This window comes from Paenibacillus sp. MB22_1, from assembly GCF_047200555.1.
Taxonomy (GTDB): Bacteria; Bacillota; Bacilli; order Paenibacillales; family Paenibacillaceae; genus Fontibacillus; species Fontibacillus phoenicis.
The window spans coordinates 2,167,350-2,398,035 of sequence record NZ_JBLADV010000002.1 but is presented as its reverse complement, the minus strand read 5'-3'; the positions used below and the strand labels follow the sequence as shown (position 1 = coordinate 2,398,035).

Below are 230,686 nucleotides of genomic sequence, written 5' to 3'. Positions count from 1 at the left end.
TCCTGAAGGTCGGCTCCGCCAAGGCCGAGGTTAACGGCGAGCCGACCACCCTAGCCGACGCGCCGTTCCCCCAGGCCGGCGCGACCTACGTGCCGCTGCAATTCGTCAGCGCCACGTTCAATTTGCCGGCGGAATGGGACAAAACCGCCGGCTCAGTTACCCTGGGTCAAGGCGATGCCCGCTTGACCCTGCCGTATACAAGCCGCAGCGCGCTCACCAGCGCCGGCGCCTCAAAAGCGATCGTCAGCGCGCGCAAGACGTTTAAAGTGGGCGGACGTTCCTTCTCCACGCAGATGGTCACCATCTCGTTGATGGATCCCAAAGTCCGCCTGAAGGTGGCGCTCGCTGGCGACGCGGTCGGCAAGGTCGAGGAACTGAGCAGCCTCGCCAAGCGCCATAAGGCTGTCGTTGCCATCAACGGCACGTTCTTCAACGCTTATACAGATAACGCCTACAAAGCTCCTTAAGGCTATATCGTCAGCGGCGGCGAGTTGAAGATGAAAGCTTCCGGCGACAAGCGCACCATCTTCACCTATGACTCCAACCTGCTGGCGCGGTTGATCCCCGGCGATGACTTCAACGATGCCTTTAACGCAGGCACGATGGAGGGAGCGCTTCAAGCCGGGCCGCGCCTTGTGGTCAATGGCAAAGTAGCCGTTGACGTCAAAGCGGAGGGCTTCAAGGACCCGAAAATTCTCACCGGCGGCGGTGCCCGCAGCGCCTTAGGCCTCACGCGCGACCATAAGCTGATCCTGCTGACCACCGGCGGCGCCACGATTCCGCAGCTCGCGGAAATCATGAAGCAAGCCGGCGCGTACCAAGCGATGAACCTCGACGGCGGCGCCTCCAGCGGCCTGTATTATAACGGGAAATACCTGACCCAACCGGGCCGCAAAATCAGCAATGCGCTGATCGTCACCTACCAATAAGCAAGAAAGTCAACAGCAACGAAGCGACCAACCAACGTAAGACCATCAACAATCAAAACGGCACTTCCAAGGAGTTCACCCCGCAGGGACAAGCTCCAAAGAAGTGCCGTCTTTTTACATCACCCTCTTATCTCAACCCTTTACGCCGATTCGAAATGTCGAGCCAAACCGCAAAGACGAGGATCGAGCCCTTCACCACGTATTGCCAGAACGACTCCAGCCCCATCAACGACATCCCATTGTCGAGCGAGGTCATGACGAGCGCTCCAATTAAGGCGCCCAGCACCGTACCCGCACCGCCCATCAGCGATGTCCCGCCGATGACGCAAGCCGCGATCGCGTCCATTTCCGCCATGTTCCCGGCGGTGATCGTCGCCGAAGCGAGGCGCGACGTCAATACAATCGACGCGATGGACGCCAGCAACCCGCTGAGCAGGAAGACGATCATCGTCTTGCGGCGGATATTGATGCCGGACAGCCGGGCCGCTTCCAGGTTGCCGCCGATCGCATAAATGTGCCGGCCGAAGGTTGTTTTGGTGGACAGGAAGTAGAAAATGGCCGCCAGCGCGATAACGAAGATGATCGGGAACGGAATGCCCTTGTAGGCATTCATCACGAGCACGAAAGCGACGACCAGCAGGGAGAGCGCGGCCATCTTGATCACGTCCACTGCAAATGGCGCCACCTCAAAGCCGTATTTCTGCCGGGAACGACGTTTGCGCAGCGTGCTCCACACAATCAGGCCAATGGCCAATATCCCAAGGATGATGCCGAATCCCGAGGCAAAATACGCGTTACCCAGCAGCGCCAGCACTTTATCGGAGACCGGGATCGTCATCGATTTGGTCACGCCCATCAGCGTGCCGCGAAAGACCATCATGCCCCCCAGCGTGACGATAAAGGCGGGGATCATTTTGTAGGCGACCAACCAGCCCTGCAGCAAGCCTAAGATCGCGCCAGCTGCCAGCGTAGCGAGGATCACCACAATCGCCGGCAGCCCCAGCCAGTTGCTGAAAATCGCGGCAAGCCCGCCGGTCAACCCCACGATGGAACCCACCGACAAGTCAATATGCCCGGCGACGATCACCAAGACCATCCCAATCGCCAAAATCGACGTCACCGACATTTGCGTAAACAGGTTGGATAAGTTCCGCGCCGTCAAAAAAGTCGGGTCCAGCAGGCCAAACAGCACCCAGATCAACACCAGTGCGCCCACCATCGTGTAGGCCCGCACGTCCATTTTGCCGAACAGGCTGCCCCAAAGCGTCGGCTTTAAGGCGGCCCCATCCGTTTGTTTACCTAGTTCCTTTTGAAGCTCCATGTTTATTTCCCTCCCGTAGCGGCTTGCATGATATTTTCTTGGGTCGCTTCGCGCCAGTCGAACTCCCGGACAAATTTGCCTTCGCTCATCACCAGAATTCGGTCACTCATCCCGAGCACCTCTGGAAGCTCCGAAGAGATCATGATGATGGCCACGCCCTGGTCGACCAGCTGATTCATAAGATGATAAATCTCGTATTTCGCCCCGACATCAATGCCGCGGGTTGGTTCGTCCATGATGAGAATTTTCGGGTCAGACATCAGCCATTTGCCGATAACAACCTTCTGCTGGTTCCCGCCGGACAATGTGCCGACAGGGGTTTCCAACGACGCGGTTTTCGTCTTTAAATCCTGCACATATTTCAGACCCCAGCGGATTTCCTCATTATCGTTAATCACGCTTAACTTCGAGACCTTAGCCAACGTCGCCAGCGTTGTATTCGTCTTGACGTCCATCCCCATGACGAGCCCTTGACGCTTGCGATCCTCGCTGACGAGGGCGAGTCCGGCGCGGATGGCGTCGGAGACGGAGCGAATCCGCACTGGATTGCCTTCTACGAAGATCTCCCCCGTCGCCTTACCGCCGTATGCGCCAAACAGGCTGCTGACCAGCTCGGTCCGGCCGGCCCCCATCAACCCCGCGATGCCGAGGATTTCCCCTTTGCGCACCCGGAAGCTGACATCCTTAATCACCCTCTGATTCCGCTTCTCCGGATGCCACACGTTATAGTTCCGAACCTCCAGCACAGTATCCGATGGGCGATGCTCCACCCGTGGGTACCGTTCCGTCAGCTCCCGTCCGACCATCATCGACACGACCTGGTCATCATTCGTTTCCTTGCGATCCAGCGTCGCTATCGTGCGACCGTCGCGAAGCACCGTAATCGAGTCGGCCAGAGCAAACACCTCCGGCATCTTGTGCGAAATATAAACGCAAGACACCCCTTCGCTGCGCAGCTGATTCAAGATGTCCATCAGGATCGCCACTTCACTTTCCGTTAAAGCGGCCGTAGGTTCATCCAGAATCAAAATCTGCGTATGCTTGGACAACGCCTTGGCGATCTCCACCAGCTGCTGCTGGCCGATGCCGAGACTGCCGATTTTCGTATCCGGAGAAATATTCAGCCCAACCCGCTTCAGCCACTGCGCCGCGTTATGATACAGCTCATCCCACTGGATCACGCCGCGTTTGGTTGGTTCCGCCCCAAGGAAAATATTCTCGCCCACCGTCATCTCCTTCACGAGCGCCAGCTCCTGGTGAATGATGGCGATGCCGGCTTTTTCTGCATCGGCAATGTTGTGGAACTGCTTCTTCTCGCCGCCGATGACGATGTCCCCGCTGTAGGTGCCGGCTGGGTACAAGCCGCTCAGCACCTTCATCAGCGTTGATTTACCCGCTCCGTTCTCGCCGCAGAGCGCGTGGATTTCCCCTTTACGCACTTGGAAGTTCACGCGGTCAAGGGCTTTCACGCCGGGAAACTCCTTGCTGATATTCACCATTTCCAATACATACATAGGCTTAGCTCTCCTTCATTCGCCTAAGGATCGGCGAAAAGCGCGAAACCAAGGAGGCGCCGAACGCTCCCTGGTTTTCGCCGCTTCCGCCCTTACCGATGTCCGGTTCGCATTACTTCGGCCATTGATCCTTTGGTACGTTTTTGTACACGTCCTCCAGCTTGTGGAACCCGTCTTCAATCACGACGTTCAGGCTATCCTTGTTGACCGGAATTGGATCCAGCAGCACGGAAGGCACGTCAATTTTGCCGTTGTTGACGGTTTTGTCCGCTTTTACTTCCTCGCCTTTGGCGGCCGCAACTGCCATTTCCGCAGCGGTGATGGCAATCGATTTAATCGGTTTGTAGACGGTCATCAGCTGCGTACCTTCGGCGATCCGTTGGACTGCGGCCAAGTCCGCGTCCTGCCCGGATACCGGGATTTTGCCGGCCATACCTTGTGCGTTTAACGCTTGGATTACCCCGCCGGCCGTGCCGTCATTTGCAGCGACCACGCCCTGAATGTCATTGTTATTGGCGGTCAGCGCATTCTCCATATTCTTCAGTGCTTCTTCCGGCTTCCAGTCCTTGGAGAACTGGTCATATACAATCTTGATGTCGCCTTTCTCCTCCAGCGGCTTCAGCACGTTCATCGCGCCTTCCTTGAACATGTGCGCGTTGTTATCGGTGTCCGCACCGCCGATGTAAACGATGTTGCCCTTTGGTGCCGCTTCAATTACAGCGCGGGCTTGAAGTTCGCCGACCCGAACGTTATCGAAGGAGATGTAATAGTCAACGTCCGAGTTTCTGATCAAACGGTCATACGCGATGACCTTGATGCCTTCTTTGTGCGCTTTTTCCACGATGGGTGCGGTTGCTTCGGCGTTGTGTGCGATGACCACCAACACGTCAACGCCTTGCGAAATCAGTTGCTCCGCCTGGCTCAACTGCGTTGCGTCGTCACCGTTCGCCGCAAGCACCTTCACTTCGCCCCCGAGCTCTTCGACTTTGGCGGTGAATAAATCCCGGTCCTTCTGCCACCGTTCTTCCTTCAGGGTGTCCATCGACATGCCGATGACGATTTTCCCGTCGTCCTTGCCTCCAGCCGCGCTCTCTGCATTGTTCTTTGTGTTCCCGCTGTTGGCGCTGCCGTCCGAAACAACCCCGCAGCCTGCCAGGGTGGAAGCTAACAAAATGGCTGCCAAGCTTAACCGTACAAAATGACTATGTTTTTTCACTACGCCTACGCCCCTTCTTTTAAATAATCGTTTGATGATTCCGCTTACAAAAATATCGTAGCATCGCTCCTCGCGCTTCGGTTCGGTCAAAGCCTGCACTTGTTTGCGCTTGTTCTGCATTCCTTTGCCATCGGATGTAAATGCTTTCAAACCGAACGCTTTCACTGGATTTTTTTGTGCAATCACAACAAAAAAGTCCTTGTCTGGGACAAGGACTCACCTAAGCTAACCGAACGGACGGACTTATTCGATTTCGATTTGCTGGCGATATTCACTGGGGGTGATGCCAACGGATTTCTTAAATACCCGGCTAAAATAATTCGGGTCTTTGTAGCCCACCTCATAACAGATTTCCTTCAGGCTTAACGAGCGCCCGGCGATCAGCCGCTTCGCCTCCTCAATCCGCAGTCGGGTGAGATAATCGCTAAAATTCTCTCCGGTCTGCAGCTTAAACAATTTGCTGAAGTAGTAAGGACTGAGATTCACGTATTCCGCCGTCTGCTCCATCGAAATCTCTTCTTTGAACCGCTGGTTGACGAATAGGATCGCCCGCTGAAGCACATGTGAACGGCTGCGTTCCTTCCGTTCCCGCAGGCCGTCGATCCAGCCGCCAAGCCGGTGCAGCGCGCGCTCGCGCAGCGATGCCGTATCCTCGCAGGCGCTCAGATCCTCGATTAACTCGGGACCGTCCCCCGCCTCCACGCCGCGGCTCAAATAGAGGAGCAACCCAATTACATCCCCGCGCAGACGCGGAAAATAATCCGACCGCCCCCCTTTCAGGCGTTCGAACAGCAGGTCAAAGCGCTCGGCTGCTTCGGGTTTGTCCTGCCGCAGCAGTGCATCCAGCAGCTTCTTCTCCTCATCCAGCGGAATCGCGGGGCCGCCCGAGCTTTCGGCGATATCGTCATAATGTCGGACGCAGACGATGTCCTGCTCCTCCGCACAGACGCGAACCGCTTCGCGGTACGAGCGGCTTAGCCCGTCCCAGCCCTCGCGGACCCCGCCGATCCCGACGGACAACGGCAGCCCAAACCGCTCCTCCACCTGGCTGCGCAGCCGCTCGCCCCATTCCAACGCCATCACCCGCTGCTCATACCCCGGCCGTCCCGGCGGCAACGGGATAAACAAAGCGATCTGATGGCCCACCACCGGGCTGACAATGCAGGACAAGCCCGGCTTCGCCCATTGCTTGACCGCATCGTAAATCTCCTTCTTGACCACCTGGAAGCTGGCCCATTCCTTGGGGGTGTGCTTCACAAATGACAATACCATCGCGTAGCCTTTCCTCCACTTGAGGTTCAGCATTCGGGCCAGTTGGTCGGCCTCGACCTCCTGCGCATACTCCAGCATTAACATCAGCGACAGTTCGTTCTCCGCCAGCGGCAGCAGGTGGGAGAGCTTCTCCTGCAGGGAGAGCTGCTCGTCGCGGGCCCGCTTCGCCTCTTCGGTCTCAGCGATTAGATGCTTCAGTACGTCTACGATCTCTTCCCGCCGAGCCGGCTTCAGCAAATATTCCCGTACGCCTAGCGCCAGCCCCTCCTTCGCATAGGCAAAATAATCATGGGCCGTGATAATAACCACCCGTGCCCCCGGCTGACGGGCCATAATCTCCCGCACCGCTTCTAAGCCCTGTATCCCCGGCATTTTGATATCCATAAAAATAAAATCCGGCCTTTCCTCCTCCGCCAGCTGGATCGCCCGCCTCCCATTCTCCGCATGAACAAAACGGAACGTATCCGGCATCGCGTGGCTGATCATCATTTCCAGACCTTCCCGTTCCAATGCTTCATCGTCCGCAATCAGCAAAGTGTACAATTCGGATTCCCCCTTCCCTGTCCTATGAAATCCCTACGCGAAGAGGCAGCGTAAACCGGACGGCGGTTCCAGCCCCTTCCTCGCTGTCGATCTCGATTTGTTCCTCTCCGTCAAAAAATAAATGCAGCCGCTTGAACACATTATGCGTACCCAAGCCGGTCGAATGCCTTTTACCCCCCATCTGCGGAGCGTCGCCGCGTACCGATTGCAGCAGCCGATCCACCGTCTCTCGGCTCATGCCAACCCCGTTATCGCGGATTTCAATCTCGACCCGATCCCCCTCGCCAAGGCGAATCGCCAGCTCCAGCACAGCCCCTTCCTCCATCTGTTCAATGCCGTGTACAAAAGCGTTCTCCAGAATCGGCTGCAAGGTTAAGCAAGGGACTCTCCCGTCCAGTGCGCGTTCGTCGATGTTCATCCTGAAGGCAATCCGATCGCGGAACCGCGCCTTCTGGATGTTCATGTATTCCGTAACATGGGCCACCTCCTCGCGCAGCGGGACCGCCTGGTCAAGCTTCTGCAAGTTGTAGCGCAGCAGACGAGACACGGAAACAGCCAGGTCGCTTGTCTTGGTTGCCCCTTCGAGATAGGCCAGCTTGGAGATGGAGTTTAAAGTATTAAATAAAAAATGCGGATTGATCTGGCTTTGCAGCGTCTTGAGCTCCAGCTCCTTCACCAGCCGGTCCTTCTCCAAGTTGTTGATATTCTCCGCCATCAGCTGCTGGATGTTGTCAATCATTCCATTAAACGCCCGGCACAAAATACTAATCTCATCGTTGCTGTCGCTCTCCGGCGCTTTCGTGTCCATCCGCCCTTTGGAGATCTGCTTGGCAGTCGCGACCAGCCGGCGGATCGGATTGGTAATGCTGCGCGACAACCAAATCGCCAGCAGAATGCTGAAGGCCGCTGCCGTCACCACCAGCAGAATGCCCAGCTTGTTCAGATTTCCGGTCGCATCCATCATCTCTTCGTAAATCGGCTTATATTGCTCCAGCTCCAAGTCGACCAGCTCCTGAGCCTCCTCGCGGATAAAGCGCTGCGTCTGCTCGGCTTCGATATAAGCCCCGGCCATCGTATCGGAATCCTCGTAACTGATCCGCTCGATCATCGCCTCGGCCTGCTCCAGGAACGTGTCGATCAGGTTGCGGTAATTGGCGAGGGCCAGGTCGCTTCCGCCAATCGTCCGGAGCCCGTCGAGATCCGATCGCAAGGACTTGACCGCATTCAAATGCTTTACGACTTCGGGCAAGCTCTCCTGATCCAACTGCATAATGAATCGGTTCATCGACCGCATGTTCTCTCCCACCTCGTAGGAGATCTCTTTGTACAGCAAGATGCGCTTCATCATCAAGTGGTAGCTCTCCTGAACACTCTTTCCGCTTTGGAACAGGAAAAACGATACCGAACTCATCACCAGCACGAACAGCGGGATGAACAGAAACAACTTGCGGCGGATGCTCATAAACTCTCGCCCTCCTCCACGTTGTGCGCATTCAGCACCTTCACTTCCGTGAAGTAAGCCTTCTTCAGCGGTTGTCCCCCAAAGTGCTCATAAAGGAGCCGAACGGCCGTTTCCCCCATCAAAAAAGGCTGCTGCGCAACCGTCGCTTCGATCTCCCCCTTGCGAATCGCCTCCAGCGTTTCCTTCTGATTGTCGAAGCCGATAATCGTCAGGTCGTCGCGGTTTTTGGCCGCCTGCAGCATGCCAAGCGCATCGGTTGCACTGGTGCCGACCATAATGGTGATCTCCGGATGGTTCCGGAGCATGTTGGCCGCCTGCTGAATCGCCTCCATGTGGGAGATGTTCGAGCTGCGAACGTCCACGATCTCCAGCCCCTCGTGTTCGGCGACGATTTTCTTCAGCCCGTCCAGCCGCTGCAGCTGGTTGGCGGCCTGATCGCTGCCGATGATCACGCCGATCTTGCCTATCCCGCCAGTCGTCTCCACGACAAGGCGACCCAGGCGCTCGCCCGCGGCTAAATTGTCAGTGCCGACATAAGTCAGCCGCTGGCTGTTTGGCGCATCGGTGTCGATGGTCACGACGGGGATGCCGCGGCGTACCGCCTTATCGATGACCGGCGTAAACCGCTCTTCATTGAGCCCCTGCACGATAATCGCGTCGACGCGGGCGGCGATCGCTTTTTCCAGCAGGTTCAGTTGCTCTTCCATGTTGTTGCGCACCGGCCCCGTGAACTCGATGTCGATTCCATACTTCTCCGCCGCCTCCGCTGCACCTTTCTCCACCATTTCCCAATAGGGATGGTAGCGCTCTTGCTCGATCAGCACGATATGATAGCGTGGCTCTCCGCTCGCGGGCTGCCCTTGCAGCTCCTTGACAATGCTGCCGATTTTCCCCGAGTACCTGGCAAAGCCGATAAACAAATAGACCAAAACCACGATGCAGATCATGATGCCCGCCAGCCATTTCTTGTCCTTCATGAACCAGTTCACCTCTTCCGATAATCCTATCTCAGGATGTAAACGGTTGCAACTAGGTTTGATAAAAGCTATCTAACAGCGGGCCCTTTCAATATTCAGATCTCAGGCCTGTCAAGCCTCTACGTTTCTCAATTACATGATTGTGAAGGAGAGAATGATTGTCCCTTTAAGATTTATATCCGAAAATACGGGGGGCGATAGTGGGGGATGATAGCAATCAGAAGAGTGTAATTATCGTAAGTAGGTTCAATCGGATAGGAGGCTACCCAATAATGGAGTAGCCGACCTTCCACACCACCGTACGTACCATTCGGTATACGGCGGTTCAACCGCTTGAGTGCAATTGACGTAATCGCTCGTATTGAGCAGGGAAGTCATAATACCCTGCTCGTGCGAGCCTTTCGTTTGTTACAGAGCGATTTAATATTGCGCTTCCGGCTACACGCCAATAGCCCAATCGAGTGTTTCCCCATGGGTATGCCTGCCACTCCGGTATTCCCAGCTTTCGCAGGTTTTGCACCCTCGTCTTCGGCTTCTTCCATTGTTTCCAGATGTACATCCGCATCCGTCTTCGCAGCCATTCATTCCAGTTCTGCAGAATTCGCTTCATGTCCGCTACATAGAAATGGCCGATCCAGCCGCGAATGTAGACCTTTACGTTTTCCATGACTTGCCGTGCATTTCTGCCTTGGCTTCGACTCGTTAGCTCTTTTAGCTTCTTCTTCGCTTTGGCCAGGGATTAACGATGTACGCGTATGTATACGCCGTCTCCGTTCTTTCCCAAAGCAAATCCGAGGAATTTGAAGTGCCTTTGCGCTAAGACGCTAACGACCTTGCTCTTCTGCGTATTCATTTGGAGCTTTAGCTTCTGTTCCAGATACTTCCGGCTGGATTCCAGCAGTCGTATGGCTGCTCGCTTACTCTTTGCTAGCACCACGATGTCATCGGCATAGCGGATCACCTCCACGCCTCGGTTTCCATCTCCTGATCAAATTCGTTTAGATTGTTCAGCCCTTCCGCTCGCCGCTGTCCCGGCTCCGCGTACTATGGCCTCTGCTGACTTCTCACAGCAAGCTTTACTCCATGCTTCGGATTTTCCTGCTCCATGTCTGTGAGACCTCCCCGGGTAAGAGCGATAACTTTCCCCTCATCTATCTGCCACATTTACATGATGAGATTCGGGCAGTATTGGACTTTACTTTGTCGTGCAAGCTCGTCCGTCTCACCATGCCTTGTATGTGATTTCTGTTCGTCAGACCGAGGGTTTGCCTCCGGCTTCCTTCAGATTCCGCCTCGCGACGGACACCCTTGCCCTTGGCTAACAGTTCCTACTGCCAAGCCTGTAGCGGACTTTCACCGCCTAGTTATCGCCCATGCCGGGCGCACACGAATAAGCCCAAACTGGCCAACCAGTTTGGGTTTGATTTCTATTTATTCTGCGGAAATCGAAGCGTCTGCCGCGTGCAGCAGGCCGAAATTGGCTTCTGACGTCCACCATTAGCTCGCGACAGCTTCGAATGGAATGAACAGCCTAGCTATCGGACAATATTTATTTTAGCTGATTATTTCTCCTTTTGGATTTCTGCCCAAATCAGATAGATCAGCCCCGCAATTAATGCAATAATTTCAGGAATCATCGAGTAAGAAAAGGTTGCCCCCATGGCATTGCTAAATGTACCTTCAGCAAAATTGCCATTCTTTTGCCCCATGATTGCAGCCACTAGTAAGTGAGTTGAATTACGGAATATAAATAACATTGCCGCGATCACGATTAGGATTGTACCGGTACCTCGTTTATTCATAACTTGTCACCTTATATTTCAGTTGGGTTTAGTGCTGCTCTCTTTTACTGTATAGAGTCCGTCGGGTAATCCAGCATTTCCTGGTTTGGCTATATAAACATCAAGAAAATAGGTTTTGTCCACAATTTTCACATTAGTAAAACCATCAAAATTCCATACTTCTTCATGCATAGTTCCATAGGAATTACTCATATTGGGGGTATATTCCATCCAGGAATATTTGTGGGGTGGAATTTTTTGTGTAACAGAATCGCTATCACTGTAAGTATTACTCCAAGAAGAGCCTACTGTTACACCTGCTGTGAATGCGTTTTTCGCATACGTGGAGGTAAGGGATACATTGCTTGTATAAGATTGCGAAGCAGTGAAAGAAATAGTCCGGGTCACTTCCTGACTTGTTTCATTGTATACAGGAACAGAAATCCTACGAGTTAAGTCGTTACGATACACGGATTGAATAAAACCAGCCTCAGTATATATGCTCATGTCTATTAATGCAAAAGGAGTTATTTCGTCTGGTTTCAATTCATTAGCAACACCATCATTTTTGTTTAGTTTTGCCTGGTTTATATTCTTTTGTCTCTCAATCTCTTGTACTTTATGGTTATTTTGTTCCATAAGTACCTCGTATTCTGTTGCACTTAACTCTTTTTTCACGCCATTTTCAACTAAGATCGCTCTAACTACTTTAATCTCTTCTGAACCTATACTCCCACTCTCAGCAAAAGTCGAAGGAACTGCGAATGCAAACATACTTACCACAAGTGACAGGACGACAGGAAACTTCCCACAAGTGACAGGACGACAGAAAACTTCGAAAACTTCATTACAAATACCACCTTTCCTCTCTAAGGATAATTTGAGATAAATTTACATTAATAGAATACAACATACAGTGGTATTTTTCAATTTTTAACAATTAAAACCTTTAAATAATTTTAAGCGGGCGACAACACTGCCGCCCTTTATGCCTCGTCCGCTGCGAACCGCAGGCCAAACTGGCGTCTGGCTTCCTCCATCAGCTCGGCGACAGCCAGCGAACGGGCATGCGTATTGATCTGGCTCTCCCGCTTGCCGCTGAGAATCAGCTCAATGAACTCCAGCGCCTCGTAGTACATCGACTCCTGCGGCTGGAAGCAGGTCAGCTCCTCGGTTGTGCCGTCACGGTACAGGATTTTGACCTCATACGGCTGGTTGATTCGATCGATCACGATCGTTCCGTATTCCCCCTGGATTTCCGTTGGCAAATAGGAGTCGGTAATTTTGGAATACATAATCACGCCGTCCATCTCCGGATAACGCACAACGAGACTGCCTTCCCCGTCTACGCCTGAAGACAGCATGATCGCCGAAGCCTGCACGGATTCCGGTTTCCCGAACAACGTCACCATCGGATAGATACAATAAATGCCGAGGTCCATCAAAGCCCCGCTGGAAAACGCAGGATTAAAGGCATTCATCACCTTGCCCTGCTTAAAGGCGTCATACCGCGAAGAATACTGGCAGTAGCTTGAAAAATAACGCCGCACCTGGCCGATTTTGTACAAATTATCCTGAACGGCCCGGAAGTTCGGCATCAGCGTCGATTTCAGCGCCTCCATTAACAGCACGTCATTGCGGCGAGCCGCTTCGATCATCCGGCGAACCTCTGCCGCATTGGACGCCATCGGCTTCTCGCATAACACATGCTTGCCGTGGTCCATCATCAAGATGGCCTGCTCCGCATGAAATGAATTCGGGCTGGCGATGTAAACGGCATCGACGTCAGAGCTGGCCGCTAAGGCTTTCAAATCCGTATATACCTGCGGATCGCCAAACTTGGCAGCAAACTCTCTGCCCTTCTCCTCGGTCCGGGAGTAAACCGCCGTTAAGGCAAATTGCTCCGTTTCCAGTGCTGCCTGAATAAAACGTTCCGTAATCCAGTTCGTTCCAATCGTGGCGAAACGTATCACATTGATTTCCTCCCTTTGTTCATGGTTGCTTCACTCGTATTCTCTCATTCCCGGTTAGACTTGTCCACTTTCGCATGCTTCCGTTTTCTTGTCAATACGAACTGTTTACTTGCACAGGCGAAGAGAACTCATCTACAATAGATATAACGAAATGAACAAGGTTTCGGGGTTTAAGAGGGGTGATATTGTGATCAACGACAGCAAGTTTTTTTCCAAAAATGAAATCAAGTATATGGTCAGCGGAGACTCCATTTCCAAAGGCGTCATCTATGATGAACAACGTCATAAGTACGTCGTCTTGGAGAACAATTATGTTTCACTGCTGCAGCAGAAGCTGAAGGGTGCGGTTCATAATACCGCGCGGTTTGGCAACACGTTAATGAAGGGGCTCACGAACCTCAAGAGGGACGTGGAGAAAGATAAACCCCACATCATCTTAATCGAGTATGGAGGCAATGACTGTGATTTCAACTGGAACGAAATTGCTGAGCATCCCGATGCAGAACACCACCCGAAAACCGACTTTTCCTTATTCGAAAAAATGCTGACCGAAGCGATCCAATTCGTTAAGAGTCAGAACATTATACCGGTCCTGATGAGCTTGCCGCCGCTCAACGCCGACAATTACTTCAAATGGGTCAGCCGCAACGACCCGGAAGCGGAGAAGAACATCCTGAAATGGCTGGGGAGCGTCACAAAGATTTATTGGTGGCAGGAACGGTACAATTCAACGATTCTGAAAGTATCGGAAATGACCAAGACCAAAATGATCGACGTGCGCGGCGCATTTCTGGAGCACCCCGATTACACGAAGTTCCTCTGCTCAGACGGTATCCATCCGAACGAAGACGGTCACCGGATCATCTGCGATAAGGTGCTGGAGTTCGTCCGCAATAACTACCGGTTCTTGCTGCGGGAAGGAAGCGGCGGATTGGCGCTGGAATAGAGAACTGTCATAGAACGAGAGACCTGAGGATGTCAGGTCTCTTTTTTGCGGGCTTGTAAATCGCGCCATACCTTCTTGTTGCTGTATTCCTTGCTGGTGCTGATGTCCGGGCCAAACCAGGCCGGCGGCTCAAAGGACCGCGCCTCTTCCTCCGAGCTAAACTCCACTTCGAGCACGATAAAATCGATCTGGTCGTAAACGTCGATCTCTACTGTACGCTTGTCCCATTCGGCAGTCACCCGTCGTTTGGTCAAAGGGATCGCCTGATGAATCGCGATAATCTGCTCATACAGCCCCTCCGAAATGGACACTTCCACTTCTTCGCGGGACAGGCCAAACCCTCTTTTGAAGGTATGCGTATATTGAATCTCTCCGGTACGCAAATCCTCGATCCTGCGAACCCGCAGCTCCTGATCCTCATGCAGAGCTAGATACGTCTGGTCGATCGCATGTTCCGACCGAACCACCAGCGCTCCCTCTCGAATCAGTTGCTCCGGATACGCCGGTAACAGAAACTTGCGTTCAATTTCCAGCGACAACGGAAAAAACCTCCTCATGTTCTTTTCAGTAAAAATTCAGTATCCGTTCATCGTGAATTCAGCGGTCTTTCATGCTCCATTCAGTTGTTATTCATGCTGGATTCAGTCCCCCCAGATACACTGGACATATCCATTATACGAATACATACCTAGGGGGACAATCACGTGAAACTCATCCAAGACATGAAGATTGCGCTAAAAATCCGCTTGCTGGCGTATTGCCTGTTTGCGTTTCTCCTTATCATCGGTGTCGTGGGTCTTCGGGAAATTTCCAACGTTAACGACAAGCTGGAGGAACTGAATAACGAACGGCTCGTGCCGATCGTGAAGCTGGAGGAGCTGAAATCGAGCATGATTGCGGCGAGCACCTCGGCCAACAGCTACATGAACGCCTCCGATGACGAAGAACGCGCTTCGCTGAAGGAGGAAATCACCGCAACCTTAACGAAGATCGAGGCAAGCTTGTCCGAATATAACGATGAAACTGACCAAGCGACTGTAAGCAATGTATTGACTACATACGCAGCATATACTGAGGCGTTGGACAACTTCCTGACGACGTACCAGAACGGCATGACCGGTCCAGGAGGCCCAGGGGCGAACGCGCCTGCAACGGAGGAGGCCGCTGAAGCGGGTGCTGAAGCAGGGGATGCAACAGGGGTTGCGGCGGGGGCAGACCCAGCCGCCGAACCGGCAGGGGAACCCGGCGGACCTCCAGCAGAAATGACCGCCTTGGATACGGCGAAAGCCGAATTGATCGACGCGATGGACGGCTGGATCAATGAACATATCAATGAAGCGCGGCAAACCTATGAAGACAGCAAAGCGGTCTACCGTTCCACCTGGATCACCATGTTGATCCTGCTGGCCATTTCCGCCGCCGTCACTGTCGTTCTGGCATTGTTTATTATTCGCGCCGTCGTCCATCCGATTGAAAAAGTAACCGCCAAGCTGAAGGAGATTGCCGACAGCAACGGCGATTTAACCGGGCGAATCGGTTATCGCAGCAAGGATGAGCTCGGCGTGCTCAGCCAAAGCTTTGACGCCTTTATGGCCAAGCTGCAAACGATCATCGGGGAAATCATCGCCTCCAGCGGCACGATGTATTCCGCCAGTCAGTTGCTGAGCCGGGCAACGGGAGAAACCACCGCTTCACTGGAAAACATCTCCGCCACGGTACAGCAGATCGCTTCCGGCACCTCGGAGAATGCCGCTGTCGCGGAGGAAACGTCCGCCAGCTTAACCGATATGGCCCGGTTCTCCGAATCCACGGCCATCGCCAGCAAACATACAGCGGAGAAGAGTAAAATCGTCGGCGAAGCCGCAGCCAACGGGGCGATGAAAATTACAGAGATCGAAGAGGCCATTACCGATATCGAGTCGTCAACCCGCCTCGTTACGTCAACGATCCGCCAGCTTAACGATTCATCCGAGCGCATCGCCAACATGACCGAGCTGATCGCCGGCATCTCTGCCCAAACCAATCTGCTGGCGCTGAATGCCGCGATTGAAGCGGCCCGCGCCGGGGAAGCCGGCAGAGGATTTTCCGTCGTGGCCGATGAAATTCGCAAGCTGGCCGATGAGAGTCGGATCGCCGCTCAAGAGATCGCCGATGTGGTTGCCGACAACCAGTTGAAGTCGGCGGAAGCCGTAGCCTCGGCCAATGAAGCGGCCGGCAAGGTGCAAGAAGGCGTGGAAAAAGCGGCGGAGGCAAAGCGCAGTATCGATCATATTCTGGGCAGCGTGCAAGAAATCATCGGCCAGATCGCCCGCATCGATGAGGATAACGATCGGCAGGCGCAGAGCACCCGGGAGATGGAGAAAGCGATCAGCAGCATCGCGATCGCGACCGAAGAGATCGCCGGAGGCACGGAGCAGATTAGTAGCAGCATCCAGCAGCAGCTCGCCACGATGAACGAAATCGACGGCACCGCCGACCAGCTGGCCGCGATGGCGAAGAAGCTGCAGGACATGACCTCCGGCTTCACGGTGTAAGGATGTTCAGGCACCATGCTCGAGCACAACAAAGAAAGCCGTCCCGGGAGTTCAAGCTCCCTGGGACGGCTTCTTTAGGTCATATCGGAAATCTATTCGAAATTTCATATATAAAATGGTGCCAACGAAGAAAAAAAGGGAATCTATTCGGTTTTTCATATAGATTTAGGCTGTTTCTCTCGGAAATGAGCAAATGTATATGAAATATCATATAGATTCCCTTAAATCCGCCCAAATCGTTAAATTGTATTCGATTTTTCATATATGTTAGGCGCGAGAGGGGAGTGGGAAGGCTCAACAGCGGAACAAGTTGCTGGACATGACCTCCGGCTTCACCGTGCAAGTCTATGGCGCCCGGTAACCGATCTCCCCGTTGACGATGGTCATCCGCACCTGGACTTGGAGAAGCTGCTCGGGATCGCCTTCGATCTCCCGGTCGATGACCGTAAAATCCCCGGCTTTCCCCACGGCGATCTCCCCGCGCTCCTCCGCTTCCCCGGCGGCCTGTGCACTGCCGCGGGTAAAGAGCGCCAAGGCTTCCGCCGTCGAGAGCTTCTCCTCGGGCAGATAGCCCTCGTGCGTCTCCCCCGGCGCCCGCCGGGTCACCGCCGCATGCAGCCCGAGGAACGGGCTGAGCGGCTCAATTGGCGCGTCGCTGCCGCCGGCGCAGGCGATTCCGGCCGCCAGCAGCTTCTTCCAGGCGTACAGGTACTCCGTACGCCCTTCCCCCACCCGCTCCAGCACCCAGGGGAAGTCGCTGGCCACGAACCGCGGCTGGATATCCGCCGCGAGCGGCAGCGCGGCCATGCGCTGGACGAGCCCGGCGTCCAGCACCTGCGCATGGATCAGCCGGTCCGGGAGCCGGCTGCCGGAGATCAGCGGCTGCGCCTCCATCGCGCGCAGCGTGAGATCGGCGCCGCCGTCGCCGATCGCGTGCACGGCGATCGGGAAGCCCTGCCGCCGCGCCTCGCGCACGATCTCGGCGAGCCGCTCCTCCGGATGGATCGCCATGCCCCGGGTGTGCGGCGCATCGCTGTACGGCTGCTTTAGCAGCGCGGTGCGGCCGCCGATCGCTCCGTCGGCGAACAGCTTCACCGCACCGATACGCAGCCAGTCATCGCCGTCGCCGGCCCGCACCCCAAGCTCTTCCGCCTCCTCCAGGAACGGATAGTACAGCAGCTGGTGGGTGCGGAAGGCGATCCCTTCCTCGCGCAGCTCGCGGCAAATCCGCCGCATCGTCTCGATGCTGCCTAGAAACCGCAGGTCCTCGGTATGGGCAGCTGTGAGCCCAAGGCGCAGCGCGTCGAGCCAGGCGCGGCGGATGGCGTCCTTCTTCGCGGCGTAGTCCGGTTCGGGCTGCGCCCGGGTGAACGGCACCGACGCCTCCTCATACACCCAGCCGTTTAAGCGGCCGTCCTCGTCTCTGCCGTAAGCGCCAGCTTCCGGATCCGGCGTATCCGCCGTAATCCCCGCGCGGCGAAACGCCTCGGAGTTGGCCAGATACGCATGGAAGCAGGTGCGCGTCAGGAAGATCGGATGGCGGTCGCTGGCCGCATCCAGCTCCTCCAGCGTTGGCGCAGCGGCAGGCACGAACCGATTCTCGTCCCAATTCAAGCCGAGAATCCACTCGCCGGGCGGCGTCACGGCAGCGCGCTCCCGCACGAGGCGCAGCATCTCCTCCTTCGAAGTGACGCCGCTGAAATCAAGCATGGCGAGCTTCATGCCGTGCATGGACAGGTGCATATGCGAGTCGGTTAAGCCGGGGAGCACCACGGCCCCTTCCCAGTCGACGGTACGCACCGCCCGGCCCGCCAGCTGCAGCTTGAGCTCTGCCGTCCTCCCGATGGCGCGAATGCGCCCATTCTCCACGTATATCGCATCCGCTTCTTTCTCGGAGAGTCCGCTCTGCTCCAACGTTTGGATTCTCCCGTTGATAAATAACGTGCCTGTCACGAACACCGCTCCTTTCTGCCTATCCGTCGGCCTGTGTGCCTGCTTTTTTTCACGGCAGACTTACATTACATCCCAAGCATAAACTGAACGATCTTATCGTGCATTCCCGGCAGCCCTTCATGACCGAAATCCGGGTAGATTTCCAGCTTCTTCGGCGAAGTAATCGCGTTGTATGCGGCAAATTGCGTGGACGGCGGGCAAATCTCGTCCATCAATCCAACGCCCATCAGCACTTCGGCTTGAATGCGGCTGGCCAGATGGTGCACGTCAATGTAGCCTAGCTTGGCAAACAGCTCCTCCTCCCGCTCATGCTGCGGATCGAAGCGGCGGAAATACAAACGCAGCTCCTCGTATGCGTTTTTGGCCAAATCCATCTCCCATACCCGGCGGTAATCGGAGAGGAACGGATAAACTGGAGCAGCCCGGCGAACCCGCGGCTCCAGCGCTGCGCAAGCTAACGTGATCCCGCCGCCTTGCGACCAACCGGTAACGCCAACGCGATTCTCGTCGATCTCCGGCATATCCATCGCGATCCCCGTCAATTGCACGGCATCCAGGAAAATATGGCGGAACAACATATTTTGCGGATCCCCGTCTACCCCGCGGATGATGTGGCCTTGCAGCGTATTGCCGATCGTTCCGCCGACATCCTCCGATTTGCCGCCTTGGCCGCGGCAGTCCATCGCAAAGACATGGAAGCCCAGCGAGGCGTACCCCAGCTTCTCGGTCCAGTCCCCGGCATTCCCGGAATAACCGTGGAACAGGATCACGGCCGGCGCCGGGCCATCCGATTTAGCCGGACGCACGTATTGCGCATGGATGCGGGCTCCCTTTACCCCGGTAAAATAAAGATGATAACATTCCACACCCGGCAGCTGATATTCGGCCTTTTCCAATCGCACCTGCGGATCAACCGCGCGCATTTCCCGCAGCGCGACCTCCCAATAAGCGTCGAAATCCGGCAGCTTCGGGTTCATTCCTTTGTACTTGCGTAACTCGTCCAAAGGCTTGTCGATAACCGGCATTGACCTCTTCCTCTCTCCACAATAGGGTCTAATTTTACCGTCCGGCTGAACTGTAGCAGTTGCCGGGCCATCGCTCACAGTATAGCTTGACAACGCTTTCTATACAAGAGGAAGGAGAAGTATGACCAGTTTGCGTGCCCATGGTACACTATTTTTATAGATGAAGATAAAAAAAACGAACGGATAGGAGCCATACAGATGAACAACAACTACAAAATCGTCTTCTTTGATCTCGACGGCACGCTGCTGAACGAGGACAAGCAAGTCCCTCAGGATACAATCCAGGCCATCGCTGAATTAAAAGCAAACGGTATCGAGCCGGTCATTGCGACCGGGCGGGCGCCGTATTTTTTTGAACCGATCGCCAAGCTGCTGGGCATCGAATCCTTCGTCAGTCTGAACGGCGCTTACGTCGTCTACCGGGGCGAGCCGCTGCTCCAGCGGCCCCTGCCCGCGCAAAGTCTCCGGAAGCTCGTCGAGCTGGCCGGACGTCATCAGCATCCGCTGGTGTTTCAGGGGCATGAACGCTACTGCGCCAATACCGAGGCTCACCCCTTTGTCGTGGAATCCATTAATTCCCTGAAGGTCGAGCATCCGGGATTCGATCCGGAATTTTGGAGCAAATCCCCGGTGTATCAAGCCTTTCTGCATTGTGAGGAGCAGGACGAAGCGCTGTACGATGGGCAATTCGAGGACTTGCGTCTGATCCGTTGGCACCCGAAAGCGATGGATGTGACGCTCCGCGGCGGCTCCAAGGCGGTAGGCATCGCAGCCATGCTGGAGCGTCTCGGCATCCCCCTGTCCGCTGCTGTAGCCTTCGGGGACGGTTTGAATGATAAGGAAATGCTGCAGGAAGTAGGTTTGGGGATCGCCATGGGCAATTCCTATCCGGAGCTGCTGCCTTATGCCGATTATGTCACGGCTGCCGTGGATGAGGGCGGTATCCGTCAAGGGCTGCGTTATGCGGGACTGATTAACTGAGACTGTTCGCAAAAAATGGGAGATTCTTTGAAACATCTGCAGCCCTTCCTGCGTCAAAGGGTTAAACCAAACTGAATCCGGAAGGAGGGAAATGATACCCAAAGCCTCGCCGGACGCTGCGCAAGAGCAGAGCAGCCGGCGGATCGGATGCGTTTAACTCACTACTGTTTCCAGGAGGGATTTTGCGAATGAAACCGAAAAGAACTTTCTCTTTCTCTAAACTTTCAAAGCTGACGCTGCTAATGGTCATCGCGTTCACGATGATGTTTGGCGGTACGGCCTCAGCTTTCAGCGACATTAAAGGCGACAAGGAGCAGAAGGCGATCGAACGCCTGGAGAAGCTGGGGATCATTAAAGGCGGCCTTCACGGTCGTTACTACCCGGCCCAGAAGCTGACGGGTGCTGCAGCCGTCTCTCTGATCGTGAAAACGCTGGACCTGAACTTCGATACGGTCCGGTTCATCCAATTGCCAAAAGCCAGCAACTATTACACCAAGGTGAAAGATAACGCTTGGTATTCCGAAGCCTTCGTGATCGCGAACTACTACGGGCTGGACATTCCGAAGGACATCAACCCGGCCGCCAAAGTGACGAAGGAGCAATTCAGCCACTGGCTGTTCAAAGCGCTGAGCACGAAGGGCGAATACGCGTTTACGATGCAATATTTGTCCATCAATGATGAGAAGCAAATCAACAAAGACTATATGAACAGCATTCAAGCGCTTCTGAAAGCCAAAATCGTCACCCTGGATAAGAAGGGCAACTTCGGACCGAAGCAACCGATCTCCCGCAGTGAAGCCGCAGGCATGCTTGACCGGACGCTGCAATTTATCAAAGACAATGAGCCGATTGTGAACCCGATTCCCGGCCTGTACGATTTTGGAGTGAGCACAGACAAAATCACCAGTGACGTGACGAAAGTGAAGATCACGGCGATGGCGCCGCATCCGGGCTACGGCCTGGAAGTGTCGAATATCTCCTTTAAAGACGGCAAGGCGATCATCGACTATCGCGTCGTAGAGCCTCAGCCAGGACAATTTTATCCTCAGGTCATTTCCGAGGTGAAGGCCGTCACGTACATTCCGGCCGGATACCAGCCGGTGCTGGGCGCCCAATCGAAATAACCCGCATGATATGAAAAAAGAAAGGACCGCATGGGTCCGGCAGCAGCCGGACGATCGCGGTCCTTTCTTTGTTATGTGGAGTTTATGCTCGAGGCTCCGGGTTTCCAAACGTCCGAATCCACCGATAGCGATTCACCTTCACGATCGCCACCAAGCATTTCAGAATCTGATCGGATTTAAGACAGATAAACGTCAGCAGCGGCGATAACCCCAACACCGCAGCGCATAGAAAGGCGGAAGGCAACACGATCAGCCACATGAAGATAAAATCGTTGTACAACACAAATTTCGTATCTCCCCCGCTGCGCACAATTCCCGTCAGCGCCGGCATTTGGTAAGCCGTGCCTACCGCCGTAATGGAGAGCACCGTCATAAACTGCAGGGCCAGATCCTTCGATGCCGGGGATATGGCATAAAATCCCAGTACCATGTCTTTGATCAAGAAGAGCACCGCCCCCGTCCCCAAACCGATGATCACATAAAGCACCTGCAGCGTTTGGGCGTATGGCTTGATCTTCTCCGGATGTCCGGCGCCAATCGTCTTCCCGATGATGACGGCCGTTGCACTGGCCGAAGCGTACGTGACGACCGACACGATTTGGAAGACCGTCGTGGCGATGCTGTTCGCGGCGATCGCTGCTTCCCCCATATGCCCCAAGATCCCGGACTGTACCGCCATGGCCAGCCCCCAGAGGGCATTAGACATCAGGATTGGGGAGCCCACGCTAAGGTATTGCTTGAACGTGCCCCGGTCAAATTGGAAGAAGTCCCGCAGCGCGAACCGGATTTTGCGATCCACCCGCTTGAGATATCCCACCACGATGGCCAGCTCGATGATCCGGGCCGTTAACGTCGCTGCGGCCGAGCCGCGCACGCCCCAAGCCGGAAAGCCAAAATGCCCGTAAATCAGCAAATAGTTCAGGCAGACGTTGATCAGTAATGTCGATACGGAGAGGATAAATCCAACTCTGACCGTTTCCACGCTGCGCAGGGAAGCCAGCAGCAGATTGGTTGCCGCAAAAAAGAGATAGGAGAAGCCGATAATCCGTAAATATTTGGCCCCTTCAGCGATGACGCTGTCCTCGTTGGTGAATAAAGACAGGCATCCGTGCGGGAACAAGAACACCGCCAGCCACAGCAGCAACGCTAGTAGCAGCGCCAGGCGCATCCCGATGCTGGCCACCCGCTTGATGGTCCCCATGTCCCGCGCGCCCCATGCCCGTGACGACAGGATGACGACGCCCTCCCCTACGCCCAGCACGAGCATTTGCAGCAGGAACTGGATCTGGTTGGCCAGAGCTACTCCGGATAAGGCCGATTCGCTGTAACCGCCAAGCATGATATTGTCCGATAAGTTGACGCCAAAGGAAATGATGTTTTGCAAAGCAATTACCAGAGTCAGTCTGAAGAAGCTGCGATAAAATGCCTTATCCTGCACCATAAATTTCATTTGTACTTACCAGCCCAGCGATTTATACCGGATGTCCCGTTCCCAAAGCTCTTGCAGTTTTCGCAGCGATTCGTCCGGCAGGGCCGCGTCACTTGCAGCCACATTTTCACGGAGCTGGGCGCTGTTTCGGACACCGGGAATCACCGTCGTCACCTCGGGATACGCCAAAATAAAGCGCAGCGCCGCCATCGTCATCGTCGTTTGCTCATCTTCCAGGAAGCGAATTTGCTCCACCAGCTTCGCGCGGGTCTGAATCACTTCCGGAGACCAGCGGCTGCGAACGCCGGAGAACAAGCTGTTGCCGTCGTATTTGCCTGACAACCAGCCGGAATCCAGCGGCACCTTAATAATGAGCGCGACATCCTTCTCCTTCGCCGCCTGGAACGCCTGCGCCGTTTCCTGATAAAAGATGTTAAACATCACTTCCATTACGCCAAGCCGGGAATGCTCCAGCGCCTCCAACATCTCACGGCTGGAATCGACGGACACGCCGTACGCCAGGATTTTCCCTTCCGCTTTCAGATCCTCCAGCACCTGATAGTGGCCGTATTTGCCGTCCAGAACATCAAACGGCGGGTTGTGGATCAATACGGAGTCCAAATAATCGGTTTGCAGCCGCGTCAGGCTGCGTTCCACCGAATTGCGGATCTGAGATGCGGAATAATCGGTCCCTTCCGGGGAATGACCGAACTTCGTATTGATGACCGCTTTATCCCGTTTTCGTTCCAGCGCTTTGCCGAGTAAGACCTCGCTTTTGCCTTGACCGTAATTGGGAGCGGTATCAAAAAAATTCACGCCAAGGTCCAACGCCTCATGTACGAGGCGAATGGCCTCATCATCCTCCATCGCTGCCCAATCCTGCTTGTTGCCGAGCTGCCAAGCGCCAAAGCCGATTTCCGACACCTGCTTGCCGGTCGTTCCGTACCTTCTGTACTTCATCCTCTCACGCTCCTGCGATGTTTGGATTTTAAATAAAGGAACTCATGCCCCAATTCTAGACCGGATCATGTAAGCCGCGCAAGGAGTAATCCGGATCATTCCCACTCTACTTGAAACCTTCCCGCACGCAACGTTAAGATATATGACATAAAAGAGGTTTTTACGGAAAATACCGCAAAAACCCTCTTTACGAAAACCGGCACCTTGGATTATGATGCCATAAGCATGATACCTAATCTTACATATTTAAGTTTTGAGGGTAAACGCGCGGAACTCGGACTCCGAGCTGACAAACGACCTCATAGTTGATTGTTCCAATCCAATCGGCGACCTCGTCAATCGATATCGACGCCGCTTCGCCCGTTCCGCCGAAGAGGATGACCTCCTCTCCCGCTTGGACGCTCTCTACATCGGTGACATCCAACATCGTCTGGTCCATGCAAACTCGGCCGATGATCGGAACCCGATGCCCGCGAACGAGCGCAAACCCTCGGTTTGAGAGCGTCCGCGACAGCCCGTCGGCGTATCCGATGGGCACGGTGGCGATCAGCCGCTCCTCGGCTGCCCGGTACGTCCGGCCGTAGCCGACGGTTTGGCCCGGCTTGATCCGCCGCAGCGAAGCGATTTTCGTCTTGAGCTGCATCGCCTGCTGCAAAGGATATTCCGGCAAACGCAGCTGCGGCGAAGGATATAGCCCGTAGAGTGCGATCCCGATGCGAACCAGATCCAGGTGCATTTGCGGGAACCGCATCGTGGCGGCACTATTGCAGCAGTGCTTGATCGGCACATGCAGGCCGTGGGCCTCAAGGGCATCGAGGCAAGCCTGGAACCGGGCGAATTGCTCCAACGTATACGCCGGGTCAGGTCCATCCGCATCAGCGAAATGGGTAAACACGCCTTCAAGGATGACGAAGGGCGCAGCGGCTGCCGCAAGTTCAGCGAGCTCAATCACCGCCCGGGTGGTAGATAAGCCGATTCGGGACATCCCGGTATCCACCTTCAAGTGGATGCGCGCCCAGTACTGACGCATGAAACTGAGATGTAACATTTGACGCGGGTTTTCATAGATCGTCGAAAAAACTTTTTCGCAATCCCGTGCTGGACAAGGCAAAAACACTATGCGATAATAGTGTGGGAACCTGTGGGGGGGGGCGAAATCTTTATGACTCAGGACTCGGAGCTGTTAGCTGGACGGATATTTACCAAGCAAGAGTTGGAAGATATCAAGTACATCGTACGCCGGTTCAAGCACTTAACCCGAACAGAGTTGGCACATACCATCTGTGAGGGGCTTGAATGGTTCGCTCCTAACGGAAAGTATAAGCGAGATGCCTGTATGGCATTGCTTGAGAAGTTGGAAGCCAAGGGTGAGATTGTTCTTCCGGCAAAGCGGAAGACGGTCGTTCGTAATCCTTATGTTCCTTTCGCGCAAAGTGATGAACTTCAGGAGCAAGCAGTTCTTTCCGGCACTGTATCTCAATATGCCCCAATCGCTTTGGAACCCGTTCAAGACCAAGCCGATGTTCGCCTTTGGAACAGTTTCATTGAACGTTACCACATGCTGGGCTACAAACGCCCGTTTGGCGCCCATCAGCGCTACTTTATCTGGTCAAGCGCCGAACCGAAGCGTCGGCTCGGATGTCTGCTGTTTTCTGCGTCGGCATGGGCCTTGGCTGAACGCGACAACTGGATTGGCTGGAGCAGGGAAGACCGCAGCCAGCGTTTGCATCTGGTCGTGAACAATACTCGGTTTCTCATCTTTCCATGGGTGAAGATCAAGAACCTGGCGAGCAAAGCGCTGGCGATAGCATCATGCCAAATCGTCGTCGATTGGCAGGAGCGATACGGCTATGCACCCGTACTGCTGGAGACATTCGTGGACACGGCGCATTACGCAGGGACGTGTTACCGGGCGGCCAATTGGATCGATCTTGGTCTTACCGCCGGACGGGGGCGCATGGACCGAACACACGAGCATGCGCTAAGCCGGAAACGCATCTTTGTCTATCCGCTGCGGCGGGATTTTCGAGCGCAGCTGTGTTCGCTGCCCGTATCCGGGGGTGAGCGGGATGAGTAAACCGGTGTCCGCAGCCCAGTTACGCCGCAAAGCCAAAAGAAGAAGCCAGAAGATGCTCCGAGTCCGTCAGCAGAAGCAGGGCATAGCCATGCCGCGTAAAGCAACGCTTCCGAATCGCAACAGCATATGGAAGACGCCGGAAGAGGAAAAGGCGGGAAGACAGCAGGCGGTGGAGGGAACCCTGAACGTATTCCGGCAACTGCTGCCGGGGCTGCTGCATGACCTGGGGAAGATCGAGGATCCGCGCCATCCCAACAAAGTCAAGCACAAGCTCACCGTGCTGATGCTGTACGGGATACTGGCGTTTGTGTTTCAATATGCGTCGCGGCGGGAAGCCGGACGCGAGATGAGCCGTCCTGTGCTGTACGAGAATCTAAAGGCGTTGTTTCCCGAACTGGAAAGTTTGCCGCATCACGATACGCTGTGCCGGTTGCTGGAGCGGATCGAAGTACAGGAGATTGAGCAGGCGCACCTGAAGCTGCTTCGGCGGCTCATCCGAAGCAAAAAGTTTCGAAACGATCTGGTGAAGAAACGATATCTGATCGCGGTAGACGGCACACAAAAATTGGTGACGCAAACGTGTTTGTCCGAAGAGCAACTGCACCGGAAACCGGGCGGCAAAGAAGAGCCGGAATACTATGTGTATCTGCTGGAAGCGAAGCTGGTGTTTCCCAGCGGGTTGGTGTTGCCGCTGATGAGCGAATTTCTGGATAACACGGTCGATGAAGGGAGCAGCAAACAGGATTGTGAATTAAAGGCGTTTTACCGGCTGGCGGCACGACTGAAAGCGGCGTTTCCCCGCTTGCCCGTGACGCTTCTGCTGGATGGCTTGTATGCCAACGGTCCGGTGATGGCGCTTTGCCGCAAAAACCGGTGGGAATTTATGATCGTGCTGCAGAACGATTCGCTGCTGAGCGTATGGAAGGAAGCACATGCGCTCATGAAGCTCCATCCGGAGCAGACCGTCACCCGCACTTGGAAGGGGAGAGCCCAGACATTCCGGTATACGAATGACATCGAATACGTTTATGGCTCCAATGAACGGTTGAAGCAGACCGTACACGTCGTCGTCTGTGAAGAAACGTGGGAAGAAGCAGATGAGCAGGCCAAGATCGTCACGAAAACCTCCCGCCATGCCTGGCTTTCCAGCGAACCGCTCCATGAGCGCAACCTGCATGTGCGTTGCAACGTGATGGCCCGGAGCCGCTGGGGACTGGAGAACGACATCCTGCAAGAGAAACGGCAAGGGTACCAGTACGAGCATGTTTTCGCCTATGATTGGAACGCGATGAGAGGATACCACTACCTTATGCATCTGGCCCATTTGATGAATGAACTGGCCGGACTGGTTGAAGTTGTGGCGGCATTAACTTCTCAGTTCGGCATTCGCGGATTTCTTCGGCTGCTGCGGGAAACGATTGCGAGTCCGTGGTTAGACCTCGTACGGATGCGGGAACTTCAGGAACAGAAGAGGTACCTGCGTTTTGCTTCATGACCTGCAAATGTGCATAAAGAATCCAAGAGTGCGACGCAACACGTCTGTCCATTATAAGGAAAAAAAGTACGCTCAAAGAAGAAAGTACATCACGAGAAGGTGGTGATGCAGCCGTACAGCCGGATATTTTCCGGAAAAGTTCATAGGATACCCCGTAAAAACGGCATTTTAGCCATTCGCAAGACCTACAAACATTTTCATGCGTCAGCTGTGATGCGCGCCGCGCACCCTTGCTTTTTGGCGCAAGCGATCGTCTCCTGCAGGACTTCCTGGGTATCCAACGTCAAGGTGATGCCCTGCCGAACCGCCGCTTCGACGCCAAACGGTGGCGTGTAGCCGAGCACTAGAATAGGTTGTGATATACCGGCCGCTCGCAGCTGCAGCGCCTCATCAACAAGGGCAACGCCGAGACAATCGGCGCCGGCATGGATGGCGGCTTGCGCCGCTTGCACCGCTCCGTGTCCGTAGCCGTTCGCTTTGACTACGGCCATCAGCCGGCAGCCCTCGGCGATTTGCTTACGGAAGAGCCCCGTATTGTGGGCGATGGCGTCCAGCGACACTTCCGCCCAAGTTTCCCGATAGCCGGTAGGGGTGGAGACCCTCGATTGCATCGTTGTCATCGTGGAATACCTCTTTCCTAATCAATAATCAGCATGAAGCATCTTGAAATTAAGTATAATTGAGCCGCTCCTGCCGGGGTTTGTCTTCCTACCCCAAAAAAACGGCATGATCCTAGTGCGGCTTCACAAACCATACCGCATCGGAGGTGACGCTCGCCTATGAGCCAAGATCAAGACGATATTTTCGAGCCATACTCCGACAATCTGGAATTGCTCGCGGAGAAGATCAGCGACGTGCTGGGCCGTCCGGTCACGATCGAAGACGCCAACCATCGGCTGGTTGCCTACAGCTCGCACGAGCCAGAGACCGACGCGGCGCGGCTGGCCACCATCGTCGGGCGCCGGGTGCCCGATCAGATCATTGGCAGTCTCTGGCGGGACGGCGTTATGCCTCGCCTATTGGAGAGCGAAGCGCCGATTCGCGTCGCTCCGATTCAAGAGGTGGGGCTTAGCGGCCGCGTTGCAACGGCGATCCGTTCGGGCTCCCGGGTTGTCGGCTTTATTTGGGTGCTGGAGGCGGAGAGGCCTTTTTCAGAACGGGAAATGGCGTTATTCGCCAAGGCGGCCCAAGCCGCCCGCACCAAAATGGCCCAATGGCAGCTGCAGCGCCATAAGGAGGAAGAGGCGCATCGCGATTTTTTCTGGCAGCTGCTGACCGGGCATCTGTCCAACGAAACCCTAATCCGGGATAAGGCTCAGCGGATCGGGATCGCACTCCCTCCGCAATTCCATGTGGTCGTCCTGCAGTTTGCCGCCGAAGTGAAGGAATCGTGGCAGCGGCAGGCGCTGGAGAAATGCGCTCCCCTCTCCGCTTATAGCCGGATCGTGCTGCACGCCATCAATAAAAATCAGCTGATTTTGTTATTTGCGCCGATAACGGCGGATACTAAGGATGGAGTCGCCAGCCAGCTGGGGCTGCTTCAGCAGAATTTGCGCACCTATTTTTCGCCGCATTTCCTAGGATTGGCCAGCGGATGTCTCTACAGCGAATACGGACGGCTGGAAGACAGCTACCGCGAAGCGCTGCTCCTGCTTGAGGTGAAGCAGCGGTTTCCCAAGGAGACCGGAGATCTCGTGATATATAGCGATCTCGGGTATTACCGGTATCTTCCCCGAATCTGGGAGGAGCTTCAGCGGCATGGCCGCGCGGGCAGCCAACTGGCCCGGCTGCGGGCCTACGATCAGGAGCATCACAGCGAGCTGGTGCACACGCTGGAGGTGTTTTTGGCGCATGACAGCAATGCGAAGACAGCCGCCGAAGCCCTGCATGTTCATGCGAATACCCTGAATTACCGGCTGAAGCGAATCGCTGAAATCGGCCGGATCGACTTAACCAGCATGGAGCAGAAAGTAACCTTATATTTGGAACTCAAAGCCGAACGTTTCGGCGGCAGCAACGCATTGTGAAATTTCACAATGCGGGCTGTCTTTTTTCTCATATCGCCACAAACAAAAATCACAGCTCCTGTCCTATACTGATGTCAGATCGTTTGACAGAGGAGGTTACAGCATGATCATTGGAGTCCCCAAAGAAATCAAAAATAATGAGAATCGAGTTGCCCTGACCCCATCGGGCGCCTATTCGCTGGTGAAAGCAGGTCACTCGGTATGGATCGAGACCCAGGCGGGTGCTGGCAGCGGCTTTGAGGATACGGAATATGCGGCCGCCGGGGCCAAGGTGGTCGGCAGCGCCGCCGAAGCCTGGTCGGCCGATCTGGTGATGAAGGTGAAGGAGCCGCAGCCGTCGGAGTATGGCTTTTTCCGTCTAGGTCTGATCCTGTTCACGTATTTGCATCTGGCGCCGGAACCGGAACTGACGCAAGCGTTAAAAGATCAAGGTGTGACCGCCATCGCGTATGAAACGGTTGAAGTGAACAAAACGCTGCCGCTGTTGACGCCAATGAGCGAGGTTGCCGGTCGGATGTCCGTGCAAATCGGGGCGCAGTTCCTGGAGAAGCCGCACGGCGGCAAAGGCATCCTGCTCGGCGGTGTGCCTGGCGTGAAGCGCGGCAAAGTGACGATCATCGGCGGAGGCGTCGTTGGCACGAACGCAGCCCGAGTGGCGATCGGCCTAGGCGCCGACGTGACGATCATCGATCTGAATCCGGATCGCCTGCGGCAGCTGGAGGACATCTTTGGCGCCAGCGTGCAGACGCTGATGTCGAATCCGCAGCACATCGCCGAGTCGGTTGCTGAATCCGACCTGGTGATCGGCGCGGTGCTGATCCCCGGTGCCAAGGCGCCAAAGCTGGTCACCGAAAGCATGGTGAAGGCGATGCGCCCCGGCTCGGTCATCGTGGACGTGGCCATCGACCAGGGCGGCATCTTCGAAACGGTCGACCGGATCACGACCCATTCCGATCCGACCTATGTGAAGCATGGCGTCGTGCATTACGCCGTGGCGAACATGCCGGGCGCCGTACCGCGCACCTCTACGCTGGCGCTGGCCAACGCTACGCTGCCTTATGCGCTGGAGATCGCCTCGAAGGGCCTTTACACGGCGCTCAGTGAACGGGCAGCTCTGCGCAAAGGCGTTAACGTCGCCGCTGGTGCGATTACGTACGCCTCTGTTGCCCGGGACCTTCACTACGAGTATGTGCCTGTTGAGCAAGCGCTGGAGCTGCCCAGTTCCCCAGTTAACTAGGCGATTTCGCCGCATTCAACAAGAGCAAGAGATCCGCAACCAGCGGGTCTCTTATTTTATGTGGCAGCAACGCCGCTCCCTCGCTCGGCCAGCGACAGCTCGATGATCCGGTCGAGCAGTTCGCTGTAACTGATGCCAGCAGCAGCGGCGCTGCGCGGCAGCAGGCTGTTCGCCGTCATCCCCGGCAGCGTATTTACCTCCAGCACGTAAGGGACACCGTCCTTGAGAATCATATCGACCCGGGCATAAACGCGGCATTGCAGCAGCCGATAACACGCCAGTGCTGCCGCCCGTACCCGCGTCTCTTCGTCGGGAGGCAGCGTGATCGGCTTCTCCTCCGCCCCGCCGTCGCTGTATTTGGCTTCGTAGTCAAACCACTCCGCTCCATTGGCCGCCCGGATGCCCAGCACCGGAAGCAGCTCCCCGTCCAGGATCGGGCAGGTGATTTCCTGGCCGGACACCATGGACTCGACGAGCACAGACTCGCCCCAGCGGAACGCCTCCTCCAGCGCACCGCGCAACAACTCCGGCCGGTCGACGCGCTGGACGCCGATGCTGGAGCCTCCTGCATTCGGCTTGACGAACAGCGGATACGCGAGCCCCGCCATCTTGGGTTCCCACGTTCCGTCCGCGAACATGGCCCGCTCCAGATAGGCCCCGTCCGGCGTCGCAATCCCTTCAGTCTGCAGCAGCCTCTTCGTCAGATTCTTATCCATGCATAAGCTGCTGGACAACACGCCGCTGCCCGAATACGGGATGCCCATTGTCTCCAGCACGCCTTGTACGGTACCGTCCTCGCCAAAAACACCATGCAGCGCCAGTAAAGCGAAGTCAATCCCCCTCACCCGGTCGATCAGCTCCTCGCGCTTCGTTAGCTCAATCGGTATCACTTCATATTTATTGGAGTCCAGCTTCCCCACGATTTCCTTCCCCGTCATCAGCGAGACCTCGCGCTCCGAGGAGACGCCGCCCATAATTACGCCTACCTTCATCCTGTTTCTCTCCTTCACCCGTTGTTTAAGTCCATGCAGCACCTAACTACCCCGTTGCTAACTCTGATCTCCTAACAGCTTTGTAGCCGTATCACCGATCAGGCGAATCCCCTTTTCGATGTCTTCCTCGGATACCCGCGAAAAACCAATTCGCATCGTGTTCCGTCCTCCGCCGTCAACGTAGAACATATCCCCCGGAGTAAAGAGGACGCCCTGATCCGCGCAAAGCTCGAGCAGCTTCCACGTATCGAACTCCTCCGGAAACTCCAGGAACAAATGTAACCCGCCGCTGCCCGACAACCGGGAGAATGGCACGTACTGCTCGCAGCAGGCCTTCGTCCATTCGTACTTCCGCCGATATTCGGCCCTGGCCCGTTTCAGATATTTTTCGAGATTCCCGTTCAGCAAGTATTGATACAGCAGGGATTGGTCCAACGTTGAGGTATGAATGCTGCGCGCCCGTTTGACGCTTTCCAGCACCTCGATCAGCTTCCAGTCTGCTAAGATCCAGCCGACACGAATCCCCGGGAACAGCACCTTCGAGAAACTTCCCAAATACACCACGCCGTTCCCCTGCCCTGCCATCGCAATCAACGGCGCGACGTGGGAGCCGGAATACCTCAGCTCCTCATTAAATCCATCCTCGATCACCGGCACCCGGTAGCGGCCGAGCAGCTCTAGTATCGCCAGCCGTTTCTCAGCGGACGTCACGATCCCGGTTGGGTTATGATAGGAAGGAACGAGGAACGCGCCGTCAAAAGCCTGCGTCTTCAGCTCGCGCTCCAGCGCTGCCAGGTCCAGGCCGTCCGGCTCCATCGGAATCCCGGTGATCTCGAACCCGTGCCGCCGCAAATTTTTGATCGCGGTTTGGTGCGTTGGGTTTTCGCATAACATGCGTCCGCCCGCACTGCCATCCCGCCCCAGGGCTGACAACACGATGTCCAGCCCTTCCGTAAAGCCGCTGGTGATCAGCAAATCCTTGCCTTGCAGATCCACGCCTTTACGTTCCATATAGTTCAGCAAATAATCGATAAGTGGTTTATATCCTTTTGCGTATCCATAGTTCAATAAGACGCGGCCTTCCACCGCCATCCGATCCAAGAATGCGCGTTTGACGTTCTCCAGATCAAACAGCTCCTCGTCAGGGGCGATACTCGTAAACAAAATGGCGCCTTTCGCCGCCCGCAGGCCGGGCCTGCTGCGTTTCATATGGTCGAGCTCCACGGACAGCCGGGCTTGCCGATTCATCCGCTCGCGCCAATCCATCCGCCAGGTGGGGACCGCCTGCCCGCTTGGTGCAGAGACCTCGGCGACGAAGTTCCCTTTCCCCGTGACAGCATACACTAGCCCCTCATCCTGCAAGGCTTCATAGGCAGCAATGATACTGCCCCGGCTGACGCCCAGCAACTCCGACAGCTCCCGTGTAGAGGGAAGCTTCTGCCCAGCCTGCAAAGCGCCTTGCATCATCAGCCGTTTGATATAATTTTTCACCTGTACGTAAACCGGCGTTTCCGCCACAAGCTTAAATTCATGAAACACCCTGTATCGCCCCCACCCTCATGATGGCATATTCCAGGCCAAAAATAAAAGAACCACCCTCCCGCATTTTTCGGAGGAAGGTGGTTCTTCCGCTTATACCATCACTTTGCAAATATCGTTCGTAAATTCAACTGGATCGTTGATTGGCAGCCCTTCAATCAGCAGCGCCTGATTGTACAGCAGGTTCGTGTACAAGGCCAGCTTCTCTTTGTCGCTCTCGTAAGCCTTCTTCAGCGACTGGAAGACGTCGTGGTTCACGTTGATCTCCAGCACTTTTTCGGCTTTAACCGACTGGCCGTTCGAGCCTGGCATCGAGTTCAGTACCTTTTCCATCTCGATCGTCAGCTCACCTTCCGTCGACAAGCAGACCGGATGGGATTTCAGACGTTTGGACGCTTTAACTTCCTTCACCTTGCCCGCCAGCAGGTCCTTCATTGCGGCGAACAATTCCTTGTTCTCATCCGTATTCGCCTTATCTTCGGAATTCTCGGCTTCGATGCCCAAATCACCGCTCGATACCGATTTGAATTCCTTATCCTTGTATTTCATGATCATCTTGATCGCGAACTCGTCAATGTCGTCGGTGAAATACAGGATCTCGTATCCTTTATCCAGCACCAGCTCGGTTTGCGGCAGCTTCTCCAGCCGTTCTACCGATTCACCGGCAGCATAATAAATATACTTCTGGTCTTCCGGCATGCGGGAGACGTATTCATCCAGCGTAACAAGCTTCTTCTCCTTGGACGAAGTGAACAGCAGCAGATCCTGCAGCACGTCCTTGTTGATGCCGTAGTCGTTGTACACGCCAAACTTCAGCTGGCGGCCAAACGAAGCGTAGAACTTCTCGTATTTCTCACGGTCTTCCTTCAGCAGCGTTTGCAGCTGGCTCTTGATCTTGCTTTGGATGTTCTTCGCAATCAACTTCAACTGGCGGTCATGCTGCAGCATTTCCCGAGAAATGTTGAGCGACAGATCCTCGGAATCGACCATCCCTTTGACAAAGCTGAAATAGTCCGGCAACAGATCCGGGCACTTATTCATGATCAGCACGCCGTTGGAGTAGAGCTCCAGCCCTTTTTCGTATTCCTTGGTGTAATAGTCAAACGGCGTCTTCTCCGGAATATACAAAATCGCATTGTACACGACCGCGCCGTCAGCCTTGATATGGATATGCGATACCGGTTTATCGAACCCGTAGCGCTTCTCCATGTAAAAGTTGACATAATCCTCTTCCGTCAGTTCGGATTTGTTCTTGCGCCAGATCGGCACCATGCTGTTGATGGTTTGCTCTTCGGTGTACGTCTCGTATTCGCCTTCGCTGCCTTCCTTCGGCCGGCTGCTCGTGACGTCCATCTTGATCGGATAACGGATGAAATCCGAATATTTCTTGATAATCGACTTCAGACGGTATTCCTCGAGGTATTCGTCATATTGGTCGTCTTCGGAGTTTTCTTTGATCTTCAAAATAATATCCGTACCCACCGTTTCCTTCTCACACGGTTCGATCGTGTAGCCGTCCGCCCCTTTGGACTCCCATTTGTAGGCCTCGTCCGAACCCAGCGCCCGGCTGATCACGGTAACCACGTCGGCGACCATAAATGCGGAATAGAAGCCGACACCAAACTGCCCGATAATGTTATGACCATCCTTCAGTTCATTTTCGTTCTTAAACGCATACGAACCGCTGTTGGCGATAGTCCCCAGGTGCTTCTCCAGCTCTTCCTTGGTCATGCCGATCCCGGTATCGGAAATCGTCAAGGTGCGGTTTGCTTTATCCGGCTTAATCTTAATAAAATAGTCGTCCTTGTTAAATACCAGCTTGTCATCCGTTAACGCCCGATAATAAATCTTATCAATGGCATCGCTGGCGTTCGAAATCAGCTCACGCAGAAAAATTTCCCGCTGTGTGTAAATCGAGTTGATCATCATTTCCAGCAGTCGTTTAGATTCTGCTTTAAACTGCTTTTTCGCCATGAATCGGATCTCCTTCCTTTCACCCCATGGGGGAACTTGTCTTACAACATATTAGCACTCTACAAGGAAGAGTGCTAATTCCTAGTTTTTAGTTTATCGATCCCCAATTCGAGTGTCAATACGTCCTAGGGGGCGAGCGGCGTATAGCCCGTTTGCTCCACTAAATACTGCCCTTGCGGGGAGCGAATCCATTCGATCAGCTTCTCCACGTTCGGATTGTCACTGCCCGCCGTTACCGCGTAAAACTCGGCCGCAAACGGATATTCGCCGCTGGCAATCGTCGCTCGTTCCGGCTTCACGCCGTCGATGGCCAACAGGCGGATATTCCCGTTTTTCACCATCTCGGTGGCATAAAACAAGAACGAATAGCCCAGCGCGTTTTTGTAGTTGCGGTAATCCGCGGTCCGCGAAATGATGCCACCCATCCCGGAGGCCACATTCTCCTTGGGCGGTTTGGCGAGCTCCCGTCCGTCCATCACCCGTATCAGCATCGTCTGGCTTCCGCTGTCCTCCGGGCGCTGAAACGCGCGGATCCGCTCATCGCGGCCCCCCACTTCACTCCATCGGGTAATTTCCCCCGAGTAGATCCCACGGATCTGCTCCGTCGTTAACCCGGTTACCGGATTCGACGCATTCACGAAAAAGACAAACGCCTCACGGCCGATCGGGGTGAGCTTTAATTCCTTCCCTTCCTTGCGGGCGGCGGCTATTTGCCCCTCCGACGGCGCGGCGGCGAAAATGATATCCGCCCGGCCTTCGATTAAATTCTTATAAGCCACAGGTGTCGTATTCACCATGACCTCGCTGTCGTAGAGATCATAATCCTGGCGCGGATATACGGTCTGCGCAAACGCTGCATACAGAGGATAAAGTGCCGTTGCTCCGTCAAGCCGCGGTAAATCCTCCGTTAATGTCAATTTGGACGGTTCCGGCAGCACGGCCAGCTTCCCCGTGTCCGCAAACGGCCGATACGGCCTCATATCTACCTCCTGGTCGCTGACGACCGGAATGCTGTTGTGGTAAGCTTTGCGAATCTCGTATCCCCCTGTTGTCAAGCCGCCCAAGATCACGACGGCAAGCAGCGAGAAATACAACTTGCGACGGTGCCGCTCCGGCAAGAACATAAAGAAAGCCAGAAAGACGACCAACACGGCCGCCGCAACCAGCACCAAAGGCGTATAGAACACCGCTCCGCCGGAGAATGACACGATTAAACCGGCAAAAAATCCTAAGAATAAAATCACACTAGACAACAGGACACAGAGCACAATTTTGGCCGCAAGCTCTCCGACGGATTTGTTCATCCTTCATTCATCCCCTTTGCTTCTTCCTCACAGTTATAGATCGGCAAGCTAATCGTAAACTTCGTCCCCGCTCCGGGTGCGCTTTGCACGCTCACCGTGCCGCCGAACGAAAGAATCGCCTGGTAGGAGAAAGTCACCTCGAGATTGGTAGGCTCCTGCTTATCGCCAACCGGCTTGGATATCGCTAGGTACTCGGATAACCCGCTCGTTTTGTGCATAGCTGATGAACAAATCCTTCTCGGTGACCGCTTTTCAGAACAAACAAAGTATGTATAAAACTTTAATTCCATGTATCTCTCTATAAACCCTTTTTCTCTGACAACAAATTTTCTCTGACAACAAAACATGGACTAGAATGCATCTTTGGCATGTCCGCCGCCTGCCGATGAGTCTGGGCTTGTGGCTGAGCAATATCTCATAGCCCTGCTCTGCCAATGGCTGTCCACCCGCATCGTCAAATGGCTCCAATGAGTGGGGAAAGATGCGGGCCCCTCTTTTCCCCTTCTTTGCAGGATTATCCCCTTTGGTCAGGGGGCCCAATGAGGTAAAAAAGATGAGCATATGTTTGCGATAAATCGTCCAGACAAACGATATGTACCTATTTTTCTCACGAGAGAGGAAAGGACTTTGGAGGTAACGGTGGAATCGGTTTCCACCATTTTGCAGACGATTTTGCTAACGAGGAGGATTGCCTGGAGGTCTTGAGGAAAGGGCGGACAACCTGCGTCGGCTTTGGTCGGAGGGGTACGATCTTACCTTTTGCCTATCTTCTGATCAAACGGGATAATCCTGTAAAACGGGCCCGGACGACAGGCCTGGACCTGCCGACCGACGTACGCCCAATGCTTCTCCCTACTCTAGTTATGGGTGACAACCGCACCCGAACCGCCGTACATTTCGACTGGCTCAGCAAACTCCAGCTTCAGAACGGTAACATGCTCATGACAATCCTCAGGCGTTAAATAGATCCACGTCGTTCCCGGGATATTAAACCAGGGCACACCGCCATGAATTTCATGTTTCAGTTCTTTGCCCGAATGGAGCACGGTCACTTTTTGAATCGGATTACATAAGCCCTTGAGGCAGACGCTTTCCTTCGGGTCATCGTAAACGAACAGATATAACGTCTTCCGATCTTTCGTTAACGTGCTTCCGCCTAACCAATAGCGGGTCATGATCCCTTCGACAGTTCCATACACGGCTTCTTCATGCGCGCGTATCCAATCGCCTAACCCAAGCAAAATGACAGCTTGTCTCGGATCGATCAACCTTGCCATATTTCGTTAATAGTTCGCTCAACTGATGACGATTAAACTGCAAGAACCTCTGCCACTTCGCCTCGTCCTGTTTACCGTCCAGCGGTTCCGAGAAACGGTTAACCTGGCTTAGATCCTCAGGCACAGCACCGCCTGGATACACGCTAGGATAGTCTGGATGGGACCAGTCGATTAACGAATAGTACAAACCTAGTCGAATTCCCCGTTTCTTTATCGCTTCGGCATACTCTTTAACGATGTCACGTTTGGCCGGCGTTCGCTTGACCACGCTCAAATCACTGTACTGGGTATCAAACAGCGCTACGCCGTCATGATGTTTCGTCGTCAACACCGCGTACTTCGCCCCGGACTTCTCGATCAATTCCGCCCAGTGGTCGGCATCAAACCGGGAAGCTGTGAACCCGTCCAATTGTTTCATGTAATCCTCATACGAGATCACGCCGTTATGAAAGGACCAAGATTCGGAAACACCGTCAACCGCGTAAATCCCGTAATGGATAAAGATCCCCAGCTTGGCGTCTTCAAACCATGGTAACATCGCTATTCCCCCTCTATGCTTGTTCCTCCTAACGATAGGCGATTGCAGCATGAGGGGTAAATATGTTGTTTTTACGACGGATATGTCATTTTGAAGATCATCTGCTTAAAAAAGGGGGGCCCCTAAGGAACACCCCCGTTTATCTTCTGCGGTTTAGATATCAAACACGCTGCGAACCGTGAGCCGCTCTTGCAGCTCGGTTAATGCCGCCGGACGGCTCAGAGTCGATTTGGCGATGGTGACCGTCTTCTTCGATCCGCCGGACAAATCGAAATAATTGTCGCTAAAGATGGCGTCCAGCCCCGTAAAATCCAGCTCTACGAACCGAGCATACGCTTCTGCGGTCAGCGTGATCGTAAAGCGGTCTTCCGCCTCCGTGATCACGGCTTGAATGTTCGGATTGGCGAATTCGAAATGCTTCGCTTTGACGAACAGGACCGTGCCGCCGCTGACGATCTCTCCGTCTTCCTCCCAAGCATATTCGAGATAGGTGCTCCGCAGCTTCGCTTTGGTGTCCAGCTCTCCGGCAAAATCAAGCTGCTCCAGCTCCACGCTGGTAAACGGAGCGACTTCCGCCGCCCGTTCTCCCTGCCGAAGCACTTCGGAGCAGGCATTCCGCAGCGTCCAGACCAGCTTGCCCTTCGCGGTCTGCTTGCTTTCGTTAGATACGTGCAAGGCGACTCGTGTACCTTCCTCGCAGGCCGACGCCAACACGGGAGCAAAGAAGCGCTTGGCCTCATATTGCAGCGCCTTCCATCTGCCGTAGTAATCGATGCTCGACCAAGAGGCTACCGGCCAAATGTCGTTGAGCTGCCAGTACAATGCCCCCATGCAGCGGCCGCGGTTGCGACGCCAATGCTCGACTCCGCAACGCATGCCTTCGGCTTGAACCAGTTGGGAGGCATACAGCAGGGACGAGAAATCCTTGGGATAACGGTACGTTTCCCCGATGTAGTAGAGGATTTTTTCGTTCCCCGTCCCGTTTTTCTGGTGAGATTCCATTACATAAGAGAAAATATTCCGGTCCTCCGGTAGCGTAAACGTCTCCACCGTCTTCAGCGACGGGAATGACTGCAGCCCGAACTCCGACATGTAACGCGGGTAGATGGTGCGGTAGGCGGTGAAAGGCTTCTTGCCGTGCCACACATCCCAGTAATGCATGTCCCCGTAATTTTCGTCATTCGGCTTGTCGAAGCTCCCCTTCGAGGACGGCGAGGCCCGCCAGTAGAACGTATTCGGATCGATTTCCTTCGCGATCTCCGGCAGCAGCACCTCATACATCTTGATGTAGTCCGCTTGCAGTTGCAGCGAGGTTTGCTCCGCCCAATTCCACTCATCCCAGGCCATCTCCTGCTCGTTGTTCCCGCACCAAAGCCCCAGCGATGCGTGATGGCGCAGCCGCTTCATATTGTCGATCGTCTCCTGCGTGATGTTCGCCTTGAATTCCTCGGTCAACTCATAGACGCCACACGCGTACATATGGTCCTGCCACACCACGATCCCGTATTCATCACATAAATCGTAAAAATAATCCTCCGGATAATGTCCCCCGCCCCAGACGCGGATCGTATTAAAGTTGGCTTCAGCACAGCTGCGGATCAGGTGTTCTGTCCGCTCTCGGCTGCGCCGCGGAAAGATGTTGTCCTCAGGAACATAATCCGCCCCCATGGAAAAGAACGGAATCCCGTTCACGACAAACTGGAACGATTCGCCCCATTCGTCTTCTTCCTGCAGCACCGTCAGGGTGCGCAGGCCGATGCGCAGGTCGTGCCGGTCCAGCTCCCGGCCTTGCTCGCTAAGCACAACCTCCACTTCGTATAGCGGCTGCTCGCCGAGCCCGTTGGGCCACCACAGCTCCGGATTTAGGATCTCTACCGGAATATGCCGCTCTCGGAGAGTGCCATTTGCCCCAGCGGTGGATTGCTCATTTTGCTCCGAAACCTGGGTTTCCAGCACATGGCCCGACGGACTGGTTACGCGGACCGTGATCTCCCGGTTCCCTTCCGCCCAGCTATCCGTCCGCACGCGTACATCCAAGCTGACCTTGCCGGGCTCGTGGGTTTGCGTGATGTACACATCTTCGATCCGGGAACGATCGTAACCGCGGATGGTCATGTCCCTCCAGATCCCGAGGTCTGGCAGCTGCGGCCCCCAATCCCAGCCGAACATCGAATGCGCCTTACGCAGATGGGAAATCCCCGGCACGGCGTCAGCACAGCCGATCAGCGGCCGTTCCGCCTGCTTGCGCAGCACGTATTCAACCGGCGAACGCAAAATCACGTGAATGTGATTTTCCCCGAGAATCAGCTGCGATTTGATGTCAACTTCGTACGTCCGGTGCATATTGTCTGCGTTCAGAATGAGCGTCCCATTCAAGTACACCTCAGCCAGGGTATCCAACCCCTCGCAAAGCAGCACCACCCGGTCATGGTCCAACGTGGGCTCGTCCACCTGAAAGGTCCGTTCATATTCATAATCGTATTTCGAAAGCTCCAGTACCTCGTACTCCTGATCGCGGTAATACGGGTCCGGCATTTGTCCGGCATTCAACAAATCATAATAAACCGAACCCGGCACGGTTCCCGGGAGCCATTCCGTCTGGTCCAGCCGTTTCATCCGCCAAGCTCCGCCCAAGTCGACAAGCAGCATTGTTTTGCCTCCTCATGTACTTTTTTATCCTGACCATGGTTTGATTGTACTAAAGAGGCTGGATATTTTCTTGTATTGTCTTCACCTAAGTCATGTGCTATTTTAACATCATCTTGTTGTGGAGAGGTGTCTTCCATGCTGAAATATACCGAGGAAAACTACATTGATCCGGAGGTGCCGGTCAACCCGTTTCGGGTGGAGGCCTTGTCTCAGGTTTCGCCGGAGCATACCCATGATTTCTATGAATTTTTCGTAATTGAAGCAGGGAGCTGCCGCCATGTTGTGAATGGGGAGACCCAATTGCTACAGGCGGGTTGCCTGGTCTTCATCCGGCCGGAGGATATCCATCGATACGAGCGGAACGGGGAGGAGGACTGCCGGTTTTACAATGTTCCCTGCCGGCATAGCTTGATGGACGAAGCGATGGCTTTTTTGGGGGAGGAAGAGATCGCCGAGCGGCTGCTGCAATCGCATCTGCCCCAGGTGGCCCTGCTGTCGCCAACCGAAGTTGGCGAATTCGTCGCCTTATTCGAACGCATCAAGCTGTTGTCCTCCATCGACAAACAGAAGGCCCGCCTCGTCCTCAAAAGCGGACTGATCGACCTGCTAACCCGTTACTTTTTTAACCCGAATCCGGTCAAGCAGGAGGAGATTCCATTATGGCTGGAGCATGCACTCAGCAAAATGCAGCTGAAAGAAAATCTCCACCGCGGGCTTCCCGCCTTGTATGAATTGTCCGGAAGAAGCATCGGCCACGTGAACCGCGCCTTCCGCCGATATCTGCAGCAGACGCCAACGGAATATTTGAACCAGCTGAAGCTGAGCGCAGCCCGCAACCTGCTGCTGACGACGGAGCTGCGCGTGGTGGAAATCGCCCTGGAGTGCGGGTTCGAGAACGTCAGCCATTTTTATCATCAATTCAAAAAATGGTACCACCAAGCGCCGCTGGATTTGCGCCGGAATCGCCAAGCCATCCCTGTGTCGACAGCCAGTCCTGGGGCAACGCGGCGGCCGGACTAATTCCGGCTTTGCGTCGCTACTTCTTGTCCACCTGCACCAGCGTGACTTGTTTGATGGAGAACGTTCCTTCCAGCTTTTCCTCGGGGATTACGTTCAGCTTCACGAGTCCGGCGATCTTCTGGGCGTCCGCTTTGGAAACCAAACGCCACACGCCAGGATCGGGAAGCGCTTCGTAAAGCTTACGATCATCGTACTCCTTCCGTTCCTGGCGGATGGTTCTAACCCGGTATTCCCCCACGTCCAGCTCCGAAATGCCTTGTTCCTGAAAATGTTCTAAAATTTCGCCACGTAATGCGGCCAGCTCTTGCTCCGTTTCTTTCTGCAGCTGTTTTAGTTCATGATAACGACGTACTTTCTGTTCCACTTGTCCACGCTCCTTCGGTGAGATCGAACCTTACCTCATGTATATGAAAACCGCCGCCGGCATCATGCGCACCGACGGCGGAACGTTCAAATCTTATTTGGTAAAATCTTTGAAGATGCGGTACACCACGACGGCTGCCTCAGCTCGGGTCGTTGGCGATTCGGCCTCGAAGCGGTTCCCCGCCTTGCCGTTCATGATGCCAAGGCTCGTGACTTTGGCTACCGCCTCGGCGGCCCAAGCTGGAATGCGAGCTTGATCGGCAAAGCTGTGATTCGCTCCGCCTTCCCCTGCGGATTGGCCCAGGACCTCCAGCGCCTTCGCCAAAACCACTGCGATTTCACCGCGAGTAATCGGTTGGTCCGGCGCAAAAGTACCGTTGGAATAACCGCTGATCAGCCCCTTGGATGTCGCAAACTTCACGGCCTCCTCGTACCAGCTTCCTGCAGGAACGTCAAGGAAGGAAATCTGGCTAGCTGCGTTTGGATCAGCCTTCAATTCCAGTGCCCGAACCAGCATGGATACGAATTCCGCCCGAGTGACTTGCGATGTCGGATGGAAGTTACTGTCGATGGATCCAGCGAGAATGTCTTTCGATGCCAGAATTTCGATCGCATCCACCGCCCAAGCGAACTTCGCTGGGGTGACATCAGCAAAGGTGACGTTCTTGGCCAGATAGATGTAACGGCTAGAGCCGTACAGGTTCGCAACCACTTTATCGTCCTTCAATCGTCCGAAGAATTGAGTTAATTCTCCGTTGTCCCCCAGCTTGAACAGGCTGATCTTCCCGCCATGGATTGCTTCAGGATTCAATGCCGTCAGCGGGATTGCGGCTTCGGCTGGCTTGCTGAGCTGGATATTTTCCAGCGCTTTCCCGTCTTTCGCTAAAATGTTGATATCATAATAGATTCCAAACGGTTGAACTTCTGCTGGCAGCTTCAATCCTTCCAGCAGCTTCTTCGTTTCTTCCTCGGTTGCCGGCGTGACTTGGACATAAGCGGCATCCGGGGAAGTGATCGCGCCTTCCGGAATCGTTAACGTAAACCCATTTGGCAGCTTCACCACCGTTGGTTCGCCTGCCTTGATGGCTACGGCATCCTTAGGTATTGCTGGTTTAGTTGGCGTCGTTGTTGGTGTCGTGGTTGGCGTAGAAGTGGAACCGCCGCTGCTGGATCCGCCTCCGCCACCGTTGCCGCCGCCATTACCTCCGCCATTGCCTCCGCCGCCATTGTTAGGCGGGTCAGCTGGGGTGACTGTGACCTGGACGGACTTCGACAAACCTTGGGAAGTCACGTCGATCGTGGTAGAGCCTGCTTTCAAGGCCGTAACCAGTCCCGTACTTGAAACGGCAGCAATCAGCGGATCTCTCGATACGTATACCGCATCTGTCACAGAGGTTTCATTGCCATCCGCATCCCGATAAGTCACTGCTAACTGGTTGCTTTTTCCAACTTTCAGAGTCAGAGAAGGTGGTGTAACGATCAGCGAAGGTTCCCCTGGTTCTGGTTCTTCGCCGCCTTCAGCAGTAACAGTCACAAGAACAGTTTGGGAGAGACCTTCGTGCACAACCTCAATCGTTGTCGTTCCTTCCGCTCCCCCGGTCACGATACCTTGATCGACAGTCGCGATCGTGGAGTCCGCCACGGTATATTCCGCTGCTGCTGTGACGTCACTCTCCTCACCGTTTGCCGCTTTATACGTTACGGTGAGCGCTTGAACTTCATCTACTTGAAGATCCAAGCTCTCCGGATTCACCCGCAGCTCTGGTTGTTCTTCATTGCCTTCAGCGGTTACGGTTACATTAACGGTCTTCGAGATTCCTTCGTACGCAACTTCAATCGTGGTCGTTCCTTCTGCTACCCCGGTTACGACGCCTTGGTCAACTGTTGCGATAGTCGAGTCAGCTACGGAATATTCTGCTGCTACTGTGACGTCGCTCTCCTCACCGTTTGCCGCTTTATACGTTACGGTGAGTTGTTCGGTATCTCCTGCTTGCAGCGTCAGATTTTCAGTGTCAACGATCAATTCCGGTTCTGTAGCGTGGTTGTAGCTAAACACATGTGCCGGATCCCAGAACCCATTCCCGGCCAAGTCATAGATGTACACTTCATATTCGTTGTCGCCAGGATATACGGGAACCTCAATTTTGAAATTCCCTTGGTTATCAATAGTGCCAAACCGATAATCTACATTGCCCTCTGGATCTGCAAACCACGCCTCGACACCAATCACAAGCTCCATATCCAGCCCGCCGAAGTTCACGAGATAATTAATCAGCATATCCTCCGTCACTTCGCCGGAGATGACCCCCGTTTGACCGGAAGCTTTCACTTTCAAAGGCGGATCACTAAGCTGGGATACCGGTGCCGTCGTGTCGACGAAGAAGACATACGCCGAGTCTTCCGATGGTACGGAGTCAAATAAGGATGTTCCAGTATAAGGAACCAGCAGGTAGCCTCCATCAGGAAGTAACACGTCGTCGTCATATTCATTAGTTATAATTCCGTCCCAACCTCTCAAAGAATAGCTGCCGGGATCAATGCCTTCATCGGTTTCAATGATCACGCCCAGCCAATTTCCGTTCAGATCATGGACTTCCAGCGAGAAATAATCGGCATATTCGTTCACTGTAAACGAGATGTCAGTGGTATCATAAAGTCTGTCGTTATTCGGTGAAATCGGGTTGTTGGTCATACCAACATCCGTCACTACATCCATCTGCGGCGTATCGCCCACATACACCGATACCGGCAAGTTGATCACATGTCCGGTTGCCGTTTCAGTTAAGATCACTTCACCTTCACACCACTGGTTGGCGGCTTCTTCCGGTACGGCAACTGTCACGTTAAAGCGGGTTTCACCGCCAGCGCTGACCGCAACCTCTGCCGCAGACAAGGTTAGGTCAATCGATGCATTGCCATACCAATGCGAACTGACCGTGTAGGTCGTGGACTCCCCGACGATGTCCTTCACGATCACATGTTGTTTGGCAGAAAAGCCGTTGCCAACATATCCAAACGACAGGCTGCCCGTATAAAAAGTTTCCGGGAGATCCCCATCCACATAAGGCGTCGAATCCTCTGCCATCGCTACCGCTTTGGCCTCCAGAACCTGATCCAGCGCGACCCGACCGGCCCCTTGATCCATGTGGGTATAGCGGTCACCGTTCCGATCGCTGAGTTTAACGGTATTATTCATCAATAAGGACTTTACTTCATAAGGCGTCAGGTTTGGATATTTTTGCAGCACGAGGGCTGCTGCACCTGCAATGTGCGGCGCGGCCATACTGGTGCCGTTTTGAGCGGCATACCAGCCTTCATAATCCGGCACGCTGGAGCGAACGCTCATCCCTGGTGCGGAAATGTCCGGTTTGAGGTCATACCCCGGTTTGGCTGGTCCACGCGAGCTAAAGCCCGCCATAATATCTTCTTCTACTGTCGTACTGAATTCTGCAGACAGCTCCTGTTCTTTCAGCGCGTCAAGAATTCGGTTCCCATATGCTCCAGAAAGGGCATATACGGGGATTTGAACGTCGGCGTCTCCCAACGTCCCGCTTTCCAATGCTTCCGGCGCATTATTGAACACAATCGCGGCCGCCGCACCCGCGCCTTGGGCGTTGAGCGCTTTTTCCGCAAAGGAAATGTCACCGCGTTTGATAAAAGCAATTTTCCCGGTCAAATCCTTACCAACATAATCTTCGGCTTTCCCAAGTCCTACATCCACCAACGGATAAGACTCGGTCAAATCCTCAATCCCGGCGGATTTATCAAACGTGTCCATAAAGAAGCCTTCTCCGCCCATCTCTGGGATCCGCATGATCGGCGTGATCAGCGGCGGCTTGGATGCGCCGACTGTAATCGCCAGCTCCGAGCTGCCCGGATCGGTCACAGTGGCGTCTCCCGGTCCGGAGTTACCACTGGATACCACCGCCACAACGCCGGCTTTCACCGCATTGTTCACCGCAATGGAATCAGCGGAGCGCTGGTTATTCGTGTTGGAGCCCAGCGACAGGTTGATGACGTCCATGCCATCCACGACCGCACGCTCGATCCCGGCAATCACATTCTCCGTCGAACCGCTGCCGTATGGACCTAACACTTTATAGGCATAAACTTCAGCCTCAGGTGCAACCCCTTTGGTCCCCGCGAGTTCGTCTAGGCCTACGCCGCGACCGGCGACAATCCCCGAGACGTGGCTGCCGTGCGAGGTATAGTAAGCTCTGCCATCTTCATCAAACTCAGGTAACGAAGGATCCTGCTTACGTGCATCCAAATAATCCTGCTTCGTTGTTTCGTAGGGCTCGTTATCATCGTTCACAAAGTCATAACCCCAATACCCTTCCGGAATCGCATCCGCCAAATCGGGATGGTCCTTCGCTACGCCGGTATCGATAACGCCCACTTTAATCCCCTGACCTTCATTTCCTTCGGCCCAGAAGTTATCGCTGCCAATAAACGTCACGCTGTCCATCGGCGCAGTTGGAGACGCATTCTCCTCCGTGGCATAGACCGTTTCGTTAGGATAAACGGCCTTCACTCCCGGAAGCTTGAGCAGGTTTTCGATCTCATTGGCCGGAAGTGTTAACGAATACCCGTTAAAAATATTTTCGTATTCGCGCTTAATTTTGGCCTTCAATTTACCAATCGCTTGCGTCTTAAACGTTTGCTGCTGCAAATCGATCGCTTTCCTATGGGAGCTCAGCGATTGGCTTGTTTTCATTAGCCTCGAACACCTTTAACGGCGCTTCCTGCAGCTCGACGATTACCGTCGTTAACTCGCTGCCGTCCGTAAGCGGAACGAAGTTTTGCGGTTGAACCGCAGCCGCTTCGGCGTTCTGGCGTTCCAGCTGCAACTTATTGCCTGCGGGAGAGGCTTGGCCCAAAACCTCCCGTTGCTCTCTGCCTTTCAGCTGAACGTCCGATACTTGCTTACGCAGCACTTCCTGCGTCACGACGTCCTGATTCAGCCGAGGAACGCCGTCCCTCCTTGCATCGGCTCCCGCCAAAGCGTCGCCTTCGGCTCCTGCCATCGGCAGAAGCAGCGTAAATGCCAGGAGGAAGCTTAAGATTCCTGCAACGACTTTCTTGCTCAAACTCTCATCTCCCTCACCGTTCATAGTTTTCAAGGAGCCTATACAAGCTGCTGACTTTATATCTATTGGGTGAGGTTTCGATATATTCCCACTTTTATGGCACATAAGCAGTAAAAGGGTAAAAAAATACGCCTACCCAATTCAGGTAAGCGCATCCATATGTAGTAGATTCGGTTATTCTGCCATTGTCGCAAACAGTTGCTTCTTCAGCTCCCGATTTTTTTCAATGAACAGATCATTATGCGAGGAGACCATTCCATATGCCTCTGCCTCCGGGTTGATGTACTGTTTGGCTCGGTTCACAGCGTTCGCCGCATCCTGAAAAGCCCCAGCGATCAGATGCAGCTTGCCTTCATAAGACAAAATATCCCCCGCAGCAAAAATCCCCTCCACCGTGGTTTCACTCATGGCCGTTCCTTTTACGCCGTACTCGTTCGCCATTTCGATCTTGACTTCACTGTTTTCCAGCAGCGCCTTATCCCGTTCATACCCGTGGCTGACCACCACCTCATCCACTTCCAGCTCGACGATGGAGCCGTCCTCATGGTTTTGAATCCATACGCTGCGGATGGAATCTCCGCCCTTGGCGCCGGTCAATTTCACGATCGACGTGTTCAACAGGCAAGCCACATCGTTCTTCATCAGCTTCGTCACCTCAGCCTCGTGGCCTTTCAGCGTTTCTTTTCGGTACGTCAGATAGACCTTCTTCGCAATCGGAGCCAGCTCGTTCGCCCAATCGATCGCGGTATTCCCGCCGCCGGAGATCAGCACGGTTTTGCCTTTGAACCGGCCCAGCGATTTCACCGTATAGTGGAGATTCGTCACTTCGAATCGTTCCGCCCCTTCGATGTCGAGCTTCGTGGGCTTCAGAATCCCGCCGCCGATGGCCAGGATGATCGTTTTGGAGTAGTGTTTGGCTCCCGATGCAGTATGCAATGTAAAAATGCGATCCTCGCCCCGAGAAATCGAAGTCACCTTTTCACCTAGCACAACTTCCGGTTGGAACGTCATTCCCTGCTCGATCAATTGCTGGATCAGCTGTTCTCCAGTGACCGGCGTCAGGCCGCCGACGTCCCAAATCATTTTCTCCGGATACACATTCACTTTGCCTCCAAGAAAAGGCTGATACTCGATCAGCTTCGTCTTTATCTCGCGCAAGCCGCTATAAAAGGCCGAATACAACCCGGCAGGGCCGCCTCCGATAATCGTGACATCATATACGGTTGGTTCCATCGTCGTTACCTCTCCTTTTTTATCACGTAAACAAAGTAAATGATCTACTTGGATGGAACCATCGTATCATATCTAATTGAGAATGAAAATCATTATTATCTAAATTTTTTTGCTTTTTTCTCTAAAAAAGCGAATCCTTTCCCGCCCGCGCCTCGCTGCCGCGAATAAAATATTCGTAGCGTCCAAGGTTCCGCAGTGCTCTGTCATCCCGTTGCCAAACCCATTCCATCAGCTGCATACTTTCGCTCAGGTCTTCGGCGTACAAGTGATCTTTCCCCCACTTGACATCTTTCATTAAATTGTTTATAAATAAATTGTAGGAAATTTAATTTTACTAAATATAAATAGAGGCTAAAGGATGTGTGTCGAATGAGAGTAGACATGACGAACCTGACGAAAGAAAAAACTTGCGCAAAGCCTAGGCGGCCAGCCGGGGTACTTCAAGCTGGTTGGCGAATCGGAAGGGTGCAGCGCAGCCGGCGTTTATTCGCTGCATTTGGTCAGCGAGCCGCTTCCTACTGATATCGCATTTGAATCGGGCGGCTTCACCTTTTTGGTGGATCGCCAGCAAGAAATTTTGTTTGATGACGTCTTACGCTTGTTTGCCCATGAGAATTACCCAACTTACCGTTTGAGCAGCGACTCGATGTTGTACAGCAACAACGTCGTGCTGAAAGACAAACGCGTTGCTGCTACCAGCGAAGCCCTCCGCTAACGGTCAGGGGCTTCCCTTCCTTTCCGCTTTCGGCTGCCGGATTTATGATCCGGCGGCCTTTTTGGGCTGTTTTTCTTTAACGCGTTGCCCTGCTCTTGAATCCGCCGTTTTTCTATGTCACAATGATGGGGGCATCCAGGCGCCATCGATGGAACTGGATTCGATCTCATATTTTTACATATCCGGCCCGGGTGAATAAATCATCTATTCCTAACCATAGAGGAGGATCCGATTAATGAAGACGATCAAGCTTGGTACGAGCACGCTGGAGGTCCCTGTCATTGCCGTCGGCTGTATGCGAATTAACTCGCTGGACAAAGCCGGAGCGGAACGTTTCGTCCAAACCGCGCTGGAAGAAGGCGCTAACTTTTTTGACCACGCGGATATCTACGGCGGCGGCTCCTGTGAGGAGATTTTCGCCGATGCGATTCACATGAATCCAGAAATTCGGGAGAAAATCATCCTGCAATCGAAATGCGGCATCCGCCAAGGGTTCTTTGACTTCTCGAAAGAGCATATTTTGTCGTCGGTGGACGGCATTCTGAAGCGTCTGAAAACCGAATATCTCGATGTGCTGCTGCTGCATCGTCCCGATGCCCTGGTAGAACCCGAAGAGGTTGCGGAGGCGTTCGACCAGTTGCATACCGCGGGCAAAGTACGCCATTTCGGCGTGTCCAACCAGAACCCGATGCAAATTCAACTGCTGCAAAAATACGTCAAACAGCCGATCGTCGCCAATCAGCTGCAGCTGAGCATCACGAACACGACGATGATTTCGGCCGGCATTAACGTAAATATGGAAAACGAAGCCGCCATTAACCGTGACGGCAGCGTGCTGGACTTCTGCCGCTTGAACGATATCACGATTCAGCCGTGGTCGCCGTTCCAATACGGTTTCTTTGAAGGCGTCTTCCTCGGCAACGAGAAGTTCCCTGAGCTGAACCAGAAAATTGACGAAATCGCCGCGAAATACGGCGTCACGAATACGACCATCGCCATCGCGTGGCTGCTGCGTCACCCGGCCCAAATGCAACCGGTCATCGGGACGATGAACATCGACCGCTTGAAGGACTGCATCAAAGCCAGCGACATCCGTTTGACCCGCGAGGAATGGTACGAAATTTACCGTGCTGCGGGGAACATTTTGCCGTAAGTTAAGTGTCCCTACGCGAAACAACCTAAGCCCCGTTTCCACAGGACTTAGGTTGTTTTTTTGTCCAAAATCTCGAAAGGAGGGGCTGGAGAAAACATGCCTACCGAAAGTACGGAAAGCACGCCGATTCGGCTGAGTCGGTTTCTCGTGTTGACCATGGCGGTCACCGCCGGCATCGCCGTGGCGAATCTCTATTACATTCAACCGCTGCTGGCGGAAATTGCCGCCTCGTTTGGCGTTACGCAATCCCAGGTCGGGTACGCTGCCACTTTGACGCAAGTTGGCTATGCCCTGGGGATGCTGATGATCCTGCCGCTGGCCGATATCCGTGAGAAAAAATCGCTGATTCTGTTCATGCTCGTCTGCTCCGCCGGCGCCCTGCTGTTTCTGGCATTTGCCTGGAACAGCATCATCCTGAGCGTCGCCTCCTTCGCCGTGGGCTTCACTTCCATCGTCCCGCAGCTGATCGTGCCGCTCGCCGCACAGCTGGCCGACCCAAAGGAGCGCGGTCGAATCATCGGCACTGTCATGAGCGGACTGTTGATCGGGATTCTCGTCTCCCGGACGTTCAGCGGGCTCGTTGGCGAATATCTCGGCTGGCCGACCGTTTATTTTATCGCCTCCGGACTCATGATCCTTCTGGCCTTCTTCTTAGCGTTCCGCCTGCCCAAGTCCCCGTCCGTGGCAACGGCCGGGTATGGGGATTTGTTCCGCTCGATGGCGTCACTCATTAAAGATCTGCCGCTGCTTCGCGAAGCGTCGCTGAACGGCGGCATGATGTTCGCCGCCTTCAGCGTGTTCTGGACGACGCTGTCGTTCCTGCTGGCCGAACCGCACTACGGCCTCGGCCCTGACGCGGCCGGTCTGTTCAGCCTGATTGGCGTCGTCGGAGCCTTGGCTGCGCCGATCGCCGGGCGGATGGCCGATCGGCGCAGTCCGCGCTTCACCATCGCCATCGGCATGGGCGCGGTGATCCTCGCCTACGCCTGCATGCTCGGCTTCGGCTACACCTTGGCGGGCCTGGTTGTCGGCGTCATTCTGCTCGACCTTGGCGTCCAGTCGACGCAGATCTCCAACCAGGCCCGCATCCACGCCATCAGCGACGAGTACCGCAACCGTATCAATACGATCTATATGGTATCGTATTTCATCGGCGGAGCTCTGGGCTCCGGGATCGGCTCGTTCAGCTATGCGCATTTCGGCTGGACCGGTGTATGCATCGCCGGCCTGTTGACGCAGCTCGTCGCCGTGTACGCGCAGGTGCGCGGGCTGCGGCGCGAGCTTCGCCTGTCATTGGCCAAGCGGGGATAACAACGCGCACCAAACGGAAGGGGAGATCTGATTCCACGTTGATGGAACAGGTCTCCCCTTTTTCTTTTTCCCCGCCTACTTCTGTTGCCTTAACGCCGCAACCGCAGCCGTTGTGAAACTAGCCAGCTTGTCCGGCAAGCGATGGAGCGGGAACCAGTCGATCGCCCCGATCGCGCCCCCTTCCTCCATATTCCGCAGCTCGCCGCCAACAATCTCCGCTTCGTAAATCACCGAGACCCAATGCTCTGCCTTTTCCGGTCGGATCGTCTCTGCCGTACACAGTACCCCAATGACTGCGATGTCGAGGTTCACCTCTTCTTTGATTTCCCGCACAACGCCGTGCTCCATCGTCTCATAGATATCGATTTTGCCGCCGGGGATGCTCCAAGTGTCCTTTTCCGGCTCCCGATTACGCAGCACCATCAGAATCTCTCCCCGATCATTCCGAATGACCGCGCCCACCCCTAATCGGGGAACAGCCAGCTCTGTCGTCTTCATGCACCCTCCACCTCTCATGTCATCGTTCAAGCCATTGCCTGGGTTCTATTATAAAGCAAAATATCTGAAGCGGAAGAAAATACACCCCGTTCCTCCGAAAAAATTGAGAGAAACGGGGTGTTCTTGGTGGCTATCAACTTAGAACTTAAATTGTCCCACCATCCGATGCAAATCGTCGGCGATCTCTTTCATCTCGACGGCCGAAGCGGACACCTGCTCCATGCTGGCGAGTTGCTGTTCGGTAGAAGCCGAGATTTCCTCAGTCGATGCCGTAGATTCCTGGGCGATGGAGGAGATGTTTTCGATGGTGCCGATCACTTCGTTTTTGTCGCTGTTTACTTGCGTGATGCCTTCGATCAGCTCTTGCATGCCTGCAATCATCTGATGGATCGTCTGATCGATTTGCCGGAACGCTTGTCCCGTCTCCCGCGACACCTCGCTCGTCCGAGTAATGACTTCGGTCCCCTGGTGCATATACTCCCGGGTCTTCTCAACCGCAGCAGCCACGTCCCGCACCATCTCCTCGATCCCCTGCACCGAACCTGTCGTTTGTTCCGCCAGCTTGCGAATATGCTCCGCCACTACCGCAAAGCCCCGACCTTGTTCGCCAGCCCTTGCACTTTCGATCATAGCGTTCAGCGCCAATAAGTGTGTTTGCTCGGCAACCGCCTTAATCACGGTCGTCACCTGGGTGATCGACTGCGATTTGTCGCTCAGGTCGTTCACCTGCTCCTCGATGTTCACGCTGACTTCGGCGTTTTCACGGATCGCCTTCTGCAATAGTTTCATGCTGTTCAGCGTGGTTTGGTTGGCTTCCTGCGTCTCTTCAATACTTGCCTTCATCTGATCTGCCCGCGCGGTCAGGGCAAGAATCTCTTCAGCCAAGCTATGCAATCGCTCAAACCCCTCCTGCGCATTCACCGCAAGATCGCTGGATCCTGTCGCCAGCGCATTCGTCGCCGTTGAAATCTCCTTCGCCGCCTGTGAGCTCTCCCCAATCATCAACGAGAGCTGCTGCGAACCATGGGTGACTTGGCCGGCACGGAGCTGGATGTTCTCCATCATCCCGCCCAGCTTGCTGCGCATATGGGCTAGATCCTCGGCCATTTTGCCGATTTCATCCTGACTATGATGGTGAAATTCTTCGGTAAAATCCCCTGCGGCATATCGTTTGATACATTTGGACATCATCGTAATCGGACGGATCATCCGATGTCCCATAAATAGGCCCAAGACAATCGCGAGCAGCATAATCAAAAGCGAAATGCCGATGGTTTCGATCAACGCGTCGCGGATTTGCTCGTTCATGCTTTCCAGCGAAATCCCCACATTTAATGCGCCGGAAAGCTCCTGGTTATAGGTAAATTCGGTCGAAATATTATAAACCTTCTCACCGCTGGCCATCTTTAGCATTTTGCCCGTTGTCTCTTGGTTCGCAACAATGGTGGTCAAATCCACGTCTGACTTCGTGACCGAGGCAGAAGTGACAGCGTCTACTTCCTTTGCGGACTTCCCTGGAAGTTGACTGTTATCCGATACGATCAAATTCCCTTGGGGATCAAAAAGAGAGACATAAACGAGGTTCCCGTTGCCTTCCTCCATGATGATTTGGAACATCTTCTGCAGCTGCTCCATATCCAACATTTCATTGCTGATAATTTCGCGTTTAATATTCGTCACCAGGGTAGTCCCGTCGCTCTTCATCTGACTGGTCATGGATCGTTGGACCTCGTAATAGGACACCAGTGTGAAAGAAACGGCACAAATCGTCATAAGCAGCACGATCATTCCAAGCATTTTGCCGGTTAGCGAATGGAACCTGAATCTCTTAGATAATTGGAATGCACTACCTCGCCTAGACATGATGATTCCACCTTTGAATTATATTTTCATAGATTGATATCCTGGTGCACGAATGGCCTCATTGGAATTAATCTAAATAATGCCTGCCTTTACATCTTTATTTTTAACGATTTTCCACAAAATCACAGTGACTATTTTAATAGTTCACATGGCACGGCATTTGTGATTCTGGTCACAAACTTGATAGCGCGCATGACACATATGGCCTATTTCTCCCTAAAGTTCGTCACATTTTCTTCACAGACACGCCTCTTTTTTCCATGAAAAAATCAACTCCCCCGCATATTTGCGCAGGTTTCGCAAACAATAACCAGCGAATACCACCTGAAAGGAGCAAATGGCATGGCCCAAATCAATCAACAGGAGCTGCAAAGCTTGCGACACCTGATCGGCGCTCATGAAACGGCACATCAAAAAATGCTCGCCTACGCGCAGCAATCCGTGGATCCGCAAGTCAAAGCGTATTTTCAAAAATCAGCCCAGGACGCATTAAATACAAAGCAGCAGCTAATGTCATTTCTGAATTAGGAGGAGCTTTACACGATGATGCAGGATAAAGAAATGGTGAACGACGCGTTGTCCATGGTCAAAAGCAGCTTGACCACCTATTCCAGCGTCATTTCCGAATGTGCAAATCCCCAGCTGAGATCGACAATTCAGCAAATTCGGGACAATTGCGAGAAATCGCAATACGAGCTGTTCCAACTGGCTCGGTCCAAGGGATTCTACCAACCGGCGATGATGGCGGACGATCAAGAAGTGCAGCAAGTAAAATCGCAGCTGGGCGGCTGAACGCACAGCAAAAAAGCTTCCTCGCAGCCTGAAGGGATGCAGGAAGCTTTTTCTGATTTAAAGAGAGCCGTGCGCCATAAATGTACTTGAAAAATCGATCATATTTCTGCGGTTTGGCGTTTTTTCGCGGATTGTATATGAAATTTCATGTAGATTAACACGTTTTGAGGCCAATTCCCCGAAATCTATATGAAAAATCGAGTAGAATAACTAACCCAGCTCCACAACTTGCTCCTGTTCCTCTTTTCTGTAGCGGACTACGGCCAATTCACGATTTAATTCGCGAACCGCCTCATTCAGCCGCACCCGAAGCTGCTCTTCCAGCGCAAACCCGCCGTTCTCCAACCGGCTAACCCATTGATCGACGGCAAATACACCGCTGAGAATATGAGTTCCGCCAAGCGCCGCAACCACCGGCTTCAACGCGTAATCCACTGCCAGCAAGTGCGCGATCGTCCCGCCAATGAACAGCGGCAGCACCACTTTGCCTTGCAGCCCTTTTTGCGGAATCAAATCCAGGATCGTCTTCAGCGCCCCGGAATAAGAGGCTTTATAGACCGGGCTGGCGATGATGACGGCATCAGCCGCTTCAACCGCGGCGTTCAGTTCCTTCACAACCTCGCTGTTGAAATTTGCCCGGAGCAAATCCTCTGCCGGCAGCTCCGCCGCCGAGAACCAACTGATAGAATGGCCCGCCTCCTTCAACTTCTCCTGTACATAATCCGTTAATCCGAACAACCGTGAACCTAGTGTAGGACTCCCTGCGAGAATAACGATTTTGCTCATAATTGGATCTCCTCCTATCATGATCGATCTTCTGATTTTGCTAAGCTATCTTCCCACCTCAGCAGGCCACTACCCGCCTCAAGACTTAGCTGCTACCGCCTTCCGCTCCAGCGTATACAGGTTCTCGGGAATCGGCAGGCCCAGGTTGCCGCGCAGCGTATCGCTTTCGTATTCCTTCCGGAACAGACCGCGCTCCTGCAGAATCGGTACGACCAGGTCCACGAAATCCTCCAATGCGTTCGGAACGGCAGCAGCAATCATGAATCCGTCGGCGGCGCCTCCCTCGAACCAGGCTTGAATTCGGTCCGCAACTTGCTCCGGCGTCCCGATAAAACCGCCGCGCGGCGTTGCGACTTGAAGCGCCACTTGTCTTAACGTTAAGCCTTTTTCCTTGGCGTCTCGTTTGATTTTATCTGTGCTGCTTTGGAAGCTGTTTTTGCCCAAGTCCCCGAGATCCGGGAACGGTTCATCCAGCGGATATTGGGAGAAGTCATGATGTTCGAAGAAGCGGCCCAAATAGTCCAGCGCATTCTCGATCGTCACCAGGCAGGCAACCTCTTGATACTTGCGTTCCGCTTCTTCCGGCGTGCGGCCCAGAATCGGGCTGATTCCCGGGAAGATCAGGACTTCCTCCGGCTTCCGGCCAAACGATGCTGCGCGGGACTTCACGTCTTGGTAGAAAATTCTCGCGTCCTCGATGGTTTCATGTCCGGTGAATACGGAGTCCGCATGCTTGGCGGCGTAATTTTTGCCAACCTCCGAGGCGCCCGCCTGGAAGATCACGGGTTGCCCTTGCTTGGAGCGCGCGATGTTCAGCGGCCCCTTCACCGAGAAGAATTCACCGATGTGGTTCAGGGTGTGCATTTTATTCGGATCAAAAAATACCCCCGTCTCCTTATCCCGCACAAAGGCGTCATCCTCCCACGAATCCCACAGACCGCGGACCACCTCCAAGAACTCAGTAGCAATCCGATAACGCTTGGCATGATCCGGATGATGCTCCTTCTTCCCGTAGTTCAACGCCGAGCCTTCCAACGGGGAGGTTACGACGTTCCAGCCTGCGCGCCCGCCGCTGATCATGTCCAAGGAGGCGAACTGCCGAGCAACGGTAAACGGCTCACTGTACGAAGTAGACAACGTTCCAACCAGCCCCACATGCTTGCTGACCGACGCCAGGGCGCTGAGGAGCGTTAAGGGCTCGAACCGGTTCAGGAAATGCGGGATCGATTTTTCCGTAATATATAAGCCGTCCGCAATAAACACCAGATCGAATTTGCCGGCCTCCGCCTTGTGCACCCAACGTTTATATACGTCAAAATTGACACTGGCATCCGCTTGCACGTCTGGATGGCGCCACAGGGAAGTTCCTCCGCCTACCCCGTGTAATAATGCGCCTAATTTGAGTTGTCTTGGTTTCGCCATGATCTCGTTCCTCCTTATCGTTTGGGTATCGTTCGTTTCCTAGCCCTTAGCTCTTGCTTAGGGCAAACCCGGCGGCTTGTTTAATGCGATCGATTTGCCCCAAATGACGTTGAACGTGGTTGGTAAAGCCTTCGACAATTTGCTTGACGGAGACCGTTTCTCCCTTGGCATTCACGCCAGTCTTCTCTAAGTCTTCCGCATCCAAACGGCTTAACAGCAGGCTGTTGTATAGCAGCAACGCATGGAAGGTCTGCAACACATCGGAGACTTTCCCCGCGTTGGCATATTGACCGCTGACCCACGCATCTTGGTTAAAGGCCGGCAGTTGCGCCTCCGTCCCCGCCAGAATATCCCGGATCCGAAAAGAGACAACGATGCTGTGATCCACCAAGTGGGTCAGTACCTCCAGTACGCTCCAGCTCTCCGGCTTCGGCTTCCAAGTGGTCTGCTCCTCGCTGAGGCCGTCAATCGCCGTAACGAGCTGCCCATGTGTATTTAAAAAAGCTTCAAAATTTACTTTCGTCATGCCATCGCCTCCGATTCAAAGTTAGCTTCTTCCCTTATCAGTCTCCTTGCACTGCGAGCAGCCCAATCCGGGCCAGCACGCATCGTGCTATTTCGCCAACTGGCCAAAACGATCCAGCGCAAACGGTCGCAGCGAGTCATCTCTCTTCCCTTCTGCAATTAAGTCTGCAAGCCGTGCCCCAATCGCGCTGGCAAATTTGAAGCCATGTCCGGAAAAGCCACCCGCCACCCACACCTGCGGGTGTTCGGGATGTCGGTCGATGATGAAGTCCTCATCCGGCGACATCTCGTATTTGCAGACCGCGCCTTGCTTTAAGCGGCCGGCTGCCTTCGGCATATAGGCCGACAGCACACGGCGCAGATCTGCTTCATCCTCGGGCCGGCTTCCGAAAGGCGCCAACGTCTCCCCCGGAGTCCAAGGGACCCCGCCGTCATGACGACCGATCTTCAGTCCGGCTCCGCAGATATTCGGGAACCCGTAAAACCCGCCCTCCGGCGTTCCCAATGTAAACCCGGGAAAACGTCCCGCGTCGAAGCCAGGCCCGCTGGTTTCAAACCACCCGACCACCTTGCGCACGGAGCGAATGGGAAGGTTGACGAACGGGGCGAGCGTGCTGAACCATGCCCCGGCAGTAAGCAGAACGGCCCCGGCATGAAACTTGTCGTCCGCGGTATAAACCGTCACGCCGCCTGCTCCGCTGTGTACCTTCAAATCCCGCACGATGGCGTACGTCAGCAACTCCGCGCCTTGCGCCAACGCCAGCTTGCGATACGCCTCCACACATCGCTCGCTGTACAAGTACCCGGCGTCCGGCTCATACATCGCCTCAAACGAATCCGGGATCGTCAGCTCTGGCCAGCGGGCGCGGATTTCTGCCGCATCCAGCCATTCCGTACGGACGCCCAGCGCCTCCGATTGCGCAATTCGCTCCTTAAAGGAATAGATGGTGCGATCCGCGATATTCAGCACGCCGGACGGCTCCAGCAGCCGAGTTCCGGTCAGCTCCTCCACTTCATTCCATAAGCGGTGGGCGCGAACCGCCAATTCCGTATACACGGGATCTCCGCTGTAAGCATGCCGGATCAGCCGGGGTTCGCCGTGATGGCTGCCTTCCCGGTGCGGCGGATCAAAAGCATCGATCAGCAGCGTTCGCAGCCCCTTACGGGCCAAATAGTACCCGGCGCTCATCCCCATGGAGCCTGCGCCAACGACGATGACGTCATAAACGGCGGGCGTGCTCATCGGGACGCGCCTTCCTTCCGGCGGTTATCCCGTGCCAGCTCCTCCAATGCCAGCTCCGCCAGCTTCGTGAAGAAGCCGATGCTTACCGGAATCGCCCGCTCGTCAAGATCAAAGGCTGGATGATGCCATTCCTGCGGCCCATCCGTCCCCATAAAGACGAAGAGCCCCGGAACTTCCCGTTGATACCACGAAAAATCCTCTCCTGCCGGCGACGGAACCGGCATGATGCCCTGATACCCCGCCGCCTCTGCGGCCGCCAGCCCAAGCTCCGCCAGCTTGGGATCGTTCAGCACGGGCGGCGGCCCTTCGATCCAGCGGACGGAAGCTGTCGTGCCAAATGCAGCCGCCACTCCTTGAACCACCTCTTCGAAGCGCTGTAGCACCCGCCGCCGCACCTCTTCATCAAAGGTGCGGATCGTGCCCTCCAGCAGCGCTGTTTCAGGGACGACGTTCCATGCCGTGCCGCTGTGGAGCTTCGTGACGCTGATGACGGCACTCTCCAGGGAGCCGACGTTCCGGCTGATAATCGATTGCAGCACCGTCACGAGATGCGCGGCGGTGACGATCGGGTCGTTGCCGGCTTCCGGCACGGCGGCGTGGGTCCCCCGTCCGGCGACCTCTACAACAAAGCCATCGGCGGCGGCCATGAGCGCGCCGCTCTTGATCCCGATCGTCCCGACGGGAAGATCGGGCTTATTGTGCATGCCGAAGATCGCCTGCACCCCGTCGAGCGCCCCGCTGGCGATGACTTGCCGCGCGCCTTTGGCCTTCTCTTCGGCTGGCTGGAAGATCAGCCGGACCGTGCCCTTCAGCTCTGCCTCCCGCGCTTTCAACGCATACGCCGTACCGATCAGGGCGGCAGTATGGAAATCATGCCCGCAGGCGTGCATCTTGCCGGGATTCGCCGAAGCAAACGGGAGTCCCGTCTCCTCCTGAATCGGCAGTGCGTCGATATCCGCCCGAAGCGCGATGACCGGCCCGCCCTGGAGCCCGCCAACCTCGGCTACCAGCCCCGTTGTCAGCGGAATGTCCAGGATCCGGATGCCCGCTTCCTCCAGCCAGCCGCGAATTTGACGGGTCGTCTCGAACTCTTCGTTTGACAGTTCCGGGTACCGGTGCAACTCCCGGCGAATCTCTACGAACCGCGCTGCCGCTGTACCGGACAACTCTTGAGTCGTATAAGTATCGTTAGACATGTTACGCCTCCACCGTCACTTCGACTAATGCTTCGCGAAGCAGCTCAAAGGAGCGGACTCGCTTCTCGAAAGGCGTGATATTGCTGGTGACAATCACTTCCTCGATGCCGGTGTCCTTCTGCAGCGCGAACAGCTGCTCCCGGACCGTTGCCTTGGTCCCTTTAACAATCCAAGGCTCCTGCTCCTCGATCGTATAGGGCTCTCCGGCCTGACGGCCGAACTCTTCCGCTTGCTCCCGTGTGCCAAGCGTCACCAATTTGCCGCTGGCGAGCCGCACCTTCACAACCTTCTGATTGCCGGCAAGCTCGGCGGCTTCCGCTTCAGATTCGGCGACGATGACGGACAACGCCAGGATGACTTGAGGCTCGGTACCGTGGGACGCCTCAAAGCTCTCCCGGTAGGTTTGGATCGCCTTGAGCGCAATCGCCGGATCCCCGTTAATAAACAAGGAAAACACATAAGGCAAGCCTAGTCCTGCAGCGATTTGCGCACTATCCACGCTCGCCCCAAGCACGTAGGGCTCAGGAGCCTCCACCGGGAGCGGGGCCGCGCGCAATCCGGCCAGCGGATGGTCCGCCTCCAGGCGGTTCTGCACGTATTTGCGCAGCTCCACGATTTTGTCTGTCAAGGTCGCCGATTCCCTTACGCCTTGCTGCAAAGCCTGCGTGCTCTTCGGCAAACCTCCTGGAGCCCGGCCAACGCCAAGGTCGACCCGCCCCGGCGCCAGAGAAGCCAGCACGTTGAAATTTTCCGCCACCTTATACGGGCTGTAATGCTGGAGCATCACGCCGCCGGAGCCGATCCGGATCGTGCTCGTTTTCGCCAGAAGGTAGGAAATCAGCACCTCGGGCGAGGAACCGGCCACCTGCTCCGAATCATGATGCTCAGACACCCAGAACCGCCGGAACCCCAGCTCCTCGGATTTGCGGGCCAGCGATACGGTATGCTTAAACGCCTGCTCCGCACTCTCCCCCGGGTAAACCGGGCTTTGATCCAACACGCTAATCGTGAGTCCCATCTCTCAGTCGCCTCCTAAATCCTAAATGCTTAAATGCTATAGCTCGGCTCAGGGGTAATCCGTTTCAGAAACTGCTTCGTCCGCTCTTCACGCGGATGATACAGCAGCTCCGCCGGGCTCCCTTCTTCCACGATGACGCCGCCGTCCATAAATACGGCGTGGTTGGCCACATCCCGGGCAAACCCCATCTCATGGGTCACGACGATCATCGTGATCCCTTCCTTGGCAATCTTGCGAATGACCTCCAGCACTTCGCCAACCAGCTCCGGGTCCAGCGCCGACGTAGGTTCGTCAAATAAAATAACCTCCGGCTCAAGCGCCAGTGCTCGAGCAATGCCCACCCGCTGCTGCTGGCCTCCGGACAGCTGGCTTGGATAAGCGTCCAGCTTACCGGCCAGCCCCACCTTCTCCAGCAAAGCGATGCTGCGGGCTTTGGCTTCTTCCTTGGGTATTTTTTTGACGATCACCAAGCCTTCCATCACGTTCTCCAGCGCCGTCTTGTGCCGAAACAAGTTATATTGCTGAAACACCATCGCCGTCTTTTGCCGGAGGGCATGAATGTCTTTCTTGGTCGCGCGGCTGCAGTTCACCCGGTAATCGCCGATGGCAATCTCGCCGCCGCTGGGCTTCTCCAGATAGTTGATGCATCGCAGCAGCGTCGTTTTGCCGGAGCCGCTTGGTCCCAGAATGACTACGACATCGCCTTGGTTCACCGTCAGATCAATCGATTTTAAGACCTGCTGGCGCCCAAAAGACTTGGATAATTGACGAAGCTGAATCATGCCACTCCCCCCCGATTGTAAAGTTGGATTCGTTTCTCGAGCCGCGCCGTGAGCCGTTCGATCAGGACGGTCAGCCCCCAGAAAATCAACGCCGCCGCAACATAGGCCTCAAAAAACTTCCAGTTGGTCGAGGCAACGATTTGCGCTTTCGCGTTAATATCCACGACGGATACGGTAAAAGCCAGCGTCGACCCGTGCAGCATCCCGATCGCCGAGTTGGACAGGTTCGGCAGGCTGAACGCCAGCGCCTGGGGGAACACGATCCGCCGCAGCGCCTGAAACGTCGTCATCCCGATGGAATAGGCCGCTTCGAGCTGCCCGCGGTTCACCGCCAGCAGCCCCGAGCGGACGACCTCGGACATATAAGCCCCGGCCGTGATAGAAAAGGAAATATAGGCAAAAGCAATCATCGGAATGGAGGCGGACTTAAAGCCCCAGCCGAACCCCTCCGATAAGCCGTCAATAATGACCGGCAACCCGAAGTAAATCAGCAATAAGTGCGTCAGCATGGGCGTCCCGCGAATAAAGGTGACATAAGCGGTGGAGATTTGCCCCAGCACAGGAACCCGATACAGCCGGAACAGCGCCGTGATCACGCCAATGACAAACCCAACCGAGACGGACACGGCGGTGATCATTAAGGTGGTGGGAATCGCCGACAACAGCTGAACGAAGGCCGTCCAGACAAAAGAAGGGTCGATTTTCATAGTTTTGCGCCTCCTTTTTCTGCGCCGAGCCCAACAAACATGCCTCTCAGCGACGGCTTCCGCTCGATCCGGAATCTCCTTCTCTCCGCTCCATCCGGCTGCTCATGCTTCAGCAAACGCCGTTCGGCGGCCCGCAGCAGCTTCTCTAATGTGAAGCTCACGACCAAATAGATGAACGCCAGAGCCAAATACGCTTCAATAAAATGCTGAGTAAGCGCGCCAAGCGTCTGGGCTTTGCCGGTGAGTTCCATGACGCCAAGGGTAAACGCCAGCGAAGTATCCTTCAACAAGGCAATCACCATATTGGAGAAGACCGGCACCGCCACCGCCAACGCTTGCGGCAATACAATTCTTGTGAATGCTTGATGCCCCTTCATCCCAATCGCATAGGCTGCTTCGACCTGTCCCCGATCCACGGCCGTCACCGAAGCGCGGATCATCTCCGACATAAAGGCTCCGGTATGCAGGCCGTAGGTCAAAATGACGAAGAACAACACGGGCGCTCGGGAGATATCCAGGTGGACCAGCTTCAACAGCTCCGGCAAGCCATAGTAGAACAGGAACAATTGGATCAAGATCGGCGTCCCTCTGAAAAAAGAGACATATACCTTCGAAAACTGCTGCAACACCGGAATCCGATACAGCCGGGGGAACGCGATCACAAACCCGACGATCATTCCCGTCAGCAGCGACCCGCCCACAATCAGCAAGGTGACGCCCAGCGTCGACCACAGCTTCGAAAAGGCGCTGATCACGAAAGAAAAATCAAACGGTGCCCCCACGAAAATCTCCCTCCTTTCCCGCCTTGTTGATTAGCTAGTGAAGTCTTCCCCAAGCCATTCCTTGCTCAGCTTGCTTAAGGTTCCATCCGCCTTCAATTCCTTGATGACCCCGTCGATCGCATCCGCCAGCTTCTGTCCCTCCGGATCGTCTTTGCGGAAGACGAAGAGAATATCGGCTTGTGACAGCTCCTCCCCGGTCGTCTTCAGCTTGCCTTGAGGATCGATCAGCGACAGCGAGAAGTCCGCTCCCAATGTGGCTTCGACGCGGCCGGAAGTGATTTGGCTGACCGTATCGTTGGCTGCACCGCTCTGGTACACGATCTCGATAGCATTGTTATTTTCCTTGTTGTAGTTCTCCAAAATTTGTGCCTGCGCGCTGGTTGGTGAGGTCAACACCTTCTTCCCCTTCAAATCATCCAAGGAATGAATCGTATTGTTGTCTTTCGCGACGATGATCTTATTTCTCCAGTGCGCGTAGGGCTCTTTGTTAAACAGGTATTTCTCGGACCGCTCCGGGTTCTTCTCCATCTCATGAGCGACAAAATCGATCTTCTTCGTCTCCAAGCTCAGCAGCAGGTTGGAAAACTCCTGGGTCTGGAACTCGAATTCATATTCCTCAAGACGCTGATCGATCTCGCGGACCAGCTCAACGTCAAATCCGGTTAATTTCCCGTTCTCGTCGATAAAGCATACTTTCGGAAAGCCTGTGCCCGTCCCTACGATGATTTTCTTCACTTCCCCCGTGTCCGCACTCGCCGCCGTATCCTTCGCTTCCGTCCCGCCGGACGCTCCCGCTCCGCATCCTGCCAGCGCCCCCGCTAACACCAGTACGGCCGCTGCACTTAACCATCTCTTCATGTCTCTAACCCCTTCCTTATTCACGGTGATCTTTGTTTTACAATACCTATAAGTTTAGTCAGGATTATGTTGACACTACTTTACTGTGATTTTTGTTACACGTCTAATCGAGTTTTTCTATGGGTACATGCAAATCGTCGATAGGAGAAGCGCCTAGCTCTAACAAAGCGTCCAAAAACACGTTGTTTTCACCGCTGAAGGAGATAAGGTGGGTTTGTAAAGAAACGCCTGCCGTCTCAAGGATGTCTACCGGCACGAGGATTCCCTCCTGCACTTCTTGTCTGGCGGACAACCCAGGGAGAAAGCAGATGCCGGCCCGGCTGATCACAAGCTTCTTCGCAGTCTCGGCATTATCGACTTGAAACACGATGTTTGGCGGCTGCTCCAGGCTTTCGAACGCGCGGTGAATTCGCATCCAGTCGAGGGAGCCGCATTCGAAGAACACCAGCGGTTCCCGCCGGATGTCGCGGATGGATGCACTTCCGGCAGCGGCAAGCGGGTGATCCTTATACACGTATAGCCGGATCGGATCATCATAGAAAGGATAGGATTGGAACGACGGACTCATCTGCTTGCGTGCAAATGCTACATCGATTTCCTTGGCCGCCAGCTTGCCTGCCAGAACGTCAGTCGGACCGGTTGTCACCTTGAAGTTGATCAGCGGAAAGCGTTGATGCAGAAGCACGAGCAGGTGCGGCATTAAATAGTTGGACACGGAAACGGTGCTGCCAATCCGAAGCTCCTCAGGGGTACCCGGCCGGGAATGGAGATGATGTTTTCCCTTTTGGTAGATCTGGAGGATTTGCTGGGCATAAGGCAGAAATTGTTTTCCCTTCTCCGTCAGCTGGATTTGTTTCCCCAAGCGATCGAACAATCGGCAATCCAGCTCCCGCTCCAGCGATTGAATCCGCGCGGTCACCGTCGGCTGCGAAAGAAATAACACCTCCGCCGCTTTGTTGAAGCTGCCGTAGTGATTGATGTATACAAACGCCTCAATATGATCGATGTTCAAAAAGATCCCTCCCCTAATTACTCTATATTTCTTACTATACCAATCTATATAGGCGGTTTTATTAAAATTATCCTTAATCTTAGGGAGCCCGCCACTTTTTGTCAATCGTTCGATATAGAATTTTTTAATGTCTGTGTAAATATTTTTATATTCCGATGCGGTTAGTCGGTATTTAGTCTATACTGATTTCACTTCACCTGATTGGGATGTTAAATGAATTACTTCGATAAGGAGTGTTGGAGAGATGAGCCGTTTAGAGCAGGAAGTGTTAATCCGGGATGCCCGGGAGGATGAACGGGAACAAATTGCCAAGGTGATGCTGGAAGCTTACCGGCAATATGCGTTTGATATGCCCCGTGAGCGGTGGGAGGAATATCGCGAGAACATCCGAAGCTCTGTCTACGGCAACGGCCCTTATGCCCGCCTTGTCGCCGAGCTTAACGGAGACATCGTGGGCAGCGTGCAGCTGTTCCTGAACTCGGAAGCGGCCTATGGGAGATCGGACCTAGGCATCCAATCCCCCATCATCCGGCTGCTCGCCGTATCCCCCTATGCCCGCAGACGCGGAATTGCAAAGCAGCTTATTCGTGAGGCCGCCCGCCGATCCCTGGAGCTGGGCGCCCGCACGCTGTACCTACATACGTCGGACATGATGGCCGCTGCGGTGAAGCTGTATGAGAGCCTCGGATTCGAACGGGCTTACGAAGCTGATACCACCAATGGGGAGACCCTGGTCAAATCGTATAAGATCCAATTGACGGACGCGTTGCCCCTGCTGCAAACCTCGTAAGTACAATCAATCAGGGGCGTTCGCTCATGATATCCCCCTTTCTGGCATCTGGCCTGTCTCCTAAGCTATAATGGAAATGGAAATCATGTGATGAACAATGTTAAAGGACGGAGCCCCTAATGATAAATCACTCTTTTGTGAACCCCTTAGAGCAAATGAAGGCCTTGCAGAAGTCGTTGACCCGATTTATGATGATGTACAAATTTGCTCTCCACGAGGTGGAGACAAAAATCGAAATTTTGCAGGAGGAGTTTCAGCTTCTCCACGACTACAATCCGATCGAGCATACGAAGTCTAGAATCAAGTCTCCGGAAAGCATCATGAAGAAGCTGTACCGCAAAGGCGGCGCTTCCTCCTTAGAGGATATCAAGCGCAGTATCCGCGACATCGCCGGCATTCGCATCACCTGTTCGTTTATCTCGGACATTTACCGGATCAGCGAAATGCTGCAGGCGCAGAAGGACCTGAAGATCCTTACGATCAAAGATTACATCAAGAACCCCAAGCCGAACGGATACAAAAGCCTGCACATGCTGGTCGAAGTGCCGGTGTTCATGTCAGACGGCGAGGAAATGGTGTGCGTCGAAATTCAGATCCGCACCATTGCCATGGATTTCTGGGCCAGTCTGGAGCACAAAATTTTCTATAAATACAACGAGTCCGTACCGGATCGTCTGCTCCAGGATCTCAAGAACGCCGCCGACACCGCCTACGAGCTGGACTTGAAAATGGAACAGCTGCAGCAGGAAATGGAGGAAATCAAGCACGCTCACCAAGTCGAAGCCTCCGAAGAGTTCCAGTTGCTCATCGACAACCAGAAGTTCAACATTCCGCAGAAGCTGCTGAAGTTGTTGTCGGGCGGGGAATGAGCCTTAGGAAGACCTACAAGAATAGGAGTTGCCCTGTACCATCATCAAGATGGGAGGCGCAACTCCTTCTTCATTTAGCGGGATTGTCTTACACGTTTGGTGTTCAAGGATTCCGTGCGCTTCTTGGACTCCCTTGCCGGCTGCACCGGCTTTGGAGCTAAGGCGGTCTGTTGCATCGGATAAGGGTGCTCCTTAATGACAGGGATCCGCTTTCCGATCAATTTCTCGATATCGGCCAGGTACGGCTTCTCGTCAAAATCGCAGAACGAAATGGCGACGCCGCTTTGTCCGGCCCGGCCGGTCCGCCCGATCCGGTGGACGTATGTTTCGGGAATATTCGGCAGCTCATAGTTGATGACGTGAGACAACTCGTCGATGTCGATGCCCCGTGCCGCAATATCGGTAGCAACCAGGACGCGCAAGGTGCGATTCTTGAAATCTTGCAAAGCCGTCTGCCTAGCGCCTTGCGATTTGTCGCCATGGATGGCTTTGGCGCTGACCTGCGCCTTCGTTAAGTGGCGCACCAACCGGTCCGCCCCATGCTTGGTCCGCGTAAAGACGATGGCGGATTCGATGGACGGGTCTTTCAAAAGATGAATCAGCAGATCCCTCTTGTTGCCCTTGTCCACGTAATACAGATACTGCCCGATGGTGTCCACCGTTGAGGAAACCGGCGTAATCTCCACCTTGACGGGATTTCTCAGGATGGAATCGGCCATTTGCGCGATCGCATCTGGCATCGTGGCGGAGAAGAGCAAGGTTTGCCGCTGGGACGGTGTCTTGGCGATGATCTTCTTGACGTCGTGGATAAAGCCCATATCCAGCATGCGATCCGCTTCATCCAAAATCAGGAGCTCCACGTTCTTCAGATCGATCAGCTTCTGCTGCATGAGATCGTTCAGCCTTCCGGGCGTGGCTACCAGAATGTCTACGCCCTTTTGCAGCGCGGCCTCCTGCGGTTTCTGCGACACGCCGCCAAAGATAACTGCACATTTCAGAGGCAGGTACTTGCCGTAGGCGCAAAAATTTTCGTAAATCTGCAGCGCCAGCTCGCGGGTTGGCGTGATCACAAGCGCGCGGATGTTCCGCCGGCCTGCACGCGGGGCGCCATCCTTATGCAGCAACTGCAGTGTAGGGATGGCAAATGCTGCGGTTTTCCCCGTACCGGTCTGCGCGCAACCCAGCAAGTCTTGGCCGCTGAGAATCGGCGGGATCGCTTGTTGTTGAATCGGCGTAGGTGCCGTATAGTTTTCCTGCTCCAACGCTTTTAAGATCGAAGGGATCAGGTTCAGTTCTTTAAATTGCATAATAACTCCTTGCCGGCCTTACTGCCGGAATCGCTAATTTTGGCAGGAAGTGCCCAAGGCTTGAAGCTCGTTCCACCAATCTTACCAATATAACACTTCACAGGTAACCCGGCAAATGGAGAGTTGGATCGGTCAGTGTCAAGCTAGCGTGGGCAGTCATTTAAGATGCCTGGAACGCGAACCCCGAAGGAACCTCTTCCTTGTAAGCGCTTTGCTTCGTTCTTTCATCAAACACAAGTGATTTGTCAGAATTTTTTGCCGTTATCCGCGAAGTGCTTTGAGTGCCATACCCGTTGTGCTGCTTTGCTTCGGTCCTTGCAGCATGCGAATCATTCCAGCGATACAACCCTTGACCGGTTGCGTCACGTTCTTGAGCAATTGCCGCATGTTTATCGACTGCTGCGGCGTTGCCTGCTTACTCGCTTGTCCTTCAACCGTTCTTACCACCGTGCCCGCTTCTTGAATCCTCATCATCGTCCTCAGCATCGCCCTGACGCCTCGCTCACTCCAACTGTACCCGCCACGCTTCGTCCGCTTGGCGAATATACGCATCTGCGATTCCGCGCTTCCCATCGGGCGCATGCCGCTTGTGTCGATCCCCTTCGCCTGGAGTGTTTTTCGGTAGTCGTCCAAATGCTTCTCATGCCGCTTTAGAAATCTTTTATACGGCTTCCAATCCTTCCGGTTCTCTTCCGCTATCTCTTGCTCCGACACGCCTTCCAGGACCGCCATAAGCGCGGCTGCATCCTGTTTGGCCAAAGACCGTCTCACTCTCTCCCACACCTGCGGCAAATGACCGACAAAGCGTTTCAAATCACGCGCCACATGAAAGCGGTCCAGCATGTACAGACATTGGTGAAAGTAGGATGTACATTCCCCGATCCACGCCGCGCCGTCTCCGTTCACCACAAGCCACGTGTTCTCGTCGATTTCGTAACGCTCCACCAGAAAGTCCCCGAACCCTTCCCAGAAGTCGCCGCCGCTCGTATGCAGGTAATGCTGTTTGTTCTTCAGCTGTACCCGCTTGCCGTTCTTCTCCCAGCCTTCGTGTACGACTGCAATTGCGTTCTCCATCCCGCGCTTTTTGCTCCGCTGCAGCTTCGTGTACAGCCCATCCACTTCCACGAACAGCACGCGGGCAGCGCGCCGTTTCACCGCTGGCATCGGCTGTTGCGCACGCTCCATCAGTTTTTCCCTGATCGCTTGGTGGCTCAGCACATTGTAGCCCAAAAGCTGCTCCAGCCGCTTTGCGCTGTCCCGGTACGACGGTCCTTGGCTTGCGAATGCGATTGCTGTCTCTTCCAAATGCGGACTGACTTTCCCGCGCCCTTCGAATTGCAACAGCTGATCCAGCAGATACACGTGTTTGCCGCTTCTACGGTCACAGTACAATCTCCGCTTAAAGCGCACATTCCCGAACACTGTGTTGACGCTTGTTTCACGCTCGTCCTTTACTCGATAACGCTCTCGGTCCCGTTGCTCCAGGATCTGCTGATCCAGCGCCTCCAGTACCTGCTTCATCGCACGAGCGAATTCCTCCTGCATTTTCCGGAAAATCCATTGCTCAATCTCTTTCATCGTCGGCATTGTTGTGGTAAAGTGGCTCACAGGAGCTTCCTCCTTCTTGGTGTGTTGTGCGCAAACATCACTTTACCAAGGGAGAAGCTCTTTTTCTATATCCGCTTTTTCCAATTCCTACACCCACAGAGATTTTACACTATCGTTGGATCGGACCGGTTCGGTGCATGCGCGATGGCCGACCGTTCTCATTTCGGCAGAGCATTCCGATAAGGCCCTTTTGTGGCGTTATTTCCGCCCTTTTGCACTCCATGAAGAAAATAAGGCCCTTTTAGGGTCTTATTTGGAGGAAAAGAGGCTGAAATGTCCCGTATTGGCCCGATTTGAGATCAATAAGGACATTTTAGGCACTCGCGTTGCATTAACTTTTCAAACGATATTTCAAATCAACAATTTACTAAATTTGCAAATTATAGGCTGGTTTTCATGTACAAAAATAAAGAAATCCCCTAATGTTGAGTTGATCCAAAGGTTATCCATCAACCTCTCAACAAAAGGAGATTTCTATGGATAACAGTACAAATTTAAGTGTCATATGTCAATGTCTACAAATGTTAAATATTAATTCTTCCCGAGATAGCGTTTTGGATTATCGTGCTCGCAAGCTTTTTGTCGGTTCTTCCCTACTGCTGTTCATTGAAGCCCAGTTACAGCAACGAGAGTCTTATGCTGAAATGTCCGAGCATCTTGAAGCCAATGAAGACTTTCAAGCGATACTTGGTGGACTTGAAAGCATAAGCCCATCCCAACTCTCGCGGAAAATGAAGAAGCTTCCCCTAGAGAACCTTCACCTGCTTTTCATGCAAGTAACGAGACAAATCCAACAACTAACGGAGAATAAGCCAGGAATCACGACTAAGATCGGAAAGCTCGCGATCATGGATTCTACTCAAATCACCTTGCCAGCGATTCTTTCCAAATGGGCTTACTGCTCTGCATCCAATCACGGCGTGAAAATGCACACTTCACTTCTAGTCGTCGACGCGAAGACGATGGTTCCAGATAAAATCATCGCCTCAACCAAAGATGTCGCAGACCACGAAGTTGCCCCAAACTTTACGGTCGATAAAGAAGTGACCTATGTGATGGACCGGGGCTATCAGGTGCACAAGCATTTTCAAGCCTGGGTGGACCAAGGGATGAAGTTTGTGGCTCGGGTTAAGGATAATACCCGATTGACGATCCTCAAGGAACGGGCTCTTCCCAAGCGGGGAGATTTCATTCGGGATGCGGATGTAACTCTGCCAGGGCAGCAAATGAAGTTGCGACTCATTGAGTTTCAGGATCAGCAAGGTCGTTTATATCGCCTTGTGACAAGTCGCATGGATTTATCCGTGCACCAAATTGCAGATGTATATCGGCATCGTTGGCAAATCGAGCTATTCTTTAAATGGATTAAGCAACACCTCCGTTTAGTGAAGCCTCATGGGTACACCGCAGAAGCCATCTGGAACCAGATGTATATCGCGTTGATATCCTATGCTCTGTGCCTGTTGCTACGCCTGAAGCTAGAGTGCAAGCAAACCGTTTGGCAGTTACTTCGATTGATTCGACTCTATGCCGATCGGTCATGGACTAGGCTGCATGAAGCCTTATTCAAAAAGCCCACACGGAGTTCAAAAGGACGAACGAAGCGAAACGGTCGGCCCCCCAAGCAGGCGAACAAATCGATGAAGCCACGAATCATTGTAGAAGTATTGAACTAAATACTTAAATTTTAAAAAATGGGTAACGTGCGGGTTTAATCCCCTCTAAACTTTTTCAAATTTAAGCAAAGTGTGTCTGTAAAATATATACTAATATGGTTTATATATACTATATCGTTGTTCTGTATTTGTCTGAATCAAAGCAGAAAGAAGTCTTAATGCAACGCTAGTGCATTTTAGGGCCTTATTTTACGAGGAACGTGTTGATTTTGAAGAATAAGACCACTTTTTACCCTTATTTCAGCACCGAGTGAAGTCGGAAACCCTACCTGCGCACCACGTAGTCCTCCACCTGACACAACCATACCATATGGTCTTGCCCCGGCCCCCAGTAGTCCTTGGCCACGGCATAAGGCTCACCGAACTTGCGAAGCCACTTCTGCTGCGCCCGCTTGTAGCCGCTGTCGAGGCAGAACCGCTCGATGCCCCGCTCCCGCAGCGCCTTCGCCATCGCCTCGATCAAAGCCGATCCGATGCCTTGTCCTTGATAGGCGGACAGCACGTACAAGCTCCCCAGCTCGCCAACCTCGTCCAACGCGTGCTGGGTACATTCCCTGATTTCCTTCCCGCAAGGGCCAAAGGAAATGATGCCGACCACCTCCCGAGCGATCTTCGCAGCGAGGAAAAAGACAGGGCTCTCCACCGCTTGTGGCCCATCCCCGCGTGAATCAAAGCCAGGTGCAGCCCCAAGCGCTGCGTCCACCAGCTGGATTTTCCCCTCAATTTCCTCGCGGATATCTTCTATTAAATGTAAATGTCCAAGCTCTTCCGCGGCAAACGCCTCTGGAATCGTCTGCTCGAATACCCGGCAGGCTTCCTCTCGATCTTCAGCGGTTAACGGTACGATGACGATATCTTCGACCATGGCAATCCCTCCTTCACTTTTTTTCATATCGGCCTGCAAAATCGGAGCTATTCACTTCATATTCTAAAGATTTTACCGAAATAAAAGCAAAGAGGCGATCCCATCACGAAAACGCTAACCTACGTGACAACACGCTGGAATATGCGGGTTTTACCTGTGAACGGTTGTGGTATAATCACGATGATTTGCGAAAACGGGGTTGCATTTGACAGCTTGCAACAACAAACAGAAACGGGTGATCAGAATTGTTTGAACTCAAATGGCTGTGGCAGAATTTGGAGGGCAACCGGGCCAGATATATCACGGCGCTGGTGCTTTCCGTCGTGGGCTCCTCGCTCATGATTATCAATCCGTACATAGGCCAACGCATTGTCGACACGTTTATCACAGGTGAACATGCGATGGAAAATTTATCGCAGCAACGGGGACTGCTGATCATGCTCTGCTTGGGGATGATTGGTTTCTCTCTGCTGCGGACGGGGCTTGCTTATTTGACGACGATGCAATACGAGCAGGCTTCGCAAAATATGCTGTACAAAGTCCGCATCTACCTCTACAACAAAATCCAAGGCCAGGATATGGAGTACTATGACCATAACCGGACCGGGGACCTCATGACCAAGATGACCGGGGACCTGGACATGGTGCGGCACTCGATGGCGTGGATTATCAAGACGATTATTGAATCGGTGACGATCTTTGTTGCGGCCGTCGCTTATTTTTTCACAATTGATGCTGTGTTGACGCTGTGGCTGCTGATCTTGGCGCCTCCGATCTTCATCGTGGCTTACATCTTCGCGAAAAAGGTCCGTCCAATGTACGTGGATCTGCGCGAGCGGTTGTCCCAACTGAACACGATCACCCAAGAGAACATCTCGGGGAACCGCGTCGTTAAAGCCTTTGCCCGTGAAGAATTTGAAATTGAGAAGTTCACCGACAAGAACATTCACTTCTCAGAAGCGAACAAGAAAGCCGCGCTCGTGTGGCTGGACTACTTCCCGTATCTGGAGACGTTCGCACAAGCGTTTAACGTGATCCTGATGCTGGCTGGCGGATATTTTGTCATGCAGGGACGGATTACCTTCGGGGAATTTTCCGCGTTCTCCGCATTGATCTGGGCCGTATCCAACCCGATGCGCAACATCGGCATTATCATTAACGATATTCAACGTTTCTTCGCCAGCTTAAGTAAAATTGTAGAAATTTATTACGCCAAACCAAAAATCGTAAACGAGCACAAAGCGATCGAAAAGCGCCGTTACGAAGGACGGATCGAATTCAAGCATGTCAGCTTCAAATATGACAGCAATGAAGTGCTTCACGATATCAGCTTCTCGGTGAATCCGGGGGAAACGATCGCCATTATGGGCTCAACCGGTTCGGGCAAAACATCGCTCGTAAACCTGATCCCCCGCTTTTACGACGTATCCGACGGGCAAGTGTTGGTTGACGGCGTGGACGTCCGCGACCTGGAGCTCGATGAGCTCCGCAGCAACATCGGCATCGCGACCCAGGACGTGCTGCTGTTCTCCGATACGATCGACGGAAATATCGCTTACGGCGATCCCGAACTGCCGGAGGAACAAACGAGAGAGTATGCCCGGCTCGCTGCTGCGCATGATTTTATTACGAAAATGCCGGAAGGGTATGACACCATCGTTGGGGAACGCGGCGTCGGCTTATCCGGCGGTCAGAAGCAGCGGATTGCGCTGGCCCGGGCGCTGGCGGTGCGCCGACCGATTCTGATCCTCGACGACACCACCTCCGCGGTTGACTTGGAAACCGAGGAGCATATCCAGAAGAGCTTGCGCGAGCTGAACTTCCCGTGCACGAAGCTGATCATTGCCCAGCGCGTGTCGACCACGGCCGAAGCGGACCGCATTCTGATCCTGGACGGCGGACGGCTGATCGAGGAAGGCACCCATGCGGAATTGCTCGCGAAACGCGGCTATTATTATGATGTATTTATGCTTCAAAATGAAGGGATCGGAAGGACGGTGAGCGCCCATGGCCAGAAATAAGTTCGATGTGGATGAGAATCTGGAGTCTCCTTTTGACATAAAGCACTTCAAACGTGCCATGGTGTACATCCGAAAACAGCAGAAGCCGATGATCATCGCGTTTGTGCTGAGCGCCTTGTCGGCTGCAATCGCGCTGTCGGCGCCGCTCATTATTCAACACGTTGTGGACGTGACGATTCCGGAGAAAGCGTTTGGTGCGCTGGTCGGGTGGTCTGCGCTGATGCTGCTCACGATCGTGGTCAGCGTCGAGCTGGCGACGATCCGCTCCCGGATCATGACCCGGGTCGGCCAGGATATCATCTTCGATATCCGTACGGATCTGTTCAAGCATCTGCAGCAGCTGCCGTTTAAATATTACGACGACCGCCCGCAAGGGAAAATCCTGATCCGCGTCGTCAACTACGTTAACGCCGTATCGGACGTTTTGTCCAACGGGATCATCAACTTTATTTTGGAGATCGTCAATTTGATCTTTATCGCTGTGTTTATGTTTGCGTTGGATGTCCGGTTGTCGTTCGTCACCTTGGCCGGATTGCCGGTGTTCCTCGGCGTTATGCTGCTGATCAAAACCCGGCAGCGCCGGGCATGGCAGGCTGTTTCCAACAAAAGCTCCAACATGAACGCGTATTTGCAGGAGAGCATCAGCGGGATTGGCGTGACGCAAATTTTCTCCCGCGAGAAGCATAACGAAGGCATCTTTACCCGCCTGGCCGGCAACTACCGCAAGGAATGGATGCGGGCGCTTCGCTACAACGCCCTGATCCCGTTCTCCGTCGACAACCTGGCGACGATCGTCACGACGCTGATCTATATGGTTGGCTTGCTTGCGATGGGTCCGGAAGGCGTGACCTTCGGGGTCATCCTTGCGATGAGTAACTATGCGGCCCGCTTCTGGCAACCGATCCTGAACCTGTCCCAGCTGTATAACAACTTCATTAACGCCGTCGCTTATCTGGAACGGATCTTCGAAACGATGGATGAACCGGTGACGGTCAGCGATGTCCCGGGGGCGAAGGCTTTGCCGCCGGTGCAGGGCAACGTCCAATTCAAAGACGTTACGTTTGCTTACGATCCAGGCCTGAACATTCTGGAGCACCTGAACTTCGAGGTAAAAGCCGGGGAAAGCATCGCCCTCGTCGGACCGACGGGCGCGGGCAAGACCACGGTCGTCAACCTCATCTCGCGCTTCTATAATGTGAGCGAAGGCGCGATTCTGATCGATGGTCACGACATCTCTCAAGTGACGTTGAAGTCGCTGCGCAGCCAGATGGGGATAATGCTGCAGGATAGCTTTATTTTCTCGGGTACGATCATGGATAATATCCGATACGGCAAGCTGGACGCCACCGAGGAGGAAGTCATCGCCGCGGCCAAAACGGTCTGCGCGGACGAGTTCATCCGCGAGTTTGAGCAAGGGTACTACACCGAGGTGAACGAACGCGGCTCGAAGCTCTCCCAAGGACAGCGGCAGCTCATCTCGTTCGCCCGGACGCTGCTGGCCGATCCGCGCATTCTGATCCTGGACGAAGCGACCTCCTCGATCGACGCCAAGACGGAGCGCCTGCTTCAGCAAGGCTTAAACGAGCTGCTCAAGGGACGCACCTCGTTTATCATCGCGCACCGGCTGTCGACGGTGAAGAACTGCGACCGCATCATGTATGTCTCCGACAAGGGGATTGCCGAATCCGGCTCGCATGATGAGCTGATGGCCAAACGTGGTCTGTACTACCGCTTGTATACCGCGCAGAAGATGGAAGCTGTATAGATCATGCAAAAATAAAGGCAATTCCGCCAAGCCAATTTAACCTGGCTGACGGAGTTGCCTTTTTGTTTTTACCGGACGCTGGGTACCGGACGCTGGGATATCAAAATTTGTCGAATTGTGAAATGGTTCACTTACTATGGTATGCCCTTATGTTATCCTCTCCAAGGGGAACGAAAGAGAAACAGCACCCCGATATAGACAGAAGTGGAGGGTTTATCATGCAAAAGAAAGTTACAGCAGCACTCATTCTCGTCTTATCCTTGATGCTTGTCATCGCGGGATGCGGCAACAATGGGAATGAGCCTCAGAACCAGGCTCAGGATCAGAACCAGACGCAGGCTGGCGGACAGACGGACAAAGCCAAAGAAAACGAAGCCGAAGCCGTAGCCGGCGCATCCGAAAAAAGCTATACGCCTCACGATCAATTGAAGGACAGCTACGATATCATTATCATCGGCGCAGGCGGTGCTGGCATGACCGCAGCACTCGAAGCGAAAGCCAACGGTATGAACCCCGTTATCTTCGAGAAAATGCCGGTGGCCGGCGGTAACACGACGAAATCGTCCTCCGGCATGAACGCCTCGGAGACGAAATTCCAAAAGGAACAAGGCATTGAAGACAGCAACGACAAGTTCTATGAAGAGACGCTAAAAGGTGGCCACAATACAAATGATACCGAACTGTTGCGTTTCTTCGTTGACCATTCCGCAGGCGCGATCGATTGGCTCGATTCCATTGGCATTCGGTTGAATAACCTCACGATTACGGGCGGCATGAGCGAAAAACGCACGCACCGTCCGGAAGACGGCTCCGCCGTGGGACAATACCTGGTGGACGGCCTGGTCCGAAACGTTGAAGAACAAGGCATTCCGTTGTTCGTCAACGCCAATGTCAAGGAGATTACTCAGCAAGACGGCAAAGTCAACGGCGTGAAGGTGGTCCTGAACGATACCGAAGAAAAAACGATTACCGGCAAAGCCGTCATCGTGGCGACCGGCGGTTACGGGGCCAATCCGGAAATGATCACGCAGTTTAGACCGGACTTAAAGGGATATGTCACGACCAACCAAGCTGGCAGCACCGGCGACGGCATTACGATGATTGAGAAATTGGGCGGCGTTACCGTTGATATGGATCAGATCCAGGTTCACCCGACTGTTCAACAGGAGAAATCTTATCTGATCGGTGAAGCCGTGCGCGGCGAAGGCGCGATCCTTGTTTCCAGCGAAGGCAAGCGTTTCTTTAATGAAATGGACACGCGCGATAAAGTGACCAACGCGATCAATGCCCTGCCTGAGAAGTCCGCCTACCTTGTCTTTGATTCCGGTGTGAAATCCCGAGCTAAAGCGATCCAACAATATGAGAAGATGGGCATTGTACTCCAGGGCGACACGATTGAAGCTTTGGCCGAAAAGATGGGTGTACCGGCAAATGCTTTGGCGCAAACGTTAGAAACTTGGAACGCGGCTGTTCAGAATCAAAATGACGCCGAATTCGGCAGAACCACCGGGATGGATAACGATTTGTCCGGCGCACCGTACTATGCCATCAAAATTGCTCCCGGCATCCACTACACCATGGGCGGCGTGAAAATCAACACCAACACAGAAGTATTGAACAAAGAAGGCAACCCGATCCCAGGTCTGTTTGCCGCTGGCGAAGTTACCGGCGGGTTGCACGGGGATAACCGGATCGGCGGCAACTCCGTGGCCGATATTATCATTTTCGGACGTCAGGCCGGCGTGAAGGCGGCCGAGTTCGTGAAGGCGCAATAAGCTGAACGATCATGAGATAGGGACCCGTCAAGGCTTGGACTCCAAAGAGTTCGAGCTTTGGCGGATTTTCTTTTTTGAGGAAATGATCTTTGGGAATACTAAATAACCACCCACGATACACGAAACCTAAGGAGGTGCCTAAGATGAGCAAAAATGAGGACTACACTCAGCTGCAGCGGGCCAAGGCCAAGGACTCCACCAACGAAGGCCGAAAAGGCGCCTTCATGACGAAAGACGCCTGGAACCAGGACGGCAACCCTGCCGCAGCGACGGACGATTTCGGTCCCGAGATGAAGCCCGAGGACCCGCCGACGTTGAATGGGAAACCGTTGTAGCTCGATTTCACCCGCATCAGGCCCAATTCTGTATGATTTTTCGAATACATTTCGCCGATATCGCCGAATTTAGCCGATTGTATTCGATTTTTCATATAGAATGCACCCTACCCAGCACCAAGCACGCCGTCAGAACCCGAGGTAAAAGAGGGGGCGCCCCTCTAAAATGGGTATCCCCCCGCTGCCTCTCGGGTCATACCCTCTCCCATCAACACCGCACATACTTCCGCTTAAAGCCCAGTTGCCCGCGATCCAGCGCTTTTTGAATGCTTTCCGAAGCGTTCAGAATGGCGCTTTTCTTCTTCCCCCGTTTCATCTCGACCGGGCCGATCGCCTGGGCAGTCTCCACCGCTTGAGTGTGGAGTGGCCGGTAAGAAACCCCGACGGTGTAAACAAAGTTATTCATCGCAGATTTCGTACGCTCGGGCGCATCGTGAATCGAGTTCTTCACCGTTTCCAGCATGCCGGCGAGCTTGCCCTCGTCAAATTCGCTGTCCGGCCGGCTCCCCAATAGCCAGCAGTAACAGCTCCAACCCGCCGACATCTTCAGCTCGTCCCCGCTGGCGATCCACTGGTCGGCCACCTCCTGGGCGATATCCGCCTCCGCCAAGGTGACGGCAACCACGAAGTCCGACAGCATATAGAAATACGCCCCCTCGATCCAGCGATCAAAATCCGCATGCGTCATCGCCTTCGGATCCGCAATCATCCCCGCAAAATACATCGCATCGTAATTCCCCGTCGCGTAAAGCTCCTCAGCCAAGGGCTGATTGATCTTGATCTGCCGGAACAGCGGCTTCATTTCTCCTGTGGCTACACCAAACAGCGGCTCCCGCGCGCCGTTGGACATGTACATTTTTTTCAGGCGCTCCTTACCGAGTGCCTCAAGCTCCTGCATCACCGTTTCCAGCTTCATTTATGGAGCCAGCTCCCTTCATCCCGTATGGGTTCTTCTCCCCCTAGCTTACTACGTGAGAAGGGCTTGATTCAATTCCAAAATAAGGCCAAGCGTCCTCGCCAAACTACTTGTTGCGCGCCAGGCGGAACCCTTGATCCGGGCCAAAGCCGCTCGCTTCAAACTTGCCGCGAAACGACACCTCGCTGCTGCTGACATCGCCGATCCAGCCGCCGCCTTTCACTACGCGAAATGAGCCACGCTTATAGTTCTGGTTCACCTCGTCCCCGTACCAATCCCAGCACCATTCCCTCACATTGCCAGACATATCGTACAGCCCCAGCTCATTGGGCTCCTTGCCGCCAACAGGCCGGGTTCGGCTATGATTACTCTCAATGATCGGCCAGTTCCAGTCCCCGCTCAGGTACTCCTCTCCGGCATTCCGCCAATACCAGGCCACATCGTCCACACGCGAGCTTCCGCTGTATTTATAGCTTTGGCTGTGCTGCCCACCCCCAGCTGCATACTCCCACTCTTCCTCCGTCGGCAGCCGATACCCGTTCGCGTCCGGATTGATGGTGACCGTCCATTTCACAGGATCGTATTCGCTTTGATTGTTGGGGTCTATTTTTTGCTTATCTATATTGTAAAAAGGTTTCAAGCCCTCTTTTATGCTCCGCTGATTGCAATACTCGATCACGTCGTACCAGCTCACCATCTCCACCGGCAATTGGTCGCCTTGGAACTGAGACGGATTGCTGCCCATCACTTCCACCCATTCTCTCTGGGTCACTTCATATTTTCCGATATAAAAATCAGCCAGTACCCTGCTCGAGCCATAAAAATTAGACCGGGTGTTCTTCACGCTCCCGCCTTGAACTAGCACGAAGGAGTCGTTCTGCCGCTCCGGTCTCCCCATTGCTGCCTGCGAGCAGGCGGAGACCAGCACCATGATGGTGATGGACAAGATCATGCTCATGTATCGCTTCCTCAAGGTCAGCTCCCCTTTGATTGAAGATCAGTGAAGGCCGCCGGCGGCAAACCGAACGGCCTTGAGACCAAATTTAGCGATGAACCATTACCACACCGTGACGTTGGATCTTCCGCTGCTCTGATAGCCTTCCGTCGCCAAGACCTGGTACGACCAGCTGCTGCCCAGGTTCATGCCCTTGCTTCTCCAGGCATTCACGTGATTGCTGAAGGTGATGGAGACGTTGCTGCCGGTTGGTCGTTTCGATTGCCGCACGCTCCAGAACTGTTGGAACGTCTGCGTGCCATCAATGGAAGGCGCATTATAGCGCATGGTCGTATAAATATCGTAGGTGCCTCCGTCGCTGTTCACCGTTCCTTTGTGAGTACCTGTTGGCCGGTACGTCCCCCAACTGTCGACAACGTAATACTCGATCAGCGAGTTTCTAGTCCATCCGTAAAGGGTCAAGTACCCGTTCCCCGAAGGTTCCCAGATGCCGGCATTGTAATTGATCGTCCGATTTGGCGACCCTACGCTCCAGCCTTTGCCGACCACGAAGTTCCCGCTATTTTGCCAAGTTACGCTGTAATTGCCCCCGGACCCGTTAACCGCATTCACCGTTCCGCCGCCATCCGTCCAATATTGCCAATAATCCGTTGCTGCACTCGAGGTTGCCCCAAATAAACCGAAACTCATCGAAGCCGTCAGGAGTAAAGTGAGCATCTTCTTTTTTAATTTCATCAAACATTCCTCCTCAGAAATAGATTTGACTAACAAAAATAATTCTTGCTCCCTGCTTCTTACCGAGGTCAAGCTTCGTTTCCTGGGGCATCACCTACCTTGGAGCCTCTTTTACCAACATTTAACTATCACCCCCTTTGATAGAAAATTATAGTAGGTAAGCGCATACATTTCACTTCACGAATTAAAGGTTTTATCTAGATTTTTACATATAAGAAAAACGTCTATCGACGTACATTCAAAGTAGACAGACCGCGTTTAGCGGAAGTTTTTCTTGCGATATCAGGATGCCAATGCCCCGAAGTTTATACTTTCTGATATCTTAAGAAAAACGTCTATCGACGTACATTCAAAGTAGACAGACCGCGTTTAGCGGAAGTTTTTCTTGCGATATCAGGATGCCAATGCCCCGAAGTTTATACTTTCTGATATCTTAAAAAAACGACCCCAATTGGAGTCGTTAGGTTGCAATTTAGCCTTTGCTTAAGCTCCGGTGTTCGCTTTAACCAGCACCTCGGCGTATTTCGCCTCATCTTTCTCGCGGGACAGGAAGGTGCCGACAAACGCAGCAAGAAAGCCGAGCGGGATGGAAATAATTCCCGGGTTCGTCATCGGGAAAAGAGCCGTTCCGGTCAGAATCGCCTTGCCCGGCTCCGGATCCCAGACGTTTGGACTTAGCGCCACAAGGATAATCGTGCTGAACAAACCAACCAGCATGCCGGATATCGCCCCCGTGCGGTTAAATCTTCGCCAGAACACGGTGAACAGGATAATCGGCAGATTAGCGCTTGCCGCAACGGCAAAAGCCAGCGAGACGAGGAAAGCCACGTTCATTTTTTGAGCAAAAAGAGCCAGCAGAATCGAGATGATCGATACGCCAATCGAGGCCCAGCGAGCCATCCGCAGCTGCTCGCCTTCGGACGCTTTGCCGCGGCGGACGATCTGTCCGTAGAAGTCGTGTGCAAAAGCCGACGCTGCGGACAGAACAAGGCCGGTGACCACAGCCAGGATCGTCGCAAACGCGACCGCCGAGATAAAAGCGAACAGGAAGTCGCCGCCAAGCGCCTTAGCCAGCAGCGGAGCGGCCATATTGCCGGCTTTGTCGACGGCGGTGATCTCCTCGGTGCCAACGAACGCAGCGGCCCCGAAGCCAAGGAAGATCGTCATCACGTAGAAGATCCCAATGATCCAAGTCGCGTAAACCACGGAACTTCGAGCCGTACGGGCGTCCTTCACCGTAAAGAACCGGATCAAAATATGCGGCAGCCCCGCCGTCCCCAGCACCAATGCCAGGTTAAGCGATATCGTCTCCAGCGGCACGTTATATTTGTTGCCCGGATTTAAGTACTTTTCCATGAGTGGCGTTGCGGTCTTCATCTGCTCGAACATGCCGGTCAGGCTAAAATCAAACTTGGCGAAGACCATCAGCGAGATCACGAAGGTGCCGCCCATCAGCAAAATCGCTTTGGTGATCTGCACCCAGCTTGTGGCATGCATCCCGCCAAACACAACGTAGATGGTCATAAGCACCCCAACGATCAGCACCGAAGTGACGTAATCGAGTCCCAGCAGGAGCTTGATCAGCGCCCCGGCTCCAACAAGCTGCGCAATCATATAGAAGATCGAGATCACAATCGTATTCAGCGCCGCAAAGCCGCGGACTTCCTTGTTCGCAAAGCGGGACGCAATCATGTCAGCAACGGTATACTTGCCCAGATTCCGCAGCGGTTCCGCAACCAGGTACAACACGACAAGATAAGCAACGAGAAACCCGATGCTGTAAAAGAATCCGTCGAACCCAACCAAGGCGATCGACCCGGCAATACCGAGAAATGACGCGGCCGACATATAGTCACCGGCGATGGCGGTTCCATTTTGCCAGCCCTTCAGCCCGCCGCCTGCGGTGTAGAATTCACTGGTGTTGTTCGTTTTTTTCGCGGCAAAATAGGTAATGACCAACGTCAACAGCACAATCGCGCAAAATAAAGTAAATGCCATGATCGTTACGCCCCCATTTCCCGCCGAATTTCATCCGCCAACCGGTCGAACCTTCGCGCAACACGCGAGTACAGGATGCACAGCGCCCACGTCATGATAAACTGAGCGAACGCGAACAGCCATGCCCAGGAAATCGGGCCAATCGCCGGCTGATTCAATACCTCCGAATACGAGGTCATGATCGGGAGCGCGAAGTAAAACAGCAGGAAAAAGACAGTCGACGGAATAATGAACCGTTTCTTGCGGGAGATCAGCGTCTTGAACTTGGCGGAATGCCACACCTCGGTATAGCTCTTCCCTTTCGCCGCTTTTGCGGCCTTCGCACCTTTTGCAACTTTCGCAGCCATCCTTCACCCTCCAAATCTCTAAATTTGTAAGTCACCCAATATATGTAAGCGATTCAAATTCATTTTATGCAAGGTTAGGCTTGCGAAATGTTTAATTTTTAACTTTTTGATAGATTCATATGCGGATAAAAAAAGACACCCGAAATCCGCTCAGGTGCCTTTGTGGGCTCTTTTTTCTTAACGGGATCAGAACCAGCGCCCCAACGATGATGCCCATCCCCAAAATGGCTGCGGTCCAATACAATCCGCCAACTCCAGTCTGAGCGGCCATCTTCGTGATCTCGGCCACGCTGTCGGCCAATACCTGCGCCTAATCCGGCTGCGAGCGCCAGCGGCGTAAAATCGCTCAAAACTGTGATGAGCGCTTTGCCATTGCCATCCCTCCATCATTCATATCTACTTCCAGGTCCCCGGGTTAGAAATTTTTGAGCGCATTTTCGGCAATTCGTCTTAGCAGGCTCGACACGAGCTTCACTTCCTCCTCAGCAAACCCTTCAAGCAGTTTGGTTTCTGTTTGATGTATATGTTCAAAGATCTGATCTACCAATAGTTTCGCCTTTTCCGTCAGCAAAATAATCCGCGCTCGCGAATCCTCCGGATCTTCAGATCGTACGATAAATTGTTTCTGTTCCAGCCGTTTAATCAATCCGCTCACCGTTGGGTTTGTTAAATTGAGAGCAACCTCAATATCCCGCTGGCGGATTTTTCGATCCGCGTGATGAGCCAGAAATAAGATCAAGTTGGCTTGACTATGCGTTAATCCAACTTCCTTCAGGTGAAGATCTCCGATTTTGCTAGCCTGATTCTCGATGATCTTCAAAGAAGATATCAGGATTGGTTTTCTGCTTTCATGCTGCATCCCTTCACCACCTTTTACAGAGCATGCTATCTAAATATATAGCAAGCTTTGTAAATAAGTCAAAATCGGGTAGGAGGCTACCCATTAATTGGGCAGCCGACCTCCCACACCACCGTACGTACCGTTCGGTATACGGCGGTTCCATTAGGAATGCGCAGTAACTTGTCGATAATAATCAGAAAAGAAAAGGAATCCGAGGTTCTTCAGCCTATTGTTACCGAGGGACTTCGAGAGGATTGGGCTATTGGAGATTCTCCAATAGCCCTTTCTTGTGTTTGCGTATTCCCACGCCTTCTGTTCATGAATTCCGAGCGATATAAGCCTTTCGAGTTTCGTCCTCACTCGTTTCCATTGCTTCCAGAAGACCATTCGGATACGCCTTCTCATCCATTTATCAGTGGTTTGGAGTAGTTGTTTCATGTCAGCAAGCTTGAAATAATTTACCCATCCCATGATGTAACGCCTAAGCTTCAGCGCCCGGTCGGTGTTGCCCATTCCGTTGCTTCTCGACGTTAGCTCTTTCACTTTAGCTTTCATCTTGGATACGGATTTGGGATGGATTCTGACCCGCGTTTCCCCTTTGCTCTGGTAGAATGAGAAGCCAAGAAATTTAACTTTTGTCGCATCGTCCACGATCGTTTTCTCCCGGTTTACCTTGAGAAACAACTTCTTCTCGATGTAAGGGAGAATTTTCGTCAGGGTACGCTCCGCACTCCTCCTGCTCCGGCAGAATATGAGCATATCGTCTGCGTATCGCACGAATCGATGTCCTCTTGCTTCCAGTTCCTTGTCCAATTCATTCAGCATGATATTGCTGAGAATCGGACTTAGGTTCCCTCCCTGCGGTACGCCGATTTCCGTGTCCTCAAACTTATGCTTCACGACGACTCCCGCCCGGAGATACTTATGGATGAGCGAGATCACTCGTCCGTCTTTGATCGTTCTTGAAAGCACCTCGATGAGCTTGCTTTGGTTGACGGTGTCAAAGTATTTCTCCAAGTCCATATCCACCACGTAACGATATCCCTCTTGCACGTATTGTTGGCTTCGTTTCATCGCGTGGTGTGCGCTCCGTTTGGGTCGGAATCCGTAGCTGTTGTCTGAAAACTGCCTCTCATAAATTGGCGTAAGCACTTGGGCGATTGCCTGCTGGATGACTCGGTCAACCACTGTTGGAATGCCAAGGTTTCTCTTCTTTCCGTTCTCTTTGGGAATCTCTACCCTTCGAACGGGATTCGGGCGGTACTTGCCGCCCAAGATCAGTTGCTTGATGGTCTCGCCGTTGTCTCTGAGATATTGTAGAAGTTCATCTACTCCCATCCCGTCGATTCCGTGCGATCCCTTGTTCGCTTTGACTCTCTTGAATGCTTCGTTCAAGTTGTCCCTGCTAACGATTTTCTCAAGCAACCGGTCCTTCGACTCGGTTGCGTTGGTGTCGTCGGTTTCGGTTATCCTCGCAGGACTGTGCACTCCCGCATATCCTTCGTGTTCCGCACTATTCTTTTGCAGAGAGTCTTCCGTTAGAAGTTGGCTGCCCTTGGCTCCTGTTTCGGTAACTTTCATTGACTTCACCTCCTAAGGTTCAGCCCTTCCCTCGAACCGTCGACTGTTCGCGGTACTATGGCGTCTGCTGACTTCTCATGATAAATCTTGTTTCAACCGTGATTCGAAGTGCATCTCCTCACGTCCATGAGACCTCCCACGGTAAGACGATTCACTTTCCTTCCATATACCCACATCATTTACATTGGTACGTCCGTGTAGTTAATTGGACTTCGTCTTGTTTAGCAGACTCATCCCGTATCCTATGCCTGATGATGTTCGTGTTCCTTGGGCCGGAAGTTTGCCTCCAGCTTCCTTTGGATTCCACCTCGCGGTGGACACCCTTGCTCTTGGCTAGTGGTTGGTAACTACAAACCCCCACAGTGGACTTTCACCACCTAGTTAATCGCCATGCGTGGCACACCAAAAAAAGGGACGCGATAGACCGCGCCCCTTGCTTAAACTTCCTAAAACTTGATCACTCCGGTGGTATGCAACAGCACAAGCACGACGAGTACCGGCGCGATATACCGAACCATAAACAGCCATAACCGGAACCAACCGGACTTGAGCCCGGCAGCTTCCGCGGCATTTTTCCAAAAGTACCCTACAAAGAGGGTCGTAATCAAGCCGCCCACCGGCAGCAAAATATTCGAGGTAATGAAATCAAGCCAGTCGAAGAAGTTCTTCCCGCCCATGTCCGTCAAAGCAGGTACGACGCCAAAGGACAAGACGGAGGGCAGCCCGATCAACAGAACCAACACACTGATGATCGTTACGGATTTTCCGCGGCCCCATCCCCAACGGTCCATCACGTAAGTCACCGGCACTTCCAGCAAGGATACCGAGGAAGTCAAGGCTGCAATCGCCAGCAGGACGAAGAACAACCCGCCGAAGAAGGCGCCAAACGGCATCGCCGAGAATGCAGCCGGCAGCGCGATGAAGACCAAAGACGGCCCGGCATTCGACTCTAAGCCAAAAGATGCGGTTGTTGGGAAGATGATCAAGCCTGCAATAAACGCATAGATCAAGTCCCCAGCCCCGATCGCCAGCGTAGCCGTGCCCAGGGATTGGCGCTTGTCCACGTAAGCCCCGTAAGTGAGCAAAATCCCCATCCCCAGCGATAACGAGAAGAAGGCATGTCCCAGCGCAACCAAAGCCGCCTCCGGACTCAGCTTCGAGAAATCCGGTTGAAGGAAGAAGGAAACGCCCTCCCCGGCTCCCGGCAAGGTTAATGCCCGAATCATCAAAATGATCAGAAGGACGACGAGCCCCGGGATCAGCACCTTATTGAATTTTTCAATCCCGCCAGAGATCCCTTTCCCTACCACGATGGCGGTAATCAGCACAGACACCGCCTGCCATACGAGCGGCATGAAGCCTTGGATAAACGAGCCAAATTGCCCGCTATAGTCCGAATCGACATACAAACTTCCGCTGAAGGATTGAACCGCATAATGGAGCGTCCAGCCCGCAACGATGACATAGAAGCTCAAAATAAGAAATGGAGCGATAACTTGCAGCAGCCCAAGACGGCCAAACACTTTAGGGCCGCCGGCTTTTACAAAGGACGTGGATGCACTTCCGCGCCCTGAGCGCCCAATGGCCAGCTCCGCTAACAACAGAGGCAAGCCGATCAGGATCAAACAGATAATGAAGATCAGGAAGAAGGCAGCCCCTCCGTGTTGGCCTGTAATGTACGGGAACTTCCACATGTTGCCGAGACCAACGGAACTGCCGATCGCGGCCAAAATAAATCCGGCAGAAGAGAAACGCTCATTCCGCCCTTGGCCTAGCTGAGTTTGTGTTGTTTTCATGACGACCCCCAAATCTTATTATATTTCTCTATTATAATGAAAAAGGATGTAGTGAGGGATATGAAATTTTTACTTTACTCAACTTTCGCACCTTGAAAATTAGTGTTAAGCCTTGATATGACTAGGATTTCTTATTGAAAAATCTCGTTCTTGACAGAAAAACACCTTTCCGTTTGGTAAAATGGAAGTGGATAGTCTTCCCATCCCAAACAGAAAGGTGCGTAACTCTATGGTACAACACAACTTCCTGTCTGAAAAGGGCCAAGAACGAATCTCGACTTTATTTTCCGCTTTGCAAATCGGACAACTGTTGCGCAAAGCCGGCATTTCCAAGTCGTTCGGATTGTCCAGTCTTGCCATCTTTCAGCTGATCTTTACGCTCGTGTTTGAAGGGCGCAATTGGTTTCGTCTTCTGCATAGCGACCGCCGCCAGTCGTTGCCTGGCAAAGATGTAGTCTATCGATTCTTAAACCATCCACGCTTTGCCTGGCGACGATTTTTGCATGCCTTGAGTCTGAAGGTCGTTCAGCATTTTGATTCCTTAACCTCTTCGTCCCGCGTTCGGACGTTCATCATTGATGATTCGGTTCTTCGCAGGGATCGCAGCAAGAAAGCCGAGTTGCTTGCCCGCATCTTCGATCATACGACGGGGAGATATGCTCGCGGCTACAACATGCTCACGCTCGGATGGTCGGATGGCTTCAGCTTTGCGCCCATCGATTTTGTCATGCTCAGCTCGGCCAAGCTGACGAATCGCTTTTGCGAGATGAAGGAACGTCTGTCCAAGCGTACCCAAGGCTACAAACGCCGCATCGAGGCGCTTTCACGCAAACCGGATGCCGTGGCGGCTCTGCTTGATCGAGCGATTCAGGCTGGATTTAGCGCTGACTTTGTCCTGATGGACAGTTGGTTTACCCAAGCGCCTCTGTTGCGTGAACTGATGGCGAAAGGTCTGCATGTCATTGGGATGGTCAAGGCGATGAAACAACGATACCGGTTCGACGGAAAAAGCCTGACGCTCCATGAACTGTATGCCCTTTTGCCAAAGCAGAAAAACAAAGAAATCCTTGGCTCGGTCATCGTTCAAACCGCCTGCGGTTTGCCGATCAAATTGGTCTTTGTACAAAACCGCCATCGGCGGCGGGATTGGCTGGTTCTGCTTAGCACCGATTTGACGTTGGAAGAGGCTGAGATCGTTCGCATCTACGGCATGCGTTGGAGCATTGAGACGTTCTTCAAATTTGCCAAATCGTACCTGAAGCTGGGAACGGAGTTTCAAGGTCGTTCGTTTGATATGCTCATCAGCCACACCACGATCGTGTTTACCCGTTATCTCGTAATGGAATGGGAACGCCGTCACAACAACGACGCGCGGTCGTTGGGCGGTCTGTTTTTCCTGTTTTCCGACGAAGTTCGAGACCTGGATCTCAAAACGGCTTTGCAGCATCTGATCGCATTTTTCATGGCGTTCACGGAAGCAAAATCCAAACGGGATCAGTCTGCCGTTGTATGTCAACTCCAGCAATGGATTGCGAGTTTGCCCAATTATATCAAGGCTTTGTTCGGAAAATTAAGCTGCGAAAGTTGAGTTACTTTATTTCATGATTTTCTCGCGGTATTGTCCTGGCGTAATCTGTTCAAACCTTTTAAATAGCCGAATAAAATAGGAAGGTTGTAACCCAACCTGCTCTGCAATCTCATTCACTTTCATATCCGAGTCGCTGAGCAGTTCCTTCGCCTTATCGATCCGGAGGGCCGTTAAATAATCGATGAAATTCATGCCGGTCACCTGTTTGAACAAGCGGCTAAGCGTATATGGCGTTGTATTAAAATGATGCGCGCACGCTTCGAGCGAAATCCCTTCTGCGAACTGATCCTTCAGCATTACCGTCACCTGTTCGATGAGCGGCTTCGCTCGGGCCGTCTGATCCTCGCTTAACTTCTGCGCATACGGGAGGATGATTTTTTGTTGAAAAAAACGCACGATCTGCTCCGGCTCCCGAATTTGATTTAATTGCTCAAACGGGTTGTCACCTTCGTATAACTGGTGAGGCTGGTAGCCGGTCTCCAATAACGTATGCATGATGCTTCCCAGCACCTGCATCACGCCTTCCTTCAGCAGCTTCTCTTTGCCCGAATGCAGGACCAGCTCCGAGATAAATGCCTCGATCAGCTGCATCGCCTGCTCGCATTGCCCCATCCGCAACGCTTGAAGCAGTTCCTTCTCCAAAGCAAAGGGATAATGAACCTCTTGTGGCGTATAGGGCAGAATCTCCTCTAAATCAAGCACCTGGCATTGTTCCTTTAGATCCCGATAAAGAATCGCGTTCTGGAGAAACGGCAGCATTTCCGGAATATCCTTGATCTCGTTGGTTAACCGGCCAATGCAAATCGTCGTTTGCATCTTAAGCAGCGAACTGATTGTACGGACTAAATCCTCCGCCAAGCTGAACAGCTCTTCCTTGACATGCGGTTTTCTTGTTTCGGACGGAAAAGAGAGCAGGATCCCCACGGTGAGGTCATGGAAATGGATAATTTCCGCCTGAATGCCCCGGCTTCGCACCATTTCCTGTGCGATGTTGGCCGCGGCGAAGGAGACCAGATATTCATCGTTCTCCATAAAACGGTTGTCTGCTTTGGACACCCCCGTGACCCGCGCCAGCATAAGCCCAAACCACTGCGATTCCGATGACCATCCAAAGGTCTCTAACCTTGCACGGATTTCCGGCTCCTTCAGCGAGTAAACATGCCCCTGCACCAGCTGCATCATAAAAGCGGCCCTCAGCGAGGGATACGCTTGCTTCAGCTTCGTCTCCAAGGCTTTACGTTCTTCGCTCAAATGGTTCCACTGGTTGGCGATATAGTCCAATTCATCTCCTACCTCAGACCCGGGGTCCGGCTTCTGCGTTTTGACCAGGCGAACCAACCGGCGGATTGGACGGTAGAGCCGATGCGAAGCCATCCAGGAGAACAGACAAGCCACGATCAGCCCGACGCCTCCCATCCCCAAAATAATTCGGGAGATAATCACGATCGGCGCGGTGAGTTGCGACAGCTGCATCGTGGTGACGTATCTCCAAGGTTCGCCTAAGCGGGAATATTCCCCGTAAGAGATCAAATAGGATTTATCTTTCCATTCAAATAGATAAGAGCCGGTCTTCTCCTTCCTCAGCATGACGCTCTCCTGCACGGCAAGCTCCAGCTCCGCATTCTTCCGGTTCAGGGACGACGGGGAGACCAGCAGCGAGCCATCCTTCCCCATCAAAAAGGAAGCGCCCTCATTATCAACCGACATGCCTTCCACCATTTGCACCAGCTTCGACTGATCCAAATAAAAAATCAGCGCGCCGTATGGCTTGCCGATACTCGGCAGCTTATGGACGAGAGCCACATAAGGGCCTGCCCCTTTTCCGTTTACCTTCGTTAAGTCGAACTGCCAAAACTCCGCTCTGCCTTGCTGCAGCAACCCGTGAAATTGCTTCTGTTGCCGGACATCGGTCACTGGGACGATCCCTTCAATATCCGATACGATCACCGGCTTCTGCCGGTCTAAATACAAATAGACTTGGTCAATTAAAGGATAGGCTCCTTTCATGACCCCCAAAAAACGATAAAGGTTATGCGTCACGTTATATTCGTCAATTAAATCAATCTCTCCGAGCCTTCCGTCCAGACGACTGTCCAAGGACCACTGCGTCGCAGCCAGCTCCAGTTGGGCTAAATTTTCGTTCATTCGATCAATTGTCTTCACCAATAAAGCGTCATGATGACGCGTGATTTCATTTTCCATATAGGCACGGCCAGCGATGTAGAACGTAATCCCTATAATCACGGTGGGCAGGCTGGTGACACATAACACCAAAAATAAGCTTCTTCGAAAAAAATGGCTCTTCTTCATAAATCCCCGCCTTTCCGTAGTTTCCATTGGTACTCCCTATCTTACTATAGATGGAAACGAGGAAAATCCCCCGAAAACCATATTTTTGGTCTCGGGGGCTGGGTCATTATTCACTTTTTGCACGTTTCTGATAGGCTTCGTTCATCTCTTCGGTAATTTTGAGCAAATCCGGATCCGCCTTCAATTTCTCCACGTATTCATCCCAAGCGCTGATTGGTTCTTTCCCCATCATCACCTTGGTTTTCATATCTTGAATTTTCTTGCGCAGCTCCGTCCCTACTAAGGTGCTGGTCTCCGAATACAGTCCGATCGCCGGATCCCCAATGCTGATTTTCGCTTTCTCGTCGATAATTTTCTTGTTCCGTTCCAGGACATCAAGCGGCATTCCTGTACGATAAGCCCGGAGGTAGGGATCATATTTCAGAAAAATTTGACCCAGCGCCTGCTGAGCGACAATATCCTTCTGGGCTTGCGGCGTCGCTAATTTGATGCCGTTCTCCTCGGTATAGTGCACATCCTTGAAGCCGAAGTTGGCCAAGTCGCTTCCTTCCTGGCTTGCCCCATAATCCATCAGCTTCAGCAGCTGCTTCATTTTGTCTTCGGGAACGGTTTTGGGAATCGCAAACATCCCGAAAAATCCGCTGTCTTTATTGGAATACCCGTTCAGCGAAACCAAGGGCAGGAAGTCGGCTTCAGGAATCGTTTTACGCAGCTCTTCCGTAGGCTCCCAAGCCGCCTCCACCGTATCCTGGAACCCGCCGCCGCGATTCGATTTGAGCAAGTCCTTGGACTGCGTATTTTTTAATACGGCAAAATCCTCCGGAATCAGCTTTTCCGTATAAGCCCGATTCAGCCAAACCAGACTCTCTCTGACTTCAGGCAACAGGTTGAGCTTGCCGTCGATCAACTTCCACTCGCCGTTCACTTGGGTGAAGCTGTTCTGAAGCTGACCGAAATTGGCCATCCCGTTTTGATCCACAAACCCGATATACCCGATCGTATCCTTCTTCCCATTTCCGTCCGGGTCTTGCTCAACGAACGCTTTAAGCACTTCATAGAGCTCGTCGGTCGTGGTTGGAACGTCCAGCTTCAGCTTATCCAGCCAGTCCTTACGCAGGTAAGTGAACCCTCCGCCATCGGTAGGGCGCGGACGCGGGATGCCGTAGTTTTTACCGTCAGCCTGCTTCGTGTTTTCCCAGGATTCTTTGGGGTACTGCATTAAGTTCGGGTAGTCCTGAAGATACGGGGTCAGATCCCAGAAGGCACCTTGCGCCACCATCCCCCGCACTTGCGCATTAAACGGGTCATCCAGCAGGATGAGATCCGGAATATCGCCGGAAGCCAAGGTGACATTCACTTTATCCCCATAGTTATTGGGAGAGACCCAGGTGATATTCAACTTGGTATTGGTCCGCTTCTCGAATTCTTTGACGACCACATTATCCGGTCCCGGAGGCTCCGGCGTGTAATACATGGTCATAATGCTTACCTCCAGCGGCTTGGTCGGGCCCTCCGAACCGCTGGATCCCGACTTCGTGCCAGCTGAACAAGCGGATAGCAACAGACTCACGAGCAAGGTGACACTCAACAAGACGAAACTCTTTTTTTGCATGACGCATTGACCTCCCTATTCGAATAAATAGATAAGACTATTCCTTGACCGAACCCACCATGGCCCCTTTGGCAAAATGCTTCTGCAAAAAGGGATACACGAGTAGAATCGGAACGGTCGCGATCACTACGGCCGCCATTTTCAGCGTCTCCGGCGGAATTCGCTGCTCGGACATCATTTCCGCCGCAACGGAACCCCCGGCAGCGGTTGAAGCATCGATGAGCATATTTTGCAGCAACACTTGGAGAGGCTGCTTGGAGAACTCGTTGATATAAAGAAGCGCCGTAAAGAAGGTGTTCCAATAAGCCACGGCGTAAAACAACCCAAATGCAGCCAGCGAAGGCAGCGACAAGGGAAGAATGACGCGATACCACACGCTGACATCATTGCAGCCGTCAATTCGGGCCGCCTCCTCCAGACTGGTTGGGATACTGTCAAAAAATCCTTTCATCAGGAGGACGTACCACCCATTGGTCAGCACCGGGAGAATCAGGGACCAAATGCTATTGATCAGGTGCAGGTCACGGACCAGCAAATAAGGCGGGATGATGCCAGGATTAAACAACGTGGTCAGTAAGATCAGCAGCATGATGACTTTCCGCCCCAGCAAGCGCTTACGAGAAATCGCATAGGCCAAGCAAGAGGTAATTAACAGGCTAAGCGCCGTGCCAACCAGCGCCAGAAAGACGCTGTTGCCGGTAGCGTTTAAGAATGCATTGGTGGACATTAAGTATTTATAAGAATCCAGGCTCCACTGTTTGGGAAACAGTTGAAGTTCGCTGGAACGGTACGCGGACGGTTCCGTAAACGAAACGACAAACACGTAGTATAACGGAAAAAACGTAATCAGGCTGATGATGCCGAGCAGGATGGCATTAACGGCTTGAAACATCCGATCACGGCTGCGATAACTCATCCGGTTAGTACACCCCTTCCTCGCCAAACTTCTTAGCCAGCTTGTTCGTCCCAATGACGAGAATCAATCCCACCATCGACTTAAATAAACCAACGGCCGTACTGTAACTAAATTGTCCCTGCTTCACGCCTAGACGATACACATACGTATCGAAGACGTCGGCCACCTCTGAGACGGCCCCGTTCATCATGAGGAACACTTGCTCGAAGCCGACATCCATAATGTGACCCATGCGCAGAATCAGCAAAATCACAATGACCGAGCGGATGCCGGGCAGCGTAACATTCCACATTTGGCGGAACCGGCCCGCCCCATCGATTTTGGCCGCCTCGTAGAGCTGCGGATCTATGCTGGCCATCGCTGCTAAGAAGATAATCGTTCCCCACCCGGCATCCTTCCAGATGGATTGGGCGGTGAGCATGGCCCAGAAATAATTTTTACTGGTGAGAAAATCGATTTTCTCAAAGCCCAAACTCACCAACATTTGATTAACCGCTCCATCTCCCGTTGAGAACAAAATGAAGGTAATCCCTACAATAATGACCCAAGATAAGAAATGCGGCAGATAAACGATGGATTGTACAATTTTCTTATAAGCCTGCTGCCTCACTTCGTTGAGCATCAAGGAGAGTAGAATGGGCAGCGGAAAAAAGAAGATGAGCGACAACGTGTTAATTGCGAGCGTATTTCGAAACAACATAAAGAAATCAGGATTGGAGAAAAACCGCCGGAAATGCTCCAGTCCCACCCAAGGACTGGCCAACACCCCCTGATAAGGCGAATAGTTCTGAAATGAGATGATGATTCCCCACATCGGAACGTATTTGAAGATCAGAAAGTACAGCAGGCCCGGTAGTGCCAACACATAAAGGAATTTATCCCGGATCAGGATTTTCCCAATTTGTCGAAGCCGGTGACTGCGGGCCCTGGTTACAGGCGTTGTCCGTTTTGTAATCGGTTCCAAGGAGGAAGCCATGTTTCCCTCTCCTTTCCCTTTGATGTTCGATGTAATCACTCTAAGATGCCCGTCAATTTCCAGCAATCGCTTATTTTTGCAGGCGGGCAGAATGAAGGAAATTCAGGATTGGCAGTACATTTCCTGGAATTGATTATTCTTGCAGGGCGGTTGATAAGAAAAACGTCTATCGACGTACATTCAAAGTAGACAGACCGCGTTTAGCGGAAGTTTTTCTTGCGATATCAGGATGCCAATGCCCCGAAGTTTACACTTTCTGATATCTTAAAAAAAGAGACGCTGAAATGATCAGCGTCTCTCCTGCTTAAACCTGTTTAAGCAGATGCTTATTTCTTAGCGGTATACTTGTGTATAGCCGGTGCGATTGGGGTGGCGATCGCTATGATGCACCTTCTGCTCGCTCCAACAAGCCCATTTGGAGACAGGTGGTCGTTGATAAGGCTTTTTCCCCGGTCTCAAACCGGATATGAACCCGTTCCCCGTTCACTTGAACGATCATGCCTTTTCCGAAAGCCCGATGGACAATGGATTCCCCTTCCCTTAGCTCGGCCAGATTTCGGATGGCGTTGGGGTTGTCCTGCGATAGAGCGGGCATGGGTGGCGAAGCCACGGATGAAGCCGCGGACGCTTGGGATGGAAGTTGGATGTACCTGACGGATGCCACGAACCTCGACTCCGTCACCTCTACCCCATCCCGTTTCTTGTAAGTCAGAAGCTCCAGATGCTTCTTCGCCCGGGTCATCCCCACATAAAACAGCCGGGTCGCCTCCTCCATCATTTCCGCGTTCTCCTTATCCGCCTTAGACGGGATGATCCCCTCAACAAGATCGATCATATACACTCGCTCGAACTCCAGGCCCTTGGAGCTGTGCATTGTCGAGAAGGTGACGGCATTTTGCCCTCGCTTGGACCTTGCCGTTCGCAAGGCAGACTCCAGGTATTTTAATCTGGCGGCAAACTCCTCCATGGTATGTAGCCCCGCCGCAATTTCCTCCAGCGTGTTCAGGATGCCGATCAGATATTCCATGCGGAACCCCTTCCACTCGCAAATCTTCTCAAGGGCTTTCTCATAGCCCAAGCGATCGCGGATCACGTGAATGGCATGCAGCGGCGGCATCCCCTTCATTTCCTGAAACGTTTCCTTGCACATCTGCAGCTGCTTCACTTGATAATCCTTCAACGGCACCCGATTCAGCAGATTATCAAAGACCGATTCGTCATTCTGGATCTTGAGCAGCGCCGCCATCTGCTCCTTGCTGATATAACCATTAAATTTCAGATGGATTTTCTCCAGAATATCGGGACGTTTATCCGTGAACGTCATCCGCATGAAATTCAGGATATCCTCGACAACCCAATGGGAAAAGAACCGGTTATCCGCATCCTTCATATAAAAAGGAATGCCCGCACGATCAAATTCGTTCATTAAAGCGATGGATGAGGAATTATTCCGATAAAGGATCGCCACCTCGGCAAGGTTCTCGATCTGCTGAATCTCTTTCGCCAGATATTTGGCCTGATCGCCGTAATCGTCCAAGCAGCGAATCTCAATTGGCTTATGCGGGGGATTCTCGGTGAACATCTTTTTCGGGTATCGGTCCTGATTGCGCTGGATAAACGTGTTGGCGACGTCCACGATATCCGGGGAAGAGCGGTAATTTTGCTCCATAAACAAAATCGCCGCCTCCGGATAGACTTGCTTGAAGTTCAGCAAATACGCAGGATCCGCCCCTCGCCAGCTGTACAAGCTCTGATCATCGTCGGCAACGACGCATAAGTTACGATGCTTATGCACCAGCTTCTCGATAATCGCATGCTGCACCCTGGACGTATCCTGGCTCTCATCTGTGAGGACATAATCATAACGCCCCTGATACCTGCGAAGCACCCCTTCATTCTCCGCCAGAATCCGTTCGCAAACCACCAGCATGTCGTCATAATCAAGCAGCAGCGACCGGGTGCCAGACTGCTTAAAGAGCTCGTACTCCCGCAAGATCCGTTCGGCATGGGGCACCTCTACTTTGACCTTAGACCATTGCTCGGAGGGGATCATTTTATTTTTGATAAAGCTAATATAGGTCGTCAGCTCATCTAACTGGTCATCCGTAATATTCTCTCCGGCTATCGCTTTAAAGAGATTCCGCAATATGATCTTCTTGTGTAGCGGGAGTTGCTCCGAACCGCTGGTTTCTTGCTGGGCCGCGTCGATATCGCCTTCGATGATCTGGAACGGCGTCTGGGTCGCACGGAAATGCTCTCGCACCACCTCGTAAGCCAGGCTATGAATCGTGGAGAAATCAACAGGCGTCAGCTCTGGGAAAAAGGCTTTAAACCGCTCCTTCATATCGTTCGCCGAAGCGCGGCTAAACGTTACCGCCTTGATCCTTCTGGGAGGAACCCCCTTCTCCTCGATCAGATACCCGATCCTCATAATGATCGTTGTGGTCTTCCCCGATCCCGGTGAAGCTAACAAAAGCAAGGGTCCCTCTGTTTGAAGGACCGCTTGCTTCTGGATTTCATTTAATTCAACACCTAATTCTTCGTTCTTGCGAAGGAAGAAGGAATTTGCTTTGTTCATGATGACTGCCCTTTCGAATGTTCCGATTGCATTACCTACTATAACTCAATTTTGCTAGAATGACATCTCCTAGTCATCATGATTAACTTCCACTTGAGTAAAAATCAATGCATATGATATGCTGATTGGAAATATTTTCTGGGAGTGTGGAGATAATGGGCACTACAAATATGGATCCAATATTAATAGAGTTCCCTGAAAGCTTCGAAAGTGAGCGCTTATTGATCCGTGCGCCATTATGGGGAGATGGAGCGGCCATAAATGAGGCTGTTAAAGAGAGTATTGAGCAATTACGGCCGTGGATGCCCTGGGCACAAAGCATCTCAACGATCGAACAATCCGAGGCAGACATACGACGAGCCCGATTGCACTTCCTAGAACGTAAAGATCTGAGGCTTATTCTAGTACATAAGAATACAGGTCAAATCGTTGGCAGCAGTGGTCTCCATCGAATCGATTGGCAGGCACGTAAATTTGAAATTGGATATTGGGTGCGTACCTCTTTTGAAAGACAAGGTTACGTAACCGAAGCCGTAAATGCCATTACGCGTTTTTCCTTAGAAGAGCTGCACGCCAATCGTATTGAGATCAGATGTGACTCACGTAATACACGGAGTGCAAGAGTAGCCGAACGCTTGGGCTTTAGATTGGAAGGAATTCTACGTAACGATGCATGTGCGGTTGATGGTTCGCTAAGGGATACCATGGTATTTTCGAAGGTTCGCGGGGTTGAGTTTTAGACTATCAGCTGTTTGAAATAAAGAAGACACCCGGAAGAATTCCGAGTGTCTTCTTGAGTTTAGGCTCTTTTCTTATGAGGCAAGAAGAAAATAAACACAAGCGATACAATCGTGAAGCCCACTGACCACATAAAGGTATGGTTAAAAGCTGTATTCAGCGTTGAGATATCGTGAACGGATTGGGCGTTAATTTGATTCTGTAAGATGACGGCAAAAACAGAAGCTCCAAACGCACCCCCAATTTGTTGGAGGATCCGGGTCGCGCTGCTGGCATGCGGAATCAATTCCTTAGATAATCCCTCATAGGCGGTTGCCATGATGGGGAGCATCAGGCCCCCAAGTCCTCCGCCGCGGACAATCAGGGAGATCGCCAGCAGAACCTCGCTGGTATCGGCTGCCCCCTCGCACAGATCGATAATGCGCTTGACAATGGTTAATCCCAATCCGGTCCCCGTCATGGAACGGGAGAGATCGCCTTGGTAAAATTTATCAAACATGCGCCGCATCCGTGGTGGAAATTCTGGAGATCGCACGAAGAATGCACCGGATCTCCGACCGAGGAGCCGTTGACCGTGTCATTCAGAAGCTCGATCTGTGGGTGGACGAGAGATTGACGCCATTCGGCACATTCTTTCAGAGCATGGGTGTTCTACCATAATTGACCTGTTTTTGCTTTAGGCTCACTCTAGTCACTGACCGTCTGCTCAGCAAACTCATCTAGCATCTTCCGCACTTCATCGGTTGACGTTGTGCTCATCAACTGATTTCTTAATTCACTTGCCCCGCGGAACCCTTTGACATAAACCTTGAAAAAACGTTGCAGCGCCTTGAACGGACGCGCCTCCAATTGTTCGGAATACTGATCATGGAGATCCAAATGCAGTCTTAACAGATCAAGATATTCGGTAGTGCTATGCTCTCTCAGCTCTTTTTCAAAGGCAAATGGGTTCTTAAAAATCCCTCTTCCAATCATGATCCCATCCACCCCATACTGTTCTGCCAGCTTCAAACCGGTTTGCCGGTCCGGAATGTCTCCATTAATCGTAAGCAGGGTCTGTGGTGCCACTTGATCTCGAAGCGCCTTAATTTCCGGAATCAATTCCCAGTGGGCCGCAACTTGGCTCATTTCTTCTCGGGTGCGCAGGTGGATCGACAGATTCACAATGTCTTGCTTCAAAATATGGGTCAACCAATCCCGCCATTCCTCCACCTCGTTGAAACCAAGTCTCGTCTTCACGCTTACAGGCAATCCCCCGGCCTTGGCGGCTTGGATCACTTCGGCGGCAACCGTAGGACGGAGAATTAAGCCACTCCCCATCCCATTGGTGGCCACATTCGGAACCGGGCACCCCATATTGATATCGATCCCCTGGAATCCTTGCTTCGCCATACCGATACTCATCTTTGCAAAATACTCCGGCTTATCGCCCCATATATGCGCCACGATCGGTTGTTCATCTTCGGTAAAGAGCAGACGCCCGCGTACGCTATGATTCCCCTCCGGGTGACAATAGCTCTCCGTATTGGCAAACTCCGTGAAGAAGACGTCCGGTCTGCCTGCTTGACTCACGACATGACGAAACACCACATGCGTCACATCTTCCATTGGTGCAAGTATAAAAAAAGGCCGCGGTAAATCACGCCAAAAATTTCGGTTCACTTCAACCTCAAATCCTCTCGTTATAATACCTTATCTATTATATAATCATCCCCACTTTCTTCAAATGGTCATGCATGCAAGCTCCGGGAAAAGTAGCAGGATCGAAGCTGGGTTAGCGTTGAAGGAGAAAGAAGTCGCCCTCAGGCATGATGACGGCCAGGTGCAGAAGCCTTGGAAGCGGCTATAGGTAATTAAAAAAACAAAAACAAGACCCACCCAAACCAGACGTTTAGGTAGATCTTGTTATCCTCTACGCCTTAGTATCTGCCGCCATAGCTCTTATACTGAGCGTAAACGGTATTTGCATATTGGTCGGCCAGAATCGGGCGGCCATAGGAATCCGTAGCACCCGGATACCAATAATCTCCCCCGTTATAGTGCAATAAGCCGTTATAGATGCTGCCGAATCGAACAATCTTCTCATTCAAAATCAGTGCACCCATATATACCTGATCCTGCTCACTGTTGTGATTATAGGCATGGCCATATTTCGCACTAAATTGAGATAAATACGCATTCCGCGTGTTGGGTTCAACCTGCATCAATCCGTCGCCGGCTGAGGGACTGCCCGATAAACCATCTCCAAAGTAGCTTTCCTTCTTGATCACGGCGCTTAGCAATAAAGCAAAATCTCCGCCTTTGCCATAGGCATTATCCGCATTCATCACATAGGTCCAGATGCGGCTCGGAACTTCCGCTGGTTTTGTTACTGTGGAAGGCGGGGTTGTTGGTGGTGGGGTTGGTGTAGTTCCGCCGCCGCCGCCGCTTAACGACCATAAAGCAGGAACAACCGGGGGTTCCCAACCGACGAGGGAAGTATGCGCTTGAATACAAGTATAAGTACTTCCGTTATAAGTTACGGTATCGTTGACTGCATAGGAAGTATTTGGAGCCCATGCTCCTCTGGAGGCTGCACTCGCTGGAAGAACTGCGAAAAATGTAGATAGGAATACGGCTAAAGCGACCATAAGTGATGCGGCTTTAATAGAGACCTTTCTACTAATCATTTGAATACCTCCTAGTATAAATAGGGCTTGCTGAATAATCAAAAAATCCTTATCTCACAAGGGTTTAGAGACACTTTTGTCGAATTCATCTGCAAAGAAAACACGGAAAAACGGTAAAAAACCTTGCAGATGGAGTGAGCGAAAGTGTTCGTGCTGAATCGAGATATGGCAGACTTGTTGGAAAACTTCTATTTGCCCTTTGGCGGAAAATTAAATCCAACCAATCGGTGGGTGCAGCTTGCGGCGATCATCCCTTGGGACAAAGTAGAAGAGAAATATGTGAGCTCGTTCAAGTCCCCAGCCATCGGCCAAAAGGCGTACTCGGCACGTATCGCCCTCGGCTCGCTCATCATCAAGGAGCGCCTTGGTTTAAGTGACCGCGAGACCACCTTACAAATCCAGGAAAATCCATATTTGCAGTTCTTCTTGGGCTACACCGCGTAAGTCGATGAAGTGCCGTTTCATCACTCCCTGCTCACGCATTCTAACCTCTTCCAGGATCGCTGCAAGCCGCCCCCATTGCGCTGAACTGTGGCTGGACGATAGTATCATTATCCCTCCGCATGGGTCTTCGCCTTAAATGGAACTGCAAGAAAATTACTTCCTTGCAGTCTAAAAACTTTGTTCCTACAACCGTCCTCTAAGGAAAGGATTATGCCCGGTTCCTTTTCCCGACGGCATCGCACCGGGCACCCCGTCCGCTTCCAGCAGCGGTCGAACGACCAGCTTCACCGGCCACTCTCCGCTCTCGAAGATCGCCCGGTATAGCTCGGCGCGGTCGCTTTCCGGCAGCCCCGCCCCTTGCAGCGCTTCTTTCCAGGCCTGCTCCGTGATCGTCCACAACCGGGACTCCGGCAGATCGTACGCGCAGGACAAAGCTTCCATGATCGAAGCCAGATTGACCTGCGTCCCCAGCGATTGAACATAAAAAATCAGCTTGTGAATCGTCTCGTTGTACAGGCTGTTGGAATAGCCGGGCCGTATGCGGTACCCGGGATCGCCGATGCCGTGCTTATCGAGATATGGCTGATGCAGGCGCACCGAAGCGTGGTCGCGGAGCAGCAGCCCCTTCACTTGATTGCGCTCCAGAACCAGGCAGCAGTTCTGCCCGTGAATTTCCGGAACGATTCCGATCTTGAACAGCCGCATCACCACGTCATAGAACAGGTGCGCGAGGTCGCTATAGAAGCTGAACACCTCTTCGCGGGAAAGCTCCTTGCCCAGGATTTCCGACAAAATATGCCGGCCTCCCAAATGGACGCCAAGCGCGGACATCGGAATCACCTTGCGTTCCGCCTCAAAAAGCTCCGGCGGGTATAGGCGAAGCTGGGCGGCCAAATGGCGCGGATGGTCGTCGAACAGCCCCATCGATGCCGGCATGTATCCCCACCAGTGCCGCTCCTCGCATAGGAAAACCCGGCCCTGCAGTGTGTCGTCGCAAGCTATGGCCTGACGCAGCAGCTTCTCCCCGGCCAAGCCGTTCAGCAGCTTCACGACCGGCAAATAGCGGGCGGCGCCCAGCGACAGCACGCTGACCGGCAGCTTGAGCATCGCCACAGCGGCCACAGCGTTAACGTCCGCTCCGCTCCCCACCTCCACGATGGATGGCGGAGCAAGAGAACGCAAGGAGGAGGTGGCTAGAAATTCACCAGCCTCCGCATCCAGCACCACGATCGTCCCCTCCTCGATTTCCCGGATAAAGCGGGACAAAATCACCTGCTGAAGCTGCCACGGGTGCACAGGCAGAGGCACGTATTCGTCCGGCCTAAGCCCCCGCCGCTGCATCTCGTCCTCCACGGCGGCCCGCTGCTCAGCCGCAAGCAGATCCAGGCAGGACAACGGCCCTTCCGGGCACCCCCGTACGACCGAATCGGCGCGCACCGCTACCCAGCGCAGGCGGATCGGCTCCCCGAACTCCGCCGAATACTTCAGGCAGTCCTGCTCGGTAAACCCGATTTTCGCTTTGGCCGACGGATGGAACGGGCGATCGCGCAGCGCAGCGATTCGTTCTCCTTTGATAAACCACTCGTAAGCCGAGGACGGAGCAAACGCCAGCAGCCCCTCCGCGCATTCCGGGCTCAGGCTCAACGCAAGCTGCCGGGCCGCCACCTCCACGCCGGTCAAAAAGTCTGTAACCCCCGGATGGCTGTAGGCTTCCTCCGACAACACCGCACGCAGCACCGTTTTCGCCAGCTCCGCCGAAGAGTTGATGAAAGCCCAGCTTCCGTCGGACGCGCGTTTAAAAATCGGAGAATCCTGCACCCACTGAACGCCAAGCCTGGGGCTGTCTTCAACCAAAAACGCGATTTCCCCGGCAAAAATGCGAATCGCTCCATTATCGCCATACCCGCCGTATAACCGCCGGATCTGCTCGGGCGCGGCCGACAGCGTCCCGAAAGTCCCCTCATCCAGCCGGAAAAACCGCTCCGTCAAAAAGGCGTTCATCAAATCGCCGATAATCCGTAACTCCGCCGCCTGCCGTCCTGATTCAATTGTCCATGTTCGCATGGTATGCATGATCATTTCCTTCCGCTAAATAATAAAATTTCGGGTGCGGGTGCCCCAAAAAATCGTGGTGCGAGATCGTCCAGCAATAAGCGCCCGACTTCTCGAACACAACGATGTCGCCGACGCGCAGCAGCTCGACTTCGGCATCCGCATGCAGCCGGTCCTTGGGCGTGCAAAGCTCGCCGACCAGCGTCACCTTGCCCCGCCTGATCTCTGGCCTGGCGAAAGGATACGCCCAACGCTCCGCCGGCAAGATAGCAAACGGATGATTATGCCCCCAGGAAGCGGGCAGCCGGTTGTGATGCGTCCCTCCCCTCAGCACGGCGAAATACCGATCATGCGAAGGCTTGATATCGATCACCTCCGCGGCGTAATAACCGTGGTCTGCTACGAGAAACCGGCCCGGCTCGAACCACAACTGAACTCTGGCTAGCCTTTTTCTAGCTTCGCTTCGTGCGATCAGGGAAGTGAACAAGGCCCAGTCGAACGCCGGAGCGTCATCGTAAGGGACGCCAAAGCCGCCTCCCGCGTTGACGATCTCAATGTCCAGACGGTAGCGTTCCATCCACTCTTCCGCTTTTCGCAAATACAGCTCGATCATTTCGGCATGCAGCTCCGCCCGCAAGTTGTTCGAGAGCGAGTGAAAATGAAAGCCGCATAACCTAACCGCGCCCCGCCCTTCTTCCCGTATAACGGCGATCGCTTCATCAAGCAGCTCCTCGTCCAGCCCGAAGGGGGTCGGACGGCCGCCCATCGTAATTTGGGTCTGCGGCAACGCGCTCGTTCTCAGGTTCATGCGCAGCAAAATCCGGACCGGCTCGCTCCGCCCTTGTGTAAGCCGGATCAGCCTTCTCAGCTCCAGCAGGCTTTCCACATGAATATAGGAAACATTATGCCGGATGGCCGCCTCACCCGAAACGCGGACCAACGGAGTCACGCCCATCAATTCGGCGGCGCGGATCAGCTCCTCGACGCTTTCCATGTTCGTAGAAGCGTGCTCGCAATCGATAATGACGAAATCGTATTCGGCATGGCCGATCATTTCACGATGCTCCTGCCCTGATAGCTCAGCTCCAAAAAATCCTCGCACCCCGCAAGGAGCAGCCGGCAGCCGATGCCCATTTCTCTGGCTTTGTTGATCAGCAGCCGGTTAAGCGCATTTCGGCTCCCGGTCGGATACGTCAATGATAACCCCTCCTTCCTATCCGGCGAGCTTTGCCTTTGTTGACTTAAGGAGGGTTTGTGAAAGCCCGTCGGATTGTTTTGATGATAATGATAATCACTATCATTTATAAAACTATCTTACGTGACCTGATTTAAAATTGTCAATATTTATCTTTAAAGGGAAAATATTCATCTTTTGCGCAGAAAAGGAATGCGGAAGCAAAAGCCATCGGCCAGTGCGGGTTGCGCTAGACCGACGGCGCGGAAACGGCAGAACATGCTTTTTGATATGGCGGCAGGAAAGCCGATATTCATATTCTGACAAGGGGATTCTAAGCGGGTACCGATATCGTCGGCGTGGCAGTGATGTAGCGGTTATCTTTGATGGAGAAGGCGTATTAAGTCCGTTTGGGGCACGTCGAACAGTAATCACCCGGCTCATCCGACGTCAAATAATAAAGGCAGCAGGTTTTACGCACTCTTAGCGGCTTGTCGTAACCGTCCCTGAACACTTTCGGACTGTCGAACCGCTTGAGCGGATTGCGGGATTCGCCGAACAGGCGGGGCGGCGCGTCGTGAAGCAAATAATGATAATCCTCTTTCATCCGCCGCTGTTGCTCGGGCCCCGCTCCTTCCGCAAATTTTTTCTCATACAACCAATAGACATAAATGGCCGTGTTTTCCCATAACAGCGCTTTGGAGATCCGCGCCGTTTTGGAAACGCCGTTCCATACCCGGGACAGATTACCGGCAAACATCCGTTCAAGGATCAGATCGCGCCATTCGCTGCGCTGATCCGCTTGCGGCTCGCTGGCCTGCCAGTCTTTCAGCCGCGCCTTGGGCAGCCAGGCCTGCCCCTGATAGCACGACTCGATCCAGCCGTTCTCCAGTTCCAGGTTCAATCCCTTATTGAAGCAAGACATCGCGTATAAATTGGAAGCGATAACGAGAAAGGCATACCGCTTGGCGAAAAGCGAGACGGCCGCCGACTGCGAGTCGGTCTCGAAAATGCCGCTTACGCCGCGAAAATAAGCCTCGCTTCTCTCCGGATTTAAAAGGTCGGTAAACGGAATGGAGAACGTCCGGTCGGCGGAAGGCTCTCGGGTTAAGCGGTACTCGTCGGACAGCACCTGAAATTCCTCCGGCTCAAGCCAGGTGGCCGTAGCGTTGTTCTTCATGAACATTCCTGCCCCTTCCATGTGGAATGCACAGCGGTGTGCCAAACAGCGGATCGACAGCAATTTCGCAGTCCATCCGAAAGACGGTGCGGACCATCTCGCGGGTCACGATCTCCTCTGGCCGTCCCTGGGCGTAAATGGACCCTCCGTGGACCGCGACGATATGATGGGCGTAGCGGCAGGCCAAATTCAGATCGTGCAGAACCATCACAATCGTGCGACGCTCCTTCTCGTTTAATTCGAACAGCAAATCGAGGATTTCGATCTGATGGCTCATATCGAGGTAGGTCGTCGGTTCGTCGAGCAGCAACGTTTCCGCTCCCTGGGCGAGCGTCATGGCGATCCAGGCGCGTTGGCGCTGCCCTCCCGACAGCGCGTCCACCGGTCGGTCCGCGAGTTCCGTCAGGCGCGTGGCCTGAAGCGCCAGGCGAACCATCCGTTCATCCTCACGCGACCATTGCTTCAGCCAGCTCTGGTGCGGGTATCTTCCCTGCCTGACGAGTTGGCTCACCGTCAAGCCTTCCGGGGAGGAAGGACCTTGCGGCAAAATGGACATCCGCTTGGCGATTTCCTTGCTCGGCAGCTTGGCGATCTCTTCCCCGCTCAGCAGCACCGTGCCCGAACGGGGCTTCTGCAGGCGCGCAATGGTGCGCAGCAGCGTGGACTTACCGCAGCCGTTGCTGCCGATCAGGACCGAGATTTGGCCTTTCGGTATCCTCAAGTTCAAATTTTCGATCACAGGCTCCGCTCCATAGGAGATAGTAAGGTCTTTCGCTTCCAAAATACTCACGGTTCTCCCCCTATTCAAAATTGGTTTCTGTTCTTAAACAGCAAGTACAAGAAGAAAGGCGCGCCCACTCCCGCCGTGAACACCCCGGCCGGAACATCCAGCGGCACAAACGCGGTCCGTCCGATCAAATCGGCGCTGAACACAAGCAGAGCCCCGAGCAGCGCCGACACGAGCAGCACGCTGCCGAACATGCGGCCCGCCAGCTTTCTGGCGATATGCGGTGCGATCAGGCCGACGAAGCCGAGGGTGCCGGCCACGGATACCGCAAATCCGGCGAGCAGCACGCTGCAAAATAGCAGCGCCAGACGATGGCGCTGAACGGCAACACCAAGCCCGGCGGCCAGGTCGTCGCCGAACGCCTGCGCATTCAGGCTGCGCGCAAGCCAAAGGGCCGGCGGCACGATAAGCACGATCACCGGCAGAATGGTGTAAACATCCGCCCAGGAAGCGCCGTATACGCTGCCGGTTAGCCAAATGTAAGCTTGCCCGGCGGTGTAGAACGGGCTTAGGATCAGCATAAACGTGGTGCCGGCGCCGGTGATGGCCGATATGCCAATCCCGATCAACACCAGGCGAATCGGCGTGACCCCCTCTTTCCAAGCCAGCGCGTAAATGACCAGCGAAGCCGTAATGGCGCCGGCAACCGCGAACGCCGGCAGCAGCTTGATGCTGAGCGCGCCTCCCAGCAGCGAGACGAAACCGACCGCCGCCACCGCCGCGCCTCCGGTGATGCCGATGACATCCGGAGATGCGAGCGGGTTGCGGATGACCCCCTGCAGGATGGCGCCGGACATGCCCAGCGCTGCGCCGACAAGCAGGGACAGCAGCACCCGCGGCAGTCTCAGCGTGAGCACGACGAAATCATGCTCCCCGGCGTTTAGCCCCAAGATCGTCCGGAGCACTTCCAGCGGAGACAAGATGTCGCCGCCTAGGCTTGGTCCGGCCACAGCGGCGAGCAGAACCAGGACGGCTAGCACGGCAATGGCGAGCGCCGCCTTGCGCTCGATCAGGAAAGATACGGTATCTTTTTTGCTGCGAACCATGATCGTTTCCTTCATATCTTCGTCACCCCCTTGCGGGCGATATAGATGAAGAACGGCCCGCCAATCAAGGCGGTCACGACGCCAAGCGGAAGTTCGTCCGGCAGAATGACCAACCGGGCGGCTACATCGGACCATAGCAGCAGTACCGCTCCCCCTACGAGCGAGTAAGGAATGAGCCAGCGATAGTCGTTCCCGACCAGGGCGCGCATCATATGGGGCACGATGAGTCCGACGAGACCGATCGAGCCGGCGACGGCCACCGAACCTCCGGCAAGAAGCACAATGACGGCCCCCATCAGCGTTTTGACCAGCACGACGTTCTGCCCCATGCCTTTGGCAATATCATCGCCGGTCAACATCAGGTTGATCGCCCGGCCCATGAAGAGAGCGGTTAGCACCGCCAAAGCCATATAAGGCAGAACCGGATAGAGCATCTCCAGCGTCCGCCCGCTGACGGAGCCGGCCAGCCAGAACAGCACATCCTCTAGCCCCGTCCCGTCCAGAACGAGCACGGCCTGCGTGAAGGATGAGAACAAAGCCGTAATCGCCGTGCCCGCCAGCACGATTTTGATCGGCGTTAAGCCGTCCCGCCCGATGGAGCCGAGCGCATAGACGATCACCGCCGCAATCGCCGCTCCGGCAAAGCCGAACCACATCATCGCCTTTAACGAGGACACCGACAGCAGCACGACCGCCAGCACGATGAAAAAAATCGCTCCGGCGTTAATCCCGAACACACTCGGCGACGCCAGCGAATTGCGGGTCAATGCCTGCATGAGCGCTCCGGCAACCGCCAGGCCGGCCCCTACGACGGCGGCAATAACCGTCCGCGGCAGCCGCTCGGTATGCAGTACGATATGTTCGACGGATTCTTCGTCGTAATTCCTGAACGCCTCCACCGCCGTGGAAATCGTAATTTCCGTGCGGCCGAAGATCATGCTGGCGGCACATGACGCAACAAGCAGAACGAGCAGCGCCGCCAGCCCCAACAGCTTCGATTTTTCCCGTACAAAAAGCGGAAACATTTCCTCACTCTTTCGTCTTCGTCATTTAAAATGCGGCAAAAAGCCTGCCTGCTCAAGGCAGGCCTTCCTGCTTGCGATTAATTCAGCTTGAAATATTCGTACAGATCGTCGAGCAGCATATTGGCCGTCTTGTAGCCGCCGGCGCTGTTCCACACCACTTCGTCCACCTGAACGAGCTTGCCGTTCTTAACTGCGTCCAGATTGGCCCATAGCTTGCTCTTCGTCCATTCCTCATAGTTTTTCTGAATCGCTTCGGTATCGGTGCCGGAATTGAAGTTGAAGATGATGTCGGCATTCATATCCGGGATGCTCTCTTTGGAAGCGAGTTGAACGCCCCAGATGTCTTGATCATGTCCGGGAGGTCTTGTAAAGCCAAGCTCTTTGAGAATTTTCCCCGCGTAGCCCATATAGAAAATCCGTACCTGATCAGCTCTGAAATTGGTGATCGTTACCTCGATCGGCAAGCGGTCGCCCATCTTCTGCTTGAAGTCGGCTACTCTCGCATCCCAATCGGCGAGCAACTGATCGGATTTGTCCTTGAGATTCAACGCCTCGCCTGCCGTCTTCAGCGTTTCTTTCCAGTCAAAAAGCGTTTCCGTCACGACCGTCGGTGCGATTTGCGACAACTGTTCGTAAACATCCTCGTGCCGCGTCTTCGTGGCAATGATCAGATCAGGCTGAAGTTTATGTATCTCTTCCAGATTCGGCTGCGTCTCTTGACCGACGATCGCTACGCCCTCCAGATCGGCCCGCAAATATTCGTAGATAGGCTGCTGCACCCAGGATTCCACCACGCCGACCGGCTTCACTCCAAGCGAAACGGCCACATCGGTGGCTCCCTGGAACAAGGTTACGATCCTTTTAGGCGTTCCTTTGATCTCCGTTTCGCCCATGGCGTGCTTGACGACCCGGATCTCTTCCCCAGCCGCGTCCGTTCCGCCGCTCTTCGCTTGATTCGAATCGACGGCTGCGCCAGCCTGGCTGCCGGTATCGGAAGTCCCTTTTGCCGGTCCGCCGGCTGCGCAGCCGACCAAAGCGGCGATCATCAAAATAAGGATCATACTTAGAAACGTTTTGCTGAATTTCAACATAATTCCCCTTCTCCCCCTATTGTTTGTCCTAAATGATATTGAAACTCATTATCAATTAGGATTGTAATGGGAGAAGGGAGATTTTTCAAGCAATTTATTTAAAATTTTATAAACTCTTTTCTAAAGGGCGCCTTTCCCCGTCTGTTATGTTATTATGTTGAGTGTTTTGCATATTTCCGTTTCAGAGAAGAAGCGATAGCATATTCACTGTCGTTAAGGGGTAATTTTCGAAAATGGTATTATATGGATGAAGAAAAGGGCAGACTTGCAGAATTTTAGAACAGCTCGTTTTTTAAGCGGCAGCCCGTTTTGAATGATGAGAAACGGCGAGCGCAGATGCAAGCAGAACAATGGCATTCAAATACTGGTGAGTTGTGACTTTCTGAATGCCCCGGACATGTGCGGCGTCTGCCGTCAAATAGGTTTTCAATCGGGAGTTGCAGCGTTCTACGCTGGTTCGTTCATTGTAAAGTTCCTTCCAACGCTTTGTATCCCGATGAGGGATGCTGTATCGCCGGAGATCATCCTTCGCATTTACTTTGACGACCATTCCATAGTTTGAAGACGAGCAGGCAGCCATGCCAAGCGGACAGTCGACTTTACCCGTGGCATGCGGGCAGCGAAATTTATGCATATCGCCGTCAACTCCCCAGTATGTCATCGCATAACCCATGGAACAGCACGGTGTTCCGTTCGAGGTCATCCCAGCAGGCGGTTCCTTCTCCCCCCGAAGATTAAGGGGAATGATGGCTTGTGCCTTGACGTTGCGGGCGGCCTCATAAACTTTCATTTGGTCGTAGCCCGCATCGAGTATGAAAAATCGTGTGCTCGTCCTGGACGCTGTTTTCTCGATCAGGCCCGGCGCCATTTCTCCATCATTGACATGCGCCGGCGTTACTTCCAAGGCGATCGGCAATTCACTTTTCGTATCGACCGCCAGATGAATTTTGTAACCAAACCATGTGATTTTATTGCCGAAGGAATCAATTTTTGCGCCCCAGTTCGCATTACCCGTTTGCTCGCTTTTGCGTTTGGGCTGCTTTTTCTCGTAAGCGCGGAGAGCGGCGCTGTCTATGGCGACGTTACTGCCTTCTATGATACCTTCCTGCTGACAGCGTGTGACCAAATCCTCAAAAAGCCGTTTTGCCAAGTCCTTTCTCGTCAGTTCTGAGAAAACTCGGCTTAATGTGGATATGGAAGGAGCTTCTCGATCCAGCCGAAGACCACACTGATAACGAAACCGGAGATCCGTATCCAAACGCTTATGCAACCCTGAAAAGGTACTTATTCCTTCAAGCGGCGCAGCCAAGAGTGCTCGTAGAATACCTTGTCTGCAGTATCCCTCAGCGCCTCGGGGTGAACGGCTTCTCAGTTCCTTGGCATACGGTCTCAGATCGAGAGAGCTGAAGAAGATCGGCAATCTCTCCTTGGGTTGAATTTTTAAAAGTTCTTCGAAGGAAAACAGACATTCTTGGAGAATATACAAAGTGACTTCCTCCATCCTTGAGGTTTTTGGGTTTAGTCACTTGAAAACTTCTCCAAGTTGGGGTGAAGTCCCTTTTTTATGTCCGAAAATCCTTACGGCTCAAGGCCTCAGATTACTGCAAAAGGGACTGTAAAATATTTTGTGTAAACTCTCAAACCTAAATCTATTACAATCGAGAGAGAACGAAAGGTTGAGGGAGAACACATCATGAAACTACTACCAAAAGATCAACTTCGTCAGTTCATCAAAGAGAACAACTTGAAGACCGTCGAAGATGTTCAGAAAACGCTAAAAGAACTGTTTGCTGAGACTCTTCAAGAAATGCTGGAAGCCGAACTGGAAACGGAACTCGGCTACGCCAAGCATGATGTAAAGAATAAGAAGACGAGTAACAGCCGTAACGGGCATAGTTCTAAAACCGTAACATCGGAATACGGCGAAATCGAAATCGAGGTCCCGCGGGATCGGCTTGGCGAGTTTGAACCGATGATCGTCAAGAAGCACCAGACGCAGGTCACCGGCATCGAGGATCAGATCATATCGATGTATGCCAAAGGCATGAGCACGCGAGACATTCAGGATCATTTGAATCAGTTGTACGGCATTGACGTATCGCCGACCCTCATTTCGAACGTAACGGCGAAAATCATGCCACTGATCAAGGAATGGCAGCATCGCCCTCTGCAGCCGGTCTACTCTGTCATTTTCATGGACGCGATTCATTTCAAAGTCAAGCAGGACGGGCAAATTATCAATAAAGCCGCTTACATGGTCATCGGGATTGACCTGGAAGGCTATAAAGATGTACTCGGCATTTGGATTGGCGAGAATGAATCTGCAAAGTTCTGGTTGGGTGTTTTGACCGATTTGAGAAACCGCGGCGTCCAGGATATTCTGATCATCTGCGTGGATAATCTGAAAGGATTTAGCGATGCCATTGCGGCATGCTACCCGAAGACGGAGATTCAAAAGTGCATTATTCATCAAATACGCAATTCGATCAAATACGTATCCTACAAGGACCTAAAGAAGGTTACCGCCGCATTACGCCCGATTTACACCGCTCCAACGGAGGAAGCCGCTCTGCAGGAGCTGGATCAATTCGAGGCCGTATGGGGCAAGCAGTATCCGCTGATCGTACGTTCATGGCGGAACAATTGGGAAGAGCTCGCCACGTTTTTCAAATACTCGCCAGAACTACGCAAACTGATTTACACGACGAATATGATTGAAAGCTACCATCGCCAGCTCCGCAAAGTCACGAAGGGAAAAAGCATCTTCCCGAATGACGAAGCGTTGCTCAAAATGCTGTATCTTGCGACAATGGATGTGCTTCGAAAGTGGACAGGACGCGTTCAAAACTGGGGACAAATCCTGCTGCAACTCACGGTGCACTTCCCAGATCGTATACAAGTTCTCTAAAGGACTTGACATGGAGGGGGCGGGCATGATAGGCTGGCTAGCCTCGCGATGCCTTCTTTCCAGCATCGCCCAATCGCGAGAAGTCATGCCCGCCAGAGGCTCCATGTCAAGTCCAGCACCAAACTTTGTATAACCGAGTTTACACAAAATTCTTGACAGACTCTATTCTAATCAATTTATTAGTTCTAACCTGTTCCCTTGGCTCATCATTTAAACTTTCAGATATTTCAACTCCGTCTATTGTCTTTACGAATTCTGCATTTATTAGAACTTCCACAAATTCAAGAATGTCTTGTAATGTATACTCCAACTCTGCATTTAGTTTTGTAACTTCCAATATACTCCTTTTTAAACCAAAACATCTATAAAGCTTAAGTGCATCTGTATCTAAAGATATGTAATCAGATGTTCCTATTCGACGCGCAGTTACAAAGTCATTGTCATCTGTAAATATTTCTATGTTATGTAGTTCAATTATGCTGTTACCATTAATATTGTGATTAAAGGGCACAACAATCATCCTTTTTTAGTTTTTTACGGAAAAGGTTCATCCGATAACGCATGAACCTTTTCCAAGTAAAAGACACATTATGTAGTAGCACGGTTAGAAGGAAGTCCTACTTGCGGAAGAACCTTTACTTTAATTTTCTTCATTGGTGATCACCTCCTTACTTGTCATAATAATACGATAAAAGTATTTTTTGTAAATAAGTTTTTATATTCTCCGTAATACGTAATAATTCATTTTATTTTCGATTTTTATATTTTTGTATTTTTATAGAATTATATTGAAAATATCTCCTTTTTGGTTTATATTGTTTTCGACAGAATTTACATTTTACATAATTATACTTTCGTAAAGGGAGGATAGAGGAGTTAGTTAGAATAATAAGAGAGGACGATATCTATGAAAAAATTATTGAAAAAAAGTATCGTATCATTAACTACAACTTGCTTATTAACAATTAGCATTCCCTTCGCAGCCCTTGCGTCGGATACCTCATTACTTCCAGAACAGCTTGATTATATGCAATCAAAAAAGAACAATTTCATTGTGCCCAACGATGTTATCGACGAACAATCACTACCAAAAGTGTATATTAAACCATTTGCTGAAAATCCGGGAGACGGGGCCACTAGAGTAAATCTCACAACCTATGGTTGGTATGGAGCTCCAATTGTTCAAGATGAGGAATCTGGCAGTTTTGACTTAAAGAAAGATATAGTAATGACTATTCTCGGTGCTCTTACAACTACATTTGGGGGAATTGTACTCAGTGTAGCGGATATGGCATTATCCAATGTTGAGACTACACAAACAGCGACAGCAAAGACTATGATTTCATATAATTACCCTACTAAACAGGGCCAAGCATGGTATTCAAACACATGGCATACTCTATTTGAAAGTACAAATAGAAATACTTATAAACATTATTACTCCCTTTGGATGGATAAAAACAAAAATACTCGTCAGTATACTGTTGACTATGTCCCTGCAAACGGATACTCGGCGATTAAAGTCGAAGCCGCACCACATTATTATGATAATAACTACATTTTGCAACAAACCGCTTATAATTACGCGCAAAGCAAAAAATACACAGATGAGGACTGGCTTGATTGATAAGTAATGATAAATGCCCACAATTCATTTGTGGGCATTTTATTTGTTAAATTTAGTAAAATATAGTAACATACAGAATAGATATAGTTTTTCTGTTAATGAAAATACAATATAAAGGAGAACTCCTCTTGAAAAAAACTTTGCTTTGCTTATCTTTAGTAATTTTGTTGATGTCCGGATGCCAGGAACTTTCTCACAACTCCACTATTGGAAATGAGAATAAACCGACTTTATCCGAATCAGCAGATCAAAAATATCTAAATGAAATTAATGATCTAAAAGAAAAAGTAGAGACACACAGCAAAATCTTTTCAACTACATTACCATTAAATTATCAATTAGAGGCCACCATTGATTTTGTCACAGACAAGGAAAATGTGGATAGAATTTCTTATGAAATCTTCATAACTAAACCCAAGTATGACATGACAGACATTACAATGAGCTTCTATCTAAACCCAGAAATGTTCAATATACTAAATACAAGCAGTTTATTTCAAAGCAATATTATAAATGATATGCCAGTCAGCGTCACGAAAGACGGGGAACATAATGGACTTAGCCTAGGACGTGCATTTCTACTTCAAGAAGAAACAAATATCGAAAAAACCATGACTAATGTCTTGCAAGATATATATGTCAAAATCTCATATACCAGTAATGGAGAAAGAGCAACGGAATACTTCCACTTAAAATGTACTCCAACTCAACGATTAAAAAGTTTCCTTAGCAAATTATAAAAGGCAAACACTATGTATATATACCTTGCATAATCAGACATAGTTAAATAAGAGACGCAGGGCATGTCTACAAATATATATCATGCCCTCTAAACGTCCCCAATTCGTCCCCGTAACCTTGATGAATCCACTTTTATAGCACGTATTTTAGGAAACACACAGCCTCCACATGTGTTGTGCTCGGAATAGGAAGGCATTTTCCCCCTTTCATTTCGTAAGGACTTTTTTTGCTTGTGCATCTTGCTATGGATGCTGTTATGAAAGCCTGTTTTATATACGAAGGTCAATTTGTACGGCTCGGGACTACCTTGATCGGGGTTCTCCCCAATAATCACTTTATCGACAATGCTTTCGAATACGTTCCGGTCGAATGCGGTCAGAACTTCATTCGTTTGAAGCACTTTGCGAAAATGTTCAAGCCGTTTCCCCAAGTTAATTTCATCTTGCGCGGATTGCTCCAACTGTTCCTTTTCTTCGAGCAATTTAGTAAGCGAAGTATCGAGTTCCGCATACTTCTGTTCGTAAGTAGCCCTGTCTATTTTCTCATCCAGGCACAAATCAATCAGTTTGCAACGTTTTTGCTCCGTGGCCTGAATATCGCTGATAATTTTGTTCAGTCGCTTTTGATTATTCTGGTCGCTAAACACGGACTCCATTCTTTTCATAAGCTCGTCCAGCACATCCGAATTGTTGCGGCACACCAATTTGTAAGATTCGACAAAAGCACCCTCAATCAGCTTTTCCTCCAAAGCTTTGCTGCGAGAGCAGTATTTCTTCCCTTTTTTCGTGGCTGTCACGCACTGCCAAATCACCTTCTCATGCGGGGTTCCGCTGTGCCAGTTCCGCCGCGAGAGGTTGCTTCCGCAGAAAGCACATTCCAACTTGCTGCTGAAAGCAAATTTCCTGCTGTACTTGTCCCGCTTGCCTTTTGCGCCGCGGCGGCGATTCTCGCCTCTTCGATGCAATATGTCCTGCGCCTTTTCAAAAACTTCTTCGCTGACAATCGGCTCGTGATGATTTTTGACATAAAACTGATCTTCCTCGCCGTAATTGTCCAGTCTTCTCTTGGAAATTGGATCGACGGTAAATGTCTTTCCTTGCAACAAATCGCCTTTGTACTTCTCATTCTTTATGATACCAAGAACGGTTGTGTCCTGCCATTCGACTCTTCCGTACTTGGTTTTATGTCCCGCCTCAGTCAGTTCCTTTGCAATAACGTAAGCGCCGATCCCCGATGTATATCGTTCAAAAATATAGCGGACGATTTCGGCTTCTTCTTGATTAACGGATATCTTTTTCGTATTCACATCGTAATCGTATCCCAAACAACTTTGAAAGCCCACCAGTTCGCCGCGCTTCATTTTCATTTTCAAACCTTTTTTCACGTTGGCGGAGATGTTCTCCACTTCCTGCTGCGCTACGGAACTTAGAATGACAAGCAACAATTCGCCGTCCATCGTCAGCGTATTGATATTCTCGTCTTCAAAAAATACGGCGATGTTTTTTTCTTTCAACATTCGAACGTATTTCAACGTATCCAGCGTGTTTCTCGCAAACCTGGAGATAGACTTCGTGATGATCATATCAATTTTCCCGTCCATGCAATCGTTAATCATGCGTTGAAAATCCTCGCGCTTCGTTACCTGTGTCCCGGTTATGGCTTCATCCGCATAAATATCAACCAGCACCCAGTCGCTGCGTTTGCTTACGAGATCGGTATAATAGGCGACTTGCGACTTGTAGCTGTTCAATTGCTCCTCAGTGTCGGTACTTACGCGGGCATAAGGGGCGACGCGAAGAACATCCGATAACTTTCCGGCGTTGCGATCCGATATTTTCCGACTTGCTTTAATCACTTCCACTTCAAGAGCCATGGTGTTGTCCTCCATTCTTATTTACTCGCTATCAGTTTAATAAGAGATGGGCGGACCGACAAATGTGCGAATCAAGAAGTAAGGTCCGAAATGATGCCGTAATCCCGCATCGTTTTGTTCTTTATCAAATGAAATTCGTTTTCGGTAATCAAAGATAATGCCAGTAGCTGCCTTATCATAGCGATTTGCATACTGTACCGGATGAGTTTATGGTTCATAGCTACCTCCCATTAATCCAGCAAAGCTGAAAAACAGAGATGCGCAACAAACATAACCGCGTGTGCGCATCTCTGTTTCCGCCTCTGTTTTGGTTGCTTCTCTTCCAATAACCCTATCCGGCGGACAGTGGTTAGCCGTCCTCATAGGCTTCAAACCTCTTCCAGGATCGCTGCAAGCCGCCCCCATTGCGCTGAACTGTGGCTGGACGGAAGTATCATTATCCCTCCGCATGGGTCTTCGCCTTAAATGGAACCACCCTTTATGTATTGCATGGGCAAAATCGCTCGCAGTTTACCGCTTCTGATGAAAAAACATGCGAAAATAAGAATTGGCAAAATGGTCGTGGCGCGCCTGCAATTTGGCTATCCTTCCAGGCCATGCGGGGAACGTACCGGATAAGATTGTATTCGGTTGTCAAAGAGCTACGAGGGAGATGTTTTGTCCCTCTACTATCCGCTACATTTTCAGGGCAAAATCGGAACCTGTTTTGCGAGATTTCGGGGAAAAATTTTCGTGACGAAATGAGAGGGGAATGGTAGGGGGAGGAAAACAAAAAGACGGTGCAGGAAAATTCCCTGATCACCGCTATTTTTAAACTCCAATGCAACTTTGAAATGATTACTGCTTATCAGAACCAAAACTTCAGCATATTATCATTAGAGCGATTTTGGATCGTCTACACTTAGTTGGACAATAAAAATGAGGGCTTGTAGAATAAACCTATCATCCTAAGGAGCGGATCTCTACAATGCCAAAACAACAACGACGTACCTTTACAGCAGAATTCAAAAAACAAATGGTAGAACTCTATGAAAACGGAAAATCCAGAGCAGCGATCGTGGAGGAATATGACCTCACAGCCTCCGCTTTAGACCGCTGGATCAAACAAGCCCAAACAACGGGTTCCTTCAAGGAGAAGGACAATCGCTCCTCCGAAGACAATGAGCTGATTGCCTTGCGAAAGGAGAACCAGCGTCTGAAAATGGAGGTGGATATTTTAAAGCAAGCCGCGCTGATCATGGGACGAAAGTAGCTATCATCCAGAACAACCGTGATAAATACTCGGTATCAGCAATGTGCGACGTCCTGCAAATCGCAAGAAGTACGTTTTACTATGAAGCGAAAGAACAAACGAGCGAAGACGATGTCGCCGAAGCGATTGCGGACATTTTCCATAAGAATCGAAAAGCTTACGGTACACGCAAGATTAAAGTCAAGCTCCAGGAACGTGGTTTCGTCGTCTCCAGACGTCGAATTGGCCGGATCATGAAAGAGCAGGGACTTGTTTCTACGTACACCGTGTCGCAATATAAACCCCTTAAGTCCGCGTGTAATGAAGCGTCTACAGCCAATACGCTGAATCGCGAATTCGATCAAACGGAGGCTAAACGAGTCGTTGTCAGCGATCTGACGTATGTGAAAGTTCAGAACCGGTGGCATTACATTTGTGTACTTATCGACCTGTTCAATCGAGAGATCATCGGCCATAGTGTAGGCCCTCATAAGGATGCCGTGTTGGTTTCTCGTGCCTTTGCAACGGTTCAGGGTGATTTATCTCAGATTCAATGGTTCCATACCGACCGTGGCAGTGAGTTTAAAAATCAAAAGATGGATGCACTTTTGGAGACATTTGAAATTGGCCGATCCCTGAGCATGAAAGGCTGCCCCTACGACAACGCTGTGGCGGAAGCGACCTACAAGATTATGAAAACAGAGTTCGTGAACCAGATGAACTTCCAGAGTCTTCGTCATCTGGAACTGGAATTATACGATTATGTTAACTGGTTTAACAAGCATCGGATTCATGGAACACTAGGATACATGACACCGGTTCAGTATCGCCATGCAGCCCTTAAAAATGCTGTCTGATTTACTGTTGACAATCCATTTCCCCAACGTATTGCTGAAAATCAATAGTCATTCATCTTTACCATTGATAACATTAGGTGCAATAGCCCTGATGTTCATGAACTGCTGTGATCATTTCTCTACAAGGAACTTGTGGGTGCTGCCCCTCAAGCTGCTGCTGTAGCCGCTCCTGAGCTTCTTCATACGCTGATCTGTAAAGGGTTCCGTAATACGGTTACCGGTCATTCCATGAAATCAAGTATCTGCCCATTTAGTTTCCTTTTTGTTTCTCTCCAATAGGGCATGTACTTGTCCATGAGGGAAAGAAAATGCGCGTTATGGTTCCTTTCAACAAGATGCAATAGCTCATGTAAAATAATATATTCGAGGCAATCAGGCGTCTTTTTTGCTAATTGCAAGTTAAACCATAATTTTCGCTTATCCGTGTTGCAAGTACCCCAACGGGTTGTCATGTATTTGGTCTGCCAACCGTCACACTTAAGACCGGTTATATTCTCCCATTTGGGAAGAAGCCGTGCCAATTCACGTTTCAAGAGGTCACGGTACCATTCTTTGACGAAACTATCCCGCTGCTCTTTGGTACTGTCTTTGCGTACAGTAAGAATTGCCTTGTCTCCTGACAGGACAAGTGAATTTTTACCGGTACCGTATTCAACTTGGAGAAAGTACTGTTTTCCCCAAACATAAAGTGTTTCGCCAGAAACGTATTCCCGCTCAGTCTGACGAGGCTGAGCTTCAAATTTTTTCACCTGCTGTTTGATCCAACTGGACTTTGTACGCACAAAGCGTTCAATTGCTTCGTCGCTCATATCCATAGGAGCCGACACGGATACTTTTCCGTTTGGAGGCTTAACATACAGGTGCATATTTTTTATGCTTTTTTTGCATACCTCAACGGCTATGCCGGATATTATAATTTGCATTAGTATTCCTCTTGTTCGCAAATGATATTGAATACACGCTCAACCTCTGACTCGTCTTTCAATATTTTGAAGAGTTCCCGCTTAATGCGCTTTTCCTTGATGGGATTGTGCCTGAACCTGTCCTGCTTGCTCCGCAACACAGCCTCATGTAAGGCGATTGCCAGTTCTTCATCTTGCCCGCAGTTATCATAAAATGCTCGGAGTGCGCCGCTCTTCCTGATTCGTACTGGATAAGCGTCGTTCTCTTCAGGAGCAGTCACATTTTTGGCGAGTTCAATATACTTTTCGAGAAGTTGCTCGTAGGCTATAACTCCCTCACGGCGATCGCGGATGAGCTGCTCTAAGATAGCGGACATTCTCTCGTAGTACTTGGGGTTGATGAGAATTTTTTCAACAACCTTTTTGCGGATATTATTTTCGATCGCTTCCGCAGCGCCTTCTTTGTTACCGCCATCGCCTTTTAGTTTTTCTTCCTGAGTGAGGATAAAATCAAGTAGTGTAAAATCATCAAAAGCTCCGAGTTTGCGACTATCTTCGGCAATAATATAATTGTCGATTAAATACCTCATCCCTGGTTCAAACAGCTTAAGGTCAATGAAATCCGCACTGGCTTGGCCGATTGTCGCTTTTAGGGCTATATAAAATTCTACCTTTTTGGCAAGTTCCTCCTGAACGGAAGGCGTATATCCCGCCGCGCTCATATCTGGTTTGATTTCTGTATACGCTCTAATAAGTCGATTTACAAGCCGATAGAGCTGCTCGCGGCTTCTTGCGAACGCCTCGTCTTCATTAATGTCAACACCGTTTTCCCCGCAGAAATAGTGGATGTAGTCAATTTCCTGGCGCGGCAAGGCTACGCCCTCGCACAAATCATCAAGTTCTTCAAGGGTCTTATCAAAGAATTTCCGCGCCTCCTCAAGGCGGTCTTTGATTAAACCTTGTACATCTTCTTCATCGTACCCCTTAAAGGCTCCGGCTGTATACTTGTTCAACGCGTCGGTCAAATCCCCGAACAACTGCTTGTAGTCGACAATATAACCGAAATCCTTCTCTTCACCGTCAAGACGGTTCACGCGGCAAATCGCCTGAAACAGACCGTGGTCATGCATTGTCTTATCAATGTAAAGGTAGGTACAGGGTGGAGCATCAAAGCCAGTCAAGAGTTTATCCACAACAATCAAAAGCTTCATATTTGCGGGTTCTTCCACAAACTTACGCTTAGCTTCTTTCTCGAACGTCTCCACATCCTGCCCACCGAGCATTTTCTTGTAGATTTCGTATTTTTCAAATGCCTCGGTGTCCTCGTCGGTGCTGACGATGTCCGTCCTCAAGTCGCCCTCGCGCGGCACGAAAGAGGATATAATCGCACACTTCTTAAAACCTTTGGACTGGAATATCTCATAGTATTTGCAAGCCGCATAGATAGACTCGGCAACCAAAATCGCGTTGCCATTTCCATCCATCAATCGGCTCTTGGTTTCCATATCGAAAATAATATCACGGGCTATGCTTTCCAGCCGTGTACGCGAACTAAACAGCGTCTGCATATTCCCCCATGCCGATTTCAGTTTCGCCTTGGCACGGGGAGTAAGCGCGATTGTTTTGGTCTCAAACCACGCATCGATTCTATCCTGTGACGTGATATTTTGCGGGATATCACGGGCTTCATAGCGCAAGTCGAGAACAACGCCATCTGCAACGCCTTCATCGTATTTATAAGTGTGTATGTATCCTCCAAATATTTCAATGCTAGTCTTTTTATTTTTCTTGAGAAGAGGCGTTCCCGTAAAACCTATGAAGAGTGCCCCCGGTAAAATTGCCTTCATTGCCTGGTTTAACTTGCCGGACTGCGTCCGATGGCACTCGTCAACGAACACATAAAATTTGCCCTTAGCCGAAAAGTTTGGCGGGAGGGTCTTAAAGAGTTCCTCGATGTACCTGTCGTAATCAAGGTCTGTTATTTCTCCGCTGCGGTTGCCGAATTTATGAATGAGAGAGCAAATCAAGCGGTTTTCAAAAGAGTTCAGCTTGCTGATTAAGTCCGCACAGGTTTTCGTTCGGACAATTTTCTCATCAACGCCGATATACGTTTTTTCCACCTGTTCGTCCAGTTCGTCGCGGTCGGTAATAATCAGAACACGAGCCTCCGGGTCGTTTGCAAGAATCCACTTGGATAGCCACACCATTGTCAGCGTTTTGCCGCTGCCTTGCGTATGCCAGATGATACCGCCTTTGCCGTCAGCAATCTTCAACTGCGCCTCTTTGATACCAAAGAACTGGTTGTGACGGCATAGTTTCTTTATCCCTTTGTCAAAGATAACAAAGTTGTGGATAAAGTCGAGCAGACGCTTCTTTTGGAACATGCTGTATAGCTGCCAGTCCAGCTTGTCTGGTAGTCCTTTGCAGGCTTCCAATATATCCAGGGAGTTATTGTCGCGTGATTCTGCGTAGTTTTTCCATTCCAGATAATTTTTCTCGTCCGTGCCGACCGTGCCGTAGCGCAGCCCTTCGCTGCTATTGCCCGCCATCGTAAACTGAATCGTCGTAAAGAACGGCTGAATGAAGTATTCGTGCTGGTTGGTGAGATTTTGCCTAATACCGTTCGCAACTGAAATCGTACTCTTCTTGAGTTCAATCACGGCAATGGCGATACCGTTGATATACACAACAATATCAGGACGTTTCTCACAATTGTCGACCACCGTCACTTCTTCAGCAACCGCAAACTCGTTCTTGCTTGGATGCGCCCAGTCTATGAAGAAGACGGTTTTCTCAGCCTCTCCGGGGTTCTCGCGCACCTTTGCGCCATATTTTAGTAGGGAGTAGACCGCCTTGTTCGCGGCGTAAAGCCCTGACTGCAAATTGCCCGCCGCCTTTCGCAGTTCCTCCACGGCGCGCCTTGCCAACACGTCACTGTAGCCTTGCCGACGCAGAAATGCAGTCAGCTTATCTGTTTCAATATTACTGTTCTCATACGGCTTACGATTGCCATAGTATTCGTAGCCCAAGAGCGCCTGGTTACGGAACAGGGATATGACATGGTTTTGCGCCGTCCGTTCGGCTTCTCCGATTGTCGCCATAATCGTGACCTCCTTAAAACAACGTCTGCAAGTCGCTAATTGCTTTTGCAATCTTTGAGTCGGCGAATGTTTTCTTTTGCAGCTTTGCCTGCCACTCTTTGTTCGTGGCAATCAGGTGTTTGATTGAAGCAACTGAAACGGGAGTCCCGGCTTCCTCCAGGTCGCAGATAGCCATATCTACAGTAGCGAGTAGTTCCAAATCATCAACGGATGTGTAGCGGAACTTTTCTGCCAACCATTGAATATCGTTATGTCTGCCCCAGCGTTCGATATAGTCAAGGGCTTGCCCAATGTTCTTACCTTTGGTGAATGTCGTCCCTATGCCCTTTGTAGTTGTTGTATCGATGTAACTGTTGCTTTTTGCTATCGGCTCACCGCCTTTATAGCGAACCTCATCGGCATAGGGACCTGCCGACTTCTTTTTGAAGGCGACTGTGCTTTCATCCTGTTTGCGGCGCAGGAGATAAAGGAGTTTCTGTATTTTCTTTCTGCCGAGTGGGTATCTGGCGGAGTAGAAAGCGTTCACGATTCCCGCAATCATCACCGCGTCATCAAACTGCCGATTGTGCCCCTTTTGAGCGGATGAGGTTGCGGCAACCTGAAGCTCCGGTTTCTCAGTAACAACAGCGGCGGCTTCAGACTGAACCAGTCGAATCCGTCCTGTCAGCAGTTCTTGCATCATGCCCTTTTTTATGAGTTTTGCCTTGTGCAGTTTGGCGGTCAGGGCTTCTATTTCACTGTCCATGTCGGAAAGGATGGCAGCGATAGCGGATTGCTCCTCCTTTGACGTAGGGAAATACAGGTTTATCTTTGCTATCGACACTTTGTTAACGCCAGTTACTTTTGTGCCAACAGCATAATACTTGAACTGGGATCTAATATTTTCAGTTTGAAAGCAAAATTCTTTAAATAGGTTGTCGAGTTCTCCCGTTTTGGCTCTTGCGATAATCGTATGCAGTCCTGAAATAAATGGCTTACCTTCAATATTGCGTACAACAACATGACGGCTTGCGCCTTCATCATCCTCGGAAGCATCTACGAAAACCACATCACCGTTTTGAAGCAATGCTGTAGGTGATACTTTTGTCAACGATGTATTCAGTCTTGGTATCGAGCTATCGGAACAGACGTCCACAAAAGTTCGGTTTGTGCCGTGAATATCACCATAATGAAGATACGAGTATCCGACAGTCGACAACTGTGCTCTGGATGCCGAAAAACCACCAAAGAAATCGAAGAGTTCACCGAGCGGTTTCTCCCCCCATCCCCCATCAAACCCCGGCAACCGCCGCTTACCTGTAAGCAGTTCCTGCATCGCGCCTTGCTTAATGGCCTTCTTCTTAGCAATCAGCTTTTCGAGCAACGCGATATAACTGTCCACATCGGATAGTGCTTCGGCAATAGCTCGTTGTTCAGATGCGTCAGAAGGAACGGGAATAACTATATTTTCAAAGTCAGTCTTGGTGATTTGGTTAATAGTTGCATTACTGTTGCTACGAATTTGCTTTTGTACAATGGTACTACGGAACACCTGGAAAATATAATCCGAGTTTTCACCACGAAACACTGACATGAAAGCACCAAATGTAGCCTTATAGTCAGCATCAACCAGCGCACATTTCCCTATGAGTGCGCTACTGCCGTTCCTTACGCAAATTACAATATCGCCTTTTCTAACATACTGCTTCTCGTCAACATTGCAGTCCACAAATACACAGTCATCAAAAACAAGTTTTTCATCTTGAATATTTGAAGAACGCAATACCAATAGACCATATGGCTTCACATTATCAGGTCTATATGTTAAACCTTGCAGAATCTCGCCACAATCAAGCAGAGAAACACTTTTCCATCCATTCACCATACAAACCCCATCCTTTCAAGATGAGATTTCACCTTCACCTCGTACTCCGCAACTTTCTCCTGGATGACGGGCAGTGGCTCCTCGTACCGTTCGGTCAGTACGGTCACACGATTTGCGATGCTGTGGGAGATGGCGGTGTAGAGCGCGTCGATCCCCTCGAAAATGGTGTGGTACCACTTGCGATTCACGAGTAGATCGAGTATCTCTTCATCGGTCAACTTACCGTATTGCTCCTTGGTTTTTTGCTCTAGCACTTCTTTCAACCTTTTGAGCGCCTTGCCCTGCTCGTCAATCATAGCTTTCTTATCGGAGAGTGTTTGTAGAACTTCCCGGTCGTCCTTGCCAAGTGTTTTGTTCTTGAGAGCGGCTTTCAGGGCAGTCATATCAAGACTGCCGCTGTCCTTCAACACAGTGTTGATTATAGAGTCGTCCTCCGCTCCCTCTATCATCTCATCCAATTCGCTCTGCGCTTCCGTTACCAAAGTCTCTATCTCATCGATGGCTTTCTGCTCCGCGCGAAAAAATGCCTCAACGATAATGCTTCGTGGAATCAACTTGCCCTCCCAACCGATAACCTTTTCCTCACCTTTCTTCTTGCCGGAGGTATACACCCCTATAATATTTTCAGTTTCCCGAGCCGCTGTGTAACCGTCTTGCGAGACAATGAACACGTCATCAGCCATCACATCCTGCCAATAGGCAAGTAGCACCTGATAGACATCATATTTGTCAACCAATGTGATATTTTCAAATTCCTCAAGAATCGCCTCGGCAAGTTCAACAATCAGTTCCTTTATCTTTGTATTAGCGTCTATGTTGCAGAGTTTATCGTTTACACGGCTCTGCCATTTCTCGAATGCGTCGTCGATTCTATCGGCATACTGACTAAACTCGGCATGTGAATAAATCGTGTGACGCACATCGTCCTTCTTGACTATAGGCTGATAGAACCCTTCACGAAGAGGGGCAAACAATACCGATTTCAAGTCGCCGAAAATACTCCAATAGCGCTCCATATTGTCAACGTCATGCGCTGGGATACCACCTTTTAGATGCGCTTCGATATTCTGCAAATCCTCTGGGAGACTGCTATCGATATAGCGCGAGATGTTAAGATTATATCCATTCTTATCTCTAATCTCCTCGATAGGAACGAAACGGGAGTATTTCGGTTCTTCAATCCGTTCTCTGAATGTCGTAACGATTTTATAGATATCCCGCTCACGCAGACGGTTCTTGTTGCCATCTTTAATGTAGTCATGGCTTGCGTCAATCATAAAGATGCCATCGCGCTCGTCTGCTCCTTCCTTGTCAATAACAATAATGCAAGCAGGAATACCCGTTCCATAAAACAAGTTGGCGGGCAGACCTATGATTCCTTTGATGTATCCCTTGTCCACTATAGACTGCCGGATTGTCGCCTCGGCGTTGCCACGAAACAGGACGCCGTGGGGTAAGATTACGGCAGCCTTTCCATTACGTTTCAGCGACTTTAATATATGAAGCAACCACGCGAAGTCGCCATTTTTCTCCGGAGGCCTGTCGCCATATCCGTCAAAGCGACCGTACTCTTTGAGTCCGTCTGTCCAGTTCTTTGTGGAGAACGGAGGATTAGCGACCACAAAGTCAAAACGGCGAAGCGTAGTTTTCTCGTCATCATCCTCAAAAAACTGCGGGTCGGAAAAAGTGCTGTAGTTGCCGGCAATCTCTCCAGAGGCTTTGTTATGCAACACAAGGTTCATTTTAGCGAGACCCGCAGTAGCGATGTCCTTCTCTTGGCCGTAGATGGCCACTTCAAAAGGCGCTTCATCAGCCGCTCTGATAAGCAATGAGCCTGATCCGCATGCCGGGTCGTATACGGATGTGTCTCTTTTTGTCGCCCGGTCAATGCCAATAACCTTCGCGAGAATCCGTGAAACCTCAGCGGGCGTGTAGAATTGTCCTTTGCTCTTTCCGCTCTCAGTCGCAAAGTTGCGCATCAGATATTCATAAGCATCTCCGATGATGTCGTCGCCGTTGGCACGATTACTGGAAAAATTCAGTTCTGGTCTGCGGAATATGGAAATCAGCCCGCTGAGTTTGTCCACCATTTCTTGGCCTTTGCCCAGCTTGGTCTCATCGTTAAAATGAGCGTTGTCGATAACTCCGCGCAATCCGTTTGCTTCAGCGAGTTTGGCAATGACTTTATCCATTTCCTCGCCGATGTTCTTATTACCTATAAGGGCAACCATGTCATCGAAACTGCCGCCTTCAGGAACCTCAATGTCCGCATAAGCCACACCCTTAAACCTGTCGGAAACGTACTTTACGAACAGGATCGTCAGAATATAGTCTTTGTATTGAGAAGCGTCCATGCCGCCCCGTAATTTATCACAACTCGCCCATAGAGAGCTGTAAAGTTCGCTCTTTTTCACTGCCATGTTATTTGTCTCCTAATCTGCTGAACCGCCGTAAATTCTGTTAAGGGCAGATTTATTTTGCCCCCGACGACAATGAGGGGGCTAAGGTCATCCCCTGAATTATCCATGAAGCAACCCTTGCCTATGCTTCTACATTTTACAACTTGGGCTTGGTGGCACCGAAAGTTGAGTAAGTACGTAAATTCGACAGCCTTAAATTAAATTCCTGCAATTTATCCACTAAAAAACGAACCCGCGCTTGGAAGAAGCGCAACGAATGATTCGATAAACTTCGTTATAGTACCAAGGTTGGAGAATTCCTAACAATAGTAATAACAAGCCGATTCCACCAGGCAATCATTTTGAGCCTACAATGTGAGGCCTGCCAAACAGCACTTGTTTATCCGAATCGAACAGCCCGCGATAAACCACTTGTCCCCGAGTGGAGGAAGCGTCCACTACTTTGCCGTCTCCCGCATAAATGCCGACATGAGTAATATCCATGAATCTGCCATTACGCTCGTAGCTCCAAAACACAAGGTCACCTGGAACCAAGTCGGCCGCGCTTACTGTCAGACCATTCTCCACGCAAAATCTGGCCTGCTCCGCAGCGGTTCGCGGCAAGCTGATACCCAGTTGACGATAAACCCATTGGACGAGATAGCTGCAATCCGTAAAGTGGTCCTGACCGGCCTTTGGTTGGCTGTACGGATCGCCTAGACGAGTCAGCGCCAACTTGACGGCTTCACTGCCCAGTTCCCCTTCGGGCAATTGCTGTTGAACCAAATCAAGCTGCTCCGGCGTCAAGCCAATATCCGCATCTTTTCCAAGTATCGCAAACATAAGCGGGCGGAACTCCTCGGACAGCATTTCCTTCATTAATTCTATCTGTTCATTTGTAAAGCGGTATATATCTGCCTGTTGCTCCGCAGTATGGCTAGTGACGGTAATATGCAAAATGCGCTCATATCGGGTAATCGTCTCTTCGCTGGTGCTCCCGTCCTCATGTTCTACCGTAACCGTTTCCTTATGTTCTACCGTTTCAACACGAGATTCCAGCGAATTCATATCCCAAAACACCGATCGGATGATACCGATTCTTGTTGCATCAAGCGTGGCCACATCCATTCCGTTTTCCGCATCCGTGACGGTCTTCACGGCAAAGACGGCGATAATGTCCATCCAGTTATCAATTCGAGTGTTGTCCGCGCTGCCGGGATAATGAAATTCCACCCGGTCTACATTTCCAGCGGATCGCTGTAATTCTGCCAGCCGGGCGGCAAATTCATCGTCTATTTCCTGAACGATTCGGGTAAGCGGCTTTACATCGGCATCCGTATTTTCAACTGACACAAAGATACCGAAAGGAGAGGAAATAACCGCCGCGCTCACCATGACAATGCACAAAACTACAATTACCGAACCGCTGATCCCCAAAAGCGCCGTCAATCCATTGACAAGCAAGGCGGTGGCTCTTACAACCATTTTAATGATAAGGCGATTCAATCTCGCGATGGCTCGCGCGGTTTGAATGGATCGGTGGGCAGACATCGCCATCTGCGCAGCCCGCTGTGCTTCATTGACGGCATTCATTTTCCCTTCAGTTTGGGCATCCGAATGATTGTTAACGTGCTCTAGCCGATGCCCATTTTTTATAAATGGCGATAATGTCTTAAAATTTCGTACTTTCCGTTTGATCGTATAACCTGATTGTTTTGATATAGCAGAGGGGACTCGGGTTAACGGTTTCACGCGTCCATTTGCTGAACGAGATACCGCGCCGGAGAATGTTTCCTTCTTCCCGGCCGGTTTTGGATGTCCGATATCCCGTTTTTGCATCCGTTCAGGAAAGCTGCCTGTTCGAGAACAATGCAGAAGCCGGGCATTGACCCGGCTCCGTATAAAACGTTGTTTTCCTGAATGCGAGCCAGAAGACAAGACGTATTTTCCATTAACCGGCTTACGGAGACGTATGCTACGGGCAAGTCGCGGTGTACGCGCAATCGAAGACTCCGCATTAACATCAATCGGGCTCTGACTTGTGACAGAATCACCATCTGGCAACGGCCGCCTTTTTAGAATGTGCCGGATCAATCTCTTGTTGATACGCAGACTCATCCCCATTTGGGCACGAATCGTTTTTTTCGTAGCCGCTGCGGAATGGCGCTGCGCATATTCAACTGGAGACGAGGAAGTCGTCTTGTCATTCTCAACTTGCCGCTTGGCACGATCGCTTGAACGCCTTACACGATGCAACACGTTTGGGAATCTGTCCAGACGTTTGATGTCTTTAACAACACTCCTCGTTTTAATTTCCTTCATCGTCCCATTCCACTCCCGTCGTTGGCAGCCATTCAGCGAATTTGTTCGGCCAGCCGATTGATCGTTCTCTCGTGACTTCGGCAATATTCGGGATAACGAAGACGAATCGCTTCAAAAAAGTAGGGGGCATAGCTGCAATCGAATAATTCGTGGGGAGTGGAGTAACGTTCGCCGCCTGCTTCGGTCCAGCCGTTCCATAAATTAAAGGCGAGCCGACACACTCGAATGGAACTGCCGGTTTGCCAAGGGGCCGAAAGACCTTCGGGCTTAATGCCGCTATTGGAAAAATCATACAAATCGCGGATATAACTTCTGGTTTCCCGGGAAATGCCCAATGTATAGAAAAGTGCCCGATGGTACCCGTCGTTGCATTTCCTTTCATCCAGCATCTGAACATAAAATCTCTCGTGTTCCTCATCTCGAAATCGAATCGAATGCATCGCTACAAACCCCTTTCATGGAAAATGAGCGGCTGGTTGCAACCAGCCGCTGACTGAACATGGTCCTCTATATAACAGTTCATTTTGGCAGGAAAATCGGACCCTCCGACGAAACAATTACATGTTTTTGAGCAAGTATTCCATTTGTTTCAAGCCTCTTTGGATAGATTTACGAACCGCCCGCTCATCGACATGCTCGGCTCTGGCAATAGCGACTTTGCTCATGCCCAAGAAATAATGGGCATAGATCCGTCTGGCGGATTTCACCGGCAATTGGCACATAACTTCATAAAGTTGCTGCCGTGAAAGTTTGCGCTCGTAATACTCCTCCGGTGAAATCGAAAGAAATAAAACATGCTGCTCAATCCCGTCATTGCGATCAAGCGAAAAATAGGCCCGATGGCGATACGTTCGCAGCCTGTAGGCGCTTTCTTCCAAGTCGAAGCGGCGGATTTCATGGGCAACTTCTTCATCTACATCGACCCATACATCCGTCTTAAAAAAAGGATACATATTCCGCAAATTCATCTTTTTCATTCAAGTCCCTCCATTTTGGTTTGTTGGCAAACCAAAACAGAGGGGGGAGAACGACAGCCAACGTTCCATTTCAAACGTTTGTTTATTTTTCGTGAAAAACAAAAAAGACCTTGCCGCAGAGCATTCCAACACTCCATTGCGACTAAGTCTGAAAATGATATCCATCGTTGATGTGTTAGAAACCGTACTAGTAGGACAGACACATAAAGAGACCGCTGCCTGACATTGCAGGCATCTGAGAGCACATAATATCAGCTCCATCTCACATGGCAACACCGCTGCGAGAAGAAAGATAGTCTGTTTTTATGTTGGTGCTGTCATACGTTTTTTGTCCAAACGCTCCTTTTCATCTCGAACTCAGCCGGTTATAGGTCATTTGTTCGATGAAATTGAACTTACAAAACGACATTTTTTGGCGCCGTGCATAAACTCCTTTCAAAAGGGGACTTAATACCCTTGCATATAATTGTTAGCACCTTTGTTCAAATGATTATCCTCTAAAAAGCATTGGACAATCTCATTAAATCGTTGTGGTTGGCACAAGTTGCTTGGGTTACAGGAATCCTCAATGACTTGTAAACGAGCATTGGACAACAGCCCTGCAGTTTCATTCATTTGCCTGATAACTGGATAGGAATGGTCCCCCGCAATACAAAGCGCGGGCACTTTAATTTGCGGCAAGAACGGGGTGAAATCAATCCCCCTGACCGCCAGACGCTGTTTATACCATTTTCCAGATCTTTTTTGCAGCATTCCTTTTCGAATTGCACGATAAGCCAAGTCCCACTTATAATGAGTGTTTTGCATAATTCCGTTTCAGAGAAGAAGCGATAGCATATTCACTGTCGTTAAGGGGTAATTTTCGAAAATGGTATTATATGGATGAAGAAAAGGGCAGACTTGCAGAATTTTAGAACAGCTCGTTTTTTAAGCGGCAGCCCGTTTTGAATGATGAGAAACGGCGAGCGCAGATGCAAGCAGAACAATGGCATTCAAATACTGGTGAGTTGTGACTTTCTGAATGCCCCGGACATGTGCGGCGTCTGCCGTCAAATAGGTTTTCAATCGGGAGTTGCAGCGTTCTACGCTGGTTCGTTCATTGTAAAGTTCCTTCCAACGCTTTGTATCCCGATGAGGGATGCTGTATCGCCGGAGATCATCCTTCGCATTTACTTTGACGACCATTCCATAGTTTGAAGACGAGCAGGCAGCCATGCCAAGCGGACAGTCGACTTTACCCGTGGCATGCGGGCAGCGAAATTTATGCATATCGCCGTCAACTCCCCAGTATGTCATCGCATAACCCATGGAACAGCACGGTGTTCCGTTCGAGGTCATGCCAGCAGGCGGTTCCTTCTCCCCCCGAAGATTAAGGGGAATGATGGCTTGTGCCTTGACGTTGCGGGCGGCCTCATAAACTTTCATTTGGTCGTAGCCCGCATCGAGTATGAAAAATCGTGTGCTCGTCCTGGACGCTGTTTTCTCGATCAGGCCCGGCGCCATTTCTCCATCATTGACATGCGCCGGCGTTACTTCCAAGGCGATCGGCAATTCACTTTTCGTATCGACCGCCAGATGAATTTTGTAACCAAACCATGTGATTTTATTGCCGAAGGAATCAATTTTTGCGCCCCAGTTCGCATTACCCGTTTGCTCGCTTTTGCGTTTGGGCTGCTTTTTCTCGTAAGCGCGGAGAGCGGCGCTGTCTATGGCGACGTTACTGCCTTCTATGATACCTTCCTGCTGACAGCGTGTGACCAAATCCTCAAAAAGCCGTTTTGCCAAGTCCTTTCTCGTCAGTTCTGAGAAAACTCGGCTTAATGTGGATATGGAAGGAGCTTCTCGATCCAGCCGAAGACCACACTGATAACGAAACCGGAGATCCGTATCCAAACGCTTATGCAACCCTGAAAAGGTACTTATTCCTTCAAGCGGCGCAGCCAAGAGTGCTCGTAGAATACCTTGTCTGCAGTATCCCTCAGCGCCTCGGGGTGAACGGCTTCTCAGTTCCTTGGCATACGGTCTCAGATCGAGAGAACTGAAGAAGATCGGCAATCTCTCCTTGGGTTGAATTTTTAAAAGTTCTTCGAAGGAAAACAGACATTCTTGGAGAATATACAAAGTGACTTCCTCCATCCTTGAGGTTTTTGGGTTTAGTCACTTGAAAACTTCTCCAAGTTGGGGTGAAGTCCCTTTTTTATGTCCGAAAATCCTTACGGCTCAAGGCCTCAGATTACTGCAAAACGCTCATAATAAGTGATCTTCATCGAGCGTAAAAAGAATTCACCTGGCAAATAATACGAGAGCGAACTGATGAGATCGATCATGGAGACGAATTTGCCAAGCATAGTTGTCCTGACATTTATACTCAAGCAGTCTGAAATCACGATTGCGCTTACTTGGTTTGGATACAAATTCGAGAATTTCTGAGCAATGATTCCACCATAGGAAACGCCAACAATTACAGCTTTTTTAATTCCCAAATACCCCAGGAGGAGACTTAGATCCTCACACTGGGTTTCTATAACTCTTCCAACCGGAACTTTCAAATTTCCAGACTGTCCGTTTCCTCTCAGATCAAGGAACACAGTTTGATACGATTGTTTAAAATAATTTTTTTGAATTTCAAACATTTCATGTGTTAGTCCAAGACTATGAATAAAGACGAGGGATGTCCCTTGACCACAAACTTCATAATATAGCGAAGTTCCATTCACTTTCCAAAGTGGCAACATTCCCAACTCCTTTTCGTTAACATCTATTAACTTTTTTCCATTAACTATCTGCTAAAACGTAATTATTTTTTCATGAGACGATAAGCTATGTTACCCTTCATCTTGATAATAGCAAGCCTCAATATCCGCAATCACCAACACATCCATATGGCGTCCATAACGCAGAATCGGCCTGATTACGGATCGTTTCCATATTTTTTCCCACAAGGTCCGCTTCGATTGCCCGACAATCATCTGCGTACTTTGGATATCGTTGGCTTTATTCAGCAAAAGGTATGGAATCTGCCTTCGGCTCCGGGCAAACAGCATCATAAACTTACCGCCCAACCGCGCTGTCAAGTCTTCCAGCACTTTGATGCGTTTTTTCAACTCATCAGCAACCTCAGCATGATCGTGAACATACGTTACAACCCAGTCAGCCTTCAAACGATAAGCAATTCGAAACCCCCGCCTGATTAAGCGCTCAGCATTGGTGCTTAATGTTACCCCGACGAAGACCGTCTCCTGCTTTCTCCAAGGTCCGCGAAGCGAATCGTTTCTTTCCCAGGCTTCCAATCGTTCGTCCACATCGTCAGCGATTTCCCGTAGCGCCAATTCACGCAAAGCAATCAAATTGCCCGTTCGGAAGAAATGATTCAAGGCCTGATCCACTTTATCTAGCGCATAGATTTTTCCTTCCCGCATTCGTTGCTGCAGCGTTTTTGGATCGACATCAATGAGCTCGACTTCATCGGCCATGCGCAACACGTGGTCGGGGAGGGTTTCCCGAACTCGCACGCCGGTAATCTGTTCAACCGCATCGTTCAAACTTTCCAAATGCTGTACGTTCATCGTCGAAATAACGGAAATGCCTGCGTTCAAAATGTCTACAATATCTTCGAATCTTTTTTTGTTTTTACTGCCGGGCACGTTCGTATGTGCCAGTTCATCCACGAGTACGACTTCCGGATTGCGGCGAATGATGGACTGGACGTCCAGTTCTTCCAGATTCGCTCCACGATACTCCAACTTCGCCCGCGGGATCGTTTGCAGCGAACCGACTTGCGCTAACGTTTCTTTTCGTCCATGCGTTTCGAGAAGTCCGATGACGACGTCAATGCCTTTCTTCTGCAAATCGTTCCCCTCGCGAAGCATCGCATACGTTTTCCCGACCCCGGGGGCGGCGCCGATGAGCACCTTGAATCGTCCTCTCCGGATTTCCCCTATTTTTCGCTCCACTTCCTGATCGCTTAGCCTGCGGTAGCGATCATCCGACCGACCTTCCGTCAGCATTTTGGTCGGCAGTATCCGCTCTCCTTCCTTTTCAGCACGATCCGCAACGAAGTAGATATCCGTATGTCTCGATTTTTTAAGGATGCCGTTTGTAATCGATCCCCGCCACAGCTCCTGCCAGCGATTTAGCTTGGAATGGCCGAGTACAATTCTCGTTACCTGATGCAAGGTTGCGTAACGAGCCAACATGCCGGGAAGCTTCCGTCTACTTGCCAAGGTGAGTTCTTCGAATTTAGCTCCTATTTTATCGGCCAATTTCAAGAGGGAACGCTTAAATGCAGTTGCTTCGCGAGACAGCATTTTTTTCGGATGGACAAATGTGACGATCATCAAATCTCCACCCAAGCGTTTGGCAATTTGTTGGCCGCGGCGGACATGAATGGATCCGTTCCAATGGTATTGCGCCGAGACGAGAATGCGTTCCGCTACTCCGGAAGGCCCGGTTAAACCTTGCTCCATGCGGTATTTTTCGAGGGAATCGTTCACATCTTCCGCCACTAGCCGCAAAGCCAGCTCCCGTAATTTTCCGATGTTGCTTCGCTCAAACAACATGGGCGAGGAGTCACCGTTGACATGCCCCTCCTCCAGCCGTTTCAGTATCGTTTCCGGCGATACGTCGATCAATTGGACTTCATCCGCCATCTCCAATGTGTTTGCCGGGACGGTTTCCTCCACCACGACACCGGTCGATTTTCTCGCCAGTTCCGTCGCGCCGTCGAGTTCGTACACGTTGACGGTTGTGATTACGCTGATGCCATGATTCAGCAAAAATTGGATGTCATCCAGACGTGTCGGAAACTGTGCTCCTTCCCGATTGCGATGGGCAAGCCCGTCAACTAATACCACTTCCGGATTGCGTTTGACCAGCGCCTCGAGGTTCAAGTCCTTACGCTCCATTCCATCCTTGATCCAGTGAATGCTGGGTACACGTTCCAAGTCTCCGAGTTGCTCCACCGTTTCCGGCCGCTGTCTTGTCGAAACCGCACAAATGACGACATCGATTCCCTGCTGCTTCAAATGCTGACCTTCCTGAAGCATGTGGTACGTTTTACCCGAACCGCTGACCGCGCCGATATAGATTTTGAGCCGACCACGGTGTAGCTTGGAAATGGAGTACAGGATTTCTTCCGGCGTCTTCCTGCGAAAACTTCCCACTCTTGTTCCCCCCTTGCGCAAGCTCTTTACTAAAATGCGATAACCCCGCCTATTTGGCCATAGGCAGGGCTCGCAGATGATATTTAACTATTTCATAAGTTCGCGCAGCGCGATGTTCAATTTCAACACATTGACTCTTGGATCCCCGAAAATCCCCAAATCCCGTCCTTCGGTATGTTCTTGTACCAGTTTCTCGAGCTCGCTCGAAGACAAACCGGTCAACTTGCTGATACGCGGAATTTGCACGTTGGCGGATTCTGGCGTAATATGGGGATCCAGCCCTGAACCGGAGTTCGTGATTAAGGCAATCGGCAATTGGCTAACAGGAACGTCCGGATTGTTTGCCTTCCACGCTTCAACGGATTCTTCCGTCCTTTTCAGCAAGTCCGGGTTCGATGGCCCGTAATTGTTGGAACCGGAGGCTTCCGCTTTGTATTCAATGCTGGAGACCCGGCCTTGAAAATATTTTGGATCGGTAAAGTTTTGCCCGATTAATTCGGAACCGATGATTTCTCCGCTGCTGCTTTTGATCAAACTGCCGTTAGCCTGATCTGACATCAAAAGTTGCGCGATGCCGGTGCAAACGAGCGGATACACAATTCCGCATAGCAATATGAACAACAAACTGAGCCGAATCATGGAAAACAAGTAAGATCCGCGGGAAAGTCCCTGAACATGCTGCTCTGAATGATTCATTCCATTTCAATCCTCTCTGTATTCCGTTTCAACTACACCCATAAGTGAACGACCATGTCGATCAATTTAATCCCGACGAACGGCGCGATGACACCGCCCAATCCATAAATAAGCAGGTTCCGGCTGAGCAATTGGGCGGAACTCATCGGTTTGTAGGCAACGCCCTTCATGGCCAACGGAATAAGCAACGGGATAATGATCGCATTAAACACAAGCGCCGACAAAATGGCCGACATTGGTGATCCGAGTCCCATTACATTCAATACGTTCATTTCCGGAATCGCCTGCATGAACATGGCCGGGATAATGGCAAAATATTTGGCGATGTCGTTCGCCACGCTGAAGGTGGTCAGAGCGCCGCGCGTCATTAGCAGTTGCTTGCCGATCGCTACGACTTCAATGATCTTCGACGGATCGGAGTCAAGATCGACCATGTTGGCCGCTTCCTTGGCTGCCGTCGTGCCGCTGTTCATCGCAAGTCCTACATCCGCCTGCGCGAGTGCCGGGGCATCGTTCGTTCCATCTCCGGTCATGGCTACCAGCTTACCGGCCGCCTGTTCCCGCTTGATCACGGCAATTTTGTCTTCCGGCTTGCTCTCGGCGATAAAGTCATCCACCCCGGCCTCTCGTGCGATTGTCGCTGCTGTCAACGGGTTGTCTCCTGTACACATGATCGTTTTGATTCCCATCTTTCGCAACTGATCGAAACGCTCCCGCATGCCGGGCTTCACCGTATCCTTCAAATAAATGAGTCCGTAAATTCGATTGTCGACGGCAACGGCGAGCGGCGTTCCGCCCTCCGATGCGATCGCGTTCCCTTTTTGTTCCAAATCGGTGGGAATAACCCCTCCTTGTGCACTGACCCAAGCCTTGACTGCGTCAACCGCGCCTTTGCGAACTTTTCGTCCATTCGGCAAATCGATACCGCTCATGCGAGTTTCCGCTTTAAATTCTATGAATTCCGCACCTTCAGCCGCATTCGTTGGATACGTATACCCTTCTTTTTTCATGAGTTCGAGTACGGATCGGCCTTCGGGTGTTTCATCCTTCACTGAACTGACGGCTGCCCATTCGGCTACCGTCTCTACGGTCGTATCCCCAACCGCGATGAACTCGCTGGCCATCCGGTTCCCAAACGTGATTGTACCTGTTTTGTCCAAAATCATCGTATCGATGTCGCCTGCCGCTTCCACCGCTTTCCCTGACATGGCCAGTACATTGAAACGGGTTACTCGGTCCATCCCGGCAATACCGATTGCGGATAATAAACCGCCGATCGTTGTTGGAATGAGACATACCAGCAGCGAAATCAGAACGGGAATCTCCAATTTGATTCCAAGATAATCGGCCATCGGCGCCAATGTCACCACAACGATCAGGAAAATCAGGGTCAGGCTGACAAGCAGGGTATTCAGCGCGATTTCGTTTGGCGTTTTTTGTCTCTTTGCGCCTTCGACCAATGCGATCATCCGATCGATGAACGATTCGCCAGGGTCGCTTGTAATCCGTACGGTTATCCGGTCGCTAACGACCCGCGTGCCGCCGGTTACCGAACTGAAATCGCCGCCTGCTTCTTTGATGACAGGAGCGGATTCGCCGGTAATGGCTGACTCGTCCACGGAAGCGAGCCCATCAATGACCTCCCCGTCACCCGGAATCATCTCCCCTTGCGAGACAATTACAACATCGCCTTTGCGCAGTTCCGTGGACGGAACCACCTTCACGCTGTTGCCGGTCACTTTATTGGCCATGATTTCTTTTTTCGTCTTCTTGAGAGTGTCGGCCTGCGCTTTTCCTCTGCCCTCAGCCAATGCCTCGGCGAAGTTGGCGAACAGCACGGTAAATAGCAAAATTAGAAAAACCGCCAGATTAAATCCAACTCGTCCTTCGGTACCGAAGTAGCCCGGAAACAACGTCATTAACAACACGACGAACGTTCCTGCTTCGACGACAAACATGACCGGATTTTTCATCATGACAACCGGATTTAATTTGATAAAGCTGTCCAAGATCGCCTTTTTGACAATCTCTCCGGACAACATGCTTCTTCGTTTCGTATTCATGATCTCACCTCTTCTATTTCAGGAGCGTCAAATGTTCTGCGATCGGACCGAGAACAAGGGCGGGCAAAAAGGTCAAAGCTCCGATAATCAGTACGATACCGACGAGAATACCCGTAAACAATTTGGTGTCCGTGCGGAACGTTCCGATCGTTTCCGGAACCCATTGTTTCGCCGCCAGAGAACCGGCTACGCCGAGCAATGCCACAATGGAAACGTACCGTCCGAACAGCATGACAAGTCCCGTAGAAACGTTCCAGAACGTTGTGTTGTCAGCCAAACCTTCGAAGCCGGAACCGTTGTTCGCGGCGGAAGACGTATACTCATAAAGCACCTGCGATATGCCGTGGAAGCCGGGATTGCTGATGGCCCCTTTCCCCAAGTCCGTCAAAAAGGCAATGGCCGTAGGCGCAAGAATAATAAGCGGGTGAGCGAGAATCGCGATGGCAACCAGTTTCATTTCTCGAGCTTCAATTTTGCGCCCCATAAATTCCGGCGTGCGGCCGACCATCAATCCGCAAAGGAAGACACCCAATATTGCGTACATAAGCATGTTGACCAAACCGACGCCGTCGCCACCAAACACACAGTTCAGCATCATTTGCGCCAGCGGGACGAGACCGCCCAGCGGCGTCAACGTATCGTGCATGTTATTGACCGTACCTGTTGTAGCCGCAGTCGTAACCGTTGTAAACAAAGCCGACTGCGCTATACCGAACCGAACTTCCTTGCCCTCCATGCTGCCTTGCGAAGCGTCGATTCCGAGCGCATTCAGCGCTGGGTTCCCTCGCAGTTCCGATGTATAAACGATGGACAGGAAGGAGACAAACAAGATGAGCATCGCGCTGAAGATCACCCAGCCCTGTTTTTGATTTCGCGCGAATCTGCCGAACGTATACGTCAGCGCGGCCGGAATGCACCACATGGACAACATCTCGATAACATTGGTTAGCGGATTCGGATTCTCAAACGGGTGCGATGAATTGACGCCCATAAATCCCCCCCCGTTCGTTCCCAAGTGCTTGATCGATACGAGGGAAGCTACCGGACCGATCGCGATTTGCTGCGTCCCGCCTTCAAGCGTAGTCGCTTGAACGGTCGGACTAAGCGTTTGCGGCACTTTCAACGCAACTAGTGCCAATGTCACGATGATCGCCATCGGGATAAGCAAACGGGTGTGCGCTTTGACAAAATCGGTGAAGAAGTTGCCGAGCGTTTTCCCTTTGCTTGTCAAACCGCGAATGAACGCGATCGCTACGACGATGCCGGATGCCGCTGATGTAAACATCATCATCATAATAACAGCCATTTGCGAAAAATAGGACAGACCCGTTTCGCCGCTATAGTGCTGCAAGTTCGTATTCGTCATGAAGCTGATGACCGTATTGAAAGAAAGCGTTGACTCCATGTTATCGATGCCGTTCGGGTTGATCGGCAGCCATTTCTGGATGCGTAAAATCAAATAACTGACCGCCACCAAAATAACGTTGGTCAATATCAAGCTGAGCGTGTATCGTTTCCAGCTCATTTCAGCGCGGTTTTTCAAACCGGTCAGTCCGTAGATCAACCTTTCAATCGGTCCGAATATTTTGTCGGTCCGGTTGGGTTCATTGGAAAATACATGAAAGATGTATGCCCCCAAAGGTTTGACCAAAAAAACTAAAATCACAATGACCGCTACCAGTTGCAAAATGGCCATTTCATGCCCTCCTCAAACATATACAGATCATATTAAAATTTTTCGGGATTCACCAAAGCAAAAACGAGATATAAAAAAATCAAAACCGTAAAAACAGCAACTATTATCATGAGCGTTCTCCCCCCGATTCACCTGCAACTCGTCCGCACCAAGCTAAAAATAAGCAAAACAATCCATATACGCCACCTAGTGTTAAAATCATTGCGATATCCATCATGAATGATCATCCCTCCCTTCAAGCATGTACCCGGTACGTTTGCCTGATATGGATTCAGCTTTCGTTATCAAGCAGAAACGAAACATCATCGCTGCGGGTGTAAATGACATAGCTAGCGCCAAGTCCTTTGTAGATGAGTCTTGCATTGTTGCTGCCGGTGATGATATAGATCGGCTTGCCTGTCCAGGATCGGCAGATCTGAATGTATCGGCAAATCAAGGGCAAACTTGACTCAAACAAGTACACCTTCCCTACCGGTAACTCTGGAATGAGCCAGGTTTCCCGGTCTACAGTATCGACCATTAAGATGTGCTTGACGCCCAAATGTGTCAATCTCGACTTCTCTGTTTCATTATTGGTAATCGCTGCATAAGGTATTCCTTTGATTCGCAACGCTTTAATAAACTGCTCCCCGGTTTTGTTGGGCGCAGAGACGAGTACAAACTCATCTTGAGCTTCCATAGCCAATCTCCTCCATCCTGGTACAGGCAACAAAAAAGAAGCTTTCGGAAGAGGAACTCTTCGTCAGCTTCTTAGGCACGAAAAAACACCGTGTCTAATCACGACAATTGTTGCCTCTCTTAAAGACGCTTACGAGGTTAGCTGTCGGATTCGGGCGTAAGAGTCGCCCTACGCCGGATTTACCGGCGATTCACCCCATGAAGCCGACAAGACCGGCTTCGATTGGTTCCCCCGCTCCTTCGTGTTAATTGAAGAATTCAGCGATTGAAACGATGATTATCATGTTCACGAAACACCACAGAGGCATAAGCACTGTGGTCGAAACTTACGATCACAAGCTTCATCATCCTCTCTCTACAAGGGCCACACTTTTGAAAAGAGCTGCTTCCGCATTTACGAGTTTTGCTTATGGATTCGGGCGGTGAGAGTCGCCCTGCCCCTGCTTAAGCTTCGTATAAGCGGGGGAATTCATCCCTTACGGATCCGGTTGACTTGCTCTCACACAAGCACTGATCCGTAGTTGGTTCCCTCTTGTTCCTGAGTCACAATTAAGCAACTGTAAATGAAAAACAATTCAATTCATGGACGTATGTTACTCCGAGACAAAAAAACTGTAAAGTGAAGCATATTGTATATCCGCTTAAAAAGAGTGCTTTATGTTTGGGAATTCATGACCCTGGCAGAAGATCATCATTTTTCTCGTATTTACTCATTATTTTGAGGTTTTTCAATCATTTTTACGAAATTTTTACGCCCAGTACCGGTTTATTTTACTCTTTTTTTACAGTAACCTAGAGAGGAGAGACACAAAAAAGAGCAGGATGTGTTTTGCTATGCATAAATGGAATGCGGTATGGATTTCGTTGCGATCGTACGTAAGCACGACTTTGCTGATCGCTCTCATGACCATGGTATTAAAACCGTTTGGTCTTGCTTTTGACTTGGTCAATATTGCTCTTATCTATTTACTCCCGGTTCTTTTCAATGCCGTCTTCGGGGGACTGCGTCCTGCTTTCTACGCGGCGATCCTGGGTGTCTTAGCCTTTGATTTCTTCTTCGTGCCTCCTGTACTGAGCTTTACCGTATCAGACTTGCGCTATCTGGTTTCATTTGGCGTCTATTTGGCGGTGGCAGCATTAACGGCCAGCCTAGCGGCCAAGCTGAAGCAGCAGGTCCTCTTTTCCAAGCAAAGGGAAGCTCACACAGCTGCGTTGTACGCGCTTAGCAAGCAGATGAGCGCGATCGCGGACATCCATTCCATGCTGGACAATTTTTCCCGACAAGTTTCGCAGACCCTTGACACAGAAATCGCGATCTATTTGGCGGATGACCAGAATACCCTGAAACTTGCCCATGAGTCTGCCGATCTTCCTGACTGCAGGCAAGAGAATACGGAAATGTCTATCGCAAAGCGAGTGTTTGAGCACGTCGAGACGGCCGGAATGGAAATTTCGCGTTTGAACGAATCTCCGGGTTATTTTATTCCGCTTCGGACCGAAGACCGCACATATGGTATCATCGCGCTCTATCCGAATGAAGCGCGAACCGGGATCACAACCGAGCAAAAGCGGCTCTTCGAGGCTCTCGGAGGCTTGGCGGCCAGCGCAATCGCTCGCCTCAGGCTGGCGGAGGAAGCCCGAATTGCTCATCTAACAGCAGAGTCGGAACGCCTTCGTACTGCAATTTTGGATTCGGTCTCCCATGAACTACGCACCCCTTTGGCAACCATCATCGGCTCGGCAACCGGTCTGATCGAGGGCGGGCATATTTTCTCTGCAGAGGATCGAATGGAGCTTCTTGTCACGATTCGTGACGACGCCCTTCGTATGAATCGCCTAGTGACGAATCTGCTCAGCATGGTGCAGCTGGAGAGCGGGATGCTGCGCCTCAGGAAAAACTGGTGCGATGTGGAGGACTTGATCGGCGTCACGTTATCTCAGGTCAAAGACTTTCAACAACATCGAAAGCTGCGCACCGAGTTGCCGGATGACGGGCCCATTATGGTCCTGGGTGACGAAGTATTGCTAGAGCAAATGTTGGTCAATGTCGTGAGCAATGCGATCAAATACAGTCCGGATTATAGTGAAATCGTCCTGTCAGTGAAAACCGGGGAAGCAGGCGTTGTCATCTCGGTCTCCGATACGGGGATTGGACTGAACGAGGACGAATACGATCGGATATTCGAAAAGTTTTACCGTTCAACCGCTGCGAAGCAAATAACCGGTACGGGATTGGGACTTGCCATATGCAAAGGAATCGTCGAGCTTCATGAAGGAACGATATCGGCGCAGCCGAAGGAACCGCGAGGGACCATTGTAACGATAACCCTTCCCTTAAACAAGCAAGACGACTTGCTTGCAGCAGCTGAAGAAAGGGGAACCACGAATCATGACCATGAATGAACATGGGGCTCGCATTTTGATCATCGATGATGAACCCCAAATTCGAAAGCTTCTGAAGGTAACCCTGCAAGCCCATCAATATGCCATCTACGAAGCCTCGACAGGAGAGGAGGGCCTCCAACAGGCATCCTTGATGTTGCCGGACTTGATCATACTTGATCTCGGGTTGCCGGGCATATCCGGCATGGAAGTGCTCGGCCGCATCCGGGAATGGTCAAATTCGCCGATCATTGTGCTGACGGCAAAAGACAGGGAGGAAGATAAAATCGTCGCGCTCGACAGCGGCGCCGATGATTATGTAACCAAGCCGTTCGGGATGGGAGAGCTCGTCGCTCGAATGCGTGTTGCGCTGCGGCACGTAGCCAAATCGTCGAATGAGCCCATCCTCCAGATCGGCGAGCTGACCATCGACCTGGCACAGCGAAGCGTGGAGTTGAAGGGAGAACGGATCAAGTTGACCCCAACAGAATACGATCTGTTGAAAATTCTCGCCTCCAACGCCGGGAAAGTAGTCACGCAGCGTCAGCTGCTCCAACAAGTATGGGGCAGCCACCACAATGAGACCGACAGCCATTATTTGCGGGTGTACATCGGACATCTACGCAAAAAACTCGAGGAAGACTCGACTCGGCCCAAGTTCATTCTGACGGAGCCGGGGATCGGCTATCGCTTCCTGTCCAGGGAGTAACAGAGTCGCTTACCTCGGCTACGTCCATCCTCCGTTCAAAAACGTAAGAACGGGACCTTCGTGTAGAAATATTGCCGTCTCCGTAAGTTTTTGTCCGATGCATCCGTTTTCGCGCACGAGAAAAGGCTAAAAATCAAAAATAGGCGTTGGATTCGGCTTTTACATTGTCTTGCAAAAAGCGTATGATCTCTATCAACAACTTCAAATTCATTTGAATCGCTGAATTCCCTAAGGGGAAACGGGGGAACCAACAGAAGCCATTAAATGGTTTCACGGGGTGAATTCCTTGTCTGCTTGGCACTTGGAAAGGGTACTCTCAAGCCCTAACCCGACAGCTAACCTCGTAAGCGCATTGAGAGAGAACCGTATCCGAGCTGCGTTTGTCTGATGGACTGACAACAGACTGCCCGAGAGCTTCGTTTCTCTGCTCTTCGGGCTTTTTGTCGTACCCAAAAAAACATTTAGGGAGAGTGGCAAGCATGTTACACGTGCAAGAAGCGGATCCACTGCCGGGTCTTGAATCGCCCGGTTTTCGGTATGAGGAGAGAATCCGTTCCATCGAAGTATTTCGCTTCGATCAAGAGTTGACCCGGCGTTTATTTTTCGAAAACGAAAAAGGTAGCGTGTGCGGATATCTGAAACTATCCGGCAACGGGTTTAGCGGTTGGGGAGAATACCGATTGCCTAATACGAAAAAACCGTTCGACCTCGTCGGATGGGCATCCGTATATATGAATCTGAAAGGTCTTAACATTGCCCAAGCCTTTCAATTGCTACAGGGTAAAGAAGAGAATTGGGGAAGGATTCGAAAAGAGTTGGCCGAATCGGCGTTGATGGACTTGTCATCCACTCTCGAGACCCCTTTTCTTTTGCCACATCACGGTGATTTTCCGATAAAACAACAATATATCATGGAACATGCCGAATCTTACGTCTCATTCTGATCTCGTAACGGAAAGGAGAAATGCATGGTGCAGGAGCTTGTAAATCAACTGAAAGAGGCCTACTTGCAATGATCGGTGAACATCCGCAGGAGGTGGAAGTAAGAGTCATTAAAAACCATATCGTGATCATTGCCAAAGGAACTCCAACAATTGAGCATTCCATCTCTGTCCATACCATACGCGGCAGAAGCATTCATCAGACGATAGTCGAAATGGATCGCGACCGATTGCAAGCGCTGTTGAAACCTAAAGTGGCTGCAATTGTCGGTTGCCGCGTCACTTCCATTCAATCCGACATTTGCATCGGCACCGGGGAAAAAATGGAGCTGATTCATCTGGATTGCGATATCGAGCACAAGTATATGCATGATTAGGTTTGAAGAGACGTTTTATTCCAAGGCCTGTCCGTCAGTTAAGTGGAACAGTATTCGAATTCATAATCGGGAGAGATAATGTTGTCATTATTGGTGATGAAATATGGCGGCAGTTCCGTAGGCGACGCCAAACGGATAAAGCGCGTTGCGCGTCGGATAGCGGACCGAAGGCAGGAAGGCCATCAGTGCGTCGTGGTGGTCTCCGCAATGGGAGATACGACGGACGATTTGATCGAGTTGTCCAAAGAAATCGCGGAGGCAACCCCTTCAGCGCGTGAAATGGACATGCTGCTCAGTACAGGAGAACAAGTTTCGGTTGCCCTGTTGTCGATGGCGCTGCACGCCCTGGGCGAACAAGCGGTCTCTTTAACCGGCTGGCAAGCCGGCATTCGTACAGAAGCCAACCACGGGAAGGCACGGATTATCGACATTCAGGCAGATCGAATAATGAATGCGCTAAATCAGGGGCGCATTGTCATTATAGCCGGTTTCCAAGGAGTGACAGAGAATGGCGAGATTACGACGCTTGGACGCGGGGGCTCCGACACGACGGCTGTCGCGCTTGCAGCAGCGATCCGGGCAGATTTGTGCGAAATATACACGGATGTGGACGGTGTTTATTCAACCGATCCGCGCATCGTCAAGCAGGCCAGAAAACTGAAGGAAATCTCTTACGACGAAATGTTGGAAATGGCTCATCTCGGAGCGGCGGTTCTTCACCCCCGTGCGGTGGAATGTGCCAAACAAAATAAAGTGAAGTTGGTCGTTCGATCCAGCTTTACGAACCATGAAGGTACGCAAGTAAAGGAGGAAACGGATATGGAACAAGGAATCGTGGTTCGTGGCATCGCGTTCGACAAGCCTATTGCGCATGTAAGCTTATTGGATATGCCTACAAACCCAAGCCGACTCGCTGCGGTTTTTAATTCGCTTGCGAATGACGACATTGATGTCGATCTTATCGTTCAAGGCGGAATAAGGAATGGCAAGGCTGACCTGTCCTTTACCGTTAGCCTCGCCGATCTGGAGAAGGCAAAAAGTGTGCTTTATCACATCCAGGCAGATGTTGGTTTCAAAAACTTGGAAACCCACTCCGATTTGGTGAAAGTATCTATCGTCGGGGCGGGAAATGTCAGTTCCCCTGGTCTTGCAGCGACGATGTTTCATACCATTGCCGAAACCGGCGTTAGCATTTACACGGTCAGCACGTCTGAAATTAAAATTTCGTGCGTAATCGAAGGGAGAAGGCTCCATGAAGTTATTCGATCCCTGCATACCGTGTTTGGACTCGACGAGCACGAATATGTCTTTGTAACGGACGTAAGTAATGAATGAATGTTACTCAACGGAAAAACACGCTGTATCTTAGTTCAATTAACACTAGAAATTAGCGGTACATTCGAAAACCTAAACCACTTAGAAAGAGTAGCACCATTGGCAGTGAGTTTTACAAGAGTGTTTAAACCGGAAAATGAAAAACAATTTAAAAAAGTAAGCGATTGTTCTCGGTTAAGACCAATCGCTTACTGTTGTTTGTTAATGATCCCCAGGCTTCGTCGTCATCAGGCGATACAGTTTCGTGTTCCGCGGGAACTTGTCGGTAAACGGCACAAGGGAACTGCCTACCTTCATCAATCCATTCCCGGCGTCAACATTGGTAATATAGGAGAGTTGCAGGTCCGAAATATTGAGAAGCCCGGCAAGCTCCATCCGATCGGTGCTGGCCTGATTCAGCATGACGATAAATTCGCTGTTCGCCAGCATAGTCCGGGCCGTATGGCTTTGCAGCAAATCATCCACGTTTTGCGTAATTCCCGTACAAAAAGCGCCATACTTTCGGACGCGCTTCCAAAGCGTGAACAGAAAGTTGGCGCTGTATTCATGCTGAAACAAAAGATAGATTTCGTCAATAATGATAAACGTATTTTTGCCTTTAACCCGATTTTGTGTAATCCGATTCAGGATGCTGTCCAAAACAACAAGCATGCCAATCGGGAGGAGCTGTTTGCCCAAGTCGAGAATGTCGTAGCAGATGAGCCGGTTATGGACATTGACATTGGTCGGCTTGGCGAACGTATTCAAACTGCCAGAAGTAAAAAGTTCAATCGCAAGCGCGATGTCCTGCGCTTCCGGCTCCGATTGCTTGAGCAGCTCCGCGCGAAAGTCCTGAAGCGTCGGCGGCTGCCCCTTATAGTTGCTCTGCAAATACTTCCTGTACACGCTGGCGGTGCAGCGGTCAATGAGCGACTTTTCCTTCGCTCCCAGTTGATATTCGCCAATCAACTGCTCGCATAACGAGAGGACGAATTCCGATTTGAGAATGATCGGATTGGCTCCATCGCCATATTGACGATTCATATCCATCGCATTGATATGGTTGGGCGAAGTGGCGGATATATGAATCGTCTCGCCGCCCAATGCGTTCACCAGTGCGGAGTATTCCCGTTCCGGGTCGATCAAAATAATATCGTCGTCGCTGGCCAGCATCTGGTTGACGATTTCCCGTTTCGCGGTAAAGCTTTTGCCGGAACCGGATACGCCGAGGATAAAGCTGTTTCCGTTCAACAGTTGCTTGCGGTTGGCAATAATCATGTTTTTGCTGATCACATTTTGTCCGTAGTAAATGCCGCCCGGATGCACGATTTCCTGCGCCCGAAACGGAATAAAGACAGCCGTGCTTTCCGTCGTTAACGTCCGCAAAGCGTGAACCTTCCGCAAGCCGTAGGGGAGCACCGTATTCAGACCGTCCATTTGCTGGTAGGTAAGCGTGGAAAACTGGCACAAATGCTTGCGGGCGGTTGTGAGCAGCGCCTCCGTATCGCTGTCGAGCTGCTCCTTGCTGTCCGCGATATGGACCATCGTCAGCAGGCCGAACATCATCCGCTGGTCGCGGGTGGTCAAGTCGTTCAGAAATTCTTTGCTCTCCTTGCGTTGCTGCTCCATATCGTAAGGGACCACGGCAGAAAAATTGTTGTTCCGGTTTTGTCGCCGCTGCCAGTTGGTAATGTTTGTCTCCACGCCGAGCAAACGGCTCTCCACCTCACGAACGGCCTCGTCGGTCGGAATCGGGATGATATCCAGCGACAGCAGCAAATTCCGGTTCAGGTCGCAAAGCTCGGACACCATGCTGTCCTTAATATAGCTGGCGTATTCCCGCAGAAAGATGACGCGGCCAAAAAAGTTGCCCATCCGAAAATGATCTTTTTCAAACTCGAACGTATCCGGGCAAATGTAATCCTTGAAATCATGCCCCTTGCGCATTGTTTCGGACAGATGGAAACGAAAATCCGCTTCCTCGCCAATCCGAAAGAAATCATGGAAAATGCGCAGACGGTCGGTTGCATCCAGTTCGATACATTTGGAACCGAGACGGGAAAAATGCGACATCAATTCGGTTCCGACCCTCGCGAAGTATTGGCGGGCTTCCTCCACATTTTTCTTGGCGACAGAAATGGTAACGTACTTTTCCTGAATCGTTCCGTTCGCGCCGATGGCCTTTGCGAGCAACATCTCGTTGTACTCTTGCCGGTACACATCAAGATGGTCTTGCCGAAGCGGAATCAGAATCGAGCTTTCAAAATCGGTCCGATTCATACGCCGGTTATGGATCGTGATCTTCGTGGTCGCTCCGCTGTCAAAGGAATTGAGCAGCTCGGAATAAGACAAAAACATCGCTTCCTTGTCTTCCCTGGACGCTACGGCGTAGTTGATGTCCTCGAACCGATACGATTTGGAGAACTTGTTGCCGACAAAAAAAATCCCGTCCGGCCAAAGGGCGCGAATCGGGATGACTTGCTGAACGCCTTTCGGGATAACAAATCGTTCCTTGTCCTGCTTGATGATGCGTCTGAGCGTTTTAATCACGGCGCTTCATCCTTTCCTGCTCATGATACTGCATGCTCTTTTTCAGCGCTTCAACATAAATATTGGTCGAATAGAAGACGAATCGCCTTGGCAGCAGAAATTCCGACTTCACATACGCCCAAAGCAACTGCTCGGCCGTCATGCCGTGATAGTTGATGAAACCCAAGGCTGCGCAAGGCGCGGCCCCCATAATGCACATCCAACTGAGCGTTTCCAAACCAAAGCGTCCGCGCAGTCCAAAATAAAGGACGATCGCCACGCCGACAGCCAGCACAGAAAAAAAGAACTGCCGCAAGGACAGTCCAAAGAATAAGCTTTCCGTATAATCCCGGATTTCCCGGTTGATTTTCACTTCCATTTGAAGTCCTCCCATTAACGATGCTCGCTATGGTCTACAGCTCGGCCCCATCCTCCGATTTAACCGTTGTTGGCTCTGTCTTTTTCGATCTTGCCAACAACTCATCGCCGGATGGAAGGGGATCGGCCAAAAGCGCAAATACAAGCTGAGCGCCGTCTCTCATCCCCTGTAAATACAAGCGTTCATTCTCTAATGCCCTTGTGAAATGTTGTTTGTCCTCCCATTCCATAAACGCCGGCAACTGCGTCATCTCCACGCCGGAAAACATCGCTTGAAAAGCCGATCCCTCTTCATCGCGACATCTGCGCAACTCGGGATGGCGTTCGATCCGAGCTGAAACGTGGTCCAGCCGCCGCTGGATCGCATTTTGAAACCATAACGGAAACTCCATTGACATCCCCCTCCTTGTGCGAATGCGATCTAGCGCAGCTGATGCTCTCGTCCGGACTTCCTTTGAAGCCACTGGACGATCCATTCGTCCACCTTCCGGCTTTGAGCCTGAACCGCCTCATTCTCGAACAGAGGAATTCCCTGATCAAGAGATTTTTTCCCGAGTTCGTTCAACTTCCTTCTTTCCTCCTCCAATTGACCAAGCAAACGTGTCATCGGTCGGCCTCCCAGCGTCTTCATTAGATCGGCGTTCCTGGCTGTCTAAATGATAGAGTATCTCTACATTTTATTGCGAAAATCGGTTTATTTCATTTTAATGCGATATTCGCATTAAAACAATGATGCACTCACGTACAATTTTGCTTGTAATGTGAGGTGCATACAAATGAAACATCGAAAAGAACCGCCAGGCGACAAAAATATAATCGGCGTGAGAGTCGTTGCCATCCGCAAGGCAAAGGGGATGAAACAAAAGGAGTTTCTCGCCAGACTGCAAACGGCTGGTCTCGACATCAGTCCTACCAGTCTTTCGCGTCTGGAAGGGCAGTATCGGCTTGTCCAAGACTACGAAGTCGTTGCGATTGCCAAAGCGCTGGATGTTTCCGTCCGGGAATTGTTAGGCGAAGAATCGGAATGAAGCTACAGCCCCATCATCTCCCTCACCACCCGGTCCGCCATTTTGACCGTCCCCACGAGTACCAGCATGTTGAAAAGTAGGGTAAGCGCCCAGCGCCTTGCCGCATTGCGGCGGCAGGTTTCCAAGCGCTCCCCTCCGAACCGGACGTACACCTCTCGATGTATCCGGCTCTCCAGAAATCAGTCTAAGTTTCCAGCGTGCAACTGTACGTGGCAGTCTTCGCAGAGAGCCATCGTTTTACGCCTTCGCGCAATCATGGTTTTCTCCCACTTTTTCCTGCCCTTTAGGTCTTTTAGCTTGCGGACATGGTGAATATCCATGTCCACATTTTCCGCTCCGCACCATTCGCACTTTTTTGCCTTTAATCTTGCAATCAGGCTGTTTGGACTGCTATTGGCGTAAACCTTTGGTTCAACGTCAACATTTCCGGCATCAGCTTCGTCAATGCGACGGAAGCCCTCGTTGTATAGCAACATCACTTTTGAGCCGGATTTTGTTTCGTATTTCACGCCATAGTCCTTGCCCATTCTGTATTTGTCCTTGATTGCACCAACACGGGTCTTGTATTTCGCGGCAAATGTTTTGAACATGCTGTATTTCATGATATAACCAAAGTTACTCAGCACGGACACATTGTCCGCAATCTTGTAATAGTTATACAGTCCCCGTATTTCGGCGTTATACTGTTGCAAGATTTCAAGGTCGTCATTGTGGAATAGATGCGTCCGATGGAACGGTTCCCACACCTCACGATTGCCGTTTCTCGCGTCATAATGGATTTTTAACGCGCCGTAAGAAATCAGCTTGTTCACCCATTTTTCCTTTGGGACATACAGCTTGATCCGCTCGTTATACACACGGCGGGTCATGCCGTTTTTGTCTTTCTTGATGTCCTTGGAACGGTTGGAATAGATGTCAAAGCTGAGAAAGCGCGCTTTATCTTTTGCATTTGTTACCAGCGTCTTTTCTGCCGATAGATCCAGTTTCAGGCTGTCCTTGAGGAATGCTCCCACTTCGGTCTTGATGGTTTCTGCGTCCCGCTTACTTCCGATGACGCCAATCAGAAAATCGTCCGCGTAGCGGATATATACCACTCTACGGTAAGATTCATCCATTTGGTTTGAGCTGTCTACGCTCATCATCTTGGCTCGCGTTTCGCGGATTTCCCTTTGTGCCTGCTTCTTTTGCCCATCCGTCAGGGCTTCCCATTTCTTCTTGCTGTATTTCCTGCCGCGCAGATAGTCAAGGTGTCCCCGATAATGGTTGTATTCGCAGCTTCTCACACGCTTTTTCCCGGAATTAAATCGTCCTGCGTATTGCTCCATGAATTGGTCCAATTCATTCAAGTAGATGTTCGCAAGAATGGGACTCGCTCCGGAGCCTTGGGGTGTGCCGGACAAGGTATTGTGATAAATCCAATTTTCCATATATCCGGCTTTCAGGAACTTCCAAATCAATCCCAGAAAATGCTCGTCTTTGATTCTGCGGCGAAGCAGACTGACCAAAACGTGGTGGTCTATGTTGTCGAAACAGCCGCGTATATCCCCCTCAACAAACCATTTCACGCCTGTAAAGCGGGTTTTGACCTCCAATAACGCTGTATGGCAGCTTCTTTTTGGTCTGAATCCGTGGGAGTGTGGCGAAAAAGTACCCTCATAGATACTCTCCAGTATCATGCGGATAACCTCTTGCAACAATTTATCGTCGAAAGAGGGAATCCCCAGCGGGCGTTTCTTTGTCGGGTCGCTGTTTTTTGGGATATAGGTTCTTCTTGCAGGGTTCGGTTGGTAACTGTAATTTTTGAGTGACGCGATCAACTTGTCGATCCGTTTGAGACTCATTCCATCGATTGTCGAACCGTCCGTTCCCTTTGTCATGTTGCCAGCCGTGGCATAGATGTTCTGATAGGCTTGCAAATAGAACTCGGGGTTGTACAGATTGCGATACAGCCTTTCATAGCGGTAATCGCTGATGCACGCTTTTGACCGTAGACTTTCCAATACTCGATTAGGACTCCTCATCATGCCTCACGCACCTTTCCTTGTCTTGTATTGGATGATTTCCTGCCGCCCTTCGCCATGTAGACGCCATTAACGCCCTCGGACTACTACGGCGGCTCCGTTGCCATGCCGGATTTTCAGCGTCATCTCTCTTGGCTCCCGCCTTGAGATTTATCACCTTTTGGCATTACGCATAGCTGTAAACAGCGTTCCGGTTTAGGCAATCTCCGTTTAGGTTTACGGAAACACAGCTTGTTGTGATGTCGGATGGGATTTTCGCCCGTTACTCGCTTATTGCGATTGGTCGTCACGGATATATCGCGGTTGGAAAGCTCATCGTTCCTTCCGCCGTGACGCACGGCTTCTCAATCATCCTTACGCCGTCGGCTCGGCTATGCCCCCTTGGGCTATCCTTGAAGCAGTATAGCTTTCATCCTCGTTCACAACATTTCATCTCGCCGCTCAGTCGTGGATAGATGATTTCTCCAACTCGCGGCTTCACCAGTATGCTGCACTCCCCGTCAGGTTTCCCCTCCGGATAAACTGGTCGATGACAGCGCGGCGCGTAATGCGCCCGTTATATCTTTACGCTGCTGCCTTGCCAAGGGCAGGATTCCACATAAACCCGCGCACAGGCTTTGTGCCCATGCTTACGGACGCACTCAACTCGCCAATGTACGTCCACACCATCGTAACCGCGCCTGCGCCTTCATCGACCGCCGGGGGAGCGGAGGCAAAGGCGGAGTAGATGATGCAGGCGAGTACGATAATCGCTCCCTCCAGACAAGCGGCTGCATACCCTTTGAGAAACGATTTGCCGATATTTTGGCTCGGCTCCCCGGCAAAGGCGGAGAGCGGAACGGGAGCGATGGCCGTATATAAATAGATGCGAAAAAACCGTCCGTACACCGAGAGTATCATCACAAAAGACAACACCATGATGAACAGACTGCCCAGAAGGGAGACGACCCACAGCGGAATGCTTTGCCAAAAGCCGACGTCTTCAATCGCTTTTGCAATGGTGTTCGGCAAGGTCATGGCCTCCGTCTTTCCAAACCCGGAACGTCCCATCATCGTGGAGATGATTCCCTGAACAATGGTAAACAGCGCCATCATGAGCTCCAGCCCGTAGGTGACGACCGCTTTGGCCAGGACAAAGCGAATAAACAGCTTGACGGCCATCTCCGGCTTTTTCATTTCGGCGAAACTGCCGGTCGTTTTCACCACGCCAATCACAAAAAACAAGACCAGTAGCGCCAATCCCGTCGCCTGCAACGCGCCGTGAATGTCGGTAATGACGCGCCAAACGCCGCCGCCCTTGAAGTCGGCCGGCGACTCGGTGACAAGCTGCCAGATTTCGTTCATTTTCTCGTTCCACGTATCGAGCGCATGTTCGAGATTGTCAATAATCCAACTGTTTTTGGCCATATTCTCACCCCTTTTCTGTAGACGGGGAACGGACAAACCGTCCGTTCCCCTCATTTGCGACTCCCGTTTATCCGGCAATCAGGGTAAGAATTTCCTTCGTGAAAGTAATGATAATCCCGCCGGCGAGCGTCAGGAACCCGTTCGCTCGCTGGGAAGGATCGTGAGACTTGAGCGACAATCCGATCTGGACAATGCCGAAGCCGAGTATGATCATGCCGATGGCCCGGATTAAGCCGAATATGAAAGTGGACAAATTATTGACCGTCGTCATCGGATCGCCCTCGGCATAAGCGGTAGAGACGAATACGGTTCCCGTTAACATCAGCATGATGTACAGCGCCAGCAGCCGTTTCCTTTTGATTTTCAATTTCATCATTCCCTTCGTAAAAATAGCGACTCCATGTCTTCTTCCGATAGAAGCTCATACTCTCCGTTTTCATCAAGCGTCACGGTTCGCCAATCCAAAGCGTGTTCCGTGCCGCCATGCTGGAAGGGAGGACCTTTGCCATCCGTCGTGAGCGCGACATGGGGATGCCTGAGCAAATCGTATTTGTCGTCTTGAACAGGACGCTCGCCGCGAATAAAGAGCAGGGCATAGCGGTTATCGAGAAGCCGCACCTCATCGGGCGTAAGCAAGTCGCGGCCGGACAACTGATAGTTGATCGAATAACTGCCGCTGCGGCCCTTGCTTTGGCCGTATGTGTTCGTGTCGATCGTTTCCTTGCCTAGCAGCTCCGAGACGTATTTGTGGGTGGATTGTTCATTGCCGCCCAGGTACAAAAACACGTCGCAGTTCCCCACGATCGATTCCCACGACTCCTTATACAGCGCTTTGAGCTGCGCCAAATTTTGCAGGATGATGGAAACCGAAATCTCGCGGCTGCGCATGGTGGAGAGCAGCTTGTCGAATTCATCGGGCAAGGCAACGTTGGCGAATTCGTCCATCACGAAATGCACGTGCACCGGCAAGCGTCCGCCGTGCCGGTAGTCGGCCTCATACATCAGGCATTGGAAAAGCTGGGTGTAGAGCATCCCGACGATGAAGTTGAAACTGCTGTCGTTGTCGGGAATGACGGCAAACAGCGCCGTCTTCTTTTCTCCCATGACAGCCAATTCCATTTCATCGACCAGGCTCATCCCGGCGATCGAATGCAAGTTGAACTTCTCCAGCCGAACGCCGAGGCCGATCAAAATCGATTTGGCCGTTTTCCCCGCCGCCAGCTTGAAGATGTTGTACTGTTTGACCGCCAAATGCTCCGGGTCGCGCATGGCCAGCCGTTCAAACAACTCGTCCAGCGGACTCTGGTAGGTTTCGTCTTCTTCCCGCACTTCGGCTGCGGCGATCATCTCCATCACCATCGGAAAATTCTGTTCCTCCGGCGGCGCTTCATAAAGCAAATACAACATGAGCGCCTCCAACAGCGCCGTTTCGGACCGTTCCCAGAACGGGTCATTCGTGTTGCTGCCCTTCGGCGTTGTATTGCGTATCAGGTTGGTGACCAGTTTCAGCACATCCTTGTCGTCGTGCAAATAGGCGAAAGGGTTGTAGCCGTGGGAGCGGTGCGGATTGATCAGGTCGAGCACCTTGATGTCATACCCTTTGGCCTTGAGCAGATGGCCTGTATCCCGCAAGATTTCGCCTTTCGGGTCGAGAACGACGAAGGACGTATGCGCCTGCATGACGTTCGGTTTGGCGTAAAAGCGCGTTTTGCCGGAGCCGGAACCGCCTACGACAAGCACATTCACATTCCGGCGATGCTTGCGACCGTCGAGTCCGATGCAAACCTGCTTGGTTAAAATTTTGTTTTGTTCCTGCTGCTTGCTTCGATATTTGGCGCAAATACTTTTCGCCCGGCCCCAACGGGCGCTGCCGTGCTCCTCCCTACGCCGGTAGTTTCGCGGAGAAGCCAGATAAACGCCGACGCCGAGTCCATAAGCCAGCGTAAAAAAGAGCAGACAGCGGGGCGTGTCTTCCACCCATCGGATGTCAAAAGGGCGGTAGATCGCCACGCTCAGATGCTCCACAATCGCCGGCAGCCCCCTGGAAAGAAAAGGAGCGGTGAGCAATGCCGCCCAAACGACGGGAATCAAAAAAACCGCAAAGAGTATCAAATGACTCCTTGCGGTTTCAACGCGCCTCATGGTGACTCCGGCGTTTATGTTTTTGATAAGGGGCTTCAATCGTTTTGAGCAACAGTTCATCGACGGCATCGGTGGGGCGCTTCTCGCCGATCAAATCGTTACGCAGCGCATTCAGCGCATGCACCACAATGCCATGCTCGTAATGATCCAAACAGAGAATCCGTTCTTCTTCCTTCACAGGCGCTCCCTCCTGAACAAAAATTGAACATGTCCCGCGCGGCGCTCCTATCTTGCTGGTTCTGTCCGATGCTGCTGCCGCTGCTGCGCCAGCATCCGGTTCATCCTGCGGGCAATGTCGTGCGCGGTATCTTTCATCACTGCCAGTTCGGTGCGGATTTGCTGCGGCTCCATGTTCTTCAGCTTCTCCGGCACTCGATGGAAACGAAAGGAAGACGTGTCTACGCCGAACTGTTTGCACAGCATGTAAGAGGCGCAGTAAGCATGGAAGGTATATTCGGAACGGCTGTAACGACCATCGCCGCGATCCACTTCCGCATGCGCCAGCTCCTGCGCGAGCGACCGGAAAATGTCCCCGGCATCCATGCCTCGGCGAATGAAAATATTTCTCGTATCCGGCTGGTAGAGCGCATGCGTTTCCGGTGGGAGCGCATCGCCGATGACGATCGGGACAGGGGTACGATCCATCAAGGCTTTGATACGCATTCGGTCGTCCGGATAGGTCGGTTGTTCCCGTTTTGGGTTGGCCGTCGTTTGCGCGATGTCGAACATCTTTTTAAGGTTATAACTGATGCCGGTGCTGCCGTCTTCCCTCCGGTACTCCTCGCCCGGCTCCAAAATATAAAAGCCGGTTTCCTTGCGGCGAATAAACACGCCTTGTTCCTTCCACGAATCGAAATCGGCGATGCGGGTCGCCTCCGGCCGCTGCGTGAGAATCAGAAGCGCATTGGATACGCTGTAGCGGTCGAAACGGCTTTGCACATCCAGATATCGTTGAAATTCATCGCCGCTTTGCGAGATGGCGGTCGTGGCGGCATCAATCGTCTCGTAGGCCCATTGCCTGAGTTCCTGCTTTTTTTGTGCCCAGGCTTCCTTGTCAAAAGGTTGCTCGGACGAATTCGCGGAAGAATGGCCGGATGCTTCCTGCCGGAATAAATCGTCCAGATTGTTCATTTCGCTTTCCCTCGCTTTCGGGTTCCGATTGGTTTGGTTTTGCCCGTCTTCACTTTTCCATTATTTCGCTCGCTTCGCTTGGGCAGAGACGATTCCTTGACCATCTGACGCCGTTCTTTCTCCGCCTTCCGATTTTCTTCCCGGATCTCGCGCAGCAGTTCGCGGATCGATGGCCGCTGCTGCACTTTCTCGGCTTTCGGTTCAATCATACCCCTTGCGGATGCTTCGCTGCGCCCTAAGGTAGGCTCGGACGGATGGGGCGGCTCCGTCGTCGCCATCGCGGGGTTTGGGTTGCCGTTCGCCGGGGAAGTTGGCTGCGCCGATTCGGGCATCTGCATAAGTTCGTCCAAAACATCGTTGGTGCTCTTCTCCGCAGAAGTTCCCTTGACCGCCGCTCTTTGTTCCTCCATCTGCTGACGGGTTTGGTCCGGTGCTTGTTGCCGGTGTTGCCCGGATGTTGATTGGTCGTGCTGATTCCCGGCGCGGGATTTCTCAATTTCGCTTTTAATGCTGGCCGTATCCACGGTCGCCAGTTTGAAGCGTTCGACAATGCGATTGATTTTGGACGCGTCCTCGGCCCGTACCATCACGTCGCATAATCCATCGACATTCTTTTTGTCCCGCAGGGCACAGTACAGGACGCCGTAACGTTTGGCCTCCTTGCAGAACGTGGGCAGGTCTTCGTTTTTGACGGCAAACACTTTCAATTCCTTGCCGCTGCGAAGCAAGCTTTCCAGACGGATGCTGCCCTTCGTCCGCTTCTGCCCTTGCAGGGCGGCAAACAAATAGACGGCCAGATGCTTAGCGCCTTCACCGGAAATCTTGGCCATTACCTCGATACCCCGCAGACTCATGTTGACGACCTGATCGGCCGCCTCGGCTCCACTGCTCATGGATGGAATCCTCCCTTCGTAATGGTTGATTTTGCTTGTCGCCATGTAGTTTAGTCATCATTTCACCGGATCGGGCAAGGATGCCCGCACACAGCTTCACCTCCTTTCGGAGCGTGGCAAGCCGCTTGGATAGTACGTCTATTTGCTCTTTGTAAGCGACGATCCGGCTTTCCTCCTTGCAGCGGCGGAGGCGGTTGTATAGCATTCTGCGCTCGCCGGAGACTAGGCGCATCTCTTGCCGGGCGACGGATACATAGTCCAAAAGCTGCTCTTTGCTGGAGATACGGTGCTGGCAAAGCAGTCTGGTCTGCGCGGTAATAACCGCCAAATGCCGCAAGTCTTCCCGTAATAAAAAAGGCGTCCTTCTCACGGACGCGCGAAAATGAGGCCATATGCCCATCTCATATAAATAGCGCAGGTACAATGCTTGCAAGCCGCTGAACTTCCTGCCGGATCGAAGCGTTCCTTTGCAAACGGCGCGCCTGCGTCGCGGCATGGGTAAAGACGGTTGCCGCCGGGGGAGACGGTTTCGCAAAATCCGCTGTTTCAGGGCCTCTTCCGTATAGTCGTCTCCCAAGCTGCGCAAACGAACGAAACGTTCCTTGCCCGGTGGACGCACTGCCATATGCTTCACGGTCGTTTTCACTTCATAGCCTTGCTTCTGCAACGCGGCGATAAACTGGGTCCATGTCATCGATGCCGCAATCGCCTGATCTATATCGGTCCGAATCAATCCTCGCCAAGTCGGCTTGCCTTCCCGATCCGCTTTCCATTCTCCGTAATGTTTGGCCTTGCCCGGCTCGGGTTGCTCGATTACTGACAATGCATGTTCCCGGCATAACCGGTCGGATGTTCTCCGCAGAAGGGCGTAGGAGGCTTTGTTGTCGTAGTACCGTTTTCCGTCCATAAAGGAGACGGAGTTCAGCACAAAGTGATTGTGCAAATGCTCCTTGTCCAGATGGGTCGCTACAATGACTTCAAAACGGTCTCCCCACAGTTCCTGCGCCAGTTTGACGCCGATGGCATGCGCGGTCTCCGGCGTAGCTTCGCCCGGCGCAAACGCTTGGTAGCCGTGAAACGCGACTATGCCATCCATCTTTTGAAATTGACGCTTGGTACGCTGCATTTGCTCGTAAGCGGTAAGCGGATCGCAATTGATTCCGCTCACATAAAGCTGTTCTTTCGTTTTGGCATCCGCTTTTGCATATCCCAGCACCTGCCGCAAGCCTTCATTCTTCACGGCGCGATCTTGCGCTGTTTTGTCGGGATTGGTGGCGTAATCAAGCACGCGCTTCAATCGGTCGGTGACATCCCATATTGCCGTCGTTGCCATACGTGACGCCCCCTTTACGGCGGATGTACATTTGGAGTCGCTTGCTCGGTTCTTCGCTCCGGTTCAGTCACCGCCTGTTGAATCTGCTGAACAGCGCGGCGCAATTGATCGGCCTCCTGTTGAAAAGCAGCCCGATCCAGATGCCCGGTCGCGTGCGCCCTCGCCGCCAATTGATTGAGATTGTTGCCAATGGCGTGAAGCTCGCGCATCATCGCGTAATAATCCAGCGGCGGCAGCGCCTTCGGGACATACCCATTGATTAAGAAACGAATAAAGGCTTCCTGAGAAAGCCCCGACTTTTTCACCTGGCTCGCGAGATGCTGCTGCTCCTTTTCATTAAGACGAACCAAAACAGGAATGTTGCGTTTCCTCATCGCATGACCTCCATCCGGAAACCGGCTTCGTAAAGCGATCCTGTTCGTAATAAACAATACGTCTTGCCTACCATCTCGTCATGAAACTTTTGCGTCCAAACGGAGGGGTCTTAGGGGCGCTGCCCCTAACAAGCGAATTTGGCTAGCCAAATTCAGTGCTTGCTACAACACGAGACAGTCGTCTCGCGTTGCCTTCAAAAGCACCCGCCGGGAACAAGAGAGAACCCCACAAACACAAAAAGACGCCGATTCGTTCAGCGTCTTCCTTAGAACTATTTTGTTATCGCACCAACCAGCGGTAATCCTGGCGGCAGTCTACAATGAAATCGACATACACGATTTCATCCTGAATCTGATACAACACCAGATACCATTTTTCCACAAACATCTTGTGGTACTTGTTGGACGGAATAAATTCCGCTTCGAGAAAAGGATAACGTTCCGGCATTTGCGCCAAGGAACGTATCGCATGCAGCAATTCGTTTTTCGTTTTTCGCGCCGCATCCGGACTTTTCTCTGCGAGAAATCGCACATGAGCCGCCAGCATTTGGCGGGCGCGATCGGAAACGATGATTTTATATCGGGGCATCTTTTCCATGCTGCACCTCGTCAATAATGCCCTCCAGGTAAGCGTCCAGTTCATCCGGCGTCACACCAACACGGCCCGCCAAACGATCTTCTTGCACAGCGAGCAGTTCTTCGCGCAGCTTTAACATCTTCTCGCGACGGGAAAACGTATCAATGTCCATTACGACAAGATCGCCTTCACCGTTCTTGGTCAGATAAACCGGTTCCCCGGATGTTTTGCATAGATCGGCGATTTCATTATAGTTTTGCCGGATACTGGCGGAAGGCTTGATAATCATCTTGGTCACTCCTTGCATAGCTGTATATTGATCTTATTATACCTATTACATGCTATACAATCAATGCGGCTGCGCTTATCCCCATCTATTCACATCTTATCCACATGCTGTGAAAATTTTCCGTAGCCCAGAAAGAAAAGACGCCAACCGTTCAGCGTCTACCGCTATCGGGATGGTTCACCGCGTCTTCTTCGGAATTCCATCAAATCGTTGTTTACATCCTTTCCGAACTTAGGCGGCTCATCGGATATGAGAAGGGCGGGGGAGAGGAGCCTCTGCATCGTGGCTGCCGCCAATCGCCCCGGCTCATCATTGTCCAGGTGCAGGACAAGTCGATTCACCTGGGGAAAGCACTGCAAGTAATGCGTTAGGGCAGACGGGGGAGTAGAGTCCTCCCCATTTGTCCTGGGCCTGTATATTCCGGCCAGCGACAGCTTATGCGCCTGCCGCCAATCCCGGCCAGCGAGATGTTCCAGCGTACAGTAGGATAAGAGATCAATAGCGCTCTCAAACAGATGCAGTTCCGTACAGTTTCCCGAGGCCGGAATGGAAAACGAATACCGCTTGTCGCTTCCAGCGGCTTCCCCCATATAACGAGTGCTTGTCGTACCGCGTATCGCCGCATAGCGCGGCGTTCCTTGCTGATCGAAACCGACGAATACCGCGTTGTGATAGCGGCGGCTTTCATACAAACGCCCCGTTTCGAGACAGTAGTCGATCAACGTGCGATGGATACCACGTTTGCTGAGATAGGCCATGACGCGATGCGATGTATGATTCGGTTCGGGAAGCTCAAACCGCGCTGGAGATGAGCGTTGTTGCAAAGATTGCGAAAATGCAGGTGCGCTGCCTGGATGAACGCCTTCAATTTGCAGCACCGCATCGGGAAAAGACATGCCCCGCACTTTGATCAAATAGTCCAGCGCCGAGCGTCCGCCGATCCCCCTTGACCACCAGTACCATTTGCCGTTGGAAATTTTCAAGCTGTCGTGTGACCGGGTGGTGTAGACATTGCGAGAGCATCGAACCAGTTCTGCCGGCTCGTGCATATGCAAATATGTGAGCAGGTCCAGTCTTTTGGCACGTTCGATCTGTTCCTTGTTTACATAGCTCATTGCCGCGGCTCCTTTTGGAAATCCAGGCAGCGTCCGATGGGTATATTGTTCATCGTGCCTTACCCCTCTTTTTGGGGTACGTATAAGCTCTGCCTTCCTTCAACTTCGTAACGCCTTTCTTTTTCATGAATGCGTCTAAATCGCCTTCATAAACTTGACTGGTCACCCCGTTTGAGTCGCGGATGTAATAATACGTGTCGCCAAATCCGTTTTTCTCTTTGGATATCAACTCCAATGACGGCACGGTTTCTCCCTCCTCGATCAAGCCGGTTCCATAACAAAAAGGCGGCAGAATCGGACAAAAGCATCCGCCGCTTGGGATGGCATACAACATGTTCATTCCTCCGGAAATGAGAAAAGGACCCCAAAACCGGAGTCCAATTCATCATGTGATTTATAACTTTAACAAGTGAGCTATCTTCGACCTGTGAAATGCTCGCACCGATACCATGTTCTTTTCCGTAATGGTCAGCAAGAAGTTCCCTTTCAGGGGTAGGAACGACGGTGTCAGACCGTTATCGCTCACGGCCCACCACCCGCCGTTCCGGCGCTTCCGGTTCTTCGTCCGGCACGCTGTCCACGGCTTCGTTTTCTCGCTTGTCCATGTTGAGCAGCGCATTCAATTCCGCAAGACGCGCCGCTTTCGTTTGCAGCTCCTGCTCCTTCTCGAATGGAGCCGCGATTTGTTCCTTCGCCGTTTCCATTTGCTGCCGCAAGGTGGCAAGCTGCTCGCGGGCATGCTCCAGCTTCGCAGGCAAGTCGGACAAGGCATTGTTGATGCGGCTTATGTTGCCGCCCGCATCCGCTCCGAGCGTCACCGTATGAGCGAGCGCGCCGCGCAGCGTAACCTTGTATTCCTTATGGAAGCTGTCAAAGGACAGCCAAAAGGAAAAGCCCCGGTAGCTGCCGATTTCCTGCGGATCGGGCGAAGTCATTCCTTTGCAAGCGTCCAGCAAAGCCGCGCCCGCTGCCGCCCTCTCCGAGTAGGTGTAATCTTTGACCGTCATGCCGGGGAATTTATCTGCCCCATCCGCCTCGGATGCCAGAGAACGTGTATACAAAGCAACGTCCTGTTCATAGCCGGCAATTCTTTCCTCCGTGGACTTGATTTGCTGCGGCAGCACTTTGAGCAGCCGGTCCTCCAGCGCATAGCGCTGGCTCAAGTGGTTGGCTTTGAGCAGCTTCAATTTGGATACCTGAATGTCCAGGTCCATTTTCTCTTTGATGTACGGGTTGCCGGTCGCCAGCGCCTTCACCTCGGCATAGGAGAGAGCCGTCTCGTCAATATCCTCGGCGGAACGGACAGGCGATTTGCTGGTCATGATCTGCGAAATGAAGCGCTGCTTGTTTTCGAGTGTCTGGTACAAATACGCGTCGAACGTGTTCTCCGTAACATAGCGAAAAATATGCACCTCGCTGTTCTGATTGCCTTGCCGGATAATGCGCCCGCTGCGCTGCTCCAGGTCGCGCGGACGCCAAGGGCAGTCGAGGTCGTGAAGGGCAATCAGCTTCGTTTGTACATTCGTTCCCGCGCCCATTTTGAATGTCGATCCAAGCAGTATCCGAACCTGTCCGCTGCGTACTTTGGCGAACAATTCCTTTTTCTTGATCTCGGTATTAGCGTCGTGAATAAAGGCGATTTCGTCAGCCGGGACACCTTTCTCCATCAGCTTGCGCCGCAGCTCGTCGTACACATTGAAGGTACCATCCTGTTTCGGAATGGACAAATCGCAAAACACCAACTGGGTCAACCGCGTCTCCTGATGTTCCTCCCAATACCGGAAGACATTGTCCGCGCAGGCGCTGACTTTGCTGCCTTCGTCGTCGGGAAGCAGGGGATTCGCCAGCCGCTGATCGAGCGCCAGTTTGCGTCCGTCATTGGTGATCGTCAGCATGTTGTCCTCGTGCGGCTCCACTTCTTTCGCCCGCACCCGTTCGGCGCGGCGGGCGAGATCCGCGACCATGTCACGCTGAAAGTCGCTTGGCGGCACTGCAACATTGTGGAAATGGGCTTTCGGTACGGGAAGCTGGAGCATGTCCGCCGTCTGGATATCCGCCACTTCCTTGAACATATTCATCAGTTCCGGCAAATTGTAAAAACGGGCAAACCGGGTTTTCGCCCGATAGCCCGTTCCTTCCGGCGCAAGCTCGATCGCGGTGACGGTTTCGCCAAATGTCGAAGCCCAAGCGTCAAAATGCTGCAATCCCTGCCGCTTGAGCCGCTCGTATTGCAAATAGCGCTGCATCGTATACATCTCAGTGATGGAGTTGGAGATCGGCGTCCCCGTCGCAAAGATGATGCCCCGGCCTCCGGTCAGTTCGTCCAGATAGCGGCATTTGGCAAACATGTCCGACGACTTTTGCGCTTCGGTTTGCGACAGTCCGGCCACATTGCGCATTTTCGTATAAAGAAACAGGTTTTTGTACGAGTCGGCTTCGTCCACGAATAGACGGTCTACGCCCAATTCCTCAAAGGTCACGACATCATCCTTCCGGCTCGTGTCGTTCAGCTTCTCCAGCTTGGTCTGCAGCGTCTTTTTTGTTTTTTCAAGCTGTTTGATCGCATAGCGTTCGCCTCTGGCTTCCTTGAGTTCCCGGATGCCGCTTGTAATTTCCGAAATCTGTTCGTACAGTTGCTGCCGTTGCCGCTCCATCGAAATCGGAATTTTCTCAAACTGCGAATGGCCGATGATGATCGCATCATAATCGCCGGTAGCAATCCGCGCACAAAACGTTTTGCGGTTTTTCGTTTCAAAGTCCTTCTTGGTCGCCACCAGAATATTCGCCGACGGATATAGCTGCAAAAACTCCGCCGCCCACTGTTCGGTCAGATGGTTCGGAACGACCAGCATGCTCTTGTTGCACAGCCCTAGATGCTTGCTCTCCATCGCCGCGGCGGTCATCGCGAACGTTTTTCCTGCGCCGACACAATGCGCGAAAAGGGAGTTGCCGCCGTACAGCGCCCGGGCAACCGCATTGACCTGGTGCCGGCGGAGCCGGATTTCCGGGTTCATCCCGGTGAATCGGATATGACTGCCATCGTATTCGCGTGGACGGATGGCATTGAACCGATCATTGTACAGACGTGTCAGCCGTTCGCGCCGCTTCGGGTCTTTCCATATCCAGTCGCGGAACGCTTCTTTCATCATCTCCTGCTTTTGCTGGGCGATGGCCGTTTCCTGTTTGTTCAGCACACGCTTTTCCACGCCATCCTCATACACGGTGTCAAATACGCGCACGTCCCGCAAATTCAGCGTATCTTCGAGAATTTTGTACGCATTGACGCGGTTGGTGCCGTACGTGACGTTCGCCTTGATATTGTTGCTGCGGTCATCGCTTTTGCCTTTGACGTTCCAGGCAGCCGTATATTCGGAATACATGACATTGATGTAGGTCTGGTACATCGGCGGCGTGTCCACCAGCTCAAACAGAAATTGCCGAATGTCTTCCGACGGCAGCCAGGTTGCGCCCAAGCGGACATCAATTTCGGAGGCGTCCAGGTCTTTCGGCTGCACCGCTTCAAGCGCTTTGACGTTTTCGCCGTAACGTTCGGCATCGTATGCGGCAAACTGTCTGGCCACACGCAGCTTCTCCCGCACATTGCCGGACAAGTACGCATCGGCGGTTTCGTAGATCGGCTTACCTTCCTCGTCCAGATTTTCGGGATTGGGGAAGATGACGCCGCGCAGCTCTTTTATCAGTTGTTCTTCCGTCCAACCGGTTAGCTGCGCCATATACGGCAGATCGACACGGGCTTTTGCGCCGATGGAGACGGCAAGCGCCTCCGAAGCGGTATCCACCTGTTCCACGCGGATGCGCTGCCGGATGGTGCGTTTGGTGAACATATCCGCCTTGCGCAGCAGCCGTCCTTCCTCGTCGATGATTTCCAGCGAGCAAAGAAGAAAGTAGGAACTGTCGTCCGAAAAAGCAAGGCTGTTGGCGCGGCTGTTGATCAGGCCGTATTGCGCCGTAAACCGGTCATACTGCGCATTCAGCTTGCGCTGTTGCTGCTCTATCATCTCATCGCTGTAGTCTTCGGTTTGGTACTCGATCAGCTCGCGCACGGTGTCCCGCAGCTGAATCATTCCCTTGATGCGGCCTGCCGCCGTAGCAGAAGTGTCCACACGCCGCATTCGGCTGTTCTCCCGATAGTAGATTTGTCCGTCCACCAACGCAAAGCTGAAATTGCGCACAGTCGGATCAGCAGGGAGAGAAGGTTCTTCTTCCTCCGGCTGGTCTTCCCGTTCCAGCTCCGCCCATTCGGCATGGATGCCCGACAACGCTTCGCGCAGCAGTTCATCCAGATTGGCGTCCGGGAATGGCTTGCAGGACGTTTCCTGGCGGTTGCCGTACATCCGGTCGTCAAAAACCATTGTGCCCAGCACCATATCGGGATGTTCCGCGAAATAACGATTCACCGGCACACCGTCCGCTGTCTCGGACAGGGATAGCCATGCTTCGGTTTGCTCGCTGACGGCGACCATGCGATCCCGTTTCTGTAAAAAGATGATGTCGGCAGTTACTTCGGTTCCGGCATTGGCCAGAAACGCATTGCTCGGCAGACGCACCGCTCCGAGCAGTTCGGCGCGTTCCGCAATATATTTGCGAACCGCCGGGTTCTGCTTGTCCATCGTTCCTTTGGACGTAATAAAGGCGATGATGCCGCCCGGACGCACTTTGTCCAGTGTCTTGGCGAAAAAGTAATCATGGATGAGAAACTTGTGTTTGTCGTAACGTTTATCCGCCACGCCATAACCGCCGAACGGCACGTTCCCGATGGCGAGATCGAAGAAGCTGTCCGGCAAATTCGTCTGTTCGTAGCCGCTGACCGCAATCGACGCCTGCGGGTATAGCTGCCTGGCAATACGGCCGGTAATGCTGTCCAGTTCCACGCCAAACAGCCGCGAGCCTCGGATCGACTCCGGCACCAGTCCGAAGAAATTGCCGATGCCGCAGGACGGCTCCAAAATATTGCCGCTGCGAAAGCCCATCGATTCCAGACAGTCGTACATCGCCTTGATGACGGTCACAGACGTATAATGGGCATTCAGCGTTGACGCGCGGGCGGATGCATATTCCTCCGGCTCCAGCACATTTTTCAGTTCCGCATATTCGGCTGCCCACTGCGTGTTCGCTTCGTCAAACGCCTGCGGAATGCCCCCCCATCCAACATATCGAGCCAGTATCGCCTGCTCGTCCGCTGTCGCTTGCCGCTGCTCCTGTTCCAGCTTGTTCAGCAGCCGAATTGCTTCCATGTTCCATTTGAACTTCGTTTTTGCGCCGCCATGCCCCAGTTCATCATCCGTAATCCGGTAGTTGACAGCCGGGACAGACGGACGGGCTGGCGCGGTGCGGCCGGCCGCACCATCAGAGGAAAGGGAAGTGTCTGGCTGCGATACGGTCTCTGGCCCTTCCGTCACCGGCTTCTCCTCCGGTAAAACCGCATCTTCCGCCGTTTCCCATGCCGTTTCGTCAGTCCATTCCGATTCCTGCTCTCCGGTAATCAAATGATCGTTCAGCGGGTTTTCGCGCAGCATTCGCTCAAAATCCCGGCGATTCACCTCTTTGATGAAGAGCGGGAACTGACGGTCTTGCAGCACCACTGTTCGTTGCTCCAGCTGCACAACTTCATATTCGTCCGCACCAATCCAGACCGTGCTGCCTGCGTCATAACCGTAGCGCGCCCGTTCCCGATTCACAGGCGTGTGTTCCGGTTCCGCTTGCGCGTCCGGTCGGGAAAGCCCCGACGATGCATCCGGCTGCGGCACATCGGACCTGTCCAATTCCGCCGCTTGCAGCCGCAGCTTTTCCTCCTGTTCTTCCGCAAAGGCGGGCAATCGCTCGGCTTCCTTCCGGTTCAAGTAACGACCCGCTGCCAGCAGTTCGCCGATACGTTTCTGCACGTTCATCCACGGCAGCACCACCTGCGTATCCGGGTTCATGATCGAGCCGCGGGTCAGCGTGATGCCTTTGCTGTCATAATTCATGTGAATATCCGTGCCGATCAGCGCGGGAAGACGCCCGCCGGTCCCGTATTCCCGTTTCAGGAAATCGGCGTTCTCCTGTGCGGACAGCGACTGCTGGAAATGCAGCGCAATGCGATACTTGCCGTTCTCAAAACCGCTGCCGTTTTGCAAAATGGCGTCAATGACCGCTTGCGGCATGAAAAAAGCGGAGGCTTTTGCGTCCTCCGCTTGTTCCATCCACAGCGTCTGTTGCTCGATGGATGGTTCTGACTTTCGCGACAAGTCAAATTCGTTCAACAGCATCATGCTGGCGAGATGCCCGGCGATGACACCCCAATCGTAAAAGCTTTGCGCCGTGCGTTCCTCCGCCGTCCCTGTCCACAGATGCAAAACGTTGCGATACGGTTCAAATCCTGCTCGTACGCCTTCATCAAGCGTCAGTTCGGTGATGCCTGCCGGAAACAAACCGCGCACATACAACATGCGCTCGCGCTCATCCTCGTGAGCAAGGAAAAATGCTGTGATGTCCGACTTGCTCTCCCGCAGCGGCGCGGCTCGGAGCATGCCATTGATGATGGCATGGTCATGAAAAAACGGAAGACCTCGGTCCTCCGTTTCCCGATCAAACCATTTTAATGATAAATCAGTTCCGCGAGAATCAGTTCCTCCGCCTGCTGCTTCAGGTTGTTCATGTGTCCCGTCCAGGCCAGCGGATCGCTCGCCTTGTCCGGCGCCGGGTGAGACGCGAGCAGCTCCTGCATCGTCCGGTCGATCTGCTCCCGCGCTGTCCGGTCGACTTCCGCCAGATGTTGGTTCAACTGCCCCGACAACATCAGATGGGCGTACATGCCCTTCCGCTCGGTTTTCAGGAACGTCTTGCGCATCATCCCGTACTTCCCGATGGTCGTCTCCGCTTCGCTCAGCGTCAGGTTGGGCAGCAGATAATCCCCTTGCGGCGAGTACGTCAGTTCCATGTTCATCCTTCCTTTCTTGTCGAGTAGCTTCATTGTGCGGCAAGGAATCGGGTCTTGCAAGGGTATGAAACGATTGCCCCTCATTTGCATGTTGTGCATCCCGACGCAGTGCTCGGACGGTCGATTCCACTTCCCGTAGCATCATCTCGGACACATCGCTGATCGCTGCGCCCAAGTGGGATAATGCTGGAAGCGTATTGAAATAACCAATGGAAGACAAATCCTCGGTGCTAATGTAAAGTTCGGGATTCAACTCGCAGCGGGTTAAGGCCATATAAGCGACGGCTTTTTCAGACGCTTGTTTGAACAACAATTCCACATGCGGAACGTCCAGGTCCTCAAGCAAACTGTTCTCCCGCTCTTTCATCAACTCCGCCACATAATCGGCGCTGTTGTCATCCACCGCATTCCGCGCAGCAGCGAGCAACGCGGCAGGCAGATCCGCACGCCGTTCGCTCTCGTCCGGCGCTCCGAACGCATTTTCCAGCGTTTCGATCACATGAGCCGTGTCGCTGTCCTGCAACCGCCAAAGCGACACCTGCGGCTGGCGTCTGCTTTGGGTATCCGATACGTCAAACACATGGCGCAGGCCCAGGTGGTTGCCTCGGTCTTCAATCAGGGCAATCCCTTTTGCGCCGCGTTTCACCCAGCGATCCAGCCGCTTGTTCCAGACGTCAATCGGCGCGCAGGCCGTTGCGTCCGGACGTTGGGCGTAGATCAACAGTTGATCCTGAAACGGATATTTATAGTTCCAGGCCGCCGTCCGCAAAAAATCCGCCCACCGCTCAGGCTGATTCGTTACCGTGCGAGCCGTGCCGGCAGCCAGTTCGACGATGCGCTGCAACTTGGCTGTCACGAGAGCACCTCCCTTACCGAAACGTTATTTGATTGGTGAGGCGAATGCCTTCCCCCTCCGAATAACGGGCCGTAATCCGAATGAGTCCAATAAGTTGCAGGCGATGCAGATTTCGGCGGACAGTGGAAGGAGAGAGACCCACCTCCAAAGCCAGCTTTTTGCCGGACAACAAGACGCAGCCGTGCCGCCCGCCCGCGCGGTCCATCAGGTAGCTGTACAATAGCTTTGCTGCAGGAGGGACCTTCGCTTTGGCCAGCAGTTGATACCGGGTAAGATCATTCATAAACTTCCTCCTCGGCAGACGCTAACGCTCCGGCGACCGTTCCGACAAACGATCCGGCCGGATGTAGCAGTACAGATAGAAATTGTAGTCTCCCGCATGCGGGAAACAACGCAGGTAGTACCGATGGCGCTCTGTTTGAAAACAAAAGCCGTATACGCCGGAATGCCACGCCCCCGATAATCGGGCCTCCGGATGCAACATGCAAAGTTGATGCATTCGGCTGCGGCTTTGAAGCCATCCCTGCTCCGTCAGTGCCTGCACAACCGCATCCAGTTCCGCCCGGAAAGCCGGCGTTTTTAGCGTTGGCAAATGCTCGAACCAGTTTGCCCAGAATGTCTCGCCGCTGCTGCCAAAATAACCGCGCAGATGCCCGATGCATCCGCGTTTCGTATCCTTCTCTATTGAAGCAGAAATCGGGTAGGAGGCTACCCATTAATTGGGCAGCCGACCTCCCACACCACCGTACGTACCGTTCGGTATACGGCGGTTCCATTAGGAATGCGCAGTAACTTGTCGATAATAATCAGAAAAGAAAAGGAATCCGAGGTTCTTCAGCCTATTGTTACCGAGGGACTTCGAGAGGATTGGGCTATTGGAGATTCTCCAATAGCCCTTTCTTGTGTTTGCGTATTCCCACGCCTTCTGTTCATGAATTCCGAGCGATATAAGCCTTTCGAGTTTCGTCCTCACTCGTTTCCATTGCTTCCAGAAGACCATTCGGATACGCCTTCTCATCCATTTATCAGTGGTTTGGAGTAGTTGTTTCATGTCAGCAAGCTTGAAATAATTTACCCATCCCATGATGTAACGCCTAAGCTTCAGCGCCCGGTCGGTGTTGCCCATTCCGTTGCTTCTCGACGTTAGCTCTTTCACTTTAGCTTTCATCTTGGATACGGATTTGGGATGGATTCTGACCCGCGTTTCCCCTTTGCTCTGGTAGAATGAGAAGCCAAGAAATTTAACTTTTGTCGCATCGTCCACAATCGTTTTCTCCCGGTTTACCTTGAGAAACAACTTCTTCTCGATGTAAGGGAGAATTTTCGTCAGGGTACGCTCCGCACTCCTCCTGCTCCGGCAGAATATGAGCATATCGTCTGCGTATCGCACGAATCGATGTCCTCTTGCTTCCAGTTCCTTGTCCAATTCATTCAGCATGATATTGCTGAGAATCGGACTTAGGTTCCCTCCCTGCGGTACGCCGATTTCCGTGTCCTCAAACTTATGCTTCACGACGACTCCCGCCCGGAGATACTTATGGATGAGCGAGATCACTCGTCCGTCTTTGATCGTTCTTGAAAGCACCTCGATGAGCTTGCTTTGGTTGACGGTGTCAAAGTATTTCTCCAAGTCCATATCCACCACGTAACGATATCCCTCTTGCACGTATTGTTGGCTTCGTTTCATCGCGTGGTGTGCGCTCCGTTTGGGTCGGAATCCGTAGCTGTTGTCTGAAAACTGCCTCTCATAAATTGGCGTAAGCACTTGGGCGATTGCCTGCTGGATGACTCGGTCAACCACTGTTGGAATGCCAAGGTTTCTCTTCTTTCCGTTCTCTTTGGGAATCTCTACCCTTCGAACGGGATTCGGGCGGTACTTGCCGCCCAAGATCAGTTGCTTGATGGTCTCGCCGTTGTCTCTGAGATATTGTAGAAGTTCATCTACTCCCATCCCGTCGATTCCGTGCGATCCCTTGTTCGCTTTGACTCTCTTGAATGCTTCGTTCAAGTTGTCCCTGCTAACGATTTTCTCAAGCAACCGGTCCTTCGACTCGGTTGCGTTGGTGTCGTCGGTTTCGGTTATCCTCGCAGGACTGTGCACTCCCGCATATCCTTCGTGTTCCGCACTATTCTTTTGCAGAGAGTCTTCCGTTGGAAGTTGGCTGCCCTTGGCTCCTGTTTCGGTAACTTTCATTGACTTCACCTCCTAAGGTTCAGCCCTTCCCTCGAACCGTCGACTGTTCGCAGTACTATGGCGTCTGCTGACTTCTCATGATAAATCTTGTTTCAACCGTGATTCGAAGTGCATCTCCTCACGTCCATGAGACCTCCCACGGTAAGACGATTCACTTTCCTTCCATATACCCACATCATTTACATTGGTACGTCCGTGTAGTTAATTGGACTTCGTCTTGTTTAGCAGACTCATCCCGTATCCTATGCCTGATGATGTTCGTGTTCCTTGGGCCGGAAGTTTGCCTCCAGCTTCCTTTGGATTCCACCTCGCGGTGGACACCCTTGCTCTTGGCTAGTGGTTGGTAACTACAAACCCCCACAGTGGACTTTCTCCACCTAGTTAATCGCCATGCGTGGCACACTAAAAATAGGCCGCGTCCTGCGACACGGCCGTTTGCAGTTTTTCCAGCATATTCTTTTCCTCCCGGCTGGTATAGAAGTATCCTCTAATGGGTTCCCCCTGTGCCATAATCGTCGTAGCTGGACAAATCGGCATGATAAAAGACGACGTCGCCGTCCAGCAAGGAGAACGTTGCCCCGTATGGATCGACGAAGCTGGGCTGAAACCCTTCCATCCGCCACTGATTGTCCAGCGGCGCGTTTTTGTATTGCAGATGCCGATGGTTCAAGTCTTGATTGCGGATCGTTTCGATGTTGAAATTGACGATGATGTACCCATCCTTCAGAAATACGGGCGCATGATCGTCCAGCCGGTGCGTGCGGCCGTACTCGGCCAGATTGAAGCCTTTCGGCACCACGTACGGCGCGGCGGGCAAACTGTAGTCCCCCCTCCACCGCTGCACCGAAGCGTTGGCGCGGGCCGCATCGATGCCGGAGGGCACCTGCATACTGCCAACAAACGTCCGAAGCTGAGGCGGCAGCAGCATGATATCGTAGCCGCCCACATAGGTCGGCTTCTGCGCATCCTTTACATATTGATCGATAAACGTCTGCCTCGCTCCGGGCGAACCGTTCAGCGACCAAAGCGTTGCGGCGGTGCCGGTCAACTCCTGCTTCGGCACATTGCGCAGGCGAGCGTCGAGCGTCACATACCGTTTCTCCACATCGTCGCTGGAGCCAATACGAATAAACCGCTGACTGCCTGAATGATAGTACAGATCGACTTCCTGCCTGTTCTTCCCCTTGCTGTCCACAAAATAAAACGTCGGTGTAATGAGGATGCCGTCGCCCGAGCCGAACATGTTGCCTTTCGTCATGACTTCGAATTTGACATGGTAACCCGTTTTGACCGCAACATTTTTCTTGCCGCTCTCCGGGTGACTGCCTTGCCGTACCGGCAGCACGTAAGGAGGGGTATTGCCGCGCGGTGCGCCGTCAATGCCTTTCGTGCCGACCCAGTAGGCGTTTCCTGTCGGCGTCGCGCTGCCCTTTTGGGTGCGGAACACCGATTCCCAGGCAAAATCGGCAATGTCGGTGATGCGGAAATCATAGAGACGTCCGATCACTTCCACTGGAACCACCTGCGTAGCCACATGGTTGGACAAGTCCAGATTGGCATTCATCTGGGACGTAAAGGAGGCCGGACTATTCTCGGCAAACGTTCGGAATAACACGTCGTAATGGCCCTCGTCCACCCAAACGGGCAAGTAGAAGGTCGTCTGCAACTGACCGACCGGGATGGACACCCACGTGTCCTTGGGGACGAACGACGTGCGATCCGCTTTGTACACATCGAACGGAAAGCGTACCTGCTTGTCCCTCACATACTTGGCATAATCCCGATTTCCGTAGCCCTTGATGTCCATGTGCGGGCCGCTTGTCGGAATCGTCACGGAGAAGGGCCGGTCCAGAATGAGCGCCGACCGCCCGGCAGTCGGCTGCGTTTTCTGGTTGTGGGCCTGATCGTCCGACACCGAGGCGTAGTTCACCACCGGCGTATGCACCGTCACCGGATTGATGCCGCCGATCGGATAGCTCTTGTTTTCTCCGCCGCCAATGCCCTTAACCAGTGTATAAAAGATGGTTCCGGTGCTCGGTTGATTGGCTTTATTCGTTTTTCCGGCATCAATGACATAGCCAGAGCCGTACAGCACATCTTGCCCAATCATTGGCGGAGCTGGAATCGCTCCCGGCGTCGGACCTTTTTCCTCAACGATTCGATTGTCCATGATTGTATTTCCGTTAAAAACGAATGAGTCATTTTTCACCTTGATCTTGCCGATGGCTTTCTCGGCCTCGTTGGTCCAGTCCTCGTTTGGTACGGAAGGCCGCCTGGAGCCGCCGGAAATCGTTTGTCCGGGAAGCGTCACATTCGAATAGACCGGATCGATGATATGCGCGTTGAGCGACGCATCATGCGCGGCGGAAACGGTTGGCGGCGCATAGCCATTCGGCTCCAGCGTCACCGTTCCCGACGGAAGCGCATAATTGGAGACAATCGCCTTCTGAATGCCGTACACTTCGAGATTTTGAATCGTCCAGAAGCTGTACTTGCGTTCAATCGAATAGTTTTTGGTGACCGTCTGTGTATCTGAACGCGGAACGGTAATGGTGGTCGGATTCCCGTCCGCATCGGGCGGGCCGGATCGCGTCTCCGTCCAGGTGAGGGTATATGTTTTACTCACCTGAATCGGGTATTGCTTCGTGCCGGTCGTTTCCGTGAACGTGTTGCGATACAAGTACGATTTGGCCAAAGCGTTCACATACAGGTTCTCTGAAGTCGGAATGCCTTGCAGCACATCAAATTTTTCTGCGCCGCGCGCATCCGCCTGAATGACAGCAGAAGCGCTTGGCTCCATCGCTTCGGCCTGCTGGGAAGCGCCGGGCTGCGGTTTTCCGTCGCCGTCGCCTTTGCGTACCGTATGATCGGATGTCGAGTCCCCCGTATTGCCGTCCACATCCTTCACAACGACGGTGATTTGCACGCTCACTTTGTCGCCGGACGTGAACGGGATTTTGATCGGAATCGTTTTACTCGTTGACGTGCCGGAGAGGTTTCCGGTTTTGTCGCCCGTTTGAACGAGCCTGGCATTTCGAATATCCGTGATTTCGTATGACTGCAAATTTTTTAACGACTTGACTTCAAAAACAAAATTCCCGTCCACTTCGGTCACGTTTTGGTCGACCGTTTCCGGCGCTTCAATCCGGGACGCGACCGTTACCGAGGAGGGAATTTTGTAAATGCCGATAAAGTTGGAGCCGCCCGATCCCACCAGAATGGAGCGCTCTTTGAGCTTGGGGTCGCCTTTTTCCTGAATGAACAGCTTCTCGTCGGGTTTGTTATTGTTCGTAATGTAAGAGCGGATGATTTCATACGTCTGACCGCCGGAAGTGATTTGTCCTTCGAACGTATGGTTCGCTTCCTCGCCGGTTGCGAAAACGCCTTTGTCCACTTCTTTGAGTTTGGTGCCGTCTTCTTTTTGATAGATGGCCTTCACCGGATTGTTCTCCGCATATTCGGCAACCGCGTCCGTTCCGCCCAGATGCACCGTAAAGCTTCGCGTTCGCACCTTCGGATTGGTTTCCGGGTCTTCTTGCAGCCAGTCTTTCCGCGTCGGGTCCTGCTTGGGCGATAAATAGGAACGAACGATCGTATACGTTTTTCCGTTGTCCTCAATCGTTTCGGGAAATTCATGATTGATCGTTTCCCCGACTTTGTACTCGCCCTTTAGAAATGTAACTTCCGGTCTTTGAATGACTATGCCGTCTACGGTTTTTGCAATGACATCGACGGGAAATTCCGCGCTTCGATAGGGTACATGAATGCCGAAATAATCGTCCAAGTCGTCCGGGTGCGCCCAAGGTTCGGCTCTCTTGATCTCATCTAACGTATAAAAGGGCCCTTTGCGCACGTTGCCGTTTCCGTCGATGGACACCATGATGGCATACAAATATAAGTCGTCGTTGTCTTTGATGTCGCCCATGCCCGCGTTCCACATGCCTTCCGTGACAAGCGCCTCGCTGACTTCGTAATAGGTCGTGACAGGCTGGCCGGGGATCGGCGGATTCGGGTCTTGTCCTACTTGCCGTACTTGCTGGTCCAAAAATGAAGCATGTTGGCCGCTTCTCGGATCGCCACACTGCTTGGGCGTCGTATTCGAACATAATTGGTCACGGCGCACCGTCCAACCCGCGGTTCTGTATCTAATAGACGATGTTGCAGCCGTACTGGTGATTTCAAAGCTGATTTTTCCTGCCTCAGTTCTTACTTTTGGGGTTTCGGCTTTCGCTGTGAAAGGAAAACCCGAAAATAAAAAAGAGCATGCCAGAAGCACGCTCAACGCCGATTTTATGAATTTGTTTTTCTTCATCTATTCCGAGTCCGCCTTTCTGATGAAATAATTGCGGAATAAACTGGCTCCCGGATCGACTTTCAATGTACTGCCCCAATCGCCGCCAACATTCGTGGAAAGGGAAATATCCGCGTAACCTTCGTACCAAACCTGCTTATCGAATTTGCGATCATTGGGGAACCGCTCATCGTACAGCAAATTTTTACTTTCCGTGAATGAGTTGAATTTGATTCTAAACTTGGAACGTACATAATTATTTCCAAACCCGTCTTTATAGATCATGGAAGGCTCGGGATCAAGGTATCCTTCGGTCTGAATCTTGTTTTCTTTAACCCACTCCACATACCGCCGGATATATTTCAATTCCGCATTGGAGCTTTGCATTTTCGTGGCGAATACCGCCTGCGCCCAAGAATCGTCAATCGTTTTGTAGTCCACATTCAGCCACAGCGCGCCGAACATTTTCAACCGGTTCATCCATATATCCACGTTTTTCTTATTGAATTCCGGTATGGTCGAATAGAGCACTGAAGAAACCTTGCTGTCCGTAGGATGCGAGTAGGGATAGGCCATTTCATAGGCTTCATTCGGCACATCGGCAAGTATATAAGGATAATCTTGCGCATTCTTGGGCAGGTTGGTTGTGCGAATCAGGCGGCCCCATTCATCGTACTTCGCATTGGCGTCTTCTTGTGTGGAAATGAAGACGGTCGATGTCGGGCTATCCCAATTCACTTCCGCCCCCAGCGCTTCGCTGACAAAACGCAGCGGGACAAACGTCCGGCCGCCGCTGGTGATCGCCTTCGAATCGAAGGCCACTTCTTTACCATTGACGAGCGTCTTGCTTTCGCCGATCGTAAGCACAATATGCAGGTCGTCCCGCTCAATCGGTACGGTCATGGTTTTGGGCTCCCAGCCTACGTTCGCGCCCATCTTTTCCGCGATGAATCGAACCGGCACGAGCGTCCGGTTGTTTTCATCGACAAATGCTTGCGCATCGGGAAACCAGATTTTTTGTCCGTCCATGACGACGCTGACAAAGGACGGAGGGTTGCTCGCCGCGCTTGCCGTTACGGTGAACAAGCTGCAAATCATCGCGGCGACAAGTCCTGCAATTACCCATTTTCTCACGCCATTCGCTCCTCTCTTAATATGGATCATGACAAGTTTGGAAGATTTCGACTGTTAGGTTCATCATAAAGCCGATCTGACGGCGTGTCCACTTTCCGAAATCACCGCCGTCTCGTTAAGATGGCGAGTCAGGACAGCCCAGCGGCATATAGCCTTTTTGCGCGGCCGCTTTTTCGCTGGAAAACGTCTCTTCCACCGGATAAGTAAAGTCGCATGTGCTGCGATAATACACTTTCATGCTTCCTTTCCTGGCTCCGACAATCTCCGGCTTTTTGAGCACGCGGCTTCCGCCGAGCGCATAGTTGTTGTAAAACTTGCCTCCCATCGGAATGCCTTGGATAAAGGCAAGCACCCCGACGTCATCCACGGTATTGTGCCATTCCTCCTGCGAAATGGTCGGCAGCGTGAAGGTGTAAGAAAAGCCGTATCGGGAAACCGATTCGTTGTGTTTGTTGATCCGGTAGGCGAGTTCGTCTTCAATTGCGCGGACGATGGTGCTCCGGCGCACCTGCTCAAATCGCTCCGCATCCTTTAATAGCGCAATGTTCGTCTGATGCCTAACGTCGGCCCGCAAGCCTTCGTGCCAGCTCCGGCTGTCCGCATCGTAAGCGAGGACGAAATCGTCCAGCGTGAACGAAAGGCTGTTGCCCGATGAATCGGCGTAGGCATACGGCTTCTTCGCTCCCCAAACCGGTTTCCGTTCCGTGTTCCCGTCGGCTCCCGTCCACTCCTCCTCGGCATAGACGTAGAAACCGTCGTAACCAATCACCGCAATAGCCGGGATATACCGACCCAGTACGCCTTGGGCAACGGGATCGTCGGCAATGCCGAAGCTTGCGTACAGCGTCCGATAAAAAGCGGCAATCGCTTCGTCCTTGTTCAGCGCCACCCGCTTGGCCGATTCGTATTGCGTCTCCCGCTGCTGATTCGCATTGACGGTCAACATCCGCGCTGCGTCATCCACCGCGGCATCCAGCGCGGCGTTATAGCGCAGCTCGGTCAATAGCGCCTTCCGCTGCGTTTCGACTTCAATCCGGTTCACGGTCGCAAACGGCAGGAAAATGAGCGCCCCGACAATGGCCCATTCAATCAGCCTCATTGCGCACCACCCCGCCGTAAGGAATGAAGATTTTTTCGTTCGGACTGATGGCCTGGTTCAGGAAATCGAACAGGATCGTGCCGGGAGTCCGGTTCGTATTTTTAACCGTGACCGCAAATGTATCGCCGACCCGCAGTTTGTAGCGTCTCGCCGGATCGTCTTTTGCGGCCGCGCTGTTCGGGAACAGAACGGGCAGGATCTGCGCGTTGTAAAACATGTCGTAGTGCACTTCGTAGCTGCCCCGAAACGTATCCGGCCTTGTCGGGTCGTCGTAAACCGGCACGTACTTTTTGCTTCCGTGTTCCATTTGCACATCGAAGGTGTTGCCCGTTGCCGCAATCGCCTCCATAAAGTCCGTATACATGCTCGGCGACACAAAGCCCTTGTCCCGCACTGCATCCACAAACGTTGTCGTCGCTTTCAGGACGACCAGTTCCGAAATATCGTCCTGCTGGTCGAAGGCTGCGGAAATGGGGTAGAGGTAGAGCAAAAGAACGGCAATGAGCGCCGCGAAAACTTTCGAGATACTGTTCATGGCATTCTCCTTAGCGTAAAGCGAAAATGAGACGCACCAGTTGTCCGGACGCATCTCGCTGGGCGACTGCCGTATACCGGGCATTCAGGCGAATGCCGGCGGGGACGAACTGGTCCCGATCGAGCGGCGGCACGTATCGAACGCCGTCCACCACAATTTCCGCGTCTCCCGTCTCCAGCCGGGCAATGGATTGCGCTACCTCTGCGCCGGATACGGTGCCGTCGCCGGAAAGCGGTGAAACCGTCATCTGCATGTTGCGATCCAGCGACTTTCCCGACACATAGGCGGTGGCGTTCAGCGCGGCCCCGGTTTGAAAGAGTAGCAGTCCGCTTGTTACGGCCATCAGAAAGAGAAGACAGGCCACGCTCATTTCCAGCATCGTTCTGGGGGCATGTTCCATCGGCTTCCTCCTTGGAAAAACTGGGCGTCCGTCTATACCCGAAAGGACGCCCCATCAGCGTTGTGATGTCTGTAAGGACGCTTACTGCTGCCGAAACACAATGCCGCGAATGACGTTGCTGCTGTCATGCACCAGTTGCGCCCGAAATTTGCCGCTCGGATTGACGTAGTTGATATTCGCTTCATCGAGCGCATGGCTCAGTTGCCCCGGCGCTTCACCAACCACTGAGCCGTAGGTCACGCTGTCGATCGGAACACCCGTGTTGATCACCTTGCCATACCACTGACCCGCCGGATTTTTCCCGGTGACAATCTGGATGCCGAACTGGTCCTGATCGCTGAACTTGCGCAGCGCGTTGACCACCTGACTGCCCGACAACGTCGTGTTGTCGTACACCGTAAACGCCGTTTGCGACAGCTCCGTCTGGATATTGCTGAAATTGCTTTGCGCCGCCTTGGTGGAGTCTTGCGCGGAAATAAACAATACGACGGCAAGGGTAATGAGCGCGATGGCAAGAAAAATGCCTGCCGCCATCACAAGTGCTTTTTGCGCGTTGGACATGAACCGATCTCTCCTTCAAATGAAATTCGAAATAAAAAAGACGCTTCCCGTTTGGAAAGCGCCGCAACATGTCCGCTTACTGAATGCGCTGAAGCTGTTCGTAGTAAACGGACATCTGGTGCAAGCTGACGATGACGAGCGGAATGACCAGATAGCCGAAAATGAGGGCCATCATTGGCGCAAATCCGATCCATTTTCCCCAGCCTGCCTTTTGCTCAATCAATTGCTCGTACTCCTGTTTGCGCTGCTCCTGCGCGTAAGCCTGTTCCGACTCCAGGTCGTCGAACGCTTCCCGAATCGGCAAACTTTGCACCGCCAGTTCCAGCTTTTCGACCGTGCGGACGAACGGCACAAACGGCGCATCCTCTTTCAGCTGCGCCAGCGCCTGATCTGCGCCCTGTTCGAAATGGAGCAAGCACGTTTGCAGCGGTTCCTTGAACACGCGGGCAAACTGTTCCATCCAGATGAGCAGATGCTCGACCGACATCCGGTCCAGATCCGCCAGCATGGCGATGACGGCATGCAGTTGGTCCACTTCATGCTTCATCTCCATCTGCCGCATGCGCCGCTGGAACATCCGAACGCCGACCGGCATGGCGTAGCCGCCCCATCCCGCGAGAGCGGCGAGGAGCGCTTCCCACCACTTCACATACTGATTGTCCAGCTTCGTGAGCTTGCCCATAATGCGCCGAGCCGCGGCGCGAAGCTGATCGTCCTTGTTTGTTGCTGGCGATTCGCTGCGGAGCAGGGCCATCACCGTTTCTTCGGTGCGATGCTTCACCTCCTTTACGCGATCGATGATGCGGCGATCGAGCGCCGCCGCCTCGCGCGCCTTGGCTTCCTCTTCCGGCGAAAGTTGACCGAACAGGATGCCCTGCTTTACCGGCGCATACAAGATTTGATGCCGGCTTGCGGCATGAAGCGCCATAAACATCCCGAGCACAGCCAGAAAAGCCATGCCCCCCGCCACGATGCGCTGCACATAGAGCCATTCCAGCCGAAGCGGCGACGCGGTGTCTTTCAGCAGCTTGACCATGCGGTCAGCTTCACGGGAACCGGGGGCGGGACCGAAACGATGCACAAGCCAGCGCATCCACGGCCATTCGTAAACCCGTTTCTCCCATCTTTTTCGGCCGGTTGGTTTTGGACTCACGTCCAGCTCCTGAATGTTCCGCAGCAGAACGTAGGACAGCCATACGACCGCCATCAGGCCGATTTTCACGATCCAGCCGGTCGTGCTCGCATAAAAGGCGTCCATGGCCGGAAAGTAATGGCTGGCCCAAGCTTCGATCGGCCGGGTAAACAGCAGTGGCAACAGCGCGATGGCGGTCAGTCCTTGCAACAGGAAACTGAGGCGCTCGCGGCGCAGCAGTTCCAGATTCAGTTCGGTCGCAAGCTTCCCAAGCGCCTTCAAGTACACGGAACCGGTTGCGGTTCGTTTGTCGCCGTATTCCTTCACCAGATGCGACAGCCCGGCCAAGCCCTGCAAATAGCGGTTCGGCGCGCTCTCGATATACTGCGCCAGCCGCTGCTCGGCATCGCTTGCCGTGAGCACTTCGTATATTTCGTGTCCGTGCAGCGCCATCTCATACGGAGCGCCGTCCGCTGCTTCATAAATGGCTTCTTCCACCATGCCATGACGATGATAATGATGGCGCACATCCGAAAAGAAATGCCGGAGTTGCCGAAGCAGTCGCGTCTCCAGCCGATGCACCAGATTGTCCGAAAGGATTCCGTGGCCAACCCAGAAGCCGATGCCAATCATGCCGAGCGTGGCCGGGTCGCGCACGCCGATCGCCAGCGGAACAGCCGCCGCGAGCAGCACGCCCCAAATGAGGAGCGCCGTCCTCATCGTTTCCAGCCGCAGCTTCCATTCGTCGCCAAGCTGGAGAATGGTCATTCGTTTGCGAAGTTGGTACAAATAAGCGCGTAGAATCGGTACGCGTTCGCATAGGCGATACAACTGCTGCAACACGCTGTGCAGCGCTTGCTTCTTGCGGGCTTTGCCCGGTTTGCGCAGCGCTTCATACTGCCGAACGGCCTCCACGTCCGAACCGTGACGGGATACCCATTGAAACGCCGCCACCATCGCGAGAAACAATAACGTCGAGGCGCCCAGCAACAGGGACAGCCATTCAATTTTCATCGCTATCCCCCCAGTGAACCGCCAAAAACGCCTCGAACGCCGCCTGGTCCGGCCCGGCGAGGCATGCAGCGATTTCCTTGCGGCTTCGCTCGGACAACGGATGAACGGCGACATAGCGTCCGTCCCGGTATTCGATGACGTTCCGCGCGACGTAAAGCGGTCGGTCCGTCGATCGGCGGAAATATTCCAGCATCGTCTCCATGAACGCCGTCATTTTCTCCTCGGTCGTCGTTTTGTGGCGGAACGTCTCCGGGTAGCCCTCTTCCTGCTCCACCGGGACGCATTCGGTAATTCGTTCAATGTAGCGATGTCCGTCCGCGTCCCGCCTGAGGTGAATGTCGAAGTTGATGACGCTGACGATCTGCTGCTCGGCCACTTTTTCGTTCGTAAACACCCCTGTCTTCAGCAGCGAGTTGCGCAGCGAATAGACGAGATCGCGGAATGTTTTGGCATGATGCGTAAACAAGGTGAACAGCGAAGCGACCTGCGCCATCTGCACCATCCAGGCGGCAACCGGGTCGGTCGCCACTTCTCCCAAAATATTGACCGAGCCGTCCGTTTTTTTCTGAATGTCCAGCCCGTCCTGCCCGGAGATCGTTTCCGTTTCCCGCAGGCTTAAAATGTTGCGATCCCGGTATATTTTCCGAAGCTGAAGCTCAAAGCTCATTTCCTGCACCCGAATCGGCAAGATGGCCGGAATGTAGCGCACCATCGCCATCAAGAGCGTCGTTTTGCCGCTGCCCTGCGCACCGGTGATGGCCGTAATGCGCTCGCCCATGACCAGATATCGGATCAGCCCGATGGGCAACTCCGCATTGTCGTCCTGAATCAATTGTTCCAGCGCGGCGTTTTGCACATCGAATTTGCGCACAAAAAAAGCCCACGATTCGCTGAACCGGGGGCGCAGCACGACGACGCGGGAGCCGTCGGCCATTTCGTTCACCTTAAAGCCGTTCGCCTCGGACAATTGGCCGGGAAAATTATGTTTGTACACGTTCTGGCACACGCGCCTCAGTTCTTGCTCCGAGCCGAAGGACAGGAAGCTCAAATGAATGGATTTCCCTTTATAAAACAGCCACACGCTGTCATGCGACCTTGGCACCTCGCGCAGCAGCGCTTCTTCCTCCAGGCTCCACTCGCCTTCCCACATCGAGGGCGGGATGCCGGAGACGCCGCCCGATACGCCGTCGATTTTCATGTCGCGAATTTCGTCGATGACGCTGAATCCTTTGTATTGCTGATAGATCCGCTGCACAACGATCTGCATTTTGTCCTCGGCAGACAGCTTGCGCGCTTCCCGCTTGTAAATGTCGCGGATTTCGTCGGCGGTAATCCGATATGACTCGGTTTCTTCGTCTTCCATACTCCGTTTGGGGCGATCCAATTCGTATTTTTGAATCAGTTCGTCCAGTGCTCTCAACCGATGTTGTTTCTTAAACAGATAGAGCAGGATGTCAAACTGATCTTGCGGTGAGAGCGCCTGCGGGTCATCAAACGGCAGAAGCCGATTCAGGTTATTGTCGTCCAGATTGTAGCGCTGTTCGAGCAAATCGGCGATGACCTGCTTCACATACGCCTTGTCCCGCAAATCTCCGGACGTGCAGCCCCGCAGCGCTTTCTTGAGTTCTGCGCGCTTGTTTTTGCGACGGCGGTATTCTTCTTCCGACAAGCCGAAGTCGATCAGGCTGCTGCTCGTCATCTCGTGCAGCGCCTCTTTCACAAACGTGGTCATCGCTTCCAGCGTGTAGGCCGGTTTTTCGTCCGGCTGCTCCGGCAAGCGGCGGCTCATGCGCAAATAGAGCAAGACGCCAATCGCGATGAGGATGCCCGCCAGAAGCAAGCCGTTCAGCGCGAACATCATCGGTCATCGTCCTCCTTCCCGCCGAAAAGAGGCTTGTTCAGTCCGGCGTTGTTGATGAGCGCCTGCACCAATGTCCGCACTTGCTGCATAAACAGTGAGTTTTCATGACCGCGCGGCACCTGTCGGTTGCGAAATAGAAAACGGACGGCTTCTCCTTGTTGGGTCGCATCCAGCCAGCCCGTATTATGGACAATCGGGTACGCAGGCTCCCGCCGATGGAACTGGCGCTTGATATTCTTAACGGTCAAAGCGGAGCGAGGATCGTATTTTCCGAATACAAGCAAATGCTTCCGGTTGGACTGAAGCTGCGCCTCCATTAGCGGAAAGACCTGCTCCAGCTTGAGCCCGTTTTGCGGCAGACAGACGACCAGTAAATCCGCCTGACGCAGCAGCGCCTGTGTCCACGCCGACAAACTGCCGCTTCCGCCGTCCAGCAATACCAGATCGTAAGCGCGCCTTGCCAGTTCCAAAAGAGGCGCAAGCCATTCCTGAGCGGCTGAAACAAACGATGCATCCGGCTTGTTCGATCCCGGAAGGATGTCGAGCCGGTCGGCGAGCAGCGGCAGCGTGTAATCCCGCAACCTGTTCGGTTCCAGCTTGCGGTTCTGCAAGAGCCTGAGCAGCGCATCGATACCCGCGTCAGGCGGAGCGTCCGCTTTGCTCATCCAGGTCCGTCTCGGGTAAAAGCTGCGTTCGATGACCGCGTATTCGCTTTGCAAATGCCCAAGCAGCAAAAGACGGGAGGAGTATTCAAGTCCAAGCAGCGCGGCGGAGGCGATCAGGTTGCTCGTCGTACCGGCTTGTCCCGAAACCGGACTCCAAAACACCACGGTAAAACCCATTGCTTCATCTCCTTTCGTGCAACTTTACCGGCCTCACGCACGCTTTCGCGCACGCACCCATGCCCGCCGGGCCGTTTTGGCATCGCATTCAAACAACTGTTGCAGCATGTCCAGCACGTTCCGGCGATACACCCCTGACAGCCGCCTGATATCGATGCGGCCATGATGCTGGTTGTCCAGTTCGACCGACATATCCCGTTCGTCCAGCGGAAAGCGGAACACGGCCTCCTCCCAGCGTACAGCCTGCTGCGGCAGCAACAAATCGATATACGACTCAGGTATGGCGATCGGCAAGGTAGGGGTAATCAGTTTGTAAAACGAGAGCGGCTGGCCCTCCGCTTCGTGAAGGCACAGCCGCTGCATCAGATTCGCGTTGATTTGCATACCGAGCCGACGATAATTGCTGCACCAAACCCGCTTGTCATAGCCCGGCAACTCCCGTCCTTTCACAAATTCGGTGTGATCGGTGTCGAGCAGCATGACATCGTATGCTGTTTCGCCACCGGCTTGAAGCAGGCAACGCTCCAGTTGCGCTGGCGTGATGAACCCGGTCGCCACATCGATGCCTTCAAACTCCCGCAGCGAATAGCCGAATTCTACTTGCGGCAAATAGCCTTGCATGGACTGGGCAAGGGTGGAATCCACGATCAGCACCTTTCGCTCCATCGCCGTGAGCAGCTTGCCTAGCACGAGAAGCAGATGGCTTTTGTCCGGCGCGCCGAAAAACACGACTTTTTTCATGACAGCCTCCTTCACTGATTAAAAATTTGCTTCAATTTATCCGTGCTGGCAGGCGCTTCCGACGGCGATGCTGGCGTTGATGGCGCTGGCTCCGCGGACGCTTCCGGTTGATCTTCATTCGTCGTTGTCGGAGCGGAAGGGGAAGGCAGCGGTTGCGCGGCTGGCGGTTCGTGATCGACCGTAGCCGTTGCGCCTGCCGGTTGCGGCGATGGAACCGCTTCTTGCATGGCATTGCCTTGCCGCGTGACGATCCGCTCGTTTTGCAGTTGCTGCTGAACCGTCACGCTGCCGCTCGTTACGCGCAGTTTGTCCGACTCGCTCATCGCCTTGAGATTGTCATCAAGTTTCAGGCGAAGCTGGCGGGCAAGCTCGGTTGTCGCTTTTTCGAGCAGGTTCGGATCATGTTCCATCAAATCAAGCACTTTCGGATTTGCGGGATAATTGACCACAGCTGCTTCCTGCAATCCCGGCTCGATATACGGCAGGGCATACAGCCGTGCGCCTTGCAAGTAGGCATCGATAATCGCGCTTGACGTTTGCAAAATATCCTTCTCGTTCATTTCGAGCCAGATGACCGTTCCTGACAACTCCCGCGCTTTCTTCTTCGCTAACAGGACATAATCTTCTCCTGTCGGGAAGTTGATTCGCACGTCGATGTACTGTCCCTTTTGCAGATTGGAGGGAAGCTGAATGACATGAAACTCCTGCACCCGCACATCCTTCGGGATCGGCGTGCTCTCGTACAGCATGGACGACATCAGCGGTGTTCCGGGCTGCAATTCGATTTTGGCGCTTTTGCCGATGGCCGCTTCCCGTTCAGTAATCATCCCGGATGGCACCAGACTCGCGGGCATCGGGACGGACTGGAGATCCTCCGCCGTGACGGTACCTCCGGCCGGAATGGTTCGTGCCACGGTCCAGACGTTCCTGCGCGATTGTTCCTCTATCGTTTTCAGTTCCTTGATCTGCCTTTCGTAGTGTTCCTTCATCTGTTGCTGTTTCTGCTCTTGCTCTGATTGCTTTATCAGAGAATAAATGGCCGCAGCCACAAGTAAACAAACACTTACGGCAATCGCGGCGATAATAAGCGTCTTGCGGTGCCGATACGTCCACGACATCGCTCACGTCTCCTTTCTCCTATATATGGAATTGCATCTCTTACCGGGCCTCGTCACGGCGCTTAGGCTTTTGCTGGGATACAGCCTGATGCTGCTCCAGTTTTTCTTGCGCCCATGCGGGCATATGCTCCGGTTTTATCAGACCCATAAAATCATCCCGATTCCAGCGAGCCTCCTCACCGGTATACAGATTGATCACGTAAACGGCGCGACCTCGGGAATAGGCAGAGGTGCCAAACCCGCTTAGCGCCAGCACAAGCTGGTTAACTGCGGTGCGATATTCGGGTCGCAACCGTTCCGGCCGGATGACAACAACCTGGTTGTCAATGCGCATGTCTTCGCGATTCGGCTGGCATTGGGCTTGGGTAAGGGGAGATAGGGGCACCTTGACACTGGCCCTTTCTTCTTTGAGATCCTCCAGCTCCCATTGCACGCGGGAAACAAAGTCATGCACGGCCTCAAGATAATCCGCGCCGGCCGCAATCGCGTAATACAGCTCGACACCCAACGAATTGTTTCGGGTGCAGGTACAAACCATGTACGGACGTTCGGCATTGGTTTCGTCTATGCCAAGCAGCACTTCCACCTTCCCGATGGAGATGGCCTGAACGACTTCGTAGTTGTCCACCATTCGCTTCATTTCTTCCATCGTCCGTCCTCTTTTCCTGGAAAGTTGCGGTCTTCCTTCGTTCCCCGGCTTCGCTTTGATAGGCCGGCTTCACGAGATTTCTTGTTTCGCGTTTGCGGTTCCTCGGTTTCATCCTCCAAAACTTCAATGCGATTGAAACCCGGCTTTTCTTGCATCAGGCGTTCATACTGACGACGCCTCCCTTTCGTGAAATACACCATGAATCGCCTCCCCAAAAATGGGCATAAAAAAGCTCTCCGTCTTAGGGGAGAGTGCTGCCGAACAGGATCGTTATGTTTCAGAAACGGGTTAACGTTCCTGTTCCCGTTGCCGTTTTTTATACCAGCTTTCCAGTAGTTGAACGATCAGGTCTTCCTTTTGCTTTTCGGTAAACTCCCTCGGGAAGAAACGGTCGACCCGCTCGCGCCGAATGGTCATCTTTTCTTTCTGGTTCGGCTTCTCCTCCGTGAGAATCGAGAAGATGACATCCACGTTAAGCCGCCCGTCCTGGCTCAGTTTTTTCATGCGCTGCGCCTGCGCCAGCGAAGGCGTGCAGTCTTCGGACTGCATCGTTTCGTACAGGGCTTGCTGTTCTTCTTCGGACAAGTATGAAAGTTCTACGGCCGGATTGAAGGCGATCCGTTTATCGTCCACCATTTCGAGAATGGAGGGGGTCAGTTCGGTAAGGCGGATATAGCGTGAAATTTGATTCTTGCTCTCGCCAACTTGTTCAGCGAGTATTTCCCTAGATTCTTTTCCCTCTAACTTCCGCCCAAGTTGGGCGGAAGTTAGGTCTGTTCTCTGTCCTTGTCTTTTCATCGCCTCCAACTTCATCTTATAAGCAAAAGCCTTCTCGCTAGGCAAGATATATTCCCGTTGCAGGTTGCTGTCCACCATAATAATGGTCGCCTGATCGTCGTCCAGTTCGCGGACGATACAGGGCATCGTTTCACTACCCGCCAGTTCGCTCGCTTTTTTGCGCCGGTGTCCGGCTACCATTTCATAGCCGCCGTCCGCTTTCGGACGTACCAGTCCGGGAACAAGTACTCCGTATTGCTTCACGCTGTCCGCCATTTCCAGCATCGCTTCATCCGCTTTCACCTTGAACGGATGACCGGGAAAATCGCTGATTTCAGATAAAGGGATGTCCAACACTTTTTCCCGCTTTTCATCGGCGCGGCTCTCCTCGGTGGAGAATAAATCAGCGACTGTGGTCAGTTTGATGCTGGCGCGCATGTCGTCTTTCGCTGCCAATGCTCTGCACCTCCTTCGTAAAGGCGGCATACGCTTTTGCCGTTTGACCATTGGGGTCATGAGCATAAATGCTTTTTCCCTTGGCGCTCGTTTCCGCCGCGCGAACGGATAAGGGAATTTCGGTGTTGAACACGCGCAGCTTGTCGCCGTAGTCGCGCCGAAGAACAAAGGAAATGTCTTTGGCAAATTTCGTCCGGCTGTCTACCATCGTGAGCAGCACGCCGTCCAAAACCAACTTCGGATTGATCTGCCTGCGCACACGGGCAATCGTCTGCAAAAGTTGGGTCATTCCTTTAGCCGGCAAATAATGCGCCTGTACAGGAATAATCACGCTGTCTGCCGCAGCCAGCGCATTGATGGTCAACATGCCCAAACTCGGCATGCAATCGATCAGCACGTAATCGTAGTCGGCTTTAACGGAATCGATGTACGAACGCAAAATCGTTTCTCTGCTCATCGTATTGACGAGCGATACCTCAACAGCGGACAGTTCAATATTGCCTGGCATCAGGTCAACGCCTTCATGGTGATGCAAAATACCTTCCCGCGCTTCATAGGATTCTTCCAGCATCGTTTTCGCCAGCAATGTGGCCAAAGATACCGACAAATTATCCGGTTCGTGGAACCCTAACGAATCCGTCAGGTTGCCTTGCGCGTCCGCATCGACCAGCAGAACCTTTTTCCCATCGGCTGCCAAACCGATCCCCAGGTTGACCGCCGTTGTGGTCTTGCCCACGCCGCCTTTCTGATTGGCAAGGGCGATCACCTTGGTCATCTTATGCTTCTCCTTTCACGCAAAAAGCCGGTTGCGCTGATATTTCAGGGCAATCGGCTTTTTGAATATATCTATAATAAAAAGAAAACGCCGCAAAAAGGGCGTTCTCTTGGACATTCATATGTTGAAGTCACCTCATTTTCAGTTATCTTGTGAGCTTATTCCAATAATTTCAACAATTCGCATACGCGTCGTCCAAATCCAGGATCAAAAAAACGGAAACTCCAAACTAATCATTGAAAGGCTGCTGCTGCACTGCACCTGTCTTGGATCAACTAATACATTACAAATTGCATCCCATCTTCTCACGATTCGCTCGGTCAGCTAACCAATCTAACGCGCTGGGTGTTGTTTTCCATGAATGGAGGGCGAATGAGGCGTAAATAATCGCTTCCTCCTCACTCCCCCGCGAGTAAGCATCAGGTTTAATATATGGAATATGCTTCTCACCTAGTAAATAAGCGGGAACAAAAGAATTCGATTCGAGAGCTTTACTCAACGATACGGCCGCTTTACGAGCACTCTTACAACGGAAAGAAAGCAAAGCTTCACTATACAGCATAAAGCATGTAGCCTCTTTATGGTCTGACAGAAATTCGTCAGCTTCTTTATTCATTTCCTCAGCCAGCAAATAATTTACCAGTATATAGCGAATTCCCAGACTGTCATTAGGATTCAATCGGAGCAACTCACGACAATTCGCAATGGCATCTTGCCGGTGTCCATTATTCCAGAGGCATTCCGCCAGTCCTGCCAGTGCCCTCATATATGGTCTGGTCTCAGTAAGCCACCAAAATTCACCTACATTCTCTTCAAAAAACGATTCCCCCAAAGCTAGACGCCCCACCTTCACCCCCCGCTCGTACAGTTCCATTCGTTCTTCCGAAGATTCACTATGTTCCGCTAACAAATTATAGGCATCCGCACAGTATGGCGACAGAAACAATGCTTTTCGTGCCATCGAGAGACGCTTGCTTCTACTCATCTCGTCCCATGCATCATAAATCATTTCCTGCGCCTGATCCAGCTTTTCTCTGTCAAACGAAGGAAGCTCCAATTCAAGCACCGTCTTGTCGTATCGTCTATGTTTACCTTGCTCTATCTTGAAAAGACCGGTATCAACTGTAATAAAATGCTGGGTAAAATCATCATAGTCCGGAACAGACCGAGGATGATGCTCCTTTGGCAAGCTTTCTTTCCATGTATTGAACTTCGAACCAATCAAATATTGACATACTTTCAGACGAAGTTTGTCCACTCCTTCCAGTGTATGATCCACTGTTTCACTCAAATAATAGGATAGCAGCTGTTCTATATCCCGAAAGATTCTGACACCCGAAGCAAAGCCGCTTTGTGGGTGCAACGGCATAATAGCCAGACTTTCCAACGCGGCAAACAAGCCGTCGGTTGTAACCGTCTTCGGTACAAATAATGCGTCCGGCAATCCGTATATAAATTTTTCTTCCTTCTTCTCCTCGCTCCAGGCATAATAAAGAAAATCTGCGAGAGGAAGCGGCCTTCTTGTCGTAGCCATCCGAAAAGCAAACGTCCCGCTATAGTGATCGCGCAATATATAGTAAATGAGATGTTCTTTGCGTGACTTAAGTGCGTTTTTCAGATCAACGTCCAACGGTTTTTTCTGGTATCTCAAATATCCATCATTGCCAAAATAATAATGCCTTGAGACGGAGACCAATAATTGATGCAATTGATTGGAATAATCGGAAACCAACCGGCGATGCATACAACCAACCCCTTTAGTAATAATGCGGCATCCTGAGATTGTTCATAGCCAACATACCTGATTTTTCGCCTCTCGACAAGGAGAAGCATACCCTACAATTATAAGCCAAAAAGTTCACCTAACATCCTCTCACTTGCACCGTTTCACCAATTCATACAGCCATAAGACTTCCCAACCCCTTCCTTCGAGGCTCTGATGGTGAAAAATAGGAATGGAAACCCGCTTCTCGCTCGGCTCGTAACACGACTCTTTACATTTTGTCATGACCGTTAGGTTTTGAGATAACGGCCGGTTTTTAAATTATATTTATAAATAAGAAGAGAACACCGCAATTAGGGGTGTTCCCTTGTATATTCATATGTTGCAGCAACTTTCATTTTCAGCTGATTCATGAACTTATTCCCATGAATTTAACATATCTACACACCCGACGTCCAAATCCAGGTCCAAAACGACCGAAACCTCGATTTTGTCTTTGAGCAACTTATTTTTGAAGTCGTTGCCGTCTGCCGTGAAAGTCATAAAACGCGCAAAGTGTTGAAAACAAAGGATTTCTACGTATCGATTCGTTGCATTCCTATTACGCACTCCACATGTACCGTATGCGGGAACATATCCACCGGCGTTACCTCCACGGTCCGGTAGCCGCCGTCCTCAAGGATGCGCAGGTCGCGAGCCAGAGTTGCGGGGTTGCACGATACGTAAACCACACGCTCGGGCTTCATTTTGATAATCGTGTCGAGCAGGTGCGGGTCGCAGCCTTTGCGGGGCGGGTCGACGACGATGACGTCGGCTTCGATCCCCTGCTCTTTCCAGGCTGGGATGACGTCTTCGGAGGCACCGACCTCAAAAGTGACATGGTTCATTCCGTTCAGCTTGGCGTTGACGCGAGCGTCTTCGATCGCCTCTTTGACAATCTCCACGCCGTACACCCGCTTCGCGTGTTGCGCCAGGAACAACGAGATCGTGCCGATGCCGCAGTAGGCGTCAATGACCGTCTCTTGACCGGTCAGACCGGCGTATTCGACCGTTTTGCCATAGAGAACTTCCGTCTGGATTGGGTTTACTTGGTAAAAAGAACGCGCCGAGATCGCAAACTTCACGTCCCCGATATAGTCATAGATCACTTCGCGGCCCCACAGGACGCGAGTTACGTCGCCGAAGATGACGTTCGTCTGCCGTGTGTTGACGTTCTGGCAGATGCTTACCACAGCCGGAAGCTCTTCACGGATCGCCGCAATCCATTCGTCTTCACGGGGGATCCGATCGCCGTTTGTGACCAGCACCAGCATCATTTCGCCGGTGCGGAAGCCAACCTTTACGACGACGTGGCGAAGCAGGCCTTGGCCTGTCTCTTCGTCGTAGGCGGTGATGCCCAGGCGGCGGCCGATCGCTTTGACGCGGCTGATCACATCATCGTTGCTCTCGTGCTGGATGAGGCACGTCTCCATGTCGATGATGCGATGGCTGCCGCGGGCGTAGAAGCCGCCGACCAGTGCGCCGTCGATGACGCCGACGGGCACCTGCGCCTTGTTGCGGTAGCGCCAAGGCGCAGCCATGCCGATCGTCGGTCGCACGACGACGGCATGGTCGCCGCCCGGCGCGCCCGCTCCCGGCGCGCCCCCTGCCACGCGCAGCTTGCCGATGCGCTCCAGCACGTCGACGACGTGCTGACGCTTCCACGCGAGCTGCGCGTCATAGCTCAAGTGCTGCAGCTGGCAGCCGCCGCACTTGTCGTAGATCGGACAGGGCGCAGCCACCCTGTCCGGACTCGCCTCAACCACGTCAAGCAGCTTGGCATAGCCATACTGCTTCTTCGTCTTGAGCACCTTGACCCGGGCTTTCTCGCCCGGCAAGGCGCCAGCTGCAAACAGCGTGTAGCCCTCCACCCGGCCCACGCCTTCCCCGTCGTGGTTCATCCCGATGATGTCGATCACGACCTCATCATTTTTCACGACGGGAAGACCCGCCAGCGCGGCTTCAGACGCGCTGCTTCCAGCACGCCCTGCAGGCTGCGCGCTGAAAGGCCGTTCCGCAGCCACAGCCGCACGCCCCCGCGATGGAAGAGTCGCTGAGGAAGCTTCTCCTCTCCCGCCGCGGTTGCTTTTCCCGCCGCCAGCTGCTTTGTGTCCTTGTCCCCGAGGGCTCCCTACCCGCCCCGACTCCGGACGACGATGGTTATTCCGTTGCATCTTCATCATGGACTCCTTCTATGTTCAACTGAACCGGTTACTCCAACTTGGCTTTATCTAACACAGTTCAAACTATATACTTTAGTCCAATACTTTCTATATACTTTAATCCTATACTCTAAATCCTCGCCATTAAGGGAAGAACGTCCATTCGACGTCAATGCATCTAATCCAGCCCATCGATAAAACAACTAACGGTAAATCCTCCATCTAATTTACCCCGTTTGGCCCAATTTCGCAAAATTAACTGGAAATCCTACAGCTAATTTGGCCCATTTTCCCCGTTTTCAGCTAAACTCGCGAAATTAACTGTACTTTTTCCAGCTAATTCTCGCAAAACCGCAGTTACTTAAAAAATAACGGTAGAATTTCCACTTAATTCGCTTCGAATCCCATACCTTCCAACACCATACATTCCGAACGAACACCATACATTTCGAAAACCATACGTTTCGAACCACCGCCACACCACACCTGCCCCAACCAAGCCAAATCCCCCGCCAACCCGGCGGGGGATCCTCGCAACCTAGGCTTCCTGATGGTGTGCCTCAGGCTATCCTCTGCTTTGCTCTCTTGCATCCATCACTCAAGGACGGACATCCAAAATTCCGTACTCAAGGTGCCTCGATCTAGATCGATTGCATCCGCTCTGATTCAGCTACAACTGCCGTAATCTGACGAACACAGCTGCACCTATCTCAATCACGCCTAAATCAGCCGCAATCTCCATCCGTCCGCCCTAGCACCATCCACCTCATTTACCCTCAAGCAAAAATCTGCAAATGCTGCGGCAAAACCTCGAATACGCCTGGCAATTCGCCGCCCAGCTCGCCGTCGAGATTGAGCAGCACGCGGCCGGGCGAAGTGACTTCCATGCGCCGCGTCTTGAAGTGGACGACGTGCGAGTCGCCTAAATGATCGCCGCGCAGCGCCATCGTGACCAGGCGGATAAATTCCGCCAGGTTGCACTTCTTGAGCGCGATCACATCGAGCAGCCCGTCGTCGATCCGTGCGTCCGGCGCCAGCTTCTCGAAGCCGCCAACGGAGTTGCTGTTGGCGATCAAGAACAGCATGAACTCACCCTCTATAATCTCGTGCCCTTCCGCATCGATGATCAACCTGGTTGGCGACAGGCTGGCCATTTTCTCAATACCCTTCATATAATAGGCCAGCTGCCCAATCAGCGTCTTGAGCCGACTCGGCACCTCATATGTCAGCTCGGTCAACTTGCCGCCGCCGGCGATATTTATGAAATGTCGGCCGTTCACTTTGCCGATATCGATCGGTCTGGTTTTATTCTCAATGACCAAGTCGCAATAATCCTCCCAACGCCGAGGAATTCCCATGGCGCGGGCGAAATCGTTCGTCGTACCGAGCGGGAACACCCCCAGCGGGGGCAAATCACTCTTCCCGGCCATACCGTTCACAACCTCATTCAGCGTCCCATCACCGCCGGCCGCAATAATGATGTCGTATCCGCGTTCGACCGCCAAAGCCGCCTCGCGCGTCGCATCGCCTTCCCCGGTCGTCGCATGACACGACGTCTCAATGCCGCCCTGATCCAGACGCTCCAGCACGTCCGGCAGGAGGCGGCGCATCTCTTCTCTTCCCGAGGTTGGATTATAAATCAACCTAGCTCTTTTCATCTTCCTAACGCCACCTGAACTCATAATGTCAACCTATCACTGATCCCATTATATTCAATATTTGTTGCGACATCCAGCGAGCCATCAAAGGATGGGGCAGCAACGCCTCTCCCGAATAGCGATGAGCCAGCCCATTCAACCGCTCAGGAATCGTGACCTTCGTAAAATATCCGGCGCTCAGGAAAAGTGGAGCCACAATCACGTCCATTCCCCGTTCTGACCAATCACGGACTTTGGCCGATAAGCTGTCCGGATTCAGAAGCGCATAATCGGCCCCCCCTGCGAGGCCGGCCAGCTCCGCACATTGCGCCGCCAGCGAGGCAATTCCGCGCTCCCACCGCTGCAAGAAGCCGGGATGATTGCTGCCGTGTCCGACGAGAAGCAGCACTTCACGCTCCGGCCGTACGGACAGCCCCTTCACTTTGTCCCACACCATCTTAGCGACCAGCGGACCATCATCGATAGGATCGCCAAAAAACACCCGAGCGGAAACCCGAAAACGTTCCAGGTCGGTTTCCTTCTCCGGTGCATCTTTCACCCCAAGGGCATAAGCGATTTCATCGATATGGGTACTTCCTGAGGACACGAATAAGGGAATGACGATCATGTCCGTCACTCCCTGACCTTCCAGCTGATCGATGCCGTCCTGAATCAGGCGGCCTTCCACCGTTTCGAGGAAAGCACAGGCGAGCGGAAGCCCGGCGGGCAAATCGTCCGCCGCTTCCGCCACCGCCGCTTCCACGAGGGCTACCCAATGCTCATCTGGGGAGCCGTGGCTGATGACAAGCACACCCGGTTTCTTGGAATCCCCCATTTGGAGCACCTCCCGGCCATCTTCCGGCAACCTCATCGACCTTGCCTTCATTTCGTCTATCATACGCTTAGCGACCTAAACGGTCCAGCGCCATTTTGTAGCCGTCGTTACCGTAATTTAGGCAGCGCTTCACCCGGGATATTGTCGCCGTGCTGGCTCCGGTTTCTGCTTCAATCTGGTTGTATGTGTTGCCTTTGCCCAACATTCGGGCGACTTCCAGCCGTTGCGACAAAGACTGAATTTCGTTAACGGTGCACAGGTCATCAAAAAAGATGTAACATTCCTCGATGTTCTTTAACGTTAAGATGGCTTCAAATAATTGATCAATCGTTTTGTCATTTAATTTCTTCAGCTGCACTGAATTATCATCCCCTACCGTTACTGTAACCACACCCCCATTGTACCCGAGGGGCGTACTCCTTTTCAAGCATTAACGATTTCACGCATCACAGAAAGAACGCCCAAATTCCGCGAACGCCCACCAGAACCGGGACATTCGTCCATACGCAAGGCAGGGCGGGCACATACAGTATAGTAATACAAACGCCTAGCCAGGGATCATCACGCCGATCAGTCCATCCGCGCGTGTCCCACTCGGCGTATGTCAATTCGCTCCTAGGTCTTGTCTCGGGAGGGCGGACAAGAAGGAAACGGGCCTTACGGTCAGCCTGCCCGGGCAAAATATCCGAAAAGGAAAGTGATACCCATGCCTCATAACTATGATTCCCGCCAAGGTCCGGTGCCCCCGTTCCATCCGTACACCCATAATTACCCGGGGGTGAATCCGTACGAAATTAAAGCGGTGGCTTCCTCACTGGTTCCCTATTCTCCGCCGACACCCACACCGACCCAGGCGCCGACTCCCACCCCGGTTGTCACAACCACGCCAAAGGCCGGCGGCCTGTCTCTGCCCAGCTTAAGCGACCTAAAAAGCATCGTCGACCGCATGGGCGGGATCGACGGCATCTTGGCGACGATGGGCCAGGTGCAGAAGGTGATGCAAACCGTACAGCAATTCGCCCCAATGGCGAAGCTGCTCACCTCGCTCTTGCCCGGCGGCAAAGGCAGGGCGGGCAGCAGTGTCGGCCGGATGGACGATTACCGCCCGCGCCGCCGCAAAACCAATCGCAAGAAAAGCGGCAGCCGCACCGGCTCCGGCCGCAGCGGAAAACGCTCATCGACCGGCAAATCCGGCAAGTCGGTCAAATCGGGAAAACGCCGCCGTTAATCCGGCGGCGGCTTTACTTTTACCGAGCTCTCCGGTGCTCACTTAAACCAACCGCGCTTCCTGAACCAAAGGATCATCCAACCGCCCAGCGCCGCCATTAGTCCGATCACCGCAAAATACCCGTATTCCCAATTCAATTCGGGCATGTTCACGAAGTTCATTCCATAAATGCCAGCGATTAGCGTCAGCGGCATAAAGACGGTGGTGATAACCGTCAGCGTCTTCATGATCCCGTTCATCCGATTGGAATTCAGCGAAATATAAGAGTCGCGCAAATCGGCGGTCATTTCCCGGTCAGCCTCGATCATCTCCGACAACTTAAGCAGATGGTCGTAAATATCCGCGTAATAAGCGCGCGGCTCTTTATCGCCTTGGACATGCTGTGAGTTCAAGATGCGGTACATGAGATCGCGCATCGGCACGATCGTCCGCCGCAGCTTCAGCAGCCGGCTGCGCAGGTCAAACACCTGGTTCATCAACTCCTCCACCGATTCGCTGCTTCCTTTGCCCTCCAACTCATTCAGATCATCTTCAATCGCATACACACAAGGAAAATAATGATCCACCAGGCTGTCGATCACCATGTAAGCCGCCGAATACGGCCCGTGAACCCACACCTTGCGCTCATGGGCCCGCTTCAGCATATTGCTCCACGCTTCATCCAATTCATCCAGCTGGCGCTGGTGGAACGAAACTAAGTACTCGTCCCCGATAAACAGATCCACTTCCACCGTCTCCAGCGTTCTTTCATCAATCGCATGAAGCACCAGAAATTGAAAATCGTCGTAATAGTCCATTTTCGGCCGTTGCAAAATATGCAAGCAATCCTCAATCGCCAGCGGATGGAAATGGAAGAAGCTCGACAGCAGCTCCGTCTCCTCCGGTGTTGGGGTATCCAGATCGACCCAGGTCCAGACGAACTGCTGATTATGAATCTGCTCCAGCGGAAATCCCTCCACCGTCTGGTGATCTCTCATCATGCCCATCGTTCTGATCATGCCGAACCTCCCAAAAAAAGCCAATCCTCAGCAGATTGGCTTACTCGAATTTCATCCTTAGAACAACAATTTATAGATCAGCCCGGCCATCACAAACACGATCGGAATCGTAATTACCCAGGCAATGACGATCCGCCCGGCCATCGACCAACGTACGGCGGAGAAACGTTTGGCTGCGCCTACGCCGAGGATGGACGAGGTGATGGCATGCGTCGTGCTGACGGGCAAATGAAACAACGTGGCCCCGAAAATAACCGATGCAGCGGAAAGATCCGCGGCGAAACCGTTGATCGGCTCGATTTTGAAGATCTTCGTACCCATCGTCTTGATGATTTTATAACCGCCAACCGATGTCCCGAGCGCCATCGCCGTCGCTGCGGCCAGTTTAACCCACAGCGGCACTTCCATATGATCTTGGAAGTCTGCCGTCACCAAGGCGAACGTAATAATCCCCATCGCTTTCTGGGCATCATTGGTGCCGTGCGTGAAGCTTTGGATCGCTGCAGTCACGATTTGCAACGACCGGAAGCCTTTATTGACGGTATGCGGACTACGCCGGGCAAAGATCCATCTCAGGATGGTCATGACGATGTAACCAATCACAAAAGCGATGATTGGGGAGAACACCAATCCCTCTACAATCGTCGTAAATCCGCCCCAGTTCAGCTTGTCCGGTCCAGCCCCCATGTACACCGCCCCGGCCAGGGAACCAATCAGTGCATGGGAAGAAGACGACGGAATGCCAAACCACCAGGTAATGAGGTTCCAGATAATTGCCGACAACAGCGTGGCGACCAGCACTTCCAGACCGTTATCCAGCTTCGCCGGATCGGCGACACTACCCCCAATTGTTTTCGCGACGCCCGTAAACATGATAGCACCTAAGAAGTTCATGACCGCTGCCATCATGATCGCAGTACGCGGCTTCATCGCGCGTGTTGATACCGAGGTCGCAATCGCATTGGCTGTATCATGAAACCCGTTAATGAAGTCGAACGCCAACGCCAGTATGATAACGATAAGCATAATCATTAAACTCGTATCCATAGCATTTTTGCACAGATGGCTATCTCTCTATATAAATCCGCGCAATTCCAACCTCCCGAAAATCAAATATAAAGTGAAGTTTCTTAAGAATTACGCATGATGATGGATTCCAGCATGTTGGCAACCTTCTCGGCAGCATCGGTTGTCGTCTCCAGCCGCTCATAGATCTCTTTCTTCTTGATCAGTTCGATCGGATCGGTCACCTTCATGAACAGCTCCTTGATGCAAATCCGCAGCAGTTCATCGCCTTGATTCTCCAGGTCGTTAAGACGAATCGTGTATTCGCGGATTGCGAGCAATTTTTTCTGGGACAGCAAATGAATCGCCTTTTGGATCTCATAGGCCGAGTTGCGTAAAATTTCGGCAAAGCGAGCGATATATTCGTCCGGCCCGTTCAAATTGTACATAAAAAAACGGGAAGTCGTAGCTTCCAAACCGTCGATCACATCGTCGAGGGCGGTAATCAGATGCATAATGTCGTCACGCTCGATGGGCGTAATAAACGTTTTGTTCAATTCCACGATGATTTTATGGGTGTAACCATCACATTGGGATTCGAACTCCTTCATCTTCTTGGCGAAGGCTTCAACGTCCCTGAAGTCCGCGACCTGCTGGGCGAAATAGTCCGCCGAATGCACGATCGTATCTGCCATATCCTCTAACGTCTGGAAAAAGATATCTTTCTTCTTCAGTCGCATCAGTATCCCCTTTTCTCTCCATAAGGTAGTTCTTGTGGTTGATGTTTTTACACAACCTTGAATATCTTATCACAACTGCATCACAGATAGGAAATATTGTCGCAAACATTTCACCTTCATGCGCTTATATTTCCCCTTATTCTCCCAGAGTTATCCTTTAATCGCCCTGGAAATACAAAATCTGCCTTTCTTCTCCTTTACTCTGCCTTTACATGACTGGCGAAATCCGGCGTATTGGGGACGATATGAATAAAGGTTTGGCCCGGCACCATAGGGATCTCCGCGTTATCCTTAATGAACCGGATCATATCGCCTTCCTTGCGGATCCAGTTGGCCTGAATGACTTTGCCTTGCTGGAACAATATCGCTTCACCGCCCAGCTCCAGTCCTACTTCCAGACGGCCGACATCGTCCAGCACCCGGTGGTCTGCCCCCATAACGACGACATTCGCAGCGGTTAATGGATCGCCCGTCTCCAGATCGGTGTGAGGCTCGCCATTGATGAACCGCTTGTAAAGCCCGGACGCCGCATCATATTCGTAACCCACCCGGTAGCTGTCCAGTTGAAACTTAATCTCCACGTGATTTGCGGTCTCCAGGGAATCCGAATGTTCATTTTCCTTATAAAAAAGATACCCCGGCACCGCCGTATCCTCCGTGGCATACCCGCGCTTCGCGGCGCCTTCCAGCAGCTTCTCTACGTTGGAATACAAATTGTGCGGAGCCTTCCGGGACTTGTCCCGCCAGAAATAAGCGCCGGCGTTTGTGATCTCGTCCAGATCCTCTTTATGCTGTCTTTGCAGGATCGCAAACGCTTCGTTGCTCGCCCCGGCATGCACCAACACCCCGTGGTAGCTCTCGCCCAAATCGATCATGTACGGGCGAATGCTGCGAATCGGGCCGATCTTGGCATTGTCCGCTTGACTGTGGAAGATGGATACAAGCCGCGTGACTCCGCCTTCCGCCAACACCTCGTATACAACATCGGCATCGATTAACCCCGATTGCGGGCGGGCTGCCGGCGCATTGTTAATCATAATGGCAAGCGGTCTGCGGGTCAGCGGCTCCTCGAGCGGCAATCCCGTCAACGGAGCCGTATAGGCAGGCGCCGCCGGTTCGGGCTCAGCAGTGTCCTCCGGGGTCTCCGTCTGTTGCGGCGGAGCGATGTTATCCGCAGGCGTGGCCGTCTCCTCGACCTTCCCGCAAGCGGAGAGCATAACGATAAGCAAGAATAAGAGCAGCAGCCAACTTAACTTCAATGATTTCAAAGGCATGTCCTCCGTCAAAATTCTTAAGTTTTTTACATTATACGTTGAATTCCTCTTTCGGGGGAAGCCGGAACAAAAGCAAACCTCTCAGCGAACCCCATATTTCATTCTAATTCTGAATTGGGTGTTTAAAATACAGTTCTTCATATGAATACTACAGGAGAGGAGAGATTATCCACGGGATCAAACGAACCTTGTCGCCGCATCCATGTATAAGGAGATGAAGAGATGATCGTAAAATGGTTAAGGGAGAGCATCGTTGCCTCTTGGCTGCTCTTGCTGTTCAGACTATATGTAGGTTACGAGTGGCTAACCTCCGGTTGGAGCAAAGTAACCGGCGGGTTTAATGCCGCTGGATTTCTGACGGGCGCTTTGGCGAAGACCGGCGGCGAACACCCCGCTGTGCAAAGCTGGTGGGCTTCCTTCCTCGAGCATTTTGCCGTGCCCAACGTCGGTTTGTTTAATATCCTTGTCCCTTACGGCGAGGTACTTGTCGGTCTGGGCCTGATCCTGGGCGGCTTCACTTGGCTGGCTGCCTTCTTTGGCATGGTCATGAACTTTGCCTTCTTGTTCTCAGGGACCGTAAGCACGAACCCGCAGTTGCTGCTGCTCCAAATCTTTATCGTTGTCGCCGGCACGAACGCCGGGCGGATCGGATTGGACTACTTCATCCAGCCTTACTTCCGCAACAACTACGGACGGCGGCGTTAACCAGTCCCATCCCGAGAAAAAAAGCGCAGAACCCCAATTCCCAATTCTTGAGGTTCTGCGCTTATTTATATGGATCGGTCGTTGTGTACCGGGATCACCGCCCGGTCAACGACCGCCGAACTTCCAGCAGTTTAAGCTAAGGCTGCCGTATTGATAATCCTGAAACAATTTCACAGCATGGCGTTCATCGTCTGCCGCCCCCATGGCGTAGAAGAGCGGAACAAAATGCTCCCGTCCGTACGAAGGAATCGCCATCCGGACATGCGGTGCTTTGCGGTCATAATCAAAGAGCTGCCGCAAGTCCCAGTTCTCCAGCTGCTCTCCGATCCAATCGTCGAATTCCACGGCCCACGCAGCCGGCTCTCGTCCTTCCCAATCGAGCAGGCGAAGATTATGAACAAGTCCGCCGCTGCCGATCACAAGGACGTTCCGCTGCCGCAGCTCCGTAAGCATTTTGCCGATGGCATACTGCTCTTCAGGCTCGCGTTTGGCGTCCACAGACAAGGCTACGACAGGGATATCGGCAGACGGAAACATCAGCCGCAGCACAACCCAGGCTCCATGGTCCAGACCTCTGCCTGTCGAAGTTTTGTAAGGCAGATTGTGCGCTCGGAAAATCGCTTCGATTTCTTCACTAAGCTCGGGACTGCCCGGCGCCGGATACTCGATCGCGTACATCTCTTCCGGGAAGCCGTAGAAATCGTGCATCGTCATATGCTTCGTATCCGTCGAGACCCATTGATCCGGAGCATCCCAGTGCGCCGAGAAGATCACAATGGCATCGGGCGGTTCCAGAATTTCTTGACCCAAGCGGTGAAGAAAATCCGTATATGCGTTCTTCTCAATCGCTAATGTAGGCGATCCGTGTGCAATAAACAATGCAGGCTGAGACATCTCCCAAACCTCCCTACGCCAAAAAAATGGTTACACCTTCATTGTATCCATCCCCGAAGGATTTTACCAGTTTTTGTACGTCTGGGTTTGACGGTGCCTCCTACTCATGTCCTTAAATCATCCAATGCTGCCACTCGGTCTGCAGGGCTTCCAACCCTCCGAGCCATTCCTTAGTCTTCCGGATGACCTGTTGCTGATGGTCACCGGACGAGAACGTGTGACTGCCTTGGAAAATAATCTCCTTATCGCAGCGCCCCTCTGGACGCATCCAGAACACCTTCTGATATAAGAAAGCATAGTCCGCCGGAATAATATCGTCTGAGGTTCCATGAACAACCAGTACGTCACCGGAAAATTTAACGGCTTCCTGGAACGGTTGATATTCGCCCAGCGAATCAAAAAATTTCGGCGTCAGTCCGTAGCCCAAATAGTCAGCGCTCCCTTGCTTTACCGCCCGGTCATATAGATCGCGTCCGGTGATTTTGACAATATCGCTGAACGGGTAGCCAACCGCCGACCATAAGACAAGGTTCTTTACGCGTCGGTCACGGATGGCGGTTAGGAGGGCAATCAAACTGCCAAGGCTGTGTCCAAGCAGCGATACCCGCGTCGGGTCAACGTCAAACGCGCTCAGGCCATAATCCAGCACCGAACGGGTCTGGGCGATCATCGACTCTACGCCATGGTCACCGTAAGAACCGCTGCTCTCGCCGCATCCGAGATAGTCGAAGCGAAGCACGAGGAAGCCGTCTGCTGCAAGCTCCCTTGCAGTCTTGACGAATAGACGGTCAACGCCGATACGGCTGCCTACAAATCCGTGGCAGATGACGACCAAGGGAGCGCGTTGGCAGCGCCCCCCTTGTTTGTTCTCGGCCGGGTAATGTATGCTGGCCGCAAGCTGTTCTTCTCCATGATTGATCACAATCTGTCTTTCCATAACCCGTCTCCTCCCCGTATTCCGGCAATGATATATACTTTAAATCCGATAAGTTTAATATGATTTTGTTTGAACTTATCTTAGCATTACCCGAGCCGGGGTGTCAATCGGATCGCGCAGATCGCAAGAAACTCACTTATTCATAGGACTGGCGGAAGTACGCATGGGTGGTAACCCGGCCCTCCCACTCTTTCATAAACCGATGATTCCCCAGATCACCTTCGTCACACGCCTCGTCATCCCCGCACAACATGCCGCTTTCCTCATCGCTCTCATTGGTTACGACTTCTTCCAGGCTTCCCCGAGAGTTGCTGTTCAGCAAATACCTCCGGGTCAGCTCCGATTCATATTTTCCCACTGGCTCTGCCTCCCGCAACTTTAGTGTGATTGTGTGCAGACCGCCTTGTCGCCATCAAATCGATTTTCAGCCTGATTGCCGGCGCCTGCCGTTTTGCTTATAGAGTAGTTTTTGGAGGGAGGGACGCTTTTTATTCCTTGTTCAAGGAATGTTCATGATCCATTAGTTCTGTTCCGCTTCCACTTCTGCCGTGCCTCGGTCCCTTGCGAATGGGACAAACTATGAAGTATACTACGGAAGAAACTGGGAGGAGAGATACAACCATGTACATCCACGAAATGATCGGCGAAACGAAACGGCTACGACAACAAATGACGCCGGAGAACGAAGCATATTTCGGGGAAATGGTCTTGTACTTCCGTTCCGGCTCCAGCTCGCTTAGTGAAGCCAAAGGGGAAGAACTCCTGCTGGACATCGCCCGGCAAATCATCAAAAATCAAGCCAAAGGCATCTCGGCGGCAGAACGCTTCGGCCCCGATCCGAAGGCTTATTGTGCGGAGCTGGCGGAGGACGTAAAGGCACGGAAGCCCCGGACGCTGAAGGACAAAATCAAATATTATACGATGATCCCCTGGGTAGCTTTGACCTGGGTCTTCTTTATTTATATGATCACCGGTTTCTTCAGCAAATGGTTTGGCGGGGAGCTCGAATATACACAGATCAGCACCTCCTCGCTGTTGATCATCGCCGTACTGTCTATCGTGCTGATTGAGCTGGTCACTCGCTTCCTCGGCAATAGCTCCAAAGCCGTCGAAGGCCAGAAGGCCGCCGGAGGTGGAAGACCGGCAGGACCAGGAGCAAAACCAGGAATGCAGTCCAACTCAGGACCGCGCGGCTTTAATCTTCGTGCGTTCGGCACTTACATCGCCGTTGCCGCCGTGTTGATCATTGTTGGCACCGTATTAAACCGAATTATGCCGGCATTTACCGTTTCGCCTTGGGACAGCCTGATCTTGTTTGCCGTGGGACTGGCTGGGCAAATTTTCTTTTTTGGTCGCCGCTCGAAGAATTAAGCAGAAAAACCACAGAAGCCGCATCCCCCAAACGATCAAGAGGATGCGGCTTTTGCGGTTTATTTTTACATAAGGAGATCAAATCTCGATCCGTTTCTTCAGCAAATACGTTATCGCGTAAAACATCAAAGCCGCTACGACCACTTCAAGCAAGAACGGCCCAAGCGGAAGCAGATTCACCGATTCACTCGCCACTGCACCGTTCTCCTCGGCCATCCCGATATGAATGATTCCGAAGTTCGCAAAGGTACTATTCGTATCTCGAAAGATCAGGCTTTCCACCCAAGACAACCCGTTCTGAATGACAAAAAAGGAAATGATGCCGACCCACGTCCCGGCTTTGCCCCGGATGCTGACGCTGGCGCCAATCGTGATCGCCATAAAGACCGTTAGCACCAGCAGCGTATACACCCAAATGATGGTCAGGATGACGAACAGAGTGTTTTGGAGCCCGTTCGTCTCAATTTGAATAATGTTGATCGGTACCTGGGCGATCCGAAAATAGATCGCAGCATGAACCACGACAATCACCGCGATGATCAGCGCCACGAGCCAACTGAATACCAGGCAAGACAGGATCGTCCATACCGGATGCAGCGGGAGCAGACGGCGATGATAGGCTTTGATATTGTAGGCAAACGTTTTGCAGGACTGCACGACCATAATGATAGCAGCGGTAAAATAAAGAACGGTGGTTAAGCCAAAGATCGTCTCCGCATCCCAATGGCGAAGGTTGCCTGTGATCGACAGCAGTCCTTGCACGATGACCAGGATCGCAGCCAGCCCCAGCACGGTATTGGCATTTTGTTTGATATCGTACTTCAGCAGCTTTCTCATTTACGCGAACACCTCTCTGAACATGTCATCGACGCTCTTGCCATAGCGAATCCGCAGGTTCTCCACTTCCTCCTGCATGACAACCTCGCCGCTGCGGATAAAGATTACCTCATCGAAAATCCGCTCAATATCCGAAACCAGATGGGTAGAGATGACGAGGCTGCTCTCTTCGTTGTAAAATTCCACGATCGCATCCAAAATTTTGGTCCGGGCCACCGGGTCCACCCCGCCGATCGGCTCGTCAAGCAGATACAGCTTGGCATTTCTCGATAACGTTAACGTCAGTTGAAGCCGTTCGTTCATGCCCTTCGACAGGGAGCTGATTTTGTCCTTCTCATTCAGATTCATAAAGTCCAGCATCGTGCCGGCCTTCTCCTCATCGAAATCCGGGTAGAAATCGCGGTAAAATCCAATTGCATCCCGCACCTTCATCCACGATTCCGTTAATGGACGATCGGGCATGAAGGAAACCAACGATCTCGTCGTTAGTCCCACCGGCGTTCCGTCCACCGACACCTTGCCTCCGGAAGGATGAATCAGGCCGGCGGCGATTTTCATCAGTGTGCTTTTGCCGCTGCCATTCGTGCCTAGCAGGCCAACGATCTTTCCTTTGCCGACGCTGAAGGACACGCCATGCAATGCCTTTTTGCTGCCGTACGATTTTGATAGGCCTTGTACTTCCAGTAGCGGTTTCATTGATGGTTGCCCTCCTTTAGCGTCGCTCATCCGTCTTTATGGCGTCGGCGACAAGCGCCGCAATATCCTCGTTGCTAAAGCCCAGCTCCTGCATGCCTCCGATAAAACGATCCAGCAGCTCACCGGCCATTTCTTTTTTGATGGTCATAATTTTCGTTTCCTCGCTTGTCACGTATCTTCCGAGTCCGCGTTTCGTTTCCACGATGGCTTCACGCTCCAATTCCTGAAAAGTCCGCTGCACGGTATTCGGATTAATTTGCAGCTCGGCCGCAAGCTCGCGTACCGACGGAATTTTGTCGCCGGCCTTCAATCGGCCAGTGACGATTTCCCTTTTTAAATAATTCATAATTTGTAGATAGATCGGCAGATTATTATCGAATTCGATGCTCACGTTCCTTGGCTCCTTTCCGCCGTGTGCCGCCGTTAGTGATTCTACCGGTCAAGCAACATCCCGTTTTTTAAACGTAACAAAGCTTACTGCAAGAAACAAGATCAAATAGGCGGCGATCACCACGGAGGAGAAGGTTAACGTCATGCCCGGCATCGGCGGATTCCCGTTTAGGTATACCGTTAAATCGGCGTTGGCGAAGATGAGATACTTGGCGAAGGCGTATCTCGAAAGCAAGGCCACCACCAGTTCCTCCAGCACAACAATGAACATGCCGATCCCAATTGTCGCTCCTGTCGAACGAGTCAGAATGCTTACTAGAAAAGTGATCGTAACGTAAACAACGGTATAAATGAACTGATACAAGGCGCTGGTTAGAACTTCGCTCCAGCCGATTCCCTGCACGCTGGCAGATCCGAATCCGTAGATCAGCCCGCCGCCCAACAGGGCAACCGCCAGTGAAAAGACGAAGAGAGACATCGTGAACAGCAGCACAGCCACGTATTTAGAGGCCAAGATACGGCTGCGATTTTGCGAGCGGATCAGCAGCAGCTTGATCGTCCCCAGACTGTGCTCCTTCGCCACAATCCCTGCGGTACAAATAATGACCAGCAAGGTCATCATTTGACCTAAGCCGTTTCGGGACATGGCCATTAACGCAAAATCCAGGAACCCTACCGACTGCTGCGAGAAAGTGTGCATCATGTACAGCATCCCGGCAATCGACGCGGCGATCAGCGTATAAGGGACGATAAAGCTGTCCTTCTTGGACATCTTAAGCCATTCGTTCACAACAAGCGGTGTAAATTTACGCAATTTGGTTTCCTCCCGTCCATTTCAAGAATTCGTCTTCCAACGATTGCTTAACTTCTTCGATCCGGTAGATGGCGATCCCTTCGCTGCCCAGCGCGCCAACGACGCGTGGGATATAGCTGTCGCGTACGGCGACCGTCACTTCGCCCCGTTCCGGAGACATCCCCAGCAGGCGGATTTCTTCCATCCGGATGAGTCGGGCTTTCGCCGCTTCGGCATCGCTGACCCGGAACGTCACGTTCACCCGTTCCTCGGTTTTCTCTGCCGCCTCACCTAGGGCGCGTTCGGTCACGAACTTCCCTTCCTGAATGACGACCACGCGGCTGCACATCAGCTCCATTTCGGCCAGCAAATGGCTGGAGACCAGCACAGCAATCCCTTCCTCGGCCGCAACGCGCTTCAGATAGTCGCGCATTTCCCGAATCCCGGCCGGATCCAGCCCGTTGGTCGGCTCATCGAGAATCAGAATCGACGGCCGATGCAATAAAGCCTGCGCGATGCCCAGGCGCTGACGCATGCCTAGCGAGTACGCTTTTACACGTTTTTTCATCGCCTTCTCCAAGCCTACCAGCCGGGTGACCTCCTGAATCCGCTCCTCCGTAATCCCTTCGCTCATTCGCGCGTACTGCTTCAGATTGTCATATCCGGTCATGTACGGGTAAAACTCTGGATTCTCAATAATCGCGCCAACGTGGGCGATCGCTTGGGTGAAATGATTCCGGATACTAAATCCTTTGATCTGGACATCGCCCTCCGTCATTCCGATCAGACCCACGATCATCCGAATCGTGGTCGTCTTCCCTGCACCGTTAGGTCCGAGCAGACCCACAATTTCTCCCCGTCGAATTTCGAAAGACAGCTTATCAACAATCCGTTTGCTGCCAATCGCCTTCGTCACCTGTTGTACCGACAAGACGACCGGCTTTTGTCCCTGCTCTTGTCCCTGCAATTTCGCCGCATCCGCTCCAAAGCCCGGGGCGACATTTTCAATAGACTGATGCTGCACGTTCACTTCATTCACTCCTTTTGATCGATGCTCTGTAATGTGATACTGGAATGCCATGTACCTGAATGCGAGTTCTTGATTGTGCTACGTTTCGATTCCATGGTTTCGAGTCGTTGTATTAGTGTTATAGTTAAATAGTACACTAGGTCATTGATATTGTCAACACTAACGGAACGTAGAGACGTTATTTGTCATTTCCCGCGGCATTTCCCGAGCTAACGGAACAGGGAGACCTTATTTTGGGAAAAAGGGGCCAATCCAGCGGCTTCCCGTTCAAATAGCGCTCCTGGGTTCCGTTAGAAATGGATGAGGGCCTTGTGACCTACGAATAAGGTCCGTACGTTCCGTTACAGTCACGTTCCCGATCCAGACCTCCATGCTAGAGTGAAAGGCTGGGCGGGGCCCAGCCCCTCCTCATCAAACCGTACGTGAGGTTTTCCCTCATACGGCTTTCCGATGTTCGTCATCATGAGCATGCAGATTACAAGAGCGTTTTAAGTCCATATTGAATAGACAAAGACTTCACTTCGCGCAGCGAACTCAACCATCGTCTGCGTTTGTGTTTCTTAGCATACCACTTCGCAAACCGCTGCCGGATATACCAATCCAACTTCGCCATCTTCCTCTGGCTGTAAGCTGTGTAGTAGTAATTGCGCCAGCCTTGAATCTTTGGATTCAGGTACTCCACGTGCTCTTCGAAACTCAGGCGTCGCATACCTGGCGGAGCTAATCGCTCTTTTACCCCTTCCCGTATTCGCTCTTCCGCCTTCCGGCACAACCACTGCTGGGTTGTGTAGTACACTTGGCCTTTGGATGTTTCGGCCTTCGTCTTTCGATGATGCATGCCCAGAAAATCGAAGCCTTCTTCCCCAGTCCAAAGTCCAACGATGCGCGTTTTCGTGGGGTGCAGGGTTAATTCCAGGCGTTCCATAATCGCTCGTATGAGTTCATAGGCCCGCTGTGCGTCCTTCTTCGTCTTGCAGATGATCACCAGATCATCTGCATAACGCGTCAGTTCCCCAAGCTTACCGCCATGTCGTTCCCACAGAAGATCAAAGTAATTCAGGTAGATGTTCGCCAGCAGTGGTGAGATCACTCCCCCTTGCGGTGTACCCAAGTCTGAGCGTCGGATGTTTCCTTCTTCCATCACTCCCGCACCTAACCACTTCCTCACCAACTTCAAGATTCGCCTGTCACTGATCCGCATTTCGATCAGCTTCATCAGTTTCTCCTGATTGATGTTGTCGAAGTAGCCTTGGATGTCGACGTCGACCACCCAATTTCCTTTGCGGTTGCATGCTTTCCGGATTCGCTCCAACGCCTGTTTCGCGCTCCGCTTAGGCCGAAAACCGAAAGACGTGTCCTGAAAATCCGCCTCGAAAATGGGTTCCATGACGAGTTTGGTCGCCATCTGGATGACGCGGTCTCTCACCGTCGGGATCCCCAGCGGTCGCAGTTTGCCATCTTTCTTCGGGATGTAGTGGCGTCTAACGGGTTGTGGATGGTACTTCCCTTCTTTCAGTAGCCGTTGACATTCAAGCACAAAACGCATTTCTCCCTGTTTCTCGATGTCTGCCAACGTCTCTCCATCCACTCCTGCCGAGCCCTCGTTGGCTCGTACCCTTCGCCACGCTTCCCATAAGATGTCTACCCGATAGACCTTGTCGTACAGCGCGTGAAATCTTCGCTTCTTGTTCTCCTTGGCCGCATGACCGAGTTTCCCTTGGAGTTCTTGAACGTTTTCCTCTGGTGTTGTTAGCCGTTTGGCATTCACTGACTCGTACCTCCTCAAGAAACTTGAACAAAGCAGGGCTCCTTCCCTCCCGCAGGTTGTGTTGTCCTGCGTTCCACGGTACTATGAGCCCCTCGGACTCCCTTCCTGCAGACCGTTCACTTCACCTCTGGGGCTTATAGAAGGCCTCTTTACGGTTTCTGCAACCGTGCAGGGGAGGGCCTCCCCAGTTCACTGCATCCTCTTTCATACCATGCCGTTCCCTCTACGCCGGAGGATTCTTCACTGCCGCTCCAAGTTCTAGGCAGCTTCCATGGCCTTCGTCCATGTACGCGGGACTCGGCTTCCTCTTTTCCCTCTTGCGAGGCCTTTTTGACGACGCGGCAGGATTCACTTTCATGTTACGGCCTGGTATGTTGCTCGCCCTGCCTCTGACAGGTACTTTCGTCGATACGCTTCTACGTACAGATTTCGCCATACGTAGGTATCCTAGCTACGCGGGGGCTTGGCCCTTCCCGCGACCGGACTTTCACCGGCTAGAAGATGCGTGCTTAGCTGGGCACGCCATACCAAAAAGCCCTCCCCGACCAAAGTCGAAGAGGGCTGTTCGCCTCTAATTTTTTCGCTTCCAGCTTATATCAGCAAATTAAACAAATTCAAATCCCGATTCAGCTCGGTATATACGATGCCTTTCGCGGACATGCGCCCGATCAATGGTTCGTAATCCGCTTTGTCGCTCAGCTCGATGCCAACCAAGGCCGGGCCGTTCTCTTTGTTGTGCTTCTTCGTGTACTCGAACCGCGTGATGTCGTCGTTTGGCCCCAGCACCTCTTCCAAGAATTCGCGAAGCGCTCCGGCCCGCTGCGGGAAATTAATCAAGAAATAGTGCTTCAGCCCTTCATAGATCAGTGACCGTTCCTTCATTTCCTGCATCCGGTCGATGTCGTTGTTACCGCCGCTGATGACACAGACCACCGTCTTCCCGCGGATTTGGTCACGGTACATATCGAGTGCCGAGACTGGCAACGCCCCTGCTGGTTCTACAACGATGGCACTATCGTTGTAGAGCTCCAAAATCGTCGTACATGCCTTGCCTTCCGGAACCTGAACGATGTCGTCCAGGAGGTTGGCGCAAATTTCGTAATTCAAATCGCCAACCCGCTTCACCGCCGCGCCGTCCACAAATTTATCGATCGATTCCAGCGTGACAACCTGCTTCTGCCTTAACGCTTCCGTCATGGACGCCGCACCGGACGGTTCAACGCCGATGATCTTCGTATCAGGGCTTACCGTCTTCAAGTAAGTCCCGATGCCCGACACCAACCCGCCGCCGCCGATGGTGACGAAGACGTAATCCGCCGGTGTAGTCAGGCTTTCCATAATCTCCATGCCGATCGTCCCGTTCCCGGCAACAATCTTCGGATCGTCAAACGGGTGAATGAACGTCATCCCGCCTTCCTGGCAGGCTTTCATCGCCTCCGCATAAGCATCATCGTAGGTGTCACCGATCAGAACGACCTCCACATGCTCGCCGCCAAATCTTTTGACCTGCTTGATTTTCTGGTTCGGTGTCGTGCTGGGCATATAGATTTTCCCTTGAATGCCTAGCGCATTGCAGGAGAACGCTACGCCCTGCGCATGGTTGCCGGCGCTCGCGCACACGATTCCGCGCTTCAGATCTTCGGGCTGCAGGCTGCGAATCATGTTGTACGCCCCACGGATCTTGAAGGAGCGCACGACCTGCAGATCCTCCCTTTTTAAATACACATTGCATTCATATCTAGCCGATAACGTTGCGTCGAGCTGCAACGGAGTTCGGATGACCACTTCCTTCAGCACGTGATGCGCTTTGACGATGTCTTCCATGCCTACCGTTTGTCGTTCCGCCTGATTCATCTATTTCTCCTCGCTTTAACTGAGTTCTCTCATTCTAATAAAGGTACACCTGAAACCGCCTCCGGTTCAAGTTATTTTGTACAGTCAGGGAAACGCCCCTCCGTACGGGCAAATGCTCCCGGCTCGGAAGGGCGTTTACGTTCGAACCTATAGCTTAACGTTTCTTTGGTATTAGACGGTCATCGGTATGACCTTTCGAGTTCGTCTCTTGGGACAGCTCGGTCAGCTCCCATTCCATCGTGCCGTACACGGGGTCGGAAGGGAACTCCTCGCCTTTTTGCAAATAGACTTCCCGTCCCAGCTCATCCCGGTAAACGCCGTCGACTTCCACTTCTTCGCGCGAGACCGGTAGCATTTCCTTCATTTTGTCGCTCATGATGATGCCGCCTCCCATTCGAGTATTACAGGGACTCAGAAGAAAATCCCCAATATCCCTTAACATGCTCGAAAGGGCAGCGGATTATCCTTGACGGATCATCTCACTAGACGAGCGCCTTCGCGGCAATATCCGACCGTTGATGCTTGCCCTCGAACGTAATGAGGTTCGCTGCCTCATAGGCTTTGTCCCGGGCTTCGGCAATCGATTGTCCCAGGCCAACCACGCCAAGCACACGCCCGCCGTTCGTGACCCACTCGCCTGCTTCGTTCTTCGACGTGCCGGCATGGAACACCAACGCCCCTGCAGCCTGCGCTTCCTCCAGCCCGCGGATCGGCAGGCCCTTCGGATAGGAAGCCGGATAACCGCCGGAGGCCAGCACAACGCAAACCGCCGCTTCCTCGCTCCACTCGATATCTACTTGATCCAACGTCCCATTTACCGCTGCCAAGAAAATCTCCAGCAGATCACTCTTCAAACGCGGCAGAACAACCTGGGTTTCCGGATCGCCAAAACGGGCGTTAAATTCGATTGTCTTCGGTTTGCCGTCCGGCGTAATCATCAACCCCGCAAACAGCACGCCGCGGAACGGCCGGCCTTCCGCAACCATGGCCTTCGCGGTTGGTTTGATGATCGTTTCGATAGCCTCTTCGATAATCGAATCCGCGATATGCGGCAACGGGGAGTAGGTTCCCATGCCGCCGGTGTTCGGGCCTTTGTCACCGTCATACACCTGTTTGTGGTCTTGCGCCGCAACCATAGGACGGACGGTTTCCCCGTCGACAAACGACAGGATCGACATTTCCTGTCCTTCAAGAAACTCCTCGATCACGACCTGGCTGCCGGATTCGCCAAACACTTTGTCAACCATGATGTTCTTTAGAGCTGTTTCCGCCTCTTCGCGAGTGAAGGCGACCGTTACACCTTTGCCTGCGGCAAGTCCGTCCGCTTTAATCACGATTGGCACCGGACGGCTTTGGAGATACTTAAGCGCCTGCTCGTAGTTGTCGAACTTTTCGTATGCGGCGGTCGGAATGTTGTATTTTTTCAGCAGATCCTTCATAAAAGTCTTGCTGCCCTCGATATGCGCAGCATTCTTACGCGGGCCAAATACCGGGATGTTCTTGGCTTCGAACACATCCACGATGCCGTCTGCGAGCGGATCGTCCGGACCTACGACGACCAGGCCCACACGCTTCTCCTCCGCAAAAGCCGCCAGCTTATCGAATTCGTTCACCTGAATCGGCACCAGCTCGGCGATTTGTCCGATCCCCGCGTTCCCCGGAGCGCAATAAATCTTATCGGCCTTCGGGCTTTTCGCCAGGCTCCAGCAGATCGCGTGCTCACGCCCTCCGGCGCCAATCACCAAAATATCCATAGTCTCCTCCCTCGCTTCTGAATAGTTAGTTAACTAAATGAAATAACTTGAAATTCTACTGTTAATTTTGCACCTTACCCGCATTTGAACGAAACTAACTGGAAAATGTACCGCTAATTTAAGCTCAAAACGTTGATGAAGGCATTTTCGCTCAAATTAACGGCAGGTTTTACAGTTAAGTAGGCAAAATCAAGCGTTACGGCTGAAATAACAGTAGGTTTTACAGCTATTTGCCCACGCACGTTTGTGCGTCTGCGAAAAGACGGCAGGCCGCCGCAGCGGTCTGCCGTTTGCCTTTAACCTAGTGTTTGAAATGGCGCACGCCGGTGAAGACCATCGCGATGCCGTGCTCGTTGGCAACTTTGATGGACTCCTCGTCCTTCACGGAGCCGCCCGGTTGGATAATCGCCGTGATCCCGGCTTTGGCAGCTGCTTCGACCGTGTCGCCCATCGGGAAGAACGCGTCCGACGCCAAGACGCTGCCTTTCGCTTTCTCTCCCGCTTGCTCGATCGCGATCTTCGCTGCACCTACGCGGTTCATTTGCCCCGCGCCAACGCCAATGGTCATATCGTCCTTCGCCAAGACAATCGCGTTCGACTTCACATGTTTAACCACTTTCCAGCCAAACAGCAGCTGTTTCAACTCTTCTTCGGTTGGCTTGCGATCGGTCACGACCGTCAAGTCGGACTCTTTCAGCGTATGCACATCGCTTTCTTGCACGACCATCCCGCCGTCGATCGAGGTGACAACAAACTGGCTGCTGCGGCTTGCGCCCAGCTCCAGACCGCCAAGCTTCAGCAAACGGAGGTTTTTCTTCTTCGTGAGAATCTCCAGCGCTTCTTCCGTGAAGCCTGGTGCCAAAATAATCTCCAGGAAAATCTCCTTCATCAGCATCGCCGTATCTGCATCAATGATGCGGTTGGCAGCGACGATCCCGCCGAAGATCGATACCGGATCGGCCTCGTACGCTTTCTTGTAAGCTTCCAATACGCTGGCGCCCACGCCAACGCCGCAAGGATTCATATGCTTGACCGCGACGACCGCCGGCTCGTCAAATTCCTTAACGATTTGCAGCGCCGCGTTCGCATCGTTGATGTTATTATAGGAAAGCTCCTTGCCGTGGAGTTGCTCTGCATTCGTCAGCGTGTCCGCTGCTGCCAACGGTTTGCGGTAAAACGCCGCTTTTTGATGCGGATTTTCGCCATAACGCAAATCTTGGATTTTCTCGTAGGTGACCGTGAAACGCTCTGGCAACGGATCGCCCGTCACCTTCGACAAATAATCGGAGATCAAGGCATCGTAAGCCGCCGTATGGCGGAAAACTTTGGCCGCAAGCCGTTTACGCGTTTCCAATGTCGTATCACCGCTCGTACGTACTTCCTCGAGCACGGTCCCATAGTCAGCCGCATCGACAATAACGGTAACAAACGCATGGTTTTTCGCAGCCGAACGAAGCATTGTCGGTCCGCCGATGTCGATATTTTCGATGGCGTCCTCATAGGTGACATCCGGCTTTGCAATCGTTTCTTGGAACGGGTAGAGGTTAACGACCACGAGGTCGATATAGTCCAATCCCAGTTCCTTCATCTGTGCTTGGTGCTCCTCGCTGTCGCGCACCGCCAGCAGCCCGCTATGCACGGCAGGATGCAGCGTTTTAACGCGTCCGTCGAGGATTTCCGGGAACCCGGTGACATCGGAAATTCCGATCACCGGTACGCCTTCCTTCGCCAGCAGGTTTTTTGTGCCCCCCGTCGAAATGATTTCCACACCCAGCTGCGACAGCTCGCGGCAAAAATCCACGATACCTGTTTTATCCGACACGCTTACGAGCGCTCTTTTCATACTCACAATCGGCTCCTCCTTTATTTTGGCGAATCCTGCCCCCGATATTTCTCGGGAAATATCGAAACCCTGCATCTGTTCTAAAAGCTATCCGATAATCCTGAAAACTCCTGTAGACAAGCGCTTTTTCGGCGCTGTCTATTCCGACAGAATCGTCACTTTTCTTCCTTCCACGCGCACGCGGTTCTTCGCGAACCACGACACGACCTGCGGATATAAGCGCCCTTCGGCCGCATGGATCTTGGCTTCGAGCGATTCCAGCGTATCGTCCGCCGTAATCTCCACCGCCGCCTGAGCAACCACTGCGCCGGTGTCCATGCCGCCGTCAACCAAATGAACCGTAACTCCCGTCATTTTTACGCCGTAGTCCCAAGCCTGCCCAATCGCATTTTTTCCCGGAAAAGCCGGCAGTAACGATGGATGAATATTAATCATGCGCCCGGCGTACGGCTCAACCAACACCGAAGTGAGCAACCGCATGTATCCGGCCAGCACAACCAAATCGATTTGGCGCTTGTCCAGCTCGGCAGCAATTTCCGCCTCATAATCTTCTCGACGCGCATAGGCCTTCGGGTCAAAAAGATAGCATTCCACGCCGGCTTGGCGGGCCCGTTCGACGACAAAGGCCTGCGGCTTATCGCAAACGAGCAACACAATCTCAGCGTCCAGCTCGCCCGACCGCGTCGCGTCGAGCAAATTCTGAAAATTACTGCCGTTCCCCGAGGCAAACACGGCAATCCGGTATTTCGCTCCCATTAGACATCCGCTCCTGCAAAAGTCACGACCCGCTGTCCTTCCGTCACTTTACCGATCACGTAAGGCGTTTCTCCTGCTTGTTCCAACGCAGCGACCGCAGCCTCAGCCTGATCCTCCGCCACAACAATCACGAGCCCGATGCCCATGTTAAACGTCGTAAACATATCGCGGTTGCTCACGTTCCCTGTCTTCTGCAGCAAGTCGAAGATCGGCAAAATCGGCCAAGACCCGTAGTTGATCTCCACGTTTACGCCTTCCGGCAGAACGCGAGGGATATTCTCGATGAAGCCGCCGCCCGTAATGTGAGCCATCCCCTTCACATCCACCTGCTCCAGCAGGGACAATACCGGCTTCACATACAGCTTGGTTGGCGTGAGCAACACGTCGCCCAACGACTCCCCGCCTAACTCCGGCAGCTTGTCGGTCAAAGCGTAGCCCGCTTCTTCCAGCAAGAGCTTGCGAACCAGCGAGAACCCGTTGCTGTGCACGCCGCTGGACGCCAGACCAATCACCGTGTCGCCAGGGGTAATGCGGCTGCCGTTTACGATCTTGCTCTTGTCAACGACACCCACCGTAAACCCGGCGATGTCGTACTCGCCTTCACTGTACATGCCCGGCATCTCAGCGGTCTCGCCGCCGATCAATGCGCAGCCCGACCTACTGCAGCCTTCCGCGATGCCGGCGACAATGGCCTCGATTTTTTCAGGGACAACCTTATCGCACGCCAAATAATCGAGGAAAAAGAGCGGCTCCGCCCCCTGCACGACGATATCGTTTACGCACATCGCTACCGCATCGATGCCGATCGTATCGTGCTTATCCATCGCAAAGGCAATTTTCAGCTTCGTGCCCACGCCGTCCGTTCCCGACACGAGCACCGGCTCCGCGTACTTGTCCTTGTTCAATCCGAACAAAGCGCCAAATCCGCCAAGATCGGTCATCACTTCCGGCCGGAACGTCCGTTTGACGTGCTTTTTCATGCGCTCTACCGCTTCATTCCCGGCTGCGATATCGACGCCGGCTTTCTTATATGCTTCAGACACGAGAGGGACCCACTCCTTTAACTTTTTGAACACGAGGAAACCATTTATCCAATCAATTCATCACGTGAAATAAGTCGAATCTACGCAAAACACCCGTCACGAGTCGGATGGCACAAGACACGAATCGCTAAACGCTAACGAATTCAGCAAGTGCACCCAAACTTCTCTTCCCCGTCGAAATCCGTCCGGGTCGGATAATCGTTGTCGAAGCAGGCCATGCAGAGGCCGCCCTTGTAGTCCGTCGCGTTATCCCCGCCCACCGCCTGGATCAGCCCCTGCGGGCTGAGAAACTCCAGCGAATCGGCATTGATCTCCTTGCAGATCTCTTCCACCGATTTGTAGGAGGCGATCAGCTCACCGCGATCCGGCGTATCGATGCCGTAGAAGCAAGGGTTCTTGAACGGCGGCGAGGTGATGCGGACATGCACCTCCGTCGCGCCGGCTTCGCGCAGCAGATTGACGATCCGTCGCGAGGTCGTGCCGCGAACGATCGAATCGTCGATCATCACAACGCGCTTGCCTTCTACAACGCGGCGCACCGCGCTCAGCTTCATCTTTACGCCTTGCTCACGCAGCTCTTGGCTTGGTTGAATGAACGTGCGGCCAGTGTATTTATTTTTGATCAAGCCCAGCTCGTAAGGGATGCCGGTCTGCTCCGCATAGCCAATCGCGGCGGAAATACTGGAGTCCGGAACGCCGGTGACCACATCTGCGTCGACAAAAGACTCCTGCGCCATCACCTGCCCCATCCGCTTGCGGCTGGCATGCAGGTTCGAGCCGTTCATGTCGCTGTCAGGACGCGCGAAGTAAATGTACTCCATCGCGCACAACGCCTTCCGCTCCAGCTCGGCATAACGCTCCTCGCGGAGGCCGTCCTTATCCAGCACCAGCATTTCACCGGGCTGGATTTCGCGAATCGTCTCCGCGCCAACGACCTCGAACGCGCACGTCTCAGACGAGAACAGGTACGCGTTGCCTAGCCGCCCCATCACAAGCGGGCGCAAGCCGTTCGGATCGCTGGCCACGATCAGCTTGTCGTTCGTCAGCAGCAGGAAAGCGAAGCCTCCAACCAGCTGACGAAGGGCGTCCTTTGCCGCCTCGACGAAATCCTTCGGCGAGCGGGCGATCAAGTGCGCGATCACTTCCGTATCGCTGGTCGTTTGAAAGATCGAGCCGCTTTGCTCGAGCTGGCGGCGGATTTTCGGCGCATTCACGATGTTGCCGTTCGTTGCCACTGCCAGATCGCCGTCGCGGTATTTGAAGATCAGCGGCTGCGCGTTCGTTAACTTGCTGTCTCCGCTCGTCGAATAGCGGACGTGGCCGATCGAACGGTCCCCGCGCAGCGAAGCCAGCTTGTCGCGGTCGAACACTTCCTTAACCAGGCCCATACCGCGGTGGTAATGAAAGTCCTCCCCATCGGTGGCGCAGATTCCCGCGCTTTCTTCCCCCCGGTGCTGCAAGGCGTGCAGCCCGTAGTAGGAGAGAGAGGCGGCTTCAGCATGACCAAATACGCCAAACACGCCGCATTCCTCGCGTAACGTATCAAACGGATCCGCATGCCCCGCCCCTTCGTTATAGTAGTCTCCGGTCCAAAGTCTCTGCGCTGGTTTTATTGCATCAGACATGGAATGACATCCTCCCAGACGCGTTTCAGCTGTTCCACCGGCTTGCTCAGAACCTCCGTTCCGTTTACAGCAATGCTCAGTTCCGATCCTTCCACGACCCCGATCCGCGCCGCAGGCACGCCGCGTTCCGCGAGCAGCTTCTCCAGCGCCTCCGCCTTCTCCGGCGAAGCCGACAGCAGAATCCGAGACTGCGATTCGCTGAACAGCGCAAAGTCAGGGCGCAGCTCGCTGGCGATATCAACCTTGGCGCCAATTCCGCCGCTGATGCACGATTCAGCCAACGCAACCGCGAGGCCGCCTTCGGACAAGTCGTGCGCCGAACGCACCAGCCCGCCTTGGATCGCTTCCAGCACGGCGCCAAGCAGCTTTTTCTCCACCTCTAAATCAAGCTGTGGCGGACGGCCTTCTACAACGCCATGTACGACCGCCTGGAATTCGCTGCCGCCGAGTTCCGCTTTCGTCTCACCCAGCAGGAACACGACATCCCCGGCCGATTTAAAGTCTTGGGTCGTAATATGATCGGTATCGTGCACCAGCCCAACCATGCCTACAACTGGCGTTGGGTAGATGGCGCCTTTGGCGTTCTCATTGTACAAGCTGACGTTCCCGCCGATAACTGGAGTGTCCAGCACGCGGCAAGCTTCCGCCATCCCATCAACTGCCCGTTCCATCTGCCAGAAAATATCCGGTTTCTCCGGGCTGCCAAAATTCAGGTTGTCGGTGATTGCCAGAGGCTCTGCGCCGGAGCAAACGATGTTGCGCGCCGCTTCGCTGACCGCAATCCGTCCGCCCACTTCCGGATCCAGGTACACGAACCGTCCGTTGCAGTCGGTCGTCATCGCCAGCGCCTTGCGCGTGCCGTGAACGGTGACCACTGCAGCGTCCGAACCCGGACGAACCGCCGTACTCGTGCGGACCATGTAATCGTATTGGTTGTACACCCACGCTTTACTTGCGACCGAAGGCGAAGACAGCACTTTCTCCAGCGCCGCGCCCAAATCGCGAACTTCTTCGTAGCGGGTGGTGTCGACCGATTCATTTTGCACATAATAAGCAGGAACTGCCGAAGGCTTCTCATAGATTGGACATTCGTCCACCAGCGCCTTCACCGGCATATCGCCGACCAGCTCGCCATGATGGAACAGCTTCAGACGGCCGTCGTCCGTAACTTTACCAACCTTCGCACAGATGACGCCCCAACGCTCAAAAATCTCCCGCGCCTTCGCCTCATCCTTCGGCTCAACGACGAACAGCATCCGCTCCTGCGATTCCGACAGCATCATTTCATAAGCCGTCATGCCTTCCTCGCGTTGCGGCACCTCGTCCAGGTACAGCTCCAGACCGTTGCCGGCTTTGCTGGCCATTTCCGCGCTGGAGCAGGTCAAGCCTGCTGCGCCCATGTCCTGGATCCCCAGCACGATACCACTGTCGATCAATTCAAGACAAGCCTCCATGACGAGCTTCTCCATGAACGGGTCACCCACTTGCACCGCCGTCCGCTTCGCTTCGGATTCCTCCGTCAGCTCCTCCGAAGCAAACGTAGCGCCATGGATGCCGTCCCGGCCCGTTGGCGGCCCTACGTAAAACACCGGATTGCCGACGCCTTTCGCAACCCCGCGTTGGATTTTGTCATGGTCGATCAGCCCGACGCACATCGCATTGACCAGCGGATTGCCTTCGTAGCTCTCGTCGAACACCACTTCCCCGCCAACCGTCGGAATGCCGATGCAGTTGCCGTAGCCCGCGATCCCGGATACGACATGCTCGAACAGATATTTCACGCGCTCGCTTTCCAGCTTGCCAAATCGCAAGGAGTTCAGCAGCGCCACAGGTCTTGCCCCCATGGAAAAAATATCGCGAATAATCCCGCCCACGCCTGTTGCGGCGCCTTGATACGGCTCCACGGCCGAGGGGTGATTATGACTTTCGATTTTAAAGACAACCGCTTGGTTGTCGCCGATATCCACGATCCCGGCGCCTTCGCCTGGGCCCATCAGCACGCGCGGGCCGCTGGTTGGAAACCGCCGCAGCAGCGGCTTCGAGTTTTTGTAGGCGCAGTGCTCGGACCACATGACGCTAAACACGCCAATTTCCGTATAATTCGGCTTCCGCCCAAGGAATCCGCAAATCAGTTCGTATTCGCTGTCGGAAACGCCCATCTGTTTGTAAATTTTCTGCTCTGCAATTTGTTCTGCACTTGGTTCCTTAGCGGACACTTGCTGACTCATGCCGATCCCTCCAAGCTTTCAAAATGGATGTAAACATCTTCTTGCCGTCCGTCGAACCCAGCAAATCGCTGACCGCCCGCTCCGGGTGCGGCATCATGCCGACGACGTTTCCGCGTTCGTTGGAAATGCCGGCGATGTCGTCCACCGAGCCGTTCGGATTTTGAACATACCGGAAAATAATTTGGTTATTCCGCTTCAACTGCTCCAAAGTCGCTTCATCGCAATAATAGTTGCCTTCGCCATGTGCGATTGGAATCGTAATCACTTCACCCTTCGCATAGAGCGACGTAAACGGATTTTCGTTGTTCTCCACGCGCAGCTCGGTGTCATGACAACGGAATTTCAGCGACATGTTGCGGCGCAGCGTGCCTGGCAACAGTCCAGCTTCCGTTAGGATTTGGAATCCGTTGCAAATCCCCAGCACGTATTTACCTTCCTCCGCAGCCTTGGCCACTTCCGCCATGACCGGTGCAAAACGGGAGATCGCCCCGCACCGCAGGTAGTCGCCGTAGGAGAACCCGCCGGGAACTAGGATGCAGTCGTAAGCAGACAAATCGGTGGCCGTATGCCACACATAGTCAACCGGTTCGCCCAACGTCTCTTCCACCGCTTTATAACAGTCGATATCGCAGTTGGAACCGGGGAATACGAGTACCGCGAATTTCATAGTTTAAGCCTCCAATTCAAAGCGGTAGTCTTCTACCACCGTATTGGCCAACAGCTTCTCGCACATCGCTTTCACCCGAGCTTCCGCTTCGAAGCGATCGTTCGTGTCGAGCGTCAGCTCCATATATTTACCGATGCGGACGCTGTCCACCTCTCTGAACCCCATGGAATGGAGCGCCCCTTGAACGGCTACCCCCTGCGGGTCAAGTACGCTTTGCTTGATCGTGACATAAACGCTCGCTTTAATCATGTTCCTCGTGTTCCTCCTAAGTTTGGACTTGTGCGGCACGGCCGCTTGGTTTCTGGATGGGATGTAATAATTGCTTTTGGTTTTGCCTGGGTCATTTCTTACTTTCTGGCTTGCCTTTCTAACTCCAATGCTTTCTTGCTCGCACGCTTGTCTTCTTGCTCCCTAGCTCCTAGCCTCCTGACCAAAAGGGATCATCCTCAAAAGACTGCCAAAGGGCTTATATTCTGGTCCCTCATTCGCTAACTTTCGAATCCCTAACGGACCGCAGCGACGTTATTTACTCATTTCCCGGATATTTCCCCGGCTAAAGGACTTCACAGACGTTATTTGGCCCCATGCAGCAACTAACTAGGCCGCCCCGGTAAAATAAGGGCTCCTCGGTCCGTAACGTCAGTCTTCCCCATATATCTGGATCAATAAGGGCCCTGTGGTCCGTTAGAGCGAAGGACAATGTTGAGCACAGTCCCTACGCCAACTCTACTCCAGTCAGCCGCCGGTAAATCTCACGGTACCGACGCGTCGTTGCTTCGACCACCTGCGCTGGGAGCGGGTCTGGTTGGCTCTGCTTATCCCACTCGGAACCGGCGAGATACGTACGCACCGGCTCTTTGTCCATACTGTCGATCTCGATGTCCAGCTCGTAGTTCTCTTTGGCCCAAAATCTCGACGCATCCGGCGTAAACATCTCGTCAATGACAATCAACTTGCCGTCCACCAGCCCGAATTCCAGCTTGCAGTCCGCGAGCAGGATGCCGCGTTCCTCGCAATAATCCCGGGCAAAGGCGTACATCTCCAGGCTGCGGTCCCGCAGCTGTTCAGCCAATTCTTGGCCCACTTTGTCCACCATCTCCGCAAACGAGATATCCTCGTCGTGGCCCACGTCATTTTTCGCCGCCGGCGTAAAAATCGGCTCCGCCAGCTTCGCGTTCTTACGCAGCCCTTCCGGTAGCTGGATACCGTTGATCGCGCCGGTCTTCTCATACTGCCGCCAGCCGCCGCCGGTCACATAGCCGCGCACCACGCATTCAATGTCGATGCGTTCGGCCTTGCGGGTCACCATGATCCGGTTGCGCAACGCCTCGCGATGCTCCGCCGGGATCACGTCCCCAAGCCAGTCCACGTCTGTATGGATCACGTGGTTCTCCAACAGATGCTTCGTCTTGTCAAACCAAAACGCGCTCAGCCGGTTCAGCACGTTCCCCTTGTCCGGCACCGCCGGATCGAGCACGTAATCAAATGCGGAGATGCGGTCCGTGACCACGATCAGATAATGCTCGCCAAGATCGTACAGCTCCCGGACCTTGCCTTTGTACAGCAGCGGGACCTTCACCAAATCCGCTGCGGTGGAAATTGCCGGTACCGCCATGAAGCTTCTCCTCCCCTATAACCGCTATCAAGCCACTACTCGATTAATCCAAGCTTCCGGAAAATCGTATCGACATGCTTCAGATGCCAGGACGGATCAAATGCGTCTTCAATTTCTTCTTTACTTAAGACGGCGGTAATTTCCGGCGTCTCTTCAATGATGTCGCGGAATTGACGCTGCGTTTCCCATGCCTGCATCGCGCGCGGTTGCACCGTGTCGTAAGCTTGCTCACGGCTGAAGCCTTTGTCGATCAGCTTCGTCATCACGCGGCCGGAGAACGGTACGCCATACGTGCGAGCCATGTTACGCTTCATATTTTCCGGGAACACCGTCAAGTTCTTCACGATATTGCCAAAGCGGTTCAGCATGTAGTTCAGCAGCATCGTAGCGTCTGGCAGAATCACCCGTTCAACCGAAGAGTGGGAAATGTCGCGTTCATGCCACAGCGTTACGTTTTCGTAAGCCGAAATCATATGGCCGCGGATCACGCGGGACAAGCCGGAGATGTTCTCGCAGCCGATCGGGTTGCGTTTATGCGGCATGGCCGAAGAGCCTTTTTGCCCTTTGGCGAAGGCTTCCTCCACCTCGCGGAATTCGCTCTTCTGCAAAGCGCGGATTTCTGTGGCGAACTTGTCGAGCGACGTCGCGATCAAAGCCAAGGTCGCCATATATTCCGCGTGACGATCGCGTTGCAGCGTCTGCGTGGAAATCGGCGCCGGCGTCGTGCCCAGCTTGCGGCAGACAAATTCCTCTACAAACGGATCGATGTTCGCGTAAGTACCAACGGCACCGGAGATTTTTCCGAATTGAACATTCTCCGCTGCACGGCGGAACCGCTCCAGATTCCGTTTCATTTCCTCGTGCCAAAGCGCCATTTTCAGACCAAACGTGGTTGGCTCAGCATGCACACCGTGGGTCCGGCCCATCATTGGGGTATCTTTATAAGCCAAGGCTTTTTCTTTCAAAATATCGATAAAATTCAAAATATCCCGTTCCAAAATCGCATTGGCCTGCTTCAACAAATACCCCAGCGCCGTGTCTACGACGTCGGTCGAGGTCAAGCCATAATGCACCCATTTCCGTTCCGGGCCCAGGCTTTCCGAGACGGCGCGGGTAAACGCGATCACGTCATGGCGGGTTTCCTGCTCGATCTCATAGATCCGGTTGATGTCAAACGAAGCCTTCTCGCGCAGCAGCGCGGCGTCTTCCTTCGGGATCACGCCAAGCTCGGCCCAAGCCTCGCAGGCGCACAACTCCACTTCCAGCCAGGCCTTAAATTTGTTTTCCTCCGTCCAGATCGCTCTCATTTCCGGTCTGCTGTAGCGTTCGATCATTTACATTCATTCCTCCAAATGTTGGTTTGCTCTATCCAACGCAGCCCGTCCTCCACGTTGCGGCAGATCAGGTTGATATGCCCCATCTTCCGTTTGGGAGCGGCTCCGTGCTTTCCATATAAGTGTACTTTGGGGATCACCGGGAATCCAGTTTCGCCGCCGGCTTCGCCAAACCACTGGCCAGTAACAACGGCCTTGCGCACCGCCTCCAAATGCTCGCCCAGGATGTTGACCATCACGACCGGCGTTAACAGCTCCACCGGCCCCAGCGGCAGATTGCAGATCGCCCGGACATGCTGTTCAAATTGGGAGGTCGTGCAGGCCTCCATCGTGTAATGGCCGGAGTTATGCGGTCTTGGCGCCAGCTCATTGACGAACAGCTCACCATCCTCGGTCAGGAACATCTCCACCGCCAGCAGGCCAACGGCTTCCAAGCCTTCGGCGATTCGGGCCGCAAGCCGTTCCGCCTCCCGTTGCACTTGCTCCTCCACGCGGGCCGGCACGATCGACACATGCAAAATATTGTCGACATGAATATTCTCCGCTGCCGGGAACGTCTTTATTTCTCCGCGCGGGCTGCGCGCCGCGATGACCGACAGCTCCTTAACGAACGGGACAAATTGCTCTAGCACGAGCTCCGTCCCGGCCTTACTCAACTCGGCGTAGGCCGGCGCAATTTCGTCCTCGCCGCGAATGACCCATTGACCTTTGCCGTCATATCCGCCGGTGGCCGTCTTCAGCACGGCCGGGAGGCCGAGCCGGGCCACGGCTGCGCGCAACTCCTCCTCGCTGCCGATCTCCGCGTACGGCGCGACCTTCACGCCCGCTGCTTCGATGGCTCGCTTCTCCCGCAGCCGATGCTGAGTCGTATACAGCAATCGGCTGCCTTGGGGCACGTACGACGCTTCTTCCAACAACGCGGCTACGCCAGCGTCGACGTTTTCGAACTCGTACGTGATCACATCGGCCCGCGCCGCAAGTTCACGCGCCGCGGCCTGGTCGTCGTAGCGGGCCACGATCTGCCCCGCTACTTGGCCGCAAGGCGCATCCGGCGTCGGATCCATGGCTACGAACCGGTAGCCAAGGTTGCTCCCGGCCAGCGCCATCATCCGGCCGAGCTGCCCGCCGCCGAGCACGCCGATCGTCGCGCCCGGCGCAATCACCGGGGTGCCATTACCGCCGCCTGCTTTGCCCATCACGCCGCCGCTCATTCCGCCGCTCCCAACTCCGAGCCGCTCTCCAGCACCTCGGCTTTGATCCGGTCGCGGCGCTCCTGCACCCGGCGCATGACCTCGGGGTCAAATGCGCCCAGGATTTGCGCCGCCAGCAGCCCGGCGTTGATCGCCCCGGCTTTGCCGATCGCCACCGTCGCCACCGGGATGCCGCCCGGCATCTGCACGATCGACAGCAGCGAATCGAGCCCGTTCAGCGCGGCCGACTTCACCGGCACGCCGATGACCGGCAGCGTGGTTTTGGCCGCGACCATGCCCGGCAGGTGGGCGGCTCCGCCCGCCCCCGCGATGATGACCTTCAAACCGCGGCCTGCGGCCTGCTCGGCGAATTCGAACATCAAATCCGGGGTGCGGTGCGCGGATACGACATTTTTTTCGTAAGGAATCTGCAGTTCGTCCAAAACGGCACAGGCATGGGACATCGTCTCCCAGTCCGATTTGCTGCCCATGATTACGGCGACTTGTGCTGTCATGCCTCAACCTCCACGTTTATGTTTTCTTGTAAACCTATCTATAGAATGAGCCGAATACGGAAAAGGGCCCCGAACTTCCTGGAAACAATCGAAGATTTCCCGAAATTCGCGGACCCTGCGAAATACGATACCTGCGTGCGGGCAGCCACAGCCGCGCCGCCGGCAACGCAAAGCCCGGTGCTTACAAGCCCAGGCTCATAAAAAGAAGGCTTTCCGTGCGGAGTAGCCTTACCTTCATCACGTATTCGCTCGTAGTCCGAAAATTTACGGTTCTCGGGTAGAAACTTCCGGGCCCTATTCCCGGCATTATACGAGATTATGATGTTCGGCGGCGAGCCGCCTTTCCTCTCCTAGTGTACCAATGGCGGACACATCATGTCAACTCAAATCCGAACATTAATAGAATGTAAAATCCGAATGTTCGTTTTTGAACAATGTCCCTCTAACGCAAAAAAACCTAGCCTGGTATACAGACTAGGGTATCTATCGAATGCGGCTCTGATATCCACGGATGCGGCTCTGGATCTGAAATCTGCCGCACTTAACTGTAAAAAGTACCTTTAATTTCGCCAATCTCCCGCATTTGAAACCAATTAGATGTAAAAGTTACTGTTAATTTGGACCAAAACTCTATAGATCCAATCAAATGATTAAAATAACAGCAGAATTTCCAGCTAAATTGACAAAATCCCGCCGATTCCCCGAAATTAACATTACTTTTTCCAGTTATTTTATCCTCCAGCCTTACGGCCGGGCGGCAAACACCGATATCAGCAGCCTCCAACGGGAAAGCGCCATCCAACTTCATCCACTCGATATCCAGCGACACCGACATCCAATAACAGTTACTCCCGCTAACCAATCGCCCGTTTCCAATAATCCTCTCATCCGCCCAACTGCTCCTGCACTTCGATAAACAGCACCTGCAGGAACTTCTTAATGTTCACTTTCCCTTTGCTGTTGCCCGGCTCGCGCCCTTCCTCGATCTCCTTCATCTTCAACCGCACATCCTCGAAGTCAAAATAGAGCGGGGCATAATACTCAAACCGGGGATTGCCGTAATCCGTCAAGCCCAGCGAAGCCAGGTTCGTCAGCCCCGCCATCAACGCGCGGCGCAGCCGTTGCTCGATCGCCTTGACCTCCTTGGCGATGTCCTCAGGCTTCGTCTTGTACGTGGCCGCGGTTTGACGATACAACTCCTTCAGCGGCGGCAGATTGCCGCCAGCTTCGCCTCCCCGCTCCAGCAGCAACTCCATGATGGCGATCATATCGCGGCTGCCGCTTTCGCCAATCAAGCCCATATTCATCAGAATCGGTTGGATCGCCTCGCGAACCGTGCGCTTGTTCTGAGTAGCGAGCGGTGCGCTGCGCAAGCCCTCCAGCTTCTTCAGACTCGATTTGATTTCATCTAAATAATGTCCTAACGCATAGCGTTCGTTGACCTTCCGCAGCACCGTCTCCACTTCGATCCGGTTGATCGGCTTGCGGATGAAGAACTCAATCCCGCTTCGGTACGCCCGTCCAACCATATCTTGATTTTCGATCTGGGAGATCATCACGAACCTGGAGCTGCAGCCTTGGGCGCGCAAGGAATCGATCACCTCGATTCCGTCCTGATCGGGCATCAGCAAATCCATCAGCACGATATCCGGCGGCTCGCTTAAAATTTGCCGCACCCCCTCCGCTCCGCCGCCGGCCGTCCCCGTCACCTCGCCCAGACCGCTGTCCTCGATAATGTGCTGCAGCATTTTTCGCGCACTGGCATCATCGTCAACGATACAAAAAGAGAGCGGCATCGGATAACCTCCTCACACTTTGGGTTAGTAGCGGTTTGCCAAGGATACGGTTGAATTGCAAACAGCTTTAAGCCGGCGCCACCGACTTCTGCAAGCTTGGGGTTGGAATCCGGATTTGAACCATCGCTCCGCCCAGCCCGGGTGCCGTCCCCAGGGAGATATCCCCGCCAAACCGGGCCACGATGTCGCGCACATGGGATAACCCAATCCCCGTCGCCGCGACGCCTTCCTCATCAAATTTGGTCGTAAAACCCGGTTCAAAGACCAGCTCCCGCTCGTCCTGCGGGAAGCCACTCCCGCTGTCGCTCACCGTGAGCAAGGTCCATCCCGCCTGCTCGCGAACCTCCAAATGAATCTGCCCCTGGCCCTGGATCGCCTCCACCGCATTGGCCGTCAAGTTCCCCAGCAGCGTAAGCAAGGGAATGTAGTTGGCGGTGTCGTAATCCAGGGTGATTTTCTGCGTAAAAACGACCTGCTTTCCCAACATATCGGCATACTGCCGCGTACTGTCGATGGTATATTGGACCAAGCTCGACAACGGCATATCCCCCGGGACTTCGCGGTCCGTCAACTTGATCAGCCCGGCCAAAATCCGCTGCGAATCCTTCTTCACCTCATGGATCTGCTCCGTCATCCCCAAGATGTGACGCTTGTGCTCCTCCAGGCCTTCTTCCGTTAACCGCCGGTACAACTCATAGCTGCGCAAGGTCAGCTCCTCCAGGGTGCCAATGGATTTCTTCAGGTAAAAGACCTCTCCATATAAACCGGAGCTAAAGCTAAGCATCTGCTCAATCCGCCGATTCTGCTCCTTCTGCACGATTCGCATCCGGCTGACGGAAATGCTGCTGTAAATCCCGGTAACAAAATACGTACGCAGCATGGCAATCATCATGAGAAACGTCCACTCGTTCAGTTTAAACGTAGCTGTGCCGGTCACAAGCAACCGAGTCAGCAGCTCCGACTCATTGGACATCAGGTCGATGACCGCGGTCACGGCCCCTAGCACCAAGGGATAGAAGCGGTCCAAACGCCGCTTGATCAGGGTCATCCCTAGGGCGAATACGATATAATACACCGCCGCCGAGCAATGCCTTGTCACGCTTTCAGCCACGGTCAAGCCGTTGCTCAGCACCTGATCCAATCCCGTACGAAACAGCAGCACCACTACGCCGGTTATGACGCCCGTGACGAGATACGGCAACTGCCGCAGCAGCAGCAAAAACAACAAAAACGCGCTGCTCCCCAGACCAATCCGAAAAATACCGCCAACAAACGGATTAATCTTCAGTTCCCCCGCCAAGGCCGTCCCGATCGCAACGACCACAATCTGAACGTAAGCGGATCTTTGAAAGGACTTTATGACAACGCTCCGCATCCCCGCTCCCCCGGATCCCGTGAGTTATTTTGCCCCTTATCGTACCACATCCGGGGAAGGATGACTATGCCTTATATACCATTATATGTTAGTGTTATGTCAGTTGATGCCTAGGCTCGCCGTGCCTCCAATTGCCTTGAGATCACCGAAAGCACAAAGTTGACGGTAAAATAGATCAACGCCACCAGCAGCAGAATCGGTATCGTATACGTGTAGCCGTGACCGATGACAATCCCGGCGTGGTGCATCAGCTCCGGCAAGGAGATGACCACGGCCAGCGACGTGTCCTTGAGCAGCGAGATGAACTGGCTCACTAATGGCGGCACCATCCGCCGCAAGCCTTGGGGCAGCACGATGTGCCATAGTGTCTGCACGGCGCTGAGTCCTGACGAACGGGCCGCTTCGATTTGCCCTTTGTCAATGGAGGCGAGACCGCTGCGCACGATTTCCGAGATCATCGCGGCCTCAAAGATCGTCAGCCCGGTCACCGTCGCGGCCACAAGCCCGAGCTTGATGCCGACCTCCGGCAAGGCAAATCGCATGAAGAAGATGATCAGCAGCAGAGGCAAATTGCGGATGAGCTCAACCCCCACCAGCATGATCGGCGACAGCACGGGCAGCTTCGTATACCGAATCACGCCCACGATACAGCCAATCAGGAAGCTTAGCACGATGGACAGCCCGGCGACGATCAACGTCACGTATAGCCCATCCGCCAAGAAGCGCAAATTCTCCGCACTGTACGCCCCCGCAAAATCCATCGAACTTCAGGCCTCCTTTCAGTATTTTTTCTCAAGTCTTCGCTCCCACACCCTCACTCCATAACTTAAAGG

The 230,686-nt window shown here is 52.7% G+C and carries 199 protein-coding genes, 4 pseudogenes and 3 riboswitches (2 of these 206 only partly in view); of the genes and pseudogenes, 39 read left to right on the top strand and 164 right to left on the bottom strand.

Going from position 1 to position 230,686, the window contains the following annotated elements; translation table 11 throughout:
* A pseudogene (locus ACL02P_RS22720) lies at positions 1–929 on the top strand (phosphodiester glycosidase family protein); it begins 292 nt to the left of the window's first position.
* Between the two features lie 127 nt (positions 930–1,056).
* Here the strand turns inward: ACL02P_RS22720 and ACL02P_RS22715 are convergent.
* The 11 genes from ACL02P_RS22715 to ACL02P_RS22665 form a co-directional block, all read right to left on the bottom strand.
* Positions 1,057–2,250, bottom strand: coding sequence for a sugar ABC transporter permease (locus ACL02P_RS22715; protein ID WP_009224642.1), 1,194 nt, complete (start codon positions 2,248–2,250; stop codon positions 1,057–1,059).
* 2 nt (positions 2,251–2,252) lie between these two features.
* On the bottom strand, positions 2,253–3,764 hold the full coding sequence (locus ACL02P_RS22710; protein WP_260069766.1) for a xylose ABC transporter ATP-binding protein: 1,512 nt from the start codon (positions 3,762–3,764) through the stop codon (positions 2,253–2,255).
* 112 nt (positions 3,765–3,876) lie between these two features.
* On the bottom strand, positions 3,877–5,166 hold the full coding sequence (xylF, locus tag ACL02P_RS22705) for a D-xylose ABC transporter substrate-binding protein (protein WP_412838131.1): 1,290 nt from the start codon (positions 5,164–5,166) through the stop codon (positions 3,877–3,879).
* Between the two features lie 57 nt (positions 5,167–5,223).
* Positions 5,224–6,795, bottom strand: coding sequence for a helix-turn-helix domain-containing protein (locus ACL02P_RS22700; RefSeq protein ID WP_412838130.1), 1,572 nt, complete (start codon positions 6,793–6,795; stop codon positions 5,224–5,226).
* A 22-nt stretch (positions 6,796–6,817) separates the two neighbouring features.
* Positions 6,818–8,257, bottom strand: a complete 1,440-nt coding sequence (locus ACL02P_RS22695; protein WP_412838129.1) for a sensor histidine kinase — start codon at positions 8,255–8,257, stop codon at positions 6,818–6,820.
* Positions 8,254–9,234, bottom strand: coding sequence for a sugar-binding protein (locus tag ACL02P_RS22690; protein ID WP_323075846.1), 981 nt, complete (start codon positions 9,232–9,234; stop codon positions 8,254–8,256). Before ACL02P_RS22690 ends, ACL02P_RS22695 begins: the two co-directional genes overlap by 4 nt.
* A 325-nt stretch (positions 9,235–9,559) precedes the next feature.
* Entirely contained in the window at positions 9,560–9,970 is a 411-nt protein-coding gene (locus ACL02P_RS22685) for a group II intron maturase-specific domain-containing protein (RefSeq protein ID WP_412838278.1), read from the bottom strand.
* Between the two features lie 3 nt (positions 9,971–9,973).
* Positions 9,974–10,201 carry a reverse transcriptase domain-containing protein gene (locus ACL02P_RS22680; RefSeq protein WP_260069761.1) on the bottom strand — a complete coding sequence of 76 codons (228 nt, stop codon included), beginning with the start codon at positions 10,199–10,201 and terminating at the stop codon, positions 9,974–9,976.
* A 595-nt stretch (positions 10,202–10,796) separates the two neighbouring features.
* A complete protein-coding gene (locus ACL02P_RS22675) occupies positions 10,797–11,036 on the bottom strand; it encodes a hypothetical protein (protein ID WP_009224636.1) in 240 nt (79 codons plus the stop codon).
* Positions 11,037–11,054: 18 nt separating this feature from the next.
* On the bottom strand, positions 11,055–11,789 hold the full coding sequence (locus ACL02P_RS22670; RefSeq protein WP_009224635.1) for a hypothetical protein: 735 nt from the start codon (positions 11,787–11,789) through the stop codon (positions 11,055–11,057).
* Positions 11,790–12,001: 212 nt separating this feature from the next.
* Positions 12,002–12,985, bottom strand: a complete 984-nt coding sequence (locus ACL02P_RS22665) for a Gfo/Idh/MocA family protein (protein WP_269724332.1) — start codon at positions 12,983–12,985, stop codon at positions 12,002–12,004.
* Between the two features lie 190 nt (positions 12,986–13,175).
* On the opposite strand from ACL02P_RS22665, the gene ACL02P_RS22660 reads away from it, so the two are divergent.
* On the top strand, positions 13,176–13,934 hold the full coding sequence (locus tag ACL02P_RS22660) for an SGNH/GDSL hydrolase family protein (protein WP_412838128.1): 759 nt from the start codon (positions 13,176–13,178) through the stop codon (positions 13,932–13,934).
* A gap of 32 nt (positions 13,935–13,966) precedes the next feature.
* On the opposite strand, the gene ACL02P_RS22655 is transcribed toward ACL02P_RS22660, so the two are convergent.
* Positions 13,967–14,473 (bottom strand): CYTH domain-containing protein, encoded by a 507-nt coding sequence (locus ACL02P_RS22655; RefSeq protein WP_009224632.1) that lies wholly within the window; start codon positions 14,471–14,473, stop codon positions 13,967–13,969.
* Between the two features lie 165 nt (positions 14,474–14,638).
* Between ACL02P_RS22655 and ACL02P_RS22650 the strand changes: the two genes are divergently transcribed.
* Positions 14,639–16,468, top strand: coding sequence for a methyl-accepting chemotaxis protein (locus ACL02P_RS22650; RefSeq protein ID WP_009224631.1), 1,830 nt, complete (start codon positions 14,639–14,641; stop codon positions 16,466–16,468).
* Positions 16,469–16,813: 345 nt separating this feature from the next.
* On the opposite strand, the gene ACL02P_RS22645 is transcribed toward ACL02P_RS22650, so the two are convergent.
* Both ACL02P_RS22645 and ACL02P_RS22640 read right to left on the bottom strand, forming a co-directional pair.
* A complete protein-coding gene (locus ACL02P_RS22645) occupies positions 16,814–18,421 on the bottom strand; it encodes an amidohydrolase (RefSeq protein ID WP_412838127.1) in 1,608 nt (535 codons plus the stop codon).
* Positions 18,422–18,486: 65 nt separating this feature from the next.
* The gene (locus ACL02P_RS22640; RefSeq protein ID WP_009224628.1) at positions 18,487–19,446 is read right to left on the bottom strand and encodes an alpha/beta fold hydrolase; all 960 of its coding nucleotides are present in this window, start codon (positions 19,444–19,446) and stop codon (positions 18,487–18,489) included.
* Between the two features lie 198 nt (positions 19,447–19,644).
* Here ACL02P_RS22640 and ACL02P_RS22635 point away from each other — a divergent pair, with 198 nt between their 5' ends.
* Entirely contained in the window at positions 19,645–20,427 is a 783-nt protein-coding gene (locus tag ACL02P_RS22635) for a Cof-type HAD-IIB family hydrolase (RefSeq protein WP_009224627.1), read from the top strand.
* A 188-nt stretch (positions 20,428–20,615) separates the two neighbouring features.
* Entirely contained in the window at positions 20,616–21,551 is a 936-nt protein-coding gene (locus ACL02P_RS22630) for an S-layer homology domain-containing protein (RefSeq protein WP_260069757.1), read from the top strand.
* Positions 21,552–21,633: 82 nt separating this feature from the next.
* On the opposite strand, the gene ACL02P_RS22625 is transcribed toward ACL02P_RS22630, so the two are convergent.
* The 3 genes from ACL02P_RS22625 to alr all read right to left on the bottom strand — a co-directional run bounded on the left by ACL02P_RS22625 (position 21,634) and on the right by alr (position 24,970).
* Positions 21,634–23,001: an MATE family efflux transporter gene (locus tag ACL02P_RS22625; RefSeq protein ID WP_412838126.1), complete on the bottom strand. Its 1,368-nt coding sequence runs from the start codon at positions 22,999–23,001 to the stop codon at positions 21,634–21,636.
* 6 nt (positions 23,002–23,007) lie between these two features.
* On the bottom strand, positions 23,008–23,940 hold the full coding sequence (locus ACL02P_RS22620) for an aldo/keto reductase (protein WP_412838125.1): 933 nt from the start codon (positions 23,938–23,940) through the stop codon (positions 23,008–23,010).
* A 238-nt stretch (positions 23,941–24,178) separates the two neighbouring features.
* A complete protein-coding gene (gene alr, locus ACL02P_RS22615) occupies positions 24,179–24,970 on the bottom strand; it encodes an alanine racemase (RefSeq protein WP_412838277.1) in 792 nt (263 codons plus the stop codon).
* Positions 24,971–25,102: 132 nt separating this feature from the next.
* On the opposite strand from alr, the gene ACL02P_RS22610 reads away from it, so the two are divergent.
* On the top strand, positions 25,103–26,017 hold the full coding sequence (locus tag ACL02P_RS22610; RefSeq protein ID WP_412836711.1) for a DUF4338 domain-containing protein: 915 nt from the start codon (positions 25,103–25,105) through the stop codon (positions 26,015–26,017).
* Positions 26,010–27,512 (top strand): transposase family protein, encoded by a 1,503-nt coding sequence (locus ACL02P_RS22605; protein ID WP_412836758.1) that lies wholly within the window; start codon positions 26,010–26,012, stop codon positions 27,510–27,512. Before ACL02P_RS22610 ends, ACL02P_RS22605 begins: the two co-directional genes overlap by 8 nt.
* A gap of 197 nt (positions 27,513–27,709) precedes the next feature.
* On the opposite strand, the gene ACL02P_RS22600 is transcribed toward ACL02P_RS22605, so the two are convergent.
* The gene (locus ACL02P_RS22600; protein WP_412838124.1) at positions 27,710–28,132 is read right to left on the bottom strand and encodes an alanine racemase; all 423 of its coding nucleotides are present in this window, start codon (positions 28,130–28,132) and stop codon (positions 27,710–27,712) included.
* Positions 28,133–28,291: 159 nt separating this feature from the next.
* Here ACL02P_RS22600 and ACL02P_RS22595 point away from each other — a divergent pair, with 159 nt between their 5' ends.
* Together ACL02P_RS22595 and ald are read left to right on the top strand one after the other, a co-directional pair.
* Positions 28,292–29,539 (top strand): PucR family transcriptional regulator, encoded by a 1,248-nt coding sequence (locus ACL02P_RS22595; RefSeq protein WP_412838123.1) that lies wholly within the window; start codon positions 28,292–28,294, stop codon positions 29,537–29,539.
* A gap of 103 nt (positions 29,540–29,642) precedes the next feature.
* Positions 29,643–30,776, top strand: coding sequence for an alanine dehydrogenase (gene ald, locus ACL02P_RS22590; protein ID WP_412838122.1), 1,134 nt, complete (start codon positions 29,643–29,645; stop codon positions 30,774–30,776).
* A gap of 56 nt (positions 30,777–30,832) precedes the next feature.
* Here the strand turns inward: ald and ACL02P_RS22585 are convergent, their stop codons facing one another.
* The 7 genes and pseudogenes from ACL02P_RS22585 to ACL02P_RS22555 form a co-directional block, all read right to left on the bottom strand.
* Positions 30,833–31,768: a D-alanine--D-alanine ligase gene (locus ACL02P_RS22585; protein ID WP_412838121.1), complete on the bottom strand. Its 936-nt coding sequence runs from the start codon at positions 31,766–31,768 to the stop codon at positions 30,833–30,835.
* A gap of 57 nt (positions 31,769–31,825) precedes the next feature.
* The gene (locus ACL02P_RS22580; protein ID WP_412838120.1) at positions 31,826–33,307 is read right to left on the bottom strand and encodes a PLP-dependent aminotransferase family protein; all 1,482 of its coding nucleotides are present in this window, start codon (positions 33,305–33,307) and stop codon (positions 31,826–31,828) included.
* Positions 33,308–33,400: 93 nt separating this feature from the next.
* The gene (gene htpG, locus ACL02P_RS22575) at positions 33,401–35,281 is read right to left on the bottom strand and encodes a molecular chaperone HtpG (RefSeq protein ID WP_009224618.1); all 1,881 of its coding nucleotides are present in this window, start codon (positions 35,279–35,281) and stop codon (positions 33,401–33,403) included.
* A gap of 125 nt (positions 35,282–35,406) precedes the next feature.
* The gene (locus ACL02P_RS22570) at positions 35,407–36,585 is read right to left on the bottom strand and encodes a PstS family phosphate ABC transporter substrate-binding protein (RefSeq protein ID WP_260069750.1); all 1,179 of its coding nucleotides are present in this window, start codon (positions 36,583–36,585) and stop codon (positions 35,407–35,409) included.
* Positions 36,582–36,803: an ATP-binding protein gene (locus ACL02P_RS22565; protein ID WP_009224616.1), complete on the bottom strand. Its 222-nt coding sequence runs from the start codon at positions 36,801–36,803 to the stop codon at positions 36,582–36,584. The genes ACL02P_RS22570 and ACL02P_RS22565 overlap by 4 nt, the downstream gene beginning before the upstream one ends.
* A gap of 639 nt (positions 36,804–37,442) precedes the next feature.
* Positions 37,443–38,400 (bottom strand): annotated as a pseudogene (locus tag ACL02P_RS22560) (alpha-L-fucosidase).
* 153 nt (positions 38,401–38,553) lie between these two features.
* Positions 38,554–41,049: a beta-mannosidase gene (locus ACL02P_RS22555; RefSeq protein ID WP_412838119.1), complete on the bottom strand. Its 2,496-nt coding sequence runs from the start codon at positions 41,047–41,049 to the stop codon at positions 38,554–38,556.
* Positions 41,050–41,184: 135 nt separating this feature from the next.
* On the opposite strand from ACL02P_RS22555, the gene ACL02P_RS22550 reads away from it, so the two are divergent.
* Positions 41,185–42,069, top strand: a complete 885-nt coding sequence (locus ACL02P_RS22550; protein WP_260069747.1) for a helix-turn-helix domain-containing protein — start codon at positions 41,185–41,187, stop codon at positions 42,067–42,069.
* Between the two features lie 16 nt (positions 42,070–42,085).
* Here ACL02P_RS22550 and ACL02P_RS22545 read toward each other — a convergent pair whose 3' ends face one another.
* From ACL02P_RS22545 to ACL02P_RS22525, 5 genes are all read right to left on the bottom strand, one after another.
* Entirely contained in the window at positions 42,086–42,433 is a 348-nt protein-coding gene (locus ACL02P_RS22545; RefSeq protein ID WP_009224612.1) for a hypothetical protein, read from the bottom strand.
* Positions 42,434–42,526: 93 nt separating this feature from the next.
* Entirely contained in the window at positions 42,527–47,149 is a 4,623-nt protein-coding gene (locus tag ACL02P_RS22540; protein WP_412838118.1) for a S8 family serine peptidase, read from the bottom strand.
* Entirely contained in the window at positions 47,118–47,522 is a 405-nt protein-coding gene (locus ACL02P_RS22535) for a hypothetical protein (protein ID WP_412838117.1), read from the bottom strand. The genes ACL02P_RS22540 and ACL02P_RS22535 overlap by 32 nt, the downstream gene beginning before the upstream one ends.
* 174 nt (positions 47,523–47,696) lie before the next feature.
* Positions 47,697–48,755, bottom strand: coding sequence for an NAD(P)/FAD-dependent oxidoreductase (locus ACL02P_RS22530; RefSeq protein WP_412838116.1), 1,059 nt, complete (start codon positions 48,753–48,755; stop codon positions 47,697–47,699).
* A 121-nt stretch (positions 48,756–48,876) separates the two neighbouring features.
* Positions 48,877–49,020, bottom strand: a complete 144-nt coding sequence (locus tag ACL02P_RS22525; RefSeq protein ID WP_174844486.1) for a hypothetical protein — start codon at positions 49,018–49,020, stop codon at positions 48,877–48,879.
* 147 nt (positions 49,021–49,167) lie between these two features.
* Between ACL02P_RS22525 and ACL02P_RS22520 the strand changes: the two are divergent.
* The 3 genes and pseudogenes from ACL02P_RS22520 to ACL02P_RS22510 all read left to right on the top strand — a co-directional run.
* Positions 49,168–49,470, top strand: a pseudogene (locus ACL02P_RS22520) (iron-sulfur cluster biosynthesis family protein); the annotation flags it as partial.
* 235 nt (positions 49,471–49,705) lie between these two features.
* Positions 49,706–50,623 carry an aldo/keto reductase family oxidoreductase gene (locus ACL02P_RS22515; RefSeq protein ID WP_323075818.1) on the top strand — a complete coding sequence of 306 codons (918 nt, stop codon included), beginning with the start codon at positions 49,706–49,708 and terminating at the stop codon, positions 50,621–50,623.
* Between the two features lie 96 nt (positions 50,624–50,719).
* Positions 50,720–51,934: an MFS transporter gene (locus tag ACL02P_RS22510; RefSeq protein ID WP_412838115.1), complete on the top strand. Its 1,215-nt coding sequence runs from the start codon at positions 50,720–50,722 to the stop codon at positions 51,932–51,934.
* Between the two features lie 75 nt (positions 51,935–52,009).
* On the opposite strand, the gene ACL02P_RS22505 is transcribed toward ACL02P_RS22510, so the two are convergent.
* A complete protein-coding gene (locus ACL02P_RS22505; protein WP_085170803.1) occupies positions 52,010–52,432 on the bottom strand; it encodes an NUDIX domain-containing protein in 423 nt (140 codons plus the stop codon).
* Positions 52,433–52,570: 138 nt separating this feature from the next.
* A complete protein-coding gene (locus tag ACL02P_RS22500) occupies positions 52,571–54,295 on the bottom strand; it encodes a methyl-accepting chemotaxis protein (RefSeq protein WP_412838114.1) in 1,725 nt (574 codons plus the stop codon).
* A gap of 342 nt (positions 54,296–54,637) precedes the next feature.
* On the opposite strand from ACL02P_RS22500, the gene ACL02P_RS22495 reads away from it, so the two are divergent.
* Both ACL02P_RS22495 and ACL02P_RS22490 read left to right on the top strand, forming a co-directional pair.
* On the top strand, positions 54,638–54,823 hold the full coding sequence (locus ACL02P_RS22495) for a hypothetical protein (RefSeq protein WP_009224602.1): 186 nt from the start codon (positions 54,638–54,640) through the stop codon (positions 54,821–54,823).
* Positions 54,824–54,838: 15 nt separating this feature from the next.
* A complete protein-coding gene (locus tag ACL02P_RS22490; protein WP_085170805.1) occupies positions 54,839–55,087 on the top strand; it encodes a spore coat protein in 249 nt (82 codons plus the stop codon).
* A 210-nt stretch (positions 55,088–55,297) separates the two neighbouring features.
* On the opposite strand, the gene ssuE is transcribed toward ACL02P_RS22490, so the two are convergent.
* The 11 genes from ssuE to ACL02P_RS22435 all read right to left on the bottom strand — a co-directional run bounded on the left by ssuE (position 55,298) and on the right by ACL02P_RS22435 (position 65,418).
* Positions 55,298–55,873 (bottom strand): NADPH-dependent FMN reductase, encoded by a 576-nt coding sequence (gene ssuE, locus ACL02P_RS22485; protein WP_412838113.1) that lies wholly within the window; start codon positions 55,871–55,873, stop codon positions 55,298–55,300.
* 78 nt (positions 55,874–55,951) lie between these two features.
* Entirely contained in the window at positions 55,952–57,295 is a 1,344-nt protein-coding gene (locus ACL02P_RS22480; RefSeq protein ID WP_412838112.1) for an LLM class flavin-dependent oxidoreductase, read from the bottom strand.
* Positions 57,296–57,341: 46 nt separating this feature from the next.
* Positions 57,342–57,821 (bottom strand): DinB family protein, encoded by a 480-nt coding sequence (locus ACL02P_RS22475; protein ID WP_326249759.1) that lies wholly within the window; start codon positions 57,819–57,821, stop codon positions 57,342–57,344.
* A gap of 87 nt (positions 57,822–57,908) precedes the next feature.
* Complete coding sequence (gene solA, locus ACL02P_RS22470) at positions 57,909–59,063, bottom strand: N-methyl-L-tryptophan oxidase (protein ID WP_412838111.1); 1,155 nt, start codon at positions 59,061–59,063, stop codon at positions 57,909–57,911.
* Positions 59,060–60,259, bottom strand: a complete 1,200-nt coding sequence (locus ACL02P_RS22465) for an amidohydrolase (protein ID WP_412838110.1) — start codon at positions 60,257–60,259, stop codon at positions 59,060–59,062. The genes solA and ACL02P_RS22465 overlap by 4 nt, the downstream gene beginning before the upstream one ends.
* 1 nt (position 60,260) lies before the next feature.
* Positions 60,261–61,277, bottom strand: coding sequence for an LLM class flavin-dependent oxidoreductase (locus ACL02P_RS22460; protein WP_412838109.1), 1,017 nt, complete (start codon positions 61,275–61,277; stop codon positions 60,261–60,263).
* A 29-nt stretch (positions 61,278–61,306) separates the two neighbouring features.
* Positions 61,307–62,059: an amino acid ABC transporter ATP-binding protein gene (locus tag ACL02P_RS22455; RefSeq protein WP_009224587.1), complete on the bottom strand. Its 753-nt coding sequence runs from the start codon at positions 62,057–62,059 to the stop codon at positions 61,307–61,309.
* The gene (locus tag ACL02P_RS22450) at positions 62,056–62,766 is read right to left on the bottom strand and encodes an amino acid ABC transporter permease (RefSeq protein ID WP_009224586.1); all 711 of its coding nucleotides are present in this window, start codon (positions 62,764–62,766) and stop codon (positions 62,056–62,058) included. Before ACL02P_RS22450 ends, ACL02P_RS22455 begins: the two co-directional genes overlap by 4 nt.
* Positions 62,763–63,548, bottom strand: a complete 786-nt coding sequence (locus ACL02P_RS22445) for an amino acid ABC transporter permease (RefSeq protein WP_009224585.1) — start codon at positions 63,546–63,548, stop codon at positions 62,763–62,765. The genes ACL02P_RS22450 and ACL02P_RS22445 overlap by 4 nt, the downstream gene beginning before the upstream one ends.
* Before the next feature lie 30 nt (positions 63,549–63,578).
* Complete coding sequence (locus ACL02P_RS22440; RefSeq protein ID WP_412838108.1) at positions 63,579–64,406, bottom strand: transporter substrate-binding domain-containing protein; 828 nt, start codon at positions 64,404–64,406, stop codon at positions 63,579–63,581.
* 103 nt (positions 64,407–64,509) lie between these two features.
* Positions 64,510–65,418, bottom strand: coding sequence for a LysR family transcriptional regulator (locus tag ACL02P_RS22435; protein ID WP_412838107.1), 909 nt, complete (start codon positions 65,416–65,418; stop codon positions 64,510–64,512).
* A gap of 244 nt (positions 65,419–65,662) precedes the next feature.
* Between ACL02P_RS22435 and ACL02P_RS22430 the strand changes: the two genes are divergently transcribed.
* Positions 65,663–66,208, top strand: a complete 546-nt coding sequence (locus ACL02P_RS22430; RefSeq protein ID WP_127576342.1) for a GNAT family N-acetyltransferase — start codon at positions 65,663–65,665, stop codon at positions 66,206–66,208.
* Between the two features lie 119 nt (positions 66,209–66,327).
* A complete protein-coding gene (locus tag ACL02P_RS22425; RefSeq protein WP_009224580.1) occupies positions 66,328–67,077 on the top strand; it encodes a GTP pyrophosphokinase family protein in 750 nt (249 codons plus the stop codon).
* Positions 67,078–67,151: 74 nt separating this feature from the next.
* Here the strand turns inward: ACL02P_RS22425 and ACL02P_RS22420 are convergent, their stop codons facing one another.
* The gene (locus ACL02P_RS22420) at positions 67,152–68,384 is read right to left on the bottom strand and encodes a DEAD/DEAH box helicase (RefSeq protein ID WP_009224579.1); all 1,233 of its coding nucleotides are present in this window, start codon (positions 68,382–68,384) and stop codon (positions 67,152–67,154) included.
* Between the two features lie 261 nt (positions 68,385–68,645).
* Entirely contained in the window at positions 68,646–69,992 is a 1,347-nt protein-coding gene (locus ACL02P_RS22415; RefSeq protein WP_260072014.1) for an ISLre2-like element ISTco1 family transposase, read from the bottom strand.
* A gap of 554 nt (positions 69,993–70,546) precedes the next feature.
* Here ACL02P_RS22415 and ACL02P_RS22410 point away from each other — a divergent pair.
* Positions 70,547–71,668: an IS4 family transposase gene (locus ACL02P_RS22410; protein WP_412836828.1), complete on the top strand. Its 1,122-nt coding sequence runs from the start codon at positions 70,547–70,549 to the stop codon at positions 71,666–71,668.
* Positions 71,669–71,933: 265 nt separating this feature from the next.
* Here ACL02P_RS22410 and ACL02P_RS22405 read toward each other — a convergent pair whose 3' ends face one another.
* Positions 71,934–72,533, bottom strand: coding sequence for a GNAT family N-acetyltransferase (locus ACL02P_RS22405; protein WP_412838106.1), 600 nt, complete (start codon positions 72,531–72,533; stop codon positions 71,934–71,936).
* A gap of 245 nt (positions 72,534–72,778) precedes the next feature.
* Between ACL02P_RS22405 and ACL02P_RS22400 the strand changes: the two genes are divergently transcribed.
* The 4 genes from ACL02P_RS22400 (at position 72,779) to ACL02P_RS22385 (ending at position 78,429) form a co-directional block, all read left to right on the top strand.
* Entirely contained in the window at positions 72,779–74,554 is a 1,776-nt protein-coding gene (locus ACL02P_RS22400) for an ABC transporter ATP-binding protein (RefSeq protein ID WP_260069729.1), read from the top strand.
* Positions 74,541–76,319 (top strand): ABC transporter ATP-binding protein, encoded by a 1,779-nt coding sequence (locus ACL02P_RS22395; RefSeq protein WP_009224576.1) that lies wholly within the window; start codon positions 74,541–74,543, stop codon positions 76,317–76,319. The genes ACL02P_RS22400 and ACL02P_RS22395 overlap by 14 nt, the downstream gene beginning before the upstream one ends.
* Positions 76,320–76,537: 218 nt before the next feature.
* Positions 76,538–78,094: a flavocytochrome c gene (locus ACL02P_RS22390; protein WP_009224575.1), complete on the top strand. Its 1,557-nt coding sequence runs from the start codon at positions 76,538–76,540 to the stop codon at positions 78,092–78,094.
* Positions 78,095–78,237: 143 nt separating this feature from the next.
* Positions 78,238–78,429: a hypothetical protein gene (locus ACL02P_RS22385; protein ID WP_323075792.1), complete on the top strand. Its 192-nt coding sequence runs from the start codon at positions 78,238–78,240 to the stop codon at positions 78,427–78,429.
* A 208-nt stretch (positions 78,430–78,637) separates the two neighbouring features.
* On the opposite strand, the gene ACL02P_RS22380 is transcribed toward ACL02P_RS22385, so the two are convergent.
* The 8 genes from ACL02P_RS22380 to ACL02P_RS22345 all read right to left on the bottom strand — a co-directional run bounded on the left by ACL02P_RS22380 (position 78,638) and on the right by ACL02P_RS22345 (position 87,598).
* Positions 78,638–79,345 carry a DNA alkylation repair protein gene (locus ACL02P_RS22380; RefSeq protein ID WP_009224573.1) on the bottom strand — a complete coding sequence of 236 codons (708 nt, stop codon included), beginning with the start codon at positions 79,343–79,345 and terminating at the stop codon, positions 78,638–78,640.
* A 106-nt stretch (positions 79,346–79,451) separates the two neighbouring features.
* Positions 79,452–80,303: an SUMF1/EgtB/PvdO family nonheme iron enzyme gene (locus ACL02P_RS22375; protein ID WP_036644892.1), complete on the bottom strand. Its 852-nt coding sequence runs from the start codon at positions 80,301–80,303 to the stop codon at positions 79,452–79,454.
* A 99-nt stretch (positions 80,304–80,402) separates the two neighbouring features.
* A complete protein-coding gene (locus ACL02P_RS22370) occupies positions 80,403–81,038 on the bottom strand; it encodes a glycoside hydrolase family 11 protein (RefSeq protein WP_036644891.1) in 636 nt (211 codons plus the stop codon).
* Between the two features lie 480 nt (positions 81,039–81,518).
* Positions 81,519–83,033 (bottom strand): cation acetate symporter, encoded by a 1,515-nt coding sequence (locus ACL02P_RS22365; RefSeq protein ID WP_009224570.1) that lies wholly within the window; start codon positions 83,031–83,033, stop codon positions 81,519–81,521.
* Between the two features lie 5 nt (positions 83,034–83,038).
* Positions 83,039–83,380 carry a DUF485 domain-containing protein gene (locus tag ACL02P_RS22360; protein ID WP_009224569.1) on the bottom strand — a complete coding sequence of 114 codons (342 nt, stop codon included), beginning with the start codon at positions 83,378–83,380 and terminating at the stop codon, positions 83,039–83,041.
* Positions 83,381–83,795: 415 nt separating this feature from the next.
* Entirely contained in the window at positions 83,796–84,239 is a 444-nt protein-coding gene (locus ACL02P_RS22355; RefSeq protein ID WP_009224567.1) for a MarR family winged helix-turn-helix transcriptional regulator, read from the bottom strand.
* 144 nt (positions 84,240–84,383) lie between these two features.
* Positions 84,384–85,802, bottom strand: a complete 1,419-nt coding sequence (gene ltrA, locus ACL02P_RS22350; protein WP_068693838.1) for a group II intron reverse transcriptase/maturase — start codon at positions 85,800–85,802, stop codon at positions 84,384–84,386.
* A 446-nt stretch (positions 85,803–86,248) separates the two neighbouring features.
* On the bottom strand, positions 86,249–87,598 hold the full coding sequence (locus ACL02P_RS22345; RefSeq protein ID WP_412838105.1) for a sodium-dependent transporter: 1,350 nt from the start codon (positions 87,596–87,598) through the stop codon (positions 86,249–86,251).
* Positions 87,599–87,827: 229 nt separating this feature from the next.
* Between ACL02P_RS22345 and ACL02P_RS22340 the strand changes: the two genes are divergently transcribed.
* Positions 87,828–89,186 (top strand): transposase, encoded by a 1,359-nt coding sequence (locus ACL02P_RS22340; protein ID WP_103110947.1) that lies wholly within the window; start codon positions 87,828–87,830, stop codon positions 89,184–89,186.
* 6 nt (positions 89,187–89,192) lie between these two features.
* Here ACL02P_RS22340 and ACL02P_RS22335 read toward each other — a convergent pair whose 3' ends face one another.
* The 5 genes from ACL02P_RS22335 to ACL02P_RS22315 all read right to left on the bottom strand — a co-directional run bounded on the left by ACL02P_RS22335 (position 89,193) and on the right by ACL02P_RS22315 (position 97,578).
* A complete protein-coding gene (locus tag ACL02P_RS22335) occupies positions 89,193–91,496 on the bottom strand; it encodes a helix-turn-helix domain-containing protein (protein ID WP_339301501.1) in 2,304 nt (767 codons plus the stop codon).
* 106 nt (positions 91,497–91,602) lie between these two features.
* The gene (locus ACL02P_RS22330) at positions 91,603–93,108 is read right to left on the bottom strand and encodes an extracellular solute-binding protein (RefSeq protein ID WP_009224564.1); all 1,506 of its coding nucleotides are present in this window, start codon (positions 93,106–93,108) and stop codon (positions 91,603–91,605) included.
* Between the two features lie 37 nt (positions 93,109–93,145).
* Complete coding sequence (locus ACL02P_RS22325) at positions 93,146–94,024, bottom strand: carbohydrate ABC transporter permease (protein ID WP_036644887.1); 879 nt, start codon at positions 94,022–94,024, stop codon at positions 93,146–93,148.
* A 4-nt stretch (positions 94,025–94,028) separates the two neighbouring features.
* Positions 94,029–95,000: an ABC transporter permease gene (locus ACL02P_RS22320; RefSeq protein ID WP_050769732.1), complete on the bottom strand. Its 972-nt coding sequence runs from the start codon at positions 94,998–95,000 to the stop codon at positions 94,029–94,031.
* 379 nt (positions 95,001–95,379) lie between these two features.
* A complete protein-coding gene (locus tag ACL02P_RS22315; protein WP_339301499.1) occupies positions 95,380–97,578 on the bottom strand; it encodes an ATP-dependent helicase in 2,199 nt (732 codons plus the stop codon).
* 155 nt (positions 97,579–97,733) lie between these two features.
* Between ACL02P_RS22315 and ACL02P_RS22310 the strand changes: the two genes are divergently transcribed.
* Positions 97,734–98,318, top strand: a complete 585-nt coding sequence (locus ACL02P_RS22310) for a GNAT family N-acetyltransferase (RefSeq protein WP_036644885.1) — start codon at positions 97,734–97,736, stop codon at positions 98,316–98,318.
* A gap of 59 nt (positions 98,319–98,377) precedes the next feature.
* Here ACL02P_RS22310 and ACL02P_RS22305 read toward each other — a convergent pair whose 3' ends face one another.
* From ACL02P_RS22305 to ACL02P_RS22295, 3 genes are all read right to left on the bottom strand, one after another.
* The gene (locus ACL02P_RS22305; RefSeq protein WP_412838104.1) at positions 98,378–98,815 is read right to left on the bottom strand and encodes a hypothetical protein; all 438 of its coding nucleotides are present in this window, start codon (positions 98,813–98,815) and stop codon (positions 98,378–98,380) included.
* A 188-nt stretch (positions 98,816–99,003) separates the two neighbouring features.
* Positions 99,004–99,924 carry a tRNA dihydrouridine synthase gene (locus ACL02P_RS22300; RefSeq protein WP_412838276.1) on the bottom strand — a complete coding sequence of 307 codons (921 nt, stop codon included), beginning with the start codon at positions 99,922–99,924 and terminating at the stop codon, positions 99,004–99,006.
* Positions 99,925–100,235: 311 nt separating this feature from the next.
* Complete coding sequence (locus ACL02P_RS22295) at positions 100,236–100,985, bottom strand: carbohydrate-binding protein (protein WP_260069718.1); 750 nt, start codon at positions 100,983–100,985, stop codon at positions 100,236–100,238.
* A 165-nt stretch (positions 100,986–101,150) separates the two neighbouring features.
* On the opposite strand from ACL02P_RS22295, the pseudogene ACL02P_RS22290 reads away from it, so the two are divergent.
* Positions 101,151–101,417: pseudogene (locus ACL02P_RS22290) on the top strand (transposase); the annotation flags it as partial.
* A gap of 195 nt (positions 101,418–101,612) precedes the next feature.
* On the opposite strand, the gene ACL02P_RS22285 reads toward ACL02P_RS22290, so the two are convergent.
* The 9 genes from ACL02P_RS22285 to ACL02P_RS22245 form a co-directional block, all read right to left on the bottom strand.
* Positions 101,613–103,502, bottom strand: a complete 1,890-nt coding sequence (locus ACL02P_RS22285; RefSeq protein WP_412838103.1) for an IucA/IucC family protein — start codon at positions 103,500–103,502, stop codon at positions 101,613–101,615.
* On the bottom strand, positions 103,474–104,535 hold the full coding sequence (locus tag ACL02P_RS22280; protein WP_412838102.1) for a siderophore biosynthesis PLP-dependent protein: 1,062 nt from the start codon (positions 104,533–104,535) through the stop codon (positions 103,474–103,476). Before ACL02P_RS22280 ends, ACL02P_RS22285 begins: the two co-directional genes overlap by 29 nt.
* Positions 104,532–104,678, bottom strand: a complete 147-nt coding sequence (locus ACL02P_RS22275; protein WP_412838101.1) for a hypothetical protein — start codon at positions 104,676–104,678, stop codon at positions 104,532–104,534. Before ACL02P_RS22275 ends, ACL02P_RS22280 begins: the two co-directional genes overlap by 4 nt.
* Before the next feature lie 377 nt (positions 104,679–105,055).
* The gene (locus ACL02P_RS22270) at positions 105,056–105,835 is read right to left on the bottom strand and encodes an IucA/IucC family C-terminal-domain containing protein (protein ID WP_412838100.1); all 780 of its coding nucleotides are present in this window, start codon (positions 105,833–105,835) and stop codon (positions 105,056–105,058) included.
* Positions 105,804–106,625, bottom strand: coding sequence for an ABC transporter ATP-binding protein (locus tag ACL02P_RS22265; RefSeq protein WP_016313404.1), 822 nt, complete (start codon positions 106,623–106,625; stop codon positions 105,804–105,806). The genes ACL02P_RS22270 and ACL02P_RS22265 overlap by 32 nt, the downstream gene beginning before the upstream one ends.
* Positions 106,626–106,639: 14 nt before the next feature.
* Positions 106,640–107,683 (bottom strand): iron ABC transporter permease, encoded by a 1,044-nt coding sequence (locus tag ACL02P_RS22260; RefSeq protein WP_339301469.1) that lies wholly within the window; start codon positions 107,681–107,683, stop codon positions 106,640–106,642.
* Entirely contained in the window at positions 107,680–108,693 is a 1,014-nt protein-coding gene (locus ACL02P_RS22255; protein WP_412838099.1) for a FecCD family ABC transporter permease, read from the bottom strand. Before ACL02P_RS22255 ends, ACL02P_RS22260 begins: the two co-directional genes overlap by 4 nt.
* Positions 108,694–108,770: 77 nt before the next feature.
* Positions 108,771–109,784 carry an ABC transporter substrate-binding protein gene (locus ACL02P_RS22250; protein WP_412838098.1) on the bottom strand — a complete coding sequence of 338 codons (1,014 nt, stop codon included), beginning with the start codon at positions 109,782–109,784 and terminating at the stop codon, positions 108,771–108,773.
* 292 nt (positions 109,785–110,076) lie between these two features.
* The gene (locus tag ACL02P_RS22245; RefSeq protein ID WP_412837532.1) at positions 110,077–111,270 is read right to left on the bottom strand and encodes a transposase; all 1,194 of its coding nucleotides are present in this window, start codon (positions 111,268–111,270) and stop codon (positions 110,077–110,079) included.
* 207 nt (positions 111,271–111,477) lie between these two features.
* Here ACL02P_RS22245 and ACL02P_RS22240 point away from each other — a divergent pair, with 207 nt between their 5' ends.
* Positions 111,478–112,692: an IS256 family transposase gene (locus ACL02P_RS22240; RefSeq protein ID WP_174351738.1), complete on the top strand. Its 1,215-nt coding sequence runs from the start codon at positions 111,478–111,480 to the stop codon at positions 112,690–112,692.
* Positions 112,693–112,831: 139 nt separating this feature from the next.
* Here the strand turns inward: ACL02P_RS22240 and ACL02P_RS22235 are convergent, their stop codons facing one another.
* Entirely contained in the window at positions 112,832–113,203 is a 372-nt protein-coding gene (locus ACL02P_RS22235; RefSeq protein WP_412838097.1) for a hypothetical protein, read from the bottom strand.
* Positions 113,204–113,599: 396 nt separating this feature from the next.
* Between ACL02P_RS22235 and ACL02P_RS22230 the strand changes: the two genes are divergently transcribed.
* Entirely contained in the window at positions 113,600–114,319 is a 720-nt protein-coding gene (locus tag ACL02P_RS22230; protein ID WP_412838096.1) for a hypothetical protein, read from the top strand.
* 128 nt (positions 114,320–114,447) lie between these two features.
* A complete protein-coding gene (locus ACL02P_RS22225) occupies positions 114,448–115,059 on the top strand; it encodes a hypothetical protein (protein WP_009224553.1) in 612 nt (203 codons plus the stop codon).
* 89 nt (positions 115,060–115,148) lie between these two features.
* On the opposite strand, the gene ACL02P_RS22220 is transcribed toward ACL02P_RS22225, so the two are convergent.
* Positions 115,149–116,933: a recombinase family protein gene (locus tag ACL02P_RS22220; RefSeq protein ID WP_412838095.1), complete on the bottom strand. Its 1,785-nt coding sequence runs from the start codon at positions 116,931–116,933 to the stop codon at positions 115,149–115,151.
* A gap of 967 nt (positions 116,934–117,900) precedes the next feature.
* Between ACL02P_RS22220 and ACL02P_RS22215 the strand changes: the two genes are divergently transcribed.
* Positions 117,901–119,021 (top strand): IS3 family transposase gene (locus ACL02P_RS22215; protein ID WP_156124786.1). Its coding sequence is split into 2 segments (ribosomal slippage): positions 117,901–118,150 and positions 118,150–119,021, totalling 1,122 coding nucleotides; the frame shifts between segments, so codons are not numbered across the junction.
* Between the two features lie 221 nt (positions 119,022–119,242).
* On the opposite strand, the gene ACL02P_RS22210 is transcribed toward ACL02P_RS22215, so the two are convergent.
* The 16 genes from ACL02P_RS22210 to ACL02P_RS22135 all read right to left on the bottom strand — a co-directional run bounded on the left by ACL02P_RS22210 (position 119,243) and on the right by ACL02P_RS22135 (position 140,882).
* Positions 119,243–119,944, bottom strand: a complete 702-nt coding sequence (locus tag ACL02P_RS22210) for a M48 family metallopeptidase (RefSeq protein WP_412838094.1) — start codon at positions 119,942–119,944, stop codon at positions 119,243–119,245.
* A complete protein-coding gene (locus ACL02P_RS22205; RefSeq protein ID WP_412838093.1) occupies positions 119,944–123,024 on the bottom strand; it encodes a type I restriction endonuclease subunit R in 3,081 nt (1,026 codons plus the stop codon). Before ACL02P_RS22205 ends, ACL02P_RS22210 begins: the two co-directional genes overlap by 1 nt.
* A gap of 13 nt (positions 123,025–123,037) precedes the next feature.
* On the bottom strand, positions 123,038–124,888 hold the full coding sequence (locus ACL02P_RS22200; RefSeq protein WP_061574128.1) for a restriction endonuclease subunit S: 1,851 nt from the start codon (positions 124,886–124,888) through the stop codon (positions 123,038–123,040).
* Positions 124,882–127,308, bottom strand: coding sequence for a type I restriction-modification system subunit M (locus tag ACL02P_RS22195; RefSeq protein WP_412838092.1), 2,427 nt, complete (start codon positions 127,306–127,308; stop codon positions 124,882–124,884). Before ACL02P_RS22195 ends, ACL02P_RS22200 begins: the two co-directional genes overlap by 7 nt.
* A gap of 336 nt (positions 127,309–127,644) precedes the next feature.
* A complete protein-coding gene (locus tag ACL02P_RS22190; RefSeq protein WP_061574127.1) occupies positions 127,645–129,609 on the bottom strand; it encodes a C40 family peptidase in 1,965 nt (654 codons plus the stop codon).
* A 32-nt stretch (positions 129,610–129,641) separates the two neighbouring features.
* Positions 129,642–130,049 (bottom strand): DUF6075 family protein, encoded by a 408-nt coding sequence (locus ACL02P_RS22185; protein WP_081105551.1) that lies wholly within the window; start codon positions 130,047–130,049, stop codon positions 129,642–129,644.
* A gap of 117 nt (positions 130,050–130,166) precedes the next feature.
* Entirely contained in the window at positions 130,167–130,586 is a 420-nt protein-coding gene (locus tag ACL02P_RS22180; RefSeq protein WP_412838091.1) for a sigma factor-like helix-turn-helix DNA-binding protein, read from the bottom strand.
* A gap of 447 nt (positions 130,587–131,033) precedes the next feature.
* A complete protein-coding gene (locus ACL02P_RS22175; protein WP_412838090.1) occupies positions 131,034–131,366 on the bottom strand; it encodes an alpha/beta fold hydrolase in 333 nt (110 codons plus the stop codon).
* A 147-nt stretch (positions 131,367–131,513) separates the two neighbouring features.
* On the bottom strand, positions 131,514–132,707 hold the full coding sequence (locus tag ACL02P_RS22170; protein ID WP_412837532.1) for a transposase: 1,194 nt from the start codon (positions 132,705–132,707) through the stop codon (positions 131,514–131,516).
* Positions 132,708–132,814: 107 nt separating this feature from the next.
* Entirely contained in the window at positions 132,815–133,321 is a 507-nt protein-coding gene (locus ACL02P_RS22165; RefSeq protein WP_412838089.1) for an alpha/beta fold hydrolase, read from the bottom strand.
* A 90-nt stretch (positions 133,322–133,411) separates the two neighbouring features.
* The gene (locus ACL02P_RS22160; RefSeq protein WP_412838088.1) at positions 133,412–135,748 is read right to left on the bottom strand and encodes a histidine kinase; all 2,337 of its coding nucleotides are present in this window, start codon (positions 135,746–135,748) and stop codon (positions 133,412–133,414) included.
* A gap of 87 nt (positions 135,749–135,835) precedes the next feature.
* Positions 135,836–136,444, bottom strand: coding sequence for a potassium-transporting ATPase subunit KdpC (gene kdpC / locus ACL02P_RS22155; RefSeq protein WP_054819097.1), 609 nt, complete (start codon positions 136,442–136,444; stop codon positions 135,836–135,838).
* A 32-nt stretch (positions 136,445–136,476) separates the two neighbouring features.
* Positions 136,477–138,507: a potassium-transporting ATPase subunit KdpB gene (kdpB, locus tag ACL02P_RS22150; RefSeq protein WP_017551730.1), complete on the bottom strand. Its 2,031-nt coding sequence runs from the start codon at positions 138,505–138,507 to the stop codon at positions 136,477–136,479.
* A gap of 13 nt (positions 138,508–138,520) precedes the next feature.
* The gene (kdpA, locus tag ACL02P_RS22145) at positions 138,521–140,203 is read right to left on the bottom strand and encodes a potassium-transporting ATPase subunit KdpA (RefSeq protein ID WP_412838087.1); all 1,683 of its coding nucleotides are present in this window, start codon (positions 140,201–140,203) and stop codon (positions 138,521–138,523) included.
* A gap of 32 nt (positions 140,204–140,235) precedes the next feature.
* Positions 140,236–140,313, bottom strand: a complete 78-nt coding sequence (locus tag ACL02P_RS22140) for a potassium-transporting ATPase subunit F (protein ID WP_080612102.1) — start codon at positions 140,311–140,313, stop codon at positions 140,236–140,238.
* A gap of 161 nt (positions 140,314–140,474) precedes the next feature.
* Positions 140,475–140,882 carry a hypothetical protein gene (locus ACL02P_RS22135; protein WP_120117237.1) on the bottom strand — a complete coding sequence of 136 codons (408 nt, stop codon included), beginning with the start codon at positions 140,880–140,882 and terminating at the stop codon, positions 140,475–140,477.
* A 111-nt stretch (positions 140,883–140,993) separates the two neighbouring features.
* Positions 140,994–141,155, bottom strand: a riboswitch (cyclic di-AMP (ydaO/yuaA leader).
* A gap of 560 nt (positions 141,156–141,715) precedes the next feature.
* On the opposite strand from ACL02P_RS22135, the gene ACL02P_RS22130 reads away from it, so the two are divergent.
* The 5 genes from ACL02P_RS22130 (at position 141,716) to ACL02P_RS22110 (ending at position 146,625) form a co-directional block, all read left to right on the top strand.
* Positions 141,716–143,284 carry an ATP-binding protein gene (locus ACL02P_RS22130; RefSeq protein ID WP_120117236.1) on the top strand — a complete coding sequence of 523 codons (1,569 nt, stop codon included), beginning with the start codon at positions 141,716–141,718 and terminating at the stop codon, positions 143,282–143,284.
* Positions 143,271–143,972, top strand: a complete 702-nt coding sequence (locus ACL02P_RS22125) for a response regulator (RefSeq protein WP_120460066.1) — start codon at positions 143,271–143,273, stop codon at positions 143,970–143,972. The genes ACL02P_RS22130 and ACL02P_RS22125 overlap by 14 nt, the downstream gene beginning before the upstream one ends.
* Positions 143,973–144,179: 207 nt before the next feature.
* Positions 144,180–144,338: riboswitch (cyclic di-AMP (ydaO/yuaA leader) on the top strand.
* A gap of 113 nt (positions 144,339–144,451) precedes the next feature.
* Positions 144,452–144,916: a hypothetical protein gene (locus ACL02P_RS22120; RefSeq protein WP_061575815.1), complete on the top strand. Its 465-nt coding sequence runs from the start codon at positions 144,452–144,454 to the stop codon at positions 144,914–144,916.
* Positions 144,917–144,984: 68 nt separating this feature from the next.
* Positions 144,985–145,290 (top strand): Na-translocating system protein MpsC family protein, encoded by a 306-nt coding sequence (locus ACL02P_RS22115; RefSeq protein WP_161655355.1) that lies wholly within the window; start codon positions 144,985–144,987, stop codon positions 145,288–145,290.
* 81 nt (positions 145,291–145,371) lie between these two features.
* Complete coding sequence (locus ACL02P_RS22110) at positions 145,372–146,625, top strand: aspartate kinase (protein WP_227277956.1); 1,254 nt, start codon at positions 145,372–145,374, stop codon at positions 146,623–146,625.
* Between the two features lie 201 nt (positions 146,626–146,826).
* Here the strand turns inward: ACL02P_RS22110 and ACL02P_RS22105 are convergent, their stop codons facing one another.
* From ACL02P_RS22105 to ACL02P_RS22090, 4 genes are read right to left on the bottom strand one after another with little or no spacing between them, the layout of a single operon-like run.
* Complete coding sequence (locus tag ACL02P_RS22105) at positions 146,827–149,154, bottom strand: VirB4-like conjugal transfer ATPase, CD1110 family (protein WP_227277955.1); 2,328 nt, start codon at positions 149,152–149,154, stop codon at positions 146,827–146,829.
* On the bottom strand, positions 149,147–149,512 hold the full coding sequence (locus ACL02P_RS22100; RefSeq protein ID WP_198828582.1) for a PrgI family protein: 366 nt from the start codon (positions 149,510–149,512) through the stop codon (positions 149,147–149,149). Before ACL02P_RS22100 ends, ACL02P_RS22105 begins: the two co-directional genes overlap by 8 nt.
* A gap of 34 nt (positions 149,513–149,546) precedes the next feature.
* A complete protein-coding gene (locus ACL02P_RS22095; protein WP_144871737.1) occupies positions 149,547–149,903 on the bottom strand; it encodes a hypothetical protein in 357 nt (118 codons plus the stop codon).
* A 29-nt stretch (positions 149,904–149,932) separates the two neighbouring features.
* Entirely contained in the window at positions 149,933–150,118 is a 186-nt protein-coding gene (locus tag ACL02P_RS22090; RefSeq protein WP_127486765.1) for an aspartyl-phosphate phosphatase Spo0E family protein, read from the bottom strand.
* Positions 150,119–150,287: 169 nt separating this feature from the next.
* Between ACL02P_RS22090 and ACL02P_RS22085 the strand changes: the two genes are divergently transcribed.
* Positions 150,288–150,539: a helix-turn-helix domain-containing protein gene (locus ACL02P_RS22085; protein WP_054819090.1), complete on the top strand. Its 252-nt coding sequence runs from the start codon at positions 150,288–150,290 to the stop codon at positions 150,537–150,539.
* 2 nt (positions 150,540–150,541) lie between these two features.
* On the opposite strand, the gene ACL02P_RS22080 is transcribed toward ACL02P_RS22085, so the two are convergent.
* The 16 genes from ACL02P_RS22080 to ACL02P_RS22005 form a co-directional block, all read right to left on the bottom strand.
* Positions 150,542–150,691: a hypothetical protein gene (locus ACL02P_RS22080; RefSeq protein WP_251536404.1), complete on the bottom strand. Its 150-nt coding sequence runs from the start codon at positions 150,689–150,691 to the stop codon at positions 150,542–150,544.
* Between the two features lie 27 nt (positions 150,692–150,718).
* Positions 150,719–152,560, bottom strand: coding sequence for a reverse transcriptase domain-containing protein (locus ACL02P_RS22075; RefSeq protein WP_412838275.1), 1,842 nt, complete (start codon positions 152,558–152,560; stop codon positions 150,719–150,721).
* Positions 152,561–153,124: 564 nt separating this feature from the next.
* Positions 153,125–153,967 carry a hypothetical protein gene (locus ACL02P_RS22070; RefSeq protein WP_412838086.1) on the bottom strand — a complete coding sequence of 281 codons (843 nt, stop codon included), beginning with the start codon at positions 153,965–153,967 and terminating at the stop codon, positions 153,125–153,127.
* Between the two features lie 67 nt (positions 153,968–154,034).
* The gene (locus tag ACL02P_RS22065) at positions 154,035–154,295 is read right to left on the bottom strand and encodes a glutamyl-tRNA amidotransferase (protein ID WP_227277961.1); all 261 of its coding nucleotides are present in this window, start codon (positions 154,293–154,295) and stop codon (positions 154,035–154,037) included.
* Between the two features lie 44 nt (positions 154,296–154,339).
* A complete protein-coding gene (locus ACL02P_RS22060; protein ID WP_144871741.1) occupies positions 154,340–156,109 on the bottom strand; it encodes a VirD4-like conjugal transfer protein, CD1115 family in 1,770 nt (589 codons plus the stop codon).
* Entirely contained in the window at positions 156,096–156,287 is a 192-nt protein-coding gene (locus ACL02P_RS22055; RefSeq protein WP_144871743.1) for a hypothetical protein, read from the bottom strand. The genes ACL02P_RS22060 and ACL02P_RS22055 overlap by 14 nt, the downstream gene beginning before the upstream one ends.
* 47 nt (positions 156,288–156,334) lie before the next feature.
* Entirely contained in the window at positions 156,335–157,240 is a 906-nt protein-coding gene (locus ACL02P_RS22050) for a hypothetical protein (protein WP_144871745.1), read from the bottom strand.
* Positions 157,237–158,133 (bottom strand): PcfB family protein, encoded by an 897-nt coding sequence (locus tag ACL02P_RS22045; RefSeq protein WP_144871747.1) that lies wholly within the window; start codon positions 158,131–158,133, stop codon positions 157,237–157,239. Before ACL02P_RS22045 ends, ACL02P_RS22050 begins: the two co-directional genes overlap by 4 nt.
* Complete coding sequence (locus ACL02P_RS22040; protein ID WP_144871749.1) at positions 158,051–159,466, bottom strand: relaxase/mobilization nuclease domain-containing protein; 1,416 nt, start codon at positions 159,464–159,466, stop codon at positions 158,051–158,053. Before ACL02P_RS22040 ends, ACL02P_RS22045 begins: the two co-directional genes overlap by 83 nt.
* Positions 159,467–159,480: 14 nt before the next feature.
* On the bottom strand, positions 159,481–159,840 hold the full coding sequence (locus ACL02P_RS22035) for a plasmid mobilization protein (RefSeq protein WP_144871751.1): 360 nt from the start codon (positions 159,838–159,840) through the stop codon (positions 159,481–159,483).
* 280 nt (positions 159,841–160,120) lie between these two features.
* Positions 160,121–160,438 carry a type II toxin-antitoxin system RelE/ParE family toxin gene (locus ACL02P_RS22030; RefSeq protein WP_412838085.1) on the bottom strand — a complete coding sequence of 106 codons (318 nt, stop codon included), beginning with the start codon at positions 160,436–160,438 and terminating at the stop codon, positions 160,121–160,123.
* Positions 160,416–160,706: a type II toxin-antitoxin system Phd/YefM family antitoxin gene (locus tag ACL02P_RS22025; RefSeq protein WP_412838084.1), complete on the bottom strand. Its 291-nt coding sequence runs from the start codon at positions 160,704–160,706 to the stop codon at positions 160,416–160,418. The genes ACL02P_RS22030 and ACL02P_RS22025 overlap by 23 nt, the downstream gene beginning before the upstream one ends.
* Positions 160,707–160,870: 164 nt before the next feature.
* Complete coding sequence (locus ACL02P_RS22020; protein WP_412838083.1) at positions 160,871–161,821, bottom strand: DUF3991 domain-containing protein; 951 nt, start codon at positions 161,819–161,821, stop codon at positions 160,871–160,873.
* Between the two features lie 49 nt (positions 161,822–161,870).
* The gene (locus ACL02P_RS22015; RefSeq protein ID WP_412838082.1) at positions 161,871–162,155 is read right to left on the bottom strand and encodes a hypothetical protein; all 285 of its coding nucleotides are present in this window, start codon (positions 162,153–162,155) and stop codon (positions 161,871–161,873) included.
* Between the two features lie 181 nt (positions 162,156–162,336).
* Complete coding sequence (locus ACL02P_RS22010) at positions 162,337–164,835, bottom strand: helicase-related protein (RefSeq protein ID WP_412838274.1); 2,499 nt, start codon at positions 164,833–164,835, stop codon at positions 162,337–162,339.
* A 3,584-nt stretch (positions 164,836–168,419) separates the two neighbouring features.
* Complete coding sequence (locus ACL02P_RS22005) at positions 168,420–168,761, bottom strand: TnpV protein (protein WP_227872724.1); 342 nt, start codon at positions 168,759–168,761, stop codon at positions 168,420–168,422.
* Between the two features lie 298 nt (positions 168,762–169,059).
* Between ACL02P_RS22005 and ACL02P_RS22000 the strand changes: the two genes are divergently transcribed.
* Positions 169,060–169,656, top strand: a complete 597-nt coding sequence (locus ACL02P_RS22000) for a hypothetical protein (protein ID WP_174719587.1) — start codon at positions 169,060–169,062, stop codon at positions 169,654–169,656.
* Here the strand turns inward: ACL02P_RS22000 and ACL02P_RS21995 are convergent.
* The 23 genes from ACL02P_RS21995 to ACL02P_RS21885 form a co-directional block, all read right to left on the bottom strand.
* On the bottom strand, positions 169,631–169,900 hold the full coding sequence (locus ACL02P_RS21995) for a helix-turn-helix domain-containing protein (RefSeq protein ID WP_412838081.1): 270 nt from the start codon (positions 169,898–169,900) through the stop codon (positions 169,631–169,633). The genes ACL02P_RS22000 and ACL02P_RS21995 overlap by 26 nt on opposite strands.
* A 21-nt stretch (positions 169,901–169,921) precedes the next feature.
* Positions 169,922–170,209 carry a hypothetical protein gene (locus ACL02P_RS21990; protein WP_412838080.1) on the bottom strand — a complete coding sequence of 96 codons (288 nt, stop codon included), beginning with the start codon at positions 170,207–170,209 and terminating at the stop codon, positions 169,922–169,924.
* Positions 170,210–170,392: 183 nt separating this feature from the next.
* Positions 170,393–171,811 carry a group II intron reverse transcriptase/maturase gene (gene ltrA / locus ACL02P_RS21985; RefSeq protein ID WP_036646752.1) on the bottom strand — a complete coding sequence of 473 codons (1,419 nt, stop codon included), beginning with the start codon at positions 171,809–171,811 and terminating at the stop codon, positions 170,393–170,395.
* A 487-nt stretch (positions 171,812–172,298) separates the two neighbouring features.
* A complete protein-coding gene (locus tag ACL02P_RS21980) occupies positions 172,299–176,123 on the bottom strand; it encodes a DUF5704 domain-containing protein (protein ID WP_412838079.1) in 3,825 nt (1,274 codons plus the stop codon).
* Positions 176,124–177,236 (bottom strand): copper amine oxidase N-terminal domain-containing protein, encoded by a 1,113-nt coding sequence (locus ACL02P_RS21975; RefSeq protein ID WP_412838078.1) that lies wholly within the window; start codon positions 177,234–177,236, stop codon positions 176,124–176,126. It lies immediately after the preceding gene.
* A gap of 115 nt (positions 177,237–177,351) precedes the next feature.
* Complete coding sequence (locus ACL02P_RS21970) at positions 177,352–178,335, bottom strand: hypothetical protein (protein ID WP_124331903.1); 984 nt, start codon at positions 178,333–178,335, stop codon at positions 177,352–177,354.
* Positions 178,322–178,870 carry a hypothetical protein gene (locus ACL02P_RS21965; RefSeq protein ID WP_124331904.1) on the bottom strand — a complete coding sequence of 183 codons (549 nt, stop codon included), beginning with the start codon at positions 178,868–178,870 and terminating at the stop codon, positions 178,322–178,324. Before ACL02P_RS21965 ends, ACL02P_RS21970 begins: the two co-directional genes overlap by 14 nt.
* A gap of 10 nt (positions 178,871–178,880) precedes the next feature.
* Positions 178,881–179,270: a hypothetical protein gene (locus ACL02P_RS21960; RefSeq protein WP_110843994.1), complete on the bottom strand. Its 390-nt coding sequence runs from the start codon at positions 179,268–179,270 to the stop codon at positions 178,881–178,883.
* An 81-nt stretch (positions 179,271–179,351) separates the two neighbouring features.
* A complete protein-coding gene (locus ACL02P_RS21955) occupies positions 179,352–179,831 on the bottom strand; it encodes a hypothetical protein (protein WP_027093301.1) in 480 nt (159 codons plus the stop codon).
* A gap of 76 nt (positions 179,832–179,907) precedes the next feature.
* The gene (locus ACL02P_RS21950) at positions 179,908–181,977 is read right to left on the bottom strand and encodes a hypothetical protein (protein ID WP_412838077.1); all 2,070 of its coding nucleotides are present in this window, start codon (positions 181,975–181,977) and stop codon (positions 179,908–179,910) included.
* Positions 181,967–183,838, bottom strand: coding sequence for an ATPase, T2SS/T4P/T4SS family (locus tag ACL02P_RS21945; RefSeq protein ID WP_412838076.1), 1,872 nt, complete (start codon positions 183,836–183,838; stop codon positions 181,967–181,969). Before ACL02P_RS21945 ends, ACL02P_RS21950 begins: the two co-directional genes overlap by 11 nt.
* On the bottom strand, positions 183,835–184,680 hold the full coding sequence (locus ACL02P_RS21940) for a hypothetical protein (RefSeq protein WP_412838075.1): 846 nt from the start codon (positions 184,678–184,680) through the stop codon (positions 183,835–183,837). Before ACL02P_RS21940 ends, ACL02P_RS21945 begins: the two co-directional genes overlap by 4 nt.
* 33 nt (positions 184,681–184,713) lie before the next feature.
* On the bottom strand, positions 184,714–185,421 hold the full coding sequence (locus tag ACL02P_RS21935) for a hypothetical protein (RefSeq protein WP_124331908.1): 708 nt from the start codon (positions 185,419–185,421) through the stop codon (positions 184,714–184,716).
* 11 nt (positions 185,422–185,432) lie between these two features.
* A complete protein-coding gene (locus tag ACL02P_RS21930; RefSeq protein ID WP_124331909.1) occupies positions 185,433–186,539 on the bottom strand; it encodes an SAF domain-containing protein in 1,107 nt (368 codons plus the stop codon).
* A 40-nt stretch (positions 186,540–186,579) separates the two neighbouring features.
* On the bottom strand, positions 186,580–187,188 hold the full coding sequence (locus ACL02P_RS21925) for a hypothetical protein (RefSeq protein ID WP_412838074.1): 609 nt from the start codon (positions 187,186–187,188) through the stop codon (positions 186,580–186,582).
* Positions 187,176–187,388, bottom strand: a complete 213-nt coding sequence (locus ACL02P_RS21920) for a hypothetical protein (protein WP_124331911.1) — start codon at positions 187,386–187,388, stop codon at positions 187,176–187,178. Before ACL02P_RS21920 ends, ACL02P_RS21925 begins: the two co-directional genes overlap by 13 nt.
* Positions 187,389–187,476: 88 nt before the next feature.
* Positions 187,477–188,403 (bottom strand): ParB/RepB/Spo0J family partition protein, encoded by a 927-nt coding sequence (locus ACL02P_RS21915; RefSeq protein ID WP_148457346.1) that lies wholly within the window; start codon positions 188,401–188,403, stop codon positions 187,477–187,479.
* Positions 188,369–189,196 (bottom strand): ParA family protein, encoded by an 828-nt coding sequence (locus ACL02P_RS21910; protein WP_185177571.1) that lies wholly within the window; start codon positions 189,194–189,196, stop codon positions 188,369–188,371. Before ACL02P_RS21910 ends, ACL02P_RS21915 begins: the two co-directional genes overlap by 35 nt.
* Positions 189,197–189,479: 283 nt before the next feature.
* Positions 189,480–190,940, bottom strand: coding sequence for a hypothetical protein (locus ACL02P_RS21905; RefSeq protein ID WP_141335981.1), 1,461 nt, complete (start codon positions 190,938–190,940; stop codon positions 189,480–189,482).
* A gap of 554 nt (positions 190,941–191,494) precedes the next feature.
* On the bottom strand, positions 191,495–193,141 hold the full coding sequence (gene rlmD / locus ACL02P_RS21900; RefSeq protein WP_412838073.1) for a 23S rRNA (uracil(1939)-C(5))-methyltransferase RlmD: 1,647 nt from the start codon (positions 193,139–193,141) through the stop codon (positions 191,495–191,497).
* 755 nt (positions 193,142–193,896) lie between these two features.
* Complete coding sequence (locus tag ACL02P_RS21895) at positions 193,897–194,778, bottom strand: diacylglycerol kinase (RefSeq protein WP_412838072.1); 882 nt, start codon at positions 194,776–194,778, stop codon at positions 193,897–193,899.
* A 28-nt stretch (positions 194,779–194,806) separates the two neighbouring features.
* Positions 194,807–195,592, bottom strand: coding sequence for a sirohydrochlorin chelatase (locus ACL02P_RS21890; protein ID WP_412838071.1), 786 nt, complete (start codon positions 195,590–195,592; stop codon positions 194,807–194,809).
* Positions 195,593–195,659: 67 nt separating this feature from the next.
* Positions 195,660–195,950, bottom strand: coding sequence for a YerC/YecD family TrpR-related protein (locus ACL02P_RS21885; RefSeq protein ID WP_009224548.1), 291 nt, complete (start codon positions 195,948–195,950; stop codon positions 195,660–195,662).
* Positions 195,951–196,298: 348 nt separating this feature from the next.
* Between ACL02P_RS21885 and ACL02P_RS21880 the strand changes: the two genes are divergently transcribed.
* Complete coding sequence (locus tag ACL02P_RS21880) at positions 196,299–196,820, top strand: hypothetical protein (RefSeq protein ID WP_412838070.1); 522 nt, start codon at positions 196,299–196,301, stop codon at positions 196,818–196,820.
* 38 nt (positions 196,821–196,858) lie between these two features.
* Here the strand turns inward: ACL02P_RS21880 and corA are convergent, their stop codons facing one another.
* From corA to ACL02P_RS21860, 4 genes are all read right to left on the bottom strand, one after another.
* Positions 196,859–197,818 (bottom strand): magnesium/cobalt transporter CorA, encoded by a 960-nt coding sequence (gene corA, locus ACL02P_RS21875; protein WP_009224546.1) that lies wholly within the window; start codon positions 197,816–197,818, stop codon positions 196,859–196,861.
* A 57-nt stretch (positions 197,819–197,875) separates the two neighbouring features.
* Positions 197,876–198,865 (bottom strand): inorganic phosphate transporter, encoded by a 990-nt coding sequence (locus ACL02P_RS21870; protein ID WP_009224545.1) that lies wholly within the window; start codon positions 198,863–198,865, stop codon positions 197,876–197,878.
* Between the two features lie 83 nt (positions 198,866–198,948).
* Entirely contained in the window at positions 198,949–199,563 is a 615-nt protein-coding gene (locus ACL02P_RS21865) for a DUF47 domain-containing protein (protein WP_036644878.1), read from the bottom strand.
* 197 nt (positions 199,564–199,760) lie between these two features.
* Positions 199,761–200,837: a DUF3048 domain-containing protein gene (locus ACL02P_RS21860; protein WP_260070667.1), complete on the bottom strand. Its 1,077-nt coding sequence runs from the start codon at positions 200,835–200,837 to the stop codon at positions 199,761–199,763.
* Positions 200,838–201,059: 222 nt separating this feature from the next.
* Between ACL02P_RS21860 and ACL02P_RS21855 the strand changes: the two genes are divergently transcribed.
* Positions 201,060–201,542 carry a DoxX family protein gene (locus ACL02P_RS21855; RefSeq protein WP_323079215.1) on the top strand — a complete coding sequence of 161 codons (483 nt, stop codon included), beginning with the start codon at positions 201,060–201,062 and terminating at the stop codon, positions 201,540–201,542.
* A gap of 105 nt (positions 201,543–201,647) precedes the next feature.
* On the opposite strand, the gene ACL02P_RS21850 is transcribed toward ACL02P_RS21855, so the two are convergent.
* The 3 genes from ACL02P_RS21850 to ACL02P_RS21840 all read right to left on the bottom strand — a co-directional run bounded on the left by ACL02P_RS21850 (position 201,648) and on the right by ACL02P_RS21840 (position 203,731).
* Positions 201,648–202,436: a DODA-type extradiol aromatic ring-opening family dioxygenase gene (locus ACL02P_RS21850; protein WP_009224541.1), complete on the bottom strand. Its 789-nt coding sequence runs from the start codon at positions 202,434–202,436 to the stop codon at positions 201,648–201,650.
* A gap of 112 nt (positions 202,437–202,548) precedes the next feature.
* The gene (locus tag ACL02P_RS21845; RefSeq protein WP_009224540.1) at positions 202,549–203,373 is read right to left on the bottom strand and encodes an alpha/beta hydrolase; all 825 of its coding nucleotides are present in this window, start codon (positions 203,371–203,373) and stop codon (positions 202,549–202,551) included.
* Between the two features lie 136 nt (positions 203,374–203,509).
* Positions 203,510–203,731, bottom strand: a complete 222-nt coding sequence (locus tag ACL02P_RS21840) for a hypothetical protein (protein WP_036644877.1) — start codon at positions 203,729–203,731, stop codon at positions 203,510–203,512.
* A gap of 263 nt (positions 203,732–203,994) precedes the next feature.
* Here ACL02P_RS21840 and ACL02P_RS21835 point away from each other — a divergent pair, with 263 nt between their 5' ends.
* Positions 203,995–204,744 (top strand): DUF1129 domain-containing protein, encoded by a 750-nt coding sequence (locus tag ACL02P_RS21835; protein ID WP_260070670.1) that lies wholly within the window; start codon positions 203,995–203,997, stop codon positions 204,742–204,744.
* Between the two features lie 78 nt (positions 204,745–204,822).
* Here ACL02P_RS21835 and ACL02P_RS21830 read toward each other — a convergent pair whose 3' ends face one another.
* From ACL02P_RS21830 to ACL02P_RS21710, 25 genes are all read right to left on the bottom strand, one after another.
* Positions 204,823–205,581 (bottom strand): hypothetical protein, encoded by a 759-nt coding sequence (locus ACL02P_RS21830; protein WP_323079216.1) that lies wholly within the window; start codon positions 205,579–205,581, stop codon positions 204,823–204,825.
* The gene (locus tag ACL02P_RS21825; RefSeq protein WP_260070672.1) at positions 205,582–206,277 is read right to left on the bottom strand and encodes an ABC transporter ATP-binding protein; all 696 of its coding nucleotides are present in this window, start codon (positions 206,275–206,277) and stop codon (positions 205,582–205,584) included.
* A 16-nt stretch (positions 206,278–206,293) separates the two neighbouring features.
* Positions 206,294–206,668 (bottom strand): GntR family transcriptional regulator, encoded by a 375-nt coding sequence (locus ACL02P_RS21820; protein WP_009224535.1) that lies wholly within the window; start codon positions 206,666–206,668, stop codon positions 206,294–206,296.
* A gap of 48 nt (positions 206,669–206,716) precedes the next feature.
* Positions 206,717–207,481: an ABC transporter permease gene (locus tag ACL02P_RS21815; RefSeq protein WP_412838069.1), complete on the bottom strand. Its 765-nt coding sequence runs from the start codon at positions 207,479–207,481 to the stop codon at positions 206,717–206,719.
* Positions 207,474–208,490 (bottom strand): ABC transporter ATP-binding protein, encoded by a 1,017-nt coding sequence (locus tag ACL02P_RS21810; protein WP_412838068.1) that lies wholly within the window; start codon positions 208,488–208,490, stop codon positions 207,474–207,476. The genes ACL02P_RS21815 and ACL02P_RS21810 overlap by 8 nt, the downstream gene beginning before the upstream one ends.
* Before the next feature lie 475 nt (positions 208,491–208,965).
* Complete coding sequence (gene ltrA, locus ACL02P_RS21805) at positions 208,966–210,258, bottom strand: group II intron reverse transcriptase/maturase (protein ID WP_009226730.1); 1,293 nt, start codon at positions 210,256–210,258, stop codon at positions 208,966–208,968.
* A 591-nt stretch (positions 210,259–210,849) separates the two neighbouring features.
* Positions 210,850–212,112, bottom strand: coding sequence for a threonine ammonia-lyase IlvA (ilvA, locus tag ACL02P_RS21800; RefSeq protein ID WP_009224532.1), 1,263 nt, complete (start codon positions 212,110–212,112; stop codon positions 210,850–210,852).
* 154 nt (positions 212,113–212,266) lie between these two features.
* Complete coding sequence (locus ACL02P_RS21795) at positions 212,267–212,488, bottom strand: hypothetical protein (RefSeq protein WP_036644875.1); 222 nt, start codon at positions 212,486–212,488, stop codon at positions 212,267–212,269.
* Between the two features lie 106 nt (positions 212,489–212,594).
* Positions 212,595–213,866, bottom strand: a complete 1,272-nt coding sequence (purD, locus tag ACL02P_RS21790; protein WP_412838067.1) for a phosphoribosylamine--glycine ligase — start codon at positions 213,864–213,866, stop codon at positions 212,595–212,597.
* Positions 213,867–214,167: 301 nt separating this feature from the next.
* Entirely contained in the window at positions 214,168–215,715 is a 1,548-nt protein-coding gene (gene purH, locus ACL02P_RS21785) for a bifunctional phosphoribosylaminoimidazolecarboxamide formyltransferase/IMP cyclohydrolase (RefSeq protein ID WP_412838066.1), read from the bottom strand.
* 132 nt (positions 215,716–215,847) lie between these two features.
* Entirely contained in the window at positions 215,848–216,465 is a 618-nt protein-coding gene (purN, locus tag ACL02P_RS21780; protein ID WP_323079223.1) for a phosphoribosylglycinamide formyltransferase, read from the bottom strand.
* Positions 216,465–217,508, bottom strand: a complete 1,044-nt coding sequence (gene purM, locus ACL02P_RS21775) for a phosphoribosylformylglycinamidine cyclo-ligase (protein ID WP_412838065.1) — start codon at positions 217,506–217,508, stop codon at positions 216,465–216,467. The genes purN and purM overlap by 1 nt, the downstream gene beginning before the upstream one ends.
* A gap of 143 nt (positions 217,509–217,651) precedes the next feature.
* Positions 217,652–219,133, bottom strand: coding sequence for an amidophosphoribosyltransferase (gene purF / locus ACL02P_RS21770; protein WP_412838064.1), 1,482 nt, complete (start codon positions 219,131–219,133; stop codon positions 217,652–217,654).
* Complete coding sequence (purL, locus tag ACL02P_RS21765; RefSeq protein WP_260070680.1) at positions 219,118–221,361, bottom strand: phosphoribosylformylglycinamidine synthase subunit PurL; 2,244 nt, start codon at positions 221,359–221,361, stop codon at positions 219,118–219,120. The genes purF and purL overlap by 16 nt, the downstream gene beginning before the upstream one ends.
* Positions 221,339–222,028: a phosphoribosylformylglycinamidine synthase subunit PurQ gene (gene purQ, locus ACL02P_RS21760; protein ID WP_009224524.1), complete on the bottom strand. Its 690-nt coding sequence runs from the start codon at positions 222,026–222,028 to the stop codon at positions 221,339–221,341. The genes purL and purQ overlap by 23 nt, the downstream gene beginning before the upstream one ends.
* A 3-nt stretch (positions 222,029–222,031) precedes the next feature.
* Positions 222,032–222,277, bottom strand: a complete 246-nt coding sequence (purS, locus tag ACL02P_RS21755; protein ID WP_009224523.1) for a phosphoribosylformylglycinamidine synthase subunit PurS — start codon at positions 222,275–222,277, stop codon at positions 222,032–222,034.
* Positions 222,278–222,743: 466 nt separating this feature from the next.
* Positions 222,744–223,643 carry a phosphoribosylaminoimidazolesuccinocarboxamide synthase gene (locus tag ACL02P_RS21750; RefSeq protein WP_412838063.1) on the bottom strand — a complete coding sequence of 300 codons (900 nt, stop codon included), beginning with the start codon at positions 223,641–223,643 and terminating at the stop codon, positions 222,744–222,746.
* 35 nt (positions 223,644–223,678) lie between these two features.
* Positions 223,679–224,977 (bottom strand): adenylosuccinate lyase, encoded by a 1,299-nt coding sequence (gene purB, locus ACL02P_RS21745; protein ID WP_009224521.1) that lies wholly within the window; start codon positions 224,975–224,977, stop codon positions 223,679–223,681.
* Complete coding sequence (purK, locus tag ACL02P_RS21740) at positions 224,974–226,188, bottom strand: 5-(carboxyamino)imidazole ribonucleotide synthase (protein WP_009224520.1); 1,215 nt, start codon at positions 226,186–226,188, stop codon at positions 224,974–224,976. The genes purB and purK overlap by 4 nt, the downstream gene beginning before the upstream one ends.
* Positions 226,185–226,682: a 5-(carboxyamino)imidazole ribonucleotide mutase gene (gene purE, locus ACL02P_RS21735; RefSeq protein WP_260070681.1), complete on the bottom strand. Its 498-nt coding sequence runs from the start codon at positions 226,680–226,682 to the stop codon at positions 226,185–226,187. Before purE ends, purK begins: the two co-directional genes overlap by 4 nt.
* Before the next feature lie 232 nt (positions 226,683–226,914).
* A riboswitch (purine riboswitch) is annotated at positions 226,915–227,016 on the bottom strand.
* Positions 227,017–227,223: 207 nt separating this feature from the next.
* A complete protein-coding gene (locus ACL02P_RS21730; RefSeq protein ID WP_339301425.1) occupies positions 227,224–227,517 on the bottom strand; it encodes a hypothetical protein in 294 nt (97 codons plus the stop codon).
* A 49-nt stretch (positions 227,518–227,566) separates the two neighbouring features.
* On the bottom strand, positions 227,567–228,478 hold the full coding sequence (locus ACL02P_RS21725; RefSeq protein ID WP_339301423.1) for a response regulator: 912 nt from the start codon (positions 228,476–228,478) through the stop codon (positions 227,567–227,569).
* 67 nt (positions 228,479–228,545) lie between these two features.
* Positions 228,546–229,853, bottom strand: coding sequence for an ATP-binding protein (locus ACL02P_RS21720; RefSeq protein ID WP_412838062.1), 1,308 nt, complete (start codon positions 229,851–229,853; stop codon positions 228,546–228,548).
* A 110-nt stretch (positions 229,854–229,963) separates the two neighbouring features.
* A complete protein-coding gene (locus tag ACL02P_RS21715; RefSeq protein WP_009224515.1) occupies positions 229,964–230,614 on the bottom strand; it encodes an amino acid ABC transporter permease in 651 nt (216 codons plus the stop codon).
* Between the two features lie 18 nt (positions 230,615–230,632).
* On the bottom strand, positions 230,633–230,686 hold the final stretch of the coding sequence (locus ACL02P_RS21710) for an amino acid ABC transporter permease (RefSeq protein WP_412838061.1). It continues 597 nt past the right edge of the window; the window shows 54 of its 651 coding nt (coding positions 598–651); its start codon lies off the right edge, out of view — the gene reads right to left on this strand; the stop codon is at positions 230,633–230,635.

Excerpts from the sequence above, each read along its gene's own strand:
- ltrA (WP_036646752.1), bottom strand. The coding sequence starts at position 171,811 with ATGAAAGTTACCGAAACAGGAGCCAAGGGCAGCCAACTTCCAACGGAA.
- ACL02P_RS22595 (WP_412838123.1), top strand. The coding sequence starts at position 28,292 with ATGAGCCAAGATCAAGACGATATTTTCGAGCCATACTCCGACAATCTG.
- ACL02P_RS22565 (WP_009224616.1), bottom strand. The coding sequence starts at position 36,803 with ATGCACAAAACGAGCGGGTTATCCGAGTACCTAGCGATATCCAAGCCG.
- ACL02P_RS22585 (WP_412838121.1), bottom strand. The coding sequence starts at position 31,768 with ATGAAGGTAGGCGTAATTATGGGCGGCGTCTCCTCGGAGCGCGAGGTC.
- kdpC (WP_054819097.1), bottom strand. The coding sequence starts at position 136,444 with ATGAATCATTCAGAGCAGCATGTTCAGGGACTTTCCCGCGGATCTTAC.
- ACL02P_RS22185 (WP_081105551.1), bottom strand. The coding sequence starts at position 130,049 with ATGCATTCGATTCGATTTCGAGATGAGGAACACGAGAGATTTTATGTT.
- ltrA (WP_068693838.1), bottom strand. The coding sequence starts at position 85,802 with ATGAAAGTTACCGAAACAGGAGCCAAGGGCAGCCAACTTCTAACGGAA.
- ACL02P_RS22500 (WP_412838114.1), bottom strand. The coding sequence starts at position 54,295 with ATGTCTAGGCGAGGTAGTGCATTCCAATTATCTAAGAGATTCAGGTTC.
- ACL02P_RS22440 (WP_412838108.1), bottom strand. The coding sequence starts at position 64,406 with ATGAAGAGATGGTTAAGTGCAGCGGCCGTACTGGTGTTAGCGGGGGCG.
- ACL02P_RS22385 (WP_323075792.1), top strand. The coding sequence starts at position 78,238 with ATGAGCAAAAATGAGGACTACACTCAGCTGCAGCGGGCCAAGGCCAAG.
- ACL02P_RS22620 (WP_412838125.1), bottom strand. The coding sequence starts at position 23,940 with ATGAAGTACAGAAGGTACGGAACGACCGGCAAGCAGGTGTCGGAAATC.
- ACL02P_RS22200 (WP_061574128.1), bottom strand. The coding sequence starts at position 124,888 with ATGGTGAATGGATGGAAAAGTGTTTCTCTGCTTGATTGTGGCGAGATT.
- ACL02P_RS22090 (WP_127486765.1), bottom strand. The coding sequence starts at position 150,118 with ATGACACGTTTGCTTGGTCAATTGGAGGAGGAAAGAAGGAAGTTGAAC.
- ACL02P_RS22630 (WP_260069757.1), top strand. The coding sequence starts at position 20,616 with ATGAAACCGAAAAGAACTTTCTCTTTCTCTAAACTTTCAAAGCTGACG.
- ACL02P_RS22030 (WP_412838085.1), bottom strand. The coding sequence starts at position 160,438 with ATGGAAAAGATGCCCCGATATAAAATCATCGTTTCCGATCGCGCCCGC.
- ACL02P_RS22320 (WP_050769732.1), bottom strand. The coding sequence starts at position 95,000 with ATGGCTTCCTCCTTGGAACCGATTACAAAACGGACAACGCCTGTAACC.
- ACL02P_RS21720 (WP_412838062.1), bottom strand. The coding sequence starts at position 229,853 with ATGCGGAGCGTTGTCATAAAGTCCTTTCAAAGATCCGCTTACGTTCAG.
- ACL02P_RS21915 (WP_148457346.1), bottom strand. The coding sequence starts at position 188,403 with ATGCGCGCCAGCATCAAACTGACCACAGTCGCTGATTTATTCTCCACC.
- ACL02P_RS22040 (WP_144871749.1), bottom strand. The coding sequence starts at position 159,466 with ATGGCAACGACGGCAATATGGGATGTCACCGACCGATTGAAGCGCGTG.
- ACL02P_RS22315 (WP_339301499.1), bottom strand. The coding sequence starts at position 97,578 with ATGAACAAAGCAAATTCCTTCTTCCTTCGCAAGAACGAAGAATTAGGT.
- ACL02P_RS22430 (WP_127576342.1), top strand. The coding sequence starts at position 65,663 with ATGAGCCGTTTAGAGCAGGAAGTGTTAATCCGGGATGCCCGGGAGGAT.
- ACL02P_RS22360 (WP_009224569.1), bottom strand. The coding sequence starts at position 83,380 with ATGGCTGCGAAAGTTGCAAAAGGTGCGAAGGCCGCAAAAGCGGCGAAA.
- ACL02P_RS22345 (WP_412838105.1), bottom strand. The coding sequence starts at position 87,598 with ATGAAAACAACACAAACTCAGCTAGGCCAAGGGCGGAATGAGCGTTTC.
- ACL02P_RS22610 (WP_412836711.1), top strand. The coding sequence starts at position 25,103 with ATGACTCAGGACTCGGAGCTGTTAGCTGGACGGATATTTACCAAGCAA.
- ACL02P_RS22380 (WP_009224573.1), bottom strand. The coding sequence starts at position 79,345 with ATGAAGCTGGAAACGGTGATGCAGGAGCTTGAGGCACTCGGTAAGGAG.
- ACL02P_RS22190 (WP_061574127.1), bottom strand. The coding sequence starts at position 129,609 with ATGAAGGAAATTAAAACGAGGAGTGTTGTTAAAGACATCAAACGTCTG.
- ACL02P_RS21860 (WP_260070667.1), bottom strand. The coding sequence starts at position 200,837 with ATGCCTTTGAAATCATTGAAGTTAAGTTGGCTGCTGCTCTTATTCTTG.
- ACL02P_RS21715 (WP_009224515.1), bottom strand. The coding sequence starts at position 230,614 with ATGGATTTTGCGGGGGCGTACAGTGCGGAGAATTTGCGCTTCTTGGCG.
- ACL02P_RS22420 (WP_009224579.1), bottom strand. The coding sequence starts at position 68,384 with ATGCAATTTAAAGAACTGAACCTGATCCCTTCGATCTTAAAAGCGTTG.
- ACL02P_RS21730 (WP_339301425.1), bottom strand. The coding sequence starts at position 227,517 with ATGTCGGTGTCGCTGGATATCGAGTGGATGAAGTTGGATGGCGCTTTC.
- ACL02P_RS22600 (WP_412838124.1), bottom strand. The coding sequence starts at position 28,132 with ATGACAACGATGCAATCGAGGGTCTCCACCCCTACCGGCTATCGGGAA.
- solA (WP_412838111.1), bottom strand. The coding sequence starts at position 59,063 with ATGAGCACGCCCGCCGTTTATGACGTCATCGTCGTTGGCGCAGGCTCC.
- ACL02P_RS22365 (WP_009224570.1), bottom strand. The coding sequence starts at position 83,033 with ATGGCATTTACTTTATTTTGCGCGATTGTGCTGTTGACGTTGGTCATT.
- ACL02P_RS22455 (WP_009224587.1), bottom strand. The coding sequence starts at position 62,059 with ATGATTCAGCTTCGTCAATTATCCAAGTCTTTTGGGCGCCAGCAGGTC.
- ACL02P_RS22715 (WP_009224642.1), bottom strand. The coding sequence starts at position 2,250 with ATGGAGCTTCAAAAGGAACTAGGTAAACAAACGGATGGGGCCGCCTTA.
- ACL02P_RS21980 (WP_412838079.1), bottom strand. The coding sequence starts at position 176,123 with ATGAAGAAAAACAAATTCATAAAATCGGCGTTGAGCGTGCTTCTGGCA.
- ACL02P_RS21795 (WP_036644875.1), bottom strand. The coding sequence starts at position 212,488 with ATGAGCGACAAAATGAAGGAAATGCTACCGGTCTCGCGCGAAGAAGTG.
- ACL02P_RS22510 (WP_412838115.1), top strand. The coding sequence starts at position 50,720 with ATGCCTACCGAAAGTACGGAAAGCACGCCGATTCGGCTGAGTCGGTTT.
- ACL02P_RS21830 (WP_323079216.1), bottom strand. The coding sequence starts at position 205,581 with ATGAGAAAGCTGCTGAAGTACGATATCAAACAAAATGCCAATACCGTG.
- ACL02P_RS22100 (WP_198828582.1), bottom strand. The coding sequence starts at position 149,512 with ATGGAAGTGAAAATCAACCGGGAAATCCGGGATTATACGGAAAGCTTA.
- ACL02P_RS22035 (WP_144871751.1), bottom strand. The coding sequence starts at position 159,840 with ATGAGGAAACGCAACATTCCTGTTTTGGTTCGTCTTAATGAAAAGGAG.
- ACL02P_RS22625 (WP_412838126.1), bottom strand. The coding sequence starts at position 23,001 with ATGAAATTTATGGTGCAGGATAAGGCATTTTATCGCAGCTTCTTCAGA.
- ACL02P_RS22555 (WP_412838119.1), bottom strand. The coding sequence starts at position 41,049 with ATGCTGCTTGTCGACTTGGGCGGAGCTTGGCGGATGAAACGGCTGGAC.
- ACL02P_RS22125 (WP_120460066.1), top strand. The coding sequence starts at position 143,271 with ATGACCATGAATGAACATGGGGCTCGCATTTTGATCATCGATGATGAA.
- ACL02P_RS22305 (WP_412838104.1), bottom strand. The coding sequence starts at position 98,815 with ATGTTTGATAAATTTTACCAAGGCGATCTCTCCCGTTCCATGACGGGG.
- ACL02P_RS22300 (WP_412838276.1), bottom strand. The coding sequence starts at position 99,924 with ATGGAAGATGTGACGCATGTGGTGTTTCGTCATGTCGTGAGTCAAGCA.
- ACL02P_RS22690 (WP_323075846.1), bottom strand. The coding sequence starts at position 9,234 with ATGAAGGACAAGAAATGGCTGGCGGGCATCATGATCTGCATCGTGGTT.
- ACL02P_RS22195 (WP_412838092.1), bottom strand. The coding sequence starts at position 127,308 with ATGGCAGTGAAAAAGAGCGAACTTTACAGCTCTCTATGGGCGAGTTGT.
- ACL02P_RS22480 (WP_412838112.1), bottom strand. The coding sequence starts at position 57,295 with ATGGCGAAACCAAGACAACTCAAATTAGGCGCATTATTACACGGGGTA.
- ACL02P_RS22605 (WP_412836758.1), top strand. The coding sequence starts at position 26,010 with ATGAGTAAACCGGTGTCCGCAGCCCAGTTACGCCGCAAAGCCAAAAGA.
- ACL02P_RS22065 (WP_227277961.1), bottom strand. The coding sequence starts at position 154,295 with ATGCTGATGTTAACGGGAACCGTATTCGTCTCTACCGCTTATGCCGAG.
- ACL02P_RS22220 (WP_412838095.1), bottom strand. The coding sequence starts at position 116,933 with ATGGCTCTTGAAGTGGAAGTGATTAAAGCAAGTCGGAAAATATCGGAT.
- ACL02P_RS22355 (WP_009224567.1), bottom strand. The coding sequence starts at position 84,239 with ATGCAGCATGAAAGCAGAAAACCAATCCTGATATCTTCTTTGAAGATC.
- ACL02P_RS21925 (WP_412838074.1), bottom strand. The coding sequence starts at position 187,188 with ATGGAAGAAATGAAGCGAATGGTGGACAACTACGAAGTCGTTCAGGCC.
- ACL02P_RS22495 (WP_009224602.1), top strand. The coding sequence starts at position 54,638 with ATGGCCCAAATCAATCAACAGGAGCTGCAAAGCTTGCGACACCTGATC.
- ACL02P_RS22675 (WP_009224636.1), bottom strand. The coding sequence starts at position 11,036 with ATGAATAAACGAGGTACCGGTACAATCCTAATCGTGATCGCGGCAATG.
- ACL02P_RS22550 (WP_260069747.1), top strand. The coding sequence starts at position 41,185 with ATGCTGAAATATACCGAGGAAAACTACATTGATCCGGAGGTGCCGGTC.
- ACL02P_RS21945 (WP_412838076.1), bottom strand. The coding sequence starts at position 183,838 with ATGATGTTCGCGCTGAACGGCTTGCTTCTGGCGGGCATCCTCATCGCG.
- ACL02P_RS22390 (WP_009224575.1), top strand. The coding sequence starts at position 76,538 with ATGCAAAAGAAAGTTACAGCAGCACTCATTCTCGTCTTATCCTTGATG.
- purS (WP_009224523.1), bottom strand. The coding sequence starts at position 222,277 with ATGATTAAAGCGAGCGTTTATGTCACGATCAAGCAAAGCGTACTTGAC.
- ACL02P_RS22530 (WP_412838116.1), bottom strand. The coding sequence starts at position 48,755 with ATGGAACCAACCGTATATGATGTCACGATTATCGGAGGCGGCCCTGCC.
- ACL02P_RS21750 (WP_412838063.1), bottom strand. The coding sequence starts at position 223,643 with ATGGCGGTACCGGCAATTTCCACCGCAGCGGATTTGGTGAAGGTCCCG.
- ACL02P_RS22475 (WP_326249759.1), bottom strand. The coding sequence starts at position 57,821 with ATGACGAAAGTAAATTTTGAAGCTTTTTTAAATACACATGGGCAGCTC.
- ssuE (WP_412838113.1), bottom strand. The coding sequence starts at position 55,873 with ATGAGCAAAATCGTTATTCTCGCAGGGAGTCCTACACTAGGTTCACGG.
- ACL02P_RS22335 (WP_339301501.1), bottom strand. The coding sequence starts at position 91,496 with ATGAAGAAGAGCCATTTTTTTCGAAGAAGCTTATTTTTGGTGTTATGT.
- ACL02P_RS21930 (WP_124331909.1), bottom strand. The coding sequence starts at position 186,539 with ATGTCGTGGACGTATCGGCACCGCAAGACGCTTATTATCGCCGCGATT.
- purQ (WP_009224524.1), bottom strand. The coding sequence starts at position 222,028 with ATGAAATTCGCGGTACTCGTATTCCCCGGTTCCAACTGCGATATCGAC.
- purB (WP_009224521.1), bottom strand. The coding sequence starts at position 224,977 with ATGATCGAACGCTACAGCAGACCGGAAATGAGAGCGATCTGGACGGAG.
- ACL02P_RS22180 (WP_412838091.1), bottom strand. The coding sequence starts at position 130,586 with ATGAAAAAGATGAATTTGCGGAATATGTATCCTTTTTTTAAGACGGAT.
- ACL02P_RS22230 (WP_412838096.1), top strand. The coding sequence starts at position 113,600 with ATGAAAAAATTATTGAAAAAAAGTATCGTATCATTAACTACAACTTGC.
- ACL02P_RS21965 (WP_124331904.1), bottom strand. The coding sequence starts at position 178,870 with ATGAACAGTATCTCGAAAGTTTTCGCGGCGCTCATTGCCGTTCTTTTG.
- ACL02P_RS22010 (WP_412838274.1), bottom strand. The coding sequence starts at position 164,835 with ATGAACCCGGAAATCCGGCTCCGCCGGCACCAGGTCAATGCGGTTGCC.
- ACL02P_RS21935 (WP_124331908.1), bottom strand. The coding sequence starts at position 185,421 with ATGAAAAAAGTCGTGTTTTTCGGCGCGCCGGACAAAAGCCATCTGCTT.
- ACL02P_RS21895 (WP_412838072.1), bottom strand. The coding sequence starts at position 194,778 with ATGAAAAGAGCTAGGTTGATTTATAATCCAACCTCGGGAAGAGAAGAG.
- ACL02P_RS22465 (WP_412838110.1), bottom strand. The coding sequence starts at position 60,259 with ATGTCTAACGATACTTATACGACTCAAGAGTTGTCCGGTACAGCGGCA.
- ACL02P_RS21890 (WP_412838071.1), bottom strand. The coding sequence starts at position 195,592 with ATGGGGGATTCCAAGAAACCGGGTGTGCTTGTCATCAGCCACGGCTCC.
- ACL02P_RS22395 (WP_009224576.1), top strand. The coding sequence starts at position 74,541 with ATGGCCAGAAATAAGTTCGATGTGGATGAGAATCTGGAGTCTCCTTTT.
- ACL02P_RS22310 (WP_036644885.1), top strand. The coding sequence starts at position 97,734 with ATGGGCACTACAAATATGGATCCAATATTAATAGAGTTCCCTGAAAGC.
- ilvA (WP_009224532.1), bottom strand. The coding sequence starts at position 212,112 with ATGAATCAGGCGGAACGACAAACGGTAGGCATGGAAGACATCGTCAAA.
- purD (WP_412838067.1), bottom strand. The coding sequence starts at position 213,866 with ATGGATATTTTGGTGATTGGCGCCGGAGGGCGTGAGCACGCGATCTGC.
- ACL02P_RS21880 (WP_412838070.1), top strand. The coding sequence starts at position 196,299 with ATGCCTCATAACTATGATTCCCGCCAAGGTCCGGTGCCCCCGTTCCAT.
- ACL02P_RS22285 (WP_412838103.1), bottom strand. The coding sequence starts at position 103,502 with ATGCATACCATGCGAACATGGACAATTGAATCAGGACGGCAGGCGGCG.
- ACL02P_RS22710 (WP_260069766.1), bottom strand. The coding sequence starts at position 3,764 with ATGTATGTATTGGAAATGGTGAATATCAGCAAGGAGTTTCCCGGCGTG.
- ACL02P_RS21970 (WP_124331903.1), bottom strand. The coding sequence starts at position 178,335 with ATGAGGCTGATTGAATGGGCCATTGTCGGGGCGCTCATTTTCCTGCCG.
- purN (WP_323079223.1), bottom strand. The coding sequence starts at position 216,465 with ATGGGAGCGAAATACCGGATTGCCGTGTTTGCCTCGGGGAACGGCAGT.
- ACL02P_RS21940 (WP_412838075.1), bottom strand. The coding sequence starts at position 184,680 with ATGGGTTTTACCGTGGTGTTTTGGAGTCCGGTTTCGGGACAAGCCGGT.
- htpG (WP_009224618.1), bottom strand. The coding sequence starts at position 35,281 with ATGGCGAAAAAGCAGTTTAAAGCAGAATCTAAACGACTGCTGGAAATG.
- ACL02P_RS22115 (WP_161655355.1), top strand. The coding sequence starts at position 144,985 with ATGATCGGTGAACATCCGCAGGAGGTGGAAGTAAGAGTCATTAAAAAC.
- ACL02P_RS22635 (WP_009224627.1), top strand. The coding sequence starts at position 19,645 with ATGAACAACAACTACAAAATCGTCTTCTTTGATCTCGACGGCACGCTG.
- ACL02P_RS22640 (WP_009224628.1), bottom strand. The coding sequence starts at position 19,446 with ATGCCGGTTATCGACAAGCCTTTGGACGAGTTACGCAAGTACAAAGGA.
- ACL02P_RS21960 (WP_110843994.1), bottom strand. The coding sequence starts at position 179,270 with ATGGAACATGCCCCCAGAACGATGCTGGAAATGAGCGTGGCCTGTCTT.
- ACL02P_RS22140 (WP_080612102.1), bottom strand. The coding sequence starts at position 140,313 with ATGATAATAGTTGCTGTTTTTACGGTTTTGATTTTTTTATATCTCGTT.
- ACL02P_RS22255 (WP_412838099.1), bottom strand. The coding sequence starts at position 108,693 with ATGTTTCCGCTTTTTGTACGGGAAAAATCGAAGCTGTTGGGGCTGGCG.
- ACL02P_RS22460 (WP_412838109.1), bottom strand. The coding sequence starts at position 61,277 with ATGGGACTCACGATTAGCGTGTTGGATCAAAGCCCGGTTTACCCGGGG.
- ACL02P_RS22025 (WP_412838084.1), bottom strand. The coding sequence starts at position 160,706 with ATGATTATCAAGCCTTCCGCCAGTATCCGGCAAAACTATAATGAAATC.
- ACL02P_RS22070 (WP_412838086.1), bottom strand. The coding sequence starts at position 153,967 with ATGGCCAAAAACAGTTGGATTATTGACAATCTCGAACATGCGCTCGAT.
- ACL02P_RS22280 (WP_412838102.1), bottom strand. The coding sequence starts at position 104,535 with ATGATCGGCCATGCCGAATACGATTTCGTCATTATCGATTGCGAGCAC.
- ACL02P_RS21920 (WP_124331911.1), bottom strand. The coding sequence starts at position 187,388 with ATGGTGTATTTCACGAAAGGGAGGCGTCGTCAGTATGAACGCCTGATG.
- ACL02P_RS22260 (WP_339301469.1), bottom strand. The coding sequence starts at position 107,683 with ATGAAGGAAACGATCATGGTTCGCAGCAAAAAAGATACCGTATCTTTC.
- ACL02P_RS22295 (WP_260069718.1), bottom strand. The coding sequence starts at position 100,985 with ATGATTAGTAGAAAGGTCTCTATTAAAGCCGCATCACTTATGGTCGCT.
- ACL02P_RS22375 (WP_036644892.1), bottom strand. The coding sequence starts at position 80,303 with ATGAGCATGATCTTGTCCATCACCATCATGGTGCTGGTCTCCGCCTGC.
- ACL02P_RS22505 (WP_085170803.1), bottom strand. The coding sequence starts at position 52,432 with ATGAAGACGACAGAGCTGGCTGTTCCCCGATTAGGGGTGGGCGCGGTC.
- purL (WP_260070680.1), bottom strand. The coding sequence starts at position 221,361 with ATGAGTCAGCAAGTGTCCGCTAAGGAACCAAGTGCAGAACAAATTGCA.
- ACL02P_RS22045 (WP_144871747.1), bottom strand. The coding sequence starts at position 158,133 with ATGAGCAGTGGAGCCGAGGCGGCCGATCAGGTCGTCAACATGAGTCTG.
- rlmD (WP_412838073.1), bottom strand. The coding sequence starts at position 193,141 with ATGATGAAGATGCAACGGAATAACCATCGTCGTCCGGAGTCGGGGCGG.
- ACL02P_RS21870 (WP_009224545.1), bottom strand. The coding sequence starts at position 198,865 with ATGGATACGAGTTTAATGATTATGCTTATCGTTATCATACTGGCGTTG.
- ACL02P_RS21955 (WP_027093301.1), bottom strand. The coding sequence starts at position 179,831 with ATGTCCAACGCGCAAAAAGCACTTGTGATGGCGGCAGGCATTTTTCTT.
- kdpB (WP_017551730.1), bottom strand. The coding sequence starts at position 138,507 with ATGAATACGAAACGAAGAAGCATGTTGTCCGGAGAGATTGTCAAAAAG.
- ACL02P_RS21850 (WP_009224541.1), bottom strand. The coding sequence starts at position 202,436 with ATGTCTCAGCCTGCATTGTTTATTGCACACGGATCGCCTACATTAGCG.
- purE (WP_260070681.1), bottom strand. The coding sequence starts at position 226,682 with ATGACAGCACAAGTCGCCGTAATCATGGGCAGCAAATCGGACTGGGAG.
- ACL02P_RS22250 (WP_412838098.1), bottom strand. The coding sequence starts at position 109,784 with ATGTTGAAATTCAGCAAAACGTTTCTAAGTATGATCCTTATTTTGATG.
- ACL02P_RS21905 (WP_141335981.1), bottom strand. The coding sequence starts at position 190,940 with ATGCATCGCCGGTTGGTTTCCGATTATTCCAATCAATTGCATCAATTA.
- ACL02P_RS22570 (WP_260069750.1), bottom strand. The coding sequence starts at position 36,585 with ATGAACAAATCCGTCGGAGAGCTTGCGGCCAAAATTGTGCTCTGTGTC.
- ACL02P_RS22075 (WP_412838275.1), bottom strand. The coding sequence starts at position 152,560 with ATGAGGAGTCCTAATCGAGTATTGGAAAGTCTACGGTCAAAAGCGTGC.
- ACL02P_RS21865 (WP_036644878.1), bottom strand. The coding sequence starts at position 199,563 with ATGCGACTGAAGAAGAAAGATATCTTTTTCCAGACGTTAGAGGATATG.
- ACL02P_RS21855 (WP_323079215.1), top strand. The coding sequence starts at position 201,060 with ATGATCGTAAAATGGTTAAGGGAGAGCATCGTTGCCTCTTGGCTGCTC.
- ACL02P_RS22210 (WP_412838094.1), bottom strand. The coding sequence starts at position 119,944 with ATGCAAATTATAATATCCGGCATAGCCGTTGAGGTATGCAAAAAAAGC.
- ACL02P_RS21825 (WP_260070672.1), bottom strand. The coding sequence starts at position 206,277 with ATGAAACCGCTACTGGAAGTACAAGGCCTATCAAAATCGTACGGCAGC.
- kdpA (WP_412838087.1), bottom strand. The coding sequence starts at position 140,203 with ATGGCCATTTTGCAACTGGTAGCGGTCATTGTGATTTTAGTTTTTTTG.
- ACL02P_RS21995 (WP_412838081.1), bottom strand. The coding sequence starts at position 169,900 with ATGAATGATCTTACCCGGTATCAACTGCTGGCCAAAGCGAAGGTCCCT.
- purK (WP_009224520.1), bottom strand. The coding sequence starts at position 226,188 with ATGAGCGGCGGCGTGATGGGCAAAGCAGGCGGCGGTAATGGCACCCCG.
- ACL02P_RS22405 (WP_412838106.1), bottom strand. The coding sequence starts at position 72,533 with ATGGTCGAAGATATCGTCATCGTACCGTTAACCGCTGAAGATCGAGAG.
- ACL02P_RS22540 (WP_412838118.1), bottom strand. The coding sequence starts at position 47,149 with ATGAAAACAAGCCAATCGCTGAGCTCCCATAGGAAAGCGATCGATTTG.
- ACL02P_RS22670 (WP_009224635.1), bottom strand. The coding sequence starts at position 11,789 with ATGTTTGCATTCGCAGTTCCTTCGACTTTTGCTGAGAGTGGGAGTATA.
- ACL02P_RS22240 (WP_174351738.1), top strand. The coding sequence starts at position 111,478 with ATGAAACTACTACCAAAAGATCAACTTCGTCAGTTCATCAAAGAGAAC.
- ACL02P_RS22270 (WP_412838100.1), bottom strand. The coding sequence starts at position 105,835 with ATGAAGAACAACGCTACGGCCACCTGGCTTGAGCCGGAGGAATTTCAG.
- ACL02P_RS22515 (WP_323075818.1), top strand. The coding sequence starts at position 49,706 with ATGAAGACGATCAAGCTTGGTACGAGCACGCTGGAGGTCCCTGTCATT.
- ACL02P_RS22425 (WP_009224580.1), top strand. The coding sequence starts at position 66,328 with ATGATAAATCACTCTTTTGTGAACCCCTTAGAGCAAATGAAGGCCTTG.
- ACL02P_RS22450 (WP_009224586.1), bottom strand. The coding sequence starts at position 62,766 with ATGAAAATCGACCCTTCTTTTGTCTGGACGGCCTTCGTTCAGCTGTTG.
- ACL02P_RS22005 (WP_227872724.1), bottom strand. The coding sequence starts at position 168,761 with ATGGAACTGACGTACTCGCCGCAAGGGGATTATCTGCTGCCCAACCTG.
- ACL02P_RS22135 (WP_120117237.1), bottom strand. The coding sequence starts at position 140,882 with ATGGAAGCTCAAGATGAGTTTGTACTCGTCTCTGCGCCCAACAAAACC.
- ACL02P_RS22060 (WP_144871741.1), bottom strand. The coding sequence starts at position 156,109 with ATGAGGCGCGTTGAAACCGCAAGGAGTCATTTGATACTCTTTGCGGTT.
- ACL02P_RS21950 (WP_412838077.1), bottom strand. The coding sequence starts at position 181,977 with ATGAAAATTGAATGGCTGTCCCTGTTGCTGGGCGCCTCGACGTTATTG.
- ACL02P_RS22085 (WP_054819090.1), top strand. The coding sequence starts at position 150,288 with ATGAAACATCGAAAAGAACCGCCAGGCGACAAAAATATAATCGGCGTG.
- purF (WP_412838064.1), bottom strand. The coding sequence starts at position 219,133 with ATGTCTGATGCAATAAAACCAGCGCAGAGACTTTGGACCGGAGACTAC.
- ACL02P_RS22095 (WP_144871737.1), bottom strand. The coding sequence starts at position 149,903 with ATGGAGTTTCCGTTATGGTTTCAAAATGCGATCCAGCGGCGGCTGGAC.
- ACL02P_RS21845 (WP_009224540.1), bottom strand. The coding sequence starts at position 203,373 with ATGGAAAGACAGATTGTGATCAATCATGGAGAAGAACAGCTTGCGGCC.
- ACL02P_RS22695 (WP_412838129.1), bottom strand. The coding sequence starts at position 8,257 with ATGAGCATCCGCCGCAAGTTGTTTCTGTTCATCCCGCTGTTCGTGCTG.
- ACL02P_RS22050 (WP_144871745.1), bottom strand. The coding sequence starts at position 157,240 with ATGAACAATCTGGACGATTTATTCCGGCAGGAAGCATCCGGCCATTCT.
- alr (WP_412838277.1), bottom strand. The coding sequence starts at position 24,970 with ATGCGTCAGTACTGGGCGCGCATCCACTTGAAGGTGGATACCGGGATG.
- corA (WP_009224546.1), bottom strand. The coding sequence starts at position 197,818 with ATGATCAGAACGATGGGCATGATGAGAGATCACCAGACGGTGGAGGGA.
- ACL02P_RS21835 (WP_260070670.1), top strand. The coding sequence starts at position 203,995 with ATGTACATCCACGAAATGATCGGCGAAACGAAACGGCTACGACAACAA.
- ACL02P_RS21910 (WP_185177571.1), bottom strand. The coding sequence starts at position 189,196 with ATGACCAAGGTGATCGCCCTTGCCAATCAGAAAGGCGGCGTGGGCAAG.
- ACL02P_RS22020 (WP_412838083.1), bottom strand. The coding sequence starts at position 161,821 with ATGAGCTATGTAAACAAGGAACAGATCGAACGTGCCAAAAGACTGGAC.
- ACL02P_RS22330 (WP_009224564.1), bottom strand. The coding sequence starts at position 93,108 with ATGCAAAAAAAGAGTTTCGTCTTGTTGAGTGTCACCTTGCTCGTGAGT.
- ACL02P_RS22165 (WP_412838089.1), bottom strand. The coding sequence starts at position 133,321 with ATGTTGCCACTTTGGAAAGTGAATGGAACTTCGCTATATTATGAAGTT.
- ACL02P_RS22015 (WP_412838082.1), bottom strand. The coding sequence starts at position 162,155 with ATGTTGTATGCCATCCCAAGCGGCGGATGCTTTTGTCCGATTCTGCCG.
- ACL02P_RS22490 (WP_085170805.1), top strand. The coding sequence starts at position 54,839 with ATGATGCAGGATAAAGAAATGGTGAACGACGCGTTGTCCATGGTCAAA.
- ACL02P_RS22340 (WP_103110947.1), top strand. The coding sequence starts at position 87,828 with ATGGTACAACACAACTTCCTGTCTGAAAAGGGCCAAGAACGAATCTCG.
- ACL02P_RS21725 (WP_339301423.1), bottom strand. The coding sequence starts at position 228,478 with ATGCCGCTCTCTTTTTGTATCGTTGACGATGATGCCAGTGCGCGAAAA.
- ACL02P_RS22120 (WP_061575815.1), top strand. The coding sequence starts at position 144,452 with ATGTTACACGTGCAAGAAGCGGATCCACTGCCGGGTCTTGAATCGCCC.
- ACL02P_RS22205 (WP_412838093.1), bottom strand. The coding sequence starts at position 123,024 with ATGGCGACAATCGGAGAAGCCGAACGGACGGCGCAAAACCATGTCATA.
- ald (WP_412838122.1), top strand. The coding sequence starts at position 29,643 with ATGATCATTGGAGTCCCCAAAGAAATCAAAAATAATGAGAATCGAGTT.
- ACL02P_RS22130 (WP_120117236.1), top strand. The coding sequence starts at position 141,716 with ATGCATAAATGGAATGCGGTATGGATTTCGTTGCGATCGTACGTAAGC.
- ACL02P_RS22325 (WP_036644887.1), bottom strand. The coding sequence starts at position 94,024 with ATGAGTTATCGCAGCCGTGATCGGATGTTTCAAGCCGTTAATGCCATC.